Source organism: Brevibacterium picturae, assembly GCF_900105045.1.
Lineage (GTDB): Bacteria > Actinomycetota > Actinomycetes > Actinomycetales > Brevibacteriaceae > Brevibacterium > Brevibacterium picturae.
Genome location: NZ_LT629739.1, coordinates 1196431 through 1427116 on the forward strand (window position 1 = coordinate 1196431; position 230686 = coordinate 1427116).

General features: G+C 62.7%; 198 protein-coding genes, 3 rRNA genes and 1 pseudogene (2 of these 202 running past the window's edge). 91 read left to right on the plus strand and 111 right to left on the minus strand.

Annotated elements, in window-relative coordinates:
• The 3 genes from BLT92_RS05705 to BLT92_RS05715 form a co-directional block, all read left to right on the plus strand.
• Positions 1 to 465, plus strand: partial view of a TenA family protein gene (locus BLT92_RS05705; RefSeq protein WP_092103942.1) — the 3' portion only. The gene continues 258 nt to the left of window position 1, outside the view; only the last 465 of its 723 coding nucleotides appear in the window; the start codon falls outside the window, past its left edge; its stop codon occupies positions 463 to 465.
• Positions 466 to 599: 134 nt separating this feature from the next.
• A complete protein-coding gene (locus tag BLT92_RS05710) occupies positions 600 to 1589 on the plus strand; it encodes an ATP-grasp domain-containing protein (RefSeq protein ID WP_092103943.1) in 990 nt (329 codons plus the stop codon).
• 219 nt (positions 1590 to 1808) lie between these two features.
• Positions 1809 to 3287, plus strand: coding sequence for a phytoene desaturase family protein (locus tag BLT92_RS05715; protein WP_092103945.1), 1479 nt, complete (start codon positions 1809 to 1811; stop codon positions 3285 to 3287).
• Positions 3288 to 3405: 118 nt separating this feature from the next.
• On the opposite strand, the pseudogene BLT92_RS05720 reads toward BLT92_RS05715, so the two are convergent.
• Positions 3406 to 4467: pseudogene (locus tag BLT92_RS05720) on the minus strand (DMT family transporter); the annotation flags it as partial.
• Between BLT92_RS05720 and BLT92_RS05725 the strand changes: the two are divergent.
• Positions 4433 to 5332, plus strand: coding sequence for an AraC family transcriptional regulator (locus tag BLT92_RS05725; protein ID WP_092108830.1), 900 nt, complete (start codon positions 4433 to 4435; stop codon positions 5330 to 5332). The pseudogene BLT92_RS05720 and the gene BLT92_RS05725 sit on opposite strands and share 35 nt — an antisense overlap.
• 69 nt (positions 5333 to 5401) lie before the next feature.
• Here BLT92_RS05725 and BLT92_RS05730 read toward each other — a convergent pair whose 3' ends face one another.
• From BLT92_RS05730 to BLT92_RS05740, 3 genes are all read right to left on the minus strand, one after another.
• Positions 5402 to 6304, minus strand: coding sequence for an HTTM domain-containing protein (locus BLT92_RS05730; RefSeq protein WP_231939045.1), 903 nt, complete (start codon positions 6302 to 6304; stop codon positions 5402 to 5404).
• Positions 6301 to 6834, minus strand: a complete 534-nt coding sequence (locus BLT92_RS05735) for a hypothetical protein (RefSeq protein WP_092103947.1) — start codon at positions 6832 to 6834, stop codon at positions 6301 to 6303. The genes BLT92_RS05730 and BLT92_RS05735 overlap by 4 nt, the downstream gene beginning before the upstream one ends.
• 95 nt (positions 6835 to 6929) lie before the next feature.
• Entirely contained in the window at positions 6930 to 7745 is an 816-nt protein-coding gene (locus tag BLT92_RS05740) for a DUF8083 family protein (RefSeq protein ID WP_092103948.1), read from the minus strand.
• Positions 7746 to 7873: 128 nt separating this feature from the next.
• Here BLT92_RS05740 and BLT92_RS05745 point away from each other — a divergent pair, with 128 nt between their 5' ends.
• Positions 7874 to 8104, plus strand: a complete 231-nt coding sequence (locus BLT92_RS05745) for a DUF3073 domain-containing protein (RefSeq protein ID WP_092103950.1) — start codon at positions 7874 to 7876, stop codon at positions 8102 to 8104.
• A gap of 417 nt (positions 8105 to 8521) precedes the next feature.
• Here the strand turns inward: BLT92_RS05745 and purM are convergent, their stop codons facing one another.
• The 3 genes from purM to BLT92_RS05760 all read right to left on the minus strand — a co-directional run bounded on the left by purM (position 8522) and on the right by BLT92_RS05760 (position 11603).
• On the minus strand, positions 8522 to 9616 hold the full coding sequence (purM, locus tag BLT92_RS05750; protein WP_092103952.1) for a phosphoribosylformylglycinamidine cyclo-ligase: 1095 nt from the start codon (positions 9614 to 9616) through the stop codon (positions 8522 to 8524).
• A gap of 1 nt (position 9617) precedes the next feature.
• The gene (purF, locus tag BLT92_RS05755; protein ID WP_092103954.1) at positions 9618 to 11099 is read right to left on the minus strand and encodes an amidophosphoribosyltransferase; all 1482 of its coding nucleotides are present in this window, start codon (positions 11097 to 11099) and stop codon (positions 9618 to 9620) included.
• Positions 11100 to 11168: 69 nt separating this feature from the next.
• Entirely contained in the window at positions 11169 to 11603 is a 435-nt protein-coding gene (locus tag BLT92_RS05760) for a hypothetical protein (RefSeq protein WP_231939046.1), read from the minus strand.
• A 160-nt stretch (positions 11604 to 11763) separates the two neighbouring features.
• Between BLT92_RS05760 and BLT92_RS05765 the strand changes: the two genes are divergently transcribed.
• The gene (locus BLT92_RS05765; protein ID WP_092108836.1) at positions 11764 to 12744 is read left to right on the plus strand and encodes a universal stress protein; all 981 of its coding nucleotides are present in this window, start codon (positions 11764 to 11766) and stop codon (positions 12742 to 12744) included.
• A gap of 75 nt (positions 12745 to 12819) precedes the next feature.
• Here BLT92_RS05765 and BLT92_RS05770 read toward each other — a convergent pair whose 3' ends face one another.
• From BLT92_RS05770 to BLT92_RS05785, 4 genes are read right to left on the minus strand one after another with little or no spacing between them, the layout of a single operon-like run.
• Positions 12820 to 13782, minus strand: coding sequence for an EamA family transporter (locus tag BLT92_RS05770; RefSeq protein WP_092103956.1), 963 nt, complete (start codon positions 13780 to 13782; stop codon positions 12820 to 12822).
• A gap of 38 nt (positions 13783 to 13820) precedes the next feature.
• Positions 13821 to 15263 carry an aldehyde dehydrogenase family protein gene (locus tag BLT92_RS05775; protein ID WP_092103958.1) on the minus strand — a complete coding sequence of 481 codons (1443 nt, stop codon included), beginning with the start codon at positions 15261 to 15263 and terminating at the stop codon, positions 13821 to 13823.
• Positions 15260 to 15661 carry a sterol carrier family protein gene (locus BLT92_RS05780; RefSeq protein WP_092103960.1) on the minus strand — a complete coding sequence of 134 codons (402 nt, stop codon included), beginning with the start codon at positions 15659 to 15661 and terminating at the stop codon, positions 15260 to 15262. The genes BLT92_RS05775 and BLT92_RS05780 overlap by 4 nt, the downstream gene beginning before the upstream one ends.
• Positions 15661 to 16755, minus strand: coding sequence for an asparaginase (locus tag BLT92_RS05785; RefSeq protein ID WP_092103962.1), 1095 nt, complete (start codon positions 16753 to 16755; stop codon positions 15661 to 15663). The genes BLT92_RS05780 and BLT92_RS05785 overlap by 1 nt, the downstream gene beginning before the upstream one ends.
• A 33-nt stretch (positions 16756 to 16788) precedes the next feature.
• Between BLT92_RS05785 and purD the strand changes: the two genes are divergently transcribed.
• The 10 genes from purD (at position 16789) to purQ (ending at position 29506) form a co-directional block, all read left to right on the plus strand.
• Positions 16789 to 19152, plus strand: coding sequence for a phosphoribosylamine--glycine ligase (gene purD, locus BLT92_RS05790; protein ID WP_092103965.1), 2364 nt, complete (start codon positions 16789 to 16791; stop codon positions 19150 to 19152).
• Between the two features lie 382 nt (positions 19153 to 19534).
• Entirely contained in the window at positions 19535 to 21031 is a 1497-nt protein-coding gene (locus BLT92_RS05795) for an aminobutyraldehyde dehydrogenase (RefSeq protein ID WP_092103967.1), read from the plus strand.
• 83 nt (positions 21032 to 21114) lie between these two features.
• Positions 21115 to 22785 carry an amidohydrolase gene (locus tag BLT92_RS05800; protein ID WP_092103969.1) on the plus strand — a complete coding sequence of 557 codons (1671 nt, stop codon included), beginning with the start codon at positions 21115 to 21117 and terminating at the stop codon, positions 22783 to 22785.
• A complete protein-coding gene (locus tag BLT92_RS05805; RefSeq protein WP_092103971.1) occupies positions 22782 to 23942 on the plus strand; it encodes an ABC transporter ATP-binding protein in 1161 nt (386 codons plus the stop codon). Before BLT92_RS05800 ends, BLT92_RS05805 begins: the two co-directional genes overlap by 4 nt.
• The gene (locus BLT92_RS05810; RefSeq protein ID WP_092103973.1) at positions 23935 to 25098 is read left to right on the plus strand and encodes a polyamine ABC transporter substrate-binding protein; all 1164 of its coding nucleotides are present in this window, start codon (positions 23935 to 23937) and stop codon (positions 25096 to 25098) included. The genes BLT92_RS05805 and BLT92_RS05810 overlap by 8 nt, the downstream gene beginning before the upstream one ends.
• The gene (locus BLT92_RS05815) at positions 25095 to 26000 is read left to right on the plus strand and encodes an ABC transporter permease (RefSeq protein WP_092103975.1); all 906 of its coding nucleotides are present in this window, start codon (positions 25095 to 25097) and stop codon (positions 25998 to 26000) included. The genes BLT92_RS05810 and BLT92_RS05815 overlap by 4 nt, the downstream gene beginning before the upstream one ends.
• 1 nt (position 26001) lies before the next feature.
• The gene (locus BLT92_RS05820) at positions 26002 to 26856 is read left to right on the plus strand and encodes an ABC transporter permease (RefSeq protein WP_092103977.1); all 855 of its coding nucleotides are present in this window, start codon (positions 26002 to 26004) and stop codon (positions 26854 to 26856) included.
• A 93-nt stretch (positions 26857 to 26949) separates the two neighbouring features.
• Positions 26950 to 28365 (plus strand): NAD(P)/FAD-dependent oxidoreductase, encoded by a 1416-nt coding sequence (locus BLT92_RS05825; protein WP_092103979.1) that lies wholly within the window; start codon positions 26950 to 26952, stop codon positions 28363 to 28365.
• Between the two features lie 146 nt (positions 28366 to 28511).
• Positions 28512 to 28766, plus strand: coding sequence for a phosphoribosylformylglycinamidine synthase subunit PurS (purS, locus tag BLT92_RS05830; RefSeq protein ID WP_092103981.1), 255 nt, complete (start codon positions 28512 to 28514; stop codon positions 28764 to 28766).
• Complete coding sequence (gene purQ / locus BLT92_RS05835) at positions 28766 to 29506, plus strand: phosphoribosylformylglycinamidine synthase subunit PurQ (protein WP_092103983.1); 741 nt, start codon at positions 28766 to 28768, stop codon at positions 29504 to 29506. The genes purS and purQ overlap by 1 nt, the downstream gene beginning before the upstream one ends.
• Before the next feature lie 21 nt (positions 29507 to 29527).
• On the opposite strand, the gene BLT92_RS05840 is transcribed toward purQ, so the two are convergent.
• From BLT92_RS05840 to BLT92_RS05855, 4 genes are all read right to left on the minus strand, one after another.
• Positions 29528 to 30022 carry a peptidoglycan-binding domain-containing protein gene (locus BLT92_RS05840; protein ID WP_092103985.1) on the minus strand — a complete coding sequence of 165 codons (495 nt, stop codon included), beginning with the start codon at positions 30020 to 30022 and terminating at the stop codon, positions 29528 to 29530.
• A 307-nt stretch (positions 30023 to 30329) separates the two neighbouring features.
• The gene (locus BLT92_RS05845; RefSeq protein WP_092103987.1) at positions 30330 to 31814 is read right to left on the minus strand and encodes a hypothetical protein; all 1485 of its coding nucleotides are present in this window, start codon (positions 31812 to 31814) and stop codon (positions 30330 to 30332) included.
• Between the two features lie 422 nt (positions 31815 to 32236).
• The gene (locus BLT92_RS05850; RefSeq protein ID WP_092103989.1) at positions 32237 to 34438 is read right to left on the minus strand and encodes an ABC transporter ATP-binding protein; all 2202 of its coding nucleotides are present in this window, start codon (positions 34436 to 34438) and stop codon (positions 32237 to 32239) included.
• 1 nt (position 34439) lies between these two features.
• Complete coding sequence (locus BLT92_RS05855; protein ID WP_092103991.1) at positions 34440 to 36173, minus strand: ABC transporter ATP-binding protein; 1734 nt, start codon at positions 36171 to 36173, stop codon at positions 34440 to 34442.
• Between the two features lie 230 nt (positions 36174 to 36403).
• On the opposite strand from BLT92_RS05855, the gene BLT92_RS05860 reads away from it, so the two are divergent.
• On the plus strand, positions 36404 to 37549 hold the full coding sequence (locus BLT92_RS05860; RefSeq protein ID WP_172802558.1) for a DUF6882 domain-containing protein: 1146 nt from the start codon (positions 36404 to 36406) through the stop codon (positions 37547 to 37549).
• Between the two features lie 21 nt (positions 37550 to 37570).
• Here the strand turns inward: BLT92_RS05860 and BLT92_RS05865 are convergent, their stop codons facing one another.
• The 4 genes from BLT92_RS05865 to BLT92_RS05880 all read right to left on the minus strand — a co-directional run bounded on the left by BLT92_RS05865 (position 37571) and on the right by BLT92_RS05880 (position 44170).
• Positions 37571 to 38668, minus strand: a complete 1098-nt coding sequence (locus BLT92_RS05865) for a DoxX family protein (RefSeq protein ID WP_231939047.1) — start codon at positions 38666 to 38668, stop codon at positions 37571 to 37573.
• A 158-nt stretch (positions 38669 to 38826) separates the two neighbouring features.
• Positions 38827 to 38945, minus strand: a 5S ribosomal RNA gene (gene rrf, locus BLT92_RS05870).
• Positions 38946 to 39107: 162 nt separating this feature from the next.
• Positions 39108 to 42219: ribosomal RNA gene (locus BLT92_RS05875) — 23S ribosomal RNA — on the minus strand.
• A gap of 413 nt (positions 42220 to 42632) precedes the next feature.
• Positions 42633 to 44170, minus strand: a 16S ribosomal RNA gene (locus BLT92_RS05880).
• Together the 16S, 23S and 5S rRNA genes form the textbook arrangement of a ribosomal RNA operon.
• Before the next feature lie 524 nt (positions 44171 to 44694).
• Between BLT92_RS05880 and BLT92_RS05885 the strand changes: the two genes are divergently transcribed.
• Positions 44695 to 45735 (plus strand): epimerase, encoded by a 1041-nt coding sequence (locus tag BLT92_RS05885; RefSeq protein WP_092103998.1) that lies wholly within the window; start codon positions 44695 to 44697, stop codon positions 45733 to 45735.
• Positions 45736 to 45854: 119 nt separating this feature from the next.
• Here BLT92_RS05885 and trhO read toward each other — a convergent pair whose 3' ends face one another.
• Positions 45855 to 46766, minus strand: coding sequence for an oxygen-dependent tRNA uridine(34) hydroxylase TrhO (gene trhO, locus BLT92_RS05890; protein WP_092104001.1), 912 nt, complete (start codon positions 46764 to 46766; stop codon positions 45855 to 45857).
• A 162-nt stretch (positions 46767 to 46928) separates the two neighbouring features.
• Between trhO and purL the strand changes: the two genes are divergently transcribed.
• Complete coding sequence (gene purL / locus BLT92_RS05895) at positions 46929 to 49295, plus strand: phosphoribosylformylglycinamidine synthase subunit PurL (RefSeq protein ID WP_092104003.1); 2367 nt, start codon at positions 46929 to 46931, stop codon at positions 49293 to 49295.
• Between the two features lie 37 nt (positions 49296 to 49332).
• Here purL and BLT92_RS05900 read toward each other — a convergent pair whose 3' ends face one another.
• The 3 genes from BLT92_RS05900 to BLT92_RS05910 all read right to left on the minus strand — a co-directional run bounded on the left by BLT92_RS05900 (position 49333) and on the right by BLT92_RS05910 (position 51468).
• Positions 49333 to 49935: a hypothetical protein gene (locus tag BLT92_RS05900; protein WP_092104005.1), complete on the minus strand. Its 603-nt coding sequence runs from the start codon at positions 49933 to 49935 to the stop codon at positions 49333 to 49335.
• An 89-nt stretch (positions 49936 to 50024) separates the two neighbouring features.
• A complete protein-coding gene (locus BLT92_RS05905; RefSeq protein WP_092104007.1) occupies positions 50025 to 50507 on the minus strand; it encodes a hypothetical protein in 483 nt (160 codons plus the stop codon).
• A gap of 223 nt (positions 50508 to 50730) precedes the next feature.
• Positions 50731 to 51468, minus strand: coding sequence for a hypothetical protein (locus BLT92_RS05910; protein ID WP_157691348.1), 738 nt, complete (start codon positions 51466 to 51468; stop codon positions 50731 to 50733).
• 167 nt (positions 51469 to 51635) lie between these two features.
• Here BLT92_RS05910 and BLT92_RS05915 point away from each other — a divergent pair, with 167 nt between their 5' ends.
• Complete coding sequence (locus BLT92_RS05915; RefSeq protein ID WP_092104011.1) at positions 51636 to 52865, plus strand: cobalamin-independent methionine synthase II family protein; 1230 nt, start codon at positions 51636 to 51638, stop codon at positions 52863 to 52865.
• Between the two features lie 51 nt (positions 52866 to 52916).
• On the opposite strand, the gene BLT92_RS05920 is transcribed toward BLT92_RS05915, so the two are convergent.
• Positions 52917 to 54317, minus strand: coding sequence for a TIGR01777 family oxidoreductase (locus tag BLT92_RS05920; protein WP_092104013.1), 1401 nt, complete (start codon positions 54315 to 54317; stop codon positions 52917 to 52919).
• A gap of 150 nt (positions 54318 to 54467) precedes the next feature.
• Complete coding sequence (gene betC / locus BLT92_RS05925; RefSeq protein ID WP_092104016.1) at positions 54468 to 55997, minus strand: choline-sulfatase; 1530 nt, start codon at positions 55995 to 55997, stop codon at positions 54468 to 54470.
• Positions 55998 to 56146: 149 nt separating this feature from the next.
• Between betC and BLT92_RS05930 the strand changes: the two genes are divergently transcribed.
• Positions 56147 to 57202 (plus strand): SUMF1/EgtB/PvdO family nonheme iron enzyme, encoded by a 1056-nt coding sequence (locus tag BLT92_RS05930; protein ID WP_092104018.1) that lies wholly within the window; start codon positions 56147 to 56149, stop codon positions 57200 to 57202.
• Here BLT92_RS05930 and BLT92_RS05935 read toward each other — a convergent pair.
• The 5 genes from BLT92_RS05935 to BLT92_RS05955 form a co-directional block, all read right to left on the minus strand.
• Positions 57161 to 59398 carry a BCCT family transporter gene (locus BLT92_RS05935; protein WP_231939048.1) on the minus strand — a complete coding sequence of 746 codons (2238 nt, stop codon included), beginning with the start codon at positions 59396 to 59398 and terminating at the stop codon, positions 57161 to 57163. The genes BLT92_RS05930 and BLT92_RS05935 overlap by 42 nt on opposite strands.
• Positions 59399 to 59672: 274 nt before the next feature.
• Positions 59673 to 59987 carry a DMT family transporter gene (locus BLT92_RS05940; protein ID WP_092104020.1) on the minus strand — a complete coding sequence of 105 codons (315 nt, stop codon included), beginning with the start codon at positions 59985 to 59987 and terminating at the stop codon, positions 59673 to 59675.
• Positions 59984 to 60340: a DMT family transporter gene (locus BLT92_RS05945; RefSeq protein WP_092104021.1), complete on the minus strand. Its 357-nt coding sequence runs from the start codon at positions 60338 to 60340 to the stop codon at positions 59984 to 59986. Before BLT92_RS05945 ends, BLT92_RS05940 begins: the two co-directional genes overlap by 4 nt.
• Positions 60337 to 60930 carry a TetR/AcrR family transcriptional regulator gene (locus tag BLT92_RS05950; RefSeq protein ID WP_092104023.1) on the minus strand — a complete coding sequence of 198 codons (594 nt, stop codon included), beginning with the start codon at positions 60928 to 60930 and terminating at the stop codon, positions 60337 to 60339. The genes BLT92_RS05945 and BLT92_RS05950 overlap by 4 nt, the downstream gene beginning before the upstream one ends.
• 99 nt (positions 60931 to 61029) lie before the next feature.
• A complete protein-coding gene (locus tag BLT92_RS05955) occupies positions 61030 to 61635 on the minus strand; it encodes a TetR/AcrR family transcriptional regulator (protein ID WP_092104025.1) in 606 nt (201 codons plus the stop codon).
• 53 nt (positions 61636 to 61688) lie between these two features.
• On the opposite strand from BLT92_RS05955, the gene BLT92_RS05960 reads away from it, so the two are divergent.
• A complete protein-coding gene (locus BLT92_RS05960) occupies positions 61689 to 62678 on the plus strand; it encodes an alpha/beta fold hydrolase (protein ID WP_172802559.1) in 990 nt (329 codons plus the stop codon).
• An 11-nt stretch (positions 62679 to 62689) separates the two neighbouring features.
• Here the strand turns inward: BLT92_RS05960 and BLT92_RS05965 are convergent, their stop codons facing one another.
• From BLT92_RS05965 to BLT92_RS05980, 4 genes are all read right to left on the minus strand, one after another.
• The gene (locus BLT92_RS05965; RefSeq protein WP_092104026.1) at positions 62690 to 63481 is read right to left on the minus strand and encodes an ABC transporter ATP-binding protein; all 792 of its coding nucleotides are present in this window, start codon (positions 63479 to 63481) and stop codon (positions 62690 to 62692) included.
• Between the two features lie 5 nt (positions 63482 to 63486).
• Positions 63487 to 64533: an ABC transporter permease gene (locus tag BLT92_RS05970; protein ID WP_092104028.1), complete on the minus strand. Its 1047-nt coding sequence runs from the start codon at positions 64531 to 64533 to the stop codon at positions 63487 to 63489.
• Between the two features lie 80 nt (positions 64534 to 64613).
• Positions 64614 to 65600, minus strand: a complete 987-nt coding sequence (locus tag BLT92_RS05975; protein ID WP_092104030.1) for an ABC transporter substrate-binding protein — start codon at positions 65598 to 65600, stop codon at positions 64614 to 64616.
• Between the two features lie 331 nt (positions 65601 to 65931).
• Entirely contained in the window at positions 65932 to 68235 is a 2304-nt protein-coding gene (locus BLT92_RS05980) for a S9 family peptidase (protein ID WP_092104032.1), read from the minus strand.
• A gap of 278 nt (positions 68236 to 68513) precedes the next feature.
• Between BLT92_RS05980 and BLT92_RS05985 the strand changes: the two genes are divergently transcribed.
• From BLT92_RS05985 to BLT92_RS05995, 3 genes are read left to right on the plus strand one after another with little or no spacing between them, the layout of a single operon-like run.
• A complete protein-coding gene (locus BLT92_RS05985; RefSeq protein WP_231939049.1) occupies positions 68514 to 69491 on the plus strand; it encodes a Bug family tripartite tricarboxylate transporter substrate binding protein in 978 nt (325 codons plus the stop codon).
• Positions 69488 to 70165, plus strand: a complete 678-nt coding sequence (locus BLT92_RS05990) for a tripartite tricarboxylate transporter TctB family protein (RefSeq protein WP_092104036.1) — start codon at positions 69488 to 69490, stop codon at positions 70163 to 70165. Before BLT92_RS05985 ends, BLT92_RS05990 begins: the two co-directional genes overlap by 4 nt.
• 1 nt (position 70166) lies before the next feature.
• The gene (locus BLT92_RS05995; protein WP_092104038.1) at positions 70167 to 71717 is read left to right on the plus strand and encodes a tripartite tricarboxylate transporter permease; all 1551 of its coding nucleotides are present in this window, start codon (positions 70167 to 70169) and stop codon (positions 71715 to 71717) included.
• 88 nt (positions 71718 to 71805) lie between these two features.
• Here BLT92_RS05995 and BLT92_RS06000 read toward each other — a convergent pair whose 3' ends face one another.
• Positions 71806 to 73374 (minus strand): MFS transporter, encoded by a 1569-nt coding sequence (locus BLT92_RS06000; protein ID WP_092104040.1) that lies wholly within the window; start codon positions 73372 to 73374, stop codon positions 71806 to 71808.
• An 88-nt stretch (positions 73375 to 73462) separates the two neighbouring features.
• Here BLT92_RS06000 and BLT92_RS06005 point away from each other — a divergent pair, with 88 nt between their 5' ends.
• Together BLT92_RS06005 and BLT92_RS06010 are read left to right on the plus strand one after the other, a co-directional pair.
• Positions 73463 to 73984, plus strand: coding sequence for a TetR/AcrR family transcriptional regulator (locus BLT92_RS06005; RefSeq protein WP_009884350.1), 522 nt, complete (start codon positions 73463 to 73465; stop codon positions 73982 to 73984).
• A gap of 302 nt (positions 73985 to 74286) precedes the next feature.
• On the plus strand, positions 74287 to 75219 hold the full coding sequence (locus tag BLT92_RS06010) for a hypothetical protein (RefSeq protein WP_231939050.1): 933 nt from the start codon (positions 74287 to 74289) through the stop codon (positions 75217 to 75219).
• Between the two features lie 206 nt (positions 75220 to 75425).
• Here the strand turns inward: BLT92_RS06010 and BLT92_RS06015 are convergent, their stop codons facing one another.
• On the minus strand, positions 75426 to 77246 hold the full coding sequence (locus BLT92_RS06015; RefSeq protein ID WP_009884348.1) for a flavin-containing monooxygenase: 1821 nt from the start codon (positions 77244 to 77246) through the stop codon (positions 75426 to 75428).
• A gap of 113 nt (positions 77247 to 77359) precedes the next feature.
• Here BLT92_RS06015 and BLT92_RS06020 point away from each other — a divergent pair, with 113 nt between their 5' ends.
• Positions 77360 to 78529, plus strand: a complete 1170-nt coding sequence (locus BLT92_RS06020) for a GAF domain-containing protein (RefSeq protein WP_231939051.1) — start codon at positions 77360 to 77362, stop codon at positions 78527 to 78529.
• A gap of 36 nt (positions 78530 to 78565) precedes the next feature.
• Here the strand turns inward: BLT92_RS06020 and BLT92_RS06025 are convergent, their stop codons facing one another.
• The gene (locus BLT92_RS06025; RefSeq protein WP_231939052.1) at positions 78566 to 79156 is read right to left on the minus strand and encodes a hypothetical protein; all 591 of its coding nucleotides are present in this window, start codon (positions 79154 to 79156) and stop codon (positions 78566 to 78568) included.
• A gap of 177 nt (positions 79157 to 79333) precedes the next feature.
• Here BLT92_RS06025 and BLT92_RS06030 point away from each other — a divergent pair, with 177 nt between their 5' ends.
• Positions 79334 to 79942: a TetR/AcrR family transcriptional regulator gene (locus BLT92_RS06030; protein WP_092104047.1), complete on the plus strand. Its 609-nt coding sequence runs from the start codon at positions 79334 to 79336 to the stop codon at positions 79940 to 79942.
• Here the strand turns inward: BLT92_RS06030 and BLT92_RS06035 are convergent.
• From BLT92_RS06035 to BLT92_RS06045, 3 genes are all read right to left on the minus strand, one after another.
• Entirely contained in the window at positions 79933 to 80352 is a 420-nt protein-coding gene (locus BLT92_RS06035; RefSeq protein WP_009884344.1) for a VOC family protein, read from the minus strand. The two genes, BLT92_RS06030 and BLT92_RS06035, sit on opposite strands and share 10 nt — an antisense overlap.
• Positions 80353 to 80486: 134 nt before the next feature.
• Complete coding sequence (locus BLT92_RS06040; RefSeq protein ID WP_231939053.1) at positions 80487 to 81320, minus strand: helix-turn-helix transcriptional regulator; 834 nt, start codon at positions 81318 to 81320, stop codon at positions 80487 to 80489.
• A gap of 86 nt (positions 81321 to 81406) precedes the next feature.
• The gene (locus tag BLT92_RS06045) at positions 81407 to 82321 is read right to left on the minus strand and encodes an arylamine N-acetyltransferase family protein (protein WP_092104050.1); all 915 of its coding nucleotides are present in this window, start codon (positions 82319 to 82321) and stop codon (positions 81407 to 81409) included.
• A gap of 138 nt (positions 82322 to 82459) precedes the next feature.
• On the opposite strand from BLT92_RS06045, the gene BLT92_RS06050 reads away from it, so the two are divergent.
• Positions 82460 to 83257, plus strand: a complete 798-nt coding sequence (locus tag BLT92_RS06050; protein ID WP_092104052.1) for an ArsR/SmtB family transcription factor — start codon at positions 82460 to 82462, stop codon at positions 83255 to 83257.
• Between the two features lie 6 nt (positions 83258 to 83263).
• Here BLT92_RS06050 and BLT92_RS06055 read toward each other — a convergent pair whose 3' ends face one another.
• Positions 83264 to 83593 (minus strand): ArsR/SmtB family transcription factor, encoded by a 330-nt coding sequence (locus BLT92_RS06055; RefSeq protein ID WP_092104053.1) that lies wholly within the window; start codon positions 83591 to 83593, stop codon positions 83264 to 83266.
• A 48-nt stretch (positions 83594 to 83641) separates the two neighbouring features.
• On the opposite strand from BLT92_RS06055, the gene BLT92_RS06060 reads away from it, so the two are divergent.
• Positions 83642 to 84922 carry an MFS transporter gene (locus tag BLT92_RS06060; RefSeq protein WP_231939054.1) on the plus strand — a complete coding sequence of 427 codons (1281 nt, stop codon included), beginning with the start codon at positions 83642 to 83644 and terminating at the stop codon, positions 84920 to 84922.
• Between the two features lie 2 nt (positions 84923 to 84924).
• On the opposite strand, the gene BLT92_RS06065 is transcribed toward BLT92_RS06060, so the two are convergent.
• The 6 genes from BLT92_RS06065 to BLT92_RS06090 all read right to left on the minus strand — a co-directional run bounded on the left by BLT92_RS06065 (position 84925) and on the right by BLT92_RS06090 (position 91094).
• Entirely contained in the window at positions 84925 to 85767 is an 843-nt protein-coding gene (locus tag BLT92_RS06065) for an urea carboxylase-associated family protein (RefSeq protein ID WP_092108844.1), read from the minus strand.
• A gap of 62 nt (positions 85768 to 85829) precedes the next feature.
• On the minus strand, positions 85830 to 87350 hold the full coding sequence (locus BLT92_RS06070; RefSeq protein ID WP_092104057.1) for a tripartite tricarboxylate transporter permease: 1521 nt from the start codon (positions 87348 to 87350) through the stop codon (positions 85830 to 85832).
• Entirely contained in the window at positions 87347 to 87949 is a 603-nt protein-coding gene (locus BLT92_RS06075; protein WP_157691349.1) for a tripartite tricarboxylate transporter TctB family protein, read from the minus strand. The genes BLT92_RS06070 and BLT92_RS06075 overlap by 4 nt, the downstream gene beginning before the upstream one ends.
• On the minus strand, positions 87946 to 88998 hold the full coding sequence (locus BLT92_RS06080) for a Bug family tripartite tricarboxylate transporter substrate binding protein (RefSeq protein WP_092104061.1): 1053 nt from the start codon (positions 88996 to 88998) through the stop codon (positions 87946 to 87948). The genes BLT92_RS06075 and BLT92_RS06080 overlap by 4 nt, the downstream gene beginning before the upstream one ends.
• Positions 88999 to 89193: 195 nt before the next feature.
• Positions 89194 to 90480, minus strand: a complete 1287-nt coding sequence (locus BLT92_RS06085; RefSeq protein WP_092104063.1) for an adenylosuccinate synthase — start codon at positions 90478 to 90480, stop codon at positions 89194 to 89196.
• Between the two features lie 95 nt (positions 90481 to 90575).
• Positions 90576 to 91094, minus strand: a complete 519-nt coding sequence (locus BLT92_RS06090; RefSeq protein WP_092104065.1) for a DinB family protein — start codon at positions 91092 to 91094, stop codon at positions 90576 to 90578.
• A 177-nt stretch (positions 91095 to 91271) separates the two neighbouring features.
• Here BLT92_RS06090 and BLT92_RS06095 point away from each other — a divergent pair, with 177 nt between their 5' ends.
• Together BLT92_RS06095 and BLT92_RS06100 are read left to right on the plus strand one after the other, a co-directional pair.
• Positions 91272 to 92096, plus strand: coding sequence for an alpha/beta fold hydrolase (locus tag BLT92_RS06095; RefSeq protein WP_092104066.1), 825 nt, complete (start codon positions 91272 to 91274; stop codon positions 92094 to 92096).
• Between the two features lie 233 nt (positions 92097 to 92329).
• Complete coding sequence (locus tag BLT92_RS06100) at positions 92330 to 93598, plus strand: aminotransferase-like domain-containing protein (RefSeq protein WP_092104068.1); 1269 nt, start codon at positions 92330 to 92332, stop codon at positions 93596 to 93598.
• A 33-nt stretch (positions 93599 to 93631) separates the two neighbouring features.
• Here BLT92_RS06100 and BLT92_RS06105 read toward each other — a convergent pair whose 3' ends face one another.
• On the minus strand, positions 93632 to 94327 hold the full coding sequence (locus BLT92_RS06105; protein ID WP_092104069.1) for a TetR/AcrR family transcriptional regulator: 696 nt from the start codon (positions 94325 to 94327) through the stop codon (positions 93632 to 93634).
• A 63-nt stretch (positions 94328 to 94390) separates the two neighbouring features.
• Here BLT92_RS06105 and BLT92_RS06110 point away from each other — a divergent pair, with 63 nt between their 5' ends.
• The 3 genes from BLT92_RS06110 to BLT92_RS06120 all read left to right on the plus strand — a co-directional run bounded on the left by BLT92_RS06110 (position 94391) and on the right by BLT92_RS06120 (position 97209).
• Positions 94391 to 95146, plus strand: coding sequence for an SDR family oxidoreductase (locus BLT92_RS06110; RefSeq protein WP_092104071.1), 756 nt, complete (start codon positions 94391 to 94393; stop codon positions 95144 to 95146).
• 86 nt (positions 95147 to 95232) lie between these two features.
• A complete protein-coding gene (locus tag BLT92_RS06115) occupies positions 95233 to 95562 on the plus strand; it encodes a nuclear transport factor 2 family protein (protein ID WP_092104073.1) in 330 nt (109 codons plus the stop codon).
• Between the two features lie 177 nt (positions 95563 to 95739).
• Positions 95740 to 97209 carry an asparagine synthase-related protein gene (locus tag BLT92_RS06120; RefSeq protein ID WP_231939055.1) on the plus strand — a complete coding sequence of 490 codons (1470 nt, stop codon included), beginning with the start codon at positions 95740 to 95742 and terminating at the stop codon, positions 97207 to 97209.
• A gap of 74 nt (positions 97210 to 97283) precedes the next feature.
• Here BLT92_RS06120 and BLT92_RS06125 read toward each other — a convergent pair whose 3' ends face one another.
• From BLT92_RS06125 to glsA, 5 genes are all read right to left on the minus strand, one after another.
• Complete coding sequence (locus BLT92_RS06125) at positions 97284 to 98219, minus strand: glycine betaine ABC transporter substrate-binding protein (protein WP_092108848.1); 936 nt, start codon at positions 98217 to 98219, stop codon at positions 97284 to 97286.
• Between the two features lie 90 nt (positions 98220 to 98309).
• Positions 98310 to 99149 (minus strand): ABC transporter permease, encoded by an 840-nt coding sequence (locus BLT92_RS06130; protein WP_092104077.1) that lies wholly within the window; start codon positions 99147 to 99149, stop codon positions 98310 to 98312.
• The gene (locus BLT92_RS06135; protein ID WP_092104079.1) at positions 99146 to 100417 is read right to left on the minus strand and encodes a betaine/proline/choline family ABC transporter ATP-binding protein; all 1272 of its coding nucleotides are present in this window, start codon (positions 100415 to 100417) and stop codon (positions 99146 to 99148) included. The genes BLT92_RS06130 and BLT92_RS06135 overlap by 4 nt, the downstream gene beginning before the upstream one ends.
• The gene (locus tag BLT92_RS06140; RefSeq protein WP_092104081.1) at positions 100414 to 101058 is read right to left on the minus strand and encodes an ABC transporter permease; all 645 of its coding nucleotides are present in this window, start codon (positions 101056 to 101058) and stop codon (positions 100414 to 100416) included. The genes BLT92_RS06135 and BLT92_RS06140 overlap by 4 nt, the downstream gene beginning before the upstream one ends.
• Positions 101059 to 101262: 204 nt before the next feature.
• Positions 101263 to 103077 (minus strand): glutaminase A, encoded by a 1815-nt coding sequence (gene glsA / locus BLT92_RS06145; protein ID WP_092104083.1) that lies wholly within the window; start codon positions 103075 to 103077, stop codon positions 101263 to 101265.
• Positions 103078 to 103292: 215 nt separating this feature from the next.
• On the opposite strand from glsA, the gene BLT92_RS06150 reads away from it, so the two are divergent.
• The gene (locus BLT92_RS06150; protein ID WP_092104085.1) at positions 103293 to 103775 is read left to right on the plus strand and encodes a fluoride efflux transporter FluC; all 483 of its coding nucleotides are present in this window, start codon (positions 103293 to 103295) and stop codon (positions 103773 to 103775) included.
• Positions 103772 to 104143 (plus strand): fluoride efflux transporter CrcB, encoded by a 372-nt coding sequence (gene crcB / locus BLT92_RS06155; protein WP_092104087.1) that lies wholly within the window; start codon positions 103772 to 103774, stop codon positions 104141 to 104143. Before BLT92_RS06150 ends, crcB begins: the two co-directional genes overlap by 4 nt.
• A 51-nt stretch (positions 104144 to 104194) precedes the next feature.
• Here crcB and BLT92_RS06160 read toward each other — a convergent pair whose 3' ends face one another.
• Positions 104195 to 105271, minus strand: a complete 1077-nt coding sequence (locus tag BLT92_RS06160) for an NADH:flavin oxidoreductase/NADH oxidase (protein WP_092104088.1) — start codon at positions 105269 to 105271, stop codon at positions 104195 to 104197.
• A 174-nt stretch (positions 105272 to 105445) separates the two neighbouring features.
• Here BLT92_RS06160 and BLT92_RS06165 point away from each other — a divergent pair, with 174 nt between their 5' ends.
• The 3 genes from BLT92_RS06165 (at position 105446) to BLT92_RS06175 (ending at position 106899) form a co-directional block, all read left to right on the plus strand.
• Positions 105446 to 105781 (plus strand): ArsR/SmtB family transcription factor, encoded by a 336-nt coding sequence (locus BLT92_RS06165; protein ID WP_092104090.1) that lies wholly within the window; start codon positions 105446 to 105448, stop codon positions 105779 to 105781.
• Positions 105782 to 106069: 288 nt separating this feature from the next.
• The gene (locus tag BLT92_RS06170) at positions 106070 to 106528 is read left to right on the plus strand and encodes an SgcJ/EcaC family oxidoreductase (protein ID WP_092104092.1); all 459 of its coding nucleotides are present in this window, start codon (positions 106070 to 106072) and stop codon (positions 106526 to 106528) included.
• A 191-nt stretch (positions 106529 to 106719) separates the two neighbouring features.
• Positions 106720 to 106899 (plus strand): sigma factor-like helix-turn-helix DNA-binding protein, encoded by a 180-nt coding sequence (locus BLT92_RS06175; RefSeq protein ID WP_092104094.1) that lies wholly within the window; start codon positions 106720 to 106722, stop codon positions 106897 to 106899.
• Positions 106900 to 106956: 57 nt separating this feature from the next.
• On the opposite strand, the gene BLT92_RS06180 is transcribed toward BLT92_RS06175, so the two are convergent.
• From BLT92_RS06180 to BLT92_RS06190, 3 genes are read right to left on the minus strand one after another with little or no spacing between them, the layout of a single operon-like run.
• Positions 106957 to 107418 (minus strand): DUF3151 domain-containing protein, encoded by a 462-nt coding sequence (locus BLT92_RS06180; RefSeq protein WP_092104096.1) that lies wholly within the window; start codon positions 107416 to 107418, stop codon positions 106957 to 106959.
• Between the two features lie 33 nt (positions 107419 to 107451).
• Positions 107452 to 108378, minus strand: a complete 927-nt coding sequence (locus BLT92_RS06185) for a hypothetical protein (protein ID WP_092104098.1) — start codon at positions 108376 to 108378, stop codon at positions 107452 to 107454.
• Positions 108375 to 109454 carry a glycosyltransferase family 2 protein gene (locus BLT92_RS06190; RefSeq protein ID WP_092104099.1) on the minus strand — a complete coding sequence of 360 codons (1080 nt, stop codon included), beginning with the start codon at positions 109452 to 109454 and terminating at the stop codon, positions 108375 to 108377. The genes BLT92_RS06185 and BLT92_RS06190 overlap by 4 nt, the downstream gene beginning before the upstream one ends.
• A gap of 382 nt (positions 109455 to 109836) precedes the next feature.
• Here BLT92_RS06190 and BLT92_RS06195 point away from each other — a divergent pair, with 382 nt between their 5' ends.
• The 4 genes from BLT92_RS06195 to BLT92_RS06210 are packed head-to-tail and all read left to right on the plus strand — an operon-like array spanning position 109837 to position 114041.
• Positions 109837 to 111429 carry a sodium:solute symporter family protein gene (locus tag BLT92_RS06195; protein ID WP_092104101.1) on the plus strand — a complete coding sequence of 531 codons (1593 nt, stop codon included), beginning with the start codon at positions 109837 to 109839 and terminating at the stop codon, positions 111427 to 111429.
• Positions 111422 to 112339 (plus strand): dihydrodipicolinate synthase family protein, encoded by a 918-nt coding sequence (locus tag BLT92_RS06200; RefSeq protein WP_092104103.1) that lies wholly within the window; start codon positions 111422 to 111424, stop codon positions 112337 to 112339. Before BLT92_RS06195 ends, BLT92_RS06200 begins: the two co-directional genes overlap by 8 nt.
• Positions 112336 to 113352 (plus strand): ROK family protein, encoded by a 1017-nt coding sequence (locus tag BLT92_RS06205; protein ID WP_092104105.1) that lies wholly within the window; start codon positions 112336 to 112338, stop codon positions 113350 to 113352. The genes BLT92_RS06200 and BLT92_RS06205 overlap by 4 nt, the downstream gene beginning before the upstream one ends.
• Complete coding sequence (locus BLT92_RS06210) at positions 113352 to 114041, plus strand: N-acetylmannosamine-6-phosphate 2-epimerase (RefSeq protein WP_092104106.1); 690 nt, start codon at positions 113352 to 113354, stop codon at positions 114039 to 114041. Before BLT92_RS06205 ends, BLT92_RS06210 begins: the two co-directional genes overlap by 1 nt.
• Positions 114042 to 114080: 39 nt before the next feature.
• Here BLT92_RS06210 and nagB read toward each other — a convergent pair whose 3' ends face one another.
• From nagB to BLT92_RS06230, 4 genes are all read right to left on the minus strand, one after another.
• Positions 114081 to 114863, minus strand: a complete 783-nt coding sequence (gene nagB, locus BLT92_RS06215) for a glucosamine-6-phosphate deaminase (protein ID WP_092104108.1) — start codon at positions 114861 to 114863, stop codon at positions 114081 to 114083.
• A 60-nt stretch (positions 114864 to 114923) separates the two neighbouring features.
• A complete protein-coding gene (locus BLT92_RS06220) occupies positions 114924 to 115628 on the minus strand; it encodes a FadR/GntR family transcriptional regulator (RefSeq protein WP_197679674.1) in 705 nt (234 codons plus the stop codon).
• Between the two features lie 193 nt (positions 115629 to 115821).
• Positions 115822 to 116976: an acyl-CoA dehydrogenase family protein gene (locus BLT92_RS06225; RefSeq protein ID WP_092104109.1), complete on the minus strand. Its 1155-nt coding sequence runs from the start codon at positions 116974 to 116976 to the stop codon at positions 115822 to 115824.
• A gap of 81 nt (positions 116977 to 117057) precedes the next feature.
• Positions 117058 to 117918 (minus strand): CoA transferase, encoded by an 861-nt coding sequence (locus BLT92_RS06230; protein WP_092104111.1) that lies wholly within the window; start codon positions 117916 to 117918, stop codon positions 117058 to 117060.
• 130 nt (positions 117919 to 118048) lie between these two features.
• On the opposite strand from BLT92_RS06230, the gene BLT92_RS06235 reads away from it, so the two are divergent.
• From BLT92_RS06235 to BLT92_RS06255, 5 genes are all read left to right on the plus strand, one after another.
• Positions 118049 to 118675, plus strand: coding sequence for a TetR/AcrR family transcriptional regulator (locus tag BLT92_RS06235; RefSeq protein WP_231939056.1), 627 nt, complete (start codon positions 118049 to 118051; stop codon positions 118673 to 118675).
• Positions 118676 to 118807: 132 nt separating this feature from the next.
• Entirely contained in the window at positions 118808 to 119896 is a 1089-nt protein-coding gene (locus BLT92_RS06240) for an SPFH domain-containing protein (protein ID WP_092104113.1), read from the plus strand.
• A 185-nt stretch (positions 119897 to 120081) separates the two neighbouring features.
• Entirely contained in the window at positions 120082 to 121176 is a 1095-nt protein-coding gene (locus tag BLT92_RS06245) for a TRAP transporter substrate-binding protein (RefSeq protein ID WP_092104115.1), read from the plus strand.
• A 10-nt stretch (positions 121177 to 121186) separates the two neighbouring features.
• A complete protein-coding gene (locus tag BLT92_RS06250) occupies positions 121187 to 121813 on the plus strand; it encodes a TRAP transporter small permease (protein ID WP_157691350.1) in 627 nt (208 codons plus the stop codon).
• Positions 121813 to 123099, plus strand: a complete 1287-nt coding sequence (locus BLT92_RS06255; RefSeq protein WP_092104119.1) for a TRAP transporter large permease — start codon at positions 121813 to 121815, stop codon at positions 123097 to 123099. The genes BLT92_RS06250 and BLT92_RS06255 overlap by 1 nt, the downstream gene beginning before the upstream one ends.
• Positions 123100 to 123109: 10 nt before the next feature.
• Here the strand turns inward: BLT92_RS06255 and BLT92_RS06260 are convergent, their stop codons facing one another.
• Complete coding sequence (locus tag BLT92_RS06260) at positions 123110 to 123862, minus strand: helix-turn-helix domain-containing protein (RefSeq protein WP_092104121.1); 753 nt, start codon at positions 123860 to 123862, stop codon at positions 123110 to 123112.
• Positions 123863 to 123969: 107 nt separating this feature from the next.
• Here BLT92_RS06260 and BLT92_RS06265 point away from each other — a divergent pair, with 107 nt between their 5' ends.
• From BLT92_RS06265 to BLT92_RS06280, 4 genes are read left to right on the plus strand one after another with little or no spacing between them, the layout of a single operon-like run.
• Positions 123970 to 125091: an acyl-CoA dehydrogenase family protein gene (locus BLT92_RS06265; RefSeq protein WP_092104123.1), complete on the plus strand. Its 1122-nt coding sequence runs from the start codon at positions 123970 to 123972 to the stop codon at positions 125089 to 125091.
• A 14-nt stretch (positions 125092 to 125105) separates the two neighbouring features.
• Positions 125106 to 126119, plus strand: coding sequence for an acyl-CoA dehydrogenase family protein (locus tag BLT92_RS06270; protein ID WP_092104125.1), 1014 nt, complete (start codon positions 125106 to 125108; stop codon positions 126117 to 126119).
• Positions 126116 to 127342, plus strand: coding sequence for a CaiB/BaiF CoA transferase family protein (locus BLT92_RS06275; RefSeq protein WP_092108857.1), 1227 nt, complete (start codon positions 126116 to 126118; stop codon positions 127340 to 127342). The genes BLT92_RS06270 and BLT92_RS06275 overlap by 4 nt, the downstream gene beginning before the upstream one ends.
• The gene (locus BLT92_RS06280; protein ID WP_092104127.1) at positions 127339 to 128151 is read left to right on the plus strand and encodes a crotonase/enoyl-CoA hydratase family protein; all 813 of its coding nucleotides are present in this window, start codon (positions 127339 to 127341) and stop codon (positions 128149 to 128151) included. Before BLT92_RS06275 ends, BLT92_RS06280 begins: the two co-directional genes overlap by 4 nt.
• A 95-nt stretch (positions 128152 to 128246) precedes the next feature.
• Here the strand turns inward: BLT92_RS06280 and BLT92_RS06285 are convergent, their stop codons facing one another.
• Complete coding sequence (locus BLT92_RS06285) at positions 128247 to 129458, minus strand: NAD(P)-dependent malic enzyme (RefSeq protein WP_092104129.1); 1212 nt, start codon at positions 129456 to 129458, stop codon at positions 128247 to 128249.
• 386 nt (positions 129459 to 129844) lie between these two features.
• Positions 129845 to 131326: an MFS transporter gene (locus BLT92_RS06290; protein ID WP_231939057.1), complete on the minus strand. Its 1482-nt coding sequence runs from the start codon at positions 131324 to 131326 to the stop codon at positions 129845 to 129847.
• Positions 131327 to 131463: 137 nt separating this feature from the next.
• Here BLT92_RS06290 and BLT92_RS06295 point away from each other — a divergent pair, with 137 nt between their 5' ends.
• The 5 genes from BLT92_RS06295 to BLT92_RS20805 all read left to right on the plus strand — a co-directional run bounded on the left by BLT92_RS06295 (position 131464) and on the right by BLT92_RS20805 (position 135538).
• Positions 131464 to 132012: a TetR/AcrR family transcriptional regulator gene (locus tag BLT92_RS06295; protein ID WP_092104133.1), complete on the plus strand. Its 549-nt coding sequence runs from the start codon at positions 131464 to 131466 to the stop codon at positions 132010 to 132012.
• 63 nt (positions 132013 to 132075) lie between these two features.
• On the plus strand, positions 132076 to 132747 hold the full coding sequence (locus BLT92_RS06300; RefSeq protein ID WP_092104135.1) for an NAD(P)H-dependent oxidoreductase: 672 nt from the start codon (positions 132076 to 132078) through the stop codon (positions 132745 to 132747).
• Positions 132748 to 132868: 121 nt separating this feature from the next.
• Positions 132869 to 133762 (plus strand): oxidoreductase, encoded by an 894-nt coding sequence (locus BLT92_RS06305; RefSeq protein ID WP_092104137.1) that lies wholly within the window; start codon positions 132869 to 132871, stop codon positions 133760 to 133762.
• A 361-nt stretch (positions 133763 to 134123) separates the two neighbouring features.
• The gene (locus BLT92_RS06310; RefSeq protein ID WP_092104139.1) at positions 134124 to 134762 is read left to right on the plus strand and encodes a GVDTG sorting domain-containing protein; all 639 of its coding nucleotides are present in this window, start codon (positions 134124 to 134126) and stop codon (positions 134760 to 134762) included.
• Positions 134763 to 134803: 41 nt separating this feature from the next.
• On the plus strand, positions 134804 to 135538 hold the full coding sequence (locus BLT92_RS20805; RefSeq protein WP_092104141.1) for a class F sortase: 735 nt from the start codon (positions 134804 to 134806) through the stop codon (positions 135536 to 135538).
• Between the two features lie 342 nt (positions 135539 to 135880).
• Here the strand turns inward: BLT92_RS20805 and BLT92_RS06320 are convergent, their stop codons facing one another.
• Positions 135881 to 137233, minus strand: coding sequence for a 2-hydroxycarboxylate transporter family protein (locus BLT92_RS06320; RefSeq protein WP_092104143.1), 1353 nt, complete (start codon positions 137231 to 137233; stop codon positions 135881 to 135883).
• 155 nt (positions 137234 to 137388) lie between these two features.
• On the opposite strand from BLT92_RS06320, the gene BLT92_RS06325 reads away from it, so the two are divergent.
• The 3 genes from BLT92_RS06325 to BLT92_RS06335 are packed head-to-tail and all read left to right on the plus strand — an operon-like array spanning position 137389 to position 140252.
• Positions 137389 to 138609, plus strand: a complete 1221-nt coding sequence (locus BLT92_RS06325; RefSeq protein ID WP_197679676.1) for a CaiB/BaiF CoA transferase family protein — start codon at positions 137389 to 137391, stop codon at positions 138607 to 138609.
• Entirely contained in the window at positions 138609 to 139544 is a 936-nt protein-coding gene (locus BLT92_RS06330; protein WP_092104146.1) for a hydroxymethylglutaryl-CoA lyase, read from the plus strand. Before BLT92_RS06325 ends, BLT92_RS06330 begins: the two co-directional genes overlap by 1 nt.
• Positions 139545 to 139550: 6 nt before the next feature.
• A complete protein-coding gene (locus BLT92_RS06335) occupies positions 139551 to 140252 on the plus strand; it encodes a GntR family transcriptional regulator (protein WP_092104147.1) in 702 nt (233 codons plus the stop codon).
• A 146-nt stretch (positions 140253 to 140398) separates the two neighbouring features.
• Here BLT92_RS06335 and BLT92_RS06340 read toward each other — a convergent pair whose 3' ends face one another.
• From BLT92_RS06340 to BLT92_RS06355, 4 genes are all read right to left on the minus strand, one after another.
• Positions 140399 to 141265: a uroporphyrinogen-III synthase gene (locus BLT92_RS06340; RefSeq protein ID WP_092104149.1), complete on the minus strand. Its 867-nt coding sequence runs from the start codon at positions 141263 to 141265 to the stop codon at positions 140399 to 140401.
• 202 nt (positions 141266 to 141467) lie between these two features.
• Entirely contained in the window at positions 141468 to 142067 is a 600-nt protein-coding gene (locus BLT92_RS06345) for a PIN domain-containing protein (RefSeq protein ID WP_092104151.1), read from the minus strand.
• 19 nt (positions 142068 to 142086) lie between these two features.
• Positions 142087 to 142608, minus strand: a complete 522-nt coding sequence (locus BLT92_RS06350; protein ID WP_092104153.1) for a helix-turn-helix domain-containing protein — start codon at positions 142606 to 142608, stop codon at positions 142087 to 142089.
• A gap of 93 nt (positions 142609 to 142701) precedes the next feature.
• Entirely contained in the window at positions 142702 to 143187 is a 486-nt protein-coding gene (locus BLT92_RS06355) for a DUF2000 family protein (protein WP_092104155.1), read from the minus strand.
• Between the two features lie 48 nt (positions 143188 to 143235).
• Here BLT92_RS06355 and BLT92_RS06360 point away from each other — a divergent pair, with 48 nt between their 5' ends.
• Positions 143236 to 144012, plus strand: a complete 777-nt coding sequence (locus BLT92_RS06360) for an AraC family transcriptional regulator (protein ID WP_092104157.1) — start codon at positions 143236 to 143238, stop codon at positions 144010 to 144012.
• A gap of 19 nt (positions 144013 to 144031) precedes the next feature.
• Here BLT92_RS06360 and BLT92_RS06365 read toward each other — a convergent pair whose 3' ends face one another.
• From BLT92_RS06365 to BLT92_RS06400, 8 genes are all read right to left on the minus strand, one after another.
• Positions 144032 to 144850 (minus strand): 2-keto-4-pentenoate hydratase, encoded by an 819-nt coding sequence (locus BLT92_RS06365; RefSeq protein ID WP_197679677.1) that lies wholly within the window; start codon positions 144848 to 144850, stop codon positions 144032 to 144034.
• 53 nt (positions 144851 to 144903) lie between these two features.
• Positions 144904 to 145869 (minus strand): NADP-dependent oxidoreductase, encoded by a 966-nt coding sequence (locus BLT92_RS06370; RefSeq protein ID WP_092104159.1) that lies wholly within the window; start codon positions 145867 to 145869, stop codon positions 144904 to 144906.
• 153 nt (positions 145870 to 146022) lie between these two features.
• Positions 146023 to 146619: a hypothetical protein gene (locus tag BLT92_RS06375; RefSeq protein WP_092104161.1), complete on the minus strand. Its 597-nt coding sequence runs from the start codon at positions 146617 to 146619 to the stop codon at positions 146023 to 146025.
• 11 nt (positions 146620 to 146630) lie between these two features.
• Entirely contained in the window at positions 146631 to 147716 is a 1086-nt protein-coding gene (locus tag BLT92_RS06380) for a helix-turn-helix domain-containing protein (protein WP_092104163.1), read from the minus strand.
• A gap of 163 nt (positions 147717 to 147879) precedes the next feature.
• Complete coding sequence (locus BLT92_RS06385) at positions 147880 to 148779, minus strand: alpha/beta fold hydrolase (protein WP_231939059.1); 900 nt, start codon at positions 148777 to 148779, stop codon at positions 147880 to 147882.
• A gap of 38 nt (positions 148780 to 148817) precedes the next feature.
• Positions 148818 to 149525 carry a response regulator gene (locus BLT92_RS06390; protein WP_092104165.1) on the minus strand — a complete coding sequence of 236 codons (708 nt, stop codon included), beginning with the start codon at positions 149523 to 149525 and terminating at the stop codon, positions 148818 to 148820.
• A complete protein-coding gene (locus BLT92_RS06395) occupies positions 149512 to 151182 on the minus strand; it encodes a sensor histidine kinase (RefSeq protein ID WP_092104166.1) in 1671 nt (556 codons plus the stop codon). The genes BLT92_RS06390 and BLT92_RS06395 overlap by 14 nt, the downstream gene beginning before the upstream one ends.
• 36 nt (positions 151183 to 151218) lie before the next feature.
• Positions 151219 to 151647 carry a hypothetical protein gene (locus tag BLT92_RS06400; protein ID WP_092108866.1) on the minus strand — a complete coding sequence of 143 codons (429 nt, stop codon included), beginning with the start codon at positions 151645 to 151647 and terminating at the stop codon, positions 151219 to 151221.
• A gap of 169 nt (positions 151648 to 151816) precedes the next feature.
• Here BLT92_RS06400 and BLT92_RS06405 point away from each other — a divergent pair, with 169 nt between their 5' ends.
• Complete coding sequence (locus tag BLT92_RS06405) at positions 151817 to 153181, plus strand: cation:dicarboxylate symporter family transporter (protein WP_092104168.1); 1365 nt, start codon at positions 151817 to 151819, stop codon at positions 153179 to 153181.
• Between the two features lie 165 nt (positions 153182 to 153346).
• On the opposite strand, the gene BLT92_RS06410 is transcribed toward BLT92_RS06405, so the two are convergent.
• The 3 genes from BLT92_RS06410 to BLT92_RS06420 form a co-directional block, all read right to left on the minus strand.
• Entirely contained in the window at positions 153347 to 154429 is a 1083-nt protein-coding gene (locus tag BLT92_RS06410; protein ID WP_157691351.1) for a DUF3039 domain-containing protein, read from the minus strand.
• 62 nt (positions 154430 to 154491) lie between these two features.
• Positions 154492 to 154890 carry a helix-turn-helix domain-containing protein gene (locus BLT92_RS06415; protein WP_092104172.1) on the minus strand — a complete coding sequence of 133 codons (399 nt, stop codon included), beginning with the start codon at positions 154888 to 154890 and terminating at the stop codon, positions 154492 to 154494.
• A gap of 145 nt (positions 154891 to 155035) precedes the next feature.
• The gene (locus tag BLT92_RS06420; protein ID WP_092108869.1) at positions 155036 to 155518 is read right to left on the minus strand and encodes an IclR family transcriptional regulator domain-containing protein; all 483 of its coding nucleotides are present in this window, start codon (positions 155516 to 155518) and stop codon (positions 155036 to 155038) included.
• Here BLT92_RS06420 and BLT92_RS06425 point away from each other — a divergent pair.
• The 4 genes from BLT92_RS06425 to BLT92_RS06440 all read left to right on the plus strand — a co-directional run bounded on the left by BLT92_RS06425 (position 155456) and on the right by BLT92_RS06440 (position 158040).
• Complete coding sequence (locus BLT92_RS06425) at positions 155456 to 155797, plus strand: transposase (protein WP_231939060.1); 342 nt, start codon at positions 155456 to 155458, stop codon at positions 155795 to 155797. The genes BLT92_RS06420 and BLT92_RS06425 overlap by 63 nt on opposite strands.
• Positions 155794 to 156375, plus strand: a complete 582-nt coding sequence (locus BLT92_RS06430; protein WP_092104176.1) for an IS3 family transposase — start codon at positions 155794 to 155796, stop codon at positions 156373 to 156375. The genes BLT92_RS06425 and BLT92_RS06430 overlap by 4 nt, the downstream gene beginning before the upstream one ends.
• Positions 156376 to 156425: 50 nt before the next feature.
• A protein-coding gene (locus BLT92_RS06435; protein ID WP_231939061.1) for an IS3 family transposase occupies positions 156426 to 157660 on the plus strand; the annotation gives its coding sequence in 2 pieces (ribosomal slippage) (positions 156426 to 156693 and positions 156693 to 157660; 1236 coding nt in all).
• 35 nt (positions 157661 to 157695) lie between these two features.
• Positions 157696 to 158040, plus strand: coding sequence for an integrase core domain-containing protein (locus BLT92_RS06440; RefSeq protein ID WP_092104179.1), 345 nt, complete (start codon positions 157696 to 157698; stop codon positions 158038 to 158040).
• A gap of 320 nt (positions 158041 to 158360) precedes the next feature.
• On the opposite strand, the gene BLT92_RS06445 is transcribed toward BLT92_RS06440, so the two are convergent.
• Positions 158361 to 159650, minus strand: coding sequence for an MBL fold metallo-hydrolase (locus BLT92_RS06445; protein WP_092104181.1), 1290 nt, complete (start codon positions 159648 to 159650; stop codon positions 158361 to 158363).
• Between the two features lie 407 nt (positions 159651 to 160057).
• Between BLT92_RS06445 and BLT92_RS06450 the strand changes: the two genes are divergently transcribed.
• Both BLT92_RS06450 and BLT92_RS06455 read left to right on the plus strand, forming a co-directional pair.
• Entirely contained in the window at positions 160058 to 161209 is a 1152-nt protein-coding gene (locus BLT92_RS06450) for a YbfB/YjiJ family MFS transporter (protein ID WP_092108872.1), read from the plus strand.
• A gap of 113 nt (positions 161210 to 161322) precedes the next feature.
• Positions 161323 to 162234: an LCP family protein gene (locus BLT92_RS06455; RefSeq protein WP_092104183.1), complete on the plus strand. Its 912-nt coding sequence runs from the start codon at positions 161323 to 161325 to the stop codon at positions 162232 to 162234.
• 8 nt (positions 162235 to 162242) lie between these two features.
• Here BLT92_RS06455 and BLT92_RS06460 read toward each other — a convergent pair whose 3' ends face one another.
• The 11 genes from BLT92_RS06460 to BLT92_RS06510 form a co-directional block, all read right to left on the minus strand.
• Entirely contained in the window at positions 162243 to 163817 is a 1575-nt protein-coding gene (locus tag BLT92_RS06460) for a hypothetical protein (RefSeq protein WP_231939062.1), read from the minus strand.
• Positions 163818 to 164117: 300 nt separating this feature from the next.
• On the minus strand, positions 164118 to 164966 hold the full coding sequence (locus BLT92_RS06465; protein WP_092104185.1) for a glycosyltransferase family 32 protein: 849 nt from the start codon (positions 164964 to 164966) through the stop codon (positions 164118 to 164120).
• Positions 164966 to 168679 carry a bifunctional glycosyltransferase/CDP-glycerol:glycerophosphate glycerophosphotransferase gene (locus tag BLT92_RS06470; RefSeq protein WP_157691355.1) on the minus strand — a complete coding sequence of 1238 codons (3714 nt, stop codon included), beginning with the start codon at positions 168677 to 168679 and terminating at the stop codon, positions 164966 to 164968. Before BLT92_RS06470 ends, BLT92_RS06465 begins: the two co-directional genes overlap by 1 nt.
• Positions 168676 to 172245: a bifunctional glycosyltransferase/CDP-glycerol:glycerophosphate glycerophosphotransferase gene (locus BLT92_RS06475; RefSeq protein ID WP_092104190.1), complete on the minus strand. Its 3570-nt coding sequence runs from the start codon at positions 172243 to 172245 to the stop codon at positions 168676 to 168678. Before BLT92_RS06475 ends, BLT92_RS06470 begins: the two co-directional genes overlap by 4 nt.
• Entirely contained in the window at positions 172242 to 173123 is an 882-nt protein-coding gene (locus tag BLT92_RS06480) for a DUF6270 domain-containing protein (protein ID WP_157691356.1), read from the minus strand. The genes BLT92_RS06475 and BLT92_RS06480 overlap by 4 nt, the downstream gene beginning before the upstream one ends.
• A complete protein-coding gene (locus tag BLT92_RS06485; protein WP_092104194.1) occupies positions 173120 to 174430 on the minus strand; it encodes an ABC transporter ATP-binding protein in 1311 nt (436 codons plus the stop codon). Before BLT92_RS06485 ends, BLT92_RS06480 begins: the two co-directional genes overlap by 4 nt.
• On the minus strand, positions 174417 to 175316 hold the full coding sequence (locus BLT92_RS06490) for an ABC transporter permease (RefSeq protein ID WP_092104196.1): 900 nt from the start codon (positions 175314 to 175316) through the stop codon (positions 174417 to 174419). The genes BLT92_RS06485 and BLT92_RS06490 overlap by 14 nt, the downstream gene beginning before the upstream one ends.
• Positions 175313 to 177061 carry a glycosyltransferase family 4 protein gene (locus BLT92_RS06495; RefSeq protein ID WP_172802560.1) on the minus strand — a complete coding sequence of 583 codons (1749 nt, stop codon included), beginning with the start codon at positions 177059 to 177061 and terminating at the stop codon, positions 175313 to 175315. The genes BLT92_RS06490 and BLT92_RS06495 overlap by 4 nt, the downstream gene beginning before the upstream one ends.
• Positions 177058 to 178413, minus strand: a complete 1356-nt coding sequence (locus BLT92_RS06500) for a glycosyltransferase family 4 protein (protein WP_157691357.1) — start codon at positions 178411 to 178413, stop codon at positions 177058 to 177060. Before BLT92_RS06500 ends, BLT92_RS06495 begins: the two co-directional genes overlap by 4 nt.
• Positions 178410 to 179447 (minus strand): MraY family glycosyltransferase, encoded by a 1038-nt coding sequence (locus BLT92_RS06505; protein ID WP_092104202.1) that lies wholly within the window; start codon positions 179445 to 179447, stop codon positions 178410 to 178412. The genes BLT92_RS06500 and BLT92_RS06505 overlap by 4 nt, the downstream gene beginning before the upstream one ends.
• The gene (locus BLT92_RS06510) at positions 179447 to 181390 is read right to left on the minus strand and encodes a nucleoside-diphosphate sugar epimerase/dehydratase (protein WP_172802561.1); all 1944 of its coding nucleotides are present in this window, start codon (positions 181388 to 181390) and stop codon (positions 179447 to 179449) included. Before BLT92_RS06510 ends, BLT92_RS06505 begins: the two co-directional genes overlap by 1 nt.
• Positions 181391 to 181620: 230 nt before the next feature.
• Between BLT92_RS06510 and BLT92_RS06515 the strand changes: the two genes are divergently transcribed.
• The 6 genes from BLT92_RS06515 (at position 181621) to BLT92_RS06540 (ending at position 193484) form a co-directional block, all read left to right on the plus strand.
• Positions 181621 to 183513 carry a glycosyltransferase family protein gene (locus BLT92_RS06515; protein ID WP_231939063.1) on the plus strand — a complete coding sequence of 631 codons (1893 nt, stop codon included), beginning with the start codon at positions 181621 to 181623 and terminating at the stop codon, positions 183511 to 183513.
• Positions 183514 to 183771: 258 nt separating this feature from the next.
• Complete coding sequence (locus BLT92_RS06520; protein ID WP_157691358.1) at positions 183772 to 184215, plus strand: hypothetical protein; 444 nt, start codon at positions 183772 to 183774, stop codon at positions 184213 to 184215.
• A 95-nt stretch (positions 184216 to 184310) separates the two neighbouring features.
• Entirely contained in the window at positions 184311 to 186143 is a 1833-nt protein-coding gene (locus BLT92_RS06525) for a glycosyltransferase family protein (RefSeq protein WP_157691359.1), read from the plus strand.
• On the plus strand, positions 186140 to 186736 hold the full coding sequence (locus BLT92_RS06530; RefSeq protein ID WP_157691360.1) for a hypothetical protein: 597 nt from the start codon (positions 186140 to 186142) through the stop codon (positions 186734 to 186736). Before BLT92_RS06525 ends, BLT92_RS06530 begins: the two co-directional genes overlap by 4 nt.
• Positions 186733 to 191301, plus strand: coding sequence for a glycosyltransferase (locus BLT92_RS06535; protein WP_092104211.1), 4569 nt, complete (start codon positions 186733 to 186735; stop codon positions 191299 to 191301). Before BLT92_RS06530 ends, BLT92_RS06535 begins: the two co-directional genes overlap by 4 nt.
• Positions 191298 to 193484 carry a hypothetical protein gene (locus BLT92_RS06540; RefSeq protein ID WP_092104212.1) on the plus strand — a complete coding sequence of 729 codons (2187 nt, stop codon included), beginning with the start codon at positions 191298 to 191300 and terminating at the stop codon, positions 193482 to 193484. Before BLT92_RS06535 ends, BLT92_RS06540 begins: the two co-directional genes overlap by 4 nt.
• An 18-nt stretch (positions 193485 to 193502) precedes the next feature.
• On the opposite strand, the gene wecB is transcribed toward BLT92_RS06540, so the two are convergent.
• Positions 193503 to 194660 (minus strand): non-hydrolyzing UDP-N-acetylglucosamine 2-epimerase, encoded by a 1158-nt coding sequence (gene wecB / locus BLT92_RS06545; RefSeq protein ID WP_092108880.1) that lies wholly within the window; start codon positions 194658 to 194660, stop codon positions 193503 to 193505.
• A gap of 237 nt (positions 194661 to 194897) precedes the next feature.
• Here wecB and wecC point away from each other — a divergent pair, with 237 nt between their 5' ends.
• Positions 194898 to 196157 (plus strand): UDP-N-acetyl-D-mannosamine dehydrogenase, encoded by a 1260-nt coding sequence (gene wecC / locus BLT92_RS06550; protein ID WP_092104214.1) that lies wholly within the window; start codon positions 194898 to 194900, stop codon positions 196155 to 196157.
• A 9-nt stretch (positions 196158 to 196166) separates the two neighbouring features.
• On the plus strand, positions 196167 to 198155 hold the full coding sequence (locus BLT92_RS06555; protein ID WP_092104215.1) for an acetoacetate--CoA ligase: 1989 nt from the start codon (positions 196167 to 196169) through the stop codon (positions 198153 to 198155).
• A 58-nt stretch (positions 198156 to 198213) separates the two neighbouring features.
• Here BLT92_RS06555 and BLT92_RS06560 read toward each other — a convergent pair whose 3' ends face one another.
• The 5 genes from BLT92_RS06560 to BLT92_RS06580 form a co-directional block, all read right to left on the minus strand.
• Positions 198214 to 199845, minus strand: coding sequence for an APC family permease (locus tag BLT92_RS06560; protein WP_092104217.1), 1632 nt, complete (start codon positions 199843 to 199845; stop codon positions 198214 to 198216).
• Positions 199846 to 200119: 274 nt separating this feature from the next.
• Positions 200120 to 200926 (minus strand): ABC transporter ATP-binding protein, encoded by an 807-nt coding sequence (locus BLT92_RS06565; RefSeq protein WP_092104218.1) that lies wholly within the window; start codon positions 200924 to 200926, stop codon positions 200120 to 200122.
• Entirely contained in the window at positions 200919 to 201770 is an 852-nt protein-coding gene (locus BLT92_RS06570; protein WP_331712235.1) for an ABC transporter permease, read from the minus strand. Before BLT92_RS06570 ends, BLT92_RS06565 begins: the two co-directional genes overlap by 8 nt.
• Before the next feature lie 75 nt (positions 201771 to 201845).
• The gene (locus BLT92_RS06575; protein ID WP_092104221.1) at positions 201846 to 203078 is read right to left on the minus strand and encodes an FAD-dependent oxidoreductase; all 1233 of its coding nucleotides are present in this window, start codon (positions 203076 to 203078) and stop codon (positions 201846 to 201848) included.
• A 74-nt stretch (positions 203079 to 203152) separates the two neighbouring features.
• Positions 203153 to 203464 (minus strand): hypothetical protein, encoded by a 312-nt coding sequence (locus tag BLT92_RS06580; protein WP_197679678.1) that lies wholly within the window; start codon positions 203462 to 203464, stop codon positions 203153 to 203155.
• Between the two features lie 218 nt (positions 203465 to 203682).
• Here BLT92_RS06580 and BLT92_RS06585 point away from each other — a divergent pair, with 218 nt between their 5' ends.
• On the plus strand, positions 203683 to 204009 hold the full coding sequence (locus tag BLT92_RS06585) for a rhodanese-like domain-containing protein (RefSeq protein WP_092104223.1): 327 nt from the start codon (positions 203683 to 203685) through the stop codon (positions 204007 to 204009).
• 1157 nt (positions 204010 to 205166) lie between these two features.
• On the opposite strand, the gene BLT92_RS21210 is transcribed toward BLT92_RS06585, so the two are convergent.
• Positions 205167 to 205574 (minus strand): type IV toxin-antitoxin system AbiEi family antitoxin domain-containing protein, encoded by a 408-nt coding sequence (locus BLT92_RS21210; protein WP_407922876.1) that lies wholly within the window; start codon positions 205572 to 205574, stop codon positions 205167 to 205169.
• Here BLT92_RS21210 and pgm point away from each other — a divergent pair.
• Positions 205525 to 207165 carry a phosphoglucomutase (alpha-D-glucose-1,6-bisphosphate-dependent) gene (gene pgm / locus BLT92_RS06595; protein ID WP_092104226.1) on the plus strand — a complete coding sequence of 547 codons (1641 nt, stop codon included), beginning with the start codon at positions 205525 to 205527 and terminating at the stop codon, positions 207163 to 207165. The two genes, BLT92_RS21210 and pgm, sit on opposite strands and share 50 nt — an antisense overlap.
• A gap of 54 nt (positions 207166 to 207219) precedes the next feature.
• On the opposite strand, the gene fdxA is transcribed toward pgm, so the two are convergent.
• Both fdxA and BLT92_RS06605 read right to left on the minus strand, forming a co-directional pair.
• Positions 207220 to 207552: a ferredoxin gene (gene fdxA / locus BLT92_RS06600; protein WP_092104228.1), complete on the minus strand. Its 333-nt coding sequence runs from the start codon at positions 207550 to 207552 to the stop codon at positions 207220 to 207222.
• Positions 207553 to 207659: 107 nt separating this feature from the next.
• On the minus strand, positions 207660 to 208796 hold the full coding sequence (locus tag BLT92_RS06605) for an aminotransferase (RefSeq protein WP_231939064.1): 1137 nt from the start codon (positions 208794 to 208796) through the stop codon (positions 207660 to 207662).
• Positions 208797 to 208856: 60 nt separating this feature from the next.
• Between BLT92_RS06605 and BLT92_RS06610 the strand changes: the two genes are divergently transcribed.
• From BLT92_RS06610 to BLT92_RS06635, 5 genes are all read left to right on the plus strand, one after another.
• On the plus strand, positions 208857 to 209501 hold the full coding sequence (locus BLT92_RS06610; protein ID WP_092108886.1) for an XRE family transcriptional regulator: 645 nt from the start codon (positions 208857 to 208859) through the stop codon (positions 209499 to 209501).
• Positions 209501 to 210706, plus strand: coding sequence for an MFS transporter (locus BLT92_RS06615; RefSeq protein WP_092104229.1), 1206 nt, complete (start codon positions 209501 to 209503; stop codon positions 210704 to 210706). Before BLT92_RS06610 ends, BLT92_RS06615 begins: the two co-directional genes overlap by 1 nt.
• 430 nt (positions 210707 to 211136) lie before the next feature.
• Complete coding sequence (locus tag BLT92_RS06620) at positions 211137 to 211583, plus strand: hypothetical protein (RefSeq protein ID WP_092104231.1); 447 nt, start codon at positions 211137 to 211139, stop codon at positions 211581 to 211583.
• A gap of 875 nt (positions 211584 to 212458) precedes the next feature.
• Positions 212459 to 212899 carry a helix-turn-helix domain-containing protein gene (locus BLT92_RS06630; RefSeq protein WP_092104234.1) on the plus strand — a complete coding sequence of 147 codons (441 nt, stop codon included), beginning with the start codon at positions 212459 to 212461 and terminating at the stop codon, positions 212897 to 212899.
• Positions 212886 to 213296, plus strand: a complete 411-nt coding sequence (locus BLT92_RS06635) for a hypothetical protein (protein WP_092104236.1) — start codon at positions 212886 to 212888, stop codon at positions 213294 to 213296. The genes BLT92_RS06630 and BLT92_RS06635 overlap by 14 nt, the downstream gene beginning before the upstream one ends.
• A gap of 568 nt (positions 213297 to 213864) precedes the next feature.
• Here BLT92_RS06635 and BLT92_RS06645 read toward each other — a convergent pair.
• Positions 213865 to 214914 carry an LCP family protein gene (locus tag BLT92_RS06645; protein WP_092104240.1) on the minus strand — a complete coding sequence of 350 codons (1050 nt, stop codon included), beginning with the start codon at positions 214912 to 214914 and terminating at the stop codon, positions 213865 to 213867.
• A 202-nt stretch (positions 214915 to 215116) separates the two neighbouring features.
• Between BLT92_RS06645 and BLT92_RS06650 the strand changes: the two genes are divergently transcribed.
• Positions 215117 to 216355, plus strand: a complete 1239-nt coding sequence (locus tag BLT92_RS06650) for an MFS transporter (protein ID WP_092104242.1) — start codon at positions 215117 to 215119, stop codon at positions 216353 to 216355.
• Between the two features lie 232 nt (positions 216356 to 216587).
• On the opposite strand, the gene BLT92_RS06655 is transcribed toward BLT92_RS06650, so the two are convergent.
• Genes BLT92_RS06655 through BLT92_RS06665 form a run of 3 tightly spaced genes read right to left on the minus strand, consistent with a single transcriptional unit; the run spans position 216588 to position 220746 of the window.
• Positions 216588 to 217535 carry a diacylglycerol/lipid kinase family protein gene (locus BLT92_RS06655; protein ID WP_157691361.1) on the minus strand — a complete coding sequence of 316 codons (948 nt, stop codon included), beginning with the start codon at positions 217533 to 217535 and terminating at the stop codon, positions 216588 to 216590.
• Positions 217532 to 219184 carry an FAD-binding oxidoreductase gene (locus BLT92_RS06660; protein ID WP_092104246.1) on the minus strand — a complete coding sequence of 551 codons (1653 nt, stop codon included), beginning with the start codon at positions 219182 to 219184 and terminating at the stop codon, positions 217532 to 217534. Before BLT92_RS06660 ends, BLT92_RS06655 begins: the two co-directional genes overlap by 4 nt.
• A 5-nt stretch (positions 219185 to 219189) precedes the next feature.
• Positions 219190 to 220746: a glycerol-3-phosphate dehydrogenase/oxidase gene (locus tag BLT92_RS06665; RefSeq protein ID WP_092104248.1), complete on the minus strand. Its 1557-nt coding sequence runs from the start codon at positions 220744 to 220746 to the stop codon at positions 219190 to 219192.
• A gap of 67 nt (positions 220747 to 220813) precedes the next feature.
• Between BLT92_RS06665 and BLT92_RS06670 the strand changes: the two genes are divergently transcribed.
• The 3 genes from BLT92_RS06670 (at position 220814) to BLT92_RS06680 (ending at position 223031) form a co-directional block, all read left to right on the plus strand.
• Complete coding sequence (locus BLT92_RS06670) at positions 220814 to 221443, plus strand: TetR/AcrR family transcriptional regulator (RefSeq protein ID WP_157691362.1); 630 nt, start codon at positions 220814 to 220816, stop codon at positions 221441 to 221443.
• Between the two features lie 143 nt (positions 221444 to 221586).
• The gene (locus tag BLT92_RS06675; protein WP_092104250.1) at positions 221587 to 221784 is read left to right on the plus strand and encodes a ferredoxin; all 198 of its coding nucleotides are present in this window, start codon (positions 221587 to 221589) and stop codon (positions 221782 to 221784) included.
• Positions 221781 to 223031, plus strand: coding sequence for an NAD(P)/FAD-dependent oxidoreductase (locus BLT92_RS06680; RefSeq protein ID WP_092104252.1), 1251 nt, complete (start codon positions 221781 to 221783; stop codon positions 223029 to 223031). The genes BLT92_RS06675 and BLT92_RS06680 overlap by 4 nt, the downstream gene beginning before the upstream one ends.
• A 364-nt stretch (positions 223032 to 223395) precedes the next feature.
• Here the strand turns inward: BLT92_RS06680 and dld are convergent, their stop codons facing one another.
• From dld to BLT92_RS06705, 5 genes are all read right to left on the minus strand, one after another.
• Positions 223396 to 225105, minus strand: coding sequence for a D-lactate dehydrogenase (dld, locus tag BLT92_RS06685; RefSeq protein ID WP_092104254.1), 1710 nt, complete (start codon positions 225103 to 225105; stop codon positions 223396 to 223398).
• A 66-nt stretch (positions 225106 to 225171) separates the two neighbouring features.
• Positions 225172 to 226500, minus strand: a complete 1329-nt coding sequence (locus BLT92_RS06690; protein ID WP_231939065.1) for a replication-associated recombination protein A — start codon at positions 226498 to 226500, stop codon at positions 225172 to 225174.
• A 61-nt stretch (positions 226501 to 226561) separates the two neighbouring features.
• A complete protein-coding gene (locus tag BLT92_RS06695) occupies positions 226562 to 226924 on the minus strand; it encodes an MmcQ/YjbR family DNA-binding protein (RefSeq protein ID WP_092108891.1) in 363 nt (120 codons plus the stop codon).
• A gap of 111 nt (positions 226925 to 227035) precedes the next feature.
• Complete coding sequence (locus tag BLT92_RS06700) at positions 227036 to 228196, minus strand: MFS transporter (RefSeq protein WP_092104258.1); 1161 nt, start codon at positions 228194 to 228196, stop codon at positions 227036 to 227038.
• 98 nt (positions 228197 to 228294) lie between these two features.
• Positions 228295 to 228969: a GntR family transcriptional regulator gene (locus BLT92_RS06705; RefSeq protein WP_092104260.1), complete on the minus strand. Its 675-nt coding sequence runs from the start codon at positions 228967 to 228969 to the stop codon at positions 228295 to 228297.
• Between the two features lie 217 nt (positions 228970 to 229186).
• On the opposite strand from BLT92_RS06705, the gene BLT92_RS06710 reads away from it, so the two are divergent.
• Both BLT92_RS06710 and BLT92_RS06715 read left to right on the plus strand, forming a co-directional pair.
• Positions 229187 to 229396: a helix-turn-helix transcriptional regulator gene (locus BLT92_RS06710; RefSeq protein WP_092104262.1), complete on the plus strand. Its 210-nt coding sequence runs from the start codon at positions 229187 to 229189 to the stop codon at positions 229394 to 229396.
• On the plus strand, positions 229393 to 229956 hold the full coding sequence (locus tag BLT92_RS06715) for a hypothetical protein (RefSeq protein WP_092104264.1): 564 nt from the start codon (positions 229393 to 229395) through the stop codon (positions 229954 to 229956). Before BLT92_RS06710 ends, BLT92_RS06715 begins: the two co-directional genes overlap by 4 nt.
• Positions 229957 to 230215: 259 nt before the next feature.
• Here the strand turns inward: BLT92_RS06715 and BLT92_RS06720 are convergent, their stop codons facing one another.
• Positions 230216 to 230686: the end of an FAD-binding oxidoreductase gene (locus tag BLT92_RS06720; protein ID WP_197679679.1), read on the minus strand. Its footprint extends 849 nt past the window's final position; the window shows 471 of its 1320 coding nt (coding positions 850–1320); its start codon lies beyond the right edge, outside the window; the stop codon is at positions 230216 to 230218.

The following is a 230686-nucleotide window of genomic DNA, read 5'->3' on the forward strand; positions in this document are numbered from 1 at the left end:
CTGCGGTTCGCCAAGCAGCTCGGCTTCCTCGAAGCCGACGAGGATTCGTATTTCCTCATGGCCTTCGCCGAGGTGGGTGTCCCTGCCGCCGACTACGCTGACCCCCAGCTGGCTGAGCCGACCGAGGGCTTCCGTGACCTCATGGACGAAGCCGTCGACTCGGCCTCCTACGCAGAACTGCTCGTCGTGCTCGTCATCGCCGAATGGCTCTACCTCGATTGGGGCGAGCGCTCGGATACGATGCCTCCACGCCGGGTCCATTCCGGGTGGATCGAGTTGCACCGCGGTGACGCCTTCCGGGCCTGGGTGCAGTTCCTCGTCGACGAACTTGAGCGGGTATTCCCCACCGGCGAGGACGCAGAATCCGCCGCGGTGCGAGGCCGACTGACTCACATCTGGCACCGTGGCGTCGACCTCGAGCTGGCCTTCTTCGACGAGGCGTACGCTATGAACGAAACTCGGTGAAGCTGGAGCACTCGGTTCACATTCTGCATCCCTGGCATAGACGAGGTCGCTCGGATTAGGATTGTTGAGCAGAACGGGTGTGCGGGTGCATCCAGTCACCCCTCGCCGTCGTTGAAGGATGCGAGGTAATACAGATGAGCACACAGCTGCTTCCCGTAACGGACGTTCCGGCGGTCTACATCATTCATGACAATCCCGAATGGATCGCGCCGTTTGCGCGGGCCCTCGAACGTTCAGGCATCAGCTTCGTCGAATGGCTGCTGCCTGAAGCCTCGATCGATCTCACCGCGGAGCCGCCGCAGGGCCTGTTCTGGTCGCGGTTGTCCGCCTCGGCGCACACTCGCACGGATCCACACGTCAAGGACTACGGGCGTGCGGTGCTCGCCTGGCTCCAGACCGCCGGGCGCACCGTCATCAACGGCGCAGACGTCTACGAACTCGAAGTGAGCAAAATCCGCCAGCACCGCGAGCTTGCCACTCGCGGCTTCGACACCCCGCGCACCTCGGCGGTCTTCGGCAGTGCTGCGCTGTCCACGGCGGCGCGCGATTTCGTCCCGCCCTTCATCACCAAGCACAACCAGGGCGGCAAGGGGCTTGGCGTGCGCCTTTTCGAGTCCCATGCCGAACTCGATGAGGCTGCGGGTGACTTCGCACCAGGTGGTGCGAACGAGCCGATCGACGGGATCACACTGGTCCAGGAGTATGTGCAGCCGGGGCAGCCGTTCGTCACCCGTGCCGAATTCATCGGTGGCCGGTTCCACTATGCGGTGCGAGTCGATGTCTCCGATGGGTCCTTCGAACTGTGCCCCGCCGAAGCATGCGAGATCCCCGGCGTTTCTGCCACACCGGTCGACCCGTTCTCCCTGCGTGAGGACATCACCGCGCGCACGCCTCTCATCGGCAGGCTGGAGACGCTCCTGAGCGAACTGCACATCGACATCGCTGGAATCGAGTTCATCGAGACTGCCGATGACCGCCAGGTCATCTACGACATCAACACCAACACGAACTACAACCCGAGCGTCGAAGATAGCCAGCGCGCGGCCGGGCGCACCGCTGCCGCTGACCGGATCGCCGAGTACATAACCGCTGAGGTTGCCGCGTTGACTGTATCCCGCACTTGATGCCAGACCGTCGCGTAGTTCTCCACCAACTGCTCTCACTGCTGCGCGAGGTCAATAGTGGCGAACGAGTGCTTGTCGGCATTGATGGATCCTCGACAACGAAGATCTGGTTCACCCCGCGATCAGAGGCATCCTCACACCGGGGTAGACCGATTGTGCGTCACGGAGATAGTCCGTCCTCGCAATGGTCGTGTCACCCCTCTCCCCTAGACTGACCCCATGAGCAACGCTGAGGTAGATGCCGTCGTCGTCGGATCCGGCCCCAACGGCATGGCCGCCGCGGTCACCATGGCTCGGGCAGGTCTGTCCGTGCAGGTCCATGAGGCCCAGTCGACCATCGGCGGTGGTGCCCGCACCCTTGACCTGGGCCTGGCTCCGGGCATCACCCACGACATCTGCTCGGCCGTGCACCCCTTGGCGATCTCGAGCCCGTTCTTCGTCGATTTCGACCTCCGTGCCCGCGGCCTCGAGTTCACCACCCCGGAGGTCTCCTACGCGCAGCCTCTCGACGATCAGCCGACAGCGCTGGCCTTCCACGATCTCGACGCGACGGTCGACCGCCTCGGCGCGGCCGGACCCGAATGGCGACGGTTCTTCGCCCCGCTCCTCGATCGCGTCGATGATGCGATCTGGCTCTCCCTCGGCGACAAACGCTCCGTCCCGGAGACACTGCGCGATGTTCCCGGCATCGCCAATGTAATGAAGTTCGGACTGCGACTGCTGTCCCAGGCGAGCCCGGCCTGGAACATTCCGCTCTCCCACGAATCCACCCAGTCCCTCTTCACCGGCGTTGCCGCACATGCGATCGGCGGACTTCCTGGCATGGGCACGGCCGCCACGGCCACCATGCTCTCGACCGTCGCCCACGCGGGTGGCTGGCCATCCCCTGTCGGTGGCTCGCAGGCGATCATCGACGCGATGGTCACCGACCTTGAGGCCCATGGCGGGTCCGTGACGACGAATGCGCGCATCGATCACGTCTCCGATATGCCGGCGGCCCGGGCCTATCTCCTCGACACCTCGGCACTGAATGCCGCACAGATCTTCTCCGGACTCCTGCCAGTCAATGTCGACAAGTCCTTGCGCCGTTTCAAACAGGGCAACGCCGCTGCGAAGGTCGATTTCGTCCTCAACAGCCCTGTGCCCTGGACTGATCCGGAGACCGCTCGGGCTGGCACCATCCACGTCGGCGGAACCCGGCAGCAGATGGCCGCCGCCGAGGCGGATGTGATCGCCGGACGCATGCCTGCCCACCCGGTCAGCCTGGTTTCCGACCCAACCGTGTTCGACCCATCGCGTGAGGTCAACGGCCTGCGCCCACTCTGGACGTACTGCCACGTCCCCTTCGACTGCCCGATCGACCCGGCCGAATACATCATCAAGCAGATCGAACGCTTCGCCCCTGGTTTCCGCGACACCATCGTGTCCTACAACTCGATCCCCGCATCGGAGATGGCAGCCCACAATCAGAACTACATCGGCGGCGACATCGCCACCGGGCTCGTCTCCTTCTACCGGATGATGGCCCGGCCGCGCATGAGCTGGGACAACTACAGCCTCGGCGTCCCCGGCGCCTACCTATGTTCGGCGGCGACCCCACCGGCACCCGGCGTGCACGGCATGAACGGCTGGTTCGCCGCTCAGCGAGCGCTGAAGACACGGTTCGGCATCGCCGAGGCACCGAGCCTGGCGCCCTGAGCTCGTCCCCTGAACTCCGAGCAGCGTGGGATTTCCTTCGCCGTCGCCACACCCCGTTGGCTACGGCCACCGCGAGGACAACGAGGCCTGCACCGATCGCTTGTCCCAGGGTGAGCATTTCGCCGAGGATGAGCGCCGCGAGCACGAGGGCGAGCACGGGTTGGATGAGCAGCAGGCTCGCCGTCATCGTCGGCACCAATCGGACGCTGCCCCTGTTGATGAGCAGCCACGCCACCACTTGCCCGAGCACGGCCAAGGCAATGAGGTACATCCATGACTTCGGGCCGATCCCGGCCAGGTGGAGGCCACCGGTGAATTGCGCGATGATTGCCGAGGTCACCGCCGCCGAGGCTGTCGCCCAGGCCAACGGCTGAAGTGTCCCCTCGGCCTTGCGCCTGGTCCCACGGCGGGTGAGGAACATGTACACCCCACAGCCGATTCCCGCGATCAGACCGAGAACGGTGCCGAGAACGGTGCCGAGGACGGCACTGCCGCCCACCTCGGTCAGTGTCACGATGCCTCCCACCAGACCGACGCCGATGAGCATCAGCGGAAGTGCGATGAGGAAACGTGCGCTCACACGCTCACGATCGACGAGCAGCGCGAGCAATGGCAGGACGATGACTTGGACATTGACGAGCACGGTCGAGACGCCCGCGCCCACGAGGTAGATCGACGCCGTCCACGCAATGTAATCGATCCCCAGCGCGATGCCGGCCGCGATCGCCCAGAGGATCCCTGCTCGAGAGAGCCCACCGTGGCGTCGGCGTTCGAAGAGCGCCAGAGGCACGAGGGCGATGACGGCGATCGCGCACCGCAGCACGGCCGTCGTCGCCGCATCGACCCCGGCGAGTTTGACCAGAATCGCGGAGATCGAGAGGCACAGAGCACCCGCGAGCACCGCCGAGACGGCGAGCGCGGTCGGCGGCTCCGACGCTGGGGCGCCTTTGGGTGCGGCGGTCATATGTTGACCGTAAGCCCGCGGAGGCGATCTGGCACCACCCTTGGGGTGAAATGGCCAGTCCCGCAGTCGGGTGCATCGCTGTGCTGACTCACGAACAACGCGCACATGATTGAATCGGGCAGAGATTGTCGGGCGGTGTACACCGCCTGCGCGGAACCATTGATGAGTGAAGGGAGACACCGTGATCGCTGAACTCAATACGCTCATCGACCTCATCGAGTCGGACCTCGCCGATACCGGCAGCACTGTCGGAGGCGAAGGGGTTTCGCATCTCGATGTCGAATCGTTGGCACGGACACTCGGCACGAGCGAATACCATCTGCGGCGCATGTTCTCGTCCCTGGCGGGGATGTCGCTGTCGGAATACGTTCGACGTCGCCGGATGACCGTGGCTGCCGCCGATGTGGCGGCCGGCCGGGGGCTGTTGGGCATCGCGGTCCGCTTCGGATACGGATCGGCCGAGGCCTTCGGGCGAGCGTTCCACTCCGTCCACGGCGTGAGCCCGTCAGCGGTTCGGCGCGACGGTGGCCCCCTTCGCAGTCAATCAACCATCAGGTTCCGCCTGACGATCGAAGGGAGTTCTTCCATGGACACTCGAATCACCGACAAACCGGCGTTCTCACTCATCGGCCACGCCAAGCGCGTGCCCCTCATCCACGAGGGAGAGAACCCGCACATCCGCGAGCACATCGAATCTCTGCCTGCGGATGAGCACGCTCGCCTCAAATCCCTCAGCGACGCAGAGCCCACCGGACTGCTTCAGGTCACAGCCGATGTCGACCCGGACTACCGGGAGGGCACAGAGCTCACCTACCTGCACGGCGTCGCGGTCGGGACACCCGCCTCGGCGCCTGAGGACCTCGACGTCATCGACGTCGTGGCGGGAACTTGGGCGGTCTTCACCACTGCCGGCCGCTTTCCCGAAGCACTGCAGACGACCTGGGCGGCGACGGCAACTGAGTGGTTTCCGTCGAATCCGTGGCAGCTGCGGCCCGGGCCCTCGATCGTTGCGATCATCGACCGGGCAGCGGACTTCAGCACGGCCACCACCGAGCTCTGGCTGCCGATCGAACGCGCGTGACACAATGCCTGTGCGTCCCTGCGGGGACGCACAGGCGTCACCACTGGTCAGTCTCAGCAGCGTCCGCCGTCACCTCGTGCTCGCGGCGAACCGCTTCGGGATCAGCTTCTCCAAGGGCAGGAACGCGGCCCAGCAGATGACCGTCGGCAGGAAGTGGATGCCCAACGCAAAGTAGGTCATGAGGTGGAAGAGGAGGAAGAAGACAACAGCACCGTAGAGCCATCTGCCCTTGAGGAACAGCACAATCGGCGAGAGGAACTCGAAGACCAGCGTCGCCCACTGCCCGGCGATGAGCAGGCCCGGCATCTCAAGGAACGGCTTCGACCATTCGGCACCGCGACGCATGAGCGCCCAGACGATCACGGCCCCGTTGCCCCAGTCGGCGATGTTGCCCGAGGCGATCCACTTCATCACCACCGAGTAGAAATACGTGAGGACGACGGAGATCTGCACGACCCGCAGTGCCCACCCTGCCTTCGCCGAGGTGGTTCCCACGTCCCGGAATCGTGCGATCCCGACCGTCGGCAGCACGACGACGGCGATGACGAGTGCCATGTGATCGTGGGCGACGTAGCCGTATCCCTGGGTGTAGAACATCCACAGCCCGAAGGTGATCACGACCATCCACCCGCTGATTCGCTGAAGGATTCCGGCGGCCGCCAGCAGTGAGAAGACGATGATCGCGGCGAGCAGGATCTGTGCGCCGAGGACGCTGACCGGTGGGATGTGGAGGAACCTGGCCAGCCACAGCGGCTGGTAGAGGTCAGGGGTCCATCCGTGTGGGATGACGTCGGCTGAGATCGTGAGCACGTCGATGATGACGAAGACGTAGACGAAGACGCGGAAAATCGCGACCCGGGCCAGAGAGATCTGGGGCGTGAACCAGCGGATGATCGGATTGCCGACCTTCGCCTCGGCGGGGGTGCCCGTCAGGGTCTGGGTCTTCGGTGCGGGTTTCGCGGGCTTGTTCACTGCACCTCCCAGGTCGCCAGAATCTTGTGTTCGGGCTCGCCGACGCTCTGCCCGTTCTCCAATTGAGTCACGTTGCGGCAGAGGATCATCGTCTCCGGCTTCGGCTCATCGGGGTGGAGGCGCTCGTAGGAATCGGCCAAGGTCTGCAGGAGTTCGGGATGGGCGATGACCCGGTCGAGCTGCGACTCGATGTCACCGCGTTCGATCCCGACCGTGGCCGTGTTGAAGCCGAGTCTGCGCGGTTCGTCCTCGCCGGGGAACTGGGCTTCGATGCACGTCGAATTCACTTCACCGTCGAGGTCCTTGGCGGTGGCGTACTGCGTCAGCGATCCGAGCGGGAAGAAGTCGTTGGTATTGAGGAACTGCCCGCAAGTGAGGATCACGAGGGCGATCGCGGTCGCCCCGAGGCGCCACATGATCGACCATTTCGTCATCGGCTTCGGCTTCATCGCGGTCGCTGAGCCCGCCGAGGCAGCTGCGTCCGCCGGCGGTTTCCTGTTCGTCAGAAGTCGACGCTTCTTCTCATCCATGCGCTGTGTGGTTCATTCTCTCGACGCCGCGGGTACGCAGACCATCGTAGCCGTCCTCCCCTGCTGCGGGACTCAGGCGACGATCTGTTCGGGACTCAGGAACTGCGAGCGTAGAGGTTGAGCTGCTCCCACATCGCGGCATACTTCTGGAAGGAGGCGACCGCGGACTCCGGATCGTCGTTGCTCAGCGCCGTCGCCCACGAGTCGACGAGTTCCGGCGCCTCGTTGGGCCAGAGCACATCGCTCATCCCGCCCAGGTCGAGCTCGAGCACGGAGTTCATGTCGAAGCTGTCGACCCACTGCGCCAGAATCGATGTCTGCTCGACCATGTCAACGACCTTGGACTTGTCGGCGACGGTCTCCGCCGCCCATTCCATCCTCGCCGAGGCGGCCAAAATATCCGTACGGATGAGCACTCTCAGCCCGGCATCGCTTTCATTCGTGATGATCTGGTCCTCGCTCAGAGAGAAGAACAGCCACCACGACGGTGGCACGTCCCAGGCCGAGACCCGGGTGAAGACCCGCGTGTCCTTCGCATCCTGGAGCCACTCGGCGCGCCGGCTGGCCGCGCGCCGACGAGCGGACTTCGGAGCGATGATGTCCAGGGTCGCCTTCGAGGTGTGCTCGGTGAGAGATTCGAGCGCCTCCCACCCGCGGATGTCCTCCTGCGCAGGGCAGTATCGATCCACTCCGTCCGAAGTCTGAGACGCCGGAAGGAAGATCGGTGTGTTGCGAAATGACTCGGCCACAGGACTCGGCGGCAGTGAGATCAAGCGCTGATCGGCGTCACTGGAGACCTGCTCCTCGACCCGAGCACGGTTGTCTCCCACCTGCTCGTCTTGCAATTCGGAATGAACCACTGTGGGTTCGAAAATCCGCAGAGTGACAACATAATCGCGACTGTAGGACATGGGTTCAGCCTATCCAAGGTCGGGCCTCAAAATGGAACTTCCCACTACGAACAGGTAGGATTTAAGCGCATAGCAGAGATCTAGTCCGGGGCGCTTCGCCCCACATGACGACGGAGGGGGTCACGCCAGTGGGTCGCGGCCGCGCAAAGGCAAAGCAGATCAAGGTAGCCCGGAAGCTGAAATACTACAGCCCGGACACCGACCTGAATAGACTCCAGCAGGAACTGGGTTCCGAGTCGCCGACGTCCGGTTCGTCAGATCCGTACGACGACGAGACGGACTATTCGGATTACGCCGACAAGTACAACGTCGACGATGATGACGACGAAGACGACGACTATACACAGCGCGAATCGTAAGCGATCAGCACTGATGTGATCGGAGCTCAGTCAGCTGAGCATCGGATTCGCTAGAGCATGAAGGCGGAGGCTGCGGCCTCCGCCTTCTGCGTTGCCCGGATGGAATCTTCCGCAAGCTGACGATCCGCGAACGGCAGCTGAGTGCCAACGGCCCGCTGATGTGACGACGCGCTGACTTGCTGGAGTGGGGCTTGCTGGCCCGGCTGGCGTTCGCCCTACAGCCAGCGGCATCTCATACCTGTGGCTCCAGCTCCTACAGTTGCTGAGCCGCCACAGACCCACCACGCCCCCGCAGTTCCACTGACAACCTCTGCAACGAGACGTTTTAGAACTGAGGGGCCTCTTTGGAGCCCGCGAGGCGTTTCAGAGCTAAGAGGAAATGTCGCGAGCCGCCAATAGCGACGTGCGAGCCACCCCTCAGCCGAGGATGGCGGCTCCGCCGTCGACGCCCTTGGCGCCCTGGACGTAGTCGAGCTCCGAGGCCAGTGAACCGTCGTCGGTGCTGACGTCACCGAGCACCCATGATCCGGGGCAGGCTGCGAGCACGCTGTCGACGGACGCCGCTGAGGCGACGAGCACCATGCCGACGCCGAGGTTCCAGGTCCGTTCGCGATCCTCCTGCGGGACTCCGCCGAGATCGCCCAGAGTGGAGAAGACCGGAGGAATCTCCCACGAGGTCCGCGACATCTTGGCTACGAGGCCCTTGGGCAGCACGCGCGCCACATTGGCGGACAGTCCCCCGCCGGTGACGTGCGAGACCGCATGCACAGCATCCGGCAGGGCGGAGAACAGGGCGTTGAGTTCGCCGGTGTAGACATGAGTGGGGACGAGGAGCTCCTCCCCCAGGGTGCGACCGAATTCGGGCACATTCCGGTCCAGACCCCACCCCGCCTCGGCGATGACGTGCCTGACCAGTGAATATCCGTTCGAATGGATGCCAGAAGACGGCAGGCCGATGAGCACGTCACCGGCCGAGACCTTCTCAGGTCCCAGCAGTTTGGAGGCTTCGACGACTCCGGTGGCGGCGCCGGCGACGTCGTATTCGTCGACTCCGAGCAGGCCCGGATGCTCGGCGGTCTCCCCGCCGACGAGCGCGACATCGGCACTGGCGCACGCCTCGGCGATGCCCCGGACGATATCGGCGATGCGTTCAGCCACGACCTTGCCGCAGGCGATGTAGTCGGTCATGAACAGCGGTTTCGCACCGCACACGATGATGTCGTCGACGACCATTCCCACCAGGTCGTATCCGATGGTGTCGTGCTTATCGAGGGCCTGCGCGATCGCGACCTTCGTGCCCACCCCATCGGTCGACGAGGCCAGCAGCGGACGGTCGAAGTCCTTGAGCACGGAGACGTCGAAGAGTCCGGCGAAACCGCCCACCTCACCGACGACATTCGCGTTGTGCGTGGCCGCAACTGCGGACTTCATCAGTTCGACGGCGCGGTCACCGGCCTCGACGTCGACGCCGGCTGCGGCGTAGGTGGTGGACTTAGCTGGATCGGTGCTCAACTCAACATCCTTTGTCGGCGGGGGTGTCGTTGACAGGAATCGGGTACTCGCCCGAGAAGCAGGCCGTGCACAGCTGACTGCGCTCCTGCTGCGTGGCTTCGACCATCCCGTCCAGCGAGATGTAGCCCAGGGAATCGGCGCCGAGGTTGTCACGGATCTCGTCCATATTCAGACCGTTGGCGATGAGCTCGGCCCGGGTCGCGAAGTCGATGCCGTAGAAGCAGGGCCACTTGACGGGAGGTGAGGAGATGCGCACGTGGATCTCCTTCGCTCCGGCTTCACGCAGCATCCGCACGAGGGCACGCTGGGTGTTGCCGCGCACGATCGAGTCGTCGACGACGACGAGGCGTTTGCCCTCGATATTCTCCCGCAGCGGATTGAGTTTGAGGCGGATGCCGCGCTGTCGCAGAGTATCCGAGGGCTGGATGAATGTGCGCCCGACATAGGCGTTCTTCATCAGCCCCTGCCCGAAGGGAATGCCGGACTGTTCGGCATAGCCCACGGCCGCCGGTGTCCCTGATTCCGGGGTGGCGATGACGAGATCCGCGTCAACGGGGTATTCGTCGGCCAGCTGGCGACCCATCTGGGTTCTGGCCGCATGCACGGTCTTGCCGTTGAGCACGCTGTCGGGCCGGGCCAGGTACACGTACTCGAATACACAGCGGGCCTGGTCCTGCTCGGCGAATCGGAAGGAGCGCAGACCGTCCTCGTCGATGGCGATGAGTTCGCCCGGTTCGACGTCGCGCACGAAGGAAGCACCGACGATGTCGAGGGCCGAGGTCTCTGAGGCCACGACCCAGCCGTTCTCCATGCGACCCAGCGACAGCGGCCGCACACCGTGGCGATCACGCGCTGCGTAGAGGGTGTTCTCGTCCATGAAGGCCAGTGAGAACGCACCTTCGACCTTGGGCAGGAGGTTGAGTGCTGCCTCCGTGAGGTTCTCGCCTTCTTCGGTCGCGAACAGCTCAGTGACCAGGGAGGTGTCATTGGAGGAATCGCGGAACGGCCGGGTCCGGCTGTCTTTCTTCGTCGCGTCCTTGACGACCTTGTTCGCGTCATCGCGGCGGCCGTCGGCCAGGGCCTCGAGCTCGTCGAAGTTCGTCAGATTGCCGTTGTGCGCCAGCGCCACAGTTCCGAACGGCGTGGGCCCCAGCGTGGGCTGTGCGTTCTCGAATGAAGGTGAGCCCGTCGTCGAGTAGCGGGTGTGCCCGAGCGCGATGTGGCCCTGCAGAAGTTCGAGGTCGCGTTCATGGAAGACCTGTGAAACCAGGCCCATGTCGCGGTAGATCAGGATCTGTCTGCCGTTGCTGGCCGCGATGCCCGCGGATTCCTGCCCGCGGTGCTGCAGAGCGTAGAGCCCGAAGTAGGTGAGTTTGGCGATTTCCTCGCCCGGTGCCCAGACTCCGAATACTCCGCAAGCATCCTGAGGTCCGCGGTCCAGGGGGTCGATTTCGTGCGTTAGTTGCCCGTCTCCTCTTGCCACGTGAAAGATTGTCTCACATCGGTGAGCTCCACTTCACAGGTGGCTCAGACTCCGGTATTCGAAGGAGCTTCAGACTCCGGTACTCGAGGATCCGTTCCGGGGCTCGTCATCGGCACTGCCCTCCACCTCGGCGTCGGTGTCAGGTGGTGTGTCTGAGTCCGCATCGGGATCTTCGCCGTTGGCTTCGGCGATCCGACGACGTGCGATCTCCTTCGGATCATCGACCATGTCGATCTCCGCGTCGACCCGGTACTTGTGAGACTTCCTCCGGCCCGTCCAGTCGAGGATCAGTGCCACGACTCCGCCGATGAACAGTCCGCCCACGGCGAGGACGAGGAGCAGAAGCCCCGCCCCCTTGGCCACGGTGTAGCCAGCGGGCATCGCTTCGGGATCGACGAAGAGCGTGAGCACACCCGCGACGAGGACACCGAGGATCGCGCCGATACCCATGAATACCGAGTACTTGGGGCTGCGACGAACTGCGACGTCGATCTGGTCCTTCATGATCTCCTCGGGTATCAGGTTCGGCAGCGGGTCAGTGGTGCCCGCGTTTCGAGTCGCGGACAGTCTAGTCGACAACTCCTAAACGGGCTCCCAGGCAGTTATCCGGCCGATCCCATAAGCTGGGGTCAGGCACGGAAGGACTTCTCACATAGGGGTGGACATGTCTCATACGATCATCGTCGGAGTCGACGGCTCGGCCAACAGTCAATGCGCGCTGCAGTGGGCGATCAAACATGCGCAGCTGACCATGTCGGAGATTCGCCTCGTCGCGGCGTACACCGTTCCCGGTGTCAATATGACCCAGGCGGATATCGTCTATCCGGCCGATTTCGACACGGTGATCAAACGGTCGGTGCAGCAGCTCGTCGACGACAGCGCGAAAACCGTCACCGACGCCTCGGTGCCGGTGTCGACCGTGGTCTTCCCCGGGGACGCCTCCGGTGCGCTGGTCGAGAACTCGAAGAACGCCGATCTGGCCGTCATCGGTGCCCGCGGTCGCGGAGGTTTCGCCGGCCGACTGCTGGGGTCCGTGGCGCTGGCGATGCCCGCCCACGCGCACTGCCCCACCGTGGTCATCCCCAGCACCTGGCCAGACCGCCCGCTGCCCGAGAGGCCGCTGCCGGTCGACCTGCCGGTGCGTTCCTCCGACGCGCAGACGGCCACCGCCGAGTCGGGCGACAGGCGGCCGGACTTCACCGGTGAGGTCGTGGCCGCGATCGACCCCTTCGAAACCGACGGGCCCGTCCTGCGCGAGGCCGCCGTGCAGGCCCGAATCTATGGCCTGCCCCTGCACCTGGTCGGCATCACGGCCGCTCATGTCCTCTCGCCGGAATGGATGCCCAGCGAGACCCATCTCGAGAAGATGTACGACGAAGCCGTGACCTCGCGGGAGGAAGCGGTGGAGTCACTCAGAGAGGAATTTCCCGAGGTCGAGGTTCGCTGGTCGATCTTCGATGCCCCCGCCACCGAGGTGCTCATCAGTGCCACCTACACCGCCGAACTCATGATGATCGGCTCCCGCGGCCGCGGCGGCTTCGTCTCCACGATCCTCGGTTCGACCTCCCAGGCAGTCCTCTCACACGCGGTGTGCCCGACCCGCGTCGTCCGCGTCAACCGCCGGAAGTCGACGAAGAAGCGCTGAGTCGCTGGGGCGCTGCGGGGTTGCGGGGTTGCGGGGTTGCTGTGCCCCGGCTGGAAGTAGTCTCGGGCAGCGGCTTCAGCCCAGGGCGATGAGGCTGATTCCGGCGACGACGACCACCGCGCCGGTGAGCTTCATGCCGATGTTCTTCTCTCCGAAGAACCACCAGGCCAGGAGTGTGCCGACGATGATCGAAGTCTCCCGCACGGGTGCGACGAGGGACACCGGCGCCTGCTGCATGGCGAAGAGGACGAGCAGGTAGGCCAACGGGGACAGGACGGCGACGGTGACCAGGGCTCGTTTGTGGCCGGCCAGGATCGACATGAAGTCCGCGCGACGCCCCGCACCGCCGGGGATCGTCACGATGCCCAAGGCCATGATGGCTGCGACGCAGGCCTCGGAGACGGCGAAGTAGAGCAGCGGAGAGTCGGTGATGTGGTTGACGGAGAAGTCGTCCCACAAGGTGTATGAGGCGATGAAGGTGCCGATCAGCCCGCCCCAGGCCAGACCACGTCCGACGCCGTAGCCGATTGTCGCCCGACCGACGCCGTGGCTGACGCCGTGGCTGACGCCGTGGCTGACGCCGTGGCTGCCCCTCGACGCGCCGAAGGCTGCGCCTCGCGGTCGCACGGTCACGACGGCGATGCCGGCGAGGACGATGAAGGCGCCGATGGTCTCTGGTGCGCTGGGCCGCTCGCCCAGAAACAGGACGGCGATGATGATCGTGATGATCGGCCCGACTCCGCGTGCCGTGGGATAGACGACGCCCAGGGGCGCATGGTCATAGCCGGACTGCAGGGACACCGAGTAGGCGATGTGGAAGATCGCGCTCAGCGCGGCGGCACCGAGCAGACTCGGGCTGAGCTCATGTGCGCCGGAGACGAGCAGCCAGATCGCGACCGGGGCCAATAGGATCGCCGAGAGCCCGTGATAGGCCAGCACGAAGGCGTAGCCCTTGCCGGAGACGGACTTCGCAGCAATGTTCCACAGGGCATGGGCCACCGAGGCGACCAGCACCAGCCCGAGGACTGTAGGAGTCATCGACGGCTGCGGCCCGTCCTGCTCACAGCTTCACGACCTCACAGCTTCACTGCGACGGTCTTCGTCTGCGTGTACTCGTTGAGGGCTTCGATGGACTTCTCGCGGCCGTAGCCGGACTTCTTGACCCCGCCGAAGGGCAGCTCCACTCCCCCACCGGCACCGTAGGTGTTGACGAAGATCTGCCCGGCCTCCACCTCGGCGGCGACTCGATGGGCTCGGGAGAGGTTCTGCGTCCACAGAGCAGAGATCAGGCCGTAGTCGGTGCCGTTGGCCAGGGAGATCGCTTCCTCCTCATCGCTGAAGGTCATCGCGGCGACGACGGGACCGAAGACCTCCTCCTGCGCGATCGTCGAGCCCGGAGACACGTTGTCCACGAGCGTCGGAGTGATGAAGGCGCCACCGGTGAGGTCGTCGGCGAGGCCCTCGGGTCGGGTCCCGCCGGTGATGATCTCGGCGCTGCCGATGTCTGACAGGAATCCTTCGACGCGGGACTGCTGCTTCGTCGAGATCAGCGGCCCGAGCATCGGGTCCTCGGGGCCGTACCCGATGGTCACCTTCTCCATCGCGGCCGCCAGCTTCTCGACCACCTCGGCGTGGTTGCTCTGGGCGACGATGAGGCGGGACCCGGCCGAGCAGGTCTGACCGGCGTTCTGGATGATCGAACGGAGCAGGGACGGAATCGCGGCGTCGACATCGGCGTCGGAGAAGACGATGTTCGCTGATTTTCCGCCGAGTTCGAGCACCGTGGGAATGACCCGGTCGGCGGCGGCGTGGGCGATCTGCGACCCGGTCTGGGTCGAGCCGACGAAGCCCAGGTGGGCGATGCCCGGGTGGGCTGCCAGCGCCGCACCCGCCTCGGCGCCTAAGCCTGTGACCACGTTGAACGCACCTGCGGGGAAACCGACGGAATGGATGAGCTCGGCCAGCCGGACCGTCGAGCGCGGGGTCTCGTCAGCGGGTTTGGCCACGGCGCAGTTGCCGGTCGCCAGCGAGGTGGCGACGGCGCGGCCGATGAGCTGGAGCGGATAGTTCCAGGCCACGATGTGCCCGGTCACACCGTAGGGTTCGCGTCGCGTGTAGACGTGCATGTCCTCGGTCATGGGGATCGCGTGCCCGTAGTAGGACTCGATGGTGTGGCCGTAGAACTCGAAGTAGCGGGCGCAGACATCGACGTCGGCATAGGCCTGGGTCAGCGGTTTGCCTGTGTCCTCGGACTCGAGGCTGGCCATCTCATCACGGTTGGCCCGAATCACCTCGGCGGTGGTGACCAGCAGTTTCGAGCGCTGCTCGGTGCTCGAGCGCTTCCACTCCTGCTGTGCCCTCGCCGCTGCCTTGACCGCACGGTCGACCTCATCGGGCCCGCCTCGGGAGACATCGCCGAGGTGGTCGCCGGTGGCCGGGTCGACGTTGGCGTAGGTGGTCAGTGTGGGGACATGGCGTCCACCGATGAAAGAGGTGGTCTGGGTGATCTGGGCGTTCATCGCCGACCTTCCAATTCTGCCGATGTGTACAGGGGAACGAAGTCACTGATGTCGGCGCGGGTGCCGGAGGCGTCGACCAAGCCTTCGGCAAGTGCTGCGGAGAATGCGGTCTTGCCGGTCACGATCTCCAACCACACCTGCGCCGAGGTTTCCACGACGTTGGGCGGTGTCCCGCGGGTGTGCCGGGGCCCGGGGATGCACTGGGTGACGCCGAAGGGCGGGACGCGGACCTCGACGCTGTTGCCCTCTGCCCGCGAAGCGAGCTCTTCGAGTGTGAATCTCACCGCGGTAGCCAGGGTCGACCGGTCCGCCGGTGCCGCGTCGGCATTCGAATGCGCCGCCCACATCTCGAGGGCGTTGCGGCCCTCGTCGGGGTCGATCCTTCTGCGAATCGCCATCAGTGACTCTCCCTCTGCCTGATCTTCGCTATATCTTCACCCACGATGACCCGTCCGACAACCGCCGTCCGCCCCTCGGACTCGGTTCCGCCGGTGACGGGGTCGGTGATCGCCTCGATGACCTCGGCGAGGAGTTCCTCGCCGATCTCTGGAATCGCGCCCGCCTTGCGCAGCAGAGTCAGCGCCACGAGTCCCGTCGCCCGGGATGATCCGTCGAGGCATTTGACTGCGACCGAGTACCCGGACTTCGTGGACATGACGATGACGCCTTCGGCCCCGCCCTTGGCGAAGACGCCGAGGCGGTCGATGACGCTCGTGTTCGGTCTCCCGTGGCCTTCAATCGCCCAGGGTTCGGCGAAAACCGCGTCCACGAGGGTGCGGGCCTCGGACGCATAGGAGGCATAGGGCTCCGTCGCCGAGGTTGCCGTCGGGTTCTCGTCGCCTGGTGCCTCGACTGCGCTGCCCAGCCGCACCACGCGGCCGATCGCCCGCGCCAGGCCGACGAGGCTGAGTGCGAACACCGGGGCACCGCAGCCGTCGGTGCCCACGGCCGCCGGCGTCTCGCCGGCGAAGGTTTCGACCACCTCGGCGACCTTCGTCTGCACCGGATGAGCGGGATTGAGGTAGCTGTTCGTGTCGGCACCGGAGGCGAGCGCGGCCATGAGGAAGGCTGCGTGCTTGCCGGAGCAGTTGAAGTACAGGGGCGACTTCGGGTCTGCCTGCAGGCTTCGTCGGAAGGCTCCGTCGGCGGGATGTGCGGAGGGGCATTGCAGGTCGGCGGGGCTGAGACCGACGGATTCGAGCATTCCGGCGACCGCCTCGGCGTGGCCGGCCTCGCATTTGTGGGATGCGGTGGCAAGCGCCGCCCACGTTCCGGTCACCGCAGCACCCAGATTCATTGCGGCGATGGCCTGCAGCGGTTTGAGACTGGACCGGGTGAACACGGGGACCTCGGGAGCACCCAGGCTGATCAGCGGTGATCCCTGCGGATCGAGGACGACGGCGGAACCGATATGGCGTGATTCGAGAAATCCACTGCGAACGACGGCGGCCAATTCGGCGGCGTCGGCGGAGGCGAATGTGGAACAAGACACGCAGTCAAGCCTACGACCTTATAGGCTGGTGGTGTGAAGGTTCTTGTTATCGGTTCGGGCTCCCGCGAACACGCCCTCGTCCTTGCTCTCAGTCGCGACCCTCAGGTCGACGCCGTCATCGCCGCGCCCGGCAACCCCGGAATTGCCGCGATCGCGCACACCGAAGCCGTGGATATGAACGATTCCGCAGCGGTCACTGCGCTGGCGGAGACGCTCGACGTCGACCTCGTCGTCATCGGCCCCGAGGCGCCGCTGGTCGCCGGTGTCGGAGACGCCCTCCGGCAGGCCTCGTTCCCGGTCTTCGGTCCCAGCGCCGAGGCCGCGGCCCTCGAAGGGTCGAAGGCCTTTGCGAAAGAGGTCATGGAGTCCTCGAATGTGCCCACCGCACGCGCCGTGGTCGCCTACACCCCCGACGAGGCCGCCGCTGCCCTCGACGACTTCGGTGCCCCCTACGTGGTCAAGGCCGATGGCCTGGCCGCCGGCAAGGGAGTCGTCGTGACCTCCGACCGGGCCGAGGCGCTGACCCACGCCAGCTCCTGCCTCGAGGTCTCAGACCGTGTCGTCATCGAGGACTACCTCGACGGCCCCGAGGTCTCCCTCTTCGTCCTCTGCGACGGGCAGCACACCCTTCCCCTGGCTCCCGCCCAGGACTTCAAGCGCATCGGCGACGGGGACACGGGGCCCAACACCGGTGGCATGGGCGCCTACTCGCCGTTGCCCTGGATCCCGGCCGGCACCGTCGATGAGATCGTGGACACCGTCGCCCAGCCGGTCGTCGATGAGATGACCCGCCGCGGCACCCCCTTCGTCGGCCTCCTCTACTGCGGACTCGCCCTGACCTCGAAGGGCCTGCGGGTCGTGGAATTCAATGTGCGCTTCGGTGACCCCGAAACCCAGTCCGTTCTCGCCCGTCTGCGCAGCCCGCTGGGACAGACCATGCTCGCCGCTGCCGAGGGTCGCCTCGACGAGGTCGGCGAACTCGAGTGGGATCCGCGCACCTCGGTGACCGTGGTCATGGCCGCCGAGAACTACCCGGGCACTCCCCGCACCGGCGACATCATCCGCGGCCTCAACACGGCCGACGGGCTCGAGGACGTCCACATCCTCCACGCCGGGACCGCCCGGGCCACAGACACGGGTGCCGGGTTCGCTCCGGAGGACACCGTCATCTCCGAGGACGTCGCCGAGACCGGAGACATCGTCACCGCCGGCGGCCGCGTGCTCTCCATCGTCTCGCTGGGCTCGGGCCTCGACGAGGCAAGGGCCAAGGCCTATGCCGCTGCGACCGAGGTCAAATGGGACGGTGAACAGCATAGGACCGACATCGCCGAGGTGGCTGCTCGCGGTCAGATCACCGTCGCCGACATCTACCCGGCCCCTGATGGTGCGGCCGCTGCGGCGTCGGGAGGGGCGGCGTCGGGGGATGCCGTGTCGGGGGACGAGCCGACGCTGCCGTTCCCCGTCGAGGAACCGGCACCGAACTCGAACGTCTCAGCGGGACACGATTCCACGGCTCCCGGGCTCCCGGGCTGGAAGCATGTGTACTCCGGCAAGGTCCGCGACCTCTACATCCCCGGCGATGCCGACGACGCAGCCTCGGCCGAGCAGCTGCTCATGGTCGCCTCCGACCGCATCTCCGCCTATGACTGGGTCCTCGATTCCGAGATACCCGACAAGGGCAAGGTCCTGACCGGCTTGAGTCTGTGGTGGTTCGACCAGCTCTCCGAGGTCATCGGCAACCACGTCATCAGCTCCGACGTCCCTGAGGCCGTGGCCGGCCGCGGCCTCATCGTGAAGAACCTGTCGATGCTGCCCATCGAGTGCGTGGCACGCGGCTATCTCACCGGCTCCGGCATGGCCGACTACAAAGCCACCGGCTCCGTGTGCGGAATCCAGCTGCCGGCAGGTCTCATCGAAGCCGACCGTCTGGAACCTGCGATCTTCACGCCGGCGACCAAGGCCGAGCTGGGAGACCACGACGAGAACGTCAGCTTTGCCCAGATCACGGAGACCATCGGCACCGAGGCGGCTGAGAAGGCCCGTGACCTGACTATCGAGATCTACCAGCGGGCCGAGGCCATCGCCCGTGAGCGCGGCATCATCCTCGCCGACACGAAGTTCGAGTTCGGGACGCTGCCCGATGGGACGATGGTCCTCGGCGACGAAGTGCTGACCCCGGATTCGTCACGCTTCTGGGACGCGGCGTCCTACGAATCGGGTCAGCCGCAGGCGAGCTTCGACAAGCAGTTCGTCCGCGATTGGCTGACTGGTGAGTCCGGCTGGGACAAGTCCTCGGACACTCCCCCGCCAGCCCTGCCCGCCGAGGTGATCGAAAAGACCCGCGCCCGCTACATCGAGGCCTTCGAGAAGCTCACCGGCCAGAAGTTCCCCGGCTAATGAGGCCAATCACAGCCTGACCTCGTCAGCTCAGCAACACTGCTTCACCGAAACAACGCCGCACCGCCGACACCATTGCGCACGCATGTGTGTCCCGGCGGTGCGGCGTTGTTTCGGTGCCCATTTGCGCTGGGGTGCTGTGTCACCCACCCAACTTGCTGTATACCAGCCACACGTTCCCGCCCGCGAAATACGCACAGATCAACACTGAATCAGCGGTCCTCACAATCCTGCACGAGTCTTTCTCAGCGTCAGTTCGTCTCACGCAACGAAATCGGTGGAAACCACTTACTGGTTCCGCTAGGGTGTGGTGAACAGTGACCGGCGACACATCATGTCGCACAAGCCACACACTGACGTGCAACTCGGTTGGAAGTGACATATGCATTACTGGAACGGCACCTATTACGAAGGCAGCGGCGAGACCTTCACCCTCGTCAATCCCGCAACTGGGGAGCGAACCGGAGAGTACACGCTCGCGAACGCCGCCGACGTCAACGACGCAGTCGCCTCGGCGAAGGCCGCCTACCCCGCCTTCAAAGCCTTGACTCCCGGCGAGCGCGCGGAGCTGATGCTGGCACTGGCAACGCAGCTCGAGGCTCGTGCCGATGAGCTCGCCGAACTCGAATCGCTGCAGACCGGCAAGTCCATCCGCCTGGCCAAGGAATTCGACGTGCCCGGCTCGATCGACAATGCGAAGTTCTTCGCCGGTTCCGCCCGGCAGCTCACCGGCCTGGCCGCCGGAACCTACTGGGAGAAGTCGACGTCGATGACCCGGCGCGAACCCCTCGGCGTCGTCGGCTCGATCGCACCATGGAACTACCCGCTGCAGATGGCCGCGTGGAAGGTCTTCCCCGCCGTCGCAGCCGGCAACACCATCGTGCTCAAGACCTCAGAGATGACTCCCGGGACCTCGCTGATCCTCGCCGAGGCGGCCACGGCAGCAGGCTTCGCCCCCGGTGTCATCAACGTCATCGCCGGTGACGGCCTTGAAGCAGGCGAAGCACTCATCACCCACCCGGACGTGGTGATGTCCTCGTTCACCGGGTCGACGAAGGTTGGACGTCGCATCATGGAACTCGCCTCGGCCAAGGGCTCCCGCGTCCACCTCGAGCTCGGCGGCAAGGCACCGCTCGTGGTCTTCGACGACGCCGACATCGAGGCCGCCGCACGCGGTGCCGTCGCCGGGTCGCTCATCAACTCCGGCCAGGACTGCACCGCGGCCACCCGGGCCATCGTCGCCTGCGAACACTTCGAGGCCTTCACCGACCGGGTCACCGAACTCATGAACGGCGTCCGCGTCGGCACCCCGACCGATCCAGCCACAGACATGGGATCCCTGATCTCACTGACCCACCGCTCACGGGTTGCCGCCATGGTCGACCGCGCCCGCGAAGCCGGGGCCACGATCCACTGCGGAGGTGAGATCCCGACGTCGAACCACCTCGGCGAGGCTCTGCCCGGAGACACCGAGACAACGGCGTACTACGCGCCGACGCTCATCAGCGGAATCGACACCGACTCCGAGGTGTGGCGCGAGGAGATCTTCGGTCCCGTTCTCGTCGCTCTCGCCTTCGACACCGATGATGAGGCGATCGAATTGGCCAACGACACCCCCTACGGGCTGGCGGCGAGCGCCTGGACGACGACCACGAACCGGACGCTGCGTGCCGCTGCCGACATCGAGGCCGGATGCGTGTGGATCAACGAACACATCCCGATTGTCTCCGATATGCCCCACGGCGGATACAAGGCCTCCGGGTTCGGCAAGGACATGAGCCAGTACTCGTTCGATGAGTACACGCAGGTCAAGCACGTGTTCATCGATCAGCATGAGGACCCGCACCACGAATGGCAGGACACCGTCTTCACGTCCTGAGTCCCGGTGCACATACAATGACATCCTGGCGAGCGCGTCCGGCGCGTTGCCGCCTCACCTTCGACAAAGAAGTCGGGAGGACCATGAACCTCGACGTTCTCGACGTCAGCATCTTCGACGGCCACGCCGTCCTGCCCGCGAACCGCATCAGCATTCGCGACGGCATCATCACCGAGATCGGCATCGGCGCGGCCGCCGAACCTGCCGAACGCACCATCACGGCCACCGGGAAACTGATCACGCCCGGGTTCGTCGACGCCCATGTGCACACGACCTTCGGCGGACAGGAGTCCCTGGCCTGTGACCTCAGCGAAGCGCAGGGGCTCGAGGCCTCACTCGACGTGATCCGGGACTACCTAGCCGCGACCGCTCCGGAAGCGGCAGATGACTGGGTCACCGGCGGCGGGTGGTCGATGGCCGACTTCCCCGGCGGTGCACCCACCGCTGCTATCCTTGACGAGCTGAGTCCCGAGCGCCCCATCATCCTGCTCAGCGCCGACCATCATTCGGCATGGGTGAACTCGAGGGCCATGGACCTCGCCGGCCTCGACGCCTCCACCCCCACCCCGCCCGGAGGCGTGATCGAGAAGGGCGCGGACGGCGCACCGACAGGGTGCCTGCACGAATCCGCGATGGACATCGTCTCCGGGATCGTCCCCGCCGCCTCCGACTCCGCCATTCGCGCCGGACTGCTCGCCGGGCAGTCCTACCTTCAGGGCCTCGGCGTCACCGCATGGATGGATGCGATCGTCGGCGACTACTCCGGCCACCGCTCCCCCTTCGACGCCTATGTCGATGCGGAGAACTCCGACGATCTGTCCGCCGAGGTGGTCGGCAGCCTGTGGTGGCCCCGTGACGTCGAGGACATCGACGCCCAGGTCGCAGCCCTGCTCGAGCAGCGGCGAACCCAGGGACAGTTCCGCACGACCTCGGTGAAGTTCATGCTCGACGGCATCGTCGAATCCCGGACAGCCGCAATGAGCGCTGAGTACAGCTGCGCCTGCGGCGGATTCGGAACCAGCTACTTCACCCGCGAGCACCTCCACCGGTCCTTCGCCGCCCTCGACGCGGCAGGCTTCGACATCCACTGCCATGCGATCGGCGATGCCGCCGTCAAGGCCGCCCTCGACGCATTCGAAGCCGTCGGAAGCCACAGCGACCGCCGCCATCACATCGCCCACGTCCAGGTCGTCGACCCCGTTGATGTCGACCGCTTCGCGACGCTCGGGATCACCGCGAATCTGCAGGCGCTGTGGGCCTGCTACGACCAGCAGCTGCTCGACCTCAACATTCCCTACCTCGGTGCCGAACGCACCGGCTGGCTGTATCCATTCAAGTCGTTCGCGAAGGCAGGGACCCACCTGGCCATGGGTTCGGACTGGCCGGTCTCGACGCCGAACCCGTGGGAGGCGATCCATGTTGCCGTGAACCGCTCGCACCCGGACGCGGGCGACCCGGCACCGCTCCTGCCCGAGCAGGCCATCGACCTGACCACCGCGCTGCGCGCCTACACTTCTGGTTCCGCGCACCTGCTGCGCTCGAACACCAACGGGACCATCCGCACCGGCCAGGTCGCCAATCTCGCGCTGGCGAGTGCGAACCCCTTCGACATCGCCCCGGGCAGACTCGTCGAGGTGCACAACGAACTGACAGTCGCCGGCGGCCGCATCGTCTACGACGGCATCGGCTCAGCCACAGTCGCTGCCACCGCCCCAGAGTCCATTCCAGTCACACATCCTGAAAGGCAATCATGACCACGACAGTCACGCCAGAGTCATCTGCTCCCCCGCAGGTCGGGCACCTGGAGGTTCGAGGAGTCAAGAAGGTCTTCGGGGACACCACTGCGATCGAACGTCTTGATCTGTCCGTGCGCAAGGGCGAGTTCCTGTCCCTCCTCGGCCCCTCGGGCTGCGGAAAGACGACCCTGCTGCGCATGATCGCAGGCTTCGAGACTCCCACAGACGGGGCGATCCTTCTGTCGGGCAAGGACATCGTCAGCCTCCCGCCGCACCGGCGCCCGGTGAACACGGTGTTCCAGTCCTACCTGCTCTTCCCCCACATGAACATCGCCGACAACATCGCCTACGGACTCAAACAGGCCAAAGTCCCCAAGCCGGAGATCGCCGAGAGGGTCCGTGAGGTTCTCGCGCTGGTCCAGATGGAGGACTTCGCGGGGCGCAAACCCGAACAGCTCTCCGGTGGTCAGCAGCAGCGCATCGCCCTCGCCCGCGCCCTGGTGAACCGCCCACAGGTCCTTCTCCTCGACGAGCCGATGTCGGCTCTCGACCGCAAACTGCGCGAGGAGATGCAGCTCGAGCTCAAGCGCCTGCATGCGAGACTCGGCACCACCTTCGTGTTCGTCACCCATGATCAGCAGGAGGCACTGGCGATGAGTGACCGCATCGTCGTCATGTACGAGGGGGTCATCCAGCAGGTCGGCAGCGGTGAGGAGATCTACGAGGAGCCGGGCAATCGGTTCGTCGCGAGCTTCATCGGCAAACAGAATTTCATCCCGGTCAGCGTGACCGAGGTCGACGACGCGGGAGCGACCCTGACGAGTAAGAACTCGGTGATGCACACGAGCGCGATCGAGTCCAAACCTGCCACGGCAGGCTCCTCCGCCGGCGGTGGAGCCCTGCGCGAAGGTGACACGGTCCGAGCCGCCATCCGTCCCGAGCGGATGCGAGTCGCCGGGGCCGATCCCGCTGCCGGGACGACGCCGAACACTGCCCCGGGCACCGTCATCTCCACCTCGTTCCTCGGCGATGTCGTGCAGTACATGGTGCGGTCCGGATCGAATGACGAGGTCCTCGCTCGTGTCCCAGCGGCCGGTGCCCGGATCTTCGCGCAGGGCGACGAGGTTGCGCTGTCCTGGGACTCCGATGCGGTGGCGGTGTTCGCCGATGAGTGAGCGCTCCCCGATCAGCGTCCTCGCTCCGCACAGCAAGGTCGAAAGGATCACAAGACGAGCGGCTCTGGCCGGCTTCGGCGTCCTCGGCCTCGGGGCTCTGACCGCCTGCGGGCGGAATACGAGCATGGCCGCCTCACCGGCGACCGACGGCGAGCTCGAATCGAAGCTCAACCTCTACACCTGGGGTGATTACGATTCTCCGGATCTGCTGGAGAAGTTCCGCGACGACTTCGATGTGCTCCTGCAGGTCGACTCCTACGGATCGAACGAGGAGCTCATCGCCAAGCTGTCCTCCAGCCGCGGAACCTCCGGCTACGATGTCGTCGTCCCCACCGGCTCCCAGATCGACCGGTTCGCCAGCCATGACCTGCTCCAACCCCTGGATCTGTCCCTGATTCCGAACTTCTCGCACATGGATCCGAACTTCATCGACCAGGAGTTCGATCCCGGGAATGAGTACACGATCTGCAAGGCCTGGGGCACAACCGGCTTTGCCTACCGCACCGATGTCATCTCGCGCACGATGACCTCCTGGCAGGATTTCATCGATGCTGCCCAGGGTGAGGCTTCGGGACGCACATCGCTGCTCTCCGATCCGTGGGAGGTCACGGCGATCACGCTGGCGACCCTCGGGCACAGCCTGAACACGACCGATGAGAAGGAGCTCGCCGAGGCGAAGAAGATCATCCTCGACGAGATCGCGCCCAATGTCCGCGCCTATTTCGGCAGCGCCTCGACGGGAATGATCCAGGGCAGCTTCGACCTCATGCAGTCCTACAACGGCGACGCCCGTCAGGGTTTCAACGAGGTCGACAACCCGGAGGACTGGGAGTACGTCTTCCCGACCCCCTCGGCGAATCTCTGGATGGACTGCTGGGCGATCGCCACCGGGGCACCGCATCCGGATGCCGCACACGAGTTCATCAACTTCATGATCTCTCCCGAGAACACCATGACCCAGATCGAATACATCGGCTATCCGATCGGGGTCAAGGGCACGGAGGAGAAGGCGAAGGAGGCCGAGCTCGACTACCTCAATCTCATCTTCCCCGACCAGGAGGTTCTCGATCGACTCGAGGCCAGCATCTTCAATGAGGGAATGGCGGCACGCGTCGACATCCTCACCGAGGCCAAAAGGAGGTCGGGAGCAGCATGATTCCGCTTCGCAACAGAATCTTCGGACCCGCGGCGCTGTCGTTTCCCACGTGGGCCTACGTCATCTTCTTCTTCGTCATCCCCGTGGCGATGGTGTTCTTCTTCAGCTTCGGCTACAAGCCGGACATCTACACGGCGGTGGCCACCGATGAGCTCAGCTTCGATCGGTTCCCCGAGGCGCTGAACCCGGCCTTCGTGTCGACGTTCTTCGCCACGCTGCGGATCTCGCTCCTCGGCACGTTCATCTGTCTGCTCATCGCACTGCCCTTCGCCTATTGGATCGCGGTGAAGATCTCCCCAGCCCGGCGCAGCCTCGCCCTGGCTCTGGTCATGGTGCCGTTCTGGACGAACTTCCTCGTCCGCACGCTCGGTTGGCAGATCATCCTCTCCCCCACGGGCTTCTTCTCCGAGGGGCTCATGGCGCTGGGGCTGACTCAGGAGAGGATCGACATCCTCTACACGCACACCGCGGTCCAGATCGGCGTCGTCTACAACTATCTGCCGCTCATGATCCTGCCGCTCTTCGTGGCCATCGACCGGTCGGGCACGAAGCTGCGCGAGGCCAGCTACGACCTCGGCGCGAACAAGGTCAAGACCTTCTTCAAGGTGACACTGCCGATGGCGATGCCGGGCGTCATCTCGGGCTGCCTGCTCGTCTTCATCCCACTCAACGGCGACTACATCACCGCCACCGTGCTCGGCGGGGCGAGCGGGTCGATGATCGGCCAGCTCATCGCCGAACAGTTCAACTCCGCTCAGAACTGGGCGCTGGGTTCGGCCATGGCCGTCGTCCTCATCGCCTCGACTGTCGTCGTCGTGGGCCTCGGCTTCGCTCTGCTCAAGATCGGGCAGCTCATCGCGGCGAAGGCCAACAGTATTCCGATCTCGAACGGGAGGGCATGACATGGCCCATACGATCCGCAAACCGCTGACCGACAGGCTCCTCAGCGCATGGGGGATCCTCGTCTTCATCTACCTGTTCCTGCCGATCGCCGTCATCGTCGCCTACTCGTTCAACAACGGCAAGGTGCTCGCGAACTTCTCCGAATTCGGCTTCAATGCCTATGCCAACGGGCTCGACAACGACGTCATCGTCGCCACCGTGTTCACGAGCCTCCAGGCCGCCGTCGGGTCGGCGATCGTGGCGACCATCTTCGGCACCATCGGCGGCGTCGCCCTCGCCCGTGCCAAGCGCGGGGTGTGGTGGGCCGTGGGACTCACCGTCGTTCTCGGTGCCACACTGTTCACCCCGGAGATCGTCGACGGCATCGCCTTCCTGCCGTGGTTCGTCACGCTCGGCGTGGACTGGGGGCTGACCCCGTTCAACGACGGATTGGTTCGCCTGATCGTCTCGCACGCAATGTTCTCGATGGCCGTCGTGACCTTCATCATCCGGGCGCGAATGGCCGGGATGAACCAGCAGCTCGAGGAGGCCGCAGCCGACCTCGGTGCCAACGCGTGGCAGAGGTTCCGCGACATCACCCTGCCGATCGCGGCTCCCGGCATCTTTGCCGGCGCCCTCATGTCGTTCACACTCAGCTTGGACAACACGATCCTCTCGAGCTTCGTCCAGCTGCCGGGTTCGACACCGTGGCCGGTCTACATCTTCGCTGCGGTCAAGGTGGCGCTGCGGCCCGAGATCGCCGCGATCTCGACTCTCATGTTCCTGCTCACCCTCATCGCGCTCGGGGTCTGCGCCCTGGCTCTGCGCAAGACTGGGGGAAGCTCGACGGAGATCATCAAGACCATGGCCGGATGATTCCCACCCCCTCGCCGAGGCGGGCCCGGAGTCCGCGAGGCCCGCACACCTGCACACAGCTGACATTTGCCGCAAGGCAGAAGGAGAAGTGACATGGACGTCAATGCCGCACTGGCCGACGCCTCGACCGTTCCGTTCTGGCTCGATTCCGAGCAGCGGCCGGAGCCTCTGCCGCCGCTGACCCGCAATCTCGAGGCCGACCTCGTCATCGTCGGGGGTGGTTTCACCGGCCTGTGGACGGCTCTGCAGGCAAAGGAGCGCGATCCCGATCGCCACGTCGTCCTGGTTGAGGCGAACACGATCGGGTGGGCCGCCTCGGGGCGCAATGGCGGGTTCTGTGCCGCCAGCCTCACCCACGGCTATGACAACGGCGAATCGCATCTGCCGGATGAGAACGAGCGACTGGCGCAGCTGGGGCGGGAGAACCTCGACGCGATCGAGGCCGCCGTGGCCAGGTACGACATGGATGTCGAGTTCGAACGCACCGGTGAACTCGATGTCGCGACCGAGGACTACCAGGTTCCGGAGCTGCGCGAAGCACACGACCCCGAGGCTGGTTTCATCTTCTACGATCAGCAGGAATTGGCGCAGATCGTGAAGTCACCGACGTACAAGGGTGCTCTCTGGGACTCTCGGGAGGTTGCCTTGGTCAACCCCGCCAAGCTGTGTTGGGAACTGCTGCGGGTCATCCGTGAACTCGGCGTCGAGGTCTTCGAAGGCACGAAGGTCACCGATGTCAGCGACCGGACGTCGACGGTGCAGGTGACGACCCGAGTGAACTCTGCGACCGCGTCCGGACCCGCGAGCTCCTCGACGATCACGGCGCAGCGGGTGGCTCTGGCGACGAACGTCTTCCCCTCGCTCCTCAAACGGGTCAGTCTGCATACCGTCCCGGTCTACGACTACGCCCTGATGACCGAGCCGCTGAGTGATGAGCAGCTGACATCGATCGGGTGGAACGGCAGACAGGGCATCGGCGACTGCGCGAACCGATTCCACTACTACCGACTCTCGGCAGACAACCGGATCCTCTTCGGCGGATGGGACGCCGTCTACCACTACGGTCGGCAGGTCTCGTGGAAGTACGATCAGCGGGCCGAGACCTTCGAGACCTTGGCCGAGCACTTCTACGAGACGTTCCCCCAACTGGACAGAGTGAAGTTCAGCCACAAATGGGGCGGACCCATCGACACCTGTTCGCGGTTCTTCTCCTTCTTCGCCACGGCCTACGGCAAGAAAGTCGCCATGGCCGCCGGCTTCACCGGACTGGGTGTGGGCGCCTCGCGCTTCGCCGGCACCGTCATGCTCGACCTGCTGACCGGGCAGGATACGGAACTGACCCAGTTGGAGATGGTGCGCAAGCTGCCCCTGCCCTTCCCTCCTGAGCCGGTGGCCTGGTTGGGCATCCAGATGACGACGAATGCGATGATCAAGGCCGATGGCAACGAAGGCCGGCGTGGTCCGCTGCTCAAGGCACTCGACGCGGTGGGTATGGGCTTCGACTCCTGAGGCTGACTGTGGGGTCCGCGATTCGTGGCGTCCGGTTCGTGGCGTCCGCAGCTCGGACCGAAGGCGGGAGTTCCGTCCGTGCTTGATAGACTTTGAGCGAGCGCGGGAGGAACTCCCGAACACTTTCTTGAAGGAGCAGAACACGCATGGCACGTGTCGTCGTTGAGGTGATGCCCAAACCCGAGATTCTTGACCCTCAGGGTAAGGCGATCTCCGGTGGAATGTCCCGACTCGGCTTCACCGGTTTCGGTGAGGTACGACAGGGAAAGCGCTTCGAGCTCGAAGTCGAAGGCGAGGTCACCGAGGAGGTTCTCGCCCAGGCTCGTGAAGCTGCAGAGAAGCTCCTGTCCAACCCGGTCATCGAGAATGTCGTGGCCGTTCGTGCCATCGAGGAAGCCTGATGACCGCAGTCGCCACCGACCCCACCATCGCCGAGGCGGGTGCTGAGTCCGGAGCCTCGATCGGTGTTGTGACGTTCCCCGGTACGCTCGATGATCGTGATGCCGCACGTGCCGTTCGTCTTGCCGGCGCGAAGCCGGTGAACCTCTGGCACGCCGATTCCACGCTTGCCGGTGTCGACGGTGTCATTCTGCCCGGAGGGTTCTCCTACGGGGACTACCTGCGCTGCGGTGCGATCGCGGGTTTTGCTCCGATCATGGAATCCGTCGTCTCGGCCGCCAACGCCGGCATGCCGGTCCTGGGCATCTGCAACGGCTTCCAGATCCTCTGCGAATCGCATCTGCTGCCCGGTGCCCTCATCCGCAATGACCACCAGCATTTCATCTGCCGTGACCAGGAACTGATCGTAGAGAACACGAATACCGTCTGGACCGGTGACTACTCACAGGGTCAGACCATTCGGATTCCGCTGAAGAACGGTGAGGGCGGGTTCGTCGCCACCGAAGAGGTCCTCGACGAGCTCGAAGGCACTGGCCGTGTGGCGCTCCGCTACCAGGGCCCCAATCCCAACGGTTCCCTACGCGACATCGCCGGCATCACGAACGATGCCGGAAACGTGGTCGGACTCATGCCCCACCCCGAACACGCCGTTGAAGCCGGCTTCGGACCGGAAGACGGTGGCGGCATCGACGGTCAGGGATTCTTCTCCTCAGCCGTGCGCACCCTCGTCACGGGCCGCTGAGCCAAGTCACCGGCGCGCTCTTCAGCCGTCGGCCCATTTGAGGCCGACGGCTGTCTCAAGCGTCGCGGATGCGGCGTGCAAGGGCACCGACCAGGTCTCGTCACCGACGATTCCGTCGATGTCGACGTCGCCCCACTTCTGGAACCCTTCGACGGACGTCTTGGTCGCGGACCCGAATTCGCCGTCGGGCTCCCCGGGTGAGGGCCAGTCTCCCTCAACAGAACCGCTGTGCAGAACTTTCTGCAGGTCCGCTACGGCTCCATGAGACGAGCCGACCTTGAGCGTGGGCATCGCTCCTCCGTTCGGCAGTGCCTCCCAGGTCTTGTCGCCGACGATGCCGTCGACATCGAGTCCGGCGCCGTCCTGGAAGTTCTCGACTGCTGTTTCTGTCACGGCTCCGAAGATTCCATCGACTGCCACCGAATGATCCGGCACTCTGCGCAGAGCTCGCTGTGCCCTCCTGACGACGTCGCCCTGGGATCCTCGCTTGATGATGGGTTGACCGGGATTGGACATTTTCTCCTCCTGCTTAGTGCCGGTGCTTCCGGGCCGGAACTCACCGATCGTGAATATTCGTGGAAGCAGCCTTGCCGCCACAACCGTCAATCTATGACCGGCGCACAGTTCCCGACGAGGGCTGGACGAGACTCATCCCGCATGCCCGTGAGATGGTCCTGAAGCACTGGGACGGTCACGGCCTGTGCACGCGCATCGGCCCCGGAGCTCCGGCTCGTGTGGCCGGTGTTCCAGGGCCGAATGCCCTTTCTCGGTGTCGCTTCGCGCCGTCGGGCCGGGAGTGTTCACCAACCCGACGGGTCACCGATCACGATCCGAACTGTGCGCGACGGCGGGCGGAGATGATTGTCGCTGCGCCCGCCAGGATGAGGACCGCCCCTGCTCCGAGACCGGTGAGCTCGGCACCGGTGCGCGGCATCGAACCGGCGTTGCCGGAATTCCCTGCCTCACCGGAATCATCCGACCCCCCGTCAGGGTCACCGGCTCCGCCTCCGGTCACCACGAACTGGCCTTCCATGCTCTGATCCATGCAGACGGCGATGACCTTGTATGTGCCGGCATAAGCGTCCGGATTGTTCTCGAGGCCATAGACCTGGACCGATGCAGCGCCGTTCTCGTTGGCCTCGACTGTTCTGTCGTAGAGCTTCTCGCTGGGCTCATGACCCCAGACTTTGAACTGGACGTCACTACCGGGTTCGCATGCGGTGACGGTCATGGTCACGCCCTTGTCGCGATTGACGAAGTCCTTCCCGGATACCGTCTCCGGGTCGATGGCGAGCTTGGGGTCGACGGCACTGTCGTCTGCGGTCACTGTGAAGGTTGTCTCGACGCTTTGGTCACCGCATGAAGCCGTGACGAGGTAGTCGCCGACCCAGTCGGCTCCGCCCTCACCGTCAGGAACGAAAGTGCTGGCTCCCGCAGCGTCCTCGCCGGCCATCTGGGTGTCTTCCCAGACGGTGGTGTCGGGGTCGGTTTGCGTGCTGATGCGGAAGGTCACCTCTTCGTCGACGACGCAATTGACCAGCATGAGGCTGACTCCGTCGGTGAGGAACTCATGGAGGCCCTGACTCTGGGGAGACACCGTGAGCTCCGCGCTCGGGGGTTCTTCGTCTTCGTCTTCGTCGTCTGCCGCGACGACCTCGACGCTTCCGCTGAAGGTCTTCGACTCTTGGCCTTCTCGTTCAACGGTCACCGTGACGTCGAGTGTGTCACCGGTCTTGAGTTCACTATTGCCCATAATGGCTCCGCTGAAGGTGCCGTCTTCCTCAACTGTGGTGGATGAGTCTTCACCGGGCTCGGCGGTGACGACATCACCTGTTTTGAGGGAGTCGATCGTGTAACGGATCCCCGTTTCCGGATCACCGATCTCTTCGGCGGTCATTGTGGTCTTCTCGAGCGAGAAGTCCGCCTCGATCGGCTCGGATTCCTCGGCTCCGTCGGAACCGTCATCGCTCGCGTCTTCGGTTGCGTCGTCTTTATCGCCGTCCGAGTCGGCAGTGTCTTCGCCGGGAGAGGTCGGTGCGCCGGGGTCGGCCGTCTCAACCCCGTCGTGACCACCGTTCTGCCCCTGGCCCGCGTCGCCCTGCGCATCGTCGCCACCCTGGTCGGCAGGGCTGCCGTTCTCGCCGGGATCGACAGCGTCGGTGACATTCTCAGCCTCGGCGCCTGGGGACTGTGCATTCTCCTGGGTCGTCAGTTCGGGCGGGGTGTCCAGAGAATTCGCAACCGCCGGGCCGACTCCGATGGTGGAGACCGCCAATGCGATGCTTGCTGCGAGAGCCAGCCGTTTCATGATGATCCTTCCAGAGGCCAGAGTGGCTGCCGTGTGCAGTTATGGAAGCGACCATACGTTCGCCGTCAGCAAGCGACGACTTTTGGTCTTTTAGTTCATGACGGAAATGTGATTGGGAAACCTCTGAATGGTTACCCCTTTGAGACATCGCGCGTACTCGGGAAGCGATCGGTCACTGCTATTCAGGGTTCTGTTCCCCCCAGCCACCATGTCTTTCACTTCTGATCCAGCGACGCGTGACGGTGGCAGAGGCGGGGATGTCCTATGTCACGATTGCGCAGACTTGGTCGTTGCCACCCGAAAATCGTTACCTTCGACGCACATGGGTTCGGTCCCTGCAACCGAAGCTGCAGGGACCGATTCACCCAGTGCGACCGAACAGTCGGCAGCATGGGTTCAGGAGACTGTGACCGTGTCGTCGCTCAGTGCCCGCGTGGGGCCGGAGGAGCGTTGTCGACGCCGCGTTCGGCATTGTCCTCTGCGCCGTCAGCGGGGTCAGTCCTGTCAGCGACGTCAACCCCGTCAGCGCCGTCCGCAGTGGTGCGATCCTCGACGAGGATTCCAGGATCTGCTTCCGACTCGGCAAGCACCTCGGCGGTGAATTGCTCTTCAGCGTCCTCCCCACGGAACTGCGACATGTAGAGACGGTAATACGCTCCCTCTGCTGCCAGCAGCTGATCGTGGTTGCCGTGTTCGACGATCGCTCCGTCCTCCATCACCAGGATGGTGTGGGCGTCGCGGATCGTTGACAGGCGGTGCGCGATGACGAACGATGTCCTGTCGGTGCGCAGCGCAGCCATGGCCTGTTGGACGAGCACCTCGGTGCGGGTGTCGACCGAGGAAGTCGCCTCATCGAGGATGAGCAGCGACGGGTCGGCGAGGAATGCCCGTGCGATTGTGATCAGCTGGCGCTCACCAGCAGAAACGCTTCCACCATCGGAGTCGATGACTGTGTCATAGCCCTCGGGAAGTTGCCGCACGAAGCGATCGACCATGGTCGCCTGTGCCGCATCCATGACCTCCTCGTCTGTGGTGCCGAGTCGGCCGTATCGGATGTTCTCGCGGATGGTGCCTTCGAACAGCCATGCGTCCTGCAGCACCATGCCCACATGCGAGCGCAGATCCGCTCGGGTCAGGTCCCGTGTGTCGGTGCCGTCGAGGAAGATGTGGCCACCAGTGATCTCGTAGAAGCGCATCACGAGATTGACCAAGGTGGTCTTGCCTGCCCCTGTCGGTCCGACTATGGCAACTGTGTGGCCGGGCTCGGCAGTGAACGAGACCTTCTCGATGAGCGGAGTGTCTTCGGTGTAGCGGAAGCTGACATCGGAGAACTCGACCCTGCCTGGAGTGCGCTGCGGCAGCGTCTCCTGGGCGCCATCGGGTTCTTCCTCCTCTGCATCGAGAAGTTCGAAGGTCCTCTCAGCTGAGGCGACGCCGGACTGCAGCATGTTCGCCACGCCTGCCATCTCCGAGATCGGCTGGGAGAACTCACGGGAGTACTGGATGAAGGCGGTTGCGTCGCCCAGAGTCATCTGCCCTGAGGCCACCTTCAGGCCGCCTGCCACGGCGATGAGGACGTAGCTGAGGTAGGACACGAACTGCATTGCGGGCATGATCATGCCCGAAACGAACTGAGCACCCGCCGAGGCTCTGTACAGGGACTCGTTGCGACGGTCGAACTCTTCGAGCATGATCTCGTCGCGGCCGAATGCACGGACCACGTCGAGGCCGGAGAACGATTCTTCGACGTGTCCGTTGACGTCACCGGTGTGTTTCCACTGCGCCTTGAACATCTTCTGCGATCTGGTGCCGATGACGCCGGCGATGACCGCAGACAGTGGGAGCGCGATGAGTGCCAGCAGCGCCAGCTGCCAGGACACGATGAACATCATCACGCCGATGCCCACGATGGTCAGAGCCGATTGGACGAGTTGAGAGAAGGCCTGCTGCAGTGCCTGCTGGATGTTGTCGACGTCGTTGGTCACCCGAGACATCACATCACCGCGTTGCCTGGTGTCGAAGTATCGCAACGGGAGCTTGTTTATGGTGCGTTCGATGTCTTCGCGCAGCCGGTAGACGACCCGCATGACGAGAGCGTTGAGGATGTACCCCTGCGCCCACATGAGCATCGAGGCCACGAGATACATGAGAAGCACGATGATGATGATCTGGCCCAGCGCGGTGAAGTCGATGCCCTGCCCGGGAACAACGTCGGCGGTGGCGAGCATGTTGGCGAAGTCGTCTCTGCCTTCTGCTCGAGCGCCGGCGATGATGTCGTCGATGTTCGCGCCTGCAGGCAGCTGCGACCCGATGACACCGGAATAGACGATGTCCATGGCCTTGCCCAGCACCTTCGGGGCGATGACAGTGAGGATCACCGAACCGATGACGAGCAGAACGACGTTGATGAGGCCGAGCTTCTCCGTTGTCATCAGCCCGAACAGTCGTTTGACCGAGGGCCAGAAGTGCTTCGCCTTCCTGGCTGGGGTGTCGTCGAACATGTCCCCCTCGTCGCCGCGGGGCAGGTATTCCTCGTCGGCCGTCTGCGCCGCATCCGGGTCGGTCGTCGCAGTTGCCGCCGAGGTGCTCGATGTCGTCGACTCCTTGGACTCCTTGTTCGCCATGTCAGTTCACCCCTTCCGTGGCCAGCTGGGATTCGACGATCTCCTGGTAGGTCTCGTTCGAATCGACGAGTTCCTCGTGTGTGCCCCGGCCGACGATTTTGCCTTCGTCGAGGACGATGATCTGATCGGCGTCTCGAATTGTCGAGACCCGCTGAGCCACGACCACCACCGTCGAATCGCCGGTCGTCGCATTCAAGGCGCTACGCAGGCGCGCGTCAGTGGCCACATCGAGAGCGGAGAACGAATCGTCGAAGACGAAGATCCTCGGTTTGGCCGCCAGAGCTCTGGCGATGCAGAGTCTCTGCCGCTGTCCGCCCGAGTAGTTGGTGCCACCCTGAGCGACGCCTGCCTCGAGCTGATCGGTCTTGTCGGCGACGAAGTCCGCGGCCTGAGCCGTGGTCAGTGCGTCCCACAGTTCCGAGTCATCGGCGAACTCGTTTCCGAACCGCAGATTGGAGGCGATCGTGCCGGAGAACAGATACGGCTTCTGCGGCACCAGACCCACCAGCTGCGCCAACTGGTGCCTGTTGAACGCACTGACGGGCACACCGTCGATGAGCACCTCACCCGACCGCGGATCGAGCAGACGCGGGATGAGGTTGACGATGGTGGATTTACCAGCACCTGTGGCACCGATGATCGCGGTTGTCGTTCCCGGCTGCGCGGTGAAGCTGAGGTTCTCGAGGACGGGAACCTCAGCCCCGGGATAACCGAAGGTGACATTGCGGAACTCGAGCTCACCTCGGCGAGGGAGTTCGTCGACTCCATCCGGGATGATCATGGACGTGGTCGAGTCGAGGACGTCGGAGATGCGTTCGGCGCAGACGACGGCGCGGGGAATCATCATCATCATGAACACGCCCATCATGACGGCCACGAGAATCTGCAGGAGGTACTGCAGGAATGCCGTCAGCGATCCGACTTCCATCTGGCCGGCGTCGACTCGGTGACCGCCGAACCACATCACGGCGGCGGTGGCCAGATGCAGGATCATCATGATCGCAGGAAACATGAGCACGAAGAGGTTGCCGACCTTGACGGAGGTTTCTGTCAGCGCGCGGTTGGCGTCTGCATAGCGATCGGTTTCGAAGGGTTCGCGCACGAACGCACGGATGACCCGGATGCCGGTGATCTGTTCGCGGAGGACGCCGTTGATGCCGTCGACCTGCTCCTGCATACGACGGAACAGCGGCATCAGCAGGTAGACGATGATGCCGACGACGATGAACAGTGACGGCACGGAGACCCACACCAGCCATGACAGTCCCACGTCCTCGCGTAGTGCCATGATGATTCCGCCGATGCACATAATCGGAGTGGAGACCATGAAGTTCAAGGTCATCAGCACCAGCATCTGGACCTGCTGGACGTCGTTGGTGTTGCGGGTGATGAGTGTGGCGCTTCCGAATCCGCCGACTTCGAGCGTCGAGAGTTCGTCGACCTTGCGGTAGATGGCACGCCGAAGATCCCGGCCTACTCCCATGCCGGTGCGGGCGCCGAAGAAGATCGCGGTCACGGCGGTCACGACCTGGACGAGGCAGACGATGATCATCGTCATGCCGGTCGACCAGATGAAGTCGGTATCGCCTTTGGCGACTCCCTGGTCGATGATCTGCGCGTTCAGGCTCGGCAGAAACAGGGCCGCGATGGTGGCGGCCAACTGCAGGACTATGACGAAGACGATGTAGAGCCAATAGGATTGAGCGTATTTCAGGGACAGGCGTAATAGGGCCACGGTGGAAGTCCAGTGAGTTCAGTAGTTCGCGAAAACGGCGTTGAATTATACGAAAGCGCAACAGGCAATCTTACATGCGTTGACCTCCCGAGCAATAGATCTGGACTGCTTCTTCTGTCGTGACAGTTCACCACGCGCCACTGACACGAGCGGCCGAAACCGGGGCCGACCTCACCGGTGGCTGGGCGTGCCTCCTCGCTAATCGCACGGACACCTCTAGTCTTGAAATCATGAGCACAACTTTGCAGGACCTCGTCAATCGCGCCGTCTTCTTCTCCACCGAGATGCAGACGCACTTCGGCGCCCTCATCGCCGATGCCGAATGGGAGGTCGACTTCACCTCCGATCCGCATCTGACCTTCACCTCGGCCGAGGGGACCGTCCTGCGTGGTCGTCCGCACCTGCTCGGCTCGGAGTCGAAGGCGCAGAACACGTGGCTGTGGGGGTGGGAGAACATCAACGAGTTCCCCGAGACCGTCGTCGGTCTCGCCCACGACGTTCGCAAGTTCGGTGCCGCCGAGGATGTCGCTGAGCTGGTCACGGAGGAACTCCAGCTCGACGAAGAGCTGGCTCTGCGTCTGACCTTGGCGGCGAAGGAGGCCACCGGAAAGTGGGCCCACTACCCTGCCGCCGCGGGCGCCGGAACCACTGTCTGGCTGCTTGTTGATGCTCCGGAGCTGACCCTGCCCGAAGCTCAGGTCAAGACCTCGGTGCGGGCCCTCATGCAGGGGCTGACGCAGACGACTGTGACTGACCATCGCGTCGCGCTCGAGGCGTATGTGGCCAAGCGCGGCATTCCCACCACAGCATTGCCCGAGGCCGGCCTGCGGCTGCTCTTCGCCGATGGTTCGGCCGACCTGTCCTTTGACGAGCAGAACCGGATCTCCAACTGCGAGATTGGGGCACCTCTCGAGGGCGAGGCCGCACAGCAGTATGCACAGGCCACCGGGCCGAGCTCGCCGGCTGCGGCCGCCGCTGGTTCCCCTGCTACGGACTCGGCTGCCACCGCACAGAGTCCGGTCTCTGAACCGTCCACTGCTGAGCAGGCTGATGTCACCGAACCCGCTGCCGCCGACACGGGAGACGCCGCCTCGACGCCTTCGCCGTCACCAGTTGAGTCCGCGACGGAAGCGCCTCGTTCGACCACCCCAACAACATCCCCCGCCGAGGCGGCCGCCGGTGACGAACGGGAGTCCGCTTCCGCTGGCCCCACGTCTGACACCGGGTCCGAACAGCCGACGGGGTCCGAGGAAGAGCCCGCGGCCTCGCCGGCGGCAGAAGCACAGCTCGACGAAGGCCAGGCGGCTGAAACAGAGCCCAAGTCCGAGGAGCCGAAAAAGAAGAAGGGGCTGTTCTCGAAGCTCTTCGGACGTTGATCTGCTCGTGCCGCGTACCCATCATCGATTGATGGGTACGCGTGGTTCCCAACTGAAGTCGCGGTCGAAGAGGTACCGCCGTTCCGGATCAGGCTTCAGGGTTGTATCAAGGCTCTGGCCGGTCAATCTGACCTCGCCGGACTCGTCGGTGGACAAGGCGAGAGTCGCTTCGTGCACGTAGTCTCTGTCGAGGCCCTGTGAACCTTCCTGCTTCGCATAGAGCTTCAGCGTGACCTCGTTGTCGCTGTCCATGCTGTAGGTGCCTTCCTGCAGGCTGCCATCCGAATATCGCAGGCTCACTGCGGCAGTCCCGTCCTTCGTCAATTGGCCGAAGGCCACCTGGGTGAGTTGGGAGTCGCTGAAGTCCGATCGCCCTTCGCCCGAGACCCTGTAGACGCCTGCAATCTCGCTCGGCTCATCGAACCTGCCCCAGTCGGTCATGTTTACCAGCACGGCACCCGAGCCGACCAGCATTGCGATCGCCAACAGAGGCGAGGTCCAGCGTGTGATAGCCAGGAAGATCCGGTTCCTCGATATCCAGCCTGCAACGGGGGCACCCGTGGGCTTGCCCACCAGGAAGCGGCACAAGCGGGGCAGGTTGGGAATGAGGAGAATGATCCCCGCCAGCGCCATGATGCCTGAGAGCTGTTTGACGGGCACGTCGAAGGTCAGATTGAGCAGGAACACAACTGCCATGTCGAGCGCGGCGAGGAGGGCTCCCAGCCACGCGGTGCGCCGGAACAGCAGGAATGCAGCGGCTGCGACCTCCGCAGCACCGGCGAGGATCTGGAGGGCCGGGGAGAAGGCCATGAAACGCCAGAGCAGTCCCATGGGACTCATCTCGCCGTATTGGATCAGAGCATCAGCGTAGTCCGCCTGTCCCATCTGCATGAGAAAAACTTTCGACCAGCCGTAGATGAGCAGGTAGCCTGCCAGCCAGAGGCGGAGGAGCCAGTGTCCGGCCCAGAGGACTCGAAGTGCGATCAACCGCGGTTTGCTGGTGCTGCGACCCGCTGGTGTGCCCGAGTCCGTTGGTGAGGTGTCGTCATCAGTTCGGCTGTACTCATTGTGATTCTGTTCAGCTTCAGGGCTACTTCTATATCGCAGGTTGTCAGGCATACTCTCACCGTAGAACGACGGCCCGACGATGTTAATGAGGCAAACTCCCCTGCCGAATAGGGAAAGCCCCCTGCACCGATCCCAGAAACACGATGAATACAAAAAAGAGGAGAGGACCACCCCGTCAAAACGGAATGACCCTCCCCTCTCAAAGAATATTGCGGCAGTCACCTACTCTCCCACAACCACCAAGTTGCAGTACCATCAGCGCGAATGGGCTTAGCTACCGGGATCGGAACGGTTAACCGGGCGTTTCCCCACCACTATCACCACCGCAAAACCAACAAACCACCACCACCCCAAGACTTCATCAATCTCAAAGGGCAGGTAGCAGTCCAAGAACCGCACAGCGAACGCGAACACCACACATAATGTGACCCGTAAAAACGTCTCGTAAAACCTACAGTGTTACCCGCACACACCAACCACCAAAAAAGTGTTGGATGAGTGATCGGCGTATTAGTACCAGTCAACTCCACACCTCACAGTGCTTCCATACCCGGCCTATCAACCCCATAATCTATAGGACACCTCACCCCCAAAACGGGGTTGGAAATCTCATCTCGAAGCAGGCTTCCCGCTTAGATGCTTTCAGCGGTTATCCTTCCCGAACGTAGCCAACCAGCCATGCACCTGGCGGTACAACTGGCACACCAGAGGTTCGTCCGTCCCGGTCCTCTCGTACTAAGGACAGGCCTCCACAAATTTCCTACGCACGCAGCGGATAGGGACCGAACTGTCTCACGACGTTCTAAACCCAGCTCGCGTACCGCTTTAATGGGCGAACAGCCCAACCCTTGGGACCGACTACAGCCCCAGGATGCGACGAGCCGACATCGAGGTGCCAAACCATGCCGTCGATATGGACTCTTGGGCAAGATCAGCCTGTTATCCCCGAGGTACCTTTTATCCGTTGAGCGACCACGCTTCCACAAGCCATGGCCGGGTCACTAGTCCCAGCTTTCGCTCCTGCTCGACACGTCCGTCTCACAGTCAAGCTCCCTTGTGCACTTACACTCGACACCTGATTGCCAACCAGGCTGAGGGAACCTTTGGGCGCCTCCGTTACTCTTTAGGAGGCAACCGCCCCAGTTAAACTACCCATCAGGCACTGTCCCTGAACCCGATCAGGGTCCGAAGTTAAGAAATCCAGTATAGTCAGAGTGGTATTTCACCAACGACTCCACCACAACTAGCGTCGTAGCCTCACAGTCTCCCACCTATCCTACACAAACCACACCGAATCCCAATACCAAACTATAGTGAAGGTCTCGGGGTCTTTCCGTCCTGCTGCGCGTAACGAGCATCTTTACTCGTAATGCAATTTCGCCGAGTTCGTGGTTGAGACAGCAGAGAAGTCGTTACGCCATTCGTGCAGGTCGGAACTTACCCGACAAGGAATTTCGCTACCTTAGGATGGTTATAGTTACCACCGCCGTTTACTGGGGCTTAAATTCTCCGCTTCACCCCAAAGGGGTTAACGAGTCCTCTTAACCTTCCAGCACCGGGCAGGCGTCAGTCCGTATACATCGACTTACATCTTCGCACGGACCTGTGTTTTTAATAAACAGTCGCTTCTCTCTGGCCTCTGCGACCACCACCAGCACATCCCAGAGCAAGTCTGGTTCACCGGGATGGTCCCCCTTCTCCCGAAGTTACGGGGGCATTTTGCCGAGTTCCTTAACCACGATTCTCTCGATCACCTTAGTATTCTCTACCTGACCACCTGTGTCGGTTATAGGGTACGGGCAACACACACCCTCACGCCGATGCTTTTCTCGGCAGCATAGGATCACCAGATCACCCCACCAAAGTGGGGCGCCCATCAGCTCTCACACCATATGCGGGGACGGATTTACCTACCCCCACGTGCTACGACCTTAGACCACGACTACCATCGCGTGGCCTGGCTACCTTCCTGCGTCACACCTCGCGCTTACCGACTCCACACTCAGGTCCCACAATCAACACCAACACCCAGTCCGAAGACCAGAAGGGCATCTCTCGTGGTTAGTATCATATGTTTTAGTATTGTCGGTTGTGCGTCGGTACCAGAATATCAACTGGTTGTCCATCGACTACGCCTGTCGGCCTCGCCTTAGGTCCCGACTTACCCAGGGCGGATTAGCCTAGCCCTGGAACCCTTGGTCATCCGGTGGACGGGATTCTCACCCGTCTTTCGCTACTCATGCCTGCATTCTCACTCGTACCGGCTCCACCACTCGTTCACACGGCGACTTCACTGCCAGCACGACGCTCCCCTACCCAACACCCCACCATTACGGCTATACGGGATGCTGCCACAACTTCGGCGGTGTACTTAGCCCCGCTACATTATCGGCGCTCAATCACTTGACCAGTGAGCTATTACGCACTCTTTCAAGGATGGCTGCTTCTAAGCCAACCTCCTGGTTGTCTTCGCAACTGAACATCCTTTCCCACTTAGCACACGCTTAGGGGCCTTAGTTGATGGTCTGGGCTGTTTCCCTCTCGACAATGAAGCTTATCCCCCACTGTCTCACTGCCACGCTGAACCTTACCGGCATTCGGAGTTTAGTTGACGTCAGTAACCCGTTGGGGCCCATCAGCCATCCAGTAGCTCTACCTCCGGCAAGAACCACGTAACGCTGCACCTAAATGCATTTCGGGGAGAACCAGCTATCACAGAGTTTGATTGGCCTTTCACCCCTAACCACAGGTCATCCCCTCCATTTTCAACTGAAGTGGGTGCGGGCCTCCACGCGCTCTTACACACGCTTCACCCTGCCCATGGCTAGATCACTCCGCTTCGGGTCTAGGACACGCGACTCATACGCCCTATTCGGACTCGCTTTCGCTACGGCTACCCCACACGGGTTAACCTCGCCACGCACCGCTAACTCGCAGGCTCATTCTTCAAAAGGCACGCCATCACCCCAACAAGGAGGCTCTGACGGATTGTAAGCACATGGTTTCAGGTACTCTTTCACTCCCCTCCCGGGGTACTTTTCACCATTCCCTCACGGTACTATCCGCTATCGGTCATCAGGAAGTATTTAGCCTTACCAGGTGGTCCTGGCAGATTCACACGACATTCCACGAGTACCGTGCTACTCGGGCATATGCACAACGCCGGGGCCACATGTTTCGTCTACGGGACTCTCACCCACTCCGGTACTGTTTCCCACCAGCTTCGACTACACGCAACACACTCAACGTCTTGGCCATGCTGGACCAAATCACGCATACCCCACAACACCGTCTCAGCAACACCAGCACGCTTGACACTGACACGGTTTAGGCTCATCCGGTTTCGCTCGCCACTACTCCCGGAATCATGTTTTATTTTCTCTTCCTACGGGTACTGAGATGTTTCACTTCCCCGCGTTCCCCCCACACACCCTATATATTCAGATGCGGGTCACCACACTCTCATGCGGCGGGGTTTCCCCATTCGGACACCCTCGGATCACAGCCCGTTTATCGGCTCCCCGAGGCTTATCGCAGATTTCCACGTCCTTCATCGGCTCCTGATGCCAAGGCATCCACCATGCGCTCTTACACACTCACCACAACCACATTCATGGTCATCATGCGTGTGTGCGAAAATTTCACACTAAAGATTTCACAAGAAAAATCACATTACATAACAACACAACAAAGTTGTGTTGTTGATGCTCGCGTCCACTATACGATTCTCAAACCACTACCAAACACCACCCCGCAAACCCTGCGCGCTGCGCAGGACTCGCGGACTAGGTCGGTCCGTTGGATGAAACCACACACACAACCATTGCTGGCTGGTTTGTGATTCCAGGACCCAATAACGTGTCAGTTCCTATTCGCCCACGCTCACCGTCACACGAGGCACATACCCCGAAGCGACGCTGTGTCAACGAGCCAGATAGATGATGTTCCACCCTTGAGCTCTCACCCAGTACCACGTACGGGTACTGCGATGAGGATCTTAATGTGTGCTCCTTAGAAAGGAGGTGATCCAGCCGCACCTTCCGGTACGGCTACCTTGTTACGACTTAGTCCCAATTGCCAGTCCCACCTTAGACGGCCCCCTCCCCACAAGGGGGTTGGGCCACCGGCTTCGGGTGTTACCGACTTTCGTGACTTGACGGGCGGTGTGTACAAGGCCCGGGAACGTATTCACCGCAGCGTTGCTGATCTGCGATTACTAGCGACTCCGACTTCACGTAGTCGAATTGCAGACTACGATCCGAACTGAGACTGGCTTTAAGGGATTCGCTAAAACCTCACGGTCTCGCATCTCTCTGTACCAGCCATTGTAGCATGCGTGAAGCCCAAGACATAAAGGGCATGATGATTTGACGTCATCCCCACCTTCCTCCGAGTTGACCCCGGCAGTCTCCTATGAGTTCCCACCATCACGTGCTGGCAACATAGAACGAGGGTTGCGCTCGTTGCGGGACTTAACCCAACATCTCACGACACGAGCTGACGACAACCATGCACCACCTGTACACCAACCCCAAAGGGGAAGGACTGTTTCCAGCCCGGTCTGGTGTATGTCAAGCCTTGGTAAGGTTCTTCGCGTTGCATCGAATTAATCCGCATGCTCCGCCGCTTGTGCGGGCCCCCGTCAATTCCTTTGAGTTTTAGCCTTGCGACCGTACTCCCCAGGCGGGGCACTTAATGCGTTAGCTACGGCGCGGAGAACGTGGAATGTCCCCCACACCTAGTGCCCAACGTTTACGGCATGGACTACCAGGGTATCTAATCCTGTTCGCTCCCCATGCTTTCGCTCCTCAGTGTCAGTTACAGCCCAGAGTCCCGCCTTCGCCACCGGTGTTCCTCCTGATATCTGCGCATTTCACCGCTACACCAGGAATTCCAGACTCCCCTACTGCACTCTAGTCAGCCCGTACCCACTGCACGCGCAACGTTAAGCGTTGCGTTTCCACAGCAGACGTGACCAACCACCTACGAGCTCTTTACGCCCAATAATTCCGGACAACGCTCGTACCCTACGTATTACCGCGGCTGCTGGCACGTAGTTAGCCGGTACTTCTTCTGCAGGTACCGTCACCCCGAGGGGCTTCTTCCCTGCTGAAAGCGGTTTACAACCCGAAGGCCGTCATCCCGCACGCTGCGTCGCTGCATCAGGGTTTCCCCCATTGTGCAATATTCCCCACTGCTGCCTCCCGTAGGAGTCTGGGCCGTGTCTCAGTCCCAGTGTGGCCGGTCGCCCTCTCAGGCCGGCTACCCGTCGTCGCCATGGTGGGCCATTACCCCACCATCTAGCTGATAGGCCGCGAGCCCATCCCCAACCGAAAAAACTTTCCACCATCCCTCATGCGAGGAACGGTCATATCCGGTATTAGACCCAGTTTCCCGGGCTTATCCCGAAGTCAGGGGCAGGTTACTCACGTGTTACTCACCCGTTCGCCACTCATCCACCCCGGTGCAAGCACCAGAGCTTCAGCGTTCGACTTGCATGTGTTAAGCACGCAGCCAGCGTTCGTCCTGAGCCAGGATCAAACTCTCCATAAAAAAATTATGTTGCGTTAAAATCCCAGCAAGACAAGCCAACACCATCACGGGGTGATCAATGCTGACTCAAAAACACAACCAGACATGTTCGGGCCACCCGGCGAGGGGTGACCAGTCAGTTCTGATTGCTTGATTGTCTTACCAGAAAAAATGTTTCTGGCATCACTATCTGTTCAAACAAACACGCTATTGGATTCTCAAACCACAAACACTCACCCGTCACCACACCAAAAAAAGAGGCGCGTTCACCAGGGGTGTCAGTTTCACATTTTTTCGCTACCCAACGTTCCTTCGTGTGAACCAAACCAAACTGTGTTTGTGCTGGTCACACCCGGTGAAAACCATTCTCGAAGAACTCGTTTTCTGCGGGGCAACGAGATACAACTCTAGACCAGGCCAGCCACCGGGTGCAACTCGAAACCAGAAAACTGACAGTGACGCCCACCACATGCTCCGGGCACGTCAGGGCTGCGCCCGACAAAGCCCGCGCCATTGCCTGCTTCCGCCGGTGTTACGGTCGCTTCATGACTGCGGAAAAGGCTTCTCACCTTCCCAAGAACGAACCACGACGTGTCGAGAGCGACGCAGCACCCACGGCGGTCATCGCCGGAGCCTCCGGCTTCATCGGCAGAGCGCTCATCGCTCCCCTCGAGTCGTGGGGATATCGGGTGCGCACCATCGGCCGGGCAGCATCCTCCCGTCACCACATCTCCTGGAGCGACCCTGCTGGGATCGCCGCGGCGATCGATGGTGCTGATCTGCTCATCAACTTCGCCGGCCGCAGCGTGGGGTGTCGATACAGCGATCACAACCGGCAGGAGATCTGGGACTCACGAGTCGCGACGACTCGGACCTTGAACGATGCGGTCAGGGCCGCCTCGGCGCCTCCGCGTTTGTGGATCAATTCGAGCACGGCCACGATCTACCGGCATGCCATGGATCGACCACAGACTGAGGCCGATGGTGATATCGGTGAGGGTTTCTCTGTTGACGTAGCCAAGGGCTGGGAGCGCGAGTTCTTCCGTGGCGACCTGCCGGAGACCAGAAGAGTCGCGATGCGCATGGCGATCGTGCTCGGGGACGGGGCGGCCCTGAACATGCTCGCGACGGCAGCCAGGTTCGGTGCTGGCGGACCTCAGTTGGAAGGACGGTGGTTCGGCCACACGCGGTATCGAGGTATTGGGCCCGATGCCTCGGGCCAAAGAATCTGGCGCGGTCATCCACTCAGTCATGGGAAGCAGCGGTTCAGCTGGGTGCATATCGACGATGTGGTGCGTGCGATCCGGTTCATCGATGACCATGACGAGGTCGCCGGTCCCCTCAACATCTCAAGCCCCGGGGTTTCGGACAACACCAGGCTGATGGCGGCCCTGCGGCGCGGCGTGCGTATGCCGATCGGGATTCCGGCACCTCGATGGCTGCTCGAGATCGGAATGGTGGTCCTGCGGCAGGAGTCGGAGCTGGTACTCAAGAGCAGATGGGTGTTGCCAGAGCGACTGGAGCAAGCAGGATTCGACTTCAAGTGGACGGACATCCGCGCCGCGACGAAGAGCCTACTGCGCTGAAAGCCACCCGAACCCACAACAGCCACCTGTAGTGGACTGGACCACCCGTACGCGCCGCGCTTTTGCAGGGTCGGGTGGCTGGTGTCGACTCTCCAGGCGGCCCGACGGATCGGACCTGCTCAGCCGGCAGTCGCCTCGGCGGGAATTCCGGCCTGCACACAGTCGGGGCAGTAGGGCTGCCGGTCCTTCTCGGAGCAGTCCTCGCACCGCAGGTACTGCAGGCGACAGTCGAGGTTTGCGCAGTTGACGAAGTTCGGAGTCGCCTTCTCGCACGCGACGCAGTGACCGATCGATTCCGCTCCATCGCCGAACTCCACGTGCATGCGCTTGTCGAAGACGTAGAGGGAACCATCCCAGTACCCGGTGTTGCCGAAGGTCTCCCCGTAGCGGACGATGCCGCCGTCGAGCTGATAGACCTCTTCGAAGCCGCGGTTCTTCATCAGCACGGACAGAACCTCGCAGCGGATGCCGCCGGTGCAGTAGGTGACGACGGGTTTGCCTTTGAGGTCGTCGTACTTACCTGATTCGATCTCTTCGAGGAAGTCCTTAGTGGTATCCGTCTCCGGCACGACAGCGTCGCGGAACTTCCCGATCTGGGCCTCCATCGCATTGCGTCCGTCGAAGAAGACGACGTCATCGCCGCGTTCGTCGAGGAGTTTGTGTAGGGCTCCCGGTTTGAGATGTTCTCCGCCGCCCTCGACTCCCGCTTCGGTCACCGTGATCTCGTCATCGGTGCCGAAGGTGACGAGCTCGGGCCGGACCTTGACGCTCAGCCGTGGGAAGTCGTCGCCTTCGCCGTTGGACCATTTGATGTCGGCCTTCTTGAACGGCTCGTAGGATCTCGTGGCCCGCACATACTGTTTGACGTCGAAGATGTCGCCGCCGATGGTGGCGTTGATGCCGTCCTTCGACACGATCACGCGGCCCTTGAGCCCGAGACTCTCGGCCAGCGTGTGCTGCCACAGTTTGACCGCCTCGGGATCGGCAAGAGGAGTGAATACGTAGAACAGAACGATCTTGGGAGTTGCCATGGCCCATATTCTAATTGGCGAATGTGTCCGCCGAAGTCGGCGGTTGGGTCCCACCGAAGTCGGCGGTGAATGCCATTGATGAGACCGACTTCCCCTCCTCCCCCGCACCCCGGCTAAGATTGGCTGTGATGCCGTGTCGTATGAAAGGGCCGTTAAGAGGACATGTCGAGTAACCTCAACTCTGCGAATTCCACGCAGGTCGAATCCCAGCAGGTCGGAACCGATCAGGCCAATTCCAAAAAGGTCAAGGAGACCGTCGAGTTCGCCGCTGCGAATCCCGACGTGGACCAGCCCTATGGCGATCTCGGTCTCAAGGCCGACGAATACGCGCAGATCCGCGAAATCCTGGGACGTCGGCCCACCTCGGCGGAGTTGGCGATGTACTCGGTCATGTGGTCCGAGCACTGCTCCTACAAGTCCTCGAAGGTGCATCTGTCGAAGTTCGGTGACAAGGTCACTGAGGACATGAAGAAGCACCTGCTCGTGGGCATCGGCGAGAACGCCGGCGTCGTCGACATCGGCGACGGCTGGGCCGTGACCTTCAAGGTCGAGTCCCACAACCACCCCAGCTACGTCGAACCGCACCAGGGTGCTGCCACCGGTGTGGGCGGAATCGTGCGCGACATCATCTCGATGGGCGCGCGCCCCGTGGCCGTGATGGATCAGCTGCGCTTCGGCGCCATCGATCACCCCGACACCTCACGCGTGCTCCACGGAGTCGTGTCCGGAATCAGCAACTATGGCAACTCCCTGGGCCTGCCCAACATCGGCGGCGAGACCGTCTTCGACTCCGTCTACCAGGGAAACCCGCTGGTCAACGCCCTCGCGGTCGGCGTCATGCGCCATGAGGACATCCGTCTGGCCAATGCTTCGGGCAAGGGCAACAAGGTCATCCTCTTCGGTGCCCGCACGGGTGGCGACGGCATCGGCGGAGCCTCGATCCTCGCCTCAGAGTCCTTCGACGACACGAAACCGTCGAAGCGTCCCGCCGTCCAGGTGGGCGACCCGTTCGCCGAGAAGGTCCTCATCGAATGCTGCCTCGAACTCTTCCACGCCGGAGTTGTCGAAGGCATCCAGGACCTCGGCGCTGCCGGCATCAGCTGTGCGACCTCGGAGCTGGCATCGAACGGTGACGGCGGCATGCACATCGCCCTCGACGACGTGCTGCTGCGCGATGAGACCCTGACCCCTGAGGAGATCCTCATGTCGGAGTCGCAGGAGCGGATGATGGCCGTGGTCACCCCCGAACGTCTCGATGACTTCCTGGCGATCGTGGGCAAATGGGACGTTGAAACCTCCGTCCTCGGCGAGGTCACCGACTCCGAACGCCTCATCATCGAATGGCACGGCGACGTCATCGTCGATGTGCCACCACGCTCGGTCGCCCACGATGGCCCCGTCTACGACCGTCCGATGACCGAACCCTCCTGGACCGCCGAGGTGGCTGCGAACACCGTGGAAGCCGCCGGCCTGGTCAAGCCCACCGGTGACGAGCAGCTGCGAGCAACCGTGCTCCAGCTCGCCGGTGCACCGAACCTGTCGTCGAAGGACTGGATCACCTCCCAGTACGACAAGTACGTCCAGGGCAACACCGCGCAGGCCTTCCCCGACGATGCCGGAGTCGTCCGGGTCGACGAGGAGTCCGGGCTCGGCGTTGCCATCGCCACCGACGCCAACGGCCGTTACTGCTACCTCGATCCGGCTCGCGGCGCAGCGCTGGCACTGGCCGAGGCCTACCGCAACGTCACCACTGCCGGCGCGATTCCCCGCGCCGTCACCGACTGCCTCAATTTCGGCTCCCCCGAGGATCCGGAGATCATGTGGCAGTTCGCCGCCGCCATCGAAGGTCTCGCCGAGGCGTGCCAGGACATGGGCATTCCCGTGACCGGTGGCAACGTCTCTCTGTACAACCAGACCGGCGGCGTGGCGATCCACCCGACCCCGGTCGTCGGTGTGCTCGGCGTCTTCGACGACGTCACCCGCGCCACTCCGAGCGGCTGGAAGGAACCGGGCCAGACCATCTACCTGCTCGGTGAGACCGAAGCCGAACTCGACGGTTCGGCATGGGCCGACGTGACGGCAGGCCACCTCGGCGGCGTGCCACCGCAGTACAAACCGCGCGTGGAGAAGGAACTCGGTGAGATCCTCATCAACTCCTCACGCGACGGAATGATCGATGCCGCGCACGATCTGTCCGAAGGTGGCCTGTCACAGGCGCTGATCGAATCCTGCCTGCGCTTCGGAACCGGTGCCCGCATCTGGCTCGACGAGGTGTGCGAACGCGACGAGATCGATGTGTTCACCGCACTGTTCTCCGAGTCCACGGCCCGTGCGATCGTGGCCGTGCCACGGTCCGAAGAGGTCCGGTTCAAGGACATGTGCACCGCGAGGCACTTCCCCTTCATTCGCATCGGCATGACCGACACCGGCGACGAAGCACCTGTCCTCGAGGTCGTCGATCACTTCGAGATCGGCCTCGACGAACTGCGCGAGACCCACGAAGGGACGCTGCCGAAGCACTTCGGCTGAGCATTTTCCATCGTCGAAGGGACCACCGGTCCTCGAATCAGCCGTGACCCCGCGGCTTGTTCGAAGGCCCGTGGTCCCTTCGGCATTCACCCTGTGTGGGTGAGGTCTCGGAGTGCGTAGATCGGCGACGCCTGCGCTTTCTCAGACTCTCACGAACCGGGCCGAGGGCTGCCCATGTGACTGCGGTGAACACCACCACGATGAGCCAATAGATCAGCCAGAACGAGTCAGACAATCCTGCGACGACGATTCCGACGAGCAGCAGTGCGAGGGTGATGCCCGAAGCGAACAGGCAACGATACCAGTCTGCCAAGCTCGAACGCTGCGGCGCCGACGTCGTCCGGACTCCGGATTGTTTGGAATATCGGCGAGTGAACCGGCGGTCGAGGCCGCGAATGATGTCGGGACCGAAGACGACCGAGAACCCCACATAGAAAGCCGCGAGTCCGTGACTGAAGTCTGCCGGAGAATGACCTGCCAGATCGAGGTAGGTCAACACGATGATGACGATGTCAACGACAGGCGTGGCCACGAGCATCAAGCTGGAAACGACTCGCCCTCCGAGGAGGTACCGCACTGCGAGACCGCCCATCAGCAGCACCCAGAAGAGGACCTCGCCGACGATGATGTACGACAGCACCGAGATTCTGTTCCTCCACGCGTGGCGAATCTGTTCTTGCCTCGGACGGTATCACGCTCGTCTATCACGGCCGATCGTGTCCGGTCAGGTCACAGCAGCTTCTCATGCCAGGGTGGTTGCTGGGATGGCTGCCATCTGTTGTGCGCTGACTGATTCGCTTCAGGTCCGGCATGGGCGCCGGGCTGCGCGTGGCCGGTGCCATAGCTGACCGGCTGGTGCGCTTGCCCATTGAGGGGGCGCGCCCGGCGTATCCGCCGAACTGAGGCAGCAGGGCGGGCATTGGGACGATGGCTGAAGGAATTCTGCCGAGAAGGTGGAAGAGCCAGGCCTGCGAACGTCAGCACCATGGCCAGCGCTTGCACGATGATGCAGATGCCGGTGCCGGTGCCGGAGATGAGTATCGGGGTCGTGACCAGGATCGGCACGAAGTCGATGAGGAGCGCCGCCCAGAGCAGGCTGCGGGACAGCCAGACCGGGTGCGGTTGCGGCGAACGCGGCCGATTCGGTGCCGATGCCGCAGGGTCCGTCGACGGCGGGTTCGGCAGTCGGTGTGCGTTCCATCCCTCGCTCATACCGATACTCGACGGGCCGCGCGCTCGGGGTGCCGCGATCTCGATGTACACCACGGCATCGCTTTGCTGTAGCGATCGTCCCCGCGCCGCGCTCAGCACCTCAACCGGCACTGAATCACGGAGCGCGTGACCCCAAAGGACAATGGGCACATCTGTCCGCCGGGACATTCGGCCGAGCCGAAATACAGCGAAGGTGTCCTTCACCCTCGGACGAGTCGTACGATTATGGCTCAGTTGCAGGCGCCCGACCCCTTCGGCGCTCAATGCCCATGTTCGCGAGGTCACCGACCACATGCAACAGTCCGAGACCGCCGAGGGCAGCCGCGAGTGCGAGCAGCTGCGTGAGGACCATTGACGTTGCGAATGACGAGCCCAGAACATTCAGCGCCCATTCGACGAAGGCCACAACAAGCCCCATCAGCAACGCATAGCCGGCGGCGATGAGGTTGGTCCACCAGACTCTGTTGCGCGCGAGGTTCCAGGCAATGAGGGTTCCGGCCAGCATGACACCGCCGTGGAAGGTCCAGATGATGCTCTGGATGTTCATCGCCAGGGTGAAGCTGCCGACAACACCAGTGACGATGATCGGCATCAGGTACCGCACGCCCAATGCGTAGATGCTGATGAAGAGGAGCAGTCCCATTCCGAACAGTCGCAACTTCATCGGACTGGCCTTCACGATGAGGAGCGCGACGAGGCCGAAGACGAGTTCGAGGATCACCACCAGGATCATCAGGGTCGAATACTGGGTGAAGAATTCGGGACCAGCCCCGCCGACCATCATCGGCATCATCACGAATTCGGGCAATGAGCCGATGACCAGAGCGGCCCAGAACAGGATTCGCGCCGTCCATCCGGGACCGCCCGCCGCGGGCACATACCCCGGTGGAGTCCACGCAGATGGAACGCCGGACCGATTCGGCGAGTAGGGGCCATCTGCCGAGGAAGCCTGCTGACTCATGTCATCACTGTAGGCCAGGGAGAGCGACAGCCGCCCTCATTTCGCGAGATGAAAGCTGTAGCACGTGACCGAACATGACGACTCCCTCGCATGGGCGGCGGCTGATGTGATTGCCTGAGAGAGAACGATTCGACCGAACTGCCGCCGAACACCCAGAGGAGTCACCCATGGCCACGATCCGCACCTCGCACGCAGGATCCTTACCCCGCACCCCCGAGCTCATCGAGGCCAACAAGGTCAAGCAGGCTCAGAACCATGCCCGTCTGGCCGGCGAAACGGTCTCGGACGCCGCGACACAGGAGTTCGACGAGCTCCTCGCCGCCAGCGTCACCGACCTCGTCAAGCGCCAGAAGGATCTGGGCATCTCGAACCCCAACGACGGGGAGTACGGTCATTCGATGGCCGCGGACTTCGACTACGGCGCCTGGTGGCACTACTCATTCGCCCGCACCGGCGGACTCGAACTCGACAACGTCGACAAGTGGGACGCCCCGGCTGTGCGCTCAGAACCGGGCAATACGGTTCTGACCAGCTTCGGCGACCGCCGCGACCGCAACCTCTTCCCCGGCGTCTACGGTGATGCGAACGCCGGCACGGATACCGGCGACCAGCCCCAGTTTCCCAAGGCCACCAGCGCCATCAGCTACGTAGGTCACGACCAGGTCGCCAGCGACATCGCCAACCTCAAGACAGGTCTTGCGGCCGCCGGCTACGGTGAACGCGACGGCTACATCAACGCTCTGTCCCCCGGCTCGGCGTCGCGCATCGCCAACGAGTACTACAAGACCGACGAGGAGTTCATCTGGGCCTGGGCCGATGTGCTGCGTGAGGAATACCTCGCCATCACCGAGGCGGGTCTGACCGTCCAGATCGACGATCCCTCCCTGGCCGAGAACTTCGACCAGATCAACCCGGAACCGTCCTTCGCCGACTACCGGTCGTTCATCCAGGTTCGCATCGATGCCCTCAACCACGCCCTGCGCGGCATCGATCCAGCCCAGGTGCGCGTCCACACCTGCTGGGGTTCCTGGCACGGACCGCACGTGACCGATCTGCCGTTCAAGGAGATCGTCGACCAGGTGCTCACGCTCAATGCTGCCGGCATCACCTTCGAAGCCGCCAACGTCCGCCACGAGCACGAATGGCGGATCTGGGAGGACACGAAGCTGCCCGAGGGCAAGTACATCATCCCGGGCATCGTCTCTCACTCCACGAATGTCGTCGAGCACCCGGAACTCGTCGCCGATCGCATCGAACGCTTCGCGAAGCTCGTCGGTCCCGACAATGTCATGGCCTCAACGGACTGTGGGCTGGGCGGACGTGTCCACCCTGAGATCGCCATCGCGAAGCTGCAGTCATTGACTGCCGGTGCCCAGATCGCCGGAAAGCGACTCTGAGCTCAGGGCATCCCGAGGCTCGCAAGCCTCACCTGAGACTTTTCGCCCACTTCACGCTCCGCTGCCGAGTTCCTCCTCGAGGCAGTCGGTCAGCGTGGGGTGGGCGAACTGGTATCCGGTCTCCTCCAGCCTCTCCGGGCGCACCTTCTGGTCAGCCAACGCGAGTTCCTTGGCTCCGTCGGCGCCGAGGACCAGTTCGGTGACGAAGCCGGGGGTCGGGACTCGGGCCGGTCGATGCAGGTGGGCGGCGAGCGTCTCGGCGAATTCCTGTTGGGAGACCATGTCCGGGGCCACTGCGTTGACGGGACCACGCACATAGTTGGTGAGCACCGCATGCACATACGACCGGGCAAGATCGTCGAGGGAGACCCAGGCCAGGCCCTGTTCACCGCTGCCCAGCCGGCCGCCGGCACCGGCTAAGTACAGGGGCGTCTGAAGTTTGAGGAAACCACTCAGCGAAGTCAGGGCAATGCCCGAGCGGATCGACACCCGGCGAATGCCCAGCTCCTCGACCCGGGCAGCAGCGGCCTCCCATTCCTGACACAGTTCGGCAAGGAATCCGTCCCCAGCCGGAGCGGTCTCATCAACGGGCACCTCGGCGTGGGAGCCGTAGATCCCGACCGCAGAGGCGCAGACGAACACCTCGGGTCGTTTCGCCTCGGGCAGAGTGCGCATCGTCTCTGCCAGCAGGGTCGTCGAGTCGATGCGTGAGGAGCGGATCTCCTCTTTCGCCTTCTTCGTGAACCGAGTGGCGATGGATCGGCCGCCGAGGTGAACGACCGCATCCGCCCACGCGAGGTCGCGCGGGTTGATGATCCCCAACTCCGGGTTCCAGTGGGACTCGTATTCGAACTTCGGGGTGCGTCGGACGAGAAGTCGCACGAAGTGACCCGCGGAGGAGAACAGTGCCGCGACCTGCCGCCCGACGAGTCCGCTGCTGCCGGCGATGAGGATGCGTTTGCCCTTCTTCTGCGTCAGCAGAGGTGCGTTCATCCGTTCCAGGAATTCGATGTCCATGAGCATGCGCGTGTGTCTGGCTTCGAAGGTCGCTTCGAGGTTGTGGATGAGGGTGCGGTCGATCGAGTCGAAGCCCGCCGGTCCCATCGAGAATTCGATGTGGTCATCGATCTTTGTTCCTCCGGCGACAGAGGAGAATTCGTGCGTGTGCTTCCACTGGCTCAGTGGACCCTTCTTGAGTTCGTCGACGAACGAGAATCGGGAAGGTCCCTCCGAATGCACCGAGCTGAATGGGCGGCGAACGAGACCGTAGCTGCCGGGCACGCTGGTCTTGACCTGCGCCACCGAGCCGGGTGCGATCGGAGGGTAGCTCTCCTCGACGATCTCCTGGGCCCAGTGCGGGGACAGCCGAGTCAGTGCTCCGGGCTGTGCGTGCCAGAGATATGTGGTCTCGGCGGCGAGCGGGACTTCAGATGTCCACTCGAAGTTGGTCATGACATCCCTCCTGTTTCAGATGATGCCACCCGAGACTGAAAGTGTGACCTGCAACTCGCCCAATGTCAGATGAATTATCCTCGCCGAGGCGGGACTGGGCGCCGGGACGGACGCCAGACGTGCTGTCGGCGCCCGACCCGATGGCATTCCTCAGGCCGTGGTGTCGGGGATCTTCCCGTACCTGAACGCGGTCCAGAAGTCTCCGCGGACGTAGCCGTTCTCGGGTTCCGGATCGTAGTCCCAGTGCCGGACCGTTCCGACCTTGAGCGCATCGGCGACGAGCTGCCTGCTCGATTGGCTGCCGAGCACATGCTCTTCGAGATGTTCGAGATCGTAACGGGAGTCGAGTTCGGCACGCATCGTAGCCACGAGTTCCGCGTACTCGGCGTCACCGGCACGGTTGACCAGCTCGTCGGGGTCGGAGTCGAGGTCGAAGAGCAGTTCCGGGTCACCGGGGCAGATCGTCAGCTTGTACTGGCCGCGGATGAGCGTGACCTGCGGCCGGTACGTGCCCTCGGCGAAGTACTCGATGATGACATCACGATCCTCAGGCCCCGTCTCCCCCGCAGCTTCCCGTCGGGCGGATTCGAACAGGGACAGACCGGTCGCGTCCGGATCCGAGGAGCCTGCCAGGTCCAGCAGCGTCGGCATCAGGTCGACGAGGCTGACGGGGTTGGCATACCGCCCCGGGGTGACCGCCTCGGCGGGGCCGTTGATGATGATCGGGACACGGGAGGACTGCTCGTACGGGGACATTTTGTACCACAGGCCCTTCTCCCCGAGCATGTCTCCGTGGTCGCTGGTGACGATGATGACCGTGTTGTCCTCGAGCTCGAGTTCGCGCAGACGCTGCCGGATCTTGCCGATGTGGTCGTCGATGTAGTTCACGGCCGCATAGTAGGCACGTCGCGCCCGGCGGATGTCCTCGGTGCCCGGTTCCCGTTTGTCGAGTCCGCTCATGGTGCGCAGCCGGTGACTGTGCGGGTCGACGGCGATGTCGGGAACCTCGGGGTGGGCCGGATCGGGGATGTCCACCTCGGCGAAGCGATCCCAGTTCTCCCGGGGCGGTTCGTATGGGTCGTGTGGGTGGATGAACGAGGTGACCATGAGGAACGGCTGATTCTCACCGGCAGCCTGGTTGGCCCGCACCCGGCCATTGAGGTGGCGCAGGGTCCGGAAAATCACCTCGTCGTCGAAGTCCTGCTGGACGTTCGCCTTCGCCGCACCTGCGGTGAACACAGGGTCGGCCTCGTGGTACCACTGGAGCTTCTGATCCAGGGGACGCTTCCAATCGGGGACCATGTCGAGATCGGCCGGGTAGACGTCGGTGGTCAGGCGCTCTTCGAACCCGTGGTGCTGGTCGGGGCCGATGAAGTGCATTCGCCCGATGAGCGCGGTGTGGTAGCCGAGCTTGCGCAGGCGGTGGGCGAAGGTCGGCACCGAGGCGGCGAAGTCGTCGCCGTTGTCGAGGCAGTCGACGTCGGAAGGCATCCGACCTGTCATCATCGATGCCCGCGAGGGTGAGCACAGCGGGGTGTTGCAGTAGGCGCGATCGAAGACGGCTCCGTCCTCGGCCAGGGAGTCCATGTTCGGGGTGAGTGCGGCGGTGTCGCCGTAGGCCCCCAGCGCCTGTGCGGCCATCTGGTCGGCCTGGATCACTACGATGTTCGGCGGTTGCATATGCTGGTCACGTCCTTTCTCAAAAACGTCAGGTCTGCGTGTGAAAGCATGGTCTGCGAAGTCGCCTGTGGGGACAACCTGCGCAGGTGTGTCAGATGGAACAGATTCCTGGGAAGCTGTTTCTCAGATGTGGATTGAAGGTGGCGACTATGGCCTCATGCTGCGGTCCAGCACGGAACTCGCCCGTCGGAGCGAGCCAGAGCGAGACTCGGCCCGCCGAGGTGGGTGTTGAGGAAGAAGAATCCCCCGCCGAGGTGGGATCGCCGGGCGGGGAATCGACCGCAGCGCCCGGTCCCGATGGTCAGCTGCTGACCGAGCTCGCGGCTCTGGCCCCGCAGGATCTGGCCATGATCGGGCTGTCCGGTGGCACGTTCCTCATGGGCAGCGAGAATCCGCTGGCCTACCCCGACGACGGCGAGGGCCCGGTCCGCGAAGTCGGAATCGACGGCTTCGCGATCGCCGCGACGACGGTCACGGTCGCAGAATTCGCCGCGTTCGTCGCAGCGACGGGTCATCGCACCGATGCCGAAACTCATGGTGACTCCTTGGTCTTCACTGGCCTGCTGGCCGAAGGTCTGCACGAAACCTCCCCTGCTGTGCAGGCTACCCCCTGGTGGCGCCAGGTCACAGGGGCGACCTGGTTCCATCCCGCCGGGCCCGGGATCACCGGCACGGCCGGTGTGCCGGGTGTGCCTGATGTTCCGGGTGTGCCGGGATCGACCCTGGAAGGCGCGACTCTCAGCCACTGGGCCACCCATCCGGTCACCCACGTCTCCCGCACCGACGCCGAGGCGTATGCGCAGTGGGTGGGCGCCCGACTGCCGAGCGAGGCCGAGTGGGAGTTCGCCTCCCGCGGCGGCCTCGAGCAGCAGCCCTACCCGTGGGGTGCGGTGCGCGAACCCGGCGGCGAAGCCCGGATGAACACCTTCACAGGTGTCTTCCCGGATGGGCCGACCCAGCCGGTCGGGACCGTGCCCGCCGACTGGTATCGGCCCAACGGATTCGGTCTGCACAATACGACCGGCAATGTGTGGGAGTGGACGAGCAGCGAGTTCAGTGCCCACGACCCTCGTCCCGTCCTGCGCGGCGGGTCCTATATGTGCCATGACTCGTATTGCCGGAGGTATCGGACCTCGGCGCGCACGGCCGCGACACCGGACACATCACTCGGTCACACGGGGTTCCGACTTGCCCTCAGCGTCTGATCTCGCCGAGGCGGTGCCGGACTTCGCGTCCGCCTCGGCGGTGGTGGCTTCGGTGTCGTCCACCTCGGCGATACCTTCCTCCGGGGTCCACCCATCGGCCCACTGTCCGGTTTCGTAGTCGTAGCCGACCGGTTCGCCGTCAGCATTGGTGCGCTGGTACCAATCGGTGTAGTCCCCATGCTCGGAGTCGATGCCGCCGTTGGCGCCGTCGCCCGGTTCGGTCTGCACGACCTGGAAGGCGAAGTCGTCACCGAATCGGTCGGCACCTTCGACCACCGCATTGTCCACAGCGTTCTGCGCGTACTGTCGCCGCAGTGCCAGCGGATCGGTGCGCAGTTCTTTGAACCAGGCAATGATGATGAACAGCATGATGACGGCGAACGGGACTGCGGTGACGATGACGAGCTGCTGCAGGCCTTCCAGTGCATTGGCATTTCCCAGCAGCAGCATGACCACGGCGATGCCGGACATCACGAGACCCCAGAAGACCACAACCCATTTCCTGGGTTCCTGGTCGCCGCGACTCGTGAGCATTCCCATCACGATCGAAGCGGAGTCCGCAGATGTGATGAAGAAGATGGCGAGGACGACGATCGCGACGAAGGGCAGCCACTCGACGAAGGGCAGATTGTCGATGAGGGTGAAGAACACCTCGGGGGCGGCCATGCTGTCGGTGAATCCGGCCGCACCTTCCCTGTACATCCAGATCGACGTTCCGCCCATGATGCCGTAGGCCACGAAGAGAAGCGTCGAGGGAATGAAGATCGTGCCCAGGATGAACTGCCGAATGCTGCGCCCGCGCGAAATGCGGGCGATGAATGTGCCGACGAACGGCGACCAGGAGATCCACCATGCCCAGTAGTAGACAGTCCACACGGATTGGAACTCCTGTGTCTCCGATCCCCAGGACAGTGACTTGCCCATCATGTCGAAGAGCGAGCCGAGGTATTCCATCATCGCCGAGGGGAGAAGGTTGAGCAGGAACAGTGTCGGTCCGAGGAAGAGCACGAGGCCCACGATTCCTACGGTGAGGACGATGTTGATGCTCGACAGGTACCGGATGCCCTTTGAGACACCGGAGACTGCGGAGATGACGAAGCCGACAGTGAGGACGAGGATGATGATGACGAGCATGTTGTTCGTCATCTCGCCGACGCCGCTGACGATGCTGACGCCGGAGCCGATCTGCATCGCAGCGATGCCTAATGCCGCGGCGGTGCCGAACAGGGTCGCCACGATCGCGAAGATGTCGACGAGCTTTCCTGCGAAGCCTTCGGTGTGGCGCTTGCCGAAGAGCGTCTGGAAGATCGAGGACAGAAGCAGGGAGCGACCGCGCCGGTAGGCAGCATAGGCGATCGCCCCGCCGACGAGGGCGTACATTGCCCACGCATGGAAGCCCCAGTGGAAGTATGTCTGGGCCATGGCGCCGTGCAGTGCCTCGGTGGTTTCGGGAGCGTTCGTCATCGGCGGCGGGGACACGAAGTAGGTGAGCGGCTCCGATGGTCCGAAGAAGAGCACGCCGATCCCGATGCCGGCGGCGAAGAGCATCGCCACCCACGAGAAGGTGCTGAACTCAGCCTTTTCGTCGTCCTTGCCCAGCGGAATCTTGCCGTAGGGGGAGAACGCGAGGATGATCAGCGCGACGAGAATGATGATCGCGACGAGGTTGAAGAGCCAGCCGACGTTCAACGTCGACCAGTCATAGGCGGCTGTGGCCACCGTGGAGACGCCGTCCGAATCGACGATGCCCCAGATGACGAAGGCGACTGTCAGCGTGCCGGCGATGGCGAAGATGATCTTGTCAAGGGAATAGTGGCGACGCTGTTCGTCGATCGCGATTCCCGGGACCAGAATCGGGTGGGTGTTGTGCGGATACTGGGTATTGGTCTCCGGCTCGGCCTCGCCCGGACGGCGAGGTCGGCTGTAGTCCAGCTTGCCCAGGGATTTGCCAGTCTCTTTGCTCACGCGCCTGGCATCGGCCTTGAACTTTTCGCGTGAGGCTCGGCGCTCGGGGCGCAGAGAGCCGGAGCCGTCTGAGCCGAGGGTCGTCGCTGTCGTTGCCGTGGTGTCGGCGTCTGGCGTGGAGGTGTCGGCGTCTGGCGTGGTGTCGGCGTCTGGCGTGGAGTTAGCGGTCTCTGGCACCGTGGTGTCATCGGAGTTGCGCTTCTCCGAATCAGGTGTGGAGTCATCGGACATGCGGCGATGGCCCTTTCTCGATTGCTGTGGAAACAGATGGTCGCAAGTTGCCAGACAGGTCTATGGCTCCGAACCGCACCACCCGATCGCTGCGCGCTCCCAGGAATCATCGGCGAAGCCGACAGTGGGATGGGGCGCGACTCGAGTCGCAGACAGGGTCCGAGCACAGAGGTCTGCCCCGGAAATACCTGTCTGTGCCATAGCTTCGGACCCTAACAGCTTCCTGTGAGCTTCTCAAAGGAATCCTGTCACTTCCCGGCGAAGGTGAGGAAGTTCAGCTGACTTCGACGAGGATGACGCCGACGACGATGAAGCCGATTCCCAGCAGCATCCGTCGGGTCAGCGGATCTCTCCAGATCACACGCCCCAGCAGGCAGACCAGGACGACGCCGATGGCCGACCACAGGCCGTAGGCGACGCCGAGCGGCATCCCCGCGGCAAGGGTGAGGCTGAGGAAGAAGAACGCCAAGGCGTAGCCCGCAGCCACGGGAATCAGCCAGCGCTTCCGGTGCATTCCGACGCTGGCGCGCAGACTCAGGGTGGCGCCGACTTCGCAGACGATTGACAGCAGCAGCCAGAACCAGCTCATGCGTTCACCTCAATGCCTGCTTCGGGAGGTTTCTCCGTGGTCGAGGTCTCGATCAGGACGACGCCGGCAATGATGGCTGCGATCCCGATCATGGCTCCGATGCTCAGAGTGTCACCGAATACGACCATTCCGAGAACGGCGACGAGTGCGACGCCGAAGGCGGCCCAGGTCCCGTAGACGACTCCGATCGGCAGGCCCAGGCGGAGGGCGAACCCAAGGAGGGTGAATGCCAGCGCGTAGGAGATGACGACGAGGGGGATCCAGAGAGGATTCTCGATCGTGGCTCGCAGCATCAGCGTTCCGGCGACCTCGGCGATGACGGCGCCGGTCAGCAACGCCCATTTCTTCCTCATGCTTCCACCTCCTGCGTTGTTTCTTTCTGTGAAGTCTCTTCCTGTGGAGTCTCCGCACTGTCCACGAGGGCGAGTGCATGACGCCGGACCTCTGCGAGGTCATCGGCGGGGAACACTCCGGTGGCCTCTGACATCCAGGCGCCGTCGGCGCAGAATCGCGCCGTCGTCAGCAGGCCGCGAGCGCTCGCGCCAAGTCCGGTGGTGTCGAACCACGGGCCGAGATAACCGTCCCACGACGCGGCAAGCGTCGGGTGATAGAGCGCATCGGAGAAGATCCAATAGTCGGCCCGTGACACCTCAGCCGTGGTCGCGACGCAGACGTAGGCGCGATGCCGCTCGAAAGCCGAGAGCTCGGCAGGCTCGCTGCCGGTATGGTTGTGCAGTCGTTGATGCCACTGCTGCGCTGCGTGATCGACGAGGCCGAGCATGAGCGCTTCCTTGTTTGGGAAGTGATACATCAGCCCCGGCTTCGTCAGGCCCGCGGCCTGAGCGACGGACTCGAGCGAGATGGTGACTCCCTGGATGGCGTCATGGCTCTCGGCCAGGGTCTTCGCAGCCTGCAGAATGCGCGCACGTGTGTCATTGACCATGCCTCTACTTTACCTTCCGGTTGGTAAAGTCCGCGAGATGCGGGCAGGGTGAGCCCAGCCACCGCCCGGCACTGAGTTCCCCGTCTCAGCCGACTAGACTCAGCCAGCCAGGTAGCGCGCCTCGATCAGTTCCACAATCTCCTCGCTTGCGGCGACGGCATCGAATTGCGGATCTTCCAAAGCTTCGGCGACCACAGCATCGATGGCTCCGCCGATGATCAGTGCAGCGGTCCGCGAATCGGACGTACTCTTCGCTCCGCGCGCTTCGCGTGCCGATTTGAGGAGCTCAGCCACAGGCTTCCACCTTGCGGAACTGTCTGTTCTTGCCTCGCCCTGGGCCAGCGCTTCGATGCTCAGTCGGGAGTGACTGCGATGGCTGACGAAATGGGCGACTATGGATCGCACATAAACACTCGGCCTCTCGGCCACCTCGGCGGAGGCGACTGCTTCTCCGACGGATTCGACCATAGCGTCCAGCACATGCATATAGGCGCCACGGACAAGAGTGGCCTTGTCGGTGAAGTGATACAGGACAGTCGGCTTGGTCACCCCTGCGCGCTCAGCGATCTGAGACAGTGACACACCGGAGAATCCGTGCTCGGCGAGCAGCTCGATCGTGACGTCGATGATCTGCGCGCGCCGTGCTCGCTGTGTGAAGGTCGACTGCCGATCCTTCGTCTTCTCCTCTGCCGAGTCTTGTCCCATGCTGCGATCATACTATACGGTTGAATCACTGACCGATCGGTAGAGGAGTGCTGATGACGGATCACGTTACCCAAACCCCCAGACGCCGAATGCTGCGCCCTCGGGTGCTCGTGCCGATGGCCTCGGCCATTGTTGCCGCGGTTGCCATCGGGTACTTTCTCCGGGCTCCCTCGCCCGTCGGCCACTGGGACAGCGCCGAGGGAGAGGCAGAATTCGACTCCGCCTACAACGCGGCTTTCTCCAGCATGCCGGAGCCTGCAGACACCATGGACATACGCACCGACTTCGGATTCGTCCGGGTTTACCGCTTCGAAGGAACCGGCGACGCCGAGCCGATGATGCTGCTGCCCGGAACCGCCTCGTCGACTCCGGTCTGGGCGGGCAACATGCCGTCTCTGCTCCGGATCGCCGATGTCTACGCCCTCGATCTCCTTGGTGAACCGGGTCGGAGCGTTCAGAGTTCACCGATCACCAGTACCGAGGATGAGGCCGCTTGGCTCGCTGAGACGATCGCTGCGCTTCCAGAGGATTCTGTGAACCTGGTCGGGCTCTCGCTCGGGGGATGGACGGCGGCCAATCTCGCCATCCGCCACCCGCAGCACGTGCGGACGCTGACCCTCATCGACCCTGTCCAGACCTTCGACGGCATCCCAGTGGAGACGATCCTTCGGGCGATCCCCGCAACCGTTCCATGGATGCCCAAGGCCGGACGGGATGCGTTCAATTCGTATACGGCCGGCGGCATCGAGGTCGAGGATGTCCCGGTAGCCGACATGATTGAGTCCGGGATGCACCATTACGCCATGAAGAAGCCCCAACCGTCGCGGATCACCGAGGGACAGCTGTCCGACCTGCCGATGCCGGTGCTCGCAATCATTGCGGGACGTTCGGTCATGCATGACCCGGAAACTGCCTCTGCCACGGCTAAACGAAGCCTGGGCACTGGCGCGGTCCGCGTCTACGAGGACGCTTCGCACGCCGTCACCGGCGAATATCCCGACGAGGTCGCAGCCGACATCGGGGAGTTCATCACTCGCCGGTGACCCGCGGCAGGTCAGTTCAGCAGCGCCCTGTCCCCCAGTGTCGCGCCCTTGAGCTTGGAGAATTCGCCCAGCAGCGTCTTCACCGTCAGCGTCTTCTTCTCTTCGGCCGAGGCCTGATAGATGATCTCGCCTTCGTGCATCATGATCAGGCGGTTGCCCAGGGCGATCGCCTGTTCCATGTTGTGTGTGACCATGAGTGTGGTCAGCCCGTCATTGGACACGATCTTCTGCGTCAGGTCCGTCACGAGGGCCGCGCGCTGTGGGTCGAGGGCTGCAGTGTGTTCGTCAAGCAGCAGAATGCGGGGCTGGGTGAAACCGGCCATGAGCAGGCTCAGCGCCTGGCGCTGTCCGCCGGAGAGCAGACCCACCTTCGTTTTCAGCCGGTTCTCCAGGCCGAGCTCCAAAGTGGCAAGCTCCTCTCTGAACAGGTCCCGCCTCGCCGAGGTGGTTCCTCGTCCCAGCCCACGTGGCTTACCGCGCTTGAGCGCCAAGGACAGGTTCTGTTCGATCGTGAGGTCCGGGGCGGTGCCGGCCATCGGGTCCTGGAACACCCGGCCCAGATACTTGGCCCGCTTGTATTCAGGCATCCGTGCCACCTCGGCGCCGTCGATCGTGATCGATCCGGAGTCGACGGGGAGTCGACCCGAGATTGTGTTGAGCAACGTCGACTTGCCAGCTCCGTTGGAGCCGATGACGGTGACGAAGTCGGATTCCTCGAGTTCGAGTGAAAGGGTCTGCAGTGCCTTGCGTTCGTTGACGGTCCCAGGGAAGAAAGTCTTCGAGATGGTGTCGATCTTCAGCATGTGTCTCAGTCCTCCTTCGCTTCTGTCGCGGCAGACGATCCTGCGGCTCTCGCCGACGTCCCCGCGGGGACGTCGGGGGTGTCGGCGGGGACATCGACCGTGCCGACGGGCACCTGTGCGCCCGCTTCGTTGGCAGGATCGTCTGCTGGTTCTGCCGGAGCCTTCGACGAGGTCCGGTTGCCGCGGGATCTCAGCGACGGTATTCGTTTGAGGAACCCCCATCTGGGCAGCAGCAGGGCGAGGACGACGAGCAGTGCGGTCGTCAGCTTCATATCGTTGGTGTCGAGGCCGGCACGCAGCGCCAAGAAGATGATGAGCCGGTAGATGACCGATCCCAGCAGAGCCCCGAGGCTGGCCATGAAGATGTTGCGGCTGCCGAACACGGCCTGGCCCAGGATGACCGAGGCGAGTCCCACGAGGATGAGGCCGATACCCATGCTGACGTCGGAGAAGCCCTGGTACTGGGCGACGAGGGCACCGCAGAGTGCGACGAAGCCGTTGGACAGCGCCAGGGTCAGCATCGTCGTGTTGTCGGTGTTGACGCCGAGGCTGCGGATCATCTGCCGATTGTTGCCATTGGCCTGGATCGCCAGCCCCAGGTCGGTGGTGAGGAACCAGTCGATGGCGAATTTCAGGATCAGGGTGAATGCGAGGAGTACGGCAATGGAGACCCAGGTGCCCAACAGCATGTTCTCCCGCAGCGGAGTGAATACGGTGTCTTCTCGCAGGAGCGGGAGGTTCGCCTTGCCCATGATCCGCAGATTGATCGACCACAGACCGATCATCGTCAGGATTCCGGCCAGCAGTCCGTCGATGCCGCCCTTGGTGTGGAGGAGCCCGGTGATATAGCCGGCGATGAGCCCTGCACCGATGGCCGCCAAGGTCGCCAGGAAGGGGTTGACCCCGGCGATGATCAAGGATGCTGCGGTGGCGCCGCCTGTGGTGAAGCTTCCGTCGACGGTGAGGTCGGGAAAGTTGAGGACCTTGAAGGTCAGGTAGACCCCGAGCGCCATCGCTCCATAGATGAGCCCGAGTTCCAGTGCTCCGAACATGTGTTTCCGATCAGGTGGTGATTTGACGCATGGGTAGGTGTCGCCGACCGGTCACGAGCTCCGGCCGGCGACGGGGACGATCATTCGATGACTGTGTCGGCTTCGTCGATGATGTCCTGCGGGATTTCGACGCCCTGAGCCTTGGCTGCCTTCGGGTTGACGACGAGCTCGAGGTTGGAGCTGGTCTCGACGGGCATATCGGCTGGTTTCTCGCCGTCTTGGAGGATCTTCAGTGCCATCTTGCCGGTCTGTTCACCCAGCTTCGTGTAGTCGATGCCCCGGGTAATCGCCGCGCCCTGTTCCACCTGGCCGGCTTCCGATCCGACCAGCAGCGCCTTGTTCTTCTCAGCGGCTTGGACCATGGTCGAGACGGCGGAGACGACGTTGTTGTCGGTCGGCACGTAGTAGGCGTCGACGTCACCGAGTGAGTTCACTGCCTGGGCCAGTTCACCAGAGTTGGCGATCGTGGCTTCCTTGATTTTGATGCCCATGTCCTTGGCGGCTTCCTTCGCCAGTTCCACCTGCACCTGCGAGTTGACCTCGCCGGAGCTGTAGACGATGCCGACGGTCTTCGCGTCGGGCTTGAGATCCTTGACCAGCTGCAGCTGATCGGCGACCGGGTTGAGATCGGAGGTGCCAGTGACGTTTCCTCCGGGAGCCTCGTTCGATTTCACGAGTCCTGCCTCTTCGGCGTCCGTGACGGCGGTGAAGAGCACAGGCATGTCGGTGATGGCCTGCGCAGCCGCCTGCGCTGCGGGAGTGGCCACGGCAAGGACCAAGTCCAAGTCCTGGTTCGAGAAGGTCTGCGCGATGGTCGTGGCATTGGCCTGCTCGCCCTGCGCGTTCTGTTCGTCCCATTCGACGGTGACATCGGCATCTTTGAAGGACTTCTTGAAGCCTTCGCTGGCCGCGTCGAGTGCCGGGTGCTGAACCAGCTGGGAGATGCCGATCGCGTACGAATCGCCGCCCTCTCCGTCACCGCTGGCACCTTCTCCGCCTGAGCATGCTGACACCGCAATTACCGAACTCACCGCCACAATCGCTGTGGCCAGACGCCTGAGACGCATTCTTCTCCCCTTTGAAAAACCGGTTCGACTGCGCCGAACCGGGACGAATCCAGTCACTTGTCCCCGATCGGTCCCGTCGGTGGGACTCTCCGTGGAACTGCAGTCGAACCACGCACTGACCGCGGCTCAGATCATTCTGAGTCCGCAGCCGCCTGGGGTCGACTGTGATGACAACCACTCTATGGGGCGCCACTGACACAGCCGACCAAAACAGGGTTTTGGAGACAATCGTCCCAGTATCGTTATCTGTCGCGACAAACGTCCTCCGATGCCGCGCATCAGCCGTCCAAGCGTCCCGGACGGCGTCACCGCGGGGACGTCTCAGCGCGCCTCAGGCTTCGATTTCGACATCCGCTCGCCTCAGCACATCGAGGATCCAGGCGAAGTCGAAGGCTGTTTCCTTCCAGGAATCGTATCGTCCCGATGCACCACCGTGACCGGCGACCATTTCGGTCTTGAGCAGCGCATCGGCACCGACCTCACGCAGACGGGCAACCCATTTGGCGGGTTCGACGTAGAGGACCCGGGTGTCGTTGAGTGAGGTCACGGCCAAGACCTTCGGATGGTCCGCCTCGGCGACGTTCTCGTACGGAGAATAGGAGCGCATATATTCGTACACGTGCTCGTCATGGAGGGGGTCTCCCCACTCCTCCCATTCGATGACGGTCAGTGGAAGCTCGGGCATGAGGATCGAGGTCAGTGCGTCGACGAAGGGCACTTCGGCGCTGACTCCGGCGAAGAGGTCCGGTGCCATGTTCGTCACCGCCCCCATCAGCAGACCTCCGGCCGATCCCCCGGATGCCACGAGCTTCTCCGGCCTCGTCCATCCTTGGGCAACGAGGTGGCGTCCAGCGGAGATGAAGTCGGTGAAGGTGTTCTTCTTCGCCGAGGTCTTGCCCTGGTCGTACCAGTGGCGGCCCATCTCGCCGCCGCCGCGCACGTGTGCGATGGCGAAGACGACCCCGCGGTCGAGCAGGGAGAGCCGGGAGACGGAGAAGTGCGGATCCATGCTCATCTCGTAGGAGCCGTACCCGTAGAGCACCAGTGGTGCGGGATCGACCGGGGCCGCGTCCTGAGGTCGGCCGTCCGTCGCCGAGGCGGTGCTGCCGGGGGCGAGCGCGACGAGGTCGGTGCGGTAGACCAGAGAGATCGGAATCTGCGTTCCATCCTCGGCGCGGGCCCAGATGAGGGATTCGCTGTAGCGATCAAGGTCGACCGAGCCGAGGACGGGTTGACGCTTGAGGATCGTGTCAGTGCCGTCTGCCACGCTGTGCTGATAGATCACAGCGGGCGTGGACATGGAGGTGAAGAGCAGTCGGATGCTCGTCTGTGTGAACTCGGGATTGCCGGCGAATCCCAGGGTTCCGGTCTCTCGCGAGAAGGGAAGTTCCTGCAGTCGGCCATACGGTGAGGCGGTGTCGTCGGGATTGGAGGTTCCACTCGAGGCGAGCTGTTCAACCGAGGTGGCCTGTTCTCGCCTGTCCAGTTCGATGATGCCGACTCGGGCGAATCCACCGCGGCGATAGCTGATGACGATGAAGTCGGCGAAGGCATCGACGTCTTCGATGCGCAGCCCGTCAACGTCGTCGAGCAGTGGGCGGCCGATGGACTCCGGATCGGCGATGGCGCGCGGGTCGTCGGAGGCGTCGGCAGTTTCGCGCGCAGTGCCGGCTGGATCGGAGACGGGAACGTCGATGATGTCGAAGTCGGCCCGTTCCTGGTTGTGGGTGATGAGGAAGCGGTCCTCTCCGGCGATGACAGCGTGCTCCACGGAGTATTCGACCCCGTCGACCCGTGGCCAGACTGCCTGCGGTGCGGCTTCGAGGTCCTCGGATTCGAGTGACCAAAAGCCTGTGGTGGTCTTCGACCCGGTGACGATGAACATGTACTTGCGTGAACGGGAGAATCCCGAACCAACGAAGAACCGCTCATCGGGCTCATGGAAGATGCAGACATCGTCGCTGCTGTCGGTGCCGACGACATGGCGCCAGACTTTCTCCGGACGCCAGGCCTCGTCGACGGTCGTATAGAAGAAGTAGCGTCCTGTTGGGTCGATCGAGGCTCCGGCGAAGGTGCCTTCGACGGTGTCGGGCAGGTCCTCACCTGTGCTCAGGTCCCGCATCCTTAGGGTGTACCGTTCGTCGCCGGAGTTGTCGACGCCGAAGAGCAGATACCGGCCGTCATCGGTCAGAGAGAAGGTGCCGAGGGAGAAGAATTCCTGGCCCTCGGCCGCAGTGTTCGAGTCGAAGATGACTTCCTCGCCGGGCAGCGGCTCCTCGCCGACTTCGGGCGGGGTCCAGTCAGCGGCCTCGGAGATGGGGGCGCGAACGCTGATTCCGTAGTCGAGTCCGGCCTTCGTCCGTGAGTAGTACCAGTAGCTCCCGCGCCTGGTCGGCACCGACATGTCGGTTTCCTTGATGCGGGTCCTGATTTCTTTGAAGATCGATTCCTGCAGCGGTTCGAGCTGGGACGTCTGGGCGTTCGTCCAGTCGTTCTCGGCCTCGAGGTGGGCGATGACCTCTGGGGATTCCTTGTCGCGCATCCACTCGTAGTTGTCGACGAAGGTGTGGCCGTGGTGGGTTCGTTCATAAGGGATCTTCTTGGCCACGGGGGCGCTGGAAGCAGTGTCATTCATGGCCCCAGCCTAGCCACCTCAGGGTTGACACCGCAGCACAGGTCAAGGGTGCGCTCGTGTCACCCGAGATACCCGGGTGAGCACAATGCACAAAAGGTGAAATATGAGCAGAACGCGATCAGTGCACACAAGCGCGTAATGTGACGCTCGTCAACCTAAGCTATGACGAGCCTCACATGTAATTCACAACAGATATGAAAGTTTGGTCAATGACGAACCAATCCGCCTCAGATCCTGGCGCAGATACACGGTCCGGGCCGCCGCATCCGACTCGCCGCATGTTCGGCCGAATAGCCTACGGTGCTCTCGCGGTGGCAGCCGTTGGGACGGCCACCACCTATTCGGTCAAGGCCGCATCGGCCAAGGGTGATCTCTCCTCCAACCTCACGCTCATCGCACCTGCCGGTGCCGGTGGCGGTTGGGACGGGTTCTCCCGAGAGACGCAGCAGGCCATGCGTGTGAATAAGCTGGCCAACAACGCCCAGGTCGTCAACATCCCCGGGGCCGGTGGCACCATCGGACTCGGCAAGTTCACCACCATGCAGGGCCGAGCCGACACCATTCTGGCCACCGGCACCGCGATGGTCGGCGGCATTGCACTCAACGAGTCGCCGGTCGGTTTCGATGACACGACCCTGCTCGCCCGTGTGGCAGAGGACTACGACGTGCTCATCGCCGCCGCTGACTCCCCGTACAACACGCTCGATGAGGTCATCGGCAAGTGGAAGAAGGACCCGAAGGGCTTCGTCTGGACCGGCGGCTCGGCCGGGTCCGTCGATCACCTCACGATCGCTCAGCTGGCGCTGCTGTCGGGCATCCCCGCCTCGGGGATCACCTACATTCCGAAGTCCGGCGGCGGTGAAGCGATCCAGACGCTGCTCTCGGGCACGACGGACTTCGCCTCCTGTGGCTTCAACGAGGTTTCGGACCAGATCGAAGCCGGCCGCGTGAAGGCCCTCGGCGTGGCCTCACCGAAGCGCATCAAAGGCTATGAGGACCTTCCCACGATGACCGAACAGGGTTACGAGGTGACGCTGACGAACTGGCGCGGCTGGCTCGGTGCTCCCGGCATCACTGAGGATGAGACCTCGCAGCTTGTCGACATCCTCAAACAGACCCGCGACAGCGCGGAATGGGCAGATGCCCTCGAGCGCAACAAATGGACAGACGTGTGGCTGACCGGTGATGAGTTCGCAGAATTCATCAAAGAGGACACCTCCCGGATCGAGACGCTGCTGAAGGAGTTGGGACTGTGAGCACTCAGACGTCAACGAAGAAGAGAACCAGGACGGCCCACCTCGGCGCCGGAACCTGGTGGCAGGGGCGATCAGGTCTCCTGATTCCTCTCATCATGGCCGGATTCTCGACCTATCTGCTCATCGGCATTATCACGATGGACGTCGCCGAGGACGCCGACCAGCCGGGGCCGCAGTTCTTCCCCATGCTCATCATGATCGCCGGTTACGTCCTCACGATCCTGCTGACGATCGCCTATATCCGCAATCCCGAACCCGTCGACGCCGACGATGATCTCCCCGCCGAGGTAGAGGAGGCCAAGGCGTTTTCGACACCTGTCACCTCGGCGGTGTCGGCCTCGCGCCTCGATCCGCATGAGGAGGACGAACCGGTCCAGGACCGCCAGGCTCTGGCCAAGGCACGTACCGAGGACTCCTCGCACCGCACACACAGTGACTTCGTGTCCTTGGCCTGGGGTGCGGGCGGCTTCGCCGCGTTCGCGCTCATCCTCGAGTTCGCCGGGTGGATCCTCGCCGCGGCGCTTCTGTTCTGGTGTGTGGCCAGGTCGATGGGGTCGAAGCGGCCCCTGTTCGACCTGACCATGGCTCTGACCTTCTCGTCCCTGGTCTACCTCGCGTTCGCGGTGCTGCTGGGACTCAACCTTCCTTCGGGAATTCTGGGAGGTGGCTTCTGATATGGACGCACTCATGTCCCTCTTCGAAGGCTTCGCTCACGCACTGACGCCGATGAACCTGCTCTGGGTTCTCGTCGGCTGCTTCCTCGGCACCGCTGTCGGCGTGCTGCCGGGCCTGGGTTCATCGATGGCTGTGGCGCTGCTGCTGCCGATGACCTTCGCCCTCGACCCGACCGGCGCATTCATCATGTTCGCCGGCGTCTACTTCGGTGGTCTCTTCGGTGACTCCACTATGGCTATTCTGATGAACACCCCCGGTCAGGCCTCAGCGATCGCCTCGACGTTCGAAGGTCACAAGATGGCGCGCAACGGGCGAGCGCCGCAGGCTCTGGCCACGGCCGCGATCGGTGCGTTCATCGGTGGGTTCGTCTCCTGCTTCCTCGTCGTGTTCGTCGCCCCTGCCCTGGCAGACTTCTCGACGAACTTCGGCCCCGCCGAGTTCTTCGCTCTCGCGCTCTTCGCCTTCGTCGCCACCTCCTCGGTCGTCGCCGATTCGGTACTCAAGGGCCTCATGGCGCTGGTGCTCGGCATCGGGTTCTCGGTCATCGGCATCGACTCGGTCTCCGGCACGGAGCGCTTCACCATGGGTGTTCCCGAGCTCTTCGACGGCGTTTCCCTGGTCACCGTGACAGTGGCGATCCTGGCATTGGGCGAGGTCTTCTTCATCGCCTCGCGGATCCGTCGCAAGGTCACCGACAATACGATCAACTCCTCGGGTCGGCCCTTCCTCTCGCGCAAGGAGTTCGGCGAGGCACTGCCCGCTTGGCTGCGCGGCACCGCGATCGGTCTGCCCTTCGGTGTGATTCCCGTCGGCGGTGCCGATGTGCCGACGTTCATGTCCTATGGTCTCGAGCGCAAACTCGACTCCCGACGCAAGGATCCGCAGTTCGGAGGCAAGGGCGCCGTCCGCGGACTGGCCGGTCCCGAGGCGGCGGGTTCTGCCACAACAGGTATCGCCATGGGTGCCCTGTTGGCCCTGGGTCTGCCGATCTCCGCGACGGCTGCGATCATGCTGGCGGCGTTCCGTCAGTACGGTCTGCAACCGGGACCGCTGCTCTTCGACCGGTCCCCCGAGCTCGTGTGGGGTCTGCTAGCGAGCTTCTTCATCGCCATGATCGTCCTCCTGATCATCAACCTGCCCTTCGCTCCCCTGTGGGCGAAGCTGCTCAAGATCCCGGACCCCTACCTCTACGGCGGCATCGCGGTGTTCTGCGGACTGGGCATCTACGCCACCTCGGCGTCGCAGTTCGAACTCATGATCCTGCTGGGAATCGGCATCATCAGCTTCGTGCTCAAGCGCTACGGTGTGCCGCTAGCTCCGCTGATGATCGGCATGGTTCTGGGCCCATTGGCCGAATCCAGCCTGCGCGATGCACTGCTGGCCTCGGGCAATGACGTTTCAGTCCTCGTGTCCTCGCCGATCACGATCGTCCTCTACGCTCTCCTCATCGCAGCGCTGCTCTACACGGGCATCGGTCGTGTGCTGGCGCGCAGACGGCAGAAGAAGACCGTCGACGCGGCATCGCACGACAGCGAATCGGTCAGCTCATGATGTGAGGCGACGTGGCGGATGTGACGCCAGGCGCGTTCGGTGGCCCGGACCGAAGGAGAATCCCCTTCGGTCCGGGCCACCGGCGCATTCACTGTGGAGAGACGTTCGCATTCCGCCCCACCGGGGGCCCGACCTTCCGGCTGAGGTCTCGAGACCGGCCCGCACCCTTGAGGCCGAAGGACGTGAGGAGAGCAGCGATGAGCACCAGCACGACCGCAGCTCCCGCCGCCCATTGGACGCCGAGGTCGAAGGACGCCACAGCCGCCTCGGCGAGCTGGTCACCGAGGTGACCGCCTTGAGCACCCGCGTGCTCGAGTGACGATCCGAGAGTCTCGAACTCTGGCCCACTCGCCTTGGCGCCCAGCGTGGATTGCAGGTGGGAGCCGAAGACCATCGTCGAGAGTCCGCCGAGGACAGCAGTTCCCATGACCGATCCGAATTCGTAGGCCGTCTCAGAGATCGCCGAGGCGGCTCCGGCCTTGTGCGCAGGCACTGCGGACAGGATCAGATCATTCGTGATGACCTCGGCCGTACCTATGCCGATGCCCAGGATGAGGAAGGAGATGAGCATGCCCGCGACCGAATGCTCGGGAGCGAAGGCCACGATTCCGAGGCCGAACGCATTGAGCACAAGCGCGCAGGGAACGACCACGCGCGGCTGCAAGCGCGCCATGATAGGCACCGCCGCATACCCGGAGATGATCGCGGCGATGAGGCCGGGGATGAGGACGAGCGCCGCCTCGACCGGGGACAGCCCGAGGACCAGCTGGAGCAGCTGGGTGCCGAAGTAGAGGAACCCGGCCAGACCCATGACGCTGAGCAGGTTGGACGCCACTGCCGAGGTGAAGACCTTGTTGGTGAAGAGCCTGACATCGAGCAGCGGGCGCGAGGAATACAGCTGGCGCAGGACGAACCCGGTTCCCGCGAGCACGGTCACAGTCATGGTGCCCCAGAACAGCAGGTCCACTCCGTCTGCCATGACGTGCTTGATGGCGTAGACGAGCGGGGTCAGCATGAGCATGGACAGCACGATCGACAGAGGGTCGATTCGACCCGGGTTCGGGTCACGCGATTCCGGCAGCAACACGATGGCAGCCGGGATGAAGATCGCGATCAGCGGCAGGTTGATGAAGAAGATCGCACTCCAGTGGAAGTGCTCGAGCAGGATGCCGCCGACAATAGGACCGAGTGCGGCGCCGCCTGAGAACATGGCGGACCAGGTGGCGATAGCGACTCGGCGGTCCTTGGCGTTGAGGAAGATGTTGCGGATGAGCGAAAGCGTCGAGGGCATGAGGGTGGCTCCGAAGATGCCCAGCAATGCACGGGAGGCGATGAGCATCTCCGCCGAGGTGGAGAATGCCGCCAGCAACGAGGCCAGCCCGAAGCCGATAGCGCCGATGACGAGCAGTTTGCGGCGGCCGACCCGGTCGCCGATGCTGCCCATAGCCACGAGGAGTCCCGCGAGCATGAGTGCATAGATGTCGACGATCCAGAGGAGCTGGGTGCCGGTGGGATGGAGGCCGGTGCTGATGGCCGGTATCGCGAAACCCAAGACGGTGTTGTCGATCGAGATGAGCAGAACAGGGATCATCAGCACAGCCAGACCAGCCCATTCGCGCCGGCCGGCGCGCACTTGTGGTGCCTGTGTGGTGAACATGAAATATACTGTACCGTCTGGACGGTACAGTGAGCAAGAAGAGCCGCACACAATGATTGGCCTGCGGGCTTCGACTAGGCTCAGCGCTATGGCACGAAACCCCTCCGACACCAAAGAGAGACTTCTCGACGCCTTCGACATCCTCCTCGACAAGCAGGGCATCTCCGGCGCAACCCTGGATGCGGTCGCGGCGAAGGCCGGCGTGTCCAAGGGAGGCCTGCTTTACCACTACGGTTCGAAGGCGGAGCTGATCAAGGGAAGCCTCGAACGACTCGACCGACTTGTCGACGAGGACGTTGCATCGATGAAGGCTGCCGGTGACCGCCTGCACATGTACTATCTCGAGACATCAGCCGAGACCGGTACGCCCCTGGACCGCAGCCTCATCGCGGCGAGCTGCCTGGCGCAGGAGAATGACGAAGCGAAGGATTCACTGCGGAAGACCAGAGAAGCATGGTTCGACGCACTTAATGAGCATCTCGGTGATCCCGATCTGGCGATGACGGTTCAGCTCATCGGCGATGGCATGTACTTCAATCAGAATTTCAGCCTCTCCCAGGACGAGGCTCTCAAACACGTCAAGAACGTGCTGGCGCGGTTGGGACTGTAGACAACAAACCGGTGCAGCAACCCTGAACCCCGTGGACAGGGGATAGCCTCGGCGAACTTCGTCCGCACATGCGGAGCCTCCACGCGCAGCCATGCGCCTTAGGTGGTCGAAACGGTCAGATTCCGCAGCCCAGAACGTGTCCATTCTGACCACCTAAGGGCCACGCTGAGCAATTTCTACGGCAGCAGGGGCAACCTTCTTGACAGTCACTTGCGCGCAGATTCCTGTGGACAGCCGTTCTCTGTCCACAGGGCATAAAACAGCACTCCCCTTCCGGGCGAGAATGCTGCACGATAGCAATCATGTTCAACGACAGCAGATGGGAGATGCGCGACTATCCACGCTTGTTTGCAGCAAGTGAGGCAGAGGCTCTGGGGATCACCCGCCACTACCTGTTCAGAACACAACGCTGCCCGATCATACTTCCAGGCGTGCGCATGGACCGGGAGACTCTCGAGAGCCGCCGCACACCACGGTGGGCCGATGACCGCTGGGAATGGGACTCCTTACGCCTACGAGCGGCCCGAATGAAGTTCGATCAGGTGCTCGCCGATCATGCGACAGCGGCCCGCATCTACGGCTGGCCGATGCCGGCGAACTTCAGGACAGATCCCCGCCTCAGCCTGTGCACAGAAGATTTGGCGTTGCGGGTCCGACTGCCGAACGTCACACTTCGTCGATCCGAGCAGATCACCGCTGCAAGGTGGCTCGATCTTCCTGTACTGGCTCCCGCCGACGTCTTCATCTCCATCGCGCCTGACCTGACGATCCGAGATCTGGTGAAAGTCGGGGATGCGGCTGTCGGCCGGTGGCACGGGCCGCCTCAGCTGACTGTCGACACGTTGACTGATCGAGTGGGGCAGCGCAAAAGGCTGAGGGCGCGTCGTCGCCTGCGTGATGCGATTGATCTGATCCGGCCCGGTGTCGATTCCCCGACTGAGACCGACCTGCGCCTATGGATCGTCTCCGTCGGACTTCCCGAACCGACTGTTCACCCGAAGATCAGCAGTGACCTGGACAGAGGCGACATAGAGCCCGATCTCGGCTACGAGAATGCACGTCTCGCGCTCGAGTACGAAGGCGATCACCACAGGTCATCTCCAACCCAGTGGGCTCGAGACATCGAACGCGATGAAGCGATGAGGGACGCAGGTTGGACAGTGCTCAAGGTGACCCGCCGGACCGATTATCGCCTGCTCCAGGCCAAGATCCGCCGCCTTCTGGGCTTGACATGATTCGCATTGAGGCAGTCCAAAATGAGACGGCTCGCGATCTCGCATCTCGAGCCAGCCATCAGCAGCGCTCTCGGCCATCAGCAGCACTCTCAGCCCCCGAGTTGAAATGTCACGACAGGGCAGAACTTCTTAGGTGGTCGAAATGGGCTGATTCGGACAATCGGAATCAGCCCATTTCGACCACTTTAGGCAGGCACACAACGAGGTCAGCTCAGGTGGTGCACATCCTGCAACCCGTACACCGGGGTATCCAACCCCTCATAGCGCGCCTTGAGCTGGAGCCCCAAGTACAGCGAGTAGTGCCGTGACTGGTGGAGGTTGCCGCCCATGAACCAGAGGTTCTCCTGCTGAGTGGGTTTCCACATGTTCCGCTCCTCACCCTCCCACGGGCCAGGGTCCTTGGTGGTATCGGAGCCGAGGCCCCAGCATTTGCCCACCTTGTCCGCAGTCTCCTGATCCACGAGATCGGCCACCCAGCCATTCATCGAGCCGTATCCGGTGGCGTAGACGACAAGGTCGGCAGGCAGCTCGGTCCCATCGGCAAGCACCACCGAGCCCTCGGTCAGATGATCGACGTCTCCCTTGGCTAGCTTCACCTTGCCGTCGGCGACGAGTTCTGCCGAGCCGACGTCGATGTAGTAGCCCGAGCCGCGGCGCAGGTATTTGAGGAAGAGCCCGGACTCGTCGTCGCCGAAGTCGAGATCGAAACCGGCGTCTTCCATGCGCTGGTAGAAGTCCTTGTCGCGTTCCTTCATCTGGTCGTAGAGCGGAATCTGGAATTCGTGCATGATCCGATACGGCAAGGAGGCGAAGATGAGGTCGGCCTTCTCGGTCGTCACGCCGTTGGCCAGCGCCTTCTCCGAGTAGAGGTCGCCGAGCCCGATCTCCATGAGGGAGTCGCTTTTGACGATGTGCGTGCTCGAGCGCTGCACCATCGTGACGTCGGCACCGTGTTCGTAGAGCGCTCCGCAGATATCGAAGGCAGAGTTGTTGCTGCCGATGACGACGACGTTCTTACCGGTGTAGGCGTCTGGTCCACGGTGTTCCGAAGAGTGCTGTTGCTCGCCCTTGAAGATATCGGCACCGCGGAACGTTGGGACATTCGGCTTGCCGGACATGCCCGTGGCCATGACGAGCTGTGTCGGGTGCAGAGTGACCTTCTCACCATTGCGCTCGACCTCGACCGTCCACTGCTGCGATTCTTCGTCGTACCTCGCCGAGGTGGCTGCTGTCGAAGACCAGTACGGAATCTCCATCACCTTGGTGTAGAACTCCAACCAATCGGCGATCTTGTCTTTGGGTGCGAAAACCGGCCAGTTGTCGGGGAACTTGAGGTAGGGCAGGTGGTCGTACCAGACCGGGTCGTGCAGGCACAGTGACTTGTACCGTGAACGCCACTGGTCTCCCGGCCTCTCCCACCGGTCGATGACGAGCGCCGGGACTCCCATCTGACGCAGGCGAGCGCCGAGCGCAATGCCGCCCTGTCCCCCGCCGACGACGAGAGTGTACGGCTGTGCGGTGTCTCCCCAGGCTGCGTCCTCCTCCGCGAGTTTCTCCGACCAGCTCTTCCTCTCAGGATCGACGCCATGCTCGGCCCCCTTGACTCGTCGGTCTCCGCGAGGCTCTTCATAGCCTGTCAGTTCCTGCAACGAGGTGAGCATGGTCCATGCCTTGGCCCCGTCCTCGTCGATGAGCCGAACCAGACCCTTGCCGCGGCCGACAGAGGTGGCGAAGGTGAACCAAGCTTCGGTGACTCCGTCGGCGGTGGTGGCGGGATCGCTGAGCTCGAAATCTGATGGTGCGACCCGGTCCGCGTTCACGGTCAGCAGGTCCCTGACCCCGTCATGGTTCTCTACCGTATTGAGGTTCCACGTGAAAGACACGAGATCCCTCCAGTAGCTGGCAGTGGCGAACAGTCCCACTGCGGCTTCGACGTCACGCGCCCGCAGTGCGGACTCGAACTCGTTGAGCCATTCGGTCGCGATGTCATCGGCGGTGAGCTGCGTGCGATCAATTGTCGTTGTCATGTCACTCCTCTTCGTTGAGCTGTGTGTCCTCAAGCTATACCGCCAAGAACAGCCGCGGAAGAGTTGCATCGAGTTGCATGGTCAGTGCCGACGACCGCACCTATACTCGTCATATGCCTCAGCCGGATCTGGCGCATCTCGCCAGAGATCTGACACGCATTCACGATGCCGTGATCACCGGCGCATCGCCGCCGGAGCAGCCGCGAGCGCTCGTTGCGCGCTCGTGGGATCGAATGCTGCGCTTGGGCCTCGACCCAGCGGGCAGTAATCGCAGAATCTTCGCCGCCGAGGCGGATGTGGAATCCCGAAGGCACCGTTCGAAGCTGCGCCTCATCGTCGAGGAGCTGAAATCCGTGTTGCTGAGGATGCCAGATGCAGGCAGCTTCATCCTTGTCGTCGCCGATGCTGAGGGCGTGATCCTGTGGCGAGATGGCGCCACCGCAGCCAGACGTCAGGCGGATTCGCTGGGATTCGTCGAGGGCGCCCACTGGTCCGAGTCCAAGGTGGGCACGAATGCCATCGGCACTGCTCTGGCCGAGGAGGCCGCGGTCCAGCTGTTCTCCGCGGAGCACTTCGAAACGTCGCAGCATCCCTGGTATTGCAGTGCGGTTCCCATCCACGATCCCATCGATGGCAGCCTGCTCGGCGTCGTCGACATCAGCGGGCCAGCACTCACCCTCCATCCTGCCGTGCAGTCTCTGGTCACAACTGCCGTCCATCTGGCGCAGGCGAGGCTCTCGCTCATCCAGCAGGAGCAGCTGAGCAGCCTGCGCAATCGCATGTCGACAGTCCTCAGCGGCAGTCACGGTCCTGCGCTGGTCGTCGATGACGATGGCTGGGTCGCCTACCAGCAGGGTGTGCGCAGCCGCGACCGGATCGAAGTGCCGGCACCTGATCGCACGATCCTCATCCCCGGCGCTGGCCTGTGCCGGCCGGAGAAGATCACCGGCGGGTGGCTGCTGAGACCGGCAGGGGCCGTCGACGAGTCACAGGTCTCGGTGACGCTGCGACAGACAAGCCAACCCGCGGTGCTCGAGATCAACTCCGGTGGTGATCCGCTCAGGGTTCCGCTCACGCCACGGCGTGCGCAGATCCTCGCCGCGATCACCTCGGCGGGGCCATCTGGGATCAGCGCTGCCGATCTCAGCCGCACGCTCTATGGTGATGCCGAGCACCTGGTCACGGTGCGTGCAGAAGTCTCCCGCCTCCGCCGCTCGATCGGCGCGCTTCTTGCGACGCAGCCTTACCGCTGGGCTGAGGGTGTGAGCGCGAGACGCGCGTAGTCAACATGATCCGCAGGTGAGGCGGCACCTGCAGGATCAGTTCCCAGCCGCGTCGAGCCACCACCGATAGCGCATGCGCAGTGCTCTCTCTGTGCTGGCGAGCGCGGCAACGAGACCCAGACTGATCGACAGCCATAGGGGAAGGTTGATCAACGGCTCGACGGGTCCGATCTGTTCAGCAATCGGCGGAATTCTCAAGATCGGCACGGCGATCTGCTGCAGCAGCAAGCCGACGCCGACCAGAAGCGCAACAGTTGAGACCACTCCGATCAGCCGGCTCAGCTGTGGCCGGCGCTCGTCGAGATGAGCTCGACGGCCTTCTGCGGAATGAGCATCGGGGTGCAGCTGCCGCTCAGCTCCGGAATTGGACACGAAGTGGCAGCGCTTCAAACCGAAACTGCTGGCGGCAACCTCTATCGTTCCGCCCTCGACAGGGAAGACTGCAGGGGCTCGGGATACTGCGTGCTGCAGGCCATTGCGGTAGAGAAACACCTTCATATAGCCGTTCTCGTCAGTCTTCCACTGCCGCGCATCCACCGTGTACTTCACCGAGTATCCAGCCGCATCGGCGATGTCCAGGTGGAACAGTGACCTGCCCAGCAGCTGCCACCAACGGAATCTCTGCACGAGCCTCCCATCACCGGGCTCGATTCGTCTGACCGCTCGCCGCCTGCGCCATTGCTGAAACATCTGGGGCCCTCCCTGGCACTCGACACAGGACCAACACGGCGTGTTGGTAGAAACACCTGTACACTAACACAGTGTGTTGGTCGGATGAATCGCAGAGAAGAAGCCGGTATGTGAATGAGTAAACGTGAGTACTCGAACACCCGTGAGCGAATACTCGCCGCAGCCGCAGACATCATCGCCGAAGACGGCATAACGGCGAAGCTGAGCGTACGGGCGATCGCTGCGCGAGTAGGGGTGAGTACAGGGTCGCTGCGCCACCACTTCCCCACCCAGCAGGCACTGCGGGACGAAGTCATGCGGCGCGCCTATGACTGGATGCTGCCCGACACCGACATCCACAACTCCACACTTCCTGCCCGGGATCGGCTGGTCGAATGCCTTCGTCAAGTGCTGGCTACAGCCAGAGCCGGATCTGAAGCACGCGAGGCGATGACGGCGGTCAGCACTGCTTTCATCGTCGCGGACCAGAACGAACAGGTCCGCGAAACGTACCTCGCTATTCAGCGTGATGGGCAACGCAGAACAGAGGATTGGCTGCGCGTGCTCGCCGATGAGGGCGGGATCCCCAACCGAGGCGACATCCCACGCTTTGCGCGCTTCCTGTGCACCGTCCTCGATGGCATCGCCCTCGAACGGGCTCTGCCTGCCGAGGACTCACTCGCGCAGCTGGAGACGCAGACTCTCTACGTAGCGGCCGACGCAGTGCTCGGGCATCACTCCTGATCTGCGCCCGCACCCCGATACGTCCCGAAGCTCCACAGCACACCTTCGGGGTCGGTGACGCTGAAGTCCTTGGATCCGTAGTCCTGTTCGGTCAGCCCCATGACCTTCGTGGCACCGGCTGCGATCGCGCGATGATAGAGCTCCTCAACCCGGCCCGTGGCGATGTAGACCGAGCCGGCTGCGACTCCGGTCTTCGTCATGACACCGCCGTCATCGCGGACCGAACCGAGCATGACTCCCCCTCTTTCTGGCCAACGCAGTTCGGCGTGGTCGACTCGCTCGGGATCATCGGCGTTCGTGTATTCGGCGGCGACTTCGAAGCCGAAGGCGTCCTGTAGGAACGCGATCGCGGCCTTTGCATCTCGGTAGCGAAATGTCGGCCAGACATTGGTTCCGGTGGTCGTTGACATGATGTGTCCTTTCCTCGTCGTATCGGTCCACACCATCGTGGCCCCGGCGCCACCTCGGCGGCTTGGACATTTGGGAACTGCGCGGGCCTCGGCGAGCGTCGGTGCAGCTGCACCGACGCTCGCCGAGGCGGCGCTTACCGATCCAGCGACCAGCGATCTCGGTCCTGCCGCACCACGGGGTCCTGGGTCAGCCACAGGGACGGGCTGGTCCCTGTGAGCAGTCGGAAGTCGCGGTTGAGATGGGATTGGTCGGCATAACCGCAGGTCGCGGCGATATCTGCCAACGTTCGAGACTGCGCCGAGATCATTCGTCTCGCCCGATCGAATCGCATGACCCGCGCCGCTTCCTTGGGTCCGATGCCGAATTCTGCACGGAACACTCCGTTGAGGTGGCGTCTGCTCCAACCGATCCGATTCGCCACAAGTGAGACGGGCAGCCCGCCGTGACTGCGGGCGATCTGCTTCCAGGAGCTGACCACCTCGGGCCGAGGCTGGGTGCCTTCGTGGACGGCGCGCACGAGGACCTCGTCGATGGCGTCGAAGCGGGCAGACCAGGTCGTGGCTTCGTTGACGCGTTCGTGCAGCTCGGCGGCGACGGGGCGTGAGATCTCGGCAAGGTCGTGCGTGCGGTGAGCGAGGTCGACGGCAGGGGTGTCGAAGAGGATGCGAGGAGCGAAGGGGGTGAAGTTGATCTGGATTCCGGCCATTGCGCCGTTGTGCCTGATGAGGGTGGGCCGCAGATGCAGGCCTGCGAGCAGTACGTCGAAGGACTCGGTGCTTTCGGTTGCCGCGTCGTATTGGTGCAGCGGTTCGTCGATGGAGACGATGAACGTCAGGGTGCCCGATGGCAGCCCGAGATGTGTCCCGGCCGGGACGCCCGAAACGTCGTAGGCGACATAGTCACCCACGAAGGGGCTCAGGCGCGGGTGTGGCCTGCGAATGAGGTCATCCCGAGTCGCCGCGGACATGACAGCAGTGTAGACCCGGGGTCTGACACGGGCCTGGTCCACCGGCCGCTGTTCAGGTCTGCCCGCAGATCCTCAGACCGGGCACTTCACCCCTCAGCGGTCGCGCTCCACACCAGGTCAGTGAATTCCCTGTCGAGGTCGAGTCCGAATTCAGTCGACAGCACCTCGGCGAATTCCGTGGCATCAGACAGGGTCCGTTCGTGTCGGTCGGGTCGCACACCGCCGATCATGCGCCGCAGTCGGCGCCCCTCCAAAGTGACCCTGCCGCCGTCAGGGAGCGGCAGAGCGAGAATTGGCGGACCGGTGAACCGCGCCCCGGGTTTAGTCGAGGTGAACCAGTTCGCCAGGTCGAGATCGGCCTGCGGGCGAGGGACTTCGCTGAACGCATAGACGGTGCGAAAGTCCTGGTCATCTCGCGTTCGTGATTGGAGCACCCAGTCGCTGTCGGCGCGCAGATGAGGCGTGAGAGCAGTCCTCGCGGGGACGATTCGGTGTTCGCCGTGGGACGTCATTCTGGCCGCAGCGGATTCGGAGAGTTCGAGCGCAGCTTCCGGTGTTCCCCCGCCGAAGCCGGGATCAATGAGTAAACGACGGCCGTCGAGGTCGACGATGGTCGCCTGGTGAGTCAGTGCTCCCGGTGCCGTCTGCCCGTCGCCGAGGTGGACTCGGGCCAGAATCGGGTGTGCCCTCAGCCCCAGTTCGGTGACGACCCCGCGGATGAGTGACGCATGCTCGTGGCAGTATCCGCCCCGACCATCAGTGAGCAGTTTGCCCGCGGGTCCGTCGACGTCGATGGCGACGGCTTCCAGGTCTCCCCTGGCGCGAAAGGCAACGACGTCGAGATTCTCAAAGCAGATCGAGTGCGTGTGCGCGACCAGGATCTCGTCGAGAAGTTCGAAAATCTGCGCACAAGATCCCTGAGCACGTCGGTGTAATTCGGGGGCGGAATCACTCAACCCGAGCCGATCCGCATACCGACTGAGAAGCGAAACGTGCGTCATGTGTCGACCTCCTTGGTGTGCCGCGCAGGCGTAATCATTGTCTGATTCGATCCTATGACTGAGGGACTGGGAACCCTATTTCAGTTTGCTGCCGCCAACCCATTGACATATGCAGGTAAATACCTGCATATTAGAGATGTGACCGACGCCGACACACTCGACAAAGTATTCAAAGCCCTCGCCGACCCAACCCGCCGACGACTCCTTGACGTCCTCCGCCAAGAGGACGGGCAGTCACTGAGCGAACTCTGCGAAGGCCTCTCGATGGCCAGACAGTCAGTGACACAGCACTTGAATCTGCTCGTCGACGCCGACCTGGTCGCGATCGTCCGCCACGGACGAGAACGACGACACTACCTGAACTCGCACCCGATCCATGAGATGCAGAATCGATGGACCCGCGACTTCGACCAGCACCACTTCGACGTCATCGACGCCGTCAAGAGAAGAGCTGAGGAGACAGCCATGACCACCACCGAAGAATTTCCCGATTTCGTCTATGTCACCTATATCCGAGCCACTCCGCAGCAGGTGTGGGACGCGCTCACCGACCCCGAGATCACGCGCCTGTACTGGGACGATGTCGCCGTCGTCTCCGATTGGCAGGTCGGGTCGTCATGGGCTCATCACAAAGGCGGACCGGACCGTAAAGCCGATGTCTGGGGCAAGATCCTTGAGACCGATCCACCGAAAAAACTCGTCTTCACCTTCCAACCCATCGACCAGGACCTCGACGACGAGGGCTCCGTCGCCTCCTACCTTATCGAGCAGTCCGGCGAAGTGGTGAAACTGACCGTCACCCACACGAACTTCGCCGACGCCGGCCTGCACACCGGAGTTTCGAAGGGCTGGCCCGCGGTTCTCGCCGGACTCAAGTCCTACCTGGAGACCGGTCAGGCACTGCCCGACGACAGCTGGGACATGGCTGTGCGCTGAGCACCGTCACTCCTGCAGAGCAGATTCCTCCTGAAGCACAGACTCCAGCAGGCCCGGGAAACGGGCATCGATGTCGTCCCGACGCAGTGTCAGGCGACGGTTCCGCCCGTGCAGTTCGCTGATGATGACACCGGCTTCGCGCAGCACCTTGACCTGATGCGAGCGCGTCGACTTCGGCGCGTTCGGATCCAGCGCCGAGCAGTTCGCCATGTCCAGCGGCCCGGATCGCAGCTGCTGGACCAGAGCCAGTCTGGCCTCGTCGCTCAGCGCGAATAGCACAGACGTCAGTTCGATGTCCTCACGATCGGGATGCGGCAGTTTCTCATTGGCAACCATAGTTCGATAATAGTTGAACTGTTTGAGAATGTCGTATAGCCTCCAAGAATGGTTCCAAAAGTTTCGAACACTATGGAAGAAGCTCCTGCTCCCGCAGTTCAGCCGGCACCCACCTATGTCTGGTGGTCGCGCGAGCGCTGGCGTCTGCGCCTGGTCCTGATTGCCACCTCGGCAATGATGGCCGGCGCCAGCGCTCCGTCGCCGTTCTACCCCGTTATCCAGGACGAGTTCGGCTTCGCTCCGGTGATGATCACGGTGGTCTTCGCCGCCTATGCCGTGGCATTGCTGGCTGCACTGCTCACTGCCGGCGCACTCTCCGATCACATCGGACGTCGTCCCGTCATCTGCGCGGCCTTCGTCGTGCTTGCCATCAGCATGGTTCTGTTCTGGCATGCCGACAGTGCTGCGGCACTGATCCTCTCCCGAGTCGTCCAAGGAATTGCCAGTGGAATTCTGCTGTCGACCCTCTCGGCGACGGTCGTCGATCTGGAACTGCCGCACAAGCCGGGCTCTGCCTCCTCGTGGAACGCAATCTCTGCGATGGCAGGCCTGGCCATCGGCGGGCTGTTTGCGGGAGCGACTCTCTCCCTGTTCGTCGACGGCAGCGGCGCCGCAGTGGTCTTCGGAACCCTCGTGTGCACCTATCTGCTGCTGGCCACCATCATCTGGGTCTTGCCGGAGACCTCGGCCCGACGCCGAGGAGCCTGGGCATCACTGCTGCCGCGAGCGGCCCTGCCGCGGGAAGTCCGCAAGGCATTCCTGTTCGCGGTGCCGGCCTTCGTCGCCGGCTGGGCCACAGGAGGGTTATACCTCTCCCTCGGCGCCAACATCATCACCACCGAGTTCCATTCCAGTTCCCACCTGCTCAGCGGTCTCATCGTCACGATGCTCGCCGGCGCCGGAGGGTTGGCAGGATTCTTCATGCGCAATCGATCCGCGCGCACCGTCACCCTCTACGGCACGATCTCACTCGCTGTCGGCAGCACCCTGACGCTGGTGGCGCTCTCCCTCAGTTCGCCCGAACTGTACTGCCTTGCTGTCGTCATCACTGGAACCGGCTTCGGCACCGCATTCCCCGGAGCCTTGCAGACCATCCAAGCAGTCGTGAAGTCCGAGGCCAACGCCGAGGTGATGGCCGCGGTCTTCGTCGTCTGCTACCTTGCGTTCGGACTTCCGGTCGTCATCGCCGGGATCCTCGTCCCCGCCATCGGACTCTTCGCAACCGCCTGTTGGTACGGGGCGTTCGTTGCGTTTCTGGCCTTGTGCGCGGCGCTGCTGCGATGGTTTGGTGGCGGGCGCTCTCATCCTGCCGACGCCCGGATCGCCTGAGCTCACACCCAGGTCTGGGGCTTCAGTCCGTGCCCACCCCGGTAGTTCGGTGAGCTCGGTTCGCTCCAGTCGCCGAGGAGGTTCTCCGGCAGCGCGTAGACGGTGACCTTGAGCGGGTGGCAGGTCTCGACCGGGTCTTCGTTGCCCTCGCCGAACATCGGCTTGGACAGGTCTCCCCCGGGACAGGTCGAGAGCGCTGCCAACAGATCCTGCTCCGCGAAGAACTCGAAATGGTCGCCCGGCTGGGCGGGACAGGTCTTCATGAAGTATTCGTCATTGTCGTTCAGGCCCGTGCATTGGAAGATGTTGAGGACATCGTGGACGTCGAACTCCGTCAGCCCGAACGGGAGGACAGCGCGGACCAGATTGGAGTGGCAGTGGTAGTCGAAGTCGACGCCGTTGAGCATCGTGGAGACATACGGGTCGCACCGTGTGCCCAATGTGTCGTGGAGGCGTCCACCCTCGGCATCTGTTCCATAGTCGGCCAAGGTGTCGCCGACGATCGTGGCCATCGGTCGAAGGAACGGCAGGGTCGACCACAGGCGGTCGAACGTCGACAGGTGCGCGGCCTGGAGCTGGCGGGTCCGTGATGCCCAGAATCTCTCTCGGGGGTCGTGACGGTTCCACAGGTTGAGGTCGCCGACTTGAGGCCCGTCGACGGTTGAGATCCGGCAGACGTGCCCGGCAGGCACGTCCCACGCTTGTCCAGAACGGATCGGGATCGTGAATTCCTCGACCACGCGACGGTCGTCGGCACTGCCCCCGATCGCTGAGTAGAAGTCACGGTCGGTTTCGAGGGCGGGGCCTTGATAGGCGGCTTCGGTCAATCGCGGTTCGTGCGGCATGTGGTGTCCTTCCGTCTGTTCCAAGATGCCCTCCATCAGTATCATCACCGAGTCAGCATGATCTACTTACTCACTGACTCCTTCTCATCCACAGCGCCTTGCCTCCCCAACATCCGTTTCCACGGCAGTGCGGTCAGCAAGGAGAGAGCGGCGACGGCCAGGAACACCATGACGATCGGCTGGGAGATGACTGCGCCGAAGTCTCCACCGGTCAGACCCAGTGCCTGCTGCAGATTGCGTTCGAGCATCTCCCCGAGGACCAGCCCGATGACCAGCAGTGCCGGTGACATGCCGACCAATCGCATCACATAACCCAGGATGCCGAAGCCCAGGGCGATGTAAACGTCGGTCGCGGTGTTGTTGATGCTGTAGCACGAGATCAGAGCCAGCATGAGAACGACGGGCGCCATGTAGGGCATCGGGATTGCAAGGATCTTGGCCAGCAGAGGCGAGGCTGTGATGTTGATGATGACGCCGAGGACGGCACTGATCAGGAGCGCTCCGATGATGCTCCAGCCCAGCGCCGGGTTCGCCTCGAAGAAACCAGGTCCGGGGTTGAGCCCATACATCATCAGGTACGCCAGCAGCACCGCGGTTGTGCCTGATCCCGGGATGCCCAGGGTGAGCAGCGGGACCATGGATCCCGACACGGCAGCGTTGTTTGCCGCCTCGGGTGCGACGAGCCCTCGCACTGCGCCTCTGCCCATCCCCGCCCAGGCGGGCGCCAGTCGCTTCTCCAGACCGTAGGAGAAGAACGCGGCGATCGTTGTGCCTGCGCCGGGGAGGACTCCGGCAATGAATCCGATGACCGATCCGCGCAACCCTGGCAATGTTCCCTGCTTGAGCTCACTTTTGGTCGGGAGGAAACGGCCACTGAGACGCGACAGACTCGGGCCGCTGTTGCCCATCATGGTGCTGGCGAGGATCTCACCGACACCGAATACGCCGATGATCGCCACGATCGGTTCGATCCCCTCGAGCAGAGTGAAGGTTCCGAAGGTGAATCGCGGCAGACCGGACTGGAGTTCGATGCCGACTGTGGAGATTGCAACACCGATGACCACAGCGGTCAGGCCGAGCATCGGAGCGTTGCCGACCAGGGTGGCGCTGAGCACAAGCGCCATGACGACCACGGCGAAGTACGCGGCGGGGCCGAACGCCAGTCCCAGCTCCGACATCGGTCCTGCGATGAATGCCAGTCCCAGGAACGCCAGTAGGCTGCCCATGAACGAGGCGAGCGCTGAGATCGACAGGGCAGTGGCGGCTTTGCCCTTGAGCGCCATCGGATGACCGTCGAGGGTGGTCATGATCGCCCCCGGGTCGCCCGGGATATTGAGCAGGATCGCCGAAATCCGACCTCCGTATTCCGCACCCAGATAGAGGGAGACCATCAACGGCAGAGACAGCTCGGCGGGCATCGTGATCGCCACCGGCAGGAGCAGCGCGATCGCCGTTGACGGCCCGACCCCGGGGAGCAGGCCGGCAACGGTTCCCAGAAGCACGCCGACAAGAATGACGAGAAGCAGGATCGGCGAAGTGGTGATCGAGCCCAAAGCACCCATCAGTTCGGTCCACGAGTTCATAGGTTCAGACCTCCGAAGAGCAGGTATTCGATCCAACCGACTGGCAACAGCACGTTCAACCACACGTCGAAGACGAGGAAGAGCACGAGCCCGATGGCCAGTCCCACGACCAGCAGCCACAGGGCGCGTTTGAGTGACAGCCGCACTCCGAAGACGAATGCGGTGGTCAGTACAGAGAAGACTGCGGCCGCCTCAGCGAATCCGATCAGGAAGATCGAGGCGGTGAACAGCGCAAAGAGCACGACGCAGATCGCGACTCGCAACAGCTCGGTCGCTGACACCGCCCGCACTTCGACGCGTCTGCGCACCAGCGTGAGCACACCGAGCGCCGTAGTGCAGATCAGCACGATTGCCACGACGACTGGAAAGGTCTTGGGTCCGATGCCTTCGTCGGTTTCGGCGTTGGGCAGCAGTAGGGCGTTGACCAGATAGCAAACGGCGATCACCACCAGAAGCACCGACGCGACCCCCGTTGATATGGTGGTGCTCCCGGGCTCCGGCCCTGTCTTGTCAGGCAGCACATTGTCATTGGGAGTGCTGCCGGGGGCTGTGCCCTCGGATGGGTCGGGAGATTCTGTCTGTGTCGGTTCGTATGTCATTTCGCCAACCCCACCTTTTCGAGCACCTTGGTCGACTCGTCCTTCTCGGGCAGGATGACCGAATCCAACCATTCATCACCCGGCATATAGGCGGGATCGATGCCCAGAGCGTCTGCTTGATCCTGGAACTCTTCGGACTCGACGCTGCTCTTGAGCGACTTCTGCCACCAGCGGATGGCCTCGTCTGACATGCCTGCTGGGCCGAAGACACCGCGCCAATGATTGATGGTGATGTCCATGCCCAGGTCGTGCCAGGTCGGTGCCCCCTTGGCTGGACCGTCCGTGAGTTGCTTAGGGGCGGATACGGCAATGATTTCGACATCTCCGGACTCGACGAGCTCCATCGCTTCGGAGAGTCCCGTTGAGGCAACATCGACACGACCGCCCAGGAGTTCGTTGTTGAGATCGCCTCCGTCGGAGAACGCGACCAAGTTCAACGACTCCAGATCATCGATCCCGTATTCGCTGGCCGGGCGAAGAACATTGAGCTGGTCATCGCTGGGAACAGTGCCGATGCCGAACTTCACTGACTTCGGATTGTCTTTGACACTGTCGAGGACCATCTTCGGTGAGTCGAACTCTGAGCCTGCCTTGGTCAACCAGACTTCGTAGTCGGTGGTCAGTTGCGCGACCGGAGTGAAGTCCTCGAGCGACATGTCGGTCGTCCCTGTGACGTGGGACAGAAAGACGCGATTGGATTCGAAGACCACGCTGGTCCCGTCGTTTTCACGTTGAAGGACCGCTGCCCTCGCGGGGTTGCCACCACCCCCGCCCATATTCTCGATGGTCATCAGACTTTCGACGCCGGCGGCTTCGAGACCGTCCTTCGTCATTCGGGCAGCGAGATCCAGCCCGCCACCGGGCGAACCTGCCGCGATGGCGGTCACTCGCGGTGGCGGAAAGCCCTCGTTGCGGTCGATGTCGGGCATGCAGGCCGTCGTCGACATGGCGGTGATCAGCGCAAGCGCGGCGGCCAGCGGCTTTCGCAACTGGTGCTTCGGCGGCATCGAGGCGGATGTTCGCGTCGGTGCGAACAGCGTGGTGAACATAGCTGTCGACGCTAGCAGTCAACAAGGCGCATTCTCAACGAATCTTGCGAAAATGAGATGAGTTCGCTGACCTCGTACGGTCCTCGTCGTCGAGAGCAGACATCCCCGTCGAGAGCGGACCTCAGCTGCGAAGGGCGACTTCAGGGAGTCTGCTCTCGCAGCTGCGGTCGGCCCTCGGCGAGGACGACACACTGCTCAGTCCAGCAGATCATGCCTGACGATCGACTGCTCGCGGTCGGGGCCGACGCCGATGACCGACATCCGGCAGCCCGAACGCTCTTCGAGCGCGAGCACGTACTTCTGCGCGTTTTCCGGCAGGTCCTCGAACGTGCGAGCCTCGGTGATGTCCTCGGCCCAGCCGTCGAAGTATTCGAAGATGGGCTTGGCGTGGTGGAACTCGGTCTGCGACATCGGCATCTCGTCCTGTCGGACTCCGTCGACTTCGTAGGCCACGCAGACGGGGATGCGATCGATGCCGGTGAGCACGTCGAGCTTCGTCAGCACGTAGTCGGTGAAACCGTTGACGCGTGCGGCGTAGCGGGCGATGACCGCGTCGTACCAGCCGCAGCGGCGCGGGCGTCCGGTGTTGACGCCGAACTCACCGCCGGCCTTCTGCAGGTACTCCCCCATGTCGTCGAAGAGCTCGGTGGGGAACGGGCCAGCACCCACACGCGTGGTGTAGGCCTTGACGATGCCGACGACGCGGTTGATGCGCGTGGGTCCGACTCCAGAGCCGACGCAGGACCCGCCTGCGGATGGGTTCGAGGAGGTCACGAACGGGTAGGTGCCGTGGTCGACGTCGAGCATCGTGGCCTGACCGCCCTCCATGACGACGACCTCGTCACGATCGAGAGCGTCATTGAGCAGCTGCTCGGTCTCTGCCACATAGGGGCGCAGGCGTTCGACGAAGGGCAGGAAGTACTCGACGATCTCCTCGACGTCGACGGCCCGACGATTGTAGACCTTGACGAGAAGTTCGTTCTTCTGCCGCAGCGAGCCTTCGATCTTCTGGCGCAGGATCGATTCATCGAAGATGTCCTGGACGCGGATGCCCAGACGCCCGATCTTGTCCATGTAGGCCGGTCCGATGCCGCGGCCTGTCGTGCCGATGGCGCGCTTGCCCAGGAACCGTTCGGTCACCTTATCCAGGGTCTGATGGTAGGGCGCGACGAGGTGGGCATTGGCCGAGATTCGCAGCTTCGAAGTGTCTGCCCCACGGGTCTCCAAGGCCTCGATCTCTTCAAAGAGAGCCTCGAGGTTGACGACGACGCCGTTGCCGATGACCGGGGTGACGTTGGGTGAGAGGATGCCTGCCGGCAGAAGCTTGAGTTCGTACTTCTCACCGCCGACGACAACCGTGTGGCCTGCATTGTTCCCACCGTTGGGCTTGACCACGTAGTCGACGCTGGTGCCGAGGATATCGGTCGTTTTACCTTTACCTTCGTCGCCCCATTGAGCGCCGACGACAACGATTGCTGGCATGAGAGTTGTTCACCTCAAAGTGAAAGCGGGGATGTCATTACCGCATTAGTCTACTGGGTCACCATGACGCGACCGCGATCAGGCTCGGCATGCGTTCACTTCCGCGTCCGCTGCGCAATGATCTGCTCCCGAAGGATCTCTGCATGCCCGCAGTGCTGTGCCAACTCACGCAGCATATGGAGATAGACCCAGCGCAGCGGCAGTGGCCCGGACCTGTGACCGGTGAGCACGGTGTCGAGAGTCATCGACTCCACTGCCTGACGCGATCGGTCGACGGTCTGCCAATAGGTCCGGGTGACACTGGCCACCGTGTCCTCGTCGTCGAGGATGAACGAGTCACCGGAGTCGCTCGGCAGCCCGTATTCGGTCCGATACCGTCCAGTCACCGCTTCGCCGAACCACACCGTCTCGACGAACCACACCGTCTCGACGAAGATCGCGTGCTTGGCCAGTGACAGCAGTGTCGTCCGGCTGGGCACCAAGGAGCGCCGCGCCTCTTCTTCGCTCATTCCCTCAAGGCATCCGAGGAGATGCCTACGATGTTCGTCGACCAATGCCGGCAGCTGCTCATCGATGGGCGCGGTCCTGATGTCGTGCTCGCCTGCGTTGGCCATGATGCCAACTTAGCGCGGCGTCTGCGACTCCCCCACCGAGCCAGAGCCAGCGCCACGGCCCTGGCGAACGGACCCAGGGCCGTGGCCCCATCGATAAGGTCCGCTGCCCTTGCCCCGCCGAGGTGGTCCTCCCTATGCTGATTCCACCCTCAATGCCGTCCAACGTGAGGAAGCGATGTGTTCGGGCCGACCTTCGACAAGACGAAGCTGAAGCTGAGCAACGGCTCGCTCATGCCCATAGTTCAGCTGGGCTGCGGCCCCACACCTGTCGTCACCATCCCAGGTGCCGGGGACGGGATCACGACTGCCTACGAAGCAGCCCAAAGCATGGCCTGGTTCTACCGCCGGCGCGCACCCCATCAGCACATGCACATCATCAGCCGACGTGAGGACATTCCCGTCGACTACGACATCGCCGATCACGCACATGATTACATCGAGGCGCTGGACCAGTTGCGCCTGGGTCCGGTGATCCTCGAATGCAATTCCGCAGGAGGCCCGATCGGACAGACGATCGCCGCCCACCGCCCGGATCTGGTGCGCGCCCTGGTGCTGGCTTCAACGGCCCACAAAGTCGACGCCGACGCCGCTGCCGTCATCGAGAGCTGGTTGTCTCTGATCGGCGAAGGCCGGTGGGCTGAGTTCGGATGGGACATCACTGTCAAGACCTATCGCAGTGCTGAGCGTTTCCGCTGGGCGGCCCCCGCACTCAAGCCGATCCTCGGCGCGGTGTCACGCCCTGAAAATGCTGATCGTCTGCAGCGAATTCTGCAAGGAATCCTTGAGGTGGACAACAGCGGCATCCTCGACGCCATCGACTGTCCCACTCTGGTCTTCGGCGGAACGCGGGACCCGGTCTTCGACAGCGAACTGCAACGGCAGATGGCTCAGGGAATCCCACAGGCCAGATTCGTCCAAGCGAAGAACTACCTCCACGGCGCAGACCTGGAAAGTCCCGACTACCCGAAGGCAGTAGTCGAACTCATCATCGACACCTATTGAAGCACAGAGGCCTCCGTCCTGCCCCGCCGAGGCAGTGTGCAGAGGTGGTCCGCCCACGCCGAGGCGGTCCGCCCTTACCCCTCTCGACTCACCGACCCAGCCATACTTCTTGCCCCGCTGAGCTAGTCGTACTTATGCTGAGTCCACTACTAGTACCGTCGTTCGGGCATCATGCTCCTTAAACATCGCCGGTGACGTCGAGGTCCGGGGGCACACGCCTGCTGGAGGTTGTCATGTCCACCGTGAGTTCGCCCGCATCATCATCCTCATCGAATCAGGCCCTGCCGCTGGCCACTCGCGCCGACAGCCTCGTCGGATCGGTCATCGATTCCTCGACCACGCTGCTGGCCGCCTACACGCATGACATCGTGAAATTCGGGATGGGAGCGCCCGCACCGGACATGCTCCCCTCCACGGAATTCGCGCGGATCGCCAAGAGCGTCTTTTCCCCGGAGAGCTTCACCTACGGCGAGACCCAGGGCGAGCCGGTTCTCATCGATGCTCTGCTGAAATACCTCGAGGACACGTCTCAGATCCCCGAGGAACACTTCGGCAATCGCGAACGCCTCGTCATCACTTCCGGGGGCATGCAGGGCCTCGACCTGGGCTTCAAGCTCTTCGTCAGCCCCGGTGACCTCGTGTTCTGCGAATCACCGACCTACACGAACGGTTCGGCAACGGCCATGAGCTATGAGGCGGAGGTCGTCGAGGTCCCTGTCGACCACGAGGGCATGATGGTCGATGAGCTCGACGAACTCGTCGCCCGGGCGGGCCGTGCCCCCTCGGTGATCTACACGATCCCCACGTTCCAGAATCCGGCCGGGGTGACGATGTCGCTTGAGCGGCGACAGCGGCTCCTCGAGTTCGCTCACCGCCACAACTCGGTCATCCTCGAGGACAACCCCTACGGAACTCTGCGCTTCTCCGGGGAGTCGATCCCCACGCTCAGCCAGCTCAGCCCCAATGACCCGCTCATCTTCGGTGTGCGCACCTTCTCCAAGTTCGTCGCCCCGGGCCTGCGGATCGGCTGGCTCGACATCGACCCGGAGATCCGCGGACTCGTCATCAATGCCAAGCAGACCATGGACACGTGTACGAGTGTGCCCACCCAGCACATGGTCGCCCAGTGGTTGAACGAAGGCGGGGCAAACGATCACGTCGACTATCTGCGTGGGGCCTACCTCGAGCGCAAGAAGACCATGGCCACCGGCCTCGAGCGGCTCTTCGGCGACGAGGTCAGGTCGACCGACCCTGATGGCGGCTTCTTCCTCTGGGTGACCTTCGAAGACGAGACGATCAACACTGAGGACCTGTTGCCGGTGGCGCTGGAAGAGGGAGTCGCCTACATCCCCGGGCCCGCATTCTCACCTGCGGGATCCTTCACGAATGCCCTGCGCCTGTGCTTCGCCTCGAATGCCCCCGATCGCATCGACGAAGGCCTCCAGCGTCTGCGCTCCGCCGTCGACAAGCACCGGCCGCCACATTCACGGGCCCGCCACTAGGCAGTTCTCTGCAGCACGCCGAGGTCCGGCGTTCTATCGCCTGACCTCACCTTCGCCGAGGCGGCCGATCCATTCGATGAGCAGCGCAGTTTCGGCTGCTCCGAGGATGTCCGGGTTCGCGGCCGCGCGTTCGATGATCGAGTGCCCCAGGCGCTCCCCGTCGTCGGTCTGCGCTGTGCCGGTGATCGCGGCGAGCACGCCTTCGCGGACCCCTGCCGAGAGTTCGGGATCGTCCCTGCCCTGGATGATCAGGCGCAGAGTCACGCCGATATTTGTCGCCAGGATATGGGCCGCGGCCTGCTCATGGTCGACGACCAGACGACCCTCGGCCTCGGCCCGCGAGGTCAGTGAGCGCAGTATCTCGCTCGGCCTCGACTGCGCCTCCGGTGAGTACCCGGGCCTGACCTTGCCGTACATGAGCGTGTAGAAGCCGGGGTTCTCCAGACCGAATGCGACGTGAGCATCCCAGCCCATCCGCAGGTCCTGGATCGGATCACCGCTGGATTCCGAGGCGGATTTGGCCGACAGATACATGTCGAAGCCGTGTTCGATGACGGCCTCGGTGAGTCCCTGTTTGCTGCCGAAGAAGTGGTACAGGGTCGGCATCTTCACGCCCGCGGCGTCGCAGACTGCTCGCAGTGAGAAATCCTCGCCGGGCGTCGCGGCGATGAGGTCGGCAGCCGCGTTCAGCAGCCGGGTCCGTGTATCAAGCGACGCATTCTCTGTCATATCGCTATATTATCGTGTAGTCTCGATATAGTCAGATGTACCACCGATACATATGGAGATGCCATGACCGATCAATCACTTCAGGCCAAGACAGTGCTCATCGCCGGAGGCGGCAAGAACCTCGGCGGGCTCATCGCCAGGCAGGCCGCCGAGGCGGGAGCCGATATCGCGATCCACTACAACTCCGAGTCCTCCCGCACCGAGGCCGAACAGACGCTGACCGCAGTCGAAGCCAGCGGGGCGAAAGCGGTGCTTTTGACCGGAGACCTCACCCGGCCCGCCAACGTCGAGAAGCTGTTCGCCGATGCCACCTCGGCGCTGGGGACGATCGACATTGCGATCAACACGACGGGGAAGGTGCTGCGCAAACCCATGGCGGACACCACCGAGGACGAGTACGATGCGATGTTCGACATCAACTCCAAGGCCGCGTTCTTCTTCATCAAGGAGGCCGGGAAGCACCTGGCCGACAACGGGAAGATCATCACGATCGTGACCGCGCTGCTCGCGGCGTTCACCGATGGATACTCGACCTACGCCGGCGGGAAGAGCCCGGTCGAGCACTTCACACGGGCGGCAGCGAAGGAAAATGCGGAGCGCGGAATCTCGGTCACGGCGATCGCGCCCGGGCCCATGGACACGCCCTTCTTCTATGGGCAGGAGACGCCCGAGCGAGTAGAGTTCCATAAATCGCAGGCGATGGGCAACCAGCTCACCCAAATCGAGGACATTGCTCCGATCGTGCGATTCCTCGCAACCGAGGGCTGGTGGATCACCGGCCAGACGATCTTCGCCAACGGCGGATACACCACCCGGTGAGCCGAGTCTCGGGCCCGCCGATCACGAACCAGCGAAACACACGCGCCAACCGCACAGCACACAGTCAACCAACAAGGAGAGCACCCATGTCAGATCTGCAGATCCCCGAACCCGTTGCAACCTTCATCGACACCGTCAATGCCCACGACGAGCAGGGCTTCCTCGACGCGTTCACCGCTGACGGCACGGTTGATGACTGGGGCCGCGAATTCACCGGCCACGAGGCCATCAAGGCCTGGAGCGACAAGGAGTTCATCGGCGCGACCGGCGTCCTCACTCCCGAAGAGGTCTCGGCCGACGGCGATGAGGTCACCGTCATCGGCGATTGGCGCTCAACGTGGGCGAACGGTCGATCCTCGTTCACCTTCGCGATTGCCGGAGACAAGCTGAGCCGGATGACGATCCGCGAGGGCTGAGGCAAGGCCTTGCGCTGACGTCGCCGTTCGGCGCCGAGGCGAGGTTCGGCGCCGGGGCAGGGCTCCCCAGATCCGACCCGGCCTGCAGAGGACATAGACTGGAAGTCGAACGAGAGGACGGTCATGTCAGGTTTGGTTGCGGCTCACGGTCGATTCGATTCGAAAATGGGTTCGCGCATGGTGGAGAGGCTCGCCCATCGCGGCCCGCATGGTTCGGGCCACAAGGAGCTGGATGAGGCTTGGCTGGGCAGCCGCTATCTGTCGATCGTCGATCCGCAGGCCGGGGACCAGCCGTTGTCGGGCGGTGCGAATCGCGACATCTGGCTCGTCGGGGACGGAATGATCCACAATCATCGCCGCATCCGCACCCGACTGGGTGCCGACCGCTTCTCCACCGAATCCGACCTGGAGGCGGCCATCGTCGCCTTCGAGGACCACGGGCCTGGCGCCTTCGAACGGCTGTGGGGACCGTTCGCCCTGGTCATCGCTAGTTCAGACGGCCAGTTCGCCGTGGGCCGGGATGTGCTGGGGCTGTCGCCGTTGTACTGGGTGAAAGACGGTCGAACGACGGTCTTCGCCTCGGAGATCAAAGCCTTCGACAAGAGCCTCCGAGCACACGTCGAACCCTTCCCTCCAGGACATGTCTGGACACCGGACGGCGGTCTCGAGGCGTTTCGCGAGTTCCCAGGCGCCGCACCCGTGCTCCTGCAGAGTCGCGCCCCGCACGAAGATCCGCCCGAGTGGATCTTCGATGCCCTCCGCGAGACTCTGATCCGGGCCGTCGAGCGCTGCTTGGCCGGTCGGCAGTCGGTCGGAGTGCTGCTCTCCGGCGGGGTCGATTCGTCCATCATCACTGCAATCGCCGCTCGCCACAGCGCCGCAGCCGGACGCAGACTCAAGACTTTCGCCGTCGGTCTGGCAGGCAGCGGCGATCTGCACGCGGCCCGATTGGTCGCCGAACACTGCGGCACCGACCACCGTGAGCTCGTCTACACCGCCGAGGATGCGATCGAGGTGGTGCCTGAGGTGATCGCCGGCCTCGAGTCCTTCGATCCGACTCTCGTCCACTCCGCGGTTCCCAACTTCTTCGTCTCCCGTCTGGCGGCACGCCAGGTCAAGATCGTGCTGGTCGGGGAGGGCGCCGACGAACTCTTCGCCGGATACGCACACTACGGTCGTCACGATGTGGGTGAGGAGCTGCATGCCGAGCTCCTCGAGACACTCAAGGGAATGCACATCGGCGGCCTGCAGCGGGTGGACCGAGTGGCCGGCGCTCTCGGAGTCGAGCCCCGTCTGCCGTTCCTGGATCTCGATGTGGTTGAGCTGGCGATGGCACTGGCACCGGAGTGGAAGCTGGTCACAGGAGACCGCCCGGCCAAGTGGCTGCTGCGTCGTGCCTTCGACGGCTGGCTGCCCGACGAGGTGCTGTGGCGACGGAAAGAACAGTTCGGAGAAGGCACCGGCATGAATGACGTGCTGCGTGAGCACTTCGTGTCCACGGTCACGCCTCAGGATTTCGAGGCCGAAGCCGATGTGCTGCAACCCCCTCTGCGCACTCTCGAGGAACTCGCCTACTACCGGATGTTCGCTGCCTCATTGCAGGGAGTCAATGCGCAGGCCACGGTCGGCAGATTCGTCGACGCCTGAGTCTGCTGCCTGGCGAATAGAATCCCCAGGCCTCCACATCACGGGCCTGGGGACTCTACTGGGTCGGGCGGGGATCAGCTGGCGATGAGGTTCTGTTCCTCGAGCCATTCCTGAGCAACGTCTTCGGGCATCTCGCCCTCGGTGTCGACGCGGCCGTTGAGCTCCATCATCACCTCGTCGGTCAGCTTCTTCGAGATCGGGGCCATGATATCGGCGATCTCCGGGTACTCGTCCAGAGTCTCCTGACGCAAGGTCATCGCGCCCTGGTACTGCACGAAGAAGTCCTTGTCGTCCTCGAGGACCTTCATATCATTGGCCTTGATCCGGGCATCGGTGGAGAACACCTCGCCGAACTGGCACTTCTGTCCGACCTGCGTGTAGATCAGGTTGAGGTCGAGTTCCACGACATTGGTGAATTCGAACCCGTAAGCCTTCTCGAGGCCGGGCAGACCGTCGTCGCGGTTGATGAACTCGCTGGCCGCGCAGACCTTGCCCTGGTCCTTGTTGGCACCGATGAACTCGGCGGCCTCGGACATCGTCTCCAGGCCGTTCTTCTCAGCGAAGTCCTTTTTGACCGCGATCCGATACGTGTTCTCGAACGGGGCCGGATCCAGCCAGGCGATGCCGTTCTTCGCATCGGCTTCGGAGACCGCCTTGAACAGGTCCTCGGGGACGTCTTCGGTGGTGTTGCCCAGAATGTTCACCCAACCGGTGCCGGTGTAGTCCCAGTAGAAGTCGACCTCGTCGCTCTCCAGTGCCTCCCGCACGGTGGCGCTGCCGGAGATTCCTGTCTGGTCCTCGATGGATGCGCCGGCGTCTTCGAGCGCCTTCGAGGTGATCTGCGACAGTACGATCGATTCGGTGAATTCCTTTGAACCCGCCGTGAGTTCGGCTCCGTCGAGCAGACCCGCGTTGGGACTCTCTCCCCCGCTGTCCCCACATCCGCTGAGCAGCAGTGTGGCAGCAGCCGCCGCACCGATCGCGGTGCTGAACATCGATTTCCTGAACATGACGTTCCCTCTCTTACTCTTATCTGTCTTCTTGGTCGGCGCCGCGGAGTGGGCCATTGCCTGCTTCGGATTCCTCATTGCCCTCGTTTTTCACAGGCCCTTGGGGCGCAGGAAGTCTTCTGCGATTCCGGCGATGTAGTCGATGAGCAGCGCGAGCACTGCGGTGAGGGCAGCACCGACGATCTGCACGAGAACTCGATTGGTGGACAGGCCGGCGACGATGATGTCGCCCAATCCACCTGCGTTGATGTAGGTCACCAGTGTGGCGGTGCCGACGTTGATCACCAATGCAGTGCGCACTCCGGCCAAGATGACCGGCACCGCAAGCGGCAGTTCGATCCGACGCAGCACCTGCATCCGCGAGAGCCCCATGCCGCGACCGGCCTCCAGCACGTTCTCGTCGACCTGCTCGAGGCCGACGATCGTGTTGAGCAGGACGGGGATGATGGCATAGAGCACGAGACCGACGATTGCCGCCGGGAACCCGAGGAACAGGAACGCCACTGCCAGCAGCACCAGGATGGCGATGGTGGGAACGGCCTGCAGAATGGTCAGCGCGCCGATGATGAATGGGCGGATCCGTCGGGTCAGCGGTCGAGTCAGCAGCACACCCAGGGGCACCGCGATGATCAGTGTGACCAGTGTGGACACTGCGGTGAGCACGATGTGCTCCTGCAACGCCGCGGTGATCGCCCCGAAGTTGAGGGAACGCTGCTCGATCGAGTCGAGATCCCTGCTCTGCACGTAGAGGAACAGGCCCAGGCAGGCCAGGCCGAGGATCACCGGAACGGTGAGGTAGCCCATCCAGGTCCGCCGCTGGGCAGCCGCCGGAGTTTGAGTGACGACTCCGCTGTCGACCCTGTTCTCATGTGCACTGTTCTCAGGCGCACCGTTCTCAGGTGCACTGTTCTCGGGTGCCGCGGTACTCATGAGGATTCCTCCGCAGGGTCGGCCCCCGAGGAGCCGCCCGACTCAGCCGCACCTGGAGCTGCCCCTTCCGAGGCGAACTCGGTGCGCGCCTCGGCGACGGCAGAACTGCGCATCGTACGGATCGCCTCGTTGATCTGGTCAATGTCGACCACCCCCTGGTAGCGTCCGTGCTCGTCCACGACCACCGTGACGGCGTAGCGGGCGGAGACGAGTTCGTTGAGCGCGTCGCTGAGTGTGGCCCGCGGTTCGATCACGGCCTGGGGGACAGAGCCGACCTGGTCGAGCCGAGCCTCTGAATCGCGCCGAAGATCATCGGCCCCGACCCAGCGCACGGGTCGGCCTTCACCGTCGAGCACAAGAACAGCGCTGTGTTCGGAGGCGGCGAGCAACTCATGGGCCCGGTCGTGCGAGTCCGAAGCGGTCACTGTCGGCCAGGTGCTGAGTTCGATCTCGCTGACTCGGGAGAGGTTGAGTCGCTTCAGTGAGGCACCGGAGCCGATGAAGTCCTTGACGAAGTCGTTGGCCGGTGCGGTCAGGATCTGTTCGGGCGTATCGTATTGGGCGATCCGGGATCCTTCCTGCAGGATAGCGATCCGATCACCCATCTTGATCGCCTCGTCGATGTCGTGGGTGACGAACACGATCGTCTTGCGCACCTCTGACTGCAGACGCAGGAACTCGTTCTGCAGCCGGTCGCGGGTGATCGGATCGATGGCACCGAATGGCTCGTCCATCAGCATGACGGAGGGATCGGCACTGAGCGCACGAGCGACGCCGATGCGCTGCTGCTGACCGCCGGAGAGCTGCTTGGGATAGCGATCGCGGTACTGGTCGGGGTCCATGTTGACCATCGACATCAATTCGTCGACTCGGCTGCGAACGCGTTTGGCGTCCCAGCCGATCAGCTTGGGCACTGTGGCGATGTTCTCGCCGATGGTCATGTGCGGAAACAGACCGACCTGTTGGATCACGTAACCGATGCGTCGACGCAGTTCATCGGCGTTGGTGGTGGTGACGTCCTGTCCCTTGAGGATGATGCGCCCCGCCGACGGTTCGATGATCCGGTTGATCATCTTCATCGTGGTGGTTTTGCCGCAGCCGGAGGGACCGACGAGGACGACGATCTCGCCCTCATGGATGTCCAAGGTGAGCTCGTCGACGGCGTTCGCCCGCTGTCCCGGGAAGCGCTTGGTCAGTCCCTCGAGGCGGATCATGACGGTGGGCTCGGATCCGGCTTCGGGCGAGGGGGAATTCGTTGTCTGGGTCATCGGATACCTCGCGAAGTGGTGAGTCTCTGAATTGCGTAGAAGATGAGGTCGAACAGGACAGCCAGAATCATCACGCCGACAGTGCCGGCCAGCACCAGGTTGACTGCGACGGGGGTGCCGACTCGGGCCAGCCCGGTGAAGATCAGCTCACCGTAACCGGGGCCGTTGACGATCGCGCCGATGGCAGCGATGCCCAGCAGCACCAGGGTGGTCACCCGGACACCGGTGATGATGACCGGCCACGCCAGCGGCAGCTCAATGCGCAGGAGGCGCTGGCGGCGGCTGAGCCCCATGCCCTTGGCCGATTCGACAATTGCCGGATCGACTCCGCGCAGTCCGGTGATGGTGTTGCGCACGACCGGCAGCAGCCCATAGAGGACAAGCGCGAACAGCACAGGTCGCCACCCCAGCCCCAAAGGGCTCAGCAAGAGGATGAAGAGCGCGAAGGACGGGATGGTCAGAAAAGATCCGGTCAGGGCCAACGCCAGATCGCGGGCGCGTTCGTGTCGATAGGTCAGAACGCCAAGAGCTACGCCCAAAACGGTGGCGATGATCACTGCAGCGCCGACAATCACTGCGTGTTGGAGGCCGAGCTCGAGCATGTCATCGGCACGTTTGACAAGGAACTCCAAAAATCCCATAGGTGCTCCTTCTCATCGACAGCGTGGACTGCGTTGTCTACTGCAGTGCAATGTCACATCCACTATAGGTCACGAGATTCTCAGCCTAGTTCAGGAACACTCCCAGCCGAGTTCAGGAACACTCCCAGCTGGGCCGAAGTTCCCTCTCAGAGATCGCGACGCGTCCGTCCTGCAGTCGGCATGGCCAGCAGCCTAGACGGATAGTCAGTAGTTCAAGCGCACTGCCGTTTCCCGCAGGTAACGGTCCACCAACAGGTAGGCATCGCGGGTGAGCGCCCGCCACAGCAGCAGAGCCAGCTGCGGGTCGTCGGCTTCGAGAGCCTCGATCGCCTCGGGGGTCAGCACCAGGAGTTCGACGGCGCCAACGGCCTTTTCCGTGGTCTCCTGACGGTCATCGCTGCCCAGAGCCAGTTCACCGAAGGTCATTCCGGCGCTCAATGTGTTGAGTCGGACCCGATCGCCCTGGGGATCCGTGGCGATCGTGTTGACCTGCCCGGACACGATGAAGTGCACACCGCCGAATCGCTGTCCGACGCGGCGGATGATGTCACCGTCATCGTGATTCCGGGGTTCCATATAGCTGACCAACCGAGTCCGCTGCTCCTCGTCCAGCGGGGCGAGAGCAGGGCTGTCCGGAACCTGCACGCGGTTCGGCTCGCCGATGTCCGTGCCCAAGGCGGCAAGGAGCCGATTCTCGCAGTATTCCACCGCGCCGCCTCGGCTCAGGAAGATCGGCACTCCGGGCTCGGCAGACAGCTGCGTGTTGTCGAGGAGTCCTCGGCGCTCGATCAGCACCAGCTGTCGGTTGTCGGCGGTCAGTCGATGCTCAAGGGTCTCGAGCATCTGCACGGCCAGAGAGCCGCACTCGTTGACCTGCTGCATATCGATGACCACGAGAGCCACTTCGTCGTCCAGATCGCTGACGGCACGGACAAGTGATTCGGTGCCGGCGAAGGCCAGGTCTCCAGTGACCTCGATGATCTGGCACCTCTCGTTGAAGTGCTCGAGCATCTCGGCCTGCTCCTCGGTGCGACGGATCCGCGAGGGCAGCTGAGTGATTCCCACTCCGGGCCTCACCGTCGAGTTGCCGCTGGTCGCGGCACGCACGAAGTGCATCTCCATGTCGGTGGAGAGCCTGCGGCACGTCTCGGATCCACGCACGCTGCTGCCGTGCGCGTCCAGCGGTGGTGAGAACACGGCCAGTCCCGCCTGTCCCGGCAGAACAGCGAGCGTTCCACCGCCGACGCCCGATTTCGCCGGCATGCCCACACTGCTGACCCAGGAACCGGCATCGTCGTACATCCCCGAGGTCATCATCACCGACAGCACTCGCTCGACCTGTTCGATCTCGAGTGCAGTCTCACCGGTGCTCGGGTTGGTGCCGCCGTTGGCCAGAGTCGCCGCCATCATCGCCAGATCCCGGCACGTGACTTGGGCCGAGCACTGACGCAGATAGTTCTCCAGTGCCCGCGTCGGGTTGTCGTCGATGATCCCGAACGAGCTCAGCAGGTAGGCCAGCGAATGGTTGCGGTCGCTGTCGCGCATCTCAACGTCGAAGACCGCTTTGCTGCCGGACAGTCGTCGACCGGCACATTTGGAGTAGAGGTCCATGATGCGCCGCGGGGCGGACTTCCCGCCGCTGCCTTTGATCATGGACACGACCGCCAGTGCTCCGGCATTGATCATCGCGTTTGCGGGCCGCCCTGTTTCCGGCGCCAGGGAGATCTCATTGAAGGGGTCCCCGGAAGGCTCGACGTCGACCTTCTCATCGACAGCGTCGATCCCGTGGTCGGCCAGCGCCAGACCATAGCTGAACGGTTTGGAGATCGATTGGATCGAGAAGGCCTTGTCCGAGGCGCCGACCGAGTACACATGCCCGTCGACAGTGGCCAGGCAGATGCCGAAGTCCTGCGGGTCCGGAGCACCTCCCGGCGGATGGATCGAATAGGGCGTGCCCATGACGTTGCCGCTGACCTCGTTGAGCAGCTCCTCTAAATACCGCTGGATCGGGGATTCCATGCACCCAACTCTAAGTCAGCGAGCAACCGCCCGACCCGCTGGGATCCGGTTGTGAAGCCGGTGCCGAACACCGTCGAGCATCAGCGCCGGCTGTGGCAGAATGAGAGCGACGCCTGCGCGTCACGGCGGTGGGGCTCGCCGTACCCAACCTCGGTTCACCGACAACAGTCCCTACCTCGACAGGCGTCAGCATGCCCGAAAGGTAGAAGAGACTCGTGAGCAGCACCCTCAACACCACACCCGTCCACCTCCGCCTGCCCTATCTGTGCCTCGTCGTCGGCGGCGGCACGATCGGCACCGCCGCACGTGAGGGGCTGACGCTCGCATTTCCGCCGGCGGGCGGCATCCCGTACGCAACCTTCGCCATCAATGTCAGCGGCGCGTTCCTGCTCGGACTGCTCCTCGACGCCCTGGTGCGCATGGGCCCCGATGACGGGCTCAGGCGCCGGATTCGAGTCATGGTCGGCACCGGATTCATGGGCGGTTTCACCACCTACAGTGCACTGGCCGTGACCACGGCGGGCCTCCTCGGCGAGGGCGGTGTCGGTATCTCGATCGCCTACGGACTGGGCACGGTCCTCATCGGCGGCGCTGCCACGGGGGCGGGCATCACCACGGCGACGGTGCTGCATGGCCGGTCCCGCGCGAGGTCAGCGCGGCAGAACCCGGACGCAACGCTGAACGGTGGTGCGCGATGACGCCCTTGGTCTTCATCGCACTGGCTGTAGCCGGGGGCCTCGGAGCGGCGGCGCGAATGGTGCTCGACGGGGCCATCAAGTCACGCGCGAGCGGCCCGTGGGCCACTATGGGCATCAACGTCAGCGGGTCACTGGCATTGGGGATTCTCACCGGATCGGCCGGCGAGCAGATTCTGCCCGAGGCGTGGCATCTCGTCATCGGCACAGGATTCCTCGGCGGGTACACGACGTTCTCCACGGCAAGCTTCGAGACCATCCGCCTGATTCAGGAACGGCAGTGGGCATCCGGCCTGGTCAGCGGGCTCGGCACACTCGCCCTCGCCACCGCAGCGGCAGGTTTGGGGCTGTGGATCGGCGGGCTGGTGTGACCGCGCTGCCCCTCTGCCCGCACCGGTGTCGATTGCCTGTCGCCGGTGGCCTTACTTGTAGGCGCGGTGGTACTGGGCCGGCTTGTAGTCGATCTCGAATCGCAGTGCGTCCGCGGCCCGGATCGGGAAGTTCGGGTCGCGCAGCGACTCCCGCCCGAGGAGCACAGCGTCGGCCTGCTCGGTGGCCAGGATGTGTTCGGCCTGGAAGGGCTCGGTAAGGAGTCCGACCGCGGCCGTGGGGATACCTGTTCGCTCGCGGATTCCCTCGGCGAAAGTCGTCTGGTAACCAGGGCCGACGGGAATCGTGGCCATGACGTTGCCGCCGGTGGAGACATCGATGAGGTCGACGCCGTGGTCCTTCAGCCACCCGGACAGCTCGACGGTGTCGTCGAGGCTCAGCCCGCCTTCATCCCAGTCCGTCGCGGACAGGCGCACGAACACGGGAACGTCCTCGCCCACCTCGGCGCGGGTGGCATCGACGACCTCGAGGAGGAAGCGGGCACGGTTGTCCGGACTGCCGCCGTAGGAGTCGGTGCGGGTGTTGGACAACGGGGAGAGGAACTCGTGGAGCAGGTAGCCGTGGGCGGCGTGGATCTCCACGAAGTCGAAACCGGCATCGATGGATCTGCGGGCCGAGGCAGCGAAGGCGGCAACGGTCTCGTCGATCTCCGCTTCGCTCATGGCACGGGGTTCGGCCAGTCCGTCGAAGGCGATCGTCGACGGAGCCAGTGTCTGCCATCCGCCTTCGCTCTCGGTCAGGCTGCCGTCGCCATCGGTGCCCCACTCCGGATGAACCGAGGCCTTGCGGCCGGCGTGAGCGAGCTGGATTCCCGCAGCCGAGCCCTGTGAGTGGATGAAGTCGACGACCGGGGTCAGGGCGTCGCGCTGTTCGTCATTCCACAGGCCGAGGTCCTCGGCGGAGATCCGTGCCTCCGGGGTGACTCCCGTGGCCTCGACGATGATTGCTCCTGCGCCGCCACGGGCCATGGCACCGTAGTGGACGACATGCCACTGCGTGGCCGCGCCGTCTTGCTTGTCCACGGAATACTGGCACATCGGCGGCACCCAGCTCCGATTGCGGAAAGTCAGGCCACGCAGGGTGAGCGGTTCGAACAGCAGATGGGACATATGACCCCTTGGTCGCGAGTGATCGGCTCGAGCCACGGTCGAAAGACTCGAGGTGAAGTACGAGGTTCTTCGTAGTTCGATATTTACCGTACTACTATGAACCCCGTACAATCAAAGAACAGCGGATCAGTGTGACGAGACAATCACCGTGAGATACGGACAAGGAGGCGAGGAATGCGAACTCTTGACCATCCTGCGCGGGACGAGATGCGGCTCGACACCGTGCTTGCCGCACTTGCCGACCCTGTTCGTCGGCATATCGCCTGCCGATTGAATACCTCGCACCACGACCACGCCTGCGCAACATTCGAATTGCCGGTATCGAAGTCGACGTCGACCTACCACTTCAGGACGCTGCGCGAAGCCGGAGTGATCCGCCAGGAGTACCAGGGCACGTCGATCATGAACTCACTGCGCAAGGACGATCTCGACGCCCGCTTCCCTGGCCTTCTCGACGCCGTCTTCGCCGCCCAGGACATCGAGGGCGGGGTTGCGGTCCTCTCTGGCTGAGGGTGGCTGGGTTGCCACTTTGCCGAAGGTTTCACCGGTCGAGTAGGCCGGTGAATGGAAGCCAGGGATGCAATAGTTCCCCGAGCACCAGCACGTTCGGGAACGCCGGTGGGCACCCAGCCTATTCAACGCGCTCAGCACGCTGGTGCCGGCGACCGTCGAGGCAGGGGCGGGGCGGCGGATCTCCCGGTTGTGGTGACCGAGCGTGCTCGTACTCCAAACTGGGCTGAAGCGTCAGTTAAAATTGCCGTCAAACACTCTGTGCGATGAGCCGACGGAAGGTCCCACATGTCAGCCGAAGACGTTCGTGCGCTTTATCTGCGGCTCCTGATGGCGTGGAACGAGCGAGACGCCCACGCATTGTCAGCGTGCTTTGCAGACGATGGCGTCATGATCGGATTCGATGGAAGCCTGGCCGACGGACCGTCCTCTATCCTCGATCATCTGTCGCCGATCTTCGCAGACCATCCGACCGCGCCATTCGTCACGCTCATTCGGAGCGTGCGCGGGACCGGAGATGTTCGCGTCCTCCACGCAGATGTGGGAATGGTCCCGCCGGGCACATCTCAGATCAATCCTGATGCCAACGCACGCCAGTCCCTGGTGGCCCGACGCAGCAACGGCGCATGGCATGTCGAACTGTTCCAGAACACTCCGACTGCGCTGCACTGGGATGAGTCGGAGCACGACAGAATCTCCGAAGAGCTGAATACTGCTCTAGCTCAACGCGGCCTGCTGCCGCGTTGAGGTGACGTCCGGCTCTCCCGAAGTTTCATCGGGCCGAAGAGTCCCTTTCTCACCCTCGCCATGGGCTCGGCACACTGATGCTGGCGGCTGCATCGACGGGAGTGGTAGTAGGGCCGTGGGTGAGCGGCGGGCTGAAGTGGGCGATCAACATAGTCCTCGGCGACTCCAACCTTGCCGAGGAAATAAGATACATGAAGGAAACGGGGCGCAGAGCTGCCGAACTGCAGATCGAAGCTGGCAGAAAGTCGCGCGCAGTCGTCCTCGATCTACGTTCTCGGGGTCTCAGCGTCTCCGAAGCCGCCGCCGCACTGGACATCTCGAGAGGCCGAGTCTCTCAGCTGGAGCACGGACGGAAACTCGCCACTCGCTGAGCAGCCAAGTACCGCCCATACTCCCGGAATCAGTTTCGGTCACTGAGGCTATTGCCCCTACTCCCCCGCCGCAATCGCATCGATGGCAGCTGGGTCGGATGAGCGCAGGAACTCCTCGATCCGAGCGGCCTCCTCGCCTTCGCCGATCGCACCGGCGGCACGGCCGAGGGCATTGAGCGCACGGAGGAATCCGCGGTTGATCTCGTGCTTCCACGGGATCGGGCCGGAGCCGCGCCAGCCGGCGGCACGCAGGGAATCGAGTCCGCGGTGGTAGCCCACACGGGCATAGGCGTAGGAGTCGACGAGGCGGCCCTCGCCATGGGCTTCATCGGCCAGGATCGCCCACGCCAGAGATGAGGCGGGCAACTCGGCGACGATGTCGATGGGCTCCTCACCGGCGTCGAGGCGCTTCTTCGCCTCCACGTCCGCATGATCCTCGGGCAGGTACGTCGGCTGGGGTCCCAGCTGCGAAGCATCGAGATTGCCGATGTGCGAAGGGTTGCCGATGGGCTGTGTCATGTCATCTCCTGATCGTTGGTCGCGTGCAGAGTATCAGTCGGTCTTCACATCCGAGGGCTGGATGGTGTACGGGTTGGTGCTCAGCGCACCGAAGACTCCCGCCTCGGCGAGTTCCTTGAGCTGCTTTTCGTCCTTGACTCCGGTCGCCCAGACCTTGAGGTCCGTGCCGGTCCACTCGTCCGCCGATGCTGCGCCGACGGCGATCATCGTGTATCCCGATGAGGAAAGCGACTCGGCACCCGAGGCGGTCACGTCGCCGGTGAACATCGCGGCCACACCGGCATCGGATGCCGCCTTCGCAACCTCGGCATTCGAGGTCCGCACGATCGTCGATTCGTCGATGCCCGCCTCGGCGATCTTCTCCAGCACCGGGGTCGCCACCTCGGGCGACTCCACTGCCGGCATGAAGACGGTGGCTCCGGCCATCTGGTCGACCATCTGGTCCCAGGTGATGGGTTCGCCGGGTGCGGTGTTCTTGCGCGGGGGCTTGATGGTCTGGTTGAGGAACGAGTCACGATCCAGCGACGTCAGGTCGTCCTTGAGTCCCATGTCCTTGGCCGCAGTCTCCGGATTCGCGGCGACAATGGTGTCATCGCTCAGCTTCGACAAGGTCGGTGCAGGAAGGTAACCGAACTTCGCATTCTCGGTGAAGGCGAACTTCGAGTTCGCCGGGTAGACCTTCGAACCGCCGTCGACGGCGGCGACCGCGGGTTGGTTGAGCGAGTCCACGGTCAGGTGGTCCTTGCTGCTGAACATGTTGAACCCGAGTACGGCAACGACGGCAATGACGACGACGATGCCGGCCCACAGAGGCGCGTTGAATTTCTTCGGCGTCGGATGCTCGGGCACCGGAGCGCGTTGACTCTCGAGCGACTGATCATCCCCCTGAGCGCTGCCGGTCTGAGCGCGGCGGGTCTGGTCACGTTCGTTGCGACCGTATCTGCGGTTCTTCTTGCTCAACGACTGCCGTCCTTCGTTGCTCCGGCGCCGGTGACCAGGCCACGCAGGAAGCCGGCGCCCCAGCACAGGTGCATCGTCGGCAGGATGAGTCCGAACCAGGCGCGTTCACGTCGCCCACAGTCCTTGGCCGCCGAGGCGGTCGCGAGTATTCCCGACACGTAGCCCAGGCTGGGCACGTGGACCAGAGAGGTGAAACGACGCAGGAATTTCGGCCAGGTCTTCGTCCGCCCGGTGATCTGCAGGAGTGCTTCGATGACGCTGGCGCCCATGCCGAGGATCAGCAGCGGTGGCGCGAAGTAGCGCAGCGAGTTGGCCGATCCGTAGCGACGGATGAGCTCGGCCCGCCAGATGCCGGTGGCCCAGAACTGCTGGGCGATCTTCGACCAGGAATCGCGTGGCCAGTAGGTGACCTCCATGTCCGGGTTGAACCAGATGCGCCCGCCTGCAGTGCGGATGCGCAGGTTGAGTTCCCAGTCTTGGCCACGCTTGATGCCCTCATCGAACCCGCCGAGGTGGTCGAAGACCTCACGCCGATACACGCCGAGGTAGGCCGACTCGGCCTCACCCGCTTCGTCGCCGGAATGGTAGGCGGGACCGCCCAATCCGACCGGTGACATATAGGCCCGGGCGACGGCCTTCTGGAAGGAGGTGCGGCCGCGGGCGAGCATGAGCCCGCCGCAGTTCGCGGCCTGCGTCTGGCGCAGGGTGTCGATGGCCTGCTGCGTGTAGTCGGTGCACAGCCCGGAGTGTGCGTCGACGCGGATGATCACGGGGTGGTGGGTCGCGGCAATGGCGAGGTTGAGGCCGATCGGCGTCGCGGCCTGGGGGTTGTCGACGGTCTGGATCCGTGGATCGTTTGCCGCCATGTCGGCGATGATGCGGTTCGTGTCGTCGTTCGAGGGTCCGAGCGCGAGGACGACTTCTTTGTCCCCGTCGTAGTCCTGAGCCAGGATCGTCGTGATCGCCTTGGCGATGTGCTCGGCCTCGTTGAGGACCGGCATGATGAAGGAGACACCAGGGCGTTCAGCCAGCGGCGGCAGGCCCTCCGGGGTCAGGATCTCAAGAATTTTCGACACGCCTTCAATCTTCCCACATGCCCGGGGTGCGACTCTTGATGGGTTGCTCAGGCACCGACGAACTGCCGAATGCCGCGGGGTCCGTCTCCAGGAGGGCCCCTGCACAGGAACAGGAAGAACCATCGCGCCACGGTCCGCTCGATCAATGTGGGGCCCGAATTTGTCGTCGCCGGCGAGGACAAATTCAGGCGCCACATTGATCGAGGCGCTCCACCTCGAATTCACGCACAGGAAGGCTCGTGCACAGGAAGGCTCGTGCACAGGAACGCTTGTGCACAGGAACACCTTCCAGTACATTTGCAACGTAGGACATCATACGTCTTATGTGTCACTCGGGAATGGCATCGACGCCCTCCCGTTCGGTCTTATGTGAGGAGGGAGCATGGACGCTCCGGGACTCGGCGGCCTGAATTGGGCCGTGATCATCATCTATCTGCTGGCCACGCTGGGAATCGCGGTGTGGTTCACCCGTAAGGCGAGCGCCGGAACCGACTCCTTCTTCAAGGCCAATGGGCGCATCCCGGCCTGGGCAGCGGGCTTCAGCATCTATGCGACGACTCTGTCCGCCATCACCTATATGTCCACACCAGAGCAGGCCTTCCTCAAAGACTGGTCCTATGCGGCAGGCAATATCGCCATCTTCGCGATCGTCCCCCTGCTCGTTCTGTTCTACATCCCCTTCTTCCGCAAGCTCGACGTCACCACCGCCTATGAGTACCTCGAGGAACGCTTCGGACCCACCATCCGAGTTCTCGGGTCGGTCCTGTTCGTGCTCTTCCACATCGGTCGCGTGGCCATCGTGATCTACCTGCCCACACTGGCAATCAGCTCGGTCACCGACATCAGCCCCGTCCTGGTCGCCGCCGCGGTCGGCGTGCTCTCCGTGATCTACACGTTCCTCGGCGGCATTGAAGGCGTCATCTGGTCAGATGTGGTCCAAGGCATCATCCTCCTCGTCGGCGCCGCCGTGATCCTCATCTTCGGCGTCGCAGCACTTGATGGAGGTCTGGCCACGGTAGCCGCCGATGCGGCGGCAGACGACAAGTTCATCTCGGCCGACAACTGGAAGTTCGGTGGAGCGGCAGCGGCCATCCCGATCGTCTTCCTCGGCTCGGTCTTCAACAACCTCCACCAGTACACCGCCAGCCAGGACGTGGTGCAGCGCTACCAGACGACCGATTCGCCCAAGAGCACCATACGTTCCTTGGCCGTCAACGGCTTCCTGGCCCTGCTGACCATTCCCCTGTTCTATGGAATCGGCACCGTCCTCTACAGCTACTATCAGCACGCCGAGGCTCTCCCCACCGATTTCAACACATCCGCGCTGGTGCCCTACTTCGCCGTCACCGCGTTGCCGGCAGGCATTTCGGGTCTGCTGATCGCCGCGATCTTCGCTGCCGCGCAGTCGACGATCTCCTCGAGCCTGAATTCGATCTCTGCCTGCGTCACCGTCGACATCCGTGATCGGTTCTTCCCACTCAAGGGTGGCCAGGCTCGAACCGGAGTCGGCTTCGCCCGCCTGACCATCGTCATCGTCGGGGCGATCTCGGTGGCGGTGGCCCTCTACCTGTCCGCGACCGACCAGGCCCAGACCTGGGACCTCTTCCTGTCCATCACCGGACTGTTCGGGGTTCCACTCGCCGGTGTCTTCGCACTCGGAATCTTCACCAAGCGAGCCAATTCCGCCGGCGTGCTCAGCGGACTGGTACTCGGCGCCGGACTCGCCTGGTACGTCCAGGACATCGCGGGCCTGACCCCGTTCGCCGTCTCCGCAGTCGCCTTCATCGGAGCCCTCATCTTCGGCTATGTGATCTCCCTGTTCACCGGGACCCGAACAGGCCGGGACGACCACGATGTGACGGCCCTGACGATCTATGGCAAACGTGCTCAGTACACACGTCGCACCTCAACCTCCCCGGCGACAGCCTCGGCGGGCGACAGCAACAACATCAAGCAAGGACACAGTAATGAGTGAATTCCACGGCATCATCCCCCCGCTGCTGACACCGCGCACCGAGCGCGGAGAGCTGGACTTCGAGGGCATCTCCGCCCTTGTCGACCACCTCGTCGAGGGTGGGGTGCAAGGCATCTTCGCCCTCGGCTCCTCCGGCGAGGTCCCCTACCTTACCTCGAGCGAACGCGAGCAGGTGCTGCGCACAGCCCTCGACGCGACGCAGGGACGGGTTCCGGTGCTGGTGGGGATCAGCGAACAGTCCACGAACCGCGTCCTCGACGAGGCCGAGCGGCTCCTGTCGATCGGCGGAGACGCCGCGGTGGTCACCACCCCCTTCTACGCACTCTCGGACGCGGGCGAGATCGAGCAGCATTTCCGCACGGTCGCCGAGCGGGTCGATGTTCCGGTCTTCGCCTATGACATTCCCGTGCGCACCCATTCCAAGCTGCCTCACGAGGTCACGGTCCGGCTTGCCCATGAGGGCATCCTGGCCGGCGTAAAGGACTCCTCGGCCGATGACGTCGCCTTCCGTCGGCTGCTGCTTCAGACCCGGGACCTGAACGAGTTCGCGGTCTTCACCGGCCACGAGGCGGTCGCCGACGGCGCACTCCTCGGCGGCGCCGCCGGGATCGTTCCCGGACTGGGCAACGTGGATCCTGCCGGTTACGTTCGCCTCTACAACGCTGCCCAATCCGGCGACTGGGCCGCTGCCGCATCCGAGCAGGACCGCTTGGCACGGCTGTTCGAGATCACCAGTGCCGCCACCCCCGGACGTGTGTCACCCGGTGCCGCCGGCCTCGGCGCGTTCAAAACTGCACTGCAGGTCATGGGCGTCATCGGCTCCAATCGCATGACCGAACCGATGCTGGCACTCAACGACGCAGAGGCCCGGCGGGTCAGGGAGGTCATCTCCGCCGAGGGGCTTCTGTGACCTCGACCGCCGTCGTCGCCGTCGATGTCGGCGGCACGAAGATCCGCGCCGGTTCGGTCATCGACGACACCGTGGGTCATATCCGGGAGGCGCCGACCCCCGCGACCCAGGGTCGAGTGGCCGTCCTGGATTCCATCGCCGAGGTGGTCCGTTCAGTACTCCGGGACACCGAGGCTGAAGTGCCCGGCAGTGCCACCCTCCGGTGGAGGCTCGGAGTCGGATCGGCCGGAGTCATCGACCCCGAGACGGGAACAGTGGTGTCAGCGACCGACTCGCTTGCCGGCTGGGCAGGGACGCTGTTGACCGCCGAACTCACCGATCGCCTCGGATTCGAAGCTCGGGCCGTCAATGACGTCCATGCCCATGCTCTCGGCGAATCGTTCGCGGGAGCGGCCCGAGGCACCCGCAGCTCACTGCTCGTGGCCGCGGGAACGGGAATCGGCGGTGGCTTCATCACCGAAGGACGTCTGCTGACCGGGCGCGCCTCGGCGGCGGGCCACATCGGTCACATCCCCGTCGCTGCCGCCCAGGGGCTGCCCTGCCCCTGCGGCGGGGAGGGACACGTCGAGGCAATCGCCTCGGGTCCCGCAATCCTCGCGGCGTATCGTCGTGCCGGCGGTGGTGCCGGCTCACGCTCGAGCGTGGCCTCCGCACGGAACGACGTGTCCTCGACTCGTCAGCTGGCAGAAGCCGCACGCTCTGGCGACGCGATCGCGCAGCAGGCTTTCGCTCAGGCGGGGCGCGCGCTGGGATCGGCTCTGGGCGGATTGGCCAATGTCCTGTCCCCAGAGGCCATCGTCATCGGCGGTGGCCTCGCGGGAGCCGGAGATCACTGGCGGCAGCCATTGCGTGAGGCCTTCGAGTCCGAACTCATCCCCGCCGTTCGCGGGCTTGAACTTCGCCCGGCAGAATTGGGGCAGGACGCCGCTCTGCTCGGAGCGGCCAGTCTCTGGTCGACAGACACCGGGTCGACAGACACCGGGGAAGCATGCACCAATGAGGAGACAGAGTGATGTTCACCAAGCAGGAGATCTGCGATGTCCTTCGGGGCAGCCTCATCGTCTCGGCCCAGGCCTATCCCGGAGAGCCCATGCGCGACCCCCGCACCACGGCTCAGGTCGCGGCGTCCGTCGTGGCCGGCGGTGCCGCGGCAGTGCGTGTTCAGGGCCTCAGCGACATTCAAGCCACGCGCTCCGCGGTCGAGACACCGGTCATCGGCCTGTGGAAGGACGGTGCTTCTGAGGTCGTCATCACTCCCACGTATCAGCACGCGTACGCCGTGGCACTGGCCGGAGCTCACGTGGTGGCCCTGGACGGCACCCGGCGGCAGCGTCCGGACGGTCTCACCCTGACTGAGACCATCGACCGCCTGCATGAGGAGACGAATGCGCTGGTCATGGCCGACTGCGGCAGTCTCGACGATGCTCGCAGTGCGACTGAGGCCGGTGCGGACTTCATCGGCACCACCCTCGCTGGCTACTCGGGCGAGCGCCCGAAGACGACGGGTCCCGACCTTGAGCTCCTGCAGCAGATCCGGGAGGCAGAACTGGGCCCGATGCTCGTCGGCGAAGGCCGCATCCACTCACCGTCTGACGCGGCATCAGTACTGGCAGCCGGCGCCGAGGCGGTGGTGGTGGGAACGGCGATCACCCACCCAGCCACGATCACATCGTGGTTCGTCGACGCCTGCGAAACGTCGTGACGGCAGCGGCGGGCTGACGGTCGCAGCTCGGGCTGCGGCTCAGAGCCTCTGCTGGTCCAGCTTGCTTGCGTAGGTCTGCCGGTAATAGTCGCCGAGCTGCAGTCGCGAGGCGGCCGCGTCGTCGACGAGGACCGTGGCATGGGGATGCATTTGGAGCACGGTTGCCGGCCACATCGATGAGATCGGTCCCTCCACCATCTGGTGCACAGCCTCCGCTTTCTGTCCGCCGGTGGCGATGAGCATGAGGTGACGAGCCTCCATGATGGTGCCGAGTCCCTGGGTCAGGCAGTGCTGCGGCACCTGATCGACCTCATCGTCGAAGAAGCGGGCGTTGTCGATCCTGGTCTGGTTGGCCAGCGACTTGACGCGGGTGCGTGAGGCCAGGGATGATCCGGGCTCGTTGAAGGCGATGTGACCGTCGGTGCCGATTCCGAGGATCTGCAGATCAATTCCTCCAGCCTCGGCGATGGCACGGTCATAGTCCGCCGAGGCGGCAACGAGGTCCGCGGCTGTGCCGTCCGGGCCTTGGACGGCGTCGTCGGCGAAGTCGACGCGAGAGGCGAATTCCGTGTCGATGACATTGCGGTAGCACTGCGGATGCGAGGCGGGAAGCCCGACGTACTCGTCGAGCATGAATCCGCGCACCTCGGCGAACGACAGTCCATTCTGTTCGTGGCGTCGGGTCAGTTCATCGTAGACACTGAGTGGACTCGACCCGGTGGCCAGGCCGAGGACAGGCGCGGGAACGCTCCGCAGAAGTCTCTCGATGGCATCGGCCACCAGGGTTGCCAGCTCTTGGTCCTCGGCGATGATGACTTCCATCAGTTCTCCACTTTCTGTGTGCTGTGTTCTGCCTGACTAAAGGTCCTCGACGATGCTGGCTCAGTTGACGTCTCGGTCGAGGGCGCGGGCGATCGGATCGTAGTGGACTGTGATCGCTGCGTGGAAGGCTTCGACGTCTCCGGCTTGGGCGGCTTCGAGCATCTGCCCGTGCGCTCTGGCCGTCTGCTCCAGATCGGCCGCGACTGCGACGTTGAGTCGTGGCAGCACTGCCGTGTGCACATCCCAGAAGGCGGCCACGAGCTGTCCGACGAGCGAGTTGTCCAAGGCCTCCAGCAGCCCCGTGTGGAAGGCCCGATCCTGTTGGGGAAATGACTTCCCGTCCTGCGCCATGGCCACCATCTCGTCGACCAGACCCGAGAGCTTGGGGTTCGTCGTGCCCGCCAGGCTGGTGACGATCGCCTCTGCCATTCCGAAGTCGAGGGCTGCACGGACTTCGACGACGTCTCGCAGGGCCCGCAAGTCATCGCCGGGGCTGAGCACCCCGCGAAAGACCAACGCTTCGACAAGTGCGTCCAGCGACATTTCTCCGACGTAAGTGCCGTGCCCGTGTCGGACGTCGACGATGTCGAGAGTCGAGAGCTTGCGGATGGCTTCCCTGACATTCGATCGGGAGACGCCGAGGCGGTCGCACAGTTCTCCCTCGGTGGGCAGGAGGTCGCCAGGGCGAAGTCCGTCTGAGAGGATGACATCCTTGATCCGATCGGAGGTCGTCGTCTTCTGGCTCATCGTTGATGTTCCCGTCATAATCGCCCTCCACCGATAGATCCGCACCGAGGTTCCAGTATACGTCTGACATCTGATGTACTTCCACAGAACGGAGAAATCGTGCGACTGTCGCTTGCACTCCTCGTCGCCGCCCTGGTGCTGGCCGTCACCCGTCCCCGCAGTGAGCCCGCGAAGAAGCCCGACTAGCTCAACCCGACACCACCACAGCCACTCAGAGCCCGCGGGAGATGAGTTCCTTCATGATCTCGTTCGTGCCGCCGTAGATCTTCTGCACTCGGGCATCGGCATACATGCGAGCGATCGGGTATTCGAGCATGTATCCATAGCCGCCGAAGATCTGCAGGCAGCGATCGATGACATTGGCCTGGGCATCCGTTGCCCAGTACTTGCCGGCCGAGGCTTGTTCGGTCGTCAGACGTCCGTCGATGTGCAGCTGGGTGAGGTGGTCGACGAAGGTCCTGGTCGACAGCGCCTCTGTCGCGCATTCGGCGAGGACGAACTTCGTGTTCTGGAACTTGAGGATCGACTGCCCGAACGCTTCACGCTCCTTCGCGTACGCCACTGCCTCCCGCACGGCGGCCTCGGTCGTCGTCGCCCCCGCCACGGCAATCGCCAGACGCTCCTGCGGCAGCTGCTGCATGAGCTGAAGGAACCCGCGCCCCTCGACCCCACCGAGGACGTTGTCGACAGGCACGCGCATGTCTTCGAAGAACAGCTCCCTGGTGTCCTGGCCGCGCTGGCCGACCTTGTCGAGGACGCGTCCGCGGGAGAATCCCGGCAGATCGGCCACCTCGGCGACGATGAGGGAGACTCCTTTGGCACCGGCATCCTCACTCGTGCGGGCAACGATGACGACGATGTCTGCGTGGGTGCCATTGGAGATGAAGGTCTTCGAGCCGTTGATGATGTATTCATCGCCATCGCGCACGGCCTTCGTCTTCACGCTCTGCAGGTCCGATCCGGTCCCGGGTTCGGTCATGGCGATCGCCGCGACCAGTTCGCCCGTGGCCATGCGCGGCAGCCATTGCTTCTTCTGCTCCTCGGTACCGAAAGCGTTGATGTAGTGGGCGATGATCGTGGAGTGGACGCTGTTGCCCCAGGCCGCATCGCCGGCGAATCCCTGCTCCTGCAGGATGATCGCCTCGTGGGCGAAGGTGCCGCCGCCTCCACCGTATTCTTCGGGAATGGAGATGCACAGCAATCCCGCATCTCCGGCCCGATTCCACAGTTCGCGGTCGACCTGGTGGTCGTCGATGAACGTGTGCTGGTTGGGCACGATCTCTTTGTTCATGAAGTTGCGCACGAGTTCGCGCAGGTCGTCCGTCTCCTGCGTTTCCCAGGTTCCGCGGTATCCGTCGAGAATCATTGTTGCTCTCCTTTGTGGTGTGTTCGCCGTCGTTGCGAGAGATCACCCGGGACCGCAGTGATCAGCTGGAGTCTCAGTCGGTCAGTTGGGGACTGCGGCTGGGGCCGTGGCCTCAGCGACGGGCTCGAAGGGCAGGTCGTGGGCGTGGGCGAGTTCCATCCATTCGCTCGTGGGCTTTGCGGCGAAGGCTGCCTCGAGGGTTGCGCTGTCACTGCCGACGTGCTGAGCCAGAGCCTGAACGAAGACGGGCTCGATGCAGCCGATGGCGATCACTCCGTCTGCGGTGTCATAGGTCCGGTAGAACGGGGAGCCTCCACCCAGCGGGCCTCCGGGTGAAGTAAGTCCGTGCCGGGCCGGCCCTGCGGCCCAGGCTGCGGCGTCATCGAGGACGACTCGGCGCACGATACCGGTGCTCTTGCCCTCGGTCTGCGACTCGCGTTGACGCAGGCCGGCCAGTGCTGCGGTCGCAGCGTTTTCGCCGCCGAGAACATCGGCCACCGGGATCCTGGGAGTGCTGCCGGGAACCAGCGTTCCGTGGGCGGCCTGATAGGTGAGGTCATGTCCGGGAACGTTCGCCCGCTCCCCCGCGAACCCGACGATTTCGACGTGGACGAGGCCATATCGGCTGACGATGCCGGGCAGTCCGAGTGACTCGGCAGCGCGCGGTCGCATCGCGGTGATGAGGATATCGGCGACTGCGGCGAGTGCGTCGAGCTGTGCGATCCCCTCGTCGTCCTTGAGGTCGATCGTGACGACCTCGTGGCCTTGGGACAGCTCCTCGTAGTAGGCGGGCACGACCTGAGCGACCGGATCACCCGAGGGCGGCTCGACCTTGATGACCCGAGCCCCGAGCGCCGACAGGCGGGCAGCGGCGAAGGGTCCCGGCAGGTTGACCGCCAGGTTGATGACCGTGACTCCGGCCAGCGGTTCGCGATCGTTCATTGAGTTTCCTCCCGTTGCACAGAGACGAATGTTTCGCCCCTATTGAATGACTGTATAATCTATTGAAAGATTGTTCAATGCTGTGCATGCGAGAATTGCCGGGGACAGCCGAGAAGAACGGAACGAGACTGTGTCGGATGAGATTGCAGCGACTGACGACCAAGGCTTTGCCGACGACGAACACACAGACCTCACGAGTCGCGCCCGCATTCGCAACGCCGCCCTCCACCAGTTCGCGGTCAATGGGTTCGCCGGCACACCGCTGCGCGCCATCGCATCAGAGGCTGGCGTTGCCATCGGCCTGATCGGTCACTACTTCGGGTCGAAGGAAGGCGCACAGGACGCGGTCGAACAGTGGATCGTGGGGCTCTTCGCAGCCGCACTCGATCGCGCCGACGCTCGCTCCGGCGACAGTGTCGCCGACGTCACGGCTCGCGATGACACCGTGGCACAGATGCTCAACGACAACCCGCTCGTCGTCGACTACCTGCGCCGCCAGATCGTGGAGTTGCCGTCCAATGGAACGCTCATCTCACGTCTGGCGTCTCTGACTTTGGAGAGTATCGACACCATGCGCCGGTCCGGGCATGCCTCAGCCAACCGCGACCGCGTCGAGCAGGTCGTGACCGCCATGGTGCGTCAGCTCGGCCGGCACTTCATGCAGCCACTCGTCGATCAGATCGTCGACTCGTTCCCCGCAGATGAGCGGCCTACCAAACATCCCGAACTGAGAGTCGAGGTCAAGTCCGCGCAGTGAGCGAGGGGCGGCCCGTGGGCCGCTCCCCTTGCGCGGCGGCCTCGCCCCTCGCGCGGCAGCCTTGATCACGACTAGAGTGGATGAGCAACAGAAGTTGTAAGAAGCAGCGGACCCACAAAGCTCGGAGCAGCCATGGAAATCCTCACCGGCGGCGTCATCGCCGTAGTGATCATCGTCCTCATCCTCGCCGTACTGCTGTTCGGCAAGCTGAGGACCAGCATGTTCTTCACCGTCAAGACGCAGGAGAACGTCGTTGTCGAACGGTTCGGCAAGTTCAAGAAGGTCGCAAAGCCGGGCCTGAACTTCAAGATGCCCCTCGTCGAAACCACCAGCAAACCGGTCTCACTGCGAGTCCAACAACTCGAGGTCAACATCGAGTCGAAGACGAGCGACAACGTCTTCGTCACAGTCCCCGTGGCCGTGCAGTACGTCGTCGAGGAAGACAACGTCACCGACGCCTACTACAAGCTGGCGAACTCCGAGGAGCAGATCCGGTCCTACGTCTTCGACACCGTGCGCTCCGCCCTGTCGGGACTAACCCTGGACACGGCCTTCGAGTCGAAGGACGACATCGCCGAGAACGTCGAACGTCGCCTCTCGGAGTCGATGCGACGGTACGGGTTCAAAATCGTGAGCACCCTGGTCACAGACATCACCCCTGACTCCAAGGTCCGCGACTCCATGAACTCGATCAACGCCGCGCAGCGTGACAAGGTCGCCGCGCAGTCGCTGGCCGAGGCCGACAAGATCAAACGAGTCACCCAGGCTCAGGCCGAATCCGAGGCGATGCGCCTGCACGGTGAAGGTGTGGCCGCCCAGCGCAAGGCCATTGCCGAAGGCATCGCCGAACAGTACTCGAAGCTGCAGGAAGTCGGCATCGACAGGACCGCCGAACAGCTGCTGATGATGACCCAGTACTTCGACACCATGCAGAACGTCGCCCAGGAGGGCCGCTCGAACGTGCTGTTCATGCCCTCAAACCCGGGCGGCCTGGGCGAGATGACCCAGGAGATCAGGAACACCCTGTTTGCGGCCAATGCCTCCGAGGACGCAGCGAAGACCGAGGGCCTGCACGGTGCAAACGGACCTCAGTCTCAGAAGCAGGCCGTGTCGAAGGCAGCGCAGAGCGCACCCACTGATGCCCAGTCGGCGGTGAGTCGCGCCCGCGACGCCTTCGGACCAAGCACGGACAATTCAGGTTCGATGACCGACGACTCCTGAGGCGACCACCTCACCGCACCGAGAACACTCCAACGGGCGCCAGCGCACTTTGTTGCGCTGGCGCCCGTTCGCGTGCTCAGAGGCACAGCCCCAACCTCCGTTGACATGGAAAGACGTCTCGAATAGTGTTCTAACAACTGATATACGTAGAGGTATTCATAAGTACGCAACTTTTCGGGAGCTCGATGATGCGCCGTCCCCGCAGGCCCGCCTGCAGCAAACCACAGCGAACCCTGCTGGCAGGCCTCGCGTCCCTTGTCCTGCTCAGTGGCTGCGCCGCCCAGGCGGACAGCCCTGATGACGTCACCCTGGTCATGGCGGACTCGTTCCCGCAGACGCACCCGCTCGCCCTGGGCGGAACGAACGAACTGATCGACACCCTCCAATCCGATGAGGCCAAGGCCCTGGGAATCGACCTTGAGTACTACGCCAACGGCCAGCTCGGCGATCAGAAGGACATGGTCAGCATCCTCCGCTCGGGAGTCGCCGACATCGCACCTGTCTCACCGGCCTATGTCGGCCCCGAGCTCCAGCTCTCGAACATCGGCGACCTCCCCGGCTACGTCGGCAATGCCCACGCCGGCGCATCGGCGATCATGGACCTGCTCGACGACGACGGCATCCTCTACCGCACCGAATGGAAGCCACGCGGGATCCGCGCCCTCTGGGCGGCATCGATCCCCCACTACGAAGCGATGACCGCGAACATCCAGGTCACCGAGCCCAGCGACATGGCCGGAGCCACCATCCGCAGCACCGGCGGTGCAGCAGACCGAGCAGTGGACTTCGTCGGCGCCGCGGGAGTGTCCATGCCCTTGGGCGAGATGTACGAAGCGATCTCACGCGGCACGGTCGACGGGACCCTGGCCAGCCCGGTCTCCGTCGCCTCCTATCGGCTCGGAGAAGTGCTCGACTACTCGACCAACGGCGCCCGCCTCGGCGCGTTCACGGTCACCTATGCGGTGTCGATCGACACCTGGGACCAGCTCAACGACCAACAGCGCGAGTTCATCACCCAAGCTTCAGCGACTGCCCAAAAAGGTGCCGCCACTCAGGTCGAGAAGGCGCAGATCAAGGGCCTCAATCAGATGAAGGACGAGGGCGTGGAGTTCCACGACGTCACCGATGAGGAACGAGGGATGTGGAACAAGATGGTCGAGCCCGTCATCGACGGCTGGAGCCATGACCTCGAAGAACGCGGGCTCCCCGCCGCCGAGGTGGTCGAGGACTATGAGACCGCGATCGCCAGATACGACAACGACGAGCCCACGGCCGAGTGAGGATCTGACCATGCCCGATTTCACATCCGTCTTCCGTCCGCTGACCCAACTGCCCGGATACCGATCAGGTGAAGCACCCCTGCCCCTGCGACGAATCCAACAGACGATCACGATGATCTCCTTCCTCATCTCGGCAGTGATCCTGACGGTCATGTCCGTCCTCACCGGCATCGAGGTCTTCATGCGCTACTTCTTCGACCGACCGCTGGGGTGGAACGTCAACTTCACCGAGCAGTATCTGATGGTCGGCCTGGCCTTCTTCGGCGTCACCGTCGCCTACCGGTTGGCCGGCCACGTGGCCGTGGCCTCCATCTACGATCGGCTTCCTGACCGGACCAAGAAGCTCGTCCAGCTCCTGTCCCAGGCGGTGATCATCACGGCCGTGCTTCCGGTTCTGGTCAATGGCGCAGTCGCCGCCGGAATCTCCTTCGGACTCAACGAGACTCCAGCGGTGGGCGGTTCTGAACTGCCGCTCAACTATGGGTTGTGGAAGTCGCTGGTGCCGATCGGCAGCGCCCTGTTCATCGCCACTGTCCTCATCGACTTCGTTCGCGAGCTCTGCTCCGACTGGAGCGGCCCGATCACCGATGTCACCCGCCCGAACCGGCAGACCGAGACCGAAGGTGGAGCACTCTGATGACCATCGCACTGATTCTGCTCCTGCTCCTTGTCCTCATCGTCATCGGCGTCCCGGTCTCGTTCGCGATTCTGGCGACGGGAGTCGTCGGCCTGCTCTCCCTCGGCGGTTTCGAACTCCTCAACGGGGTCTCTCAATTCGCACCCGCCTCGGCGGTGATGAGCTATTCGCTGTCTGCCGCGCCCCTGTTCATCTTCATGGCCAACCTGGTGCTGAAATCCGGGCTCGTGGACAACCTGTTCACGGCCGCACGCGTCATCGTCGGCCGGGCCAAAGGCGGCACGGGTGTTGCCTCGGTCGCCGCCGGAGCGATCTTCGCTGCCGTGTCGGGCTCGAGCACCGCCTCGGCGGCCACACTGGGCCAGACCTCCACCGTGAAGATGATCGATGAAGGCTACGCCCCGAAGACGGCCTCCGGCCTGGTCGCCGTCGTCGGGACGCTGGCCGCGATGATTCCGCCCTCGATCATTCTGGTCTTCTATGCGGTGACGGCCGATATCGGAGTCGGCGATGTGCTCATCGCCGGGATCATCCCCGGCCTCATCATCGCGACCGTCCTCATCGTCACGATGTACATCACTGGGCTGTCGAACTCGTCGGCGATGCCCGGTGGGGTGCCGACGACGATGCGGGAGAAGTTCGGCGCCGCGGTCAACGCCCTTCCCGTTCTCGCCCTGTTCGCCGTCGTCATCGGCCTGGTCTTCTTCGGCATCGCAACCCCGACCGAATCGGCGGCCATCGGCTGCATCGCGGCCTTCATCCTCCTCTGCATCCGCAGGAAGGCCAGTCTCGAGAATCTGGTCGCCGCATTCGTCGAAACTACGAAGACGAGTGCGATGATCCTGGCCATCATCATGGGTGCGGAGATCTTCGGACACTTCCTCGTCGAAACCCGCGTGGCACCGAACCTCGTCGACTGGATGTCCGGCCTGCCTATTTCGCCGTTCGCCGTCATGCTCATCATTTCGCTGTTCTATCTGATCCTCGGCTTCTTCCTCGATCAGATCGCCATCCTGGCCCTGACGGTCCCCGTGGTGCTGCCGCTGGTCGAACAGTTCGGCTACGATCCCGTCTGGTTCGGCATCTTCATCGTTCTCCTCGCCGAGATCGGGCTGGTGACTCCGCCCATGGGCCTCAATGCGTTCGTGGTCGCACGATCGGCGGGTCGACCGGTGGGTGAGGTGTTCCTCGGCGCAGTTCCCTACCTCGTGGCGATGCTCATCGTCGCTTTCGTGTTCCTAGTCTGGCCGGAGATCGTCCTCTGGTTCCCCACTTACATGAAGTGAGGCCCGGGGCTCACGACGCCCACTTACTGCGGTACTTGAGGAGGATCGACGAGATGGTGTCGGCATCATTGAGGATCTCTTCGTGGTCGCCGATCACCGCGACGGAGCCGATGGTCTCACCGTCGGCGGTCACGGAGGTGGCGATGCCCTCGATGCCCGAGGTCGAGACAGTGGGTGCAACGACGATCTGGTCAGCTTGAATCTGCCTCATCGAGTCCAGGAACTCATCGGCGAAGGGTTCGTCCTCGGGGGGAAGCATCGACAGGTAGCTCCACAGGTCGCGGCGAGACATTCCGCTGAGAAGGATCCACCCCGAGGAGGCGCGGATCAGCGAACGTTTGACGAAGTTCTCTGCCAGGTAGCTGTAGCGAGCTGACTCGGCCGCGTGGTCGACGTAGTAGAGGCCATCGCCGACGGCAATGGCGAGGACGACGGTGTGGCCGGTCGCCTCATGGATCTCCTTCAGGTGCTCGTGCGAGACCGAATCCACCGGAGACGATCCCGCGATGCGAGTCAGGAAGAACGGCGCCGGGCCCAGAAAGTAGCTGCGCTCGCGCTCGATGAGGTAACCGGTGGCGACCAGACCGTTCGCCAACCCCTGGGTCGAAGACAACGGCGCATCGATATGACCGGCCAGCTCCGTCAGCGTCAGGCCGGTTCGGCTCCGTGCCGCCGCTTCCAGGATCGCCGACACCCGATCGACCATTCGATGGTTCGGCCGGTTCGTGGCCACGGGCGAGGAGTTGTCGTGTTGCGGCGTCATGGGTTCAGGATACTTCACCCTTCTCACTTTAGTTACGGGTATACGTAATTGGATACGGCACTATGTAGTAGGATGGTCGAGACAACGCAGTCTATGAGGAGATGACAATGCTGACCGGATTGTTTCCCGCACCAGCTGATGAGACCGAAGAGCTGACCCGACTTCGCTATGCGGTGAGAGCGTTCCTTCAGCGCGAGCGCGATTCCGGGAACTTCACGCCCTGGGTCGACACCTGGCTGACACGCTGGGACACCGACTTCACGAAGAAGCTGGCCGACCAGGGATGGCTGGGCATGACGATCCCCACCGACCACGGGGGCCACGGCAAGACCTTCCTCGAACGCTTCGTCGTCACCGAGGAGCTCCTGGCCGGAGGGGCTCCCCTCGCCGCCCACTGGGTGGCCGACCGGCAGATCGGACCATCGATCCTCAAATACGGCACCGACTTCCAGAAACAGACCTACCTGCCCCGGATCGCCGCCGGCGATGTCAGCTTCGGCATCGGCATGTCCGAGCCTGACTCCGGCTCGGACCTGGCCAGCGTGAAGACCAAAGGAGTGCGCGTCGACGGCGGGTGGGAGGTCACCGGCACCAAGGTCTGGACCTCCGGGGCTCACCACGCGGACCGCTTCATCGTCCTGGCTCGCACCGAGGCGCTCGACACCTCCGACCGGCACGCCGGCCTGTCCCAGTTCATCGTCGACCTCACGGACCCTGCCGTCGATGTCAACGTCATCACCTCAATGAACGGCTCGCAGCATTTCAACGAGGTCGTCCTCAATTCGGTCTTCGTCGCCGATGATCACGTCTTCGGCACGATCGGCAAGGGGTGGGAGCAGGTCACCTCGGAGCTGTCCTATGAACGCAGCGGTCCCGAGCGCGTCCTCTCCACTTATCCGCTGCTGGCCGAGGGCCTGGCCTCACAACATCGGCGGGCGTTCCTCCCCCACCTGGCCCGCGTCATCGGGCTGCGCACGATGTCATTCGGCATCGCCCATGCCCTGGCTCGCGGCGAGACACCCGACACCGCGGCTGCGATCGTCAAGGTCCTCGGCACCAAGCTCGAAGGCGATATCGCCGAGACCGCCGACAGGGTGCGCCTCGAGGGCTCCACCGGATTGGACTCCATGGTCTCGGCCAGCATTCTGCAGCGACCGGGATTCACTCTGCGCGGAGGCACCACGGAGATCCTCGACGGAATCATCGCCCGCCAACTCGGCCTGCGCTGAAAGGAAGTTAAGCAATGACATTCACCGATGACCTCGACCAAGTCAGCGAGCTCGCCGCGAGCATCGTCGACGATGCCGGACTCACTCACACGAGTGTTGAGACACCCGATCTGACTTCGCTGCTGGATAAGCTCGCCGAGGCGGGTCTGACCGATATCGCGCGCGAGTCCGATGACTCCGACAACCTCGAAGTCCTGGCCGCGACCATTGGCACCCAGGTGGGGCTGGCGCACGCGGGGATCTTCTACCCCACCGCCGATTTCGACCTGTACCCGATCAGACTGGTCGCCGGCACCGAGCTCGACGGCACCCTGCCAGCAGGCACACTGCTCGTGCCGTGGTCCGCGATCGACCAGGGCCAGCCCATCGCGTGGGCCACCCACGCCGAGGCGGTCCTCACCCATCGTGCCACCGACGTCGGAGTGGAGATCGCACTGATCACCGACGTCCGGGCCTCGGAACCGATCGTGAGCATCGACGGCTCACCGGCCGCCCGGATCACCACCACCTCGGCGCCGGACTGGGTGGATGCTTCTGCACACGCAAGCGAATGGATCGCAGGAGTCCGTCAGGCAACCGCCCTGGCGGTGACGGCGGCGCAGCTGTCCGAGATCGTGGAGATGACGGTGCGCTATGCCACCGAACGCACGCAGTTCGGTCGTCCCGTCGGAAAGTTCCAGGCCGTTCAGAAGCTTGTGGCCGAATCGGCTGCGAACGCGGAGATGGTCGCCTCGGCGGCCGCGAGCTCACTCCAGCACCTGTCATCTGGCCAGCAGCTCGACTCTGCTGCCAGGCTCGAAATCGTGGCCGGCTGCCTCACCGCCTTCGATGCCATCGAGGTCGTCGTGCGCAACTCGCACCAGGCGCTGGGTGCTATCGGCACAACACTCGAGCATCCCCTGCAGAGATACACCAGGGGCGTGCTGCAGACCAGACGGCAGATGGATTCCTCCGAGGGTCTGCTCGACAGCCTGTCCGCACTGGTCACGTCCGACGAGGACACTGTGTGGGAGATGGTCGCATCATGATCTTGGACGGACTCAAAGTCATCGACCTGTCCCGCATCATGGCAGGGCCGCTGGCTGCCCAGTATCTGGCTGACCATGGTGCCGACGTGATCAAGGTCGAAGGACCTGCGCAGGATGACACTCGCAAATGGGGGCCGCCCTTCGCCGATGACGGAACCACCGGCTACTACAACGCGCTCAATCGCAACAAACGCAATATCTGCCTCGACCTGAAATCTGCCGAGGGCCAGGACGTCCTCGCCAAGCTGCTCGCCGATGCCGATGTCCTCATCGACAACTTCAAGGCCGGCACCCTGGACAAATGGGGCTTCGCCCCGGACCGGATCGAACAGGACTTTCCCCGCCTCATCCACTGTCGGATCACCGGCTATGGAATCGATGGTCCCCTCGGCGGACAGCCCGGCTATGACGCTGTCATGCAGGCGTACGGCGGGCTGATGAGCGTCACCGGTGAACCCGATGGTTCACCCGTACGCCTCGGGATGCCCGCGGTCGACATGGTCACCGCTCTGCACAGCTTCTCCGGCATTCTGCTGGCCCTGCGCGAGCGGGAGTCGACGGGACGAGGCCAGCTCTTGGACTCGACTCTGCTCGACAGTGCCGTGAGCATGCTCATTCCCCAAGCTTCGAATTGGCTCTACGGTGGTGGCACCCCGCATCGCACCGGTGCCGCTCATCCCACGGTGGCTCCCTACGAGGTGTTCGCCTGCGCAGACGGCGACCTCTTCATCGCCGGGGGCAATGACGGCCAGTTCGCCAAGATCTGTCGGTATCTTGGTGTGATGGAACTCGTCGACGATCCGCGGTTTTCCAGCAACGGTGCCCGGAGCACCAACCGCGCCGAACTCAAGGAACTCCTGCAGCCACGGGTCGCGGCCCAGCCGCGCGCGGATCTCCTGCAGGCCCTGGCGGCGCAGGGAATTCCTGCCGCCCCGGTCAATACGGTTCCCGAGATGTATGAGGAGCCCCAGGTGAAGCACCGGAAGCTGTTCTTCGAAGACGAATCGGGGTTCAAGGGCGTGCGCAATCCGATTGTCCTGTCGGGCCAGGAGGCACCGACGCCCACTCGCCCGGCCCGGACGGGTCAGCATTCATCGCAGATCCTCGCCGAATGCGGATTCGATGAGGAGCAGATCGCCGCCCTGCAGAACTCCGGCGCGGTCACAGCAGAGTCTGAGTTGCCCGCAGCGTCAGCAGAACAAACAGAAAAGAGCATGTCATGAGCGAACAATCCCAGAACCTCATCCTGGTCACACAGCCGGCGCCCGCCATCGAGCTGTGGAGCCTCAATCTTCCCGAGCAGCGCAATCCGATCACCGATGAGCCGATGATCGAGGCGCTCATCGGCAACATCGATCGGATCCGTGATGACAAGTCGGTCAAGTGCGTGATCCTCACCGGTGAGGGCAAGGCGTTCTCTGCCGGCGGCAACATCAAGAAGATGGCCGATAAGTCAGGCATGTTCGGCGGAGAGTTCGACGAAATCCGCGAGGGCTACCGCAACGGTGTCCAGCGCATTCCTCTGGCGATGAGGTCCGTCGACGTTCCGTTCATCGCCGCGGTCAATGGGCCCGCGGTCGGTGCAGGCATGGACCTGACGACCATGTGCGATATGCGTGTGGCTGCCGAGCAGGCGTGGTTCGCCGAGTCGTTCGTCCAGCTCGGGCTCATCGCCGGTGATGGCGGTGCCTGGTTCCTCCCTCGCCTGATCGGATCCGCTCGAGCCGCTGAGATGGCGTTGACCGGCGATCGAGTCGATGCGGTCACCGCCGAACGGTGGGGCCTGGTCAACTACGTCGTCTCTGCCGAGAACCTCATCGAACGCTCTCTCGAGCTGGCCGGACGCATTGTGGCCAACCCCGTGTATTCGGTCCGGGCGACCAAGCAGCTCCTCCTCGATTCGGAGCGCCACACACTCGAGTCGATGCTGGAGGAATGCGCCTCACTGCAGGCCAACGCGCATTTCCAGCCCGATCATCATGAAGCTGTGGCCGCGATGCTGGAGAAGCGCGCGCCTCGCTTCACCAGCTGAGTGTTCCAAGTTCCACTGTCACAACACAGGGGCCGGGTTCGACCAATCGATGGCTGAACCCGGCCCCTGTTGAAGTGGTGCTCAGAAGCGGACCTCTATCCCCGCGCCACTCCAGCGGCATTGGCAGCGGTCTCGACCGCAGCAGCCACGGCAGGAGCAACTCGCTCGTCCATGGCACCGGGGACGATGTAGTCCGGGCGCAGGTCGTCGCCGACCAGATCGGCGACGGCACGCGCAGCGGCGAGCTTCATCTCATCGGTGATGTCGGTGGCCCCGGCGTCCAGGGCTCCGCGGAAGATTCCGGGGAAGGCCAGGACGTTGTTGATCTGGTTCGGGAAGTCGCTGCGGCCGGTGGCGACGACCGAGGCGTACTTCTCTGCGATGTCCGGGGTGATCTCCGGGTTCGGGTTCGACAGGCCGAAGATCACGGCATTCTCGGCCATCTGCGGCAGGTGCTTCTCATCAATCGTGCCGCCGGAGACGCCGATGAACACATCCGCACCGGCCAGAGCGGTGTCGATCCCGCCTGTGATGCCGCGCGGATTCGTGTTCGACGCCAGCCATTCCTTCGTCGGGGTCAGATCGCCGCGTTCGGAGTCGATGATTCCCTTGGAGTCGAGGACGACGACATCCTTGACTCCGGCATCGTCGAGGATCTTGGCCACGGCCACTCCGGCAGCGCCTGCTCCGGAGAGGACGACCTTGATGGAGTCGAAGGACTTGTCGACCACCCGCAGCGCATTCGTCAGCGCGGCGAGGACGACGACGGCGGTGCCGTGCTGGTCATCGTGCATGACCGGAATGTCGAGGGCGGCCTTGACCCTGTCCTCGATCTCGAAGCAGCGAGGCGCCGAGATGTCCTCGAGGTTGACCGCGCCGAATGACGGGGCCATGCGGACAAGGGTCTCGACGATCTCGTCGGCGTCATTCGTGTCGAGGACGATCGGGATCGCGTCGAGTCCGGAGAAACGCTTGAACAGGGCGCACTTGCCCTCCATGACCGGCAGGGATGCCTTGGCCCCGATGTCGCCGAGGCCGAGCACGGCCGATCCGTCGGAGACGACGGCAACGAGGCGACCGGTCCAGGTGTGGGTCCGCGCCAGTTCCGGTTCGTCCTTGATCGCGGTGCAGACCTTGGCAACACCCGGGGTGTAGGCGATCGAGAGATCGCGCTGGGTTTCGAGCGGACGGGTGAGCTCGGCAGAGAGCTTGCCGCCTTCGTGCCCGGCGAAGATCTCATCATCGGTGATCGGCGGCAGCGAGTTCTGTGCGGCAGCGGCGGTAGATGTATCGGTCGTTGTCGTCATGTTTGATCCTCGTGGTCTCGTGACGGCCGGCATCGCAGCGATGCCGCCATCGGTGTTCGTCAGACCGCGGTGCCATACCACGGGGCATATCTGGCAGCGGTCGAATCGAAGAGCTGTCACCAAGATGGATGGGGCGGTGACGTCTGCGCAGTGTGGTTCGCGCCCTTTGTGAAGGACTGTGCGTGGCTGCGCAGGGCACGAGCGGTTCGCAGTCGGCCGAGTTCCGACCTCAAGAAACGCACTGTGCAACTCGGCCAGCATAGCCGATGAGTCACTGCTGTCCACCCTGAAAAGTCACCTTCGCCGAGGTTACCGCCCCGTTTTGAGGCATGTTCACAATACCTTTGACCTGGGTGAATTGAATCCGGAAGGTCGTGTTCCGAGTCTCAGCCTTCTGCCACTGCGGCCCTCTGCCGGTCCTTCGCCCGCCGGCGGGCCAGGTCGACGATTCCGATGATTGCGGCGAAGACCATGACCGCGGCGATGAATCCGAATCCGGCGACGATCGCGGCCCCATAACCGGCCATCCCCTGGACGACGAAGAACAGTGCGGTGACGATCGCGATGCCGATCGCCGTTCCCACGCGCTGCCCGGTCTGCATCACCCCACCGGAGCTTCCCGCATATTCGACCGGCACATCGGCCAGGGTCAGGGTCTGATTGGGACTGATCGCCATGCCCTGGCCGACCCCGGTCAGACCCAGGCTCGCCAGCATCCACCAGATGCTGATGCCCAGGTCTTCGTGAGCGAGGACGATCAATGCAGAGGCGACGACTCCGACGATGGCGATGCCGACTCCGAGCACGACCATCTTGCGTCCGTAGGTGAGGACCACACGGCCGGAGGCTTGGGCACTGACAGCTGCCAACAGCGCCGAGGGCAGACCCATCAGTCCCGCTTCGAGTGCGGGGAAGCCGAGGCCGTTCTGGAGATAGAGGGCGACGATGACCCAGACTCCGGGCATGCCCACGAAATACATCGACGTCAGGGAAGCGCCATAGGCGAATGTGCGGGTGCGGAACAGAATCATGTCGACCATCGGGGCACCGCCTCGGCGGGCATATCGGCCCTCCCAGCGCACCCACAGCCAGATGACGACGGCACCTACGGGGACCAGAGCGTAGATCCAGGCGCCGGCGGAGCGTTCGAGGAACGGAAGCATGACGAACAGGGTGCCCAGCGACAGGAGCACGAGGCCGACCGGATCGAAGTCGGCGCGCGCCTTGGCGGAGCCATCGGCATGATCGGCATCGGCTGCGCTGCCTCTCCATGCACTGGGCGGCAGCCAGAATCGGCCGAGGACGATGGCGGCCACGGCGATCGGCACATTGATGAGGAAGGCCGATCGCCATCCCCACTCCTCGCCGAGAAGCGCGATGAGCCCGCCGCCGAGCACGGGCCCGATGCCGACGGAGACACCGACGATCGTGCCGAACATGCCGAAGGCACGACCTCGGATCTTGCCGTGGAAGTACTGCTGCAGCATCCCCACGCCCTGAGGACTCAGCAGTCCCGAGCCGATGCCCATGACGATGCGTGCGACGTTGAGCATCACCGGGTCGGGAGCGAAGCCGGCGATGAGCGAGCCGAGGGCGAAGACGCTCACTCCGGCGACGAACAGCCTGCCCCGACCGAAGAGGTCACCGGCGCGACCGGCAGCGACGAGCAGCACACCGAAGGCCAGCGTGTAGCCGGAGAGCACCCATTGGATCGCGGAGTTCGAGGCCCCGATCGACTTCTGCATATCCGGCAGGATGACGTTGACGATGGACACGCTCAGCAGAGACATGAACATCGGCACCAGCATCACGGCGAGGATTCGGCGCTGCCCCGCCGACATGGCCGGTGTCTCTGAAGTTCCCGTCATTGATCCAGTTCTACTCCGCCAGTCAGATCGGCACAACACCCCACCACGGCGGTCTCGCTCACGCCTGCCACACCGTTGCGGCGGCGGTGTCGCTGTCCTAGCTTGCGAATGTAAAACGATCGTTGTACTTTGAGAGCATGACAGCTTCACGAGAACAGATCGTCTCCAGCGCAGAACGCGTCTTCGACCACCGCGGTTTCGCCGCGTCCGGCATGGATGATCTCACCGCAGCTGCAGGGGTCTCGACGCGCACCCTCTACAAGCACGTGGGGAACAAGACCGGCCTCGTCGTCGCCGTCCTCAAGGCCCGCACCTCCCGGTTCTTCGCTCACTGCCAAGCGGCGAGCGTCGACGAGCTCTTCGTCCGCCTCGAGGAATGGGTCGAGGCCGAGGGATCCCGTGGCTGTCTGTTCCTTCGCGCCCATGGCGAGGCCGGGGAATCGACACCGGAGATCGCCGAGGAGGTCGCCGGCTACCGCGGACGGCTGAGATCGATGATCGCCCGGATCGTCGGCGAGGACCTGGGAGACGACATCACTGTCGGCGAGGACGATGCCACCGTGACCCAGATCCTCGTTCTCTTCGAAGGCACCACCTCAACGGCGTCGTATCTGGGGACCGCTGCGGTCACCTCGGCGAGGGAAGCCGCCGCAATTCTCATGAACGATGCTCGAGGTCGGCGCTGAAGCGACTGCGGCATCGCACCTGTACGAACAATTGCACCACCCGCACAATTCGGAGGCTCCGCCATGCACCTGCTCACCGTCTTCTCCCACCCGATCCGCTCCAGCTACCCCGGCCAGGTGATGGACGCCTTCCACGAGCCGTTCCGCGCGGCAGGCCAATCCATCGACGTCCTCGACCTGCACGCCGAAGGTTTCGATCCGCGCTTCGCCGAGGCCGATCATCAGCACTTCTGGGGTGCAGACATCCCGGACGGCATTGAAAGCATGCATCGGCGAGTCGAAGCCGCCGACAGTCTCGCGTTCGTGTTCCCCGTCTATTGGTGGTCGATGCCGGCGATGATGAAGGGGTGGATCGAACGCGTCTTCACCGGCGGATGGGCCTACCAGTACGGTGCCGGGGTGGCCGATCGCGGCATGCAGCCATTGCACGGGCTCCTCCCCCACGTTCCGACGGCACTGATCGGCATCGGCGGTTCCAAACAGCGCACCTATGACAAGTACGGGTATGAGGACGCCATGCGCACCCAACTCGATGTCGGGGTCTTCGCCTACAGCGGGATCACGGACGTCGAGTCCCACCTCATCCCGGACATCGAGGCACCGGGCAACACCGAGAATCGCGCCGCCGGACTCGATGAGGCTCGCAGCATCGCCACGGCCTTCGCCTCCCCCACCCGCCGGACTCGCAACGCCAAGGCCGACCACCTGAACCGTCGTGTCGCGATGGCACCGTGAACGGACAGACGTTCATCTCTTCGAGATCACTGCCCGCAGTCGGCCGTCGAGGAGGTGGTCGCACATGTGGACACTGCCTTGAGTCGCAGCCGAACCCCGGATCACCGAGTAGGGTCGAGTGATGGTGAAATATCGTTGGACCTCAGCTGACATGCCCGCGATGGACGGACGTACGGTGATGGTCACCGGAGCCAACGGCGGAGTCGGGGCCGCGACTGCGGCCGCTTTCACCCGAGCAGGAGCGCACGTCGTTCTGGCCGTTCGCGACACGCAACGCGGACAGGCAGCGGCTCGTGCCATGGGAGGCAGCACCGAGGTCCGCGAACTCGATCTCGCTGACCTGAGTTCAATCCGAGCTTTCGCGCAGTCGTGGAGCAACCCGCTCGACATCCTCATCAACAATGCCGGGGTCGCCGGACTCGCAGGATCTGCGACCAAGGACGGATTCGACCTGCAGTTCGGCACCAATCATCTTGGCCACTTCACCCTGACCAACCTCCTCCTGCCGCACCTCACCGACCGGGTGATCACGGTCGCGTCGGGGGCACACAAGTCGGGCACGATCCACTTCGACGATCTGGCCCTGCGCACGCGCAGATACGGTTTCGCAGCGTCCTACGGGCAGTCCAAGTTGGCCAACCTGCTGTTCACGCTCGAGCTCGAACGACGCCTGCAGCAGGCCGGTTCGACCGTCCGCTCGCTGGCCGCGCATCCCGGCTATGCTGCCACGAGCCTCGGCACCAAGGGGCAGCCCAAATCGCTCGTTGCGGCGGCGAACCTTGCCGGGCGCGTTTTTGCTCAGACCAGCGAACAGGGGGCTCTGCCCTCTTTGTTCGCAGCGACTCAGGACCTGCCGGGAGCCAGCTACATCGGCCCCGACGGACGTGGCGAGCTGCGCGGCTCTCCTACACTGGTCGGCCGATCCGCCGCCGCCAGCGACCCCACTCTCGCGCGTCGCCTGTGGGAGGTCTCCGAAGAGCTCACCGGCACCGGCTTCGGGCTCGATCGCCACTAATTCGCCTGTCCCACAACAAGTGCCAGGGACATCGCTATGGCAGCGGTCATCCCCGAAGCCTGATTGAGCGATGGGGATTGGTGCAAAAAAACCTCTCGGCTGACCCATCTGCACTGCCGACTGCTCCGAATCGTCACTGTACGGCCCCGAACGGGACTGTCCACAGAGATAACGCAGAAGGGAACACATCATGCGCACAGCAAAGAAGCTCATGCTCACTCCGGTCCTCGCCTAGACCGCCTTCGGTCTTGCAGCAGGCCCAGCAGCCGCGGCAACCGCAAGCGGCAGCGACTCCGGTGAGAATTGGACGTACCAGGCCGACCTGAACGAGGTCAACGACAGCGGAGCCTCCGGTGACATCATGATCACCCTCAAGGGCAACAAAGCGATGATCACGGAACACGTCGAAGGTCTGGCCGAGACGTTCCAGGACGGGAAGTACCCCCACGTCCAGCACATCCACGTCAAAGCTGGCGGCAATGGCACTTGCCCCACCGCCTCGGCTGATGAGGACGGCGACGGAATCGTCAACACTCCCGAAGGTGGTGCCGCCTACGGCGAAGTCTCCACGACCCTGACGGACTCCGGTGACACCAGTGCCGCTGCCGCCGTCGATGTCGAGCATGCCGGTATCAAGGGTGGCTCGGCAACCTACGAGCGCACCATCGATCTCGATGACAAGACCGTGGATGCCATTAAGAATGGCGGAGCATCCGTCGTCGTCCACGGCCTCAACCCCGAGGACCTCCCGAAGGACGTTCAGGACGCCAAGAGCCCACTCGATGACAGCCTCCCGCAGGCCGCCACCGCCCCGGCTCTGTGCGGAACTCTTGCCGACAGCCAGATGGGACAGCCACCTAAGGGCGGACCCGACACAGGCGGCGGCAGCACTGCCGGCACCGATGACACGGTGATGCTGGCCTCCGGCGGCGGAATCCTCGTCGCAGCGGGTGCGGCCTTCGCAATCTCGCGGAAGAAGAAGACGAACAGCGCTCACTGATCGACACAGACTGATCGACAACAGAAAGGACGACACCAGTCATGACTGGCAAGCAGGCAAGGCATCGCCGCGGCATCAGCACATGGGCCGTGGTGGGCCTTGCCCTGCTCGTCGTCGCGGCCATACTCATCACCGTCGGCCTCGTGCGCGGACAATCACCACCGCAGCCGAATGCAGAGTCCGGCAGCCCCACTGCCGCAGCAGAGACCGACAGCGGCTCATCCAGTGCACAGTCACCGGCTCCGTCAACCCCTGATGCCGATGCAGCCGCTGAGGCCGATGCTAAGCCAGAGGCAGCACCCGACAAGGCAATGGACGCCTCCGCACCGACACAGCTGAGCATTCCGGCCATCGATGTCGACACCAGCATCATGGAACTGGGCCTGACGGACAACGACGAACTCGAAGTCCCACCATTGGGCAAGGATGCCCCCGCAGGCTGGTATGAACGCTCGCCCACGCCTGGTGAAGTCGGCCCCTCACTCATCGTCGGCCACGTCGACTCCGCGGAAGATGGGCCCGCTGTGTTCTTCGACCTCGGCGGTCTCCACAGTGGAGACACACTCACCGTCACCCGCGAAGACGGCTCCGAAGCCACGTTCAGCATCGATGACGTCACCGATTACGGCAAAGACTCCTTCCCCGACTACAAGGTCTACGGAAACACCGAGGGTCCAGAGATCCGACTCATCACCTGCGGCGGCGACTTCAACGAACAGACCGGCCACTACGAAGACAACATCGTCGTCACCGGCCACCTGGTGGAAGACAGCTGATCGCACGGTGGATCGGGTTCGAATCAGACCAGCACGTCCTGCGTCTTGGCATGGTGTCGCCCACATTCGTCAACCGCATCCACCTCGGCGATCAGGTCGCGTCCGCGGGTCTCCGGGGCACAGTGGGCACCGCTATCACTGGAGCCAGGCTGCCGGAGACCACCGAATCGATGACCTTGATCGTCGTCATGAACGTGTGCCGACGTTTGGAACCGAAGAGCTCGCCGGGCAGTTTGATTCGACACCGTAGAGGTTCGGCAGGGAACCGCCGACGAAGACGGCGAAGACGCAGGCGTGAGGATCGAGGCGCCTGTGTCGATGAGCAGCGCGGCCGGTCGTGCCCTACAGCAGGTACGGTGCCAGCACCGAAAGTGTGACGAGGACGATCCCGCCGCCGATGCGCGATGAGATCGACAGGAACGGCAGCAGGTTCAATCGCTGCGATGCCTGCAGCACTGCCAGATCTCCACTGGAGCCGAAGTCGGCCAGCCCCAGTCCTGCCGAGATGGCGGATTCTATCCAATACAGCTTGACCAGCCAGCCGACGAACCCGGCAACCACTGCCGCGATCACCACGGTCAACAGCGTCATCGCGATATACCCCGGGTCGGAGATCAGCGAGAGGACCTCCTCGATATTGATGGCGATAATGCTGAGGGCCACCAGGATTGCAGGGATCATCGCATTGGCGACGAAGACGTACCACAGGTCCACCGAGGCCTCGACGTAATCGGGCAGGGGGATGAACACCTTGATCAGTGCGCAGATGACGATGAGGAACACATAGGCATGCAGGGCAGGCATCAGATCGCTGAGAAGATTCGACACGGCGAAGAGCGCACCGGCCAGGAAGAAGCCGGTGGCCGCCAGCTTGACTGCGGCCGTGGGTGAAGTGAGATTCTCGGCGGTCCCCTCGGGAAGCTTGACTCCCTGTGCGAGCACTCCGTTTCCGTTGAAGGCGCGGAGCCGATGCCCCTGCTTCTTCCCCACAGCGTTGAGCACCGCTGCAACGATGATGCAGATGATGTTGGCCACGGCCACGGCCGGAACGAGAGCAGTAAGGTAGGCAGAGGCAGGCTGGTCTCCGTTCTGAGCAATGATCTCCGAGATTGGGATCGCACCCGCAGCGACGCCGCCACCGAGCACAGGTCCGGCGACGAAGAAGATCGCATAACCCGCGCCCACGCCCGTAATCGTCCCGATCAGACCCAGAACAGCCAAACAGGCCGCGATCGTGGCGATGATAGGGATGAGGATTCGAGCGCCAGCCTTGATGAGCAGCCCACGGGGCATGCCGAGGATGCTGCCGGTGATGAGGGCCGCCACGACGAACTCCCCGAATCCGGAGGTATCATAGAAGCTGGTGACCAGCCCCTCGATCGGTCCGGGTAGGACGCCGAAGTATTTGAAGATCGCAGGCACGAGGATGCACAGGATCACCCCGCCGCCGATGAGCTTGAAGTAGGGAATCGAACTCCCCACCCACATCAGCACTCCGCCGAGGGACATAACCACGGCGAAGGCTGCCGTCATTCCCGTGCCCTCGGTTGTGAGACTCACCGCGATGAGCACGATGATCGCCATCGGAATGAACGCCAGGACCGGCAGCCCCATGATCGTTCGGTCGATTGGCTGTTTGTTCTCCTGGAGGCTCTCCGCCTGCGCAGAGTCTTCTTTGACTTCTCGGCTCGTCATGATTGCTCCGGTCCTACTTGGTAGACAAACTTCTTTGATTGCATACAGTTAAGTGTATGGTGTTTCTGAGATCGGCTCTATTGCTGGGAACACATGACAGCATACAGCAGAAGGACGGACGATTGTATGCAACTTATTGCTTCGAGGGAGAACCAGTGAACGTAGAGACACCACGACATTCAGCCACTGGCCCATTGCGTGGGATCAGAGTCCTTGAGATGGGCCAACTCATCGCCGGGCCGTTCTGCGGGCAGCTCCTCGGCGATCTCGGCGCGGAGGTCATCAAGGTCGAGGACCCGAAGAACGGCGATCCGATGCGCCAGTGGGGGCAGGCCACAGTCAAAGGCTCCTCCCTGTGGTGGTCGGTCCTGGCCCGCAACAAGAAGTCCGTGACCTTGAATCTGCGCACAGTCGAAGGTCAAACGGCCGCGCGTACCTTGGCGGAATCCGCAGACATCGTGGTCGAGAATTTCCGCCCGGGATCTCTCGAGAAGCGGGGGCTCAGCCACGAAGAGCTCAGCCGCAGCAATCCGGGCCTCATCATGCTGCGCGTGTCCGGGTTCGGCCAAAGCGGACCATATGCCAAGCAGGCGGGTTACGGATCGATCGGGGAGGCGATGGGCGGCCTCCGCTACGTCGTCGGCGATCCGTCCACCCCTCCATCACGCGTCGGAGTCTCCATCGGCGACTCTCTCGCCGCCCTGTTCGGAACCATCGGCGTCCTCGCGGCCCTCCAGGAGAGGCACACCAGCGGGCTCGGCCAGGTCGTCGACTCAGCCATCTACGAATCGGTACTGGGAATGATGGAGTCGCTGGTGCCCGAATGGACCGAAGAGGGGATCCAGAAGGAACGCAGCGGATCAACACTGCCCAAGATCGCCCCCAGCAATGTCTATCCCACTGCTGACGGCCAGTGGCTCATTATCGCCGCCAATCAGGACACGGTCTTCAGGCGTCTGGCTGCAGCGATGGGCAACCCTCAGCTCGCCGACGACCCCGAGTACGCCACCCACATCGCCCGGGGCAAGCGCCAGGCGGAGCTCGATGAGCTCGTCGCCGAATTCTCGCTGCAGTTCAGGGCCGATGACCTCATCGATCTGCTCAACGAGCATTCCGTTCCGGTCGGAAAGATCTTTCGCGTCGAAGACATGCTCAACGACCCCCAGTACAAGGCGCGCAGATCGGTCGTCGAAGTCGACAGCGACGACTACGGGACGGTGACGATGCAGAATGCCTTTCCCCGACTGAGCCGAACGGACACCGCTGTGAGATGGGTCGGACCCGAACTCGGCCAGGACACCGAGGAGGTGCTCTTCCAGGTCGGATACGATCAGAATGCCCTCGCAGAGCTGAGAGACAAGGGAGTGATCCGCTGATGTGGAACCTGCCAGATCGCGCACGCATCGTCGAGGTGGGGTTGAGGGACGGCCTCCAAGCCATCGAGGAGCCCGTGCCCACCGACCGCAAGATCGACATGGTCGCCGACATGATCGACGCGGGGTTCAAGGAAATCGAGGTCGCCTCCTTCGCCCACCCGAAGGTTCTGCCGCAACTGGCCGACGCCGAGGAAGTCCTGGCCAACATCCCCCGCCCGCCCGATGTGCGCTTCCGCGCTCTCGTCCCCAACGCCCGGGGAGCTCAGCGTGCCGCCGAGTGCGAACTCGACGAGCTGGCGTTCGTCATCCCGGCTGAGGACGGTATGGCGCGCAAGAACCAGGGGACGACGACTGCGGGGCTGTTGGATCAGCTCGATGAGATCAGAAGAGTCTCGCGTGCTTCCGGTCAGCGACTGATCGTCGCCGTCGCCTGCGCGTTCTTCTCGCCCTGTTTCGGACCTGTGTCGAAGTCCGCACGCGACAAAGTGATTCAAAAGGCCGCCGACGTGGGCGCTGATGGCGTCTACCTCGCCACGACGACCGGCGAGGAAAACCCGCTCGAGGTCTTCGCCGGGATCAGCGAAGCGAAGAGGGACTTCTCCTGTCTGGAGATCGGCACTCATCTGCACAACCGCAATGGGTTCGCTCCGGCGAATGCCCTGGCCGCACTGTCCGCCGGCGTGGATTGGATAGAGTCCTCGGTGGCCGGTCTCGGGGGCGACATGTGGTTCCCCGGCGATCCGACGGTCCTGGGCAATATGGCAACGGAAGACCTCATCCACCTGCTGGATGGAATGGGCATTTCCACCGGCATAGACTTGCAGCGTGTCAGACATATTTCTGAGAGTCTCATCGAGGAGACGAAGTTCCCAGTCAGCTCGTTCGTCAGCCGTGGAGGCACCCGCGAGGATCTTGCCAACGCAACATGGGACTGATGCCGCATGGCTGTGAATGAGGACGTCCACCCACCGCAGTTCGGCGAATCCCATTGGACCGAGGTGAGCTCGCGCATTCTCGGGCTGGTGATCTCCGGCGACCTGCCACCGGGCTCATGGATTCGTGAGAACGATCTTGCCAGCCGCCTCGGCGTGAGCAGGACCCCCATTCGCGAAGCATTCCGCGAGCTGGTGGGTGTCGGTGTGGTCGAGGTCGTGCCCCGCCGAGGCACGCGTGTTCGCAGCTACGATGCCGAGGAGATCGAACAGATCTACCGATCTCGTGCGGTCATCGAGCCCTATGTCATGTCGGAAAGCGTTGGGCGGCTGACTGAAGACGACTTCACCACGCTGTCCGAACTGGCAGACGAGATGAAGAGTCTGGCCGCTGATCCGGAGACACGGCATCGAATCGCTCCGGTGAACAACGAATTCCACGGCATCGTCATCCGCCGCAGTGCGGCCCAATCACTGATCACGACCACGTTCAACCTCATGATTCCTATCATCGTGGCGAAGCTCTTCTCCTCGTATTCGGACAGCGGCGTGTCCTTGAGCATGAACCATCACGACGAGCTGATCTCTGCGGCTCAGGCCGAGGACAAGGAATGGGTGGCCGCGGTGAGCAAGGCCCACATCATCAGCGGGCTCAACCGATTCAAGTCCATGCAGAGGACTCAGCCCGCAGACCAAGAAGGCGAACCATGAGCGTTGTGTATCTGGACCACCACGGCCAGGCGGAGTGAAGCTGAGCAACGGCGTAGCCGTGCGGTTGGACCCGTCTGCCTGTTCCGAAGTTCATACGTCCTTCGATCCCCCTGAGCGAGAGCTGTGACGCCGAGGTGACGCGCACCTCATCTGCGATCGTCTGTCTCAGCACGCCGTGCGTCGGTGAGTTCGGTGACCAGCGTTCGCACGAGCGCACCCAGGCGGAACCTGTCGGGGATCACGGTTCTGATTCCGTGGTCCCACAGCGGTGCCGCAGTGACGTTGCCGACCGCCGCAGCGAGCACGCCGGGCTCATCGTTGAACGCGTCGATGACCCGCGGCAGCACGCCTTCGTCACGTGCGACCTCGAGAAACGCGGTGGCGCCCGGCGCCGAGGTGAATGCCACAGCATCGCAGCGGCGACTCGCGACGAGGTGGACAGCCTCGACCACAGCATCCGGGTCGGGTGCCGGACCCCACCGATAGATCACGAGCGAGCAGACATCGGCGCCTGCAGCGGAGAAGGTCTCATCCAAACCGTCGTCGCCTGCCCCGTGATGCTGGACAGCGATCCGGACGCCGTTCACTCCCTCGTCAAGCAGTGCCTGTCTGATCTCGGAGTTGGTTTCGGATTCGGCGACCCAGGCGGTTTCCAGCCCGGCGGCCTGGATCGCACCGCGTGCCTTGGGTCCACGGGCGATGATTCGGGCACTGGCGAGCATCGCGTGCCACTGCTCGAAGAGGCCGGCTTCCTCGGCCACATTGCCCCAACCGGTGAAACCGACACCGGTCGTGACCACAATGACGTCGGGTTGGGTGTCGATGAGGGCACGCGTGCGTGCGACGAGCTCGGGGTCATCGATGTTCGGGATGACCGACAGTGTGGGTGCGTGCACGATGGTCGCATCGTGACGTTCGAGGGCTGAAGCAAATTGTTCGGCCTTCCGCTGCGCCGTCAGAACCACCCGGCATCCGGCCAGCTGGCCGCTGCGGTCACTTCGAGACTCGTCCATGCACACATCCTGGCCTCCGAAGCTCGGCAGAGCAACTCAACGGATCGAGGCTAGAGACGCTGAAGTCCGCTCGCTCTCTCACTCGTGCATGCGTGCACCCATGGTCACCCGAATCACGGCGTACCGCGGTCCCCGCAGGGACACCCCGACAAGGAGCACCTACCTGGACAGCGACACCAGCGTCCACTCAGCCGAAGTTCTCTCAATGCAGAATGTCCCGCAACCCTGGTGCCATGGACAGCAACTCTGCCGTTGCCGTCATTTTGTACCGCTCGTCGAGGATTGTCAGCAGATCTGACACCGAGAGTTTTGGGCCCTGCCGTCCGCTACGCTCGCATAGAGCAATCACGGCCAGGCTCCCCTGCGTCAGGTGCTGTCGCACGGTGTCGTAGGCAAATTCCCTCGCAGGGACTGCGCGGATGAGTGCCGGCAGTTTGGCAGTTGGAAAATCTTTGAGGTTCTCGGTGACGATGACTTCGGCACTGCCCATTTCTGCTGCGGCTACAACGTGCTCGTCATCGGGGTCTGGCAAACCGTATGTGCCCTCCAGCGGTTCCCAGCCAAGAATAAGCGCGTCGTCGAACGACTGCGACATTTGACCGATCAATCTTTGCGCAGCTAGTTCAGCGTCGTCTACCGCCGATCCCCGGCTGACCAACTTCTTAGCCTCATGATGGGCAAGTTCGTCGAGGATAACTGTGCTCCACATGGGTCGGTAAGCACCCTCAACCGCAAGCGACAGCAGGAAATCGCGCTGCAGGCTAGGCCAGAGCACGCTCGTGTCGAGCACCGCGGCAAACATGGATTGATCCTATGTCAGATCACCCTGCTGATCGACGCTTCGCAGCCACTGCCTTACGCGCTTCCCGAAGTTCAGCCAAGGTCTGGTCGATATCCGCCGTCTCGTCGACGTCGACGGACAGCGCATCGATGGCAGCGTATTGTTTTCGACGGCGCTCCTCGCGATAGTCCAAAACATCTGTGAGAGCGATACGGCGGTGCGAACCCGAGCGCGTGTAAGGAAGTTTTTCGCCGTCGAGCGCCTTAATCAGCGTCGGTCGGCTGATCCCCAATAGGTCGGCGGCCTGCTGAGTCGTCAACATCTGCGAGGTGGGCGAGATTGTCACTGACAAGCCCTTCTGCATCGCCTCCACAACACTGCGCAAGACCTGGTAGACCTCGGAGGGAAGCTCAACCGTGTTGTCATCTTCTGCCCCGACGAGATAATAGCGCGGGATAGGGTTGTGCGCTTCTTCGGCAGTGAGCATGTCGTAGACGCGGCCGACTTGCCGAGTATCGCTAGCACTGTAGGTCGACGATGCGAGGAATTCTGTTGCGGACATGAGCCTCTCCTTTTATGCATCAATCGCAAGTAATTTCGATTGCTTCGTTTAGTCTACCGCGCGTGATCCTGCAAAGAGAAGAGCAACCCCGCCTCACCCATGCATCCGCGCGCCTTTCACCAACCGATCCACCGCATTCTTCGGCCCGCGCAGAGCAATGCCGACTAAGTTGAGGTCCTCGGCCGCGACCGCAGCCACGGCCTCACGGTTGGCGGCATCGTGGCCGGTCGAGAACAGTTCCTGCGTGTACACAGCCGTCGATATTCCCCGACCCAGCGCCTTCGTTCGAGCCTTGGCCAGCACCTCGGCACCGGCGGTCATGACGAGGACTGGCTGGCGCAGCATCGGAAGGTAGTCGTTGCCGTCGGCGTCTCGGTAGTTCTCCCCCACCAGGTCCGGTTCGCTGGTCGCGATGCCGGACATGAGGAACGCGGTGACGTTGAGTTCCTGCCAGGGCAGCAGGTCATCGCGGAGGACCACGACGACCTTCGTGTCGAAGCGCACCACCTCGGCGCTGGCGGAACTGACCGTATCGGTGGTGCCTGCGGCTGTCTCTGCTGTGTTCGTGTTTTCGTGCATGCCCCCACTCTTGTTCAATTCCACAGGTGGGTCTTGTACGTTTGTGACATGGCTGATGTGATCCACGCGTGGCACCCGAATGTGCCCCTGGTGCAGGAGGTGCTCCACGCACAGTTCGAGCATCATGCCTACCCGTCGCACACTCATGATTCATGGACCGTCCTGCTTGTCGATCAGGGAACCGTGACCTACGACCTGGATCGCCACGAGCACCAGACGTCGAACTCGACGGTGACGCTGCTGCCGCCGCAGGTGCCCCACGATGGCCGCTCGGCGACTCCTGATGTTCCGTTTCGCAAACGCGTGCTCTACCTCGAACCCGAATGGCTGCCCCTGGGCGCCATCGAGGCCGCAGCGGAGACACCCACGCTCTTCGACCCGAGCGTCACCTCGACCGTCGACCAGATCCATGCCGCATTGAATGACCCGGCCGATGTCCTCTCCGCCGAGTGCGGAGTTCTCGCGCTGCGTGACCTCGTACAGCCGCATCTGAAGTCACCGGTCGACACTGCTTCTGACACGCCTCTGGCCCGTCGTCTGCGTCACCTGCTCGATGATCGCTTGGAGGAGACCTTCACCATCGCCGAGGCGGCCGCTGACTTAGGTGCCCACCGCAGTCACCTGGTCCGGGTGTTCACCCAGACCTACGGAATCGCCCCGCACCAGTACGTCATCGGCCGTCGCGTCGACCGCGCCCGCAGGCTTCTCCTGTCCGGGCTCTCCCCCGCCGAGGCGGCCGCCCAGTCCGGCTTCCACGACCAATCCCATCTCACCCGGCACTTCCGCCGGACGCTGGGAACAACACCGGGCGTCTTCGCGGCCTGAGGCTCTACGACGCCCCAGCTCAGACTACGAAAGTGCCGGTGACAACGCCCAGACCATCGAACCTCGCAGACAAAGAATCACCCGGTTCAACTGGGATGGGCTCACTGCATGTACCTGTGGTGATGAAGTCCCCTGCAGCCAGACCGATGTCGACGGCGGAGAGCTCATTGACCAGCCAGGTCAGTGCTGCGGCTGGGTCACCGAGAACGTTTCTGCCTACCCCCTCAAAGGCTCGGGACCCTGATGGGCCGTCGACTTCAGCTGTCATCGACACCTCCGAGAGATCCGCTGAGGTCCAGCTGTCCATCGCTTCAGGCCCCAGCACAAACCGGTGTCCGCAGGCGTTGTCGGCGATCATCTGCAGTGCACCGGCTGTGGTGACATCGGTGAAGCGGGAACTTGGCAGTTCGATGCCGAAGTGCAGCGCAGCCACCGCCTCCATCACTTCGTCGAGGGTGTAAATGTTTGTGCGCGGAGGCAGCGCGGTGCCGAGGACGAACACGAACTCCGGCTCGGCCAGACACATCGAGTTACCACTCAGCGACACGGCCTCCCCGTCTCCTTGTACACGGTCGGCGAGTACGCGACCACCCAGCGGGCCCTCCACGTTGATATGACGTTGCCCGGCCTCACTCGTCGCCGCGATCTTCCACCCGCGGGTGGGTTGCCCTTCCAACTCGGCATAGCGGGTCTGCATCGCGTAGGCCTCTGCCCGAGTCGCAGGAACTGCTTCTGCCGGCAGCGCATCGATCGCCGCCCCTTGCAGACCCACCTTGTGCACGGCGGTGGCACCGCGTTCGATCTTCTCCGTCGAAGACATCGCATTCACGTCCGTCATGAGATCAGTGTGGCACGGCACGAGCGAACCGCGGAGGTGTGACCGTCAATCGGTCATATCGTCAGCACTGTCTTAGGCAGCTGGCCGTAGTCCATCTGCCGGTGAACCTCCACAACGTCCTCGAGCGGGGCCGTGGCCGGAGCTGGCACTTGAAGCTCCCCGTTTTCGATGAGCTCAGCCACGTATTCGAGCGCGACATGATCCGGTTCGACGATGACGTTCGTCCAGCGGACGCCCGCCTGTGCGGCAGCCGCGTCGAGGCCCTGTTGCTGCCCCGAGGGTACTCCGACGACGATCCCGTCCGGTTTGGTCAGTGGAACTGCGCGAAGGGCGAACTCCCCACCGATGAGGTCGATGACGACGTCGACATCACTGATTCCTCCGGCACCGAGGTTGGGGTCGTCGAATTCCTCACTCGCATAGTCGATCGCCCGGTCCACACCGAGAGACTCGAGATGTTTCAGCTTCTCTCCCGTTGCGTGACCGATGACAGTCGCGCCCAGCTTCTTCGCCATCTGCACGACATAGGTACCCACGGTGCCACCACTGCCGAGGACGAGCACGGTCTGCCCGCTGCGCACATCCGCGGCTTCGTGCACGATCTGGTACGCCGTCGTGGCAGGCAGAGGGATCGACGCAGCAGTCGCGAAATCCAGAGAATCGGGAATGCGCACGAGGTGGCGAGACGGTGAGGTCACAAATTCGGCATACCCGTTGGCCGGGTAGGGAAAACGGGGCATCCCGAAGACGCGATCACCTAGTGCGAAGCGATTCACCCCATTGCCCAGGGCGGAGACCTCACCGGCAATATCCCATCCGACGGTGATGGGGAAAGCGCCCATGAGCTTTGCCACGGATGCTCCGCCACGAGTCTTTCCGTCGACCGGGTTGACTCCCACATGGCTGACGCGCACCTGAACCTCGGTGTGAATGGGTTCAGAGATCGGTGCGTCGTGGATCAGGGTGAGGACTTCAGGCCCGCCGAATTCGTTCTGGACTACCGCACGCATCTTGCTCATCTCTCCACCGTTCAACGTCGCCGAGGCGGCCGCATCGGTCGGCGTCCATGACCAGTCTCAACTCACTTGCCATTTCCGGCGAGCCCAAGGGACGGCGCCTGGTATTTATGTCTTGTGAATCATCTTCCCATTGAAGAGCTACGGGCCGTAGATCTATCCCGCAATCCATTCTTCAAATTTCACCGCGTCGAAGATCTCTCTGCGGTGATTACGGGAGATCCTATTGAGACTCATGAGCCGCTCACGCATCGCACGAACCCGCTCCTCATTTAAAGTTTCGAGCCTCAGACCGACACTCACCAATGACCAAGTGTCAATACACTTGATTCCCTCCGCAAACGGTCTGGCCCTGAAGTCATCTGTTACAAATATCGCCTTGAGCATGCGACGCTGGATAATGGTGATTGTTTCAGCCTCGCCTAAGTGCTTGTCGTCGCCATTCTTCATATTCTGTTCAGCGAGATCTACGTCGAGCGCCTCTGCAAATGCCATCTCCCACCGCAGTCGGCGAATTTGAACATGCTCGTCGTCGCTGGGAAAGACCGGTTCGCCGAGCACAAGCTCAGCCGCGTAGCCAAGGCCCGATATCCCATAATTCGACGGTCCACGACCATCGCACTCACGCTGGACAGTTGCTGTCCAGGTGCCTTTACCCTGCAGGATTTCCTTCAGACAGTCCATCTCATCGCAAAGACTAAAGTTGATGAGGACGTTGGTGTCATGGAAGAAGAACAGGGGTTTTGAATCCACATCCAGCAGCCTTATCTAAGAAGCGATAGCAACTCATCGCCCTCAATGGGAGTCATAGGAGCTGGGTCGGGAACCTCGAGTTCCGCCTCATCAGTACCAAGCATCCAAGCAAGATAGCTCTTGTTCAGCTTGCCGGATTCGATCCGCTGCAGGTGAGCAGATCGCAACCATGTGGGAAAGCAGCGCGCACTCGCGCGAGCCATTCGGTCAGTGATTTTGTCCGGGCCCTGTACGTGTCGACTCTTGCTCCAGTATTTCCGCAGGACGCCCTGAGTCTTGAGTTCGAGCGCTGCCGAAATCTCATGCGATGGAACGATGCCAAGCTTGTTCAACCGAGCTTTCACCGTCCCCGTTGACACTCCCGACTCCCATAGAAAGTCAGCTAAGTCGTTGCACAGTGTCGACTGCCAATCGAATGCGCGCATTGACTCTTCTGGGAGGAGCAATTGAGCGGCAAAGTTATTAGCCTTCGCTTCAAACACATCGACTTTATCGCTACAAGGGCGAACGTCTTCATGACCAAGAGCATGATGTGCAAGCTCGTGGGCGATCGACCAATTCTCATTGAACCAATTGCCTGAACCATTGACGGCAATGACCTTTCGGCCTGTGACGGTGAAAGAGTAGGCAGTAGTCAGCTCCGATAGAACGACAACATCCACGCCGAGCACTTCGAGCTTATCTGCAAATCGTTCGACGAATCCTGGACCGAGAATCTCCCGGAACTTCGCTGGATCCGCAGGCAATTTCGAAGTTGCGCTAAGCTCCCCGGCCAGGTTGAAGGCAGTCTGAATCTTAATCAGGACGTCTCTATCTTCTTCAAGACCGTCGACTGAGCGTGTTTTTGTCTCATGGTCGAATCTATGCCGAGCAGCAAAGTTAAGCCGAGCCGGATCGAGCTCGCCCGTGATCAGGTAATACACATCTTCATCGAGAGCCCGCGCAATGTCTGCAAGCTCGACTGCGGCAAAACCTCTCTGCCCACGAAGCGCTCGCGACATCGCGTCGGGTGTCATCTGAGTATGTTCGGCCAGCGTCTTTTGAGCCATGCCACGTTTCCGCATGACTGCAATGACTCTGTCTCCTATAGAACTCATAGTCCAATTCTAGACCGGAAATTGGGAAATTCCCAATTTCATTTCCGGACTTCGCATAGTCGCCACTCGCGTAGGCACAATCCTGGTTGGCGACGTAACTACTGCGCTCTTACCACCGAGCACCTGGATTGCCTGCCGCTTGAACGGCCGCCCCAGCAAACAGCTACTCCCCGACGTGTTCCCGAACCCACTCAAGAACGGTCCGCGCAATCTCCTCCGGGCTAGACTCTGGGAGCCAATGGGATGAGCCTTCGAGGGGGACAAATCGGTATGGGCCCTCCACATACTCAGCACTACGCTCCGCAGTGGCACGAGGGAAGGCGATGTCCTCGCTGCCCCACACGAAGGTTGTCGGCACGGTGACTGGAGTGCTCGACAATCGAGCTCGGCCGTCCGCCGCCTGATAGTACTTCAGCACCGCGTCCATTGCTCCAGGCTCGCTCAAGCGCGCTACGTAGGAGGCCGCCATGTCATCAGGTACGTCACCAGCGTAGAGATCGATGAGTCGTTCTCCGTCATTGCGCAGCAGAGTGCGGGCAACTCCGTCCGGATGGTCCTGGACCGCGCGCATGTATTCCATGCGCTCGTATTGATCCGGATCCGCCTGCACCTGCTTGGCATGGGCAATCGGATGTGGAGTCGAGACGACGGTGTTCGTCAGCAGACGCTCTGGATGGTTCGCAGCGTAATGCCACGCGACCATCCCACCCCAGTCATGGCCGATGAGGTGGAAGCGGCCCAGTCCCACCGAGCGTGAGATCTCGTCGAGATCCGCGACCAGATGGGGCATCGTGTACTCGTCAACAGATTCCGGGCGCGCTCCCGGCGAATATCCTCGCTGGTCATAGGCGAACACGCTCATCCCTTGCTCCAAGAGCAGCGCGGCTGTCCTCTCCCAGCAGGAGGCGTATTCGGGCCACCCGTGCAGCAGCAGCGCATCTCCCAGCCGCGGATCTGAACGAGCCGGTGTCGCCTGGAAACCGGCGAACTCCCCGCCCGAGGTGCTCACCGTCAGCGCCTGCGCATTCGCAACGAAGGGCAGCTCTGCCAGTCGTGCTGCCACAGAAGCATTGTCGAACGGATCGTTGCTGGCCATAACCATCACACCCACCGATACTCATACTCAGGCCGCCCCGGCGTCCCGTGCCGTGGCTGCTTGACCGCCTGCTTCGTCTTCACCAGATGCTCCAGATACCGGCGCACCGTCACCCGAGAGAGGTCCAAGGTCGTTGCCACCTCGGTGGCCGACACAGCAGAGTCAGCATCCCGCACAACACCGGAGATCGCCGTCAGAGTCTCCTCGATCAACCCCTTGGGCAACCTACCTGAGGACACGGACCGCAGGGCGCTGAGCGCGTTGTCCACCGAAGCCTGTGTGGCCAAGGATCCGGCACCGGCACCGTCAAGGTTGAGGCGGAAGTCCCGCTGGTTCTCCAGCTTCTCGCGGAAGATGGTGAAGGTGAACGGCTTGATCAGGTACTGCGTCACCCCGCTCGAGATCGCGGACCGAATAACCTGCAGGTGGCGCACCGCTGTAATCGCGATGATGTCGGCACCGTACCCTTTGGCGTTCATTCGTTGGGCCACGTCGATTCCGTGCGAATCGGTGAGGTTCATGTCCAGCAGCACGATGTCGACCGGAGCACCGGCAACCGCCAAAGCCTCGAATTTCTCGAGCGCATCGTGGCCGGACAGGCAGGTGCCGGCGACGACGAATCCGGGCACGCGGCGCGCGAAGTCCGCGTGAGCCTCGGCGGTCATCGGGTCGTCTTCGACGATGAGCACCCGCAGGTCATCATTGTTCGCCATCGTTACCTCCTTCAGTCAGCGGCAATGTCACCGTGAAGATCGCTCCCCCGTCGGATTCGACCTCGAGATCTCCGCCGAGTCTCGTCACAGCCTGGCGCACCAGCACCAACCCGAAACCTCGGCCGCCGGATCCAGCCGGAGCAGCCTTCCCAGAAGCGCCGAGGTGGAAGATGGCGTCGAACTCCTCCGTGTCGATTCCCGGCCCGGAGTCCGCAATCGTGATGATCAGCTCCCCTTCGGCGGCGGCGAAGTCCGCCCACACATGCCGTTCCTCCGAGGGCGCCGCGGCATCGATGGCATTGTCGAGGAGGTTGCCGGCGACGGTGACCAGGTCACGGGCGTCGAGGCTATGGGGCGGCAGCTCCCCCGCAGCGGTGACAGTGAGCTCGACTCCGCGCTCGTGGGCCTGAGCAGCCTTGCCGATCATCAGGGCCGTGACGAAAGGCTCATCGAGGGCATCGACGAACGAATCGGTGAGCCTCTGCGACTCCTGCTGATCGCGGACCGCGAAGTCGAGGGCTTCACGGGAGCGCCCCAGCTCGATGAGCGTGGCCACCGTGTGCAGGCGGTTCGAATGCTCATGGGTCTGGGCCCGCAGCGCCTCGGACAGGGTCCGCATCGTCTCGAGTTCGCCGGTGAGCTCCTGAATGTCCGTGCGATCGCGCAGGGTCGCCACGGTCCCACCGAAGTCGGAGCCGGAGCCACCTCCGGAACTGGAAACACTTCCCGACCTGAATCCTCCGCGCTCCGGTTGGCTCGCCTGCTTCTGGTTGACCACCAGCACCCGATCCCGGGTCAGGTGGATCTCATCGACGGCATCCCGACCCGACGACAACAAAGATGACACGGACGAGGGCAGGGCCACCTCGGCGAGGGGAATGGGGGTGCGCTCATCGGGGTCGGGCAGACCCAAGAGCTCGGCGGCCTCATCGTTGTAGAGGACCAGGCGCCCATCATCGTCGACGAGGATGAGGCCCTCGCGCAGGGAATGCAACGCGGAGTCGTAGAAGGCGAACAGGGACTTGAGCTGCTCGGGCCCGTAGCCCAGCGTCACTCGGCGCAGGTAGCGGCTGAGGACCCAGGAGCCGAGCCCGCCGAGTCCGATCGCGGCGAGTCCGACGGTGATGATCTGCGGCAGTGCGGCGGCCCGGGCCACCGACAGCGTCTTCAGCGTCACCCCGACCGAGACCATCGCTGTGACCTCGCCGGATGAGTCGGTGATGGGCACGATCGCCCGCACCGACTCCCCCAGCGTCCCCACGTATACTTCGACCTGGCTTTCATCGGCCAGCGCCTGGTCGATGCTGCCGATATAGTCCTTGCCCAGCTGGTCGGGATCCGGGTGCGTGTAACGAGTCCGGTCGCGGTCCATGATCGTCACGAAGTCGACATCGGCCGTCGAGATCACGGTCAGCGCATAGGGCTGCAGCTTCGCCGAAGCATCCGATCCTTCCACAGAAGAAATGACGAAGGGGTCATGGGCCAGGGTCTCGGCGATGGACAGCACCCGCTCCGAGGTCGCCTCCCGGGCCGAGCCCAGCGTCGAGACGTAGCTGGTGACGGACAGCGCGGCGCAGACAATGACGATGAGTGCCAGCTGGAGGAAGAAGAGTCGGCGTGCCAGCGGTCCGCCTCGGCCCCGGACACGGCCGGGCACGCCGGTTCTCCTCACCAGGTCACTTCCGTTCGACGACTATTTCTTCTTGTTCTTCTTCTTTTTCTTCGATCCGCTCGCGAGCATCAGAGCCACGCCGATCGCGGCCAGCCAGGTGTCCTTGGCCACGGCGGTGCCCTCCTCGGAGGGGCGGATACCGTCGTCTTGGGTCATCGATTCGATGGAGAAGTAGTTCGCGACGAGCCCGGCGGAGAACGTCGTCAGCGCGGCTCCGGCAATGCGGGTGGGGACGAAGGGCAACAGGAGTGCGGCGCCGACGGCGATCTCACCATAGGACAGGAACTTTCCGAACTGCTCAGGGGTCATTTCCTCCACGAACGGGACACCCGTGGCGGCCATCTGCTGCAGACCGGCGGCGGACTCGTCGTCTATGCCGAGCTTGCTGATGCCGGAGTTGAGAATGAACGCACCGGGAATGGCGCGCAGAAGTGCTGTATCAAGTTTCATGTGCTGTCCCTTCATATCGTCATGACGTACAGCCCCACATTAGCCGACCTGCCGGCTGTGTCCATGAACACTATGAACGCAACCGAGACAGCCGTCACAGTCCCTGCCAGGATAAGTGGGAAATTCTTCGCGGCCAGATGCCGCGAGCACATCCACTCAAGGAGGAGACATGGCAACGCTGCCATCAGACAACACCGTCGCCGAGGCGGGTCCCACCCCACCGAAGCGCAAGAAGGACCGTACGCACTGGCTCTACATCATGGTCATCATCGCCGTGTTCGCCGGTGCCGCCATCGGACTCATCGCCCCCGAAGCCGGTAAGGCACTCGAACCGCTGGGCAAGGCCTTCATCGCACTCATCAAGATGATCATCGCCCCGATCATCTTCTGCACCATCGTCCTCGGCGTCGGGTCCGTGGCCCGTGCGGCGACCGTCGGCAAGGTCGGCGGCATCGCTCTGGTCTACTTCCTCATCATGGCCACCTTCGCCCTGATCATCGGGCTGGTCGTCGGCAATCTCATCCACCCCGGCGAGGGCCTGAAACTCGAACCCTACGAGGCGGCCGCCGGCGGAGAATCGGGCGGGACCGTCGACTTCCTCATGAGCCTCATCCCCGGGTCCATCCCGGTCCTGCCGACCCTGGTGCTCGCGCTCCTCGTCGGATTCGCCCTGCAGTCCATGGGCAAGGCCGGCGAGCCCGTCCTCAAGGGAATCGGCCACATCCAGGCCGTCGTCTTCAAGCTCATGATGATGATCATGTGGGCCGCCCCCGTCGGCGCCTTCGGTGCCATCGCCGCAGTCGTCGGCAAGACCGGCTGGGCCGCAATCGGTGCAATGGCCACCCTCATGGGAGCCTTCTACCTCACCTGCGCCCTGTTCATCGTCATCGTCTTGGGCTCCATCCTCAAGATCGTCACGGGCCTCAACATCTTCCTGCTGCTGAAGTACCTGGCGCGTGAGTTCCTGCTCATCTTCTCCACCTCGTCCTCCGAGTCGGCACTGCCGCGTCTGATCGCGAAGATGGAACACGCCGGAGTCTCGAAGCCCGTCGTCGGCATCACAGTGCCCACCGGGTATTCGTTCAACCTCGACGGCACCGCCATCTACCTGACCATGGCTTCGCTCTTCGTCTCCACCGCAATGGGCATGCCGATGAGCCTGGGCGAGCAGATCTCGCTGCTGGTGTTCATGATCATCGCCTCGAAGGGTGCCGCCGGTGTCTCCGGCGCGGGACTGGCAACCCTGGCCGCTGGCCTGCAGTCCCACCGCCCCGAACTCCTCGACGGCATGGGCGTCATCGTCGGCATCGACAAGTTCATGTCCGAGTGCCGTGCCCTGACGAACTTCACCGGCAATGCCGTGGCCACCCTGCTCATCGGCAAGTGGACGAACGAGATCGACATGGACCAGGCACGCGCGGCACTGAATGGCTCCACCCCGTTCGACGAGCAATCCCTCGAACCGGATGCCCACGGTGCGCCGGAGGTCACCGAGGACGAACCGACCGAGAAGGCGAAGGTCTCCGTGAACTGACCTGCCCGCACTCCAGAAGCGCTCCACCGCGGGTGCCGATGTTCCTCACTGCGAGGATATCGGCACCCGTGGTGATCCACAGTGCGAAGGAGCGACATATTCGCCGAGGCGGCCGACGTCTGAATTGAGGCCTACAGATACGTAGGACGACGTGATGATCCGAGGCTATATCTCGTTGCCCGAGTCCATATCTCGGTATGCGTCGGCGCAGACGGAGCAGACATCGAGATGATCTGGATTCATCGTCGGAACGAACCACATCCCGCACAGACCCCTGACAGGTTCACCGTCGATGGTCGCGTCAACAATCGAATGCTTCTTCGCATAGTGTGCGCGCACAGCCAAGCGAAGGCCTGATTCAGCTATTGATTCGGGTAGCTCGCCGAGCTCGACTGCCTCGGCGGATGCATTGATGACGGATTGGGACACAATCACCGACCAGTGGAGATCGTTCCCCTGACCTGGTAGTAATCTCCACTCATCGACAATCGGCTCCACTGCTTCTTGTACCAAGTGGACTGCCTCCTCCACGAGGTTCAACCTGGACAGATCCTGAGACGAGACCCGCAGGTAGAGCTCATTCAGTTCCTCACCCTCAACTGTTTCGCGGGCGAAGTCGAATTCCAAGTGAAGCAATGGCGACTCGACTTTACAGGGAGATGGGGCAGGGACGTGGAATGGGACAGGAATGCCCACTTGGTAAGCACGTTCGAGACAGACCAGAACCGAGAGCTGGATTTGCCGAGCCCAAGCTTCCCTACGTGCGATTTTCGTTTCAACGCGCTGGAGTCGACGGTCGTCCTCATCTGGCAAGAACTGTTCCGCGCCTCCCGCCGCAACTCGGCTCATGAAGGAACGATAGAAATCGCGGTCATCACCAGCCGCGCGCAATCCGCCGGCGCAGAGCCACACTTCGCCCTCTCCGATGAGATCGGAATCGGTAGCCGCGCCTCGCCAGCGAGACACCTTCTGTTTCCACCAATGCGGCGAAGTGAGTCCACTGATACTTTCCCTTCGGACAGTGTGACCGCCGGCTTCGAATGATGCACTGAAACTGCGGACTAATGGATGGTCAGCCATCCCCACCGTCGGCAAAGATTCGATCAGGTCGGCGACTCCGGAATCCTTGCAGTCAGAACGCAAGACATCCCACAGGACACGAAAGTCGCGAAACTGCGACGTATCACCCCAGTCCTCGCTGAGGTCCCGACACAGGCAGCGCAAAGTCACACGACGTATATAGTCCACGCGATCATGTTAGCGCCGGCCACTGACATACAACCGCCGCCCACTGACATGCGAAGGGTCCCTCAATCCATCTCGTCAAGTGACAGTGCTCGACTATCCCGTCGCCGGGCGACGGAACGAGCCGCCGACTTCCGAGCTTCTTCAGTCTTGTCAATAAATGCCGCCAGGTCGGACATCGCGATACGCCGATCGCGTTTTCCTACGACGGTGAACGGAAGCGCGCCCGAGTCCAGGACCTTATACAGATGAGCCCGACTGACGCCGAGCATCTTCGCGGCAGCCGAGGTGGTGACGGCATCGTCAGATGTAGCCATGACAACGTCGTTGCCCGAACGCAAGGTTCTCGCGAGTGTCTCGAGAGCTTCGCGAGCGGCGTCATTCGTCAGGGAACCGGCAAATGCATCGATCTCGGCAAGAGTCTCTTCAGGAGTCGCCGAAGATGGGACGGTATGAGTGGGCATGGTCTCCGCCAGTCTCGAATTGCTGAATGAATAGGAGGGAAAGCCGAACTCACTCGGCCTCCTCTATATGTCACAAGTGTCACACATGGTCGACCCGGGGGTCAATTCTCGATCAGCTCTGTACGTCGCCGACCCCTTCACAGTCTTACGCCCCGACCCGGCACGCCCGTCCGAGCGCCGCGTGGAGGTCGGGCGCATCGAGCATCCCGGCATGCCGGGCGGGCACGGAGATGCTCACAGCGGCCACCGCCTCTCCATCGGCCTCCCGCACGGCCATCCCCAGAGCGGCGACGCCCCGCTCGGTACGCTCCCGATTGAGCGCGAAGCCGACCCGGCGGATGGAATCCAGCCGTCGACGGAATCGGTCGAAGTCCGCCTCGTCGAGAAAGTCGCCCGAGGTGCGGGCCGAGTTCGAACGGTAGAGGCTCTCGAGCACCCCGCCATCGAGCTCGGCAAGCAGCACCTGACCGCCCGAGGTCAGCGCCGCCGGGAGGAGGGGCTGAACCCTGAGTGGTGGACACGCTGAGACTGGCCCATAATGGGCCGGAGAATGCGAGTAGAAACCATGCCGAAGAAGAAGTACTCCGATGAGTTCAAAGCCGACGCCGTCGAGCTGTATGAGACTCATCCTGACATGTCCTATACCCAGGTCGCGGCCGACCTCGGCGTCTCCAGGGGAGCAGTCAAGACGTGGGTGTACCAGTCGCGCAAAGCCGCTGGAGCGGTGCCGACAGGGTCGGCTGATCACCCAGAGGCAACCGAGGACGAGATCGCCCGTCTGCGGGTGGAAAACGCGGACCTGCTCGAGCGACAGAAGCGTCTACGAGCCGAGAACGATCAGTTAGCCGAGGAACGGGCGATTCTGCGCAAGGCCACGAAATATTTCGCGGCAGAGACGAGCTGGTGATCCGCTTCCAGTTCGTTGATGACTACCGTGGCACCCACGAGGTGAAGCGGATGTGTGCAGTGCTGGGCATCCAGCGCTCAAGTTATTACAAATGGCGGGCAACTCAGTCGGCGAGGGTCACCCGCCAGGCTGCCGACGAGGCGCTGGTGGAGAGGATCCGGGACCATCACGAGGAATGGGACCACACGTACGGATACCGGCGAATGACGGTCGAGCTCGCCGAGGACCCGGACGTCGACGGGCCGGTCAACCATAAACGGGTCGCCCGGCTGATGCGGGCGAACAACATCGTCGGCGTGCATCTGCGCAAACCTCACATCACCACGGTCAAGGATCCTGGTGCGCAGGTCTTCGCGGACCTGGTCAAGAGGGACTTCACGGCCGCCGAGGTAGGCACAACCTACGTTGGCGACATCACGTATTTGCCATACGGGACGGAGGGGAAGTTCTTATATTTAGCCACGGTCATCGATGTGTGTTCGAAGCGGATCGTGGGCTGGTCGATCGCTGATCATATGCGTACCAGCCTCGTCGAAGACGCGCTGTACAGTGCAGTAAATGAGGTTAGCCTCGAATAGTGGACACCCAAGGTAGCGGGATTTCAGGTCCTGCTGGAAGGATGTTCAACATGTCAGATCAGAAGCGACAGCGGCGTTCGTACACGCCGGAGTACCGCATCGAGGCCGCGAATCTCGTCATCAGCACGGGTCGGTCGATCGCGGCGGTAGCGAAGGAGCTCGGAGTCGGCGAGCAGACCCTGGGCACTTGGGTCAAGGCCGAGAAGGACAGACTCCGCGGCGAAGGCGAGTCAACCGGGCCTCTGGGAGAGGACGAACGTGGTGAACTGGCACGGTTGAAACGGGAGAATTTCGAGCTTAAACAAGATAACGAGTTTCTGGGAAAAGCGGCCGCCTTCTTCGCGTCGAAGCCTCGAAACAAGAGAAGTTCGAACTGATGGCAACGGAGAAGGCGAATTACTCGGTGCGTCGCATGGCCAGCCTCCTCGCAGTCACGAAGTCCGGGTTCTATGCGTGGATGAAACGACGGTCGGCAGGTCCGTCTAAGCGGGCGAGGGTGCAGCGAGACCTCGACGCACAGGTCCGTCAGGTCCACACCGATTCTGACGATGTCTATGGGGCACCCAGAGTCACAGCGGAACTGGCTCGTGAAGGTCGGTGCGTGGATGAGAAGACGGTCGCTGCGTCGATGCGACGCCAAGGCCTCGAGGGAGTCAGCCCTCGTAAGTTCCAGCCGGTGACGACGTTGCCGGGTGTGGACACTTATCACATTCCTGATCTCGTCAAACGGGTTTGGGACCAGGGCGACTTAGATGCTGTCTGGATCAGCGATATCACGTATCTGCGCACGTGGGAGGGGTTCGTCTACCTCTGCGTGATTCGCGACGGATGCTCGAGGAGAGTGCTCGGGTGGGCCATGGATGACCGACAGGATTCCGACCTGGTTGAGCGGGCGTTGCGGATGGCTCATACCCTACGAGCGATGACTCCGAATGACGTGATTTTTCATGCTGACCGCGGCGCACAATACACGTCAACGCAGCTGTATCACGCGTCCGGTGAGCTGGGGTTGAAGCAGTCGGTGGGGCGCACCGGGGTGTGTTGGGACAACGCGATGTCGGAGTCGTTTTGGTCGTCGTTGAAGTCGGAGTTCTTCGATCGTCGGGTGTGGCAGACGCGGACCGAGGTCAAGCGCGAGGTCGCTCGGTGGATCGAGATTGTCTATAACCGACGACGGTTGCATTCCGCGTTAGGGATGGTGCCGCCGGTGGAGTTCGAAGGCAATCTTCTGGCTGGTCGGCAGGCTGGTCAGGTGGAGAAGGAAGCGTCTACGCAGGCTGCGTGACGTAGCACACGTGTCCACGACTTGCGGGGAACCTCATAAACGACAGAGAAACACTCAACGATACGATTTTCCACTCGGATCATGGTCGTCAATATACGTCCTCGGCGTTCCAGGCGACGTGTCGCCGGTTAGGTGTGGTCCAGTCGATGGGCAGGATCGGGTCGAGTGCTGACAATGCTCTGGCGGAGTCGGTGAACGCGGCTCTGAAGCGGGAGACGCTACAGGGCGCGAAGCGGTGGGACACGGCGGCTCAATGTCGGCGTGAGGTGTTCCGGTGGTTGATTCGCTACAACTCGAGGCGCAGGCATTCGGGTCTGGGTTATCGAGCACCGGTTGACTTCGAGTTTGATTGTGCATCTATGATGGATCTTGCCGCCTGATAGTACACATTGACGTGTCCACTTCCAGGGGTTCACGCCCAAGCATCCGACGAGAATCACTGACCCTGACGACCAAGTTGGTAGTCGCACCGTCGAAATGGCTGCTTTTCAAATCGAAACCGGTTCTGTTCGACGAGTGTCCTTTGTCGGCACGTGTGGAAGTGCCCAGGTCAAACGGCACAGCCCTGACTTTTCAACATTCCTAGTTCGCCAAGAACATTGGCACAGACGAACAGGAAGTGAGAATGCTGACGAATGTATCTGATCACAGTAAGTCTCACTGCCACTCCAATCTAAGCGAAAGCATTCACGTCACGACGTCACGACGCCCGGAAGAAAATGGTGCAGGCCTCGTCTAGCCGGCTGGCAGGCATAGTCGTCACTGGTATCAACGTACCTCCGTAACGGGCCACCGCTAGCACCACCTGGTGATTCGGGTGTCCATAGAGTCCGTCCGCTCCGACGACGCAGGTGGGTGCCTGTGTGAACTTATCGAATATTTCGTCGCGGTAGTTGTGACGTGATCCATGATGCGGCAGCGCGAGGGTCCCCACGTGTACCTTACGTCCGCCGAACACCTTGTTGAATTCGTCCATCTCGGATGTCCCGGCCAACGGTGCATCCCCCGCTCCTAGCCAGCCCGGCAGAATGCCCCACGCGCCCACCTCGGGACGATCCACGTGATAATGCTGGCCTCTGCTACGCCATGTTTGGTACGTGCCGGGGGCTTTGGCTGGACCTGAGTAGAGGCACAACGATGTGTCATTCCGGCTCTTCATGCCGGCAAGGGAATCGTAGGCGCGGCGAAGCTCAGTGTGGCGGGAACTAACAAGATCCTGAACCTTTTTTGGACTGGCCAGCAGGGACGAAAGTTCGGCTAAAGTGATGCCGAGCTCCCCCGCTAGGGCACCACGAAAGACGGGCCGCTGCCGCCGGACCCGCTGCAGGACGTGGTACCGGAACTCCCAGACAGGTTGACCTGAGCCCTGCTTGCTCGGGGGATTAGCACAGATCTGCATTAGCTGCTGGCTGGGTGTACGCCTGAACAGCAGATTCATACCCCCGTCGGCGTCTTCGGGCAACAGTGAATCGTCCAGGGCTTGTTGGTCATCCGGCCCGGGCCCCGGTTCGACTAATTCGACTTGCTCTGCCACCTCGTTCAGTACTGACCGGGGATCAACGACAAGACGCCCGTAGAACTCTAGATCGGCGCCGGAGGGCGCGGCAGCATTGTCAGGGCTGACTGACTTCGCGAAGGCAATCAGCCGTTCGTCGATGTCGAGTAGGGGCGCTACTACGCGCTTCGCGACGATGCCCTTGCTCTTCATCAGCGGTAACCCCGAGACATGATCTCGGTCGAAGTGGGAAATAAACAGCACGTCTAGCTGCTTTCTGTGCCTGCTGACGTACTCGTCCAACTCACGCTCAACGATGGCATTCCCTCGGTGACTTCCGCAGTCGTATACGACATTTAACACAGACGTAACTCCGCCCACGGAGTCGTCGACAGAAAACTCCTGTGAGTGAAAGAAGCCTGCTCCCACCGCCCACTGCGTGTAATTCACCTGAAGTCGCTGCCGGAATTTGTCCGAGATCTTGCGCGGCCGCATTGCACGTCCCCTCACTATTCGAGTCAACCCCGATGTCGGTATTCCCGAATATATCAATATAACTCGGTTCGGAGTTCGTGCTTCCTACTCCATGGCCCCCACACCAATCCAGCAGCCACCCGCCTGGGACCTAGCTGCGACGTTTCGTCCCAATTGAGGCTGAAGACATTATGCAGAGTTTGCCTTGGGTGAATACGGCGCATCGTGCACACGCGGTGCTCCGGATGCTTGCAGTTTCCCTCGTGTGGGCGTTGATTCTCCCCGACACTCTCCCATCACGGGAGCGTCGGCACCCGCGCCATAGCATTGGCACCACCCGAATCGAATCGGTGACATGCTGAGGTCACGAGACCACACATTTCCGAACGAAAGCGGGTGCAGCAGTGGGGGCCACTTCCCCGGGTGCCATGAATCCCACCGCCATCCGTGGCACCCTCGGGCTGGCGCTGGCCATGGGAATGGGCAGGTTCTTCTACACACCCGTCCTCCCCCTCATGGTCGCGGCACTGCACTGGAGCTCGGCTCCAGGTGCCTGGATCGCCACACTCAACTACGTGGGATACTTCATCGGCTCCCTGGTCATTGCCCGCGGCTGGGTTGAACCCACCCGAGGCGTCTACCGGTCCAGTCTGATTGTCTCCACCCTGTGCCTGGCCGCCATCCCTCTGACGTCGAATCTGATCTGGCAGGGATCGGTGCGCACGCTGGCCGGAATCGCCTCGGGCCTCATCTTCGTCTGCATCACCCAGCGCATCCCGTTCGTGGCCCGCAGACCTGCCGATTCCGGCCTCGTCTATGCGGGAATCGGCACCGGCATCCTCATCTCCGGAGCCATCGTTCTCAGCGCTGGCAGCCTCGTTGACTGGCGCGGACTCTGGATGATCTGTGCCCTGTTCAGTGCCGTGTTCACCGTCATCGCATGGACCTGGCCACTGCCGACACGCCGCGACACCACACATGCTTCCCGCCCCGTCGAGGTGGCTGCCCCACACGATCAGTCCGCCGCCGTTGCCCCGCACGTCCGTCGCGCCATGATGGTCCTGACCGCTGGCTATTTCTTCCAAGGTTTCGGCTACATCATCATCGGCACCTACCTGGTCGTGCTGGCCAAACCTGTCTTCGGGGACACGGCCGCCGCGTCGACGTGGGTCGTCGCCGGCATCGCCACAGCTGCCTCACCGCTGATCTGGTCGAACGTGGCCGCCCGCATCGGTACCCGCCGCGGCCTCGTCGTGTGCTACAGCCTGCAGGTCGGCGGTGCCGTTCTCGCGGTCTTCGGCACCAACCCGGTCCTGCTCCTCATCTCCGCGGCACTGTTCGGTGGGACCTTCGTCGGGGCGGTGATGATGACCATCGGCGAGGGCACCCAGATGGGCATCACCGCCGCTGCCGCGAAGCTCACGACTTGGTACAGCCTCGGCCAGATCGCCGGTCCCGCCCTGGTTGCCCTCGCACTGAGTGAGACCATCGTCGGCAGTTTCATCGCCGCCGCGATCGCTCTGCTTCTCGCAATGGCTCTGACCCTGTACGGGTCACTGACCGGCAACGTCGAGAGATAACCGCCGAGGTGGCCCTCCATTTCCGTACCACCCGCACAACATCTGTCGCATCCTCCCAGCTATGATTGAAACTGCAGGCAGAGTACTGATCACACCGAGGGAGACGCACCGCAATGGCGAAGCTGAAGAAGTTGGTCTCGGCCGTAGGTTCCATCAAGGACCTGGGCAGCGCCCGAGCCGAGTTCGACGATTCCGCCCGCATTCTCCCCGACGCAGAGATCTACCCGCCTGAGGACATCCGCCCGGAGGCGACCGACGCACGCACACTCCTGCTGCGCGTCACCACCCCGGACGGGCAGCAGACGCGGGCCAGCCAGGGTGATACCTTCGCCGTCATCCACATTCCTGCGAGCAGTGACTTCGCCGCCGTCCTCACTATCAACCCCTCGACGCAGATCGAATCGGGCCAGACGTTCGCCGCCCTCGCCGATGACGGCGGGTGGCCGGTCATAGTCGCCATCGCCGAGGAGTTCCTCGGCATTCGCATCGACCACGTGGCCGAGCTCGAGGTCTCTGCGCTCGGGAATGTCGTCGATGAACTGGGGTCCCTGCCGGTCTACAGCCGCACCGCCTTCAGCTCGGGCCAGACCGAATTCATCGAGGGCACCAACAACCTCGACAGCTCGACGACCGGCATCTTCACCTCTGCCGATCCTGTCGACGATGCCGGTCAGACCCGGACCCGCAATCAGCGCGCGGTTCTGCGTGCACTCTTCCAGGCTCTCAAGTCGGGCGGATTGGCAAAGGATCCGAACAAGGGCGCAGAGGTGCTGGGTCAATTCGCCTCAGGCATCCACCACGATGCGGACCTGACCACACTGGAGCTGGGCAAGCTGGCCAACAGCCTCCGCCAGCTGCAGAACGATGACATCGCCGTCGTCACCGTCCCCACCAACTCCCGCCGCGACGAGGGCGGCACCGTGACCGTCGACTTCGATCCGGAGGCGATGCCCGCGCTCAAGGACGCTCTGGCCGGCAACGATCTGCCCGAATTCTTCCGTTACCTGGTGTCGCTGGGGTACTGAGGCCCGGTCTATGTCTTGGTCATGATGAATACTGTGACCGAGCTGGCCGCGATGTCGATTTTGAGCTCGTCTGCACCCGTGCTCGTTGAAGCACTCGCCTCGGCGGACTTCTCTCCCCCGCTGTACGGGATATCATCCGGCAGCGGATTGGACGGAATCACCGAGGTGGCGTTCTTCGCTTCGTTCGACGGCCCGTAGATCTGCGAGGCCCTCTCGACGGAGAATCCCTTCGGCATCTGAAAGCTCACAGGGTTTCCGCCCGACTTTGCCGCGTCGTTGGCGTTGATGACCGTGGTCACGAGAGTCTCCCCCTCGTTCTTCCTCACGGTGTACGCGCTCATGTTCCCACCGCCTTTGACAGCGGTCCTCGTGAAGGTTCCACCGGTGCTCGGGACCAGAAGGCGCATCGCGGCCAGGTGGGGCCGGCCCTGGAAGGTATCGGACCGTGTGCCGTGGTCGGCGGGGTCGCAGACCAGCGACATCGGCGCTCCACCCTCACAGGCGCCGAGCATCGAATGCATTGCCATCCGCTCCACCCCCAGCTGTGCGGCATAGAGTGTGTAGTCAGCAGCCCATAGCGCCGAGGCGTTCGTCAGTGAGGTGTCATTCGTTCCCGGGCAGCTGGTGGGTCCAGTTTCTTCGAGCCACAGCGGCAGTCCTGCATCATCGGCGTGGTCCTTGCCGATGCCCAGATTCTTCTGCGCCGACTTCTTTGCGAGCGGGTCGACGAGGTTCTGCGCCTCAGGACCGCGCCCCGGTACCTTCTCGGATTCGCATTCGGGCAGCTGGTACCAGTGCTGAGAGATCGCGGACTTCTTCTTGACGTCGGAATGGGCAAAAGCGTCCATCCAGGCTCCGTCGTAGACTTCAGGGCCGATGATCGGGGCATCGGGGCGTTTGGCATGGATTGCCTTCGCATAGGCTTCGAGCTGCTGGACGTACTTCTCCTTGTTCCAATCGTTCCCGCGCACGGCACCGTTCGGCACATCCTTGACCTTGTACCCGTTCGGTTCATTTCCGATTGCCAGACCAACTAAAGAGTCGCCAAGGATGTCGACAGTGTGAACGGCCATATCGACACCTTGCTTCGGGGCATATGTGCCCAATGGAATTCCCATCGTCACCGTTGATCCAGTGACATCGACGAGCTTCTTCAGTCGTTTCAAGTCTTCAGGCGTGACGACCACCTGATCAGATTTAGAGGGTGATGCGTGATCGGAAGTCCAGAACAAGCGTCTGTCGAGTTCGTTTCCGCCGAATCGCAGCGCAGGAGAACCCAGCGAATTGAGCAGATAGTCAAGATTGGAGGCCTCGGGGTCCAACCGCCTGTCGGCGAGCACTGTGGATTCGAGCGAGAGGCCGATGTTGTCAACGCGGAAGTTCTTGTTCGTCTTCTTGCCTGAGAGTGAGAGAGTCGCCGCTTCACCTCGCGTATCTGACGAGAACTTCTGCTCAAACACGGTCGGCTTCGGACTCGGCTCGGCGGGTGTCGAGGCTTCGTCGGACGACGACCCGAAGGTACAGGCACTGAGCAGCAGGACTATCGACGCCGAGCATGCCACAATCGCTCGCCTGATCACCATTGCCCGATATTTCCCTTCTGGCCAGGCGCGGGCATTTCCACTGTCCGTCTATGGGCAGACTCCCATGGCCGCCAACAAATCACCGCGCAGTACTGTGTGAGCTCATGGGACTGATGCAAGGAAAGGTAACAATTGAGATGTCACCTTTCCTTGCATCACTCCCGTCCAGACTTGCCTGTAAACAAGCCAAATCAGGTGTCACCTAACCCGTTATCAGTCCCCCACTCGCGTCCCGCAGATACAGACCGGTTCTACACTCTCATTTTCGATGAACCGCTAGATCAGGGCCTCAAGCGGGAATTAACTGGTCTCGTACATCTCTAACGCCTCATTTACATAGATGGTCCCGATATTTCCCTCACCATTTGCTGCCCGATCTCGAGATTTTACCCGAAGCGAAGAGTCGTGAGTCAGCTGCTTGGCGAGAATCTGCCACTTCGGATCGGCTTGCAAACCTATCGCAAAACATTTGGCGATAAGTGAGTCGGACCCGAGAATCTCGTCGCGTCCCATCGATCCATAGATCTTGAAGAACATCTTGTTGTAAAGCTGCATGACTACGGTCTCGGCCTTCAGCACTTCATCTGGCTCTAGATTTTCAACAAATTTCGCCGTCTCTGTGTAGTGAGTCGGGGCACAAATCGTATGAGCTATATGGGTGTAAGGGATCGTCTTAGCCAATGGCCAAAGCAGATCATACCCGATGCCCGACCACTTTTGTGACAAGCCCGAATCAAGGGCTACGTCCATGCGTGCTTTCCACTGCGCAATCAACGGATGGCCCGGTTCTGATGCGATCAGGCCAATACTCGGCTGAAATGACTGCCAGCCATAGAACACTGCGCCATGGAGGGGAAGCAGATCAGTGATGAGCGATAGAGGGCGCAAAGCGATCGTGTCAATATCCATCCACAAGCCACCACACTGCTCAAGTACCGCGCCTCTAATGTAGTCGGCCTTGTGTGCCACTTCGGGAATATCGAAAAAATCATCTCTGAGCCCAGAAATATGCTCTCTCACATTCTCAGGAGTGAGGAGCACCACGTCCCAGTCGCCGGCCTGAGCCTCAATAGTCTCCATGCAAAGCTGAATATAGTCAGGCATCGAGGCCGAGTACACATTCTCCCAGTACAACCAGATGGTTTCCATTATACTTCCTTTCGCAAACTGCCGATTCCGAACAAGTTCGCGTATTCGTCCATGAACCGTTCTGCGCTTCGCCCATCGTCAGAAGGGGCAAATCGTCCGACGAAATTGAGATATTTTTCGGAGTTGGTGATTGCGCCTTCAGCCGCCGACTTGATCCAAGGCACCGCCTGTTCTCCATTACTGAATAACGGGCCAGGACTTTCTCGTTCGAAATCGAAGTAAAACCCCCGCGTGTCATCCCGATACCGGCCCAGATCTGGAACGACGAAGGAGATTGGCTTGCCGGTGACCACGAAGTCAAACATGATCGATGAGTAGTCGGTGATCATCAGGTCGGCAGCTGCCATGAGTTCATTGACATCGCTATGTCCAGTAACGTCAATAACCCCCGAAGGCAGCGGTCCCTGGCGAGAATGCGCGGAATTCGCGTGTCCTCGATAGAAGATTATATAGTCGCTACCTAGTGACTTGATGGTGTTGTCCATTCCGAGAAAGTCGATTCGACTGTATCTTCCTGACGAGTCTTTGAGATCATCCCTCCAAGTAGGGGCATACAGAATGACAGTCTGCCTCTCGCCGATGCGGTACATTTCCCTCACGGAACTTCTACTCTTGACCATGCGAGATTTATCTGCCAAAGCGTCGTTACGTGGATATCCAGCATCAAAGACCAGCCCGTCAAAGGCGAAGGCCGATGATAGAGTTTCTGCTGCCCACGAGCTCTGTGCGAGCATGAGATCCCATTCGGTTTCAGCTTCTTTAGTCATCAGCGTTCGATACCGGAGCGATAAACTCGCCCCCGGAACATCGTTGCCAATCTTCTTCAACGGTGTCCCATGCCAAGTTTGTATGTATTTCTGTGCCTTGGCTTTGCGGAAATAGTGGGGGAAGTTATTGTTGTTGACAATCACGGAGCTTGTCGCCAACCTGTACATCCACTCGTCCGTCCCAGCCACCAGAGGCACGGCGCCCTCCGGAACATCTATCGATAGGTCTCTCACTGACCAGAATCGCTTGAGTTCAGGAAAATGCGTAGCTGACACTTTGTCGATCTCCTTCGGAGAGTCAGTCACAGAGTCACCGCTGAAAGACTCGAAGAAGACGGTTCCCGGCTCGACCGCCCGGTCAGGGTCAGAGAAGTGCGCCAGTGATCGAGACCGAACCTGGAATGCTGATTCAGAGTCTTTAGTCTTGCCGGGCCCGGTAAGGGTAATTTCCAGGGCACGACTCTTTCCGACTGCAGTCAATCGAAGATTGTGAGCTCTCGACGTTAGGTCCTTAGGCAACTGCCTTTCAAGTTCTGAAGAAGTGCCGACCCATAGAGTTGCCGGTTTGTTCTGTTTTGTCGGCATCAGGCTCTGAAGGATGAACCTCCCCGGGCGAAGGATTTCTCCACCTCTATCTACTAACCGGAACCGCGCAACGTAGGAGCCCGTGCCCTGGTGCCATCGAAGGTCCGTGCATTTGATCGTGTCATCCGCACTAACCAGAGCGAGAGACGGGACATATGTACGAATCTCGTCTTTAGCGACGAAGTGCCGGCCGGAGAATACAATCTCGTTCGACTCATGGTCACAAACCACTGATTCAACCAGAGTACTCACCGACGAGAGCTTCATACCCAGGTATCCAAAACCACTACTTGTGACGGCAACGAGTCCCTGCGGCTCGAGATTGTCTATTAGCTGTTGAGATACAGCCAAAGGAGCAGCAAATTTACCATCGCAAATGATATCGACGTTCAAGGATTGTGAAAATTGACTCTGATGGGGAACATTTAGATCTTTTGTAGACAATGTCGCGTAAAATCCCGATGCATCGCCGTGCACGAGACCGGAAGTTAATACCTCACTCCCGCTCTTTATACGGACGCAGGCGTTTTCGAGACCGAACCGAGCATGATTCGGAAGTCGATTGTAGGTGCACTGTTCGGCATCTATGCGAATGCTCCCATCAGAGAACCGCAAAGCCAAAACCTTGAATCGAGGAGTCAGCATTTTCAACGTCGTGCCTGTACTCGAGTCACCTACCACCACGAATCGATGCCCTCCGGTTGTCATCTCGGTGGGCGCAGGCCAGCCTCCAATTCCTTCGGCAGAACGTTTAGGATTCTTAACTTCCCAGCTGTGTTCTTTTGCCGAAAGTGAAACGATCAGATCTAGTTCATTACCCTCAGTCTGACCTACACAAGCGAATGACCTATTAATAAGATCGCTGGTGAAGGTTGCTCGGAATTTGGACCTAGAATGCGGGTTATACGGGTCTGCAGTGTACGCACCCGGGCTATCTTCGTCGATGACGACAGAGTCTGCAAATAGGCTAAATTGTTCATTTTGCATTTCCACCGCATATGAGAGGTCGAAGTTTAGGTTCGGAATATACCCGAAGCCTTCAATAGTCAGTGCGCCGTTGTAGTCGCTATCAACAGCAGTAAGCACCACTTGCGGTTTCAAATGTTCAGGTTTAACCAACCGCAGGTCGTTCGGGATGGAGTTGAACAATCGCTCAAGCTGCGGAACATGGGCTCTGATCTCACCTTCTTCGTACACCGCGGTGTAGTAGGTGCGGTAAGTGTCAAACGCAGTAAGCAGTTCCAACATGTCCTCGCGCGTGCCATATGCAGCGAGATAAGCCAACCACCGACGAGGCGGGTCGATGCTCGCGATAGCCTCGCGCGGAGCAACGTCATAAAATTCCCTAACCCCTCTACTGAGTACTTCAAAGAATTCCGGGCCTGTCCGCGGTACTTCGCGGTAGTAGTAGAACAGATCCTCGCCAAGGCATTTCTTGTACCAGTACTCGACATAAGTCGTCGTGTAATTGTGGACAATAGATTCGACGCGCTCCGCGACATGTATTCGTTGCGCAAGATCGTCTATGTTTGACTTCTGTTGAGTGATTGACTGACCATCTTCTCGGTGTCGCCAGTGGTAGACGGTTTCAGGCAGAATGTCGAGAGTAGCATCGTTAACAAATAGCTTTGCAGTGCATTCTTGATCTTCGTATAGTGTTCCCGTAGGAAACTCACCCACGTTGTCATTCCAGGTAGTTCGTTTGAATATCTTATTGCAGGCAAACACGTCCCACATCACAGCGGGCAGTTCCTTTGCGGTAATACCGATTCGACGCTCATCGTGTACAAGGTCGACCCAGAACGGCACCCAGTGACGAGTGGAGTTGAACCGATCGATGGAACCTATGACCACATCAGAACCTGACTCTTCAGCCGATTCCATCATCAGACGAAACGCCTGAGGTGCGACGAGGTCATCAGAATCAATAAAGGTCATATAGGGTGCGCGGGACTTCTTGATCCCAGTGTTTCTTGCAGCGCCCAGCCCCTGATTCTCCTGATGCACAACCCGGATTCGTCCGTCAACGGCAGCAACTCGATCGGCTATCGACCCGGTCTTGTCCTGCGAACCATCGTTGATAATGAGCATTTCCCAGTTCATATATGACTGCGCTGCGATCGATTCGACGCATTCTTCGAGGTACTTAGCCACGTTGTAAGCCGGGACAATTACAGAAAGTTGCGGGTTAGCAGGAAAATCGGTGATCGCAGATGCTAGCTGGACCTTTTCCGCCGATTCCGACTCTGCAAGTGATGTGTTGAAACGTCTTGTCGCTCTCACGAGCTGGTTCTTAGCCAAAGATCCGACCTGACGCACCTTGCGGCGAGCGGTCTTCTGCATTGATGAGGCGGTTGTCACTGTGAGTTTCCTTCTCTGTGGGGCAGCAGCGCTTGTGCATTGCTTTTATTGTCAACGGGTTCCATTTTTGTTTGCGTATCGTGTTTAGCGAGAATCATGTTCCGCAGTTTTTCAACTGAGGAGGCAGCCCTAATCTCTTGAGGTATAGCAGGGCCGTTTAGCGGCGAACTTTCCAGTAATTGGTTTGCAAGTTCTACCAAACTTCGATGGTCTTTGACTGCCCGAGCCACGGTGTTACTCCACCGATCATAGAATCCACGCTCTTCAGCGTAGCTCGACAAGTCAGGAACATGGTGGATCACAGGTTTACCGGTCAACGAGAAGTCGACGGCAATTGATGAATAGTCGGTAATGAGCAAATCTGCAAGGGTCATGAAATCCTCAACGAAGGGCTCCTCGGAGACATCAATGACTTGGTGCCGATTCGCCTCCCGAAATCTTGTCATGTGGTGATAACGCACAAGGACTGTGCTGTCCGTTTGTTCTGAAAGAGCATGTAAATCGATCAAGTCCGGCCATGCTGAATCTCCACCGTAGCGATCGGCCTCGCGCCAAGTAGGAACGTACAGGATCACTCGTTCGTTATCGTCGATTCCAAGTCTGTGACGAAGACTGTTCTGAACGATCGGTCCCTTAGCCAATCGCAAATTTCGAGGATATTCGACTAACTCCGTCTGACCAGGGTAGCCGAGACCGGTCCGGAGATCTTGCTCTGCATCCTTTGACTGTACAAGCAATAGATCCCACTGCCTTACTTCGTTGCGCATTAGCCGTCGATATGTAAGTGGCACTCGCCTCTGAGGGATATCCCACAATAGTTTCTTGATAGGCGTACCGTGCCAGGTTTGCAGATAGAACTGTCCGGAAAGCTTCCGAACGTAATAGGGAAAATTGTTGTTGTTGATCCACACTCGGCTTGTTGCCAAAACGCGATGCCACTCTGTGGTGCCTTCGACGACTGGGATTCCACCGTCTGGTACGTCGACTCGGCGGTCACGGACGGACCAATAAAGTGGAATTGCGGAATCTTCTTCGCGGATGGCGTCGAATAACGCTCTCGGGTTATCGTTCGCCGACTTCCCGTTGTACGACTCGAAGACGATGCCGTCGGTCAAGGGGCCCCAGTCACGGTCACGGAGAGCAAAACTGCCGACCTTGGTCCTCTCCTGGGTCGACCATGGCGGTGATGCTGTGACGGCTACTGCCCCGGAACTACGCCCTTCGAGACGAATTGTGTTCCACTCGGTGAAGCAGTCTACGGGTCGGATCGCCAGTGTGCCTGCGACGCGTGCCCACCCTTCCGCTTGATCGGCCGAGGAACCGAATCGGACATGGTAGCCGCCGGCCATAGCCGCGACCGTACCGCCCTCAGCGCCCTCGGTCGTCAGGTCGTAGACGGCAGTGAAGGTGCCATCAGCATGGAGGGTTGTTTCGTCTGGTGCGATCGTCTGATCCGACGACCTCAGCACTACACTCAGCTTCTCTGGCGGATCGATTCTTCCAGTGACAAGCAGTCGGTCGCGGTCGCTCGCCGCGCCAGTGACGGAGACGCGCTTGTAGCGTTGGTCCAGACGGACTTCGCCTTCGACGTTCGCCGAGCTACGTACGCATGAAGTGTCCGGCAGGAGGTAGTCCACGGCTTCGTGGTAAACCGGGTCTACTTGGTCACGGTCGGTACGAGCGATGATTGACCAGGTTCGTTCTCCACCTTTGTGGAGTTGTTCGGGCAATTCCGAAAGCGAACCGGTGTAAATCGCCGGGCCCTGCGCGCGCATCGGGATTCGCTCTGCACCGCTGCGCAGCTCCAGGCCATCGACGTCGGCACTTCCAGTCAAAGTGGCGGTTACGTTTCTGCCTTGGGTTGAGACACTTTTCGCCAGGATCGGACGGTCTGGGAGGTCCACAGGCCGGATCGAGAGCTCATCATGACTGTCGGCGACGACTGTCACCCGATTGACTCGGGCTATCGGGCTGGGCGCGATCATTCCCACGACAGCCGCCGACTGTGCGGGGACACGCAACTGGACGCCGTCGATGTCGAACTGCCCGATCAGGTCGATTCCTCGCGAAGAGATGTCGGCAAGCGTCTCGACGCTGATCCGTGCGCGGAAGCCTCCGTGGGCATAACTTCGCCATGGATCTCCGACCTCCAGATCGATCTTGTTATCACTCACGCTTTCGACCGGAGTGTCAGCGACCACTGCCCCGTCCATGAATCCCAGAATTCGCACGTCGACGTCGTCCGGGGCGATTCCGGGAATATAGGCACAACCTTGCAGTTCAATGACGTATTGGTCGATCCACCGTGCGTTTCGGATGATCACCTGCGGGTCGAAGTCGACCGCTTTAGCCCGGAGGAGGCGTCGAGGAATACGCGTTTCGAGCCGCCCGACGTATGTCGGTGCGACAAACCATGTGCCGTCGACCTGCTCGAGAGGTACTGCGGTGGTCTCTTCTGCTCGGGTGCCGAGGATCTCCTCGATGTCGTCAAGCCGTCCGGTTGCAACCACTCGCATGAAGAGACGTTCCTGAGCCGGGATCAGGTCCCAGGAGCTCTTCGACATCGTCTTCTTCAGCCGTGATGCCGCGGCGGCTAGTGCCTTTCGGAACTTTTTCGAGGCAGTGTCTAGGAACTGTGCGTGCATGGCCAGATCACGGCCGAGCCAGATCGCATATGCGCGATCGCGCACCGCTTCAGGCTCGTATTCCAGTGTTCCGGACAGTGCTTCGATCACTGTCAATCTGGCACGCAGGTCAGTGAGTCTACCCTTCCGCCGGGATCTGGTCTGTCTGCCATCGGCCAGACGCCAGAGATAGACGTCCTCCGTCAGTACATCGATGCCAGCGGCCGCGATGAACGCCCGGTAAACCGGTTCCTGATCCTCATAATTGGCGTAGCTCACCATCTCTCCGACATGACGATTCCAGAACTCTCGCCGGTAGACCTTGTTCCACAACACCGGTTCTTCCAGCAGTTCCGGCATGTCCTCGAGTCGCACGGCCAAGCGCCGACGAGCATGGACTCGCGTGGCAATCTTTGGACGGGAACGACCTGTCGCCCCATGACGAACATAGGACCCGGTTGCCACGTCCGACCCCGTCCTCGAAAGGGAGTCGAGCATCAGGCGATAGGCGCCGGGAAGCACCTCATCGTCCGCGTCGGCGAACGCGAGGAAGGAACCCCGAGCAGCTTCTACCCCCTGGTTCCGCGCCTCGGCAGGCCCTCGATTCTCAGTGTCGAGGACGATCACCCTTTTGTCGCAGCTCGCTTCAAAGCTCAGGACATCATCGGTTTCGTCGGTCGATCCGTCATTGACGACGATGACCTCGAGGTTCACACCGTCTTGCTGGAGAATGCTGTTAAGGCATCGTTCGATGAAGCTGGCGGCGTTGTAAGCGGGGACGACCACGCTCAGCTCTGGACCGTCGGCATGTTTCGACCGGACCGCCTGGGATGTGCCTTCTACCGTCGATTCTTCCGCGACCTTTTCTCGATATCTGCGGAAGCCGTCGAGGCCGCCGTGGCGAAGATGCCAGAGGGCCTTCCGCCACTTCTGTTCCTTCACGAACGTTCACCCCCTTGTTCCGCGTAAAGTCCGAGGACGCTTTCGACAATCGACTGGTAGTCGGATGCCCGGAAGTGGAAGGGCTGTGGCCCCCACTTGTGCTCACGGTCGATGCGGACCTCACTGCTCCTTCTGCTAACAGCTGCTGCGGAAACAGTTCGCGCCGACTTCCGGTAGCGGACATAGTCAGCGTTGGCCACAGCAGCACGGTCGGCAAATTCTTCAGCCTCAGTCGGCTTGACCGTCCGCAGGCTCGTCCAAGCGTCGCCGATGCCTCGCCCTCTCGACAGACCCCTGGCAGCATCGCGAGATCTCCGCTGCAACCGTCGCCATCGACGGCCGATCCGGGAGAAGCTGTCGTCTCGCGGATGCTGAGCCCCATCCACCGCACCGGCCCATTCGATATCGAGCAGGATAGATCGGTTCCAGAGTTTCGCCGTTTTCAGCCCGTCGATGAGTGCGGCAAAGCCTGTCTGCCAGTTCTCGAAGTGTTCGTCGGTGCCGAACTCGACCAGGCGCGCGCCTTGGCGACGTACGTCACGCACTGCTCCGCAGGATTCGAGCTCAAGTGAATTTGTCATTGTCGTCCCATCGCGGAACTGCCAATACCCTCGGCGTTCATCGACGAGATCGATGAGCACGAGGTCGAGATCTTCAGCTTCCTTCGTGATCCGCTCGATCCCGTTGCCCCTGAGGTCGCTGGTAACCATGCGTTTCTGGAACGCCGAACTCAGGCCGCTGATGTCGACGCCCATCGTCCCGTGCGGTCGTTCCAGACTAGTAACGGAGTGTCGAGCGACGTAGGCAAGTACCGAAGCATCGGGAATGAACTCAGCAGTGTCACGACTGACACAGGAGCCGAATATCGCTATCTTCATCGGCCCGAGTCCTGGCCGAACGCTGGTGCAACGTCCTCTTGACGAAGCCTCTCTCGCTCCTGATACCGTTCATCGGCGATCTTGCGAGCGCGAGACGCGAGCCTACGGCCGGTGAAATCATCGGCGGACGCTACAGACGAGGCTCGATCCTTCGGGTCAGCGGCACGAAGGACCACTCGTTTGTCCCTCGGGCGCAGCCGGAGAGGCGGTGGTTCGTCATGGATGCGCGGGGCACTCACTGCCTGTGAGGCAGGTTTCGGCAGCGACGGGAACTTGGCTTTGGGAGGCTCTGGCGCACCATTTCCTGGCCAAATCTGAGCCTCTGCTACAGCTAGCATCGGTGCAGAAGTCTCTTCCACTTCATCAACCACATCCTTGCGCTTCATATGTCTGGCAACGGCTACAGCCTTCTTCACTGAGCGCGCGGCATGACGTGGAATCGGATCTCTGATGAGTTCGGGTTCGAGGACGTGGATCTCTTCTTTAACAGCGTTGCTGACGACATCATGAAGAAGCTTGTCAGCGATGTCCTCCTTGCCCTTAGCCACATTCCACGCCCACCAGCGGTACTTCTCGGCGACCGCTTCGGCGGGGCCGTTCATGAGGATTTCTCCCTTGTGCATCCACACTGCACGCGTGCACAGCTCCTGAATCACCTTGGCTGCGTGATTGACAAGGAGCATCGTGCCGGCTTCTGCGAGCAGCTCGTCCATGGCGCGTTCGCTGCGTTCGGCGAAGGTCGCATCACCGGTGGAGAGCGCTTCGTCAATGAGCAGGATCTTCGGCCGTGCCGCCAGTGCAATTGCAAATCGCAGTCTCGCACCCATACCGGACGAATACGTGCCCATCGGTCGATGGATGCCAGCGCCAAGCGCAGAGAGTTCGACGACATGGTCGAACGCCTCAGCCGCTTCCTCTGGGGACAGTCCCATGGCCAAACAGCCCAGGCGAACGTTTTCACTGCCGGAGAGCGCGGGTTGCAGAGCTGCGCTCACGCCGAGGAGAAGAGGTTGATAGCGGACAAGGATGCGACCACGATCCGGCTGTTCAACTCCCGCGACGTTGCGCAGGAAGGTCGACTTGCCGGAGCCATTGGCACCGACGATGCCAACCATCTCACCTTCACGGGCGACAAAGTTGACTCCGCGCAGTGCGCGCACGGTTGTCTGGCCCCGGCGCCCGAGCATGGCGTTGCCAACGCGTCGCAGCCCCTTTGAGCTTTGACCGGGATCATTGGTGTTGACGGTGTAGCGGACCTGGACGTTCTCAGCGATGATGTTCGGATGTTCGAGTTCAGAGTCGACCATAGCTCTCCTCCCCTCGCCAGAAGAATAGGAATCCGGCAATGAGCAAGCCGACGGCCCAGACGGTTCCCATTACCCACATCCACAGCGGTGAATCGACGCCATAGAGAAGTGAGTCCCGAGTCAGAGTCAGGTATGCGTGCATCGGGTTGAACTGCATGACAGCCAAAATTGTCGGATGATCGGACAGTCGGTCCTCGATGGAGAAGAAGACTCCGGAACCGTAAAGCCAGAAGCGGCTGACGATGGACATGAAGTTCGTGAGGTCCGGGATCTTGTGGCCAACTCTGGCTAGGAAGCAGGCGAGTCCGACGTTGAAGATCGTCTGCAAGATGATGATCGGAATGATGAGGGCGATTCTCCAGGTGATCACCTCTGCCGGCGGGATGACCGCGATGAGGAGGGCCATGACGACCACGCTGGGGATGAAGTCGAGGAAGTTCCGCACGACGACAGATATCGGCAGAGCAGCGCGAGGGAACTGGAACCCCTTGATCATCGATGCACCCGAACGGATCGCCCCGGTACCGCCCGTCATCGACTTGCCAGTGAACTGGAAAAAGAAGACGCCGATGACTAAGTAGCCGATGAAGTTCTCAATGCCGCGGGACGACTGGAGAATGAATCCGAAGATGAACCAAAATGCGAGCACAGAAAGCAGTGGGTTCAGGAACAGCCACCCATAGCCCAGGACGTTCTTCCTCGTTGAGCCACTCATCTTGGCCCGGGATTCGGCCAGGATGAAGTGCCGCCGGTTCCACAGCGCTCCAAGATAGCTGCGCAGGCTGGTGCGCTTTCCGACAGGGACGAGCCCTTCGCTGGAGACAGAAGGGATTGTGCTCAGACCGAGCGGATTTGCGGGGTCGCTCCGGTTCGTCGTCTCACTCACCTCGAACCAGCTCCTGTGAGCTGGGAATAGACCTGGCCATATCGACGACCGATGTCCTTCCACCTCCGTGTCCCGAGAACATGTTCACGTCCATTCTGTCCGAATCTCTTCCTCGCACCATGATCGCAGGCCAACTGAGAGAGCACGTCTGCCAGCTCCTGAGGGCTCTCCGGGGTGACGCGAAGCCCTGCTGCGTCCGGAACCAATTCCCTCAGCGCCGGCAGGTCGGAGATGATCACCGGACGGGCCAGGCCCATCGCTTCGATCGGTTTGATCGGGGTCACAAGTTCGCACACCGGCTCGTTCTTCCGAGGGACCACGATAGCGTCGAGCGCCAGCTGATACTCAATCGCCTCGGCCTGGGACACCCGCCCCGTAAAGACCGCGTTCTCGCCCAGGATCTCTGCACGTTCCCGCAGTTCCGGCAGGGCGACACCGTCTCCCGCAATGAGCAGCCGCAGATCGATGCCCTTGGCGCGAGCAAGGATGACCGCGTCGACAAGGACGTCGAGCCCTTCATAGCCGACGATCGAGGCAGCGGTTCCCACCCAGATGCCCGCGTCAGGCAGCCCGAGGCCGACCCTGACCTCGGCAGGGGGGCGCAAGACATCCGCGTTGACAACAGCGTCGGAGACCGAGTTTGGGATGAGGGTGATCTTCTCCTCCGGAACTCCGCCCGCTATGAGGTGATCACGCATAGTCTCACCGAGTGTGATGACAGCGTCGGCGGCCGTGGCGACCTCGATCTCCTTGGCCCGCATGAGTTCGAAACGCTGGCTGGCTCGACGGGCCTTCCGCTCTGCAGTAGTGGATCCGCCTGCCGCCCAGGTTTCCTCGAGCACACCACGAACCTCGTAGACCCAGGGCAGGCCAGCAGCGTGCGCTGCTGCTCCGGTGGCCAAACCATTGACGTAGTGCGTGGTGGTGTGGAGGACCTGGGCTCCACGTTCCTCCGCCTGTGCGGCAAGCCAATCTGCCTGGTCGCTCAGCCGAGCGGTGGGAGTGGGCAGCGGGCGCAGAGGCACCTGCCGCAGGTAGTCGATGCCGTCGACGGTTTCAACCGAATCTGAGCTCACCCGTCCGATCGTCACCGGGTAGGAGGGCCGGGTGGCGGCTGCCACTTTGTGCCCGGCCTCCTGCAGAGTGGAAAGGATGGCGTGCGAGCGGTAGGCGTAGCCGGAACGGGTGTGCGGCAGAGAATTCGTCAGCACATGCAGAGCCGCGGGCCGGGTGAACTCCTCCGCCGTGGGAGTTGTTGAGCCTGCTGTCGTGGCAGGGGCATGTCGGGCCGTGGTGGGCCACCAGCCCGGTTGCAGGCAGAGACGCTCATCGACGAGTCGCGTGCGACGAGCACCATCGGGCAGGACATTGATCGCCTCGTCGATCTGGCCCTTGGTCCAGCAGATGCGAGAACTCAGTGCGGCGGCACCGGGAACCGAGTGCGCAATGGTCTCGGCCTCGTCGAGGAGGCCGAGGTTGAGAGCAATCTCCCCCAGAAGCCGCGATGGCGTCCGGCAATTCGACACGAGGCTCTTCGCCTTCGTCTCCTCCCCCAACAGCCATGCAGAGGCAGCCTGGCCGGCGTCCCCGGGCACGAGACCGAGGGCGCGGCCGACGAGACGTGAAGCCGGGCCGGGCAGTCGTCGGGCCAGCTGCATGCCGAAGAACACACGATCATCGTTGACATGGGCGACGGTCGTCGAGGCCACGTTGGTGAGCTGACGGGCAAGGAAGGACAGGTTCATGAGACCGCCCGAGTGAGGATTCGTTCGTAGCCATGTCCCATGGCCGCGGCCGAGGCGTGCCGGAGCACCCATTCTCGAGGCTCCTGTCCCGAAGCGGGAGCAGTGCCGAATTTCTCACCGGCCTCGATGCGCTCCCGCATGGCCGTCATGGCTGCGGCTACCGAGGCGACGTCTCCAGGACGCGCCACTTCACCAGCGGCGGTGCTTCTAACGATCTCGGCGGCCTCGCCCGAGACGACGCCGAGGACCGGGATCCGGCGTGCCATGAGCGAGTAGAGCTTCGAGGGCACGGTGTATTCGTAGGATTCGAGCGGGCTGAGGCTGACGAGTCCGGCATCCGCCCATTCCCAGTGGGCGGCGAGTCCGGCACCGGCGTGCTGAGAGAAGAACTCGACGGGCACGTCATGTTCTGCCGCCACAGCTTGCAGGGCAGATGTGTCGACACCGTCGCCGACGATCCGCAGGCGCACGCCCTCGGTGCTGGCCATGGCCCGGATCGAAGTGCTGAGGTCCTGGGAGCGGCCGACGGTACCCACATACAGCAGGTTGAGTCCGGCCCGTGCCGTGGCAGGTTTCGAGACGGTGACCCCGCTCAGGTTCTCCACCGACGATGAGATCACCGGGATTGCGCCCGTCGCGGTGAGCCCCGAGGCACCGGCGAGCTCTGCCGGAGACACTCCGCTGCGCACCACCTCGGCGGTGACGCCGCGCTCCTCCAGACGACGTTTGAAGCCTTCCGTGGTCACGACCACGACTGCAGCTCGACGCTGAGCACGGGTCAGGAGGCCGGGTAGAAGTTTGTGCTCGACGGCTCCTGTGAGCTTCTTCGGCAGGTATTTTCCAAGGGCACCGGTGACCAGATTCATCTCCGAGATGAGGTCTGGCCAGGCGTCCCGCACCTCGGCGACGTGCGGCACGTGCAGAATCCGGGACAGGGAGTCTCCGGCGAGCAGGAACGGCAGCGCAGGGGTTGTCGAGACGATGACGTCAGGCCTCATTCTGCCTCGCAGCCGGTCGACGACAGCGGACATGGCACCGGTCGCCGACACCGTCTGGTCGAGAATCTGTCGGGCCATCGACGAACCGCTGTGCAGATAGGGAACACGCAGGATCCTTTCGCCGTCAATTCCCGTGTCCCAGGTGCCGCCGAGGCGCACGTCGACTCGGGTCCGCCCCCGCCCGACCCGTGATCCGAAGAATCCGTTCCGATCGGGATATGGGTAGTGCGGATGTGGGGCGACGGTGATGACCTGATGACCGGCGGCGCGGAGGTGATCGACAAGGATCCGCCACCGACGCTGCGGGGCACCGACCTCCGGGTAGTAGTAATGGCTGAGCAGCAAAATCCTCATGCGGGAACCACCTCGGCGGGACTCCGTCTGCGCAGCCACAGCGGAAGGAAGGCATAGAGGGCCAGCAGTCCGGCCCAGAACACGTGCGCTGGATACGTTGCCGCGGTGTTGCCTGCGATCAGGGTCGGGACGGCCAGAATGCAGGCCAGTACACTCAGTGCGGCGTGGAAGACAGACACGCGTCCGTGAGACCAACCGGCCTGCTGGATCCGCTGATAGATGTGGTGTCGATGAGGGAGGAAGATGTTCTCTCCTTTGAAGAGCCGCAGCACAAGGGTGAGGCCGACGTCGAAGAGGACGAAGATCATGGGCGCGATGATGACGACGATCGGCACGCCCAGGACGAAGAGCCAGACAGCGATGGCGAAGACCGCAGCTCCGATGCCGTAGCTTCCGGTATCCCCCAAAAAGGCCTTCGCCCTACCGAGGTTGAACGGCAAGAAGCCCGCTGCTGCGCCAGCGAGGGCCAGAGAGAGGAGCATGACATCGCTCTCGCTGATCCAGGAGCCGACGAAGGCGAACCAGGCACCGGTGATGATCGACCATGTGGTCACGTAGCCGTTGAGTCCGTCGACGAAGTTCACGGCATTGACCAGCGTGACGCCGATGATGGCGAAGGCGATGATGTGCGCGATTCCCTGTGTGGAGAACAGTGCGATGCAGGCACTGAAGACCACCGCGAGGACGACCTGTCCGACCAGGCGGCCGATGGGCTGCAGGGAGTCGAGGTCATCGCTCATGCCGATCGCCGAATAGCACCAGGTCAGCACCAGGAAGCCGATCGGCAGCACGATGCTGCCGAGACCGTAGACGCCATGCTGTGTGAGGTTCCAGATCATGACCAGTGCCGTCGCCGCCGTGATTCCGCAGCCGATGGCGACGCCGCCGCCTCTCACCGTCGACTGGGTGTGGGACGAACGATGCGAGGGCACGTCGACGACGCCTGCACGTCTCAGCAGCGGAAAGGCGATGAGAGCGCTGACCGTCGTGACCACGGCGGCCACGACGAAGATCACCAGCGATAGCAGATTCATCAGTTGGCGGCCCCGGCATCCGGAATTGTCACCGTCGTCGTTGTGATCGCGAAGCCGGAGGCGTTCGTGGCAGACGGCGTGCTGACGATCCGGGTCAGTTCGGTTTCGAGTTCCGTGCGATGAGTGAAGACTCCGGCATCCCGTGAAGCGTCGACGAGTCGCCTCAGCGCATCGAGGTCGATCGGAGTGATCGGGACCTGCGTGATGAGCGGGTGAGTGGGACGAACGTCCTCCTCGCCCGGAGACAGGAGTGCCTCGGTCAGCTTCTCCCCCGGCCGCAGTCCCGTGTAGACGATGTGGGCATCGGGGCGACCGCTGAGCGCGATGACGCGGTTGGCCAGGTCATCGATCTTGATCGGCTCGCCCATGTCGAGGACGAGAGTCTCACCAGGTCGGCCGATGGCCGCCGCCTGCAGGACGAGTTCGCAGGCTTCGTCGCCGGTCATGAAGTAGCGGGTGACCTCTGGGTCGGTGACCGTGACCGGATCCCCGGCCGCCACCTGCGCGACGAAGGTCTCCAGCACGGATCCTCGGGAGCCGAGCACATTGCCAAAGCGCACGGACATGTACTTCCGGCCGGATTCTGCCGCCACCGAGGCGACTGCGCGTTCGATCGAGAACTTCGTCCGCCCGAGCACCGAGGTCGCTCCCGCGGCTTTGTCCGTGGAGATGTGGACGAAGGATTCGACGTCGTTGGCCACCGCTGCGTCGAGCAGGTCGAGGCTGGCGCCGACGTTGGTGCGCACGGCCTGTTCCGGGAAGCGCTCGAGGAACGTCAGGTGTTTCAGCGCTGCCGCGTGGAAGATGATTTCGGGTTGCGCCTCGGCGACGAGAGCATCGATGAAGGCCGGGTCCCGAAGGTCGCCGAGCACAAGGTCTTCGCTGGTCAGCAGGGCCGAGCCTTCGAGTCCGAGCTGGGTGGCGTGCAGACCGGACTCATCGCGGTCGGTCATGATGAGCCTGGCGGGGTCGAACCGGGCAACCTGCTTGCACAGTTGGGAGCCGATCGACCCTCCGGCCCCGGTGACCAAGACGACGCGGTCGGTGATCGCCGAGGCGATGTCCTCGACGTTGGTCGTGATCGGTTTGCGGCCGATGAGGTCTTCGAGACTGACATCTCGGAAGTTGCGGTGGCGCAGGTCGGCCACGTCGAGCGAATCAGGTTCCGGTCGGCTGTAGTCGGAGACTGCGAGCCGGGGCATAATCTTGATCTCGACCGGTCGGGACTCGAGATTCGAAGCGATCTCTTGCAGATCCTCCGGAGGCAGGTCCGTGATGGCGATGAGCACGACGCTGGCGCCGGTGCGATCGACCTGGTTCGCGATGTCGGAGATCGGTCCGAGCACGCGGATGCCGTTGTAGCGCAGATGGCGTTTGTTCGGGTCATCGTCGAGCATCCCGACGGCCGCGTATTCGCTGCGGGAGTCCTGGGCGATCATGTCCAGTGCCAGCGTCCCCTGGCTGCCCGCCCCGACGACGAGCGTCGGTCGCGACGCCCCGGAGGTTGAGAGTGTTCGCTGGCGCAGGTTGCGACGGACCCAATTCTCCAGGCTCTTGACCACGACCATCATGGCTCCGGCCGCGATCGGAACGCTGGTAGGGATCAACAGGCGACTGGCGAAAACGAACTCGGCGACCCACATGAGGCCGACGCCCAGCGCCACGGTCCCCGCGATGGCCGCGAACTGGTCGGTCGAACCTCGACGGTACCGCCCTTGATAGATGGCGAGAGGACCGCAGACAAGGAACACGAGCAGGGCGATGGCCGAGCACACGAACATGCCCGGGACGTTGACTCGGTCCATGTGGAAGTCGTAGCGGACAAGAGTCATCACGACGACGAGGAAGGCGAAGACGACGCCGTCGGTCAATGAGAGGACGGATGCGATGATGCCCTTGGCCAGAGGGGTGCGTGAGGGAATGGGTCCGGAGGTGCTTCCCACAGTTCTCATTTCACTCGACTCACGCGCACTGCTTCGGGGTGAGCCTGTCGCTCAGACCATCGTCTCGGTGGCCGCAGCCAGCGCATTCCAACTCCCCGATTGTACTATTGGAACTGACAGGATTCATTCATGATCAGTGGTGCCAACATTAAGATTCGATTGCGAATTTTGCTTCGGTACAAGCCGGCTTGGCTGAGTGGAGCGCGAGTCTCCGATGAGAGGAATGCAATTTGGCCACAACGCCGCTTCACACCCTGAGAACAGCACTGTGGCACTGGCGAAAGGGCGGGTTGTCCCAGCTGACTGCGTGGAAGCGCCGCCGCTCGATGACGCAGGGCACGGCAGAATCCTCCCCGCGGATCGCCACAGGGACGCTGTCCGAAGAGGTTCTGGCCGAATTGTTTCCTCCCCTGCCGGTCCCCGATCGCACCCCGGTTTTCGCACACACCCGCGTCGGAGTCATCCTCGACGAGTTCTCGGCCCAAAGCTTCGGCTTCGAATGGTCAACCACGAAACTCACACGCGCCGATTGGGCGAACGAGCTCGAAGGTCTCGACTTCGTCTTCGTCGAATCTGCCTGGAACGGCAATTCCGGCGACTGGAAGTTCAAACTCAACGGCCCCTCGGGCCCTGGACAAGACGTCGTCGAGCTGCTGACGGAATGTCGCCGTCGCGGTCTGCCGACCGTGTTCTGGAACAAGGAAGATCCGCCTCACTTCGAGGACTTCCTGCCCTTGGCGAAGCTCGTCGACGTCGTATTCACCAGCGATGTCAGGCTCGTCCCCGACTACGAAGCGCTGTTGGGCCATGACCGGGTGGCCGCTCTTCCCTTCGCAGCCCAGCCCGCCATCCACAACCCGGCCAGACCAGCCCGAAACTTCGCGGCTCGCGACATTGCCTTCGCCGGAATGTACTTCGCTCACAAATACCCCGAACGTCGTGAGCAGATGGATCTGCTCTTGGGTGCCGCCGAGGCCGTGTCGGGCCGCATGGGGCACGGGCTGGAGATCTTCTCCCGTTTCCTCGGCGATGACGAGCGCTACCAGTTCCCCGGATCACTGGCCGACCGTGTTGTCGGCGGACTTCCCTATCGGAACCTGCTCACCGCCTATAAGCATTTCAAGGTGTTCCTCAATGTGAATTCGGTCGTCGACTCTCCCAGCATGTGCGCCCGCCGCATCTTCGAGATCTCTGCCGCCGGAACCCCGGTCGTGACGACTCCCAGTGCGGCGACTCGGGAGTTCTTCCCCACCGAGGAGGTTCCCCAGCCGGAGACCGAGAAAGAAGCGGAATGGACGCTGCGGGCCTACGTCCGCAGCCCCGAGCTACGCGACCGCACCGCGCATCTGGCCCAGCGACGGATCTGGGCCGGACACACCTACAGCCATCGGGCGATGACCGTCATGGATGCCCTCGAACTGCCTTATGAGCCACCCTTCACGCGTTCGGTCTCAGCGGTCGTCTCGACGAATCGGCCGGAGCACCTCGGCGAGGTGCTGACTACCCACGCGGCTCAGGTACACGCGGACAAGGAGCTCGTCCTCGTTGCTCACGGATTCGAGGTGAGCTCGGATCTTCGCTCCCGGGCGAGGGACGCGGGGATCGAGAATCTGCAGATCGTCGAAGTCAGCGCCCAGCAGCCGTTGGGCGTCTGCCTCAACCGGGGAGTGGAGGCTGCGTCGGGCGAGGTCATCGCGAAGATGGATGACGACGACGTATACGGGGCGCACTATCTGTCGGATCAGCTTGCGGCCATGCGCTATTCGAACGCGGATCTCGTCGGCAAACAGGCGCACTACCTCCACATCCGCGGCAGCGACATCGTCATCTGCCGGTTCCCCGAACGTGAGCATCGCTTTACGGACCTCGTCATGGGACCGACGCTGATGACACGAAGATCGACGCTGACGGCACACCCTTTCGCCGAACGCACCCTGGGTGAGGATACGGACCTGCAGAAGCGGCTCCTTGCAGACGGTGCGCGGATCTACTCCGCCGACCGGTTCAACTTCGTTCAGGTCCGCGGCTCGCACGCCCACACCTGGACTGTCGAAGACAACCTGCTGTTGGCCAATGGAGACGTCCATTCGTTCGGGTATGCGCCGGGCCACTACTGCTTCTGATGAGTGTCCCGACCCGCCCCGTCACCACGGGCACATCGAACCAGGTGAACAACTGGCAAAGTCAGATCGAACCTTCGGCGACAGGGCGCGAATCCGGCCGTTTGAGAGTTTGGGCGCTCATAGACTGAACGCGTTCCCCTCGGGTCCGGGCTTTCTGCCTCACCTCTGTGGGGACGAATCACCGAGGACAGGGTCGCCGACAACCGCCGGTGGTCTCACCAATTGTCCAGTCGGCATATGTGCCCAGGAGGCTGTTCGGTGAGCTCTAGAGATCGTTTGGCCTATCGAGGATTGGTCGCCGCGGGAATCGTTCTGCCCGTGCTGGCTTTCATCTGCGCTGCAATCGAGGTCTGGCTGCTCGTCGCGCTCTTCGGCAGCGCCTGGATGATTGCTGCGGTCGGTCTCGTGCATATGCAGACGCGAGCCCTCAACTCGGGTGCACGGGCTCTGCGCGATTCTGTGGCGCGCCGCGGTGGAAACACCGATGCCGGCTCGGACCTGGCAACACACCTCGAAACCATGGCTGCCGATCTCGCGGTCATTCGCGCGCATGCACAAGCAGAACCACCACAGGATGAAGTGCGTGATGACCTTGTCCGACTGGCACACAGTCTGCGCCGTGAGATGCGCCTGCTGCAGTATGCCGTCACCGTTCATGATGAGCCATCAGCCTCACCGGCGACCGCCGAACCGCGAATGTGAGCGTTGAGGTGTCACAGACTCTGTCTGTTCCGGTGAGAAACGGAGAAGGCGAGCCACGGGAGTGCTGGGAAGTGAACTTCGCGTCCTCTGCCCTCGTGCGCGTCGACAGTGCACACGAAGACGAACCGACCGCTTCGTTCATGCGCGGACGCACCGAAGTCGTGCTGCCGACGACCCCGGTGTCACGGCAAGAGCTCTTCGACCTTGTGCGTTCCTCCGACTCTGCCAGGCTCTGCCTGCCACACGGTCTTTCGTTCCCGGACAAGGCCGCTGCGGGCGGCGAACACAGCCTCAGGGCCTGGGCCTATGCGCTGGCGAGTCGAGAAATCGAGACGACAGGCACTGCCGTGATCAAAGAAGCCGGTCGGCATACTCCACCGGCCCTCGACACAGAGCCGGCGGAAGCCCTGACGCGCGGCAGCATCGAATCCCATGCCACGGCCGCTGTGGCTACGGTCGCCGCCATCCATCGTGCAGCAGCCTCGGTCAGTGGCGCAGACGCTGCGACCGTGTACCTCTTCACTGCAGACGCCCTGGAGGAGACCTCGAGACTCTACGGTTGCGGAGGGACGATGCGACGCCAACTCTGCGATTCGCTCACCTTCGCCGGAGCCGGTTACGACTTCCCCTGGAATGAGATCAGATCGGGTGCCGAGTCACTGGCGATCCTGTACAACTTCTCACCGTTCCAAGACACCGGTTCAACTGTCGCATCCAAGCGCTTACGAGTGTTCTCCGAAGCATTCGACGTCATCGCGTGCTCATTCCTCCAGCACAAGAAGCAGGATCCCACGGTCGAGTCGATTTCGCGTCCGTACGTTGTGTCCAAAGAATTCCTGCCGCTGACACCTTCGTGGGCGTCGTGGCCATCATTCCGAGCATTCGCCGAACGGGCCGCGGCTGCGGCCGGCGAGCGCATGCGAACCCGCACGGACTACCGACGGCTGTACACGCGTGCCATGTGGGCCCCGGCGCTGTATGCGGGTGCCAGAGTGAAGTTCATGCAGCCGGATCTGCCGTGGACCGCGGAGTTCTCAGACCCTCTGTCGCTCGACGTCGAGGGCGCCTCTCGAGGAGGAAGTCTGCCGCGAGATGCGTTCACCGCGCCCCTCATCGACGAATGGGAACGCGCCTTCGGTCCCCTCGACGAGCTCGACCTCACGATCTTCCGATTCGCCGAACTTCTGGTGTACGCCTATGCGGACGAGATCATCTTCACCAACGAACACCAGCGCCTCGTCATGCTCGAATCGATTCGCCGCCCACAACTGCGGGAACGAGTCGCCTCGATATCGACCGTCTCGCACCACCCGACGCTCGATTCGGGATTCTACGATCTCGAACATGTCGACTACCCGCTCGATGACGATCACCTTCACCTCGGGTACTTCGGAGAGTTCTACACCGCGCGAGGAATCACCGAGATCACCCATGCCCTGCGTTCTCTACCCGAATCCGTCCGGTCACGTGCTCGTCTGCACGTCTTCACGAACTACATCCCCGAATCCGCCGGAGGTGTGAAGCCGGCAAGCTTCTCCCGCAGCCAGTTCGACCTGCTTGTACAGCGAACACTCGACGGAGTCGGAATCAGCGGGGTTGAGGACCTGGTCGTCTTCAACAGCTCGTTACCCTATCTGAGGTTTCTCGCTGTGACCCAGAAACTCGACTACCTCATTGTCACCGATGCACAATCAGGAACCGGACATTCAGTCAATCCCTATCTGCCGTCGAAGTGGAGCGACTACCTCGGATCCGCGGCGCGGGTGTGGGCTCTCGTCGAACAGGAAAGTGTGCTTTCGACGATGAACCTCGATGTCCGGACTCCGATCGGCGACACCCATGCGGCCCGCGCAGCGATTTGGACCATGGTGGAAGAGAAGTTCGGTCCGGCGACCACGATGCCGCTCCCAAACGGTGCCGTCCTATGAGCACGAGCCCCATGAGAACGACCGTCGAAACCGGTCCTCCGGACAACAGAGGAGCCGCTCTGACCGCCATCGGTCGCGCGGCAACACCTCCCGTGCCAGAGTCTGCGGATGGACCCAGCCTCGGTCGGCTCACTCACTCGACGCCGACCGTGGATCCGGGTTCCGCACTGATCGTCGGAACTCCAGAACTCGCACGTGACGTGCTCACGATTCGACCGGCCGTTGTGGGAATGCCGGGCATTCTCGCCGAGATGGCTTCGCTACCTGAGATCGACCTCCTCATCATCGACGCGGTCGCCTTCAGCCACGGGCCCTGGCTCGGTGCCGACGACCATCAGTCCCGTCACCTCGCCGAGGAGATCTTCGAAGCAGGCAGACTGCTTCGTGCACGTGGAGATCAAACATGGTTCGTTCCGAACGGAACCCGCTTGGGAACGATGGGTGACCGGGTGCTGTCGACGTGCACGGCGAACTTCGCCGAGGTCTCGGAGGCTGACATAGAAGAAGGAGCGAATCAGTCGCCATTGTGGTCGCTCCTGGTGGACCTGGCGACAGGTGAGAACCCGCGCCGAAGTACTGGAGGAAATCGATGAAGGCCGGAACACTGACGGCCCTCCTGGCCTGTGACATCCGATACGACGCCGATCCGTTGGGAAAGGCGTGGATGGATTCCCTCGTCGCAGCACTGATCGCCCGCGGGTGGGTCGTTCATGTGCTCGTCCGGGAAGTCGACGCCGCGATCGACTATGAAAACATCCGGCGAGCTGGCGGGCAGATCCTCTCCCCGGGGGATGTCCCGGCCGACCATCGCGATGAACACGGTCACGCACCGCGCTTCCGAGCGCGCACGATCGTTCGCTCCACCACCGAGCTCACCCCCGACATCGTGGTGGTGCAAGGGCGCACCCTCAGCCGTTTCGTCGCTGGGTCGGGACACATCGACACGCGCTTATGGACGATTCCCCTGGATCACCCTTATACCGGCGGACGGTTCGACCACGCAGACTTCTCTGATCTCGCGACGATCGCCAAAACGTCGAACCGAATACTCGTCGCGGACGAGATCCAACGATCGACATTGGACTCCGAGTTTCCCGCTGCGTCCTCGAAGGTACGAATTCTTCCCCTGTTCGGGCAACTCTCCCATTCAATCGAATCGACAGACCTCAGCGAAGCAGCGGCACTGCACATCCATGAGGGACTGTTTGCCGATCATGACGTCGAAGCATTCGAGCACCTCGGCTCCGCGCTTCGCGAACGTCGTCAGATTCCTCGCATCCACATACACGACGATCCGTCCGCCGCGGGACTATCAACCGCTTCGGACCCCGGCAGCGCACAGTCGTACGGCCGTGCTGGGATTCTCAGAACACTCCCCGGCGTTGTTTCTTCAAATGCCGGGGCCGCCAGCGGATCGCTCGTCCTTCCCAGCGATCCCATTGCCCGACACTACGGACTTCTCCTGGCTCAGGCTCAGGGACGGTCGACGACCGATCTCGATCCGGCCGGCGGGTCTGCTTCGACTAGCTTGGTTTCGAATGGCCCGGATTCGAGCTGGCCGGATTCGAGTGATGAGGTGTCGGCTGATCTGGTGCCCGAGGATTTCCAGCCATCACTTGATCCACTGGATGAAGCCGCGGTCGAACCCATCGCAGCTGTGAACAGCCGACCGCTGAAAATGGTCATCGCCGGAAGCGACTTCAAATTCGCCGGTGACCTCGTCGAGACGTTCCTCTCCGATCCCAGCTTCGATGTCCGATTCGATCTCTTCGACCACCATTCACACCCACAACCGAAGAAGAGTCGGCCCTACGTGGAATGGGCAGAGGTCATACTGGCCGAGTTCGCGGTGTACAACGCGATCTGGTATTCCCAGAAGGTGGCCTCCCACCAAACGCTGATCGTTCATCTGCACGGATTCGAACTGAACTCGGACTGGATCGCGGAGCTCGACATCGACAGAGTCGCTGCCGTCGTCGTGCCCTCAGAGTTCTACCGCCGGCGAGCACATGAGCTGAGAGGCTGGCCGCTCGACAAGCTGGTCGTCATCCCGAACTCAGTGAATCCCTTCGACCTCGTTCGTCCCAAACACGACGACGCACGCTTCCACCTCGGCCTGGTCGGAATGGTTCCGATTCTCAAACGACCCGATCGTGCGCTTGACCTCTTGGAGCGTCTCACGGCAATCGATGACCGCTATATCCTGCACATCCGCGGGCACGCTCCTTGGAACTATTCGTGGGAATGGAAGAAGGCCGCCCACCAAGACGCCTATCGCGACTTCTACACTCGCCTCGGCCGACGGCCCGAACTCCAGCGTGCGATTGCGTTCGAACCATTCGCGCCCGACATGGGCAACTGGCTGCGCAAGATCGGCTGGATCCTCTCCCCCAGCAGTCGAGAAACCTTCCACCTCGCTGCCATCGAAGGGGCGACATCGGGGGCAGTGCCTCTGGCGTGGGAACGAGAGGGCGCTCAGGAGATCATCGGCGAGGAATGGACGTTTGCGTCAACAGACGAGATCCATGAGTACATCCTCGCCCACAATGACACCGCGGATGGGCATTCCGCAGCGGCCGGACGAGCGCAGAAGCACGCCGAACGGTATCGCTCCGACACGGTCGGACACCGCTGGCGATCTGTGGTTCACGAGACCTTCAGCGGAGCCGCAAGAACCACCGCGGCCTCTGTTCCCAGCGGTGTCACGGGGAGTGTCTTCAGCGAGGTCGACGCCCTGGTCACTGCCGGAGAGTTCGACGAAGCCAAAGGTGCTCTGGACAGAAACATTCAGATCACGAAGAACGATGCGTCGAAGCTCAAGGACCTGGAGCTGTTCGTCCGCGGGGTGCTCGCGCTCGATACTCGGCGCACCGAACTGCTGCCCCCCAACAGTCCAACGGGTCAGTGCGCGCGTACATCACAGCAAGGAGGGGGCACCGAGACCTACGTTCTCATCTCTGCGCTGGCCACCGGCTCCAGCGGCTCGTCCCTCGTCACCGATCCCACTGTCGTGCCTGCGTCTCTGGGCATCGTTCCGTTCGGATACACGGGTGAGAGGCTCGCTGACGACGTTCGTGTCGCCGCGTACCGAACTGCAGCCGGCACTGCTCGCTCGGCAGCGGCGCACTCGGGTCCGATCGTCACCGATGTATTGGAAGACCATCGTGATGCCTATGTGGCTGTGCGCCACGGTCTGCGCTTCGACAGATGGGTCGAAGCGGTCGCCTCCGAACTGCGCGACCACCTGGGCCGATTCGAATCGAGCCAGGTACTCATCGAGGGGCCGTGGCATACCGCCCTGCCCGCCGCTATTGCGGCAGTTCGAATGGGACGACGCTTCGTCTGGGCACCGCCGGTCGAGTCGACGAAGAACGCAGTCGAAGCGATCAGCTCGAACCCCTACACGGGCGACATCAGAACGCAGTTCATCGGTCTGCTCATTTCTCGCGCGGCAGCGGTGCTCGTTCCCGAAGCGCAAGGAAGTGTTGAGGAACCGTCAGTTCTGCACCGACAGATCCGCAATCGTGTCGACATGTCAGCCGTTCGCCGGACAGGCATTGCCTCTGCCGACACAGTGCGGTTCGACTCCCGCACTGTGGACCAGATCGAGGAGCTATCCGCGTCGCTGAATGGTTCTCATCCTCTCGGCGCGCTGAACTCTCCGATGCCGTCACCTGCCGGTGGCGACCGAACCCTGCGCCTGGCGGTTTTGGCCGATGAGCGATTCGTTCACCGCCTCAACTCCGCAGACGGAGTGGTCGAGGCGATGTCGTTGAACTCGTCAGCTGACCTTGATCCGTCGTTCGACGCACTGATCGTCGACGACAGCGCACTGGCCGAACCCCATTCGATGCCTGGAACCGGCACTCTCACACAGCGGATCCGCAGCCTGTTCGATCTGGCGCGTTCTTTCGGTGTCCTCGGGATCTTCAACAGCGAGTCCAATGTCGGCGGTGTACGCTCGGCAACCACGGCCGCAGAGAAGGCCGATGCCCTGACAGGAACGCGCGCCCTGTTCGCCCTCGAGCTTTTGGCGCGCAATCCGAATTCGATCACCCGTGTCGGCTCCTCCTCACTCATGACCGGCAACGGTCCTGAACTCCGTGCGGCCCTGGCCGCCGTCGGGGTGGGAACTGTCGGTTCTGATCTCGAGCGCCGCCGGCCAACCGGGCAGAGCACGGATGGTGTTCGGGTCGATCCGGCCCGCTTGCGGATCACCGCCTCTGACGGGGTCTCATTGGTCGTCGCCACCAGGCTCGGTGCTCAACGATTGCCGACCATGTTGGCCACGGTTGCTGCACAGACGATGCATCCGTCCCGCATGGAACTGGTGATCGTTCACAACGGACCCGAGGATGGGACTCGTTCGGTGGTGGAGGCGTTTGCCGAGGCGAATCCGAAGCTGACTGTCCGGTATGCGCACTCCGATATCGAAGGGGCATCACCAGCGCGCAATCTGGGTCTGGAACTGATCACTCGGGACTATGTGACGTTTGTCGACGATGATGACGAGATCGAGCACAACTATGTCCTCAACATGTGGCTGTCGGCCGGCGATGACCTCGTCGTCGCAGCCCCGCTGCGCGACGTCACCGCGGAGGGGATCTCATTGACAGATCTCCCGAACAACCGCCGATTGGCCAATCTCTCCGGCCGACGGATCGGTCTCAACCGAGCCTCCGGCCTGCTGGGCATGAACGCATGCAAGCTCATTCCTTCCCGCGTCGCACGGTCGATCCAGTATCCGACAGGTCTGCGCAGCGGAGAAGACGTCGCCTATATGAGCCAGCTCCTTCTGCACGACCTCGAACTCGTTCCTGCCGATACGGCACCCGACTCCGCGTATGTTCGGCACATGCGACCCGATTCGGTCTCGAGAAGAGAACTCACCCGGGACTTCGCCGTCGACCAGCGCCTCGGCGTCATCACCCAACTGGAGAGGGTCAGAGCTGGCGGACCGACGACGATTACCGGCTGCATCCGCGCACTGCAGATGGACCAGCTCAGCTTCATCGCACGCTATCTCACTGAGAACCCTCACGAAGGTGAGGAAGTCATCGGCCGTGTGCTTCACTCCGGAGTGCCGACCTCGCAGCTCGCCGGACGATACAAGTCGATGCATTCTTTGGCCCTGAAGATCGAGAGTTCCCCCGTATGACTGACAACCTCATCGAGCAGAAGCTGAAGCATCGTGGAGTCGTTCTCACCCTTGCCATGGATTCTCACCGACCTGCCCGAACCACTTCTCCGTCGTCGGGCGACAGGGAGTACCGGGCTGTCTACGGGCGGGGTGTGCTGTGGACCGACTCCGCGGTCATCTCCCTCGACCACGGCCTGCCGGACGGCATGAGAAGCCAAGCAGTCCGTCACCAGTCCGGGCAGTGGTTCCTTCTCTTCCACCGTGCCAGCGACGACAGTTATCGGATCATCACCGATCCCCTCGGCTACCATCGCCTGTACTATTCCTCATTTCGCCGAGGCGATGATCAGATCGTCGTCATCGGAGACAATCAGACCTCCGTTGTCGGCGAACTCCAACGCCTCGGCCGCCCGGTCGACATCGACTGGCCCATCGCGGCCTCACACCTGCTGAGCACACACACGATGATGCAGAGCAGCTTCTCGCACCGCACCATGTACGCCGGGGTCCGATCGCTTCCTGCAGGCGCCGAGCTGGTCGTCGACCACGCCGGTGCGAAGGAGGAGCACAAGCATCTGTTCTCCGCCGCCTCCGATGCAGGCTACGACGACCTGCTGGAGGCAGGAATCGCGCGAGCGCAGGCGCAGATCCGGCTGCTTGCGGACAGCCAGGTGCCCGACAAGCGGCACGCGCTCTCCGGCGGCCGCGACTCACGAATGGCCATGGCGATGACGGTCTCTGCCGGAGTCCACCGCGAATTCACCATGATGACTGCCGATCCGCGAAGAAGTCGGAAACCCAGCTCGCGAAAAGTGCTGGAACATGACCTCACCATTGCATCCGAACTGCGTCGCCACCTCGGAATGCAGTGGTCTCGAGAGAGCGGAATCACCGGTGTCAGGCACGATGCCCACACAAGCTTGGACATCTTTCAAAGCCACGTTGCCGGGGCGCGCTTCGCATGGGCGGGAAGCGGAGCAACCACGTGGCCCGATGCACTGCGGGTCGAAGTCCACGGAGGCTCCGGTGAACTGCTGAGACGGGCTTACCAGAATATGCGGGACCATCCATCGTTCGGCGCACTCGACGACCGTCCCGAGACCGTGGCAGCAGACGCGCGCGCACTCTTTCCCACACTGGTCACACACCATGGATATCTGCCGCAGGACATGGCCGAAGAAGCCGCAGAGGCATTCGCCGACAGCCTGGATCGTGACGCGGATCTGCCCATGTCGGAGCAGCTGAATATGCATTACGCGGCGTTTCGCAACAGAGACCATTTCGGGCAGATCAATCAGCAATTCGCAAGGAATTCGTTAAAGCTCTATCCGCTTGCGCAGCCAGAGTTCCTTCAAGCCTCACGTCTCATCGACCCGGACGATCGGAACCGCGGAAGGGTCGCCTATGACATCATTCGGATGACCTATCCTCAGCTCAACGATTTCGCTTTCGACGACGGTCACTGGCCCGAACCGTTCCCGCTCACCGCACAGGTTCGCCGACACGGCACAGCGCCCTATGTCCCTGCCGATCATCGGGACTTCTTCGAGGGGGAGGACCTTGATACCGCACTCAGAGCGGCCACGCCGCTTCTCTCCGATCCCAAGCACCCCATCGCGCCTTTCGACGGCACCAGTGCCGCGGCGTCATTGGCCGCGAGCTCGGCAAGTGAGCTGTCCGATCTTGCTGACACACCATTGGAGAACCTGCATGCACTCATTCCCACTCTCATCGCACAGGGGAGACTGGTCGCGGGAAACACGGCTGCGAAGTTGGAGTCCATGACGGCAGTCTTCACCGGTCGCCATACCCCCTATGACTCGGTGCTGTTCACTTCCGGTCTGCCCGCGAACGGCTCAGTTCTATCCGCTGTCGGGTCATGGCACTCGGCCCCCGCCCCACCGGTGAGAGTTGCGCGCGATGAGCTTCTGGTATTCCACGTCGACCTCGAGCCCCATACCGACGAGGCAGTCGTCACCATTCGTTGCAATTCTGCCGCTGCGAACTCGGTCGAATGGGCGGTCTACCTGTATCAGGAACAGACCAAAATTGGCCAGAAATGGTACGACGATCGTCGCTCTGCGCGATTCTCTTTAGCAGACGTGCCTGCCGGGACTCGAATCAGAGCACTCGTCTTCACCCGGGAGAAGGGACCGAGCAGTCGAGTGCATCGGAAGTTCAGCGCCTGGCGCACAATCTGACCAGAAAACGATCGAGGTTCAGTAGTGGAGACTCGACGGGGCGAACTCGCCGATGCGCTCTCCAACCCCCAGCAGCTCTTCGATGGCGGCAACGGACCGGTCGGCCGCCCGACCATCACCGTAGGGGTTGACCGCTTTGGCCATGGAATCGTAGGCCAGCACATCATCGAAGAGTCCGGCCACCTCGGCGACGATGAGATCCCTGTCGGTGCCGACGAGCTTCACGGAACCGGCGTCGACGGCTTCGGGACGTTCGGTGTTCTCACGCATGACGAGCACGGGCTTGCCGAGGCTGGGAGCCTCCTCCTGGATGCCGCCGGAGTCGGTGAGGATCACATCGGAGGCGGCCATCACCGTGGTGAACTCACCGTAGGACAGTGGTTCGGTGACGAGGACGTTGTCGAACTTCTCGACTCGAGGAAGCACGGCTTCGCGCACAAGTGGGTTGCGGTGGGCGGGCAGGAGGATGAGGAGCTCGGGCCGGTCTTCGGCGAGTTCGGCCAGGGCATCTCCGATGTTCTCCATCGCCGAACCGAGGTTCTCACGACGGTGAGTGGTCACCAGCAACTTCGGCCGATCAGCGGCAACGTAGTCCCCGACGATGGGGTCGGTCGGTGCCACATTCATGTCCACGGCGAGGTGGAGGGCGTCGATAACGGTGTTGCCAGTGACGACGACATCGTCCGGGCTGATGCCCTCGGCGAGGAGGTTGTCCCGCGAGCCTGGGGTCGGTGCGAGGTGCAGTGCTGAGAGCTGGCTTGTCAGCTTGCGATTCGCCTCTTCCGGGAAGGGGCTCTGGAGATTGCCCGAGCGCAGTCCGGCCTCGAGGTGGATGACCGGAATGCCGCGGTTGAACGCCGCGATCGAGGCTCCCATCACGGTTGTCGTGTCGCCTTGGACGAGGACCGCATCCGGGGCCTCCTCTGCCAGGACGGTGTCGAGCTCACCGATGACGCGGGAGGCGATTCCGTTCAGCGTCTGGCCCTTGGCCATGATGTTGAGGTCCGTGTCGGGAACGATGCCGAAGAGATCATTGACCTGATCGAGCATCTCCCTGTGCTGGGCGGTGACAAGCGTGCGGGAGAGCAAGGCATTGCTGGCCTCAATGGCACGAATGAGAGGTGCCACCTTGATGGCCTCCGGCCTGGTGCCGAAGACGGTGAGGACTGTGGGGATCAAAAGCACTCCTGGTCAAAAAGGACTGGGCGACGCGGACACGCGGACGCGCCCCCATTATCCCATCACGTTTGGAACACAATCTCGCACCGCCAATCGACGCTTAACCGCTCATTCACCCACTATTGTCCCGATCGCCACACACACTGTCTTTCCATCGACCATTCTGATGTAGTTGCCTATTCTGCAATTCGGGTAACATCGGAATCTGTTCAGCAACCGTTTGGAGCACCATCCATGAACGCCATCGCCCTCAACAACCGCCCTTCGGTCGCCGTGATCGGACTCGGTTACATCGGCCTGCCGACTGCCGCGGTACTCGCCAGCTCTGGCGCGGATGTTGTGGGGGTGGACATCGACCAGGATGCCGTCGACGTCATCAACGCCGGGCAGGTGCCATTTGTCGAACCCGATATGGCCACCACTGTCGCTGGTGTCGTATCCCAGGGATTCCTCAAGGCGACGACCGAGACTCCACACGCCGACAACTACATCGTGGCGGTCCCCACACCCTTCGCCGAGGGGCACAAGCCGGACCTGTCCTACATCGAGACAGCAGGCAAGCAGATCGCACCGCTGCTCGAGGGCAACGAGCTCATCATCCTCGAGTCGACGTCTCCCCCGGGTGCGACCGAGTATCTCGCCGATACGATTCTCACGGCTCGCCCCGATCTGACACTCAAGCCGGGAAGTTCACAGTCGATCTACTTCGCGCACTGCCCCGAACGTGTGCTGCCGGGGCGCATCATGATCGAGCTGCGCACCAACGACCGCATCATCGGCACCCTCAACGGTGAGGCCGGCGAACGAGCGCGCGAACTCTACGAACTCTTCTGTGAGGGCGAGTTCCTCATGACCGATGCCCGGACGGCAGAGATGGCGAAGCTGACGGAGAACGCCTACCGCGACGTCAACATTGCCTTCGCCAACGAACTGTCGATGATTTCGGACGGTCTCGACATCAACGTGTGGGAACTCATCCAACTGGCGAACCACCACCCCCGCGTGAACATCCTGCAGCCGGGCCCAGGAGTCGGCGGGCACTGCATCGCCGTCGACCCGTGGTTCATCGTGGCCACTGCGCCCGAACGCTCGTCATTGATCAGGACCGCGCGCGAAGTCAACGATGCCAAGCCCGGCTTCGTCCTCGACAAGCTCCTCCCCCAGGCCAAGCGCATCAACGATGTGCAGATCGCTGCACTCGGGCTGGCATTCAAACCCAACATCGACGACCTGCGCGAAAGCCCCGCCCGCCAGATCGTGGGCGATCTCGCCGATCAGCTTCCGCAGGCGAACATCATGACCGTCGAACCCAACATCGACGAACTGCCGGCCGAACTGGACACTCGCGAGAACGTGACACTCACGGAGATGAACGAGGCAGTTCGCGCAGCCGACATCGTGCTCCTCCTCGTCGACCACAACGAGTTCATCCGCCTGGACCGGACACTGTTGGCGCAGAAGATCGTCCACGACACCCGTGGCGTGTGGAGCTGAGGAGAAGACTTGACCGCTGAACCGATTTGGCGCCCGAACCCCGACCAGACGCCCCGCCCGCAGATACACGCATTCACCGAACTCGCGAACCAGCGCACGGGTCAAGACATGGTCAGCTACGACGACCTGTGGCGTTGGTCGGTGAGCGATCTGGACGGCTTCTGGGGTGCTGTCTGGGACTTCTTCGACGTCATCGCCGATGAGCCCTACACAAAGGTGCTGGCGAACAGGTCGATGCCGGGTGCCGAATGGTTCCCAGGCACACGCGTCAACTACGCCGAACACGCGCTGCGCGCCGCGCTCGACGAACGACTCGTCGACCAACCGGCGATCATCACCGTCACCGAGGGCGGGAACCGATTCGAGGTCACGTGGCGTGAGCTGCGACGCCAGGTCGGTTCGGTGGCGGCATGGCTGCGTGAGCGTGGCGTGAAGCAGGGAGACCGGGTCGTCGGGTATCTGCCGAACACCCACCACACGCTCATCGCCTTCCTCGCCTCCGCTTCGATCGGCGCCATCTGGTCCGCCTGCGCCCAGGACTACGCGGCCGAAGGAGCCGCGGCGAAGCTCGGGCAGCTCGAGCCGAGCATGCTCTTCGCCGCCGACGGCTACTCCTGGAACGGGCAGGCTTTCGACCGCCGCGACCAGGTTGCGGACTTGGCGACACGGATTCCGTCGCTGCGGGCCGTCGTCGGCGTCGACAACCTCGGCGTCGGGCCGTTGGACGAACACGACCGGATCGCCGATCTCGTCTCCTGGGACGACATCGCCTGCGGCGATACACCGCCGGAGTTCGTGCGGGTCGACTTCGACACCCCGCTGTGGGTGCTCTATTCCTCGGGCACCACGGGAATTCCCAAGGGCATCGTGCACAGCCACGGAGGCGTCGTCGTCGACCATCTGCGGCTGCTCGGACTGCATCTCGACCTGCGGCCCGGTGACCGGTTCTTCTGGTACACGAATACGAACTGGATGATGTGGAACCTTGTCGCCTCGGCGCTGGTGGCGGGTGCGACCACCGTCTGCTTCGACGGCAGCCCCCTCTACCCCGGCCCACGCAGACTGTGGGAGATCGCCGCAGAGACCGAGGCGAACGTCCTCGGCGTGAGTCCGGGGATCTTCCTCGCTGGAATGAAGGCAGGACTGAAACCCGGCGAGGAACTGGATCTGTCTCCTCTGCGCACGATGGGCGCCACCGGGGCACCGGTGCCCGCCCACTGCTTCCCCTGGGTCCGCGACGCCGTCGGCGAGGGCGTGCAGCTGGCCTCGACGAGCGGAGGCACGGATGTGGTGAGCGGGTTCGCCGGCTCCGCACCGAATCTCGAGGTGTGGCCGGGCGAGCTGTCGGCGCCGGTCCTCGGCGTGGCCCTGCAGTCCTGGGACGATGACGGCCAGCCTCTCATCGACGAGGTCGGGGAGATGGTCATCACCGAACCGATGCCGTCGATGCCGGTGAAGTTCTGGAACGACCCCGACGGGCAGCGCTACCGGGACACGTACTTCTCGATGTTTCCCGGAGTATGGCGCCACGGTGATTGGATCACGATCACCGACCGTGGCAGCGTCATCATCTCGGGACGATCGGATGCCACACTCAACCGGCACGGTGTGCGATTGGGCAGTGCGGACATCTACGACGTCGTCGACGGCATCCCCGAGGTGGCCGAGTCATTGGTCATCGGTGCCGAGCAACCGGATGGCGGGTATTGGATGCCGCTGTTCGTCGTCCTGGCCGACGGAGTTTCCCTCGATGACGGGCTGCGTGAGCGGATCGCTGGGGATTTGCGCACCAAGGCCTCCCCGCGGCATGTTCCCGATGACATCATCGAGGTGCCGGCAGTGCCGCACACCCGGACGGGCAAGAAGCTCGAAGTCCCCGTCAAACGGCTCATCCAGGGCCATGCGCTGGAGAAGGTGGCGAACCCCGACGCTGTTGACGTGTTCGAGTCACTGACCTATTTCAACCGGTTCGCCGAGCAGAGGGGCTCTGCCGGCTGAATCACCGACGGCCATGGCGCCGCAGGCGAGGTCGAGGTGGCCGACCTCGCCTGCGGTGTCACTCCTCCCCGTCGATCTTCTCGGCGCTGACCTGTTTGGTGTTCTCGACGTTGGTGATGACTTCCTCCGACTTCAGCCGTGTCTTGATGCCGACGGCGAAGACGATGGCGGTGAAGATAGCGCAGACCAGCTCGCCCCAGCCGAAGGTGAGCACGCCCAGGGCGCCCTCACCGTAGTCGCCGAGGTAGCTGAGCACGGCGAGACCGCCGACCCACAGCAGCATCCACCAGCCGGACTTGAATTGCAGCGGCGGGATCTTGCTGCGGTCGCTGAAGACATAGTGCAGACCCAGCACGACGTAGCCGAGCGCCATCGCCAGGAACAGCTTCCAGTTCGTGTCCCACCCGGTCCAGAAGACGATGAGGTTGGCGGCGAGGAACCCGAGGAACGGCAGAGTGTCGCCTCCAGGCAGGCGGAAGGGACGTTCCTGATCCGGCAACTGACGGCGCAGGGCGGCCACCGTGACCGGTCCGGACCCGAAGGAGATGACGGTGCCGGAGGTGATGAAGCCGACCATCTTCGCCCACGATGGGAACGGGAAGAAGAGGAAGCAGGCGACGATGAACGTCACGAGCAGACCGATCCACGGAATGCCCCGCTTGTTCAGCTTCGTCAGCCCCGAGGGTGCATTGCCCACACGTGCCTGCGAATAGGACAGGCGAGGGCTGAGTGCGGTGAAGATCAGGCCGGTGTCGGCCGGGGAGACGACGGCATCGATGTAGAGGATGACGGCCAACCACATGGCGCCGAGCATGATCGCGATCTCCGCCCACGGGCCGGCCGAGTTCGAGAACGACAGCCCGCCCCAGCCGTCCTTGAGCAGCTCGGTGGGGATCGCACCGATGAAGGCGACCTGCAGGAGGATGTAGATGATGGCGGTGATCACGATCGAACCGACGACCGCGAAGGGCACGTTCTTCTGCGGATTCTTCGTCTCACCGGCGAATTCCACGCCCTGACGGAAGCCGAGATAGGAGAAGACGATGCCCGCTGCGGGCAGGGAGGCGAAGATCGGGGCGAGTCCGTTGGGGGCGAAACCGCCGAATTCGGCCATATGGAAGTGTCCGGGGTTGAACGCCAGGATCACGAGAACCACGAAGATGAGCACGATGACGGCGAGCTTCCACCACACGAGCACATTGTTGAATTGGGCGAAGAACTTCACGCCGAACATGTTGATGACGCAGAACACCGCGACCATTGCGATGCTCACGAAGATGCCCGGGACAGTGAGTACGAGCACTCCATCCTTGGTCTCCATCAGCCATGGCATGTAGCTCGAGGCGTATTGGATGGCTGCCAGCACCTCGATGCCGACGGTGCCCGCCGCCGACAGCCACGTGATCCACCCGCTCGTGTAGCTGGCGAACGAGCCGAAGGCGTAGTGCGGGTAGCGCACGACACCGCCGGCGACGGGGAACATGACACCGAGTTCGGAGTAGTTCAGAGCCACGAAGATGATGAGGATGGCTCCGATGGCCCAGGACAGGACGGCGGCGGGGCCGGCCATGCTCGCGGCGTCGAAGGCGCCGAAGAGCCAACCGGATCCGATGATCGAGCCGACTCCGGTGAAGAGCAGACCGGTCTTGCCGATATCGCGTTTGAGGCCTTTGTCATGGACGACTGTCACGCTCGTATGCGGGCCCGATGACAGGGGATTTTGTGAGGGCACCTTTGCCTCCCAACAGAGTGACGGCAAATCTTCTGTGAAGAGTTTTCTCCTGTGATTTCGCCTTGTCAATCACATTTGGACACCAACGTCCGAGGCCATCGCACCACCAGCCCATATGACCGCTTTCTCACCTGCGGGATCGAATAGTGGACACATTCGGGTCACTATATGAGGTCAGCGTGTTGGGCCGGCGGGCCGGGCCAGAGTGGAGCCACGGTCGTCGACCCGACCCTTAGTCCTGGTCGTTTTCCTTCTCCGCCTTATTGAAGTTCTGGTATTCCTTGATGATGTCAGCGGCTGGACCGTCAGCGCGGAGGACGCCCTGCTCGATCCACAACGCACGGTTGCATGTGTCCTTGATCGTGCGCATCGAGTGAGAGACGAGGAAGACCGTGCCAGCGTTCTCGCGAATCGAACGAATCCGCCCCTCGGACCGGTCACGGAATTTCTTGTCACCGACGTTGAGCGCCTCATCGACGATGAGGATCTCGTGCTGGACCGAGGTCGCGATGGCGAACTTCAGCCTCTGGGACATGCCCGATGAATACGTGCGCATCGGCAGGTCGATGAAATCGCGCAGCCCGGTGAACTCGACGATGTCGTCGAACTTCTCCTCCACCTCGGCGCGGGTCAGCCCCAGCGCCAGGGAACCGAGCACGATGTTGCGGGCACCGGAGAGATCGGGGATGAGTGCGGCACCGACACCGAGGAGGTTCGGCCTCGAACTCGCATAGATCGCACCCTCGGACGTTGGGGTCAGGCCGGTGATCGAGCGCATGAGCGTGGACTTGCCCGAGCCGTTGGAACCGATGACGCCGATCGACTCGTTCTTGTGGGCGACGAAGCTGACGCCCTTGAGAGCATGAACTTCCTGGAGCCCGCGCCGTTTCGTCATCACGTCTTTGCTGCCGAGCTTGAGCTTCTTGCCCGTCGCCAGGGTCTTGTAGCGGACGTGGACGTTGTCACAGACCACGACCGGCGGGTGGTCCTTCGTCACGTCGGGACGACTGCCGGTATCGACCAGATTCTCTTCACTCATCGCGACCGAACCTCTCCTCGGCTTGCCAGAAGAACACGAAGCCGATGATGAAGATGCCGAAGGCCCAGATGGCGAGGTGCCAGAAGTAGTCGTAGGGAACTACGCCATCCTTCATGAGAATGCCGCGGGCGATCGACAGGACGTTATTCAGCGGTTGCCAATCGGCGAACGGCTGCAGGGCAGGGTTAATCTTCTCGACCATGGTCTTGAGCTCGAAGAAGACACCGGAGGTGTAGAAGATCATGCGCGAAATGAACGGTGTGACCTGGGAGAGGTCACGGAAGTGGACAGTGGCACGCGCGAAGATGAAGGCCACGCCCTGGTTGAAGATCCAGAACAGGATGACCAGTGGGATGAAGAGGAACCAATCCCAGTCGGGTCGGGCACCGAACAGCATGACCAAGAGCGCCATGAAGATGAAGGTGGGGATGAAGTTGAGGAGATTCTGAAACACCGTGGCGATGGGCAGAACGATGCGCGGGAACGGAAGGGACTGGACAAGGGACGCGTTCGAGATGATCGATTTCGCGCCGCCGTTCATCGAGGTGTTGAAGAACTCGAGCACGAAGACGCCGATGACGACGAATGGAGCGAAGTTGTCCGGGCGAGCGGTCGCACCCTGCATGATGACGCCGAAGACCGTGCCGTAGATGAGTGCGGAGAATGCAGGGCGCAGCAGCACCCAGAGCATTCCGAGGCGGTTGCGTTCGTTCTCACTCTGCATCTTGTACTTGGCAAGGGTGAAGGTGAAGTCGCTGCGAGTGATCAGCTGCTTGACGTACTGGGGCAGTGACGGCCGCCCGCCTACTCTGGCGAGCCCGTGCTCGTCAGCTAGCTTAGCCATATCCATGTACAGAAGTTCTCTCGTTGGCGACTGGGATCGAACACAGGAAGTCTACGTGATGAGATCAGCCGATTCTCACAGTCGACTGTGAGCCTTGAAATCGAATTCAGGGTCGTCGATCTGGGCCCGGCTCGGTTTGTTATTACCGGCAAGTACGCGACGGGCGGCGGCCTGCATCGGCGGCCAGTTGAGAGTCTCGACGCCGATGAGTGCTGCGTCGGGGCTCGGTCCGTCGAAGTGGAAGACCTGGAATTTCCTGCCGCTCGGGTCGTGTCTGATGATCGTGTCAGTGGCATCGGGGCTGGTCAGGCCTGCAGTGAAGACCTTCTCGGGGCCTTGGAAGCTCCAATGCCAGGGGACGTCTCTCCAGGGTTCTTCGGCTTCCTCGGTCGTGCCTGTCAGTTGTTCGGCGAGGTATTTTCCGTGGCTTTCGGCCACGGGTTCGCAGGCCCACGGGTGGTCGAGGGCATAGGGTCCGGCGGTGAGGAGAGCGCAGTCACCGGCCGCCCAGATTCCGGCGTGGGATGTTGCCAATTTCTCATTCACCTCCCACGCCTCGGCGGGTCGGTCACCGTCAATGGGAATGAGTGCCGGGCGGGCACCAACGCTGGTGACGAACAGGTTGTGGGTGTTCGCCTGAATTTCATCCGGGCTGCTGGTGTGGGCCACGAACTTCACGCCCGCGTCCTTGTGCCTCTCGAACAGCGCCTGTCGCACAGGGGCCGAGAGCTGCTTGCGCAGCGGCTCATCGCCGCGCAGGTAAACGGTGGCCTCATGTCCGGCAGCGACGGCCGAGGTCGCGACCTCCATCCCTAAGTACCCCGAGCCGAGGACACCGACGTTGAGTGGTCCGTCTGATTCGGCGACGAACTCGCGGATCCATTCGGCCTCGGCGAGGTTGTACACGGGCAGGGCATCCGGGTAGTCGGGGATCTCTGGCCGATTCGCCTCCATCCCGGTGGCGAGGATGCAGTGGGTGAAGTCCAGTCTCTCCCCCGTCACCAGGTGGACGGTGCCTGCTATTGAGTCGGCGCTGGTGGGACCGGCCTGCTGGGACTGAGCGGCCGCCTCGGCGAGGGTGATCTCTGTGGCTCTGTCACGAACGAAGGTGATGAGCTCACCTGATTTCAGGTGGAAGGGCAGATGGTACCGGGAGTCGTCGAAGAGATGCTTCGACAGCGGCGGGCGTTCACTGGTCTCCCCCGCAGCGGGGTCGACGAGTGTGACCGCCTGACCGCGTTCGCTGAACTCGCGGGCGGCGGTGGTTCCGGCCAGCCCTGCTCCGATGATGACGATCCTCTTTGCCATGTCTCCATGCTATGCCCGGGCGCCGAAGTCAGTCTCAGCCGACCTCGGCCGGCCCGGGACGAGCAGTTCGTCGTCTACTTGTCTTCTGCCGATTTGTCGTCTGCCGATTTGTCGGCGTCTCGGGCGGAATCCTCGGTCTCGGCCTCGTCGATCGCGGACTCGTCGACGGCGGTGTGCGAGCCATCGGGATTGCGGTAGAGGTTCACGCCCTCCTGATCGGCGGCGTCCTTCGCCCGGTTCTCGACGTCTTCCTCGGTGTAGCCGACCTTCGCATGCGATTCCACCTGAGACGTGCCGCCCAGGGGCTCGGTCTTCTCGTCGAGCTTCGCCGCGACATCGCGCATCTTCTTCTCGCCGCCCGACTCATTGCTCGTGTCTCTGCTCATCATCGATCCTTTCGCTGACGATCCATTGCACCGTAGTCGCGTGGTGACTGTTCCTTCATTCTCACATGTGTCTCCGGCGAGCAACAGCCCCGTGGTGGTGAGAGGGCCAGTGGGGTCTGGCGTGGGCTGGTTTGGGGGTGCGGGCGTGCTGAGTGTGGGCGGGATGCACGGCGTGGACGGGGTGCGCGGTGTGGGCGGGCGTGCTTAGACTTGGGGACATGGATGAAGAATCAGTATCCGTGAACGAGATCCCCGAGGGTGCCGCCATCATCGACGTCCGCGAGGACGACGAATGGGAGGCCGGGCACATCGATGGTGCGGTGCACGTGCCATTGGGCGAACTGCCGACCCGCCTCGACGATCTCCCCCTCGATGACGACATGTACGTCATCTGCCGCACCGGTGGCCGCTCCAACCGCGCCGTGGCGTGGCTGAACACCAATGGCTTCGACGCCTACAACGTCTCCGGGGGCATGGGGTCATGGAACCTCGACCACGGCAAGCCGATCGTGTCCGAGACCGGCGAGGAGCCCTGGGTGAAGTAGCGGTCTGCTTTTCGCAGTTGAGTCTCGTGAACTAATACATCGACGAATCGGGATGCGTTGATACTCAACTGCTGAACAATGCGGACGCTGCCGTTGCCGCTCGATCCATCGCGCAGCCCGAAAACATCGTCGCCGGCGACGACATATTCGAGCGAACTGTTGATCGAGCCGCGGAGACGGACAAAGCGCAACGACAATCGGGACGACACGCCGGGACTGTACACACATTCTTGCCGTAACTGGAATCGTCGCCGTTGTTGTTCCGTATCCGAACCCACATATTTCGAGTATGTCTTTGACCACTGACATATGAACGCACAGACTATGAACGCACAGACAAGGGGTCCCGCCGATAGCGGGACCCCTTTAAATCTTCTGTCCGAGAGGCGAGGACATGCGTCAAAACGCAGACCATCGAGTCTCTCGGCTCGTGGTTCCACCACACTAGTCCTTATGCAGGGTGCAAGACGAGCAGCGAAGACTGTGACAGAAACCCTATCCGCAGCGCGCATGTCGACCTACATGGAAGCTGCCCACGACGACACCGCTCTCGCGCTCGACCTCTACGTGTGGAACGCCCGGATATCTTCAGCTTTGATGATTCCTTCACTTCGCAGAAGTCTCTACGAGAAACGCAGCCGATGAGGCGCTTCAGCCCCAACACAGACCTCGTATCAACTCGTCAATCTTTAGACAGCACAGGGAAAGTGATCGCAGAGCTGAAGTTCGCATTCTGGGAGAATCTCTTCGCCTCTCGACACGACAAACGCTTATGGACGTCCCGTATAAACGATCTCCTCCCAGCAGCCACCACCGACGCTGCTGAATTGCGTAACCGCATACGACAGGATCTAGAAGATATTCGGAGGCTACGTAATCGAATCGCACACCATGAACCGATCTTCACCTGAGACCTGGCATCCTCACTGAATAAGATGCAAGAGCTCATTCGCCTAAGATCCGATCAAACTGCGGTTCTTGTCGAGAGCATCGAAGAGGCAACTTTGCTGCTTGCGACTCGTCCCGCAGGCACTACCCCGGTTCCTCGATCCAGATGGGACAAAAGGCAATCCCACTGGCTACATACCTCGCGGAAGTTCCACTCTTTCCCCGTGCCCATCGATATCTTCTGACAGGTTGACGAGGCCACTGTCACTTCACTGACAGATAGATGAGATTACTGCCAACTTGCCGGAATCCTGCAACGGCTCGAAGGTAGCTGAGGGCAAAGAATAGACTCCGTGGCGCAGTCTTGTGAGGGCACCCCTGCCAGACAAGCGCCCCAGGGTGACTCGATCAACTCCTATCCGCGCCGCCTGCTGCCCCAGGATCATGACCTTGTTGGCACCACGCCCGAAGAGGAGCATCACCTCGGCGAGGCACATCGGCGGAATCGCTGCCCTGGCCACCGGAACTTCGCCCTGGCTCCCACCCTGGCGGACGCTCACCGTCCACGATGCAAGAACTGGAGGCTCAGGACTGTGTGCATCGGTTCGGATTTGGCAAGGTGGAACTATGACTACTCGCGCCGGCCAGCTGGCCCAGGATCGGGACCTTGTTGACATCCCCGCACTTCTCGACTCGTACTACGACCTTGTCCCCGATTCCTCCGTGCCCGCTCAGGCCGTGAGCTTCGGAACCTCGGGTCACCGGGGCTCGAGTTTCAACCGTGCGTTCAACGAAGCCCACATCGCAGCGATCACCGCCGCCATCGTCGACTTCCGCAAGAAGCAGGGCATCCACGGCCCCATCTTCTTGGGCCGTGATACCCATGCGCTGAGTGAGCCCGCGTTCCTCACCGTCCTCGAGGTCCTTGCCGCCGCCGAGGTGCCCGTGCTCATCGATGAGCGTGACGGCTTCACCCCCACACCGGTGCTCTCCCACGCGATCCTGGGCTTCAACGCCGGGAAGTCCGCGACGGATCCGCAGGCCGACGGCATCGTCGTGACCCCCAGCCACAACCCGCCCTCCGACGGCGGAATCAAATACAACCCACCGCACGGCGGGCCGGCAGGCTCAGAGACGACGACGTGGATCGCCGATCGCGCGAACTCCTATCTCGAGGCCGGGTGGGAGAAGGTCCCACGCACCGGTTTCCAGCGGGCCTTCCACCTGGAGAACACCGAGAACTTCGACTTCATCGCGAATTACACCGAAGACCTCGAATCGGTCATCGACCTCGATATCATCCGCAGCTCCGGCATCCAGATCGGCGCCGACCCCCTGGGCGGAGCCAGCGTCGACTACTGGGCCGCAATCGCCGAAGACTTCGACCTCAACCTCACGGTCGTCCACCCGGAGATCGATCCGGCGTGGTCGTTCATGACCCTCGATTGGGACGAGAGCATCCGCATGGACTGCTCCTCCCCCTACGCGATGGCCGGGCTCATCGCCTCCCGCACTGACTTCGACATCGCCACGGGCAATGACGCCGATGCCGACCGTCATGGCATCGTCACCCCCGACGCGGGACTGATGAACCCGAATCACTACTTGGCGACCGCGATCGACTACCTGCTCGACAACCGACCCGAATGGCCATCGAATGCGAGCATCGGCAAGACCCTGGTCACCTCCTCGATCGTCGATCGCATCGTCTCCGCTCACGGTCGCCGGCTCTTCGAGGTTCCCGTCGGGTTCAAATGGTTCGTCCCCGGGCTCCTCGACTCGACGCTGGCCTTCGGCGGTGAGGAATCCGCGGGAGCCTCGTTCCTGCGCCGCAACGGCAAGGTCTGGTCAACGGACAAGGACGGCATCATCATGGCCTTGTTGGCCGCGGAGATGACGGCGAAGACCGGGCAGACCCCGTCCCAGCGTTACGCGGGACTGGCCGCGAACTTCGGCACCAGCGCCTACGCCCGCCAGGATGCGCCGGCCACCCGGGCACAGAAGGCGAAACTGGGGGCATTGGATGCCTCCCAGGTGAAGGCCAAGACCGTCGGCGGTGAACCGGTGACCTCAACACTCACCTCGGCGCCGGGAAACAACGCACCCATCGGCGGCCTGAAGGTCACGACCGAGAACTCTTGGTTCGCGGTCCGCCCCTCCGGCACGGAGGACGTGTACAAGATCTACGCGGAGTCGCTGCGCGATGAGGACCACCTGCGGGCCGTCCAGCACGATGCTCGGACCTTGGTGGACGGGGTGCTGGAGTAGGGGCTGAGCTTGAGTAGCTCGGAGCTGGGATGGTCGCCTCAAGTCATTGACTGGTCACAGCTCGACGTCCTGGTTCTGGGGCGGCAGAGCGGCGATGCCTGAGTGGTCCCGACCGGTGTTGCCAAGTTGCGCCGCGCCTCCTGGCGAACCGAGTTCGTCGAAGAACTCGACGTTGTAGGTGTAGTAGTCCGCCCACTCCTCGGGGACATCATCTTCGTAGAAGATCGCCTCGACGGGACAGACCGGCTCACAGGCACCGCAGTCGATGCATTCGTCGGGGTGGATGTAGAGACTGCGCTCGCCTTCGTAGATGCAGTCGACAGGACATTCGTCGACACACGACTTGTCCTTGACGTCAATGCACGGCTGTGCGATCACGTAGGTCATGCGGGCCTCCGCTCTCTGATCGGGTCGCCCACTTCCTCGAAGTGACGAATGGGATGAACCTCAGGGCCCACTCTAGGACTTCGAACCCAGTCTTCATATGGCCCGGGTCACGTTCGACGGGAATGAAGGCTGTTGAGGAACTCGCTGGTCAGCGCCAGTCCAGTCTTGAGCGTCTCCGTGTCGTCGGCGAACCCGATGCGGACGGTTCTGGGAATGTCGAAGGCGTCTCCTGGGGTGAACATGACTCCGTGTTCGTCGAGGAGTCTTCGGCAGAAGTCGTAGGAGTCGATGGCCGCGTCGTAGCCGATGAGTGCCGTGGTTCCCGATTGCGGCTTCACATAGCTCACGCCTGGCTGCGCCCTCACCCAAGCATCGACGATGGCGAGGTTCTCCCGGGTGGTCGCTCGCGACCGGGCGAGGATCGTGGCTCTGTTCTCCAGGGCCACGACGGCGAGCGCGTCATCGATGCGGCCGACGCTGATCGTGGTGTAGTCACGGTGGGTCGCGACCGACTCCAGGAAGTCGTGGGGTCCGACGATCCACCCCAGCCGCAGTCCCGCCAGCGCATAGGGTTTCGACATGCTGCCGGTCGAGATCCCCTTCTCGTAGAGGTCGACGATTGACGCGGTGAACCCGTCGTCGTCCTGATCGACTCCGCGGTAGACCTCGTCGCAGACAATCCAGGCCCCGACCTCACGGGCGATGTCGACGATGGCTTCGAGCTGTGTGCGGGGAATGAGCGCACCGGTGGGGTTATTGGGGTTGTTCAGCGCGATCACCTTCGTCTCAGCCGTCACTGCGGCAGCGATGTCACTGAGGCGAGGCAGCCAGTCATCGTCTGCTCGCAGGTGCACGAGGCCAACCTCGGCGCCCATGCTCTCCGGGATCGAGTAATGCTGCTGATAGGTGGGAACCACGGTGACGACATGATCGCCGGCCTCGACCAGCGCCGAGTAGACGAGCGAGTTGGCACCGATCGCCCCGTGCGTGATCATGACGTCGTCGGCGCTCTTGTGTTCGTAGAGTTCGGCCACGAGTTCTCGCAGCCGCGGGCTGCCGGTAATGGGTCCGTAGGTCAGCTGCGTCCTGCCGAGCTGCTCCCAGAAGGCTGCCCTGTCCCCGGTGAGGTCGACGAGCTCGTTCACTGTCAGCGACCGCACACAGGTTTCGGCGAGGTTGAAACGGCACGAGTCTTCATAGGCATTCATCCACTGCTCGACAGCGAACGCTTCGATCTGTGCCACCTGACATCCTTCGCTCGAGAAATATAGTGCTCAAACCCAGAGTGCAGTATAGTGCTCACCATGTCAACGAAGAGTCCTCGCATCCAGATCTTCCTCGATCGCGTCGGGCGCCGGGTCCGTGACCTTCGCAAGGGGCGGGGGTGGACCATCCAACGGCTGGCCGACGAGGCTTCATTGAGCCGGCGCATGCTCACGCAGATCGAGCTGGGCCAGGCGAACCCGAGTCTGGCCACCATCGACCGGATCGCCCACGCCCTCGGAGTCAGCTTTGCTGATCTGGCGCTGAGCGGCACTGGTGCGTCGGCGGCGGGGCCGGTGGCGGGGCTGGCGGGTGCGTCGGCGGGCGTCGACAGTTCCGCGAACCTCGGCAGTTCCGAGCTGTCTGCTCCGGGCGGTGGTCATACCCTGGCCTGGGAAGGCCCGGACGGAAGTACCGCGTACATTCTCGGCGCCTCTTCTGTTCCGGGCACCGAACTGTGGCGGTGGCATCTGGGTCCGAGCGTGCGGTATCAGGCTGAGGCCGACCGTGCCGGAGCCGAGGAGATCCTCCACGTTTTGTCCGGGACGCTTGAACTTGCGCACACAGGCGAGACCATGGAGCTCACCGCTGAAATGTCGATACGAATCGCCACCGACCAGTCCTACTCCTACACCGCGGGCAAGGAGGCCCCGGTCGACTTCATCCGCGTGGTCATCGGCGCCTGATGACGCATTCTGGGGCAGGTTCATCGCAGGAAGAGCGCGGTCCTTCACGGTCACGCGTCAATGTGCTGCGGTGGCAGATCGGGTACGGGACCTTCGGTGTTCCGCAGGCGGCCGCGCCCATCGCCTTCGCCCTGCTCGCGCTGCCGCTGACCGGGTCCGCCGAGTCCGGGGCCGCGCTGGTCTTCGCGATGACGGCGGCACAGATTATCGGATCCGTTCCCATCACTCGCATGGGTCAGCGATTCGGCAGCGTCGGCTACCTGCGCACGCTCATCGCCTTCCGAACCCTCGGACTGCTCGCCGTGACGATCTTGGCCGCAGTCTCGGCGCCGTTCGTCTACCTCATGATCGCCGTCGTCGTGGCCGGCCTGGTCAACGGTGCGGCCTACGGGTACATGCGCACACTGCTCAACCACCTCGTCGCCCCGGCGGGGATGCCGCGCGCATTAGGGATAGCTGCCACCCTCAACGAGGTTGCATTCGCCACCTCGCCGGTCCTCGCCTCGCTGCTTGGGGCCTGGTCACCGGTTGCGGCCATGGCTGTCGTCACTGTCCTCGGGTCCGGACCGATGCTGCTCATCCCGAACATTCCCGAGGCACGGTCGGCACCTGTCGCTGCGGCGGGGTCGGGGCGTCGGACCCCTGTGCCCGGTGCGGTGTGGATCTGGCTGTTCGCATCTGGAGCGACCGGAGCCTCGATCGCGGGAATCGAGGTGGGAGCGGTGTCCTTTGCGCTGTCATTCGGGCTCAGCCCGGCCTGGGCTTTCCTGTTCGCTCTGGCGATGTGCATCGGTTCAGTCCTCGGCGGAGTGTGGGTAAGCATCCGCAACCGCATGCCCGGACGCTGGAAGGTCACCTCCTTCTTCGCCTTCACCACTGCCGCCTTCGCGCTGCTCCTCGTCGATGGGCATATCGCACTGACGCTGACCGGAGCCCTCATCGTCGGGTGGTTCCTGCCGATGCTCGACACCTTCTATCTCCTCGCACTAGACAGCTTGTCCCCGGAGGAGCGACGGGCGGAGATGTTCGCGCTGCTGCGCACGACGAACGCGTTGGGGATCATGGCCACCAGTGGGTTGCTGGCTCTGCTTGGGCTCACGGCAGCACTTGTCGGGGCGCTTGGGTTGCTTGTCATCGCGACTGTGTTGGCTGGTGCGTATTTCACGCGCGGACAGCGGAGACGACGGGAAGTGCCAGTGGGGTGAGGCGGGACGGATCACGTGCTGGTCTGCGGGATCGACGGTCACGTTGAACCACCTCGGCGAGGCCCGATTACGATCGCGTTTCACTGTTCGGACGAAAACGTAGCAAACGGTGCTCGGTAATAACCGTTCGTCATGGTCGGGTCGACTCGGCCGAGAACTGCGGCGGACCGCACTATCAGGCAATGGATGTTGCCGTGTGTGAAACGTTGCCCGACAAGTTTCGGCCGCTGCCGCATGACTGCAAACTTCTCGTCTCCAAGCTGTTACTCGATCGAAGCGTCCTTTCAGCCGCTGTGGTTCTGACTTCAAGCGCGGACGCAATACTGGGCCGCGTTGCTGATGTGTCACCCGCGCGGTGGCGCGGTGGCATCTGGCACAGAAGACATCACTCGCAGGAGACATCCCTCGAAGAAGAAGAAGGAGCCACATCATGAAGACCACCATTCGCAATCGCGCAGCAGCCCTGACAATCGCCGCCGTCGCCGGAGTCTCCGTAATCGCGCTGGCAAGCGGCCCCGCACTGGCAGCTCCCGCAGCTGTCACCAGAGCAGACGCCTCACCGCAGTCAGTTCACTACCCGACGGACACCAGCATCTACGCCGATGAGCTCGTCAGAGTCTGGGGCGCGGACAACACCGAGCGGGTCGAAGGATTCGCCACGCCTGAGGTCGTCGAGACCCTGAACGAGCACGGAGCTGAGAATGCGAAGCATTGGGTTCGAACAGGCAGCGACGGAGCCGCGGGAACGATCTATTCGACCTATAAGAACACCGCGACAGGCGAGACCATGTCCGTCGGTGTCGCCAACGAAGAAGTCTCGAACGGCGGCGAATGGGGCGCACCCCACGGAGTCCACAAGGTACAGTTCGGTAACTGATACCCAGGCACCCACCATGGGTGCGACGAACCCCGCCTCTTAAAACTCAAGGGGCGGGGTTCGTCGTGTGCACGGGTGGGCGGGGCCACCTCGGCGAAGGAGAGCCGCGCGCCAGCAAAGCCCGCGGCCGCAACTGATACGTCCGGGTCGGTTTATCTCATCTTAATAAACCCACCTAAAGTTGCTAAAGCCGCGCGCTGAGAGAACTCACTAATCCTTATAAGCCCAACGCTGACGCCGGGCCCAAGCAATAGTTGGCCGCGACGATCAGCACATTTCGGGTAACATCATCTGACAGGAATAGTGAGATCAAACACAGGAGAGTGGTCATGGTTGCGACCGACAGACCGCCTGCACCCCAAAAGACCACTATCACAACACTTAACGAGGCGCCGCTAACCGCAAGAGCTGAAAGCCAGTTTCATGGAGCGTAAGCATCGCCATCTACAAGTCATAGATGGTGGTTCACCAAATCTCGAGTGGAAATACCACGACAAAGTGAAGTCCGAGATTCAATCGGCAGCAAAAATCGACCCGGGGCTCCTAGGCGACCTTCTAGCAATCATGCGTCGAGTGTCCGAACGGAGTGCTCGGTTCGGAGAGGTTGAGATCCCCCTGCAATCTCATCGTGAGGTCGGAGAAGTCCGACTATTGATAGATCGCCGACAATACAGACTCTTCGTCTCGACCCCTCCCAACCACCTCGGGATCATTGTCGCGCTGCGGTTCTGGCGAAAATCTGGTACCGATGAGGAGATCAAAGACATACAGAATAACGAGATAATCTTGTCGAGCAACCGGCTCGATGAGTGGCTTGCATCACAAGATCAATAGAATTGTTTTCGAAACTTCTAATATGAGGTTAAGCTCATAACATGGACACAAACGATCAGCTGACCGAACTTCTTGGGCTCGAGGAACCGGCCCCACAAGACGCTCTCGCAATTCGCCTCGCCGAGCAAGATGAATGCCTGCTCGACGAGCTCGTCGCGATGCGTAAGCGTAAAGGGCTGACTCAGACTGCCGTGGGCGAAGCAATCGGCCGTGACCAAGCAGCCATATCTAATTTCGAGCGCCTCGGCGGCGACCCGCACATGTCAACTGTCCGCCGCTACGCACTGGCTGTGGGCGCATCAATTTCTCATGTTGTCCAGGATGCATCCCCGAAAACTATCGCGCACGGCACACAGTGGATCGCGGGTCTTTCTCGGAGCGACAAGCCAGTTTCGGGTACCGAAAGCGCACTGCAGACTCACGACCAAGAGGTCTGGAAAACACGTGCGTCTCAACTGGAGGTGCAGTATGCCGAGGAATGAGTCGGCTACCGCGGTTCTGATAAACGTGTCGCTCGTAGGTGTCGTCGCCCAATCAAAAACGTTGTTCGGCCAAGAGTTCGACGTGCAGGACGGTGATGATCCCAAAGTCGAGCTTCAAGTGCTGAGTAATGAGGCCGATGACACGTCAGGCTTTGGTGTGAAACTCGAGATCAGCCACACCACCTCCGATATGAGAATCAGTATCGAAGCCGTAGCAGACTATGAAGGGCCCCTGCCGGAAATCGGCAGTGAAGACCTTGCTGACCTCATGGAAGACAGCGCTCTGCCCACGCTGTTCCCTTTCGTCTACGAGGCGTTCCGCAGTACTGCTGCTCGACTCCCAGGCGAGCAGCCGATAATCCCGGCCAAGCGCCCGAACTTCTCAAACAACGCATAACCTTACGAGCGGCCACAGCGCAATCTTGATGACCGGGTAGCGTCTGAAATTCGTACCGAATACCGCAGGACGCTGTCCCTCCCACCGCATCAGTTCACAATCACATACTCCGCCGTCCGAGTAGGCGTGATTTTAGAGTTCCATGATGATCGCGACAACGATACCGCGTCGCGGCACCAGGCATGAACACTGGGCAATCATGTTCCCACTCTGGGCGTACCAATAGATACACGGGCCCACCGATCTTAAGCCTGGCTCGGCTTTGACCACTGTGCCTTAGAGTTGAAAACCAACTTCGTCTCTAGAGACTCACCACCAGTGCCACTCCCCGTTCGTTTCTTGGGAATCATCAAGTTCTGGCCTGAGTTAGCAGTCGGGACCATGGCGACTTCTCCGGAGAATATGGTGAGCACGACGGAGTCCACAAGATCGCGCTCGCCGAATAGGTAACTAGACGCTTTTACGACGGCACCCGGTGCGACGAACCCCGCCTCTGGAAGCCCAGGGGCGGGGTTCGTCGTGTGCACGGGTGGGTGGAGCCACCTCGGCGGCTGGTCATTCGGGAGAGTTACAGGTGCGACTCCGGCGCGTTCTTGACATAGTCGCCGAGGGTGTCGTTCTCGAATGCGTCCTGAACCTTCTCCAGTTCCTCCTCATCGACGTTGACGATCGACTGACCGTCGTTCGAGGTGCCGACTCCGGCTGTCGGGGAGGTGAAGAACTCGATGTCGCCGGGGCGGACGTCGCGCATACCGAAGGCCGTGGCGGAAATATACTGGGCGTCGAGGCCGGAGTCGACGTACATGTACGGGGAGAAGTCTTCGACCATGTTCTGAATCTTCACCGGGTTCGACAGGGTGTCGGCGGAGATGATCTCGTTGGTCAGGCCCCTGATGAAGGCCTGCTGGTTGCGCGCGCGCTGGAAGTCGCCGTCCTTGAAGGACTTGCGCTCGCGCACGAACGTCAGTGCCTCGTCGCCGTTGAGAAGGTTCTCGCCCTTTTCGAAGGTGTACCCGTTCTTCTCGAAGCTCTGCTCCGAGTTCACGGTCACCCCGCCGAGGCTGTTCGTCAGTGCCTTGAAGCCTTGGAAGTCGATGATCGCCACATGGTCGAGGTCCGTGCCGATGAAGTCCGAGACCGTGGATACGGCCAGCGGAAGTCCGCCGTAGGAGAGTGCGGAGTTGATCTTCGCCTTGCCGTGGCCCTCGATGTCGACCCAGCTGTCGCGCGGGATCGACATGATCTGGACCTTCGAGCCGGACTCGGGCAGGTGCATGACCATGATCGTGTCCGAACGCAGTCCGCGGGAATCGTTGACGTCAACCTCGTCCATCGGCTCATCGGAGCCCAGCAGCAAGATGTTTGTGCCGCCCTCCTCTTTCCTGTCATCGGGACGCTGCGTGCCGAAGATCTGTTCGTCGGTGAGCTGATTCGCATTGTTGTCGAAGGTGCGGCCGATGTTCCACAGGTAGATGCCGACACCGAGAACGCCGAGGATGACGATCACGAGCAGGATGACGAGGACCTTGCGCCAGACCTTCTTCTTTTTGCGGCGAGGGCGCTGCGGTCGGTCGTCCTGGCTGTCGAACAGATCATCGAAACTGCTGTTGTCCGTCATCGGCACTCCGGGTTTCAGTCAATGCGGCGGGAACGCCGGCGGGGAAAAGATTGCAATCCCCGCAATTGTATAACTTCCGTTACATTCTCCCGGACACCTTGGGTGCCCAATCCGGCCGCACCCTCGCCGAGGTGACTCGACTCACCGGTAATAACTCCGCATCCGTATGGTGGACGTCTCGCGCGCTGGGTAGACTTTCCTGGTGTTCAACAACTATCGGGAAATTCTGTCTCTTCCCGGTGCCCTCAAGTTCTCCTTGGCCGGTCTTGTTGCACGTATGCCCATCGCAGTTCTGGGCCTGGGAATCGTCTTGTTCATCCAGGGCGTCAGCGGCTCCTATGGTCTGGCAGGCATCGTCGCCGCCGTGTACATGATCGTCCAAGCTCTTGCCGGCCCCGGGATCGCGCGCCTCGTCGACCGCCGCGGCCAGGCCGCTGTCATGGTGCCCATCGTCATCACGCACCTCATCGCCCTGCTGATGCTCATCGTCACCGTCTACGCCGACTGGTGGACAGGCTTCATCTTCGTCTTCGCCGGCATCAGCGGGGCCACTGTCGGCTCCGTCGGGTCGCTGGTGCGCTCCCGCTGGTCACACATCGTGGATTCGCCGAAGAAGCTGCAGACCGCGTTCTCCTGGGAATCCGTGGCCGATGAGCTGCTCTTCGTCACCGGGCCCGTCGTCGCCACCGTGCTCGCCACCGCCGTGTTCCCGCCGGCAGGCATCATCCTCTCGATGCTCACCGCCGGGATCGGCTCGGCCCTGCTCTACGTCCAGAAGTCGACCGAGCCCCCGCCGATCGAACGCTCCACGGAAGCCAAGGGCCATGTGTTCTCCAACCCGGGCATCTTCACGATCATCGTCGTCAATGTGTTCCTGGGAGTGAACTTCGGGGCCATCGACGTCATCGCCGTGGCCTTCGCCGACGAGCAGGGCGTGAAGTCACTGGCCGGCATCCTGCTCAGCGCCTTCGCCCTGGGGTCGCTCATCGCCGGTGGACTCTACGGATCGCGGAACTGGAACTCGGCGACGCACCACCGCTTCGGCATCACCGTGACCCTGCTGGCCATCGGTGCCTGCTCGATGATGCTGGCTCAGGGCATGGTCTCCTACACGATCATCCTGTTCCTCGTCGGCTTCACGATCGCCCCGAGCCTCATCGGCGCGAACTCCGTCATCGAAGCGTTGGCACCACCTCGGCGACTGACCGAGGCCTTCGCCTGGCTGGGCACGTCCCTGGGCTTCGGCGTGGCCTTCGGGTCGGCCATCGCCGGGAACATCATCGACGCCGCGAATGCGAAGACCGCGATGCTGTTGCCCGCCGGCTGCGCCATCGTCGGTGCCCTGCTGGCACTGTCACTGCTGAAGCTGCTCAACCCGACGCGGTCGAGCCACGAGGCGCGGTCGAACAGGGAGCGGCGACGGGTGAACGTCGCGGAGTGAGGGGTAGTGCTGCGGTTCAGTCGGCGGCCGTGCAACGGGCGGCACCTGGCGATCCCCGTCGCGGGGCGGTCCTTGTTGCGGGGCGGTCCTCATCGCAGATGGTCCTCATTGCGGGGCGCAGGTGGCACTCTGCACCCTGAGCTCTGAAACACCCCACTGCCACGGGGTGATTAAGCGCTACATGTAGGCGATGGCGCTCCCGGGTTGCCCCCTTAACTCTGCGCACCGTCCCTTACTGCGCCTCAGCTGCCGGGACGCGAACCTGCAGCGACTCCGGACGAATCGTGACCGTGGCCGGAGTCTGTGCGACTGCATCACCGTCGGCGACGATCTCGACCGGCTCGGCACCCTCGGTCGCGGCGATATGAACCTCGCGAGCGTGGCCGAAGTGAATGTGCGGGTGCAGCTTGTGTTTGCCCACGGTGTGTTTGCCCACGGTAAACGCCACCAGCTCCGCGGCCAGCCTCGGGAGGAAGCCGTCCTTGAGCAGAACCACGTCGATGAGACCGTCGTCGAGCTTCGCCTCGGGCGAGAGTTTCAGTCCGCCTCCGTAACGACCGGAGTTGGCGAACCCGGCTGATAATCCTCGGAATTCGACCTGTTCGCCATCGATGGTCAGCGCCAGGGCGATGCGTCGTGGTGGCATGATCGCGCGAACGACGCCGTACAGGTAGACCCAGTGGCCCTTGATGCGGCGGACCGAGTCGGCGTATTCCTGGACTGTGGAGTCCAGGCCGAGACTGACATTGCCGACGCAGATCTGTCCATCGAGGTCGAGGACATCGATGGTGCGGTCACGACCGTTCGCGACGATGGCAACGGCGGCCGCGATGTCCTTTGGGATGCCGAGTTTGCCGATGAAGTCGTTGCCGCGCCCACCTGCGATGATGCCCAGCGAGGTGCGCGTGCCGACGAGCCCGGCGGCGACGGCGCGCACCAGACCGTCACCGCCGAGTGACACGACAATGGGTGCGCCCCGCGCCGCGAACTCCGCGGCGAGGTCGGTCGCGTTCTGCTCGCTCGTGCTTTCGACCAGGACTGCCTCGAGGCCGTGAGCGGCAAAGGCCGACTGCAAGGGCTCGATCCGCTTCTGGACAGCGCCGTGGCGTGCGACGGGGTTGAGAATGACCGGTACCGACGCCCGTGACGATGCCGAGCTCTGTGGCGATGCGGTGCTCACAGCGCGCTCGGCCCGTGCATGAGCTTGCCGGGGTTCATGATGCCCTCCGGATCCACCTCGGCCTTGGCTGCGCGCAGCATCCGCAGCCACAGTTCGCCGGTCTCCCGAGGGAGCCAGGGAGCATGGTCCGCGCCGGCGGAATGGTGGTGAGTGATCGTTCCGCCGTTGTCGACCATGGCGTCACCTGCCGCGGTCTTCAGTGCCTTCCACTGCTCCATCTCCTGGCCCTCCTGCTGCTGGGCGAAGACGGTGTAGTAGAGCGAGCAACCGGAGGTGTAGAGGTGCGATATGTGGCACAGCACCAAGGCCGGTGTGCCTCGGTCGGCCAGCGCCTTCTCGACGTCGGCCTTGATCGTGTCGTGCAAGGACTCGATCCTGCTCCACGGCGCGGCCGTCTCCATCGTCTCGACGATGACGCCCTCGGTCATCAGCTGATCGCGCAGGTACGGGGTTGAGAAGCGGTGCTTCTCCCACTGGGTCTCGGGCGCACCTCCCATGGTGACACCCTTATGTTTCTTGGCGATCTCGCGTCCGGCGGCCCGTCGCGATTTCGCATCCGACTTGCGGCCGTCGTAACGCAGCACCAGCATGCACGGGGTCGTGACTCCTCGTGCGCGCAGAAAGGCGAGAAGGCCCTTGCGCTGGATGTCGCTGCCCAGCTGCGCGAGACCGAACGCCGTCTCATTGAGATCGGACAGACGCGCGATATCGGGACGCAGGCCACTCTGTTCGATCTCGCGCAACGCGCTCGCACCCGAATGGAAGTCGTCGAAGAACCAGGCGTCGGGCAGCGTCACCTCGGGCAGACGCTTGATCCGCAGCGTGGCCTCGGTGATGATGCCCAGCGTGCCCTCAGAGCCGATGAAGACTTGGCGCGGATTGGGCCCAGCCGCCGTGGCCGGAGTCGAGCGCAGCTCGACCGGACCACTGGGCGTGGAACAGCGCAGGCCGAACACGTTTTCGTCGATCCGACCGTACCCGGTGGACTGCTGACCGGCCGAGCGTGTGGCGACCCATCCTCCGACGGTGCTGAATTCGAAGGACTGCGGGAAGTGGCCGAGCGTGAAGCCACTGGCCTGCAGCTTTTCTTCGAGATCGGGGCCGAAGACCCCGGCCTGCACGGTCGCCGTCAGCGACTCCTCGTCGATGTCGAGGATCTGGTCGAGTCGGGCCAGGCTGATGCACACGCAGCTGCGGAAGCCCGGACGGAATGCGTCGATGCCGGCGACGACGCTGGTACCACCACCGAAGGGAACGACCGCGATGCGCTCCTGCGCACTGATGGCCAGCAGTGCGTCCACCTCGGCGTGGGATGCCGGGTAGAGCACGACGTCCGGGGCGAACGGCAACTCCGCACTGCGCAGACGCAGAAGGTCGGGCAGACTGCGTCCAGCAGCATGGGAGACGCGGGTCGCGTGATCATCACGGACGAACTCGGCGCCCAGCAGCTCTTCGAAGCGCGTGCGCGAGCTGTCCGGGAGGTCGGCCTCGGGCAATTGGACGGATTCGAGTTCGACCGGCGGATTGTGGACGCCTTTGGGCCAGCCGCAGTTCTTGGTCAGCATCTTCTTGGCCCCGGGTGTGATCGGGCCGTCGTTTCCGTCCTCGCCCCAGCCCCACCAGCGCATGCGCGGTTGCGTATTGTCCATGAGGGTCAGCCTTCTTCCTGTGTGGTCTCGATCAGTTCTGGAGCGTGTCTGCGCACTGCGGCGGCAAGGTCACCGCGGTCGGCGTCGACGAGTCCCCACCGGGTCCGGCGGTCGATCACGTCCTCAACGGTGACGGCGAGTTCGTGGTCAACGGCGAACCGAATCTCCGCGGGCGTGAACGGGATCCCCGACCTCACCGGTTCGTTCCGGGCAGGGTCGTCGGCGCCGTATGCCGCCACCGTTTCGGCGTCCGTGCCGTAGCGCCGGACCAGCCGCTCTGGCAGGCCGGACTTCGGTGTGCCAGCACCGACGAGGCCGAGCGTCGTCGTGCTGCAGGGCCGAGCTTTCAGCCCTCCGGCCTTGACCACTGCGTCGACGGCGTCTTCTGCCATGCGCCGGTATCCGGTGAGTTTGCCGCCGACGATCGTGAGGATGCCGGTGTCCGGGTCGCGCAGCAGTGCGTGCTTGCGTGAGAGGTCGGCGCTGGAGTCGCCCTTGCTTTTGAGCAGCGGCCGGAATCCGGCGTAGCTGCCGACGATGTCATCGGGTGTCAGAGGCTTCTGCAGAACGGCGTTGATGGTGTCGAGGAGGAATGTGCGCTCGTCCTCGTCCGGGCGGGCGCGTTCGGGGATCGGCCCGGTGTGCGGGTCGTCGGTGAGGCCGATCATGACGAGGCCGTCGTCCCACGGAACCGCGAAGACGAATCTGCCGAAGTGGCCGGGCACCGGTGCCGTGATCGCCACGGACGGATGGCCCATGCGCTCGGCGGGAACCAGCAGGTGCGAGCCTTTGCTCGGGGCGAGCTCTACGTCGTCGGAGAGCGTGTCCGCCCAGACGCCGGCCGCATTGACGATCTGCTTCGCGCGGATCGTATGATCGGCACCGGTGAGCTGGTCGGTGACGTGGACCTGCCCGCGCTCCATTCTGGTCGCGGCGGTGTAGGTGAGGATGCGTGCGCCGTGGGCGGCGGCCGTGCGGGCGATGGCCACGACGAGACGGGCGTCGTCGACGAGCCGACCGTCCCAGCTGAGCAGCCCGCCGCGCAGTCCGGCCGTGGCCGTGCCCGGCGCGAGCTGCTTGACCGTCGGGGTGGACACGCGGCTGGGATGGGGAAGCAGCGATTCGGAGGTGCGCGCCAGCACGCGCAGCGCGTCTCCGGCGAAGAATCCGGCACCCGTCAGGGCCGCGTCGAAGCGACTGACGCCGGGGTGCAGCGGGAAGAGCATCTGCAGCGGGCGGATCAGGTGCGGGGCGATGCGGCTCATCAGGTGACCGCGTTCGACGGCCGACTCCCAGGCGATCGGGAAGTCGAGCTTCGCCAGGTAGCGCAGTCCGCCGTGGGCGAGCTTAGAACTCCAGCTGCTCGTGCCCGAGGCGAGGTCCTTGCGCTCGACCAGCACGACGCTCAGCCCACGGGCCGCCGCGTCGAGGGCGACACCGGCACCGGTGACCCCACCGCCGATGACGACGAGGTCGACCTCCTCGTCGTCAGAGAGCTCAGCGAGGTCCCGCTCACGCCGCGCACTGTTGAGCGCGGCATCGCCTGATGTGCTGGAATTCATTCTCGGCCTTTCTGGTACGAAGTCGTACCAGTTTGCAATCATCGTCGTTTGTTGTCAAGATCACACTGTGAGTGATCAGGGACGACCGTATGCCGGTGCCAGCCGCGAGGCGCGCAAGAGCGCCCGCCGCGAGCAGATCATCACTGCCGGAACGTCGCTCTTCGGCACCGTGGGGTATCGGGCCACGACTGTCGGTGCGATCTGCGAAGAGGCGGGCCTCAACAAGCGCTACTTCTACGAATCGTTCGCCACCTTGGAGGACCTCCTCTGCGAGGTCTACGAACGGGTGGTCGCCGATCTGCGAGACTCGGTGCTCGCCGGAGACGAGGACGAGGCTCTGATGGTTCTGCGCGGATTCATCTCGGGCTTCCTCACCTGGGCGCAGGCCAATCCCGTGAAGGCACGAGTCCACCTCTTCGAAGTCCTCGGCGTCAGCGCGCGCATCGACGAGCTGTATCGCTCCTATGGACGGGCGATCGGCGACGAGCTCTCGAGCCGCCTGTCGGCGACGATGCCCGGGCCCGAGCTCACCCCGGGGCAGCAGCGCGTCTTCGGCGACGTGCTCGTCGGTGCCGGCCTGCAGATCGTCGTCAACTGGGTCATCAGCGACTACCAGCCGCCTCGCGAAGAGCTGCTCCAGGAGATCGACGGCACCCTCGGCTGGGTCCTGTCCGCCGGGCAGGCCGCGCTCGGCTGACAGCGCTCAGTCGCCGCGACTCAGCGACACTTTGCGGGATAGTGCCAGGGCAGGCTCAGTTCGCGGCATCTATAATGTGAGTGATGTTCTACCCCTGAATCAGTCGCCTGCAGACTAGATGACGGTCAACCTAGGAGGATCTGGTGAGAATCGAACTGGACCAAGACATGTGCATTGGGGCCGGAAATTGCGTCCTCACCGCTCCGGACCTATTCGACCAGCGTGATGAGGACGGAGTGGCTTTCGTGCTCGAGGAGAACCCCTCTCCTGAGCAGGAGGGCTCCGCCAAGGAGGCAGAAGCACTGTGTCCTGCCTCCGCAATCCGCGTTCTCAAGAAGTGACGAAGGACGTTTCAGCGAAGAAGGTCGTCATTGTCGGCGCTGGCCCTGCGGGGATCGCTGCCGCCGATGCTCTGCGGGCTGCAGGCCATACCGGAGTGATTCTGATCTTCGGCGAAGAGCGCCACGCACCCTACGACAGACCGCCACTGTCCAAACAGATACTGGCCGGTACCTGGTTGCCCGAAAAAGCCCAGCTGCGCACCAGTGAACAGTTCGCAGTTGCCGACGTGACGCTGCACCTCTCCGTCAGAGCTGCCTCGGTGGACGTCGAAGCGCATCAGGTCACCCTCGAGTCCGGCGAGCAGGTCGCTTATGACGCCTTGATCGTGGCCACCGGAGTCACCGCGCGAGAGTTGCCGTTCGGACACCAGCTCGAGGGAGTCCACGTCATGCGTACTCTTGACGACTCCCAGGCTCTGCGATCCGAGCTGGAGACGTCTCAACACCTCGCAGTCATCGGCGCCGGATTCCTCGGCGCCGAAGTGGCCGCCGTAGCCCGTTCGCTGGGCAAAGAAGTCACATTGATCGATCCTCTCGAACTGCCGATGCAGAATGTGGTCGGCGACGAGGTCGGGTCCATGATCGCCGACCTTCATCGGCATCATGGCGTGAACCTTGAGCTCGGGCACGGTGTCAGTTCCATCGAGGACAGAAGCGGGCGGGCCACCGGAGTCACACTCGACGACGGAAGAACAGTACATGCGGATGCGGCACTCGTAGCCGTTGGAGCCCGTCCAGCCGTTGAATGGCTGCGTTCGAGCTCGGTCCCCCTGACAGCACCGAAAGACTACGGAGCCGGTGGGGTGCGCTGTGATGCGAGCGGACGCGCCGCCGATGACGTCTGGGCCATCGGCGACGTCGCCGCATGGTGGGACCCCATACTGGAACGTCACGTGCGCGTGGAGCATCGGATGACCGCGAACGAGCACGCTCGCTCCTGCGCACACGACATCCTGGAACTCGCCCCCACTGCAACAAAAACTGTTCCGTACTTCTGGTCCGACCAGTACGATCTCAAGCTGCGTAGCTTCGGCCTCCCCTCCCAGCAGTGCAGTTTTCAGGTGGTCGAGGGAGACCTCGAGGGCCGACGATTCGTTGCCGCCTATACAGACGAATCCGATCGCATTGTCGGCACAATCGGAGCCGGAATGTTCAAAGCGATGAACTGGTGGCGACAGCAGATCCTTGACGGCCAGACCCTCGACGAGGCCCTCCGCATCAAACAGTCCGCGGAGAACCCCGCCTAAGCACCTTCGCAGAACCCCAGCGGAGCTAGGGCAGTGGACGCAGGAAGTCGCAGATATCTGATGCCAGCAGGTCAGGTTCCAGAATCCGGGCGAGCAGTCCAATTGGAGAATCGGCCAAGCCTGGAGCCAGCGTGAGCGGTCGAACCCGAGTTCTTCGTGCATCAGCGTGTGCCGGAGATCGTTTTGACCTCCGATGGCAGATCGTTGATGGTTCGCTGTTGGGCGCGCCGCTCGAATCCGTCAGCCCAGTAGCCGCACAGCCGCTGAAGTTCGGCGGCATCATCGATTTCTCGCTGTGCACTTCGATCACTGGTCCGCGTGTCATGGTCAAACAGTACTCCGGTGACGGTTCAGATCCAGAGGCTCACGCCCAGTTCTTATGCGGCGAGGTCTCACCCACGCCTGGGTTGAAGACGTTGCAGGGATCGAGCTCTTTGAAGTGGGCTTCCATCTCCGAGGGAACATGATAGAGGCGCCCATAGTTGTGCTCGGCGGGCACGGCGGCTCCGCGCTCCTCGAGCAGTGCCATCATCTGCTTCTTCAGCGCCACCGGGTCGACGCCCTTCTTCGCGACATGGTCTTGGTGGAGGACGTGGCAGAAGAAGTGACCATAATAGGAACTGATGTGCAGCTGATCCGAGATCTCTTTCGGCAGCACCTCGAGCCAATCATCGTCATCTCGTTTCAGAGCCACGTCGAAGGTGATCATGTCCGAGGAATCGTCACGGTTGAGATTGAAGTAGCGTGTGGCGGCACTGGCGGCACCGAACCGGTGGAGCATAGCGGACTGGGCCTCATCGGCAGTGGCGATGAAGAAGTCACCGTCATGGCCCGCCTCGGCGAAGAAGGTCGTGAGGAACTCCTCGGTCTTCTGCTGCTGGTCACCGCTGACGACGAGCAGCAGGTGATGTTCGAAGCGGTCGCGGTACTTCAGCATTCGGTCAGACAGCTGCTGCGGCAGCAGGCTGAAGGCACCCTGGGCGATGGAATCGGCGACGGTCTGGCCGAAGAACGGCAGCTTCGCGAACACTCCGTTGGCCCAGTTCTTCAATGCGAAGAGCTTGATCTGCTCGCGACTGCCGGCGTGCTTGACGGAGACGAACGTGTCCTTGCCGTACTTCTCTGCGAGGTCGAAGGAGGGTCGTCCCATGTACTCACCGGAGATCGGCAGGGGCATGTCCGAGGTCAGTATCGCCCGGCGCAGGTCCTCGAGCTCGGCGGGGCTGTTGGTTCCGACGTAGAAGGTCGTCGAGTCCTTCTGCTGGGGGAAGGTGCGGGTGCGCACGGCGAAGACCATGAGTTTGCCGGCCGACCCTGATGCCTCGTAGAGGAATTTCGGGTTCGCGTTGTAGCGGGCCGGTGAGTTCGTGATCTCGCGGACGTGCTCGCCGTATTCGGTCTCCGTGGTGTCCTCGGGCGCAGGCGTGACGTCCGCGGGGTCCCAGTCGCCGCGCTGGAGTCTGTCGAGGATGTGTGCCGGATCGTCGCCGAGGCTGATGCCCAGATGGTTGACGAGTTCGACCTTGCCGTCCTCGTTGACCCGGGCGAAGATCGCGTTCTTCGTGAACGCCGGTCCCTTGCGGATCTGGCTTCCGCCGGAGTTGTTCGCGATGCCGCCGACGACCGAGGCCCCGATCGAGGACGAGCCGATCACCGAGTGCGGTTCGCGCTCGTGGGGTGCCAGCTTGTCGTCGAGTTCGTAGAGGGTCGAGCCGGCCAGGCACACTGCTTCGCGGGCGTCGTTGATGAGGTGGATCTGGTTGATGCGCAGGGTGGAGATGATGACGATCTCACGGTCGTAGTCCTGATCGCCGGGCCCCGAGCCGCCGGTGAGTCCGGTGTTCGCGGACTGTGGGATGACGATGAGGTCATGGTCGACGCAGACCTGCAGGGCCCGCCACATATCGACGAGGCTGCCCGGCTTGAGGACGGCGAGCACCCTGCCGCCGCCGAAGCGATTGCCCTTGGCGTACGGTTCGGTGGCGCGCGCCGAGGTGAGCACATGCCTCTTGCCCATGATGCCGACGAAGGCGCTGATGGCTGGTGATGTGTGCTGGCGTGATTGTCCGAGCATGGCGTCGATCCCTATCCGGTCGTTGCGAGTTGTTGTGGTCTGCGAGTGCGGTCGCCGAGGTGGCCCCTACGTTTCGGAAGCGTCGTCGGCTTCCTCCTGCGCCCGCTTCTGAGTGCGCAGCCGGTGCCATTCGGACAGTTTTTCTCCGATGACGCGTTCGTAGCCGTTGCCGGTGGGCCTGTACAGCCTCTCCGGCTCCATGTCCTCGGGGAAGTAGTTGGCCCCGGAGAAGCCTCCCTGCGTGTGCGGATCGTACTCGTAGCCTTCTCCGTAGCCGAGGTTCTTCATCAGCTTCGTCGGGGCGTTGAGGATATTCGCCGGCGGCATGAGTGAGCCGGTCTTCTTCGCCAGCCTCGTTGCGGCGTTGAACGCGGAGTAGACCGCGACGGACTTCGGTGCGGTCGCCAGGTACACGACGGCTTGGGCGATGGCGAGTTCGCCTTCGGGAGACCCGAGCCGCTCGTACACGTCCCATGCGGCCACAGCCTGGTGGACGGCTTGCAGATCGGCGATCGCAATGTCCTCGTTGGCGAACCTGACCAGCCGTCGGGCGATGTAGAGGGGATCCTCCCCGCCTTCGAGCATTCGTGCCAGCCAGTACAGCGACGCGTCGGGGTCCGAGCCGCGCATTGACTTGTGCAGCGCGGAGATGAGGTTGTAATGCCCCTCTTGGGCCTTGTCGTAGATCGGTGCGCGCTGCTGCACCAGCTCGACCAGGCCCGAGGTGTCGAGCCTCCCGCTGACAGATTGGAGTTGTTCGATGAGGTTGAGCAGGTATCGACCATCGCCGTCGGCCATCGCCACCAGGGCATGTCGTGCCTGCACATCGAGCGGCAGTTCTCTCGCTGTGGTTTCCTCTGCCCGTGCGATGAGTGTGGTCAGCGCTTCCTCGTCGAGGCGCTTGAGGACGAAGACCTGACAGCGGGAGAGCAGAGCTGAGTTGAGTTCGAAGCTGGGGTTCTCCGTGGTCGCGCCGACGAGCACGACCGTACCGTCCTCCACATAAGGCAGGAAGGAGTCCTGCTGGGCGCGGTTGAAGCGGTGGATCTCGTCAACGAACAGCATGGTGGACTGACCCACCTCGCGCCGTTTGGCAGCAGCTTGGAAGACTTTGCGGAGTTCGGCGACACCGGAGAAGGTCGCTGAAACCGATTCGAAGACGAGGTTGGTGCGTTCGGCCAGCAGCCGCGCGATGGTTGTCTTCCCACAACCCGGCGGCCCCCACAGCACCATCGAGACCAGCCTGCGTTCGGCGACCATCCGACCAATCGGTGCGTCATCCCCAAGGAGATGGTCTTGCCCGATGACATCCTCGAGGGACTCCGGGCGCAGACGATCGGCCAGGGGGCGGCCCACGTCGTCAGGCTCAAACAAAGACGGCGGTTCTTGACTCACAATGTCACCTCCAACTTCATGGTTCAATCTTCGCAGCCTCGGCGCAACTGTGGTTGTGCTCTTACGGGCGGTCCTTGAGCGGCAGTTGCTCCCGGGCAAGGTCATAGGAGTCTTGGACGAGCTCTTCGACCACGGCCTGAGTGATGCCTGTGCCGGATCCGATGGAGATCCAGTGGTCTTTGTCGAGATAGTGTCCCCGACTGATCGATCTGTGCTCGCGCCGCAGAGCATCACCATGGTGGGGCTCAGCCTTGACGGTGATGATCTCCAGACCGGGGTCGTCCTCCGTCACGATCAGAAACACCTTCCCCGCGACCTTCCACACCTGCAGATGTTTCGTGAACGGATAGCCGCTGCTGGTGCCCGGCAATCCGCGGGCAACCTCTCGCGCCTTGTTCTGTATGGTGTGACCGTTGAGACCCACGGTGCCTCCTTCGCCGGTGCCCTTCTGGACCAACCCCTTCTCTGAGGAACGATACCCGGGGTCACAACTCCACGGATGGCCGTCGAGTCGGCGCGCTCTTCATGCCGCACACTACTTCCTCGACGCTGACCTTGCGGATGCCAGCGATACCGCACCGAGGCTGAGCAGGCAGACCAGCGCAACTGCACCCAACGACATGGCGTAGGACATGACCGGCAACAGGGCCGCGAGGACCGTGGGCAGCAGGAATCCGGAGTAGGCCAGTGAGTAGTAGACGCCGGTGATCCCTGCCAGGTCCGCAGGTTCAGCGATGGCTTGGACGATGACCAGTCCGGCCACCACGCAGATGCCGTAGGCCACGCCGAGGACAATGGCGACGACGAAGGCAACGACCGGATCGGCGACCAGGGCCGCGACGACCGCAAGACCCATGCCGATGGTCATGAGCGTGAGCCCGACGACCAGCGCACGTCCGCCCGTCCACCTGTTGATGCGTGGGACGAGGTTCTGCACCAGCGCCCCGGCGCCGAGGGTGGCGACGGTGAGCACGGTCGCGTACATGGTCGTCCACTCCCCCAGCTCGCCCTGGACCAGCGCCGGCATCACCGCGTAGGCGACACCAGCAGCAGCGAAGACCCAGGGCGCTGCGGGGATGATGAGCCTGATGAAGGTGCTGTGACCGACCAGCGGAATCCTCAAGCCCCGCCACCAGTGTCGGCTCGACCGGCGGCCCCGCGGCAGAGTCTCGGACGCGGTGAACACGATGAGAAGTGCCACGACACTGAGCAGTCCGTGCACGGCGTAGGGAAGCGTCTGGGGCATCGGACCCCACTGAGCCAGACTGCCGGTGACCGCGGCGCCGACGGCGAATCCCAGAGTCAGCGTGAGTGCGGGGCGGCGAGCGCCGGCGGTGATCCCGGCTGCATGGTCGAAGGGCGGGGCGGAGAGTTCCTTGATCCAGCTCGTGCCCACCGACATGGCCACGCCCACGCCGACTCCGGCGAGCACGCGGCCGATGCACAGCAGCCAGAAGAGTTCGAAACCGATGCCCAGGAGGAGGCTGCCGAGGATCGCCGCAATCGTGCCGGCGATGAGTATCGGTTTGCGTCCGCGTCGATCCGAGAGCGCCGAGGCGACCAGGAGCCCGGGGACCAGTCCCCCGACGTACATGCCCAGTAAGAGATTGGCCTGCCAGATCGCGTAGCCACCATCATCTTCGTACATGTGCACGAGAGGAGTGAAGTGATTGCCACCCCAGGCGAGCAGGAACATGGCGGGGACGACGCGAAGCCAGGCAGCGCCTCGGCGAGGGTGGGGCTGTGGGGCTTCGTTTGGCGACGATTGCGCCGTCGACGCGGGATCGGATTTCATCACTTGCTGTTCTGGGGGAAGTGCGAGGCTGTGATGTGCAGGCGAACGAGTTTGCCGAATTCCTTGGCGTCGCCACGTTCGGCCAGGTCAGTGAGTTCGGCGTGCTCATCGAAGAGGGTGCGCAGCGAGCTGGGCTGATCGATGACCACCTGGTAGGTCAGACGGGCCAGACGCGGGCCCATCGTGGTCAGCATTTCCTCGACGACGGCGTTGCCTCCGCTGCGGATGATGCGCGCGTGGAAGGCGTAGTCGAAGCTGGCGAAATCGAGAGGATTCCCGGCTTCCAACGCCTCTCGCTGCCGATCGAGAAGAGTTCGCAGATCTGCCGCCAGCGGTGCGAAGTCGCTGTCGGCGGTCAGCGCTTGGACGGCGTCGGTTTCGAACATCGCGCGCACGGCGAGCAGATCTCGGCGCTCCTGGCGCGTCACGGTGGTGACGATCGCACCCTTCTTCGGCACAAGGCGGACCAACCTCCAGCGTTCGAGCTGCAGCATCGCCTCGCGCGCCGGGGTTCGGCTGGCGTTCTGGGCCTCGGCGAGGTCGGCCTCGGTGAGGAGTTGGCCGGGCTCGTAGCGTTGCTCGATGATTTCGCGGGCGGCCCACGCGGCCATCCGCGCTGCGATCGGTGATGAATCGTCGGTGCTTTCCCACGGGAGCGTCAGCAGATCGTTCATGACTCCACGCTAACAGATGCATACATTGATAGATGCATCAACCGACACCATGCCACCCACCAGAGTGATGCGCTCAATGGCTCATCGACTCGCATGCGCCTCCCCACGCACGTGCAATGTCAAAGATCTTTGACATCAGCGTGTCAAGAGTGCTTTACTTTTTATGTAAAGGATCATTGACATTGTATTGGCGGCATTCGCGGCATCAGGAGGCAGGATGGAAGTTCAGACCTCGAGCCTCAAGCAGGTTCGCAAGGCTGCCGGCCTCACTCAGGCTCGGCTCGCCCAGCTCACGGGCGTATCACGTCAGACGATCATCGCCACCGAGCGTGGCGACTACGCACCCAGCGTGTTCCTGGCACTGCGGATCGCCCACGCTCTCGAAACCACAGTCGAAGAGATCTTCTCGCTTCAGGAGGAATCATGAGCAACACTCACAAGGCTCACCGGCCAAACGCTCTGGCCGACCGGATCGCGGGTATCAACGATCCGTCGATGGGAGATGAACGAGAACGCGATGTCATCCTCCGGGCGTATATGTTCGGGTCGGTCCTCACCATCTACGTCTTCCTTGCCCTCGCCGTTCTCTTCGCAGTCATCGGAGCAGGATTCTGGACCCTTCCTCTGCTGCTTGGCTCAGGAGTGTTGAGTTTCGCAGTGGCCAGTTACTGCAAACGTGAGAACGTCGATTTTGACCTCGCAACGGCGCTCTCCTCACCGAGGCGGCTCATCATCTCCTACGTCACATGCGGCGTATTCGCGGTAGCTTGGGTCTTCGCCATGGGATTCCACCAGATCACCGGGCACCCATTGCTCGCGGCAGGGCTGGGATCGACCATAGAGAGCGCCAACGGCAGTTCCATCGTCATCGGCGGGCTCGTGGGAGTGGCCATCGCCATCGTGGCCATGACGATCTCTCGCCAGCGCAAACTCAAGCAGGCCCGCATCGAGGCTGCCCGGGCGGCCGACGTCGAGGATGAGGACTGAACCCCGCACCGTCAGCAGCAAAACCACCCGCCGCAAAGGGATGAATGAGCGCTACATGTAGGCGATGCGTGAGTGACGACAACTGAGCTGGTGCTGCCGGGATGTCCGTCGGCCTGGCGGTGCTCACCTCGGCGGCCAGTCCTGGACCCGCATAGTTCGGTTGCCCACACCTGGGGTGCCAAAACCTCTCGCTGCAGCGGGGTGTTTTCGCACTCCGGGTAGTGACGGCGGCGCGGCACCCGAGCCACAGCTGCGTCCCTTACCCGAAGGTGGGGAAGTTCCCGACGAAGACGCCCTCGGGGTCCCGCTCCTGCTTGAGACGACGCAACCGGGCCAAGGCCGATTCCGGCAACGCGTCGGCAAGGCTCTCGCTCGGGCTGAGGAACGTCACGGGTTTGCGCCCGGTCGTCGGCAGAGCCCGCGCCAGATCTGCCTGCTTCTTCGTGATGGACTCAGCGGCTTCCTCGGTGACGGGCAGTCCGAACATGTAGACGCTGAACGGTTCGCTCAGCGCCCCGTGGGGATTGTCGGTCGGGCGGGCGAGCGCCCCGCCGAGGTGCCTGACCTGCACCGATAGCAGCGGATCGATGGGCGTCTTAAGCAGAGCGTCGAGGGCCGTGTCATCAAGAGTCGTGAGCAGCTCCGCGTGGGAGCTGCCGGGAACGGGCTCGGTCGGCTCGGCTGTGATCGTTCCCAGATCGGCCACGCTCATCGGTGCACGAGTGTCGGA

Excerpts from the sequence above, each read along its gene's own strand:
- BLT92_RS06100 (WP_092104068.1), top strand. The coding sequence starts at position 92,330 with ATGTCCACCGTGAGTTCGCCCGCATCATCATCCTCATCGAATCAGGCC.
- purL (WP_092104003.1), top strand. The coding sequence starts at position 46,929 with ATGTCGAGTAACCTCAACTCTGCGAATTCCACGCAGGTCGAATCCCAG.
- BLT92_RS06300 (WP_092104135.1), top strand. The coding sequence starts at position 132,076 with ATGCACCTGCTCACCGTCTTCTCCCACCCGATCCGCTCCAGCTACCCC.
- BLT92_RS06075 (WP_157691349.1), bottom strand. The coding sequence starts at position 87,949 with ATGACATACGAACCGACACAGACAGAATCTCCCGACCCATCCGAGGGC.
- BLT92_RS06115 (WP_092104073.1), top strand. The coding sequence starts at position 95,233 with ATGTCAGATCTGCAGATCCCCGAACCCGTTGCAACCTTCATCGACACC.
- BLT92_RS06225 (WP_092104109.1), bottom strand. The coding sequence starts at position 116,976 with ATGATTCTCGACGGATACCGCGGAACCTGGGAAACGCAGGAGACGGAC.
- BLT92_RS06020 (WP_231939051.1), top strand. The coding sequence starts at position 77,360 with ATGCCTCAGCCGGATCTGGCGCATCTCGCCAGAGATCTGACACGCATT.
- BLT92_RS05820 (WP_092103977.1), top strand. The coding sequence starts at position 26,002 with ATGGCCCATACGATCCGCAAACCGCTGACCGACAGGCTCCTCAGCGCA.
- BLT92_RS06370 (WP_092104159.1), bottom strand. The coding sequence starts at position 145,869 with ATGAGCAAGATGCGTGCGGTAGTCCAGAACGAATTCGGCGGGCCTGAA.
- BLT92_RS05905 (WP_092104007.1), bottom strand. The coding sequence starts at position 50,507 with ATGAGCGAGGGATGGAACGCACACCGACTGCCGAACCCGCCGTCGACG.
- BLT92_RS06105 (WP_092104069.1), bottom strand. The coding sequence starts at position 94,327 with ATGACAGAGAATGCGTCGCTTGATACACGGACCCGGCTGCTGAACGCG.
- BLT92_RS05740 (WP_092103948.1), bottom strand. The coding sequence starts at position 7,745 with ATGTCCTACAGTCGCGATTATGTTGTCACTCTGCGGATTTTCGAACCC.
- BLT92_RS06260 (WP_092104121.1), bottom strand. The coding sequence starts at position 123,862 with ATGACGCCGCAACACGACAACTCCTCGCCCGTGGCCACGAACCGGCCG.
- wecC (WP_092104214.1), top strand. The coding sequence starts at position 194,898 with ATGAACGCCATCGCCCTCAACAACCGCCCTTCGGTCGCCGTGATCGGA.
- BLT92_RS06280 (WP_092104127.1), top strand. The coding sequence starts at position 127,339 with ATGAGCGAACAATCCCAGAACCTCATCCTGGTCACACAGCCGGCGCCC.
- BLT92_RS05985 (WP_231939049.1), top strand. The coding sequence starts at position 68,514 with ATGTTCGGCCGAATAGCCTACGGTGCTCTCGCGGTGGCAGCCGTTGGG.
- BLT92_RS05825 (WP_092103979.1), top strand. The coding sequence starts at position 26,950 with ATGGACGTCAATGCCGCACTGGCCGACGCCTCGACCGTTCCGTTCTGG.
- glsA (WP_092104083.1), bottom strand. The coding sequence starts at position 103,077 with ATGGAATCCCCGATCCAGCGGTATTTAGAGGAGCTGCTCAACGAGGTC.
- BLT92_RS06135 (WP_092104079.1), bottom strand. The coding sequence starts at position 100,417 with ATGACCCAGACAACGAATTCCCCCTCGCCCGAAGCCGGATCCGAGCCC.
- BLT92_RS05775 (WP_092103958.1), bottom strand. The coding sequence starts at position 15,263 with ATGAACGCCCAGATCACCCAGACCACCTCTTTCATCGGTGGACGCCAT.
- pgm (WP_092104226.1), top strand. The coding sequence starts at position 205,525 with ATGACTACTCGCGCCGGCCAGCTGGCCCAGGATCGGGACCTTGTTGAC.
- BLT92_RS06195 (WP_092104101.1), top strand. The coding sequence starts at position 109,837 with ATGGACGCTCCGGGACTCGGCGGCCTGAATTGGGCCGTGATCATCATC.
- BLT92_RS05780 (WP_092103960.1), bottom strand. The coding sequence starts at position 15,661 with ATGGCGATTCGCAGAAGGATCGACCCCGACGAGGGCCGCAACGCCCTC.
- BLT92_RS05915 (WP_092104011.1), top strand. The coding sequence starts at position 51,636 with ATGGCCACGATCCGCACCTCGCACGCAGGATCCTTACCCCGCACCCCC.
- BLT92_RS06275 (WP_092108857.1), top strand. The coding sequence starts at position 126,116 with ATGATCTTGGACGGACTCAAAGTCATCGACCTGTCCCGCATCATGGCA.
- BLT92_RS06085 (WP_092104063.1), bottom strand. The coding sequence starts at position 90,480 with ATGCCAGCAATCGTTGTCGTCGGCGCTCAATGGGGCGACGAAGGTAAA.
- BLT92_RS06265 (WP_092104123.1), top strand. The coding sequence starts at position 123,970 with ATGCTGACCGGATTGTTTCCCGCACCAGCTGATGAGACCGAAGAGCTG.
- BLT92_RS05710 (WP_092103943.1), top strand. The coding sequence starts at position 600 with ATGAGCACACAGCTGCTTCCCGTAACGGACGTTCCGGCGGTCTACATC.
- BLT92_RS05945 (WP_092104021.1), bottom strand. The coding sequence starts at position 60,340 with ATGAGGAAGAAATGGGCGTTGCTGACCGGCGCCGTCATCGCCGAGGTC.
- BLT92_RS05865 (WP_231939047.1), bottom strand. The coding sequence starts at position 38,668 with ATGCCTGACAACCTGCGATATAGAAGTAGCCCTGAAGCTGAACAGAAT.
- BLT92_RS05955 (WP_092104025.1), bottom strand. The coding sequence starts at position 61,635 with ATGGGACAAGACTCGGCAGAGGAGAAGACGAAGGATCGGCAGTCGACC.
- BLT92_RS06530 (WP_157691360.1), top strand. The coding sequence starts at position 186,140 with ATGAGCACGAGCCCCATGAGAACGACCGTCGAAACCGGTCCTCCGGAC.
- BLT92_RS06060 (WP_231939054.1), top strand. The coding sequence starts at position 83,642 with ATGGTTCCAAAAGTTTCGAACACTATGGAAGAAGCTCCTGCTCCCGCA.
- BLT92_RS05980 (WP_092104032.1), bottom strand. The coding sequence starts at position 68,235 with ATGAATGACACTGCTTCCAGCGCCCCCGTGGCCAAGAAGATCCCTTAT.
- BLT92_RS06255 (WP_092104119.1), top strand. The coding sequence starts at position 121,813 with ATGACCATCGCACTGATTCTGCTCCTGCTCCTTGTCCTCATCGTCATC.
- BLT92_RS05815 (WP_092103975.1), top strand. The coding sequence starts at position 25,095 with ATGATTCCGCTTCGCAACAGAATCTTCGGACCCGCGGCGCTGTCGTTT.
- BLT92_RS06380 (WP_092104163.1), bottom strand. The coding sequence starts at position 147,716 with ATGAGTTCTATAGGAGACAGAGTCATTGCAGTCATGCGGAAACGTGGC.
- BLT92_RS06705 (WP_092104260.1), bottom strand. The coding sequence starts at position 228,969 with ATGAACGATCTGCTGACGCTCCCGTGGGAAAGCACCGACGATTCATCA.
- BLT92_RS05950 (WP_092104023.1), bottom strand. The coding sequence starts at position 60,930 with ATGGTCAATGACACACGTGCGCGCATTCTGCAGGCTGCGAAGACCCTG.
- dld (WP_092104254.1), bottom strand. The coding sequence starts at position 225,105 with ATGCTCGGACAATCACGCCAGCACACATCACCAGCCATCAGCGCCTTC.
- BLT92_RS06630 (WP_092104234.1), top strand. The coding sequence starts at position 212,459 with ATGGACACAAACGATCAGCTGACCGAACTTCTTGGGCTCGAGGAACCG.
- BLT92_RS06580 (WP_197679678.1), bottom strand. The coding sequence starts at position 203,464 with ATGAGCAGAGACACGAGCAATGAGTCGGGCGGCGAGAAGAAGATGCGC.
- BLT92_RS06575 (WP_092104221.1), bottom strand. The coding sequence starts at position 203,078 with ATGGCAAAGAGGATCGTCATCATCGGAGCAGGGCTGGCCGGAACCACC.
- BLT92_RS05885 (WP_092103998.1), top strand. The coding sequence starts at position 44,695 with ATGACTGCGGAAAAGGCTTCTCACCTTCCCAAGAACGAACCACGACGT.
- BLT92_RS06365 (WP_197679677.1), bottom strand. The coding sequence starts at position 144,850 with ATGACGGACGTGAATGCGATGTCTTCGACGGAGAAGATCGAACGCGGT.
- BLT92_RS05805 (WP_092103971.1), top strand. The coding sequence starts at position 22,782 with ATGACCACGACAGTCACGCCAGAGTCATCTGCTCCCCCGCAGGTCGGG.
- BLT92_RS06080 (WP_092104061.1), bottom strand. The coding sequence starts at position 88,998 with ATGTTCACCACGCTGTTCGCACCGACGCGAACATCCGCCTCGATGCCG.
- BLT92_RS06285 (WP_092104129.1), bottom strand. The coding sequence starts at position 129,458 with ATGACGACAACGACCGATACATCTACCGCCGCTGCCGCACAGAACTCG.
- BLT92_RS05960 (WP_172802559.1), top strand. The coding sequence starts at position 61,689 with ATGACGGATCACGTTACCCAAACCCCCAGACGCCGAATGCTGCGCCCT.
- BLT92_RS06565 (WP_092104218.1), bottom strand. The coding sequence starts at position 200,926 with ATGAGTGAAGAGAATCTGGTCGATACCGGCAGTCGTCCCGACGTGACG.
- BLT92_RS06505 (WP_092104202.1), bottom strand. The coding sequence starts at position 179,447 with ATGAATCTGCTATCGCTGGTGATCTTCGTCGTGGCCGCCGTGGTCACG.
- BLT92_RS06445 (WP_092104181.1), bottom strand. The coding sequence starts at position 159,650 with ATGCGGCCGCGCAAGATCTCGGACAAATTCCGGCAGCGACTTCAGGTG.
- BLT92_RS06110 (WP_092104071.1), top strand. The coding sequence starts at position 94,391 with ATGACCGATCAATCACTTCAGGCCAAGACAGTGCTCATCGCCGGAGGC.
- BLT92_RS06405 (WP_092104168.1), top strand. The coding sequence starts at position 151,817 with ATGGCAACGCTGCCATCAGACAACACCGTCGCCGAGGCGGGTCCCACC.
- BLT92_RS05770 (WP_092103956.1), bottom strand. The coding sequence starts at position 13,782 with ATGACTCCTACAGTCCTCGGGCTGGTGCTGGTCGCCTCGGTGGCCCAT.
- BLT92_RS06420 (WP_092108869.1), bottom strand. The coding sequence starts at position 155,518 with ATGAGTCTCATACAGCTCGACGGCGTCGGCTTTGAACTCATCGGAGTA.
- BLT92_RS05760 (WP_231939046.1), bottom strand. The coding sequence starts at position 11,603 with ATGAAGGACCAGATCGACGTCGCAGTTCGTCGCAGCCCCAAGTACTCG.
- BLT92_RS06585 (WP_092104223.1), top strand. The coding sequence starts at position 203,683 with ATGGATGAAGAATCAGTATCCGTGAACGAGATCCCCGAGGGTGCCGCC.
- BLT92_RS06390 (WP_092104165.1), bottom strand. The coding sequence starts at position 149,525 with ATGGCGAACAATGATGACCTGCGGGTGCTCATCGTCGAAGACGACCCG.
- BLT92_RS05735 (WP_092103947.1), bottom strand. The coding sequence starts at position 6,834 with ATGGATGAGAAGAAGCGTCGACTTCTGACGAACAGGAAACCGCCGGCG.
- BLT92_RS06700 (WP_092104258.1), bottom strand. The coding sequence starts at position 228,196 with ATGTTCCTGCTCGCCTGGGGTGGCAATCACTTCACTCCTCTCGTGCAC.
- BLT92_RS06535 (WP_092104211.1), top strand. The coding sequence starts at position 186,733 with ATGAAGGCCGGAACACTGACGGCCCTCCTGGCCTGTGACATCCGATAC.
- BLT92_RS06165 (WP_092104090.1), top strand. The coding sequence starts at position 105,446 with ATGCGAACTCTTGACCATCCTGCGCGGGACGAGATGCGGCTCGACACC.
- BLT92_RS06540 (WP_092104212.1), top strand. The coding sequence starts at position 191,298 with ATGACTGACAACCTCATCGAGCAGAAGCTGAAGCATCGTGGAGTCGTT.
- BLT92_RS06610 (WP_092108886.1), top strand. The coding sequence starts at position 208,857 with ATGTCAACGAAGAGTCCTCGCATCCAGATCTTCCTCGATCGCGTCGGG.
- BLT92_RS06175 (WP_092104094.1), top strand. The coding sequence starts at position 106,720 with ATGAAGGAAACGGGGCGCAGAGCTGCCGAACTGCAGATCGAAGCTGGC.
- BLT92_RS06320 (WP_092104143.1), bottom strand. The coding sequence starts at position 137,233 with ATGACGAGCCGAGAAGTCAAAGAAGACTCTGCGCAGGCGGAGAGCCTC.
- fdxA (WP_092104228.1), bottom strand. The coding sequence starts at position 207,552 with ATGACCTACGTGATCGCACAGCCGTGCATTGACGTCAAGGACAAGTCG.
- BLT92_RS06495 (WP_172802560.1), bottom strand. The coding sequence starts at position 177,061 with ATGAACCTGTCCTTCCTTGCCCGTCAGCTCACCAACGTGGCCTCGACG.
- BLT92_RS06620 (WP_092104231.1), top strand. The coding sequence starts at position 211,137 with ATGAAGACCACCATTCGCAATCGCGCAGCAGCCCTGACAATCGCCGCC.
- BLT92_RS06250 (WP_157691350.1), top strand. The coding sequence starts at position 121,187 with ATGCCCGATTTCACATCCGTCTTCCGTCCGCTGACCCAACTGCCCGGA.
- BLT92_RS05810 (WP_092103973.1), top strand. The coding sequence starts at position 23,935 with ATGAGTGAGCGCTCCCCGATCAGCGTCCTCGCTCCGCACAGCAAGGTC.
- BLT92_RS05800 (WP_092103969.1), top strand. The coding sequence starts at position 21,115 with ATGAACCTCGACGTTCTCGACGTCAGCATCTTCGACGGCCACGCCGTC.
- BLT92_RS06065 (WP_092108844.1), bottom strand. The coding sequence starts at position 85,767 with ATGCCGCACGAACCGCGATTGACCGAAGCCGCCTATCAAGGCCCCGCC.
- BLT92_RS06330 (WP_092104146.1), top strand. The coding sequence starts at position 138,609 with ATGTGGAACCTGCCAGATCGCGCACGCATCGTCGAGGTGGGGTTGAGG.
- BLT92_RS06270 (WP_092104125.1), top strand. The coding sequence starts at position 125,106 with ATGACATTCACCGATGACCTCGACCAAGTCAGCGAGCTCGCCGCGAGC.
- BLT92_RS06120 (WP_231939055.1), top strand. The coding sequence starts at position 95,740 with ATGGTGGAGAGGCTCGCCCATCGCGGCCCGCATGGTTCGGGCCACAAG.
- BLT92_RS06045 (WP_092104050.1), bottom strand. The coding sequence starts at position 82,321 with ATGACGCACGTTTCGCTTCTCAGTCGGTATGCGGATCGGCTCGGGTTG.
- BLT92_RS06465 (WP_092104185.1), bottom strand. The coding sequence starts at position 164,966 with ATGGAAACCATCTGGTTGTACTGGGAGAATGTGTACTCGGCCTCGATG.
- BLT92_RS06030 (WP_092104047.1), top strand. The coding sequence starts at position 79,334 with ATGAGTAAACGTGAGTACTCGAACACCCGTGAGCGAATACTCGCCGCA.
- BLT92_RS06140 (WP_092104081.1), bottom strand. The coding sequence starts at position 101,058 with ATGGGATTTTTGGAGTTCCTTGTCAAACGTGCCGATGACATGCTCGAG.
- BLT92_RS05845 (WP_092103987.1), bottom strand. The coding sequence starts at position 31,814 with ATGAAACGGCTGGCTCTCGCAGCAAGCATCGCATTGGCGGTCTCCACC.
- BLT92_RS06170 (WP_092104092.1), top strand. The coding sequence starts at position 106,070 with ATGTCAGCCGAAGACGTTCGTGCGCTTTATCTGCGGCTCCTGATGGCG.
- BLT92_RS06450 (WP_092108872.1), top strand. The coding sequence starts at position 160,058 with ATGAATCCCACCGCCATCCGTGGCACCCTCGGGCTGGCGCTGGCCATG.
- BLT92_RS06125 (WP_092108848.1), bottom strand. The coding sequence starts at position 98,219 with ATGTTCAGGAAATCGATGTTCAGCACCGCGATCGGTGCGGCGGCTGCT.
- BLT92_RS06005 (WP_009884350.1), top strand. The coding sequence starts at position 73,463 with ATGGCACGAAACCCCTCCGACACCAAAGAGAGACTTCTCGACGCCTTC.
- BLT92_RS06350 (WP_092104153.1), bottom strand. The coding sequence starts at position 142,608 with ATGTCCGCAACAGAATTCCTCGCATCGTCGACCTACAGTGCTAGCGAT.
- BLT92_RS05940 (WP_092104020.1), bottom strand. The coding sequence starts at position 59,987 with ATGAGCTGGTTCTGGCTGCTGCTGTCAATCGTCTGCGAAGTCGGCGCC.
- BLT92_RS21210 (WP_407922876.1), bottom strand. The coding sequence starts at position 205,574 with ATGTCAACAAGGTCCCGATCCTGGGCCAGCTGGCCGGCGCGAGTAGTC.
- BLT92_RS06305 (WP_092104137.1), top strand. The coding sequence starts at position 132,869 with ATGGTGAAATATCGTTGGACCTCAGCTGACATGCCCGCGATGGACGGA.
- BLT92_RS05795 (WP_092103967.1), top strand. The coding sequence starts at position 19,535 with ATGCATTACTGGAACGGCACCTATTACGAAGGCAGCGGCGAGACCTTC.
- BLT92_RS06040 (WP_231939053.1), bottom strand. The coding sequence starts at position 81,320 with ATGTCCGCGGCGACTCGGGATGACCTCATTCGCAGGCCACACCCGCGC.
- trhO (WP_092104001.1), bottom strand. The coding sequence starts at position 46,766 with ATGGCAACTCCCAAGATCGTTCTGTTCTACGTATTCACTCCTCTTGCC.
- BLT92_RS06200 (WP_092104103.1), top strand. The coding sequence starts at position 111,422 with ATGAGTGAATTCCACGGCATCATCCCCCCGCTGCTGACACCGCGCACC.
- BLT92_RS06355 (WP_092104155.1), bottom strand. The coding sequence starts at position 143,187 with ATGCACGAAAACACGAACACAGCAGAGACAGCCGCAGGCACCACCGAT.
- BLT92_RS05995 (WP_092104038.1), top strand. The coding sequence starts at position 70,167 with ATGGACGCACTCATGTCCCTCTTCGAAGGCTTCGCTCACGCACTGACG.
- BLT92_RS06070 (WP_092104057.1), bottom strand. The coding sequence starts at position 87,350 with ATGAACTCGTGGACCGAACTGATGGGTGCTTTGGGCTCGATCACCACT.
- BLT92_RS06340 (WP_092104149.1), bottom strand. The coding sequence starts at position 141,265 with ATGGACGAGTCTCGAAGTGACCGCAGCGGCCAGCTGGCCGGATGCCGG.
- BLT92_RS05935 (WP_231939048.1), bottom strand. The coding sequence starts at position 59,398 with ATGTCCGATGACTCCACACCTGATTCGGAGAAGCGCAACTCCGATGAC.
- BLT92_RS06015 (WP_009884348.1), bottom strand. The coding sequence starts at position 77,246 with ATGACAACGACAATTGATCGCACGCAGCTCACCGCCGATGACATCGCG.
- BLT92_RS06180 (WP_092104096.1), bottom strand. The coding sequence starts at position 107,418 with ATGACACAGCCCATCGGCAACCCTTCGCACATCGGCAATCTCGATGCT.
- BLT92_RS05975 (WP_092104030.1), bottom strand. The coding sequence starts at position 65,600 with ATGCGTCTCAGGCGTCTGGCCACAGCGATTGTGGCGGTGAGTTCGGTA.
- BLT92_RS06210 (WP_092104106.1), top strand. The coding sequence starts at position 113,352 with ATGTTCACCAAGCAGGAGATCTGCGATGTCCTTCGGGGCAGCCTCATC.
- BLT92_RS06460 (WP_231939062.1), bottom strand. The coding sequence starts at position 163,817 with ATGGTGATCAGGCGAGCGATTGTGGCATGCTCGGCGTCGATAGTCCTG.
- BLT92_RS06645 (WP_092104240.1), bottom strand. The coding sequence starts at position 214,914 with ATGACGGACAACAGCAGTTTCGATGATCTGTTCGACAGCCAGGACGAC.
- purS (WP_092103981.1), top strand. The coding sequence starts at position 28,512 with ATGGCACGTGTCGTCGTTGAGGTGATGCCCAAACCCGAGATTCTTGAC.
- BLT92_RS06360 (WP_092104157.1), top strand. The coding sequence starts at position 143,236 with ATGGCTGATGTGATCCACGCGTGGCACCCGAATGTGCCCCTGGTGCAG.
- BLT92_RS06400 (WP_092108866.1), bottom strand. The coding sequence starts at position 151,647 with ATGAAACTTGATACAGCACTTCTGCGCGCCATTCCCGGTGCGTTCATT.
- BLT92_RS06635 (WP_092104236.1), top strand. The coding sequence starts at position 212,886 with ATGCCGAGGAATGAGTCGGCTACCGCGGTTCTGATAAACGTGTCGCTC.
- BLT92_RS06425 (WP_231939060.1), top strand. The coding sequence starts at position 155,456 with ATGCCGAAGAAGAAGTACTCCGATGAGTTCAAAGCCGACGCCGTCGAG.
- BLT92_RS05765 (WP_092108836.1), top strand. The coding sequence starts at position 11,764 with ATGTCTCATACGATCATCGTCGGAGTCGACGGCTCGGCCAACAGTCAA.
- BLT92_RS06055 (WP_092104053.1), bottom strand. The coding sequence starts at position 83,593 with ATGGTTGCCAATGAGAAACTGCCGCATCCCGATCGTGAGGACATCGAA.
- BLT92_RS06310 (WP_092104139.1), top strand. The coding sequence starts at position 134,124 with ATGATCACCCTCAAGGGCAACAAAGCGATGATCACGGAACACGTCGAA.
- BLT92_RS06485 (WP_092104194.1), bottom strand. The coding sequence starts at position 174,430 with ATGGTCGACTCTGAACTCGAACATCCGAACATCATCGCTGAGAACGTC.
- betC (WP_092104016.1), bottom strand. The coding sequence starts at position 55,997 with ATGCAACCGCCGAACATCGTAGTGATCCAGGCCGACCAGATGGCCGCA.
- BLT92_RS20805 (WP_092104141.1), top strand. The coding sequence starts at position 134,804 with ATGACTGGCAAGCAGGCAAGGCATCGCCGCGGCATCAGCACATGGGCC.
- purQ (WP_092103983.1), top strand. The coding sequence starts at position 28,766 with ATGACCGCAGTCGCCACCGACCCCACCATCGCCGAGGCGGGTGCTGAG.
- BLT92_RS06455 (WP_092104183.1), top strand. The coding sequence starts at position 161,323 with ATGGCGAAGCTGAAGAAGTTGGTCTCGGCCGTAGGTTCCATCAAGGAC.
- BLT92_RS06220 (WP_197679674.1), bottom strand. The coding sequence starts at position 115,628 with ATGACGGGAACATCAACGATGAGCCAGAAGACGACGACCTCCGATCGG.
- BLT92_RS06160 (WP_092104088.1), bottom strand. The coding sequence starts at position 105,271 with ATGTCCCATCTGCTGTTCGAACCGCTCACCCTGCGTGGCCTGACTTTC.
- BLT92_RS06035 (WP_009884344.1), bottom strand. The coding sequence starts at position 80,352 with ATGTCAACGACCACCGGAACCAATGTCTGGCCGACATTTCGCTACCGA.
- BLT92_RS06295 (WP_092104133.1), top strand. The coding sequence starts at position 131,464 with ATGACAGCTTCACGAGAACAGATCGTCTCCAGCGCAGAACGCGTCTTC.
- BLT92_RS06500 (WP_157691357.1), bottom strand. The coding sequence starts at position 178,413 with ATGAGGATTTTGCTGCTCAGCCATTACTACTACCCGGAGGTCGGTGCC.
- BLT92_RS06480 (WP_157691356.1), bottom strand. The coding sequence starts at position 173,123 with ATGAAGATAGCGATATTCGGCTCCTGTGTCAGTCGTGACACTGCTGAG.
- BLT92_RS06710 (WP_092104262.1), top strand. The coding sequence starts at position 229,187 with ATGGAAGTTCAGACCTCGAGCCTCAAGCAGGTTCGCAAGGCTGCCGGC.
- BLT92_RS06010 (WP_231939050.1), top strand. The coding sequence starts at position 74,287 with ATGTTCAACGACAGCAGATGGGAGATGCGCGACTATCCACGCTTGTTT.
- BLT92_RS05910 (WP_157691348.1), bottom strand. The coding sequence starts at position 51,468 with ATGAGTCAGCAGGCTTCCTCGGCAGATGGCCCCTACTCGCCGAATCGG.
- BLT92_RS05970 (WP_092104028.1), bottom strand. The coding sequence starts at position 64,533 with ATGTTCGGAGCACTGGAACTCGGGCTCATCTATGGAGCGATGGCGCTC.
- BLT92_RS06335 (WP_092104147.1), top strand. The coding sequence starts at position 139,551 with ATGGCTGTGAATGAGGACGTCCACCCACCGCAGTTCGGCGAATCCCAT.
- BLT92_RS06000 (WP_092104040.1), bottom strand. The coding sequence starts at position 73,374 with ATGTTCACCACACAGGCACCACAAGTGCGCGCCGGCCGGCGCGAATGG.
- BLT92_RS06415 (WP_092104172.1), bottom strand. The coding sequence starts at position 154,890 with ATGCCCACTCATACCGTCCCATCTTCGGCGACTCCTGAAGAGACTCTT.
- nagB (WP_092104108.1), bottom strand. The coding sequence starts at position 114,863 with ATGGAAGTCATCATCGCCGAGGACCAAGAGCTGGCAACCCTGGTGGCC.
- BLT92_RS06240 (WP_092104113.1), top strand. The coding sequence starts at position 118,808 with ATGGAAATCCTCACCGGCGGCGTCATCGCCGTAGTGATCATCGTCCTC.
- BLT92_RS06345 (WP_092104151.1), bottom strand. The coding sequence starts at position 142,067 with ATGTTTGCCGCGGTGCTCGACACGAGCGTGCTCTGGCCTAGCCTGCAG.
- BLT92_RS06130 (WP_092104077.1), bottom strand. The coding sequence starts at position 99,149 with ATGAGTACCGCGGCACCCGAGAACAGTGCACCTGAGAACGGTGCGCCT.
- BLT92_RS06090 (WP_092104065.1), bottom strand. The coding sequence starts at position 91,094 with ATGGCCAACGCAGGCGAGCACGACATCAGGACCGCGCCCATCGATGAG.
- crcB (WP_092104087.1), top strand. The coding sequence starts at position 103,772 with ATGACGCCCTTGGTCTTCATCGCACTGGCTGTAGCCGGGGGCCTCGGA.
- BLT92_RS05850 (WP_092103989.1), bottom strand. The coding sequence starts at position 34,438 with ATGGCGAACAAGGAGTCCAAGGAGTCGACGACATCGAGCACCTCGGCG.
- BLT92_RS06245 (WP_092104115.1), top strand. The coding sequence starts at position 120,082 with ATGATGCGCCGTCCCCGCAGGCCCGCCTGCAGCAAACCACAGCGAACC.
- BLT92_RS05860 (WP_172802558.1), top strand. The coding sequence starts at position 36,404 with ATGAGCACAACTTTGCAGGACCTCGTCAATCGCGCCGTCTTCTTCTCC.
- BLT92_RS06665 (WP_092104248.1), bottom strand. The coding sequence starts at position 220,746 with ATGAATTCCAGCACATCAGGCGATGCCGCGCTCAACAGTGCGCGGCGT.
- BLT92_RS06290 (WP_231939057.1), bottom strand. The coding sequence starts at position 131,326 with ATGACGGGAACTTCAGAGACACCGGCCATGTCGGCGGGGCAGCGCCGA.
- BLT92_RS05920 (WP_092104013.1), bottom strand. The coding sequence starts at position 54,317 with ATGACCAACTTCGAGTGGACATCTGAAGTCCCGCTCGCCGCCGAGACC.
- BLT92_RS05840 (WP_092103985.1), bottom strand. The coding sequence starts at position 30,022 with ATGTCCAATCCCGGTCAACCCATCATCAAGCGAGGATCCCAGGGCGAC.
- BLT92_RS06230 (WP_092104111.1), bottom strand. The coding sequence starts at position 117,918 with ATGAACGATCGCGAACCGCTGGCCGGAGTCACGGTCATCAACCTGGCG.
- BLT92_RS05965 (WP_092104026.1), bottom strand. The coding sequence starts at position 63,481 with ATGCTGAAGATCGACACCATCTCGAAGACTTTCTTCCCTGGGACCGTC.
- BLT92_RS06715 (WP_092104264.1), top strand. The coding sequence starts at position 229,393 with ATGAGCAACACTCACAAGGCTCACCGGCCAAACGCTCTGGCCGACCGG.
- BLT92_RS06570 (WP_331712235.1), bottom strand. The coding sequence starts at position 201,770 with ATGGCTAAGCTAGCTGACGAGCACGGGCTCGCCAGAGTAGGCGGGCGG.
- BLT92_RS06615 (WP_092104229.1), top strand. The coding sequence starts at position 209,501 with ATGACGCATTCTGGGGCAGGTTCATCGCAGGAAGAGCGCGGTCCTTCA.
- BLT92_RS06660 (WP_092104246.1), bottom strand. The coding sequence starts at position 219,184 with ATGGACAATACGCAACCGCGCATGCGCTGGTGGGGCTGGGGCGAGGAC.
- BLT92_RS05715 (WP_092103945.1), top strand. The coding sequence starts at position 1,809 with ATGAGCAACGCTGAGGTAGATGCCGTCGTCGTCGGATCCGGCCCCAAC.
- BLT92_RS05930 (WP_092104018.1), top strand. The coding sequence starts at position 56,147 with ATGGCCTCATGCTGCGGTCCAGCACGGAACTCGCCCGTCGGAGCGAGC.